The 230,686-nt window shown below is 60.0% G+C and carries 179 protein-coding genes, 7 tRNA genes, 11 pseudogenes and 1 riboswitch (2 of these 198 only partly in view); of the genes and pseudogenes, 102 read left to right on the top strand and 95 right to left on the bottom strand.

Annotated features, from left to right (window positions below):
* Positions 1-576: the start of a serine/threonine protein kinase gene (locus OKW98_RS22780; RefSeq protein ID WP_265386767.1), read on the bottom strand. 723 nt of this gene lie to the left of the window's left edge; the window shows 576 of its 1,299 coding nt (coding positions 1-576); it begins with the start codon at positions 574-576; its stop codon lies off the left edge, out of view.
* 221 nt (positions 577-797) lie between these two features.
* On the opposite strand from OKW98_RS22780, the gene OKW98_RS22775 reads away from it, so the two are divergent.
* Positions 798-1,163, top strand: coding sequence for a hypothetical protein (locus tag OKW98_RS22775; protein WP_265386766.1), 366 nt, complete (start codon positions 798-800; stop codon positions 1,161-1,163).
* A gap of 592 nt (positions 1,164-1,755) precedes the next feature.
* Here OKW98_RS22775 and OKW98_RS22770 read toward each other — a convergent pair.
* The gene (locus OKW98_RS22770) at positions 1,756-3,345 is read right to left on the bottom strand and encodes a glycosyl hydrolase family 17 protein (RefSeq protein ID WP_265386765.1); all 1,590 of its coding nucleotides are present in this window, start codon (positions 3,343-3,345) and stop codon (positions 1,756-1,758) included.
* Between the two features lie 512 nt (positions 3,346-3,857).
* On the opposite strand from OKW98_RS22770, the gene OKW98_RS22765 reads away from it, so the two are divergent.
* From OKW98_RS22765 to OKW98_RS22750, 4 genes are all read left to right on the top strand, one after another.
* Positions 3,858-4,715 carry a glycine betaine ABC transporter substrate-binding protein gene (locus OKW98_RS22765; protein ID WP_265386764.1) on the top strand — a complete coding sequence of 286 codons (858 nt, stop codon included), beginning with the start codon at positions 3,858-3,860 and terminating at the stop codon, positions 4,713-4,715.
* Between the two features lie 219 nt (positions 4,716-4,934).
* Positions 4,935-5,246 (top strand): DUF485 domain-containing protein, encoded by a 312-nt coding sequence (locus OKW98_RS22760; protein ID WP_108122019.1) that lies wholly within the window; start codon positions 4,935-4,937, stop codon positions 5,244-5,246.
* On the top strand, positions 5,243-6,901 hold the full coding sequence (locus tag OKW98_RS22755) for a cation acetate symporter (protein WP_265386763.1): 1,659 nt from the start codon (positions 5,243-5,245) through the stop codon (positions 6,899-6,901). Before OKW98_RS22760 ends, OKW98_RS22755 begins: the two co-directional genes overlap by 4 nt.
* Before the next feature lie 937 nt (positions 6,902-7,838).
* Complete coding sequence (locus OKW98_RS22750; RefSeq protein WP_265385559.1) at positions 7,839-8,039, top strand: DUF1737 domain-containing protein; 201 nt, start codon at positions 7,839-7,841, stop codon at positions 8,037-8,039.
* Between the two features lie 55 nt (positions 8,040-8,094).
* Here OKW98_RS22750 and tnpC read toward each other — a convergent pair whose 3' ends face one another.
* The 3 genes from tnpC to tnpA all read right to left on the bottom strand — a co-directional run bounded on the left by tnpC (position 8,095) and on the right by tnpA (position 10,431).
* Positions 8,095-9,705, bottom strand: a complete 1,611-nt coding sequence (tnpC, locus tag OKW98_RS22745; protein ID WP_265385558.1) for an IS66 family transposase — start codon at positions 9,703-9,705, stop codon at positions 8,095-8,097.
* Between the two features lie 61 nt (positions 9,706-9,766).
* Positions 9,767-10,102 carry an IS66 family insertion sequence element accessory protein TnpB gene (gene tnpB, locus OKW98_RS22740; RefSeq protein ID WP_265385557.1) on the bottom strand — a complete coding sequence of 112 codons (336 nt, stop codon included), beginning with the start codon at positions 10,100-10,102 and terminating at the stop codon, positions 9,767-9,769.
* Positions 10,099-10,431: an IS66-like element accessory protein TnpA gene (gene tnpA / locus OKW98_RS22735; protein WP_265385556.1), complete on the bottom strand. Its 333-nt coding sequence runs from the start codon at positions 10,429-10,431 to the stop codon at positions 10,099-10,101. Before tnpA ends, tnpB begins: the two co-directional genes overlap by 4 nt.
* Positions 10,432-10,618: 187 nt before the next feature.
* Between tnpA and OKW98_RS22730 the strand changes: the two genes are divergently transcribed.
* A complete protein-coding gene (locus tag OKW98_RS22730; RefSeq protein ID WP_265386762.1) occupies positions 10,619-10,888 on the top strand; it encodes a hypothetical protein in 270 nt (89 codons plus the stop codon).
* Positions 10,889-11,417: 529 nt separating this feature from the next.
* Here OKW98_RS22730 and OKW98_RS22725 read toward each other — a convergent pair.
* Positions 11,418-11,576 (bottom strand): DUF3309 family protein, encoded by a 159-nt coding sequence (locus OKW98_RS22725; protein WP_020290439.1) that lies wholly within the window; start codon positions 11,574-11,576, stop codon positions 11,418-11,420.
* Between the two features lie 447 nt (positions 11,577-12,023).
* Here OKW98_RS22725 and OKW98_RS22720 point away from each other — a divergent pair, with 447 nt between their 5' ends.
* The 3 genes from OKW98_RS22720 (at position 12,024) to csrA (OKW98_RS22710) (ending at position 13,640) form a co-directional block, all read left to right on the top strand.
* On the top strand, positions 12,024-12,836 hold the full coding sequence (locus tag OKW98_RS22720) for an SDR family oxidoreductase (RefSeq protein ID WP_265386761.1): 813 nt from the start codon (positions 12,024-12,026) through the stop codon (positions 12,834-12,836).
* 72 nt (positions 12,837-12,908) lie between these two features.
* Positions 12,909-13,241 (top strand): YnfA family protein, encoded by a 333-nt coding sequence (locus OKW98_RS22715; RefSeq protein WP_265386760.1) that lies wholly within the window; start codon positions 12,909-12,911, stop codon positions 13,239-13,241.
* A 201-nt stretch (positions 13,242-13,442) separates the two neighbouring features.
* On the top strand, positions 13,443-13,640 hold the full coding sequence (gene csrA, locus OKW98_RS22710; RefSeq protein ID WP_265386759.1) for a carbon storage regulator CsrA: 198 nt from the start codon (positions 13,443-13,445) through the stop codon (positions 13,638-13,640).
* A gap of 45 nt (positions 13,641-13,685) precedes the next feature.
* On the opposite strand, the gene OKW98_RS22705 is transcribed toward csrA (OKW98_RS22710), so the two are convergent.
* The 9 genes from OKW98_RS22705 to mnmC form a co-directional block, all read right to left on the bottom strand.
* Positions 13,686-13,916, bottom strand: coding sequence for a YheU family protein (locus OKW98_RS22705; protein WP_065986890.1), 231 nt, complete (start codon positions 13,914-13,916; stop codon positions 13,686-13,688).
* A 64-nt stretch (positions 13,917-13,980) separates the two neighbouring features.
* Positions 13,981-15,165 carry an osmoprotectant NAGGN system M42 family peptidase gene (locus tag OKW98_RS22700; RefSeq protein ID WP_265386758.1) on the bottom strand — a complete coding sequence of 395 codons (1,185 nt, stop codon included), beginning with the start codon at positions 15,163-15,165 and terminating at the stop codon, positions 13,981-13,983.
* Positions 15,166-15,292: 127 nt separating this feature from the next.
* Entirely contained in the window at positions 15,293-17,041 is a 1,749-nt protein-coding gene (gene ngg / locus OKW98_RS22695; protein ID WP_265386757.1) for an N-acetylglutaminylglutamine synthetase, read from the bottom strand.
* Positions 17,042-17,044: 3 nt separating this feature from the next.
* Positions 17,045-18,817: an N-acetylglutaminylglutamine amidotransferase gene (locus tag OKW98_RS22690; RefSeq protein WP_265386756.1), complete on the bottom strand. Its 1,773-nt coding sequence runs from the start codon at positions 18,815-18,817 to the stop codon at positions 17,045-17,047.
* 516 nt (positions 18,818-19,333) lie between these two features.
* Positions 19,334-19,561, bottom strand: a complete 228-nt coding sequence (locus OKW98_RS22685; protein WP_265386755.1) for a hypothetical protein — start codon at positions 19,559-19,561, stop codon at positions 19,334-19,336.
* A gap of 204 nt (positions 19,562-19,765) precedes the next feature.
* Positions 19,766-20,884, bottom strand: a complete 1,119-nt coding sequence (locus OKW98_RS22680) for a lipocalin-like domain-containing protein (RefSeq protein WP_265386754.1) — start codon at positions 20,882-20,884, stop codon at positions 19,766-19,768.
* Positions 20,874-23,354 (bottom strand): ABC transporter permease, encoded by a 2,481-nt coding sequence (locus OKW98_RS22675; protein ID WP_265386753.1) that lies wholly within the window; start codon positions 23,352-23,354, stop codon positions 20,874-20,876. Before OKW98_RS22675 ends, OKW98_RS22680 begins: the two co-directional genes overlap by 11 nt.
* Position 23,355: 1 nt before the next feature.
* Positions 23,356-24,024, bottom strand: coding sequence for an ABC transporter ATP-binding protein (locus OKW98_RS22670; RefSeq protein ID WP_265386752.1), 669 nt, complete (start codon positions 24,022-24,024; stop codon positions 23,356-23,358).
* 149 nt (positions 24,025-24,173) lie between these two features.
* On the bottom strand, positions 24,174-26,192 hold the full coding sequence (gene mnmC / locus OKW98_RS22665; RefSeq protein ID WP_265386751.1) for a bifunctional tRNA (5-methylaminomethyl-2-thiouridine)(34)-methyltransferase MnmD/FAD-dependent 5-carboxymethylaminomethyl-2-thiouridine(34) oxidoreductase MnmC: 2,019 nt from the start codon (positions 26,190-26,192) through the stop codon (positions 24,174-24,176).
* Between mnmC and OKW98_RS22660 the strand changes: the two genes are divergently transcribed.
* Together OKW98_RS22660 and pap are read left to right on the top strand one after the other, a co-directional pair.
* The gene (locus OKW98_RS22660; protein WP_265386750.1) at positions 26,191-30,633 is read left to right on the top strand and encodes a dermonecrotic toxin domain-containing protein; all 4,443 of its coding nucleotides are present in this window, start codon (positions 26,191-26,193) and stop codon (positions 30,631-30,633) included. The genes mnmC and OKW98_RS22660 overlap by 2 nt on opposite strands.
* A gap of 155 nt (positions 30,634-30,788) precedes the next feature.
* The gene (pap, locus tag OKW98_RS22655; RefSeq protein WP_265386749.1) at positions 30,789-32,291 is read left to right on the top strand and encodes a polyphosphate:AMP phosphotransferase; all 1,503 of its coding nucleotides are present in this window, start codon (positions 30,789-30,791) and stop codon (positions 32,289-32,291) included.
* Between the two features lie 83 nt (positions 32,292-32,374).
* Here the strand turns inward: pap and OKW98_RS22650 are convergent, their stop codons facing one another.
* Positions 32,375-32,962: a YecA family protein gene (locus tag OKW98_RS22650; RefSeq protein ID WP_037017255.1), complete on the bottom strand. Its 588-nt coding sequence runs from the start codon at positions 32,960-32,962 to the stop codon at positions 32,375-32,377.
* Positions 32,963-33,172: 210 nt separating this feature from the next.
* Here OKW98_RS22650 and recQ point away from each other — a divergent pair, with 210 nt between their 5' ends.
* The 5 genes from recQ (at position 33,173) to OKW98_RS22625 (ending at position 39,623) form a co-directional block, all read left to right on the top strand.
* Positions 33,173-35,299: a DNA helicase RecQ gene (recQ, locus tag OKW98_RS22645; RefSeq protein WP_265386748.1), complete on the top strand. Its 2,127-nt coding sequence runs from the start codon at positions 33,173-33,175 to the stop codon at positions 35,297-35,299.
* A gap of 188 nt (positions 35,300-35,487) precedes the next feature.
* Positions 35,488-35,922, top strand: coding sequence for a MarR family transcriptional regulator (locus OKW98_RS22640; protein WP_265386747.1), 435 nt, complete (start codon positions 35,488-35,490; stop codon positions 35,920-35,922).
* Positions 35,923-36,065: 143 nt separating this feature from the next.
* Positions 36,066-38,384, top strand: a complete 2,319-nt coding sequence (locus OKW98_RS22635; RefSeq protein WP_265386746.1) for a FimV/HubP family polar landmark protein — start codon at positions 36,066-36,068, stop codon at positions 38,382-38,384.
* Positions 38,385-38,387: 3 nt separating this feature from the next.
* Positions 38,388-38,684 (top strand): SelT/SelW/SelH family protein, encoded by a 297-nt coding sequence (locus OKW98_RS22630; protein ID WP_265386745.1) that lies wholly within the window; start codon positions 38,388-38,390, stop codon positions 38,682-38,684.
* 120 nt (positions 38,685-38,804) lie between these two features.
* On the top strand, positions 38,805-39,623 hold the full coding sequence (locus OKW98_RS22625) for a UDP-2,3-diacylglucosamine diphosphatase (protein WP_265386744.1): 819 nt from the start codon (positions 38,805-38,807) through the stop codon (positions 39,621-39,623).
* A gap of 67 nt (positions 39,624-39,690) precedes the next feature.
* Here the strand turns inward: OKW98_RS22625 and OKW98_RS22620 are convergent, their stop codons facing one another.
* Both OKW98_RS22620 and OKW98_RS22615 read right to left on the bottom strand, forming a co-directional pair.
* Positions 39,691-40,002, bottom strand: a complete 312-nt coding sequence (locus OKW98_RS22620; RefSeq protein ID WP_265386743.1) for a DUF962 domain-containing protein — start codon at positions 40,000-40,002, stop codon at positions 39,691-39,693.
* Positions 40,003-40,107: 105 nt separating this feature from the next.
* A complete protein-coding gene (locus OKW98_RS22615) occupies positions 40,108-41,562 on the bottom strand; it encodes a TrkH family potassium uptake protein (protein ID WP_265386742.1) in 1,455 nt (484 codons plus the stop codon).
* Between the two features lie 175 nt (positions 41,563-41,737).
* Between OKW98_RS22615 and OKW98_RS22610 the strand changes: the two genes are divergently transcribed.
* Positions 41,738-42,298, top strand: a complete 561-nt coding sequence (locus OKW98_RS22610) for an NAD(P)H nitroreductase (RefSeq protein WP_265386741.1) — start codon at positions 41,738-41,740, stop codon at positions 42,296-42,298.
* A 271-nt stretch (positions 42,299-42,569) separates the two neighbouring features.
* On the opposite strand, the gene OKW98_RS22605 is transcribed toward OKW98_RS22610, so the two are convergent.
* From OKW98_RS22605 to OKW98_RS22580, 6 genes and pseudogenes are all read right to left on the bottom strand, one after another.
* Complete coding sequence (locus tag OKW98_RS22605) at positions 42,570-43,907, bottom strand: sensor histidine kinase (RefSeq protein ID WP_265386740.1); 1,338 nt, start codon at positions 43,905-43,907, stop codon at positions 42,570-42,572.
* A gap of 93 nt (positions 43,908-44,000) precedes the next feature.
* Positions 44,001-44,444 (bottom strand): Spy/CpxP family protein refolding chaperone, encoded by a 444-nt coding sequence (locus OKW98_RS22600; protein ID WP_265386739.1) that lies wholly within the window; start codon positions 44,442-44,444, stop codon positions 44,001-44,003.
* Positions 44,445-44,765: 321 nt separating this feature from the next.
* Complete coding sequence (locus OKW98_RS22595; protein WP_265386738.1) at positions 44,766-45,443, bottom strand: response regulator transcription factor; 678 nt, start codon at positions 45,441-45,443, stop codon at positions 44,766-44,768.
* Positions 45,444-45,450: 7 nt separating this feature from the next.
* Positions 45,451-45,603, bottom strand: a pseudogene (locus tag OKW98_RS22590) (translation initiation factor 2); the annotation flags it as partial.
* Positions 45,604-45,717: 114 nt separating this feature from the next.
* Positions 45,718-46,017, bottom strand: coding sequence for a YciI family protein (locus OKW98_RS22585; RefSeq protein WP_265386737.1), 300 nt, complete (start codon positions 46,015-46,017; stop codon positions 45,718-45,720).
* Position 46,018: 1 nt separating this feature from the next.
* Entirely contained in the window at positions 46,019-46,627 is a 609-nt protein-coding gene (locus OKW98_RS22580; protein WP_265386736.1) for a septation protein A, read from the bottom strand.
* Between the two features lie 65 nt (positions 46,628-46,692).
* Here OKW98_RS22580 and OKW98_RS22575 point away from each other — a divergent pair, with 65 nt between their 5' ends.
* From OKW98_RS22575 to rluB, 6 genes are all read left to right on the top strand, one after another.
* On the top strand, positions 46,693-47,553 hold the full coding sequence (locus OKW98_RS22575) for a PHP domain-containing protein (protein WP_265386735.1): 861 nt from the start codon (positions 46,693-46,695) through the stop codon (positions 47,551-47,553).
* Positions 47,554-47,566: 13 nt separating this feature from the next.
* Positions 47,567-48,199, top strand: a complete 633-nt coding sequence (locus OKW98_RS22570) for an L-threonylcarbamoyladenylate synthase (RefSeq protein ID WP_265386734.1) — start codon at positions 47,567-47,569, stop codon at positions 48,197-48,199.
* Positions 48,200-48,327: 128 nt separating this feature from the next.
* Entirely contained in the window at positions 48,328-49,026 is a 699-nt protein-coding gene (locus tag OKW98_RS22565) for a segregation and condensation protein A (RefSeq protein WP_265389815.1), read from the top strand.
* A 17-nt stretch (positions 49,027-49,043) separates the two neighbouring features.
* Positions 49,044-49,835, top strand: a complete 792-nt coding sequence (gene scpB, locus OKW98_RS22560) for an SMC-Scp complex subunit ScpB (RefSeq protein WP_265386733.1) — start codon at positions 49,044-49,046, stop codon at positions 49,833-49,835.
* A 54-nt stretch (positions 49,836-49,889) separates the two neighbouring features.
* Entirely contained in the window at positions 49,890-50,078 is a 189-nt protein-coding gene (locus tag OKW98_RS22555; RefSeq protein ID WP_163022138.1) for a DUF1289 domain-containing protein, read from the top strand.
* A 213-nt stretch (positions 50,079-50,291) separates the two neighbouring features.
* Positions 50,292-51,539, top strand: coding sequence for a 23S rRNA pseudouridine(2605) synthase RluB (gene rluB / locus OKW98_RS22550; protein ID WP_265386732.1), 1,248 nt, complete (start codon positions 50,292-50,294; stop codon positions 51,537-51,539).
* Positions 51,540-51,622: 83 nt separating this feature from the next.
* On the opposite strand, the gene OKW98_RS22545 is transcribed toward rluB, so the two are convergent.
* Together OKW98_RS22545 and OKW98_RS22540 are read right to left on the bottom strand one after the other, a co-directional pair.
* Entirely contained in the window at positions 51,623-52,591 is a 969-nt protein-coding gene (locus tag OKW98_RS22545; protein WP_265386731.1) for a leucyl aminopeptidase, read from the bottom strand.
* A 70-nt stretch (positions 52,592-52,661) separates the two neighbouring features.
* Entirely contained in the window at positions 52,662-52,799 is a 138-nt protein-coding gene (locus OKW98_RS22540; RefSeq protein ID WP_037013761.1) for a hypothetical protein, read from the bottom strand.
* Positions 52,800-53,315: 516 nt separating this feature from the next.
* On the opposite strand from OKW98_RS22540, the gene OKW98_RS22535 reads away from it, so the two are divergent.
* Together OKW98_RS22535 and arfB are read left to right on the top strand one after the other, a co-directional pair.
* Positions 53,316-54,740: an amino acid permease gene (locus tag OKW98_RS22535; protein ID WP_265386730.1), complete on the top strand. Its 1,425-nt coding sequence runs from the start codon at positions 53,316-53,318 to the stop codon at positions 54,738-54,740.
* 53 nt (positions 54,741-54,793) lie between these two features.
* Positions 54,794-55,207 carry an alternative ribosome rescue aminoacyl-tRNA hydrolase ArfB gene (gene arfB / locus OKW98_RS22530; protein WP_265386729.1) on the top strand — a complete coding sequence of 138 codons (414 nt, stop codon included), beginning with the start codon at positions 54,794-54,796 and terminating at the stop codon, positions 55,205-55,207.
* Between the two features lie 307 nt (positions 55,208-55,514).
* Here the strand turns inward: arfB and OKW98_RS22525 are convergent, their stop codons facing one another.
* From OKW98_RS22525 to phhA, 5 genes are all read right to left on the bottom strand, one after another.
* The gene (locus tag OKW98_RS22525) at positions 55,515-56,729 is read right to left on the bottom strand and encodes an MFS transporter (RefSeq protein ID WP_265386728.1); all 1,215 of its coding nucleotides are present in this window, start codon (positions 56,727-56,729) and stop codon (positions 55,515-55,517) included.
* 235 nt (positions 56,730-56,964) lie between these two features.
* Entirely contained in the window at positions 56,965-57,102 is a 138-nt protein-coding gene (locus tag OKW98_RS22520; protein ID WP_265386727.1) for a hypothetical protein, read from the bottom strand.
* Positions 57,103-57,380: 278 nt separating this feature from the next.
* A complete protein-coding gene (locus OKW98_RS22515; protein WP_265386726.1) occupies positions 57,381-58,577 on the bottom strand; it encodes an amino acid aminotransferase in 1,197 nt (398 codons plus the stop codon).
* Entirely contained in the window at positions 58,578-58,934 is a 357-nt protein-coding gene (locus OKW98_RS22510) for a 4a-hydroxytetrahydrobiopterin dehydratase (protein ID WP_065986962.1), read from the bottom strand.
* Positions 58,935-58,984: 50 nt separating this feature from the next.
* Positions 58,985-59,773: a phenylalanine 4-monooxygenase gene (gene phhA / locus OKW98_RS22505; protein WP_265386725.1), complete on the bottom strand. Its 789-nt coding sequence runs from the start codon at positions 59,771-59,773 to the stop codon at positions 58,985-58,987.
* 274 nt (positions 59,774-60,047) lie between these two features.
* Here phhA and OKW98_RS22500 point away from each other — a divergent pair, with 274 nt between their 5' ends.
* Positions 60,048-61,601, top strand: coding sequence for a sigma-54-dependent transcriptional regulator (locus OKW98_RS22500; RefSeq protein ID WP_265386724.1), 1,554 nt, complete (start codon positions 60,048-60,050; stop codon positions 61,599-61,601).
* Positions 61,602-61,744: 143 nt separating this feature from the next.
* Here the strand turns inward: OKW98_RS22500 and OKW98_RS22495 are convergent, their stop codons facing one another.
* Positions 61,745-62,011 (bottom strand): DUF2790 domain-containing protein, encoded by a 267-nt coding sequence (locus OKW98_RS22495; RefSeq protein ID WP_265386723.1) that lies wholly within the window; start codon positions 62,009-62,011, stop codon positions 61,745-61,747.
* A gap of 449 nt (positions 62,012-62,460) precedes the next feature.
* Here OKW98_RS22495 and acs point away from each other — a divergent pair, with 449 nt between their 5' ends.
* From acs to astE, 14 genes are all read left to right on the top strand, one after another.
* Positions 62,461-64,416: an acetate--CoA ligase gene (acs, locus tag OKW98_RS22490; protein ID WP_133773335.1), complete on the top strand. Its 1,956-nt coding sequence runs from the start codon at positions 62,461-62,463 to the stop codon at positions 64,414-64,416.
* A 1,373-nt stretch (positions 64,417-65,789) separates the two neighbouring features.
* Complete coding sequence (locus OKW98_RS22485) at positions 65,790-66,566, top strand: ABC transporter substrate-binding protein (RefSeq protein WP_265386722.1); 777 nt, start codon at positions 65,790-65,792, stop codon at positions 66,564-66,566.
* 91 nt (positions 66,567-66,657) lie between these two features.
* A complete protein-coding gene (locus OKW98_RS22480; protein WP_065986205.1) occupies positions 66,658-67,347 on the top strand; it encodes an ABC transporter permease in 690 nt (229 codons plus the stop codon).
* Positions 67,344-68,042 (top strand): ABC transporter permease, encoded by a 699-nt coding sequence (locus tag OKW98_RS22475; protein ID WP_265386721.1) that lies wholly within the window; start codon positions 67,344-67,346, stop codon positions 68,040-68,042. Before OKW98_RS22480 ends, OKW98_RS22475 begins: the two co-directional genes overlap by 4 nt.
* A gap of 1 nt (position 68,043) precedes the next feature.
* The gene (locus OKW98_RS22470; RefSeq protein ID WP_265386720.1) at positions 68,044-69,156 is read left to right on the top strand and encodes a succinylglutamate desuccinylase/aspartoacylase family protein; all 1,113 of its coding nucleotides are present in this window, start codon (positions 68,044-68,046) and stop codon (positions 69,154-69,156) included.
* Positions 69,157-69,177: 21 nt separating this feature from the next.
* Entirely contained in the window at positions 69,178-69,942 is a 765-nt protein-coding gene (locus OKW98_RS22465) for an ABC transporter ATP-binding protein (RefSeq protein WP_108121445.1), read from the top strand.
* A gap of 147 nt (positions 69,943-70,089) precedes the next feature.
* The gene (gene argR, locus OKW98_RS22460) at positions 70,090-71,073 is read left to right on the top strand and encodes a transcriptional regulator ArgR (RefSeq protein ID WP_265386719.1); all 984 of its coding nucleotides are present in this window, start codon (positions 70,090-70,092) and stop codon (positions 71,071-71,073) included.
* Positions 71,074-71,367: 294 nt separating this feature from the next.
* Positions 71,368-72,588 (top strand): aspartate aminotransferase family protein, encoded by a 1,221-nt coding sequence (locus OKW98_RS22455; protein WP_265386718.1) that lies wholly within the window; start codon positions 71,368-71,370, stop codon positions 72,586-72,588.
* A gap of 176 nt (positions 72,589-72,764) precedes the next feature.
* Entirely contained in the window at positions 72,765-73,796 is a 1,032-nt protein-coding gene (aruF, locus tag OKW98_RS22450) for an arginine/ornithine succinyltransferase subunit alpha (RefSeq protein WP_265386717.1), read from the top strand.
* A gap of 121 nt (positions 73,797-73,917) precedes the next feature.
* Positions 73,918-74,943 (top strand): arginine N-succinyltransferase, encoded by a 1,026-nt coding sequence (gene astA, locus OKW98_RS22445; RefSeq protein WP_265386716.1) that lies wholly within the window; start codon positions 73,918-73,920, stop codon positions 74,941-74,943.
* Positions 74,940-76,409 carry a succinylglutamate-semialdehyde dehydrogenase gene (astD, locus tag OKW98_RS22440; protein WP_265386715.1) on the top strand — a complete coding sequence of 490 codons (1,470 nt, stop codon included), beginning with the start codon at positions 74,940-74,942 and terminating at the stop codon, positions 76,407-76,409. Before astA ends, astD begins: the two co-directional genes overlap by 4 nt.
* Before the next feature lie 220 nt (positions 76,410-76,629).
* Positions 76,630-77,976: an N-succinylarginine dihydrolase gene (astB, locus tag OKW98_RS22435; protein WP_265386714.1), complete on the top strand. Its 1,347-nt coding sequence runs from the start codon at positions 76,630-76,632 to the stop codon at positions 77,974-77,976.
* 76 nt (positions 77,977-78,052) lie between these two features.
* Positions 78,053-78,346, top strand: a complete 294-nt coding sequence (locus tag OKW98_RS22430; protein WP_065986195.1) for a topoisomerase II — start codon at positions 78,053-78,055, stop codon at positions 78,344-78,346.
* 20 nt (positions 78,347-78,366) lie between these two features.
* Positions 78,367-79,374, top strand: coding sequence for a succinylglutamate desuccinylase (astE, locus tag OKW98_RS22425; RefSeq protein WP_265386713.1), 1,008 nt, complete (start codon positions 78,367-78,369; stop codon positions 79,372-79,374).
* Positions 79,375-79,560: 186 nt separating this feature from the next.
* On the opposite strand, the gene OKW98_RS22420 is transcribed toward astE, so the two are convergent.
* A complete protein-coding gene (locus OKW98_RS22420) occupies positions 79,561-80,055 on the bottom strand; it encodes a 6,7-dimethyl-8-ribityllumazine synthase (RefSeq protein ID WP_265386712.1) in 495 nt (164 codons plus the stop codon).
* 126 nt (positions 80,056-80,181) lie between these two features.
* Positions 80,182-80,340: riboswitch (FMN riboswitch) on the bottom strand.
* Between the two features lie 183 nt (positions 80,341-80,523).
* Between OKW98_RS22420 and ltaE the strand changes: the two genes are divergently transcribed.
* From ltaE to OKW98_RS22385, 7 genes are all read left to right on the top strand, one after another.
* The gene (gene ltaE / locus OKW98_RS22415) at positions 80,524-81,528 is read left to right on the top strand and encodes a low-specificity L-threonine aldolase (RefSeq protein ID WP_265386711.1); all 1,005 of its coding nucleotides are present in this window, start codon (positions 80,524-80,526) and stop codon (positions 81,526-81,528) included.
* A gap of 142 nt (positions 81,529-81,670) precedes the next feature.
* Positions 81,671-84,292 carry an alanine--tRNA ligase gene (gene alaS, locus OKW98_RS22410; RefSeq protein WP_265386710.1) on the top strand — a complete coding sequence of 874 codons (2,622 nt, stop codon included), beginning with the start codon at positions 81,671-81,673 and terminating at the stop codon, positions 84,290-84,292.
* A 90-nt stretch (positions 84,293-84,382) separates the two neighbouring features.
* Positions 84,383-85,615 carry an aspartate kinase gene (locus OKW98_RS22405; RefSeq protein ID WP_265386709.1) on the top strand — a complete coding sequence of 411 codons (1,233 nt, stop codon included), beginning with the start codon at positions 84,383-84,385 and terminating at the stop codon, positions 85,613-85,615.
* A 181-nt stretch (positions 85,616-85,796) separates the two neighbouring features.
* Complete coding sequence (csrA, locus tag OKW98_RS22400; protein ID WP_122851651.1) at positions 85,797-85,985, top strand: carbon storage regulator CsrA; 189 nt, start codon at positions 85,797-85,799, stop codon at positions 85,983-85,985.
* A gap of 62 nt (positions 85,986-86,047) precedes the next feature.
* A tRNA-Ser gene (locus OKW98_RS22395) sits at positions 86,048-86,138 on the top strand.
* 107 nt (positions 86,139-86,245) lie between these two features.
* A tRNA-Arg gene (locus tag OKW98_RS22390) sits at positions 86,246-86,322 on the top strand.
* A 139-nt stretch (positions 86,323-86,461) separates the two neighbouring features.
* Positions 86,462-86,538, top strand: a tRNA-Arg gene (locus tag OKW98_RS22385).
* A gap of 41 nt (positions 86,539-86,579) precedes the next feature.
* Here the strand turns inward: OKW98_RS22385 and OKW98_RS22380 are convergent.
* Positions 86,580-87,065 (bottom strand): DUF4124 domain-containing protein, encoded by a 486-nt coding sequence (locus tag OKW98_RS22380; RefSeq protein ID WP_265386708.1) that lies wholly within the window; start codon positions 87,063-87,065, stop codon positions 86,580-86,582.
* A gap of 320 nt (positions 87,066-87,385) precedes the next feature.
* Here OKW98_RS22380 and mgtE point away from each other — a divergent pair, with 320 nt between their 5' ends.
* Positions 87,386-88,828 carry a magnesium transporter gene (gene mgtE / locus OKW98_RS22375; RefSeq protein ID WP_265386707.1) on the top strand — a complete coding sequence of 481 codons (1,443 nt, stop codon included), beginning with the start codon at positions 87,386-87,388 and terminating at the stop codon, positions 88,826-88,828.
* A gap of 145 nt (positions 88,829-88,973) precedes the next feature.
* Here the strand turns inward: mgtE and OKW98_RS22370 are convergent, their stop codons facing one another.
* The 3 genes from OKW98_RS22370 to OKW98_RS22360 all read right to left on the bottom strand — a co-directional run bounded on the left by OKW98_RS22370 (position 88,974) and on the right by OKW98_RS22360 (position 90,247).
* Positions 88,974-89,300 (bottom strand): Arc family DNA-binding protein, encoded by a 327-nt coding sequence (locus OKW98_RS22370; protein WP_065986187.1) that lies wholly within the window; start codon positions 89,298-89,300, stop codon positions 88,974-88,976.
* 426 nt (positions 89,301-89,726) lie between these two features.
* Positions 89,727-89,924 carry a PA3371 family protein gene (locus OKW98_RS22365; protein ID WP_265386706.1) on the bottom strand — a complete coding sequence of 66 codons (198 nt, stop codon included), beginning with the start codon at positions 89,922-89,924 and terminating at the stop codon, positions 89,727-89,729.
* Positions 89,925-89,998: 74 nt separating this feature from the next.
* Positions 89,999-90,247 (bottom strand): hypothetical protein, encoded by a 249-nt coding sequence (locus OKW98_RS22360; protein ID WP_265386705.1) that lies wholly within the window; start codon positions 90,245-90,247, stop codon positions 89,999-90,001.
* Between the two features lie 286 nt (positions 90,248-90,533).
* Here OKW98_RS22360 and OKW98_RS22355 point away from each other — a divergent pair.
* Positions 90,534-90,605, top strand: a tRNA-Arg gene (locus tag OKW98_RS22355).
* Positions 90,606-90,692: 87 nt separating this feature from the next.
* Here OKW98_RS22355 and OKW98_RS22350 read toward each other — a convergent pair.
* From OKW98_RS22350 to OKW98_RS22335, 4 genes are all read right to left on the bottom strand, one after another.
* On the bottom strand, positions 90,693-92,270 hold the full coding sequence (locus tag OKW98_RS22350) for a diguanylate cyclase (protein WP_416147560.1): 1,578 nt from the start codon (positions 92,268-92,270) through the stop codon (positions 90,693-90,695).
* 23 nt (positions 92,271-92,293) lie between these two features.
* Positions 92,294-92,890 carry a chemotaxis protein CheB gene (locus OKW98_RS22345; RefSeq protein WP_265386704.1) on the bottom strand — a complete coding sequence of 199 codons (597 nt, stop codon included), beginning with the start codon at positions 92,888-92,890 and terminating at the stop codon, positions 92,294-92,296.
* 205 nt (positions 92,891-93,095) lie between these two features.
* The gene (gene mqo / locus OKW98_RS22340; protein WP_265386703.1) at positions 93,096-94,745 is read right to left on the bottom strand and encodes a malate dehydrogenase (quinone); all 1,650 of its coding nucleotides are present in this window, start codon (positions 94,743-94,745) and stop codon (positions 93,096-93,098) included.
* Between the two features lie 378 nt (positions 94,746-95,123).
* Positions 95,124-96,764, bottom strand: coding sequence for a methyl-accepting chemotaxis protein (locus OKW98_RS22335; RefSeq protein WP_265386702.1), 1,641 nt, complete (start codon positions 96,762-96,764; stop codon positions 95,124-95,126).
* 308 nt (positions 96,765-97,072) lie between these two features.
* Between OKW98_RS22335 and OKW98_RS22330 the strand changes: the two genes are divergently transcribed.
* Positions 97,073-98,677, top strand: a complete 1,605-nt coding sequence (locus tag OKW98_RS22330; RefSeq protein WP_265386701.1) for a tetratricopeptide repeat-containing response regulator — start codon at positions 97,073-97,075, stop codon at positions 98,675-98,677.
* Positions 98,674-99,366, top strand: coding sequence for a sensor histidine kinase (locus tag OKW98_RS22325; protein ID WP_265386700.1), 693 nt, complete (start codon positions 98,674-98,676; stop codon positions 99,364-99,366). Before OKW98_RS22330 ends, OKW98_RS22325 begins: the two co-directional genes overlap by 4 nt.
* 89 nt (positions 99,367-99,455) lie before the next feature.
* On the opposite strand, the gene OKW98_RS22320 is transcribed toward OKW98_RS22325, so the two are convergent.
* Positions 99,456-100,178, bottom strand: coding sequence for a FadR/GntR family transcriptional regulator (locus tag OKW98_RS22320; RefSeq protein ID WP_265386699.1), 723 nt, complete (start codon positions 100,176-100,178; stop codon positions 99,456-99,458).
* Between the two features lie 292 nt (positions 100,179-100,470).
* The gene (locus tag OKW98_RS22315; protein ID WP_265386698.1) at positions 100,471-102,213 is read right to left on the bottom strand and encodes an IlvD/Edd family dehydratase; all 1,743 of its coding nucleotides are present in this window, start codon (positions 102,211-102,213) and stop codon (positions 100,471-100,473) included.
* A gap of 230 nt (positions 102,214-102,443) precedes the next feature.
* Between OKW98_RS22315 and OKW98_RS22310 the strand changes: the two genes are divergently transcribed.
* From OKW98_RS22310 to OKW98_RS22285, 6 genes are all read left to right on the top strand, one after another.
* Positions 102,444-103,760: an MFS transporter gene (locus tag OKW98_RS22310; RefSeq protein ID WP_265386697.1), complete on the top strand. Its 1,317-nt coding sequence runs from the start codon at positions 102,444-102,446 to the stop codon at positions 103,758-103,760.
* Between the two features lie 239 nt (positions 103,761-103,999).
* Entirely contained in the window at positions 104,000-104,992 is a 993-nt protein-coding gene (gene araD1, locus OKW98_RS22305) for an AraD1 family protein (RefSeq protein ID WP_265386696.1), read from the top strand.
* Positions 104,993-105,298: 306 nt separating this feature from the next.
* A complete protein-coding gene (locus OKW98_RS22300) occupies positions 105,299-106,624 on the top strand; it encodes an MFS transporter (protein ID WP_265386695.1) in 1,326 nt (441 codons plus the stop codon).
* An 83-nt stretch (positions 106,625-106,707) separates the two neighbouring features.
* Entirely contained in the window at positions 106,708-107,007 is a 300-nt protein-coding gene (locus tag OKW98_RS22295; protein ID WP_265386694.1) for a DUF5629 family protein, read from the top strand.
* Positions 107,008-107,351: 344 nt separating this feature from the next.
* A complete protein-coding gene (locus OKW98_RS22290) occupies positions 107,352-108,521 on the top strand; it encodes a lactonase family protein (RefSeq protein WP_265386693.1) in 1,170 nt (389 codons plus the stop codon).
* 196 nt (positions 108,522-108,717) lie between these two features.
* Entirely contained in the window at positions 108,718-108,900 is a 183-nt protein-coding gene (locus tag OKW98_RS22285; protein WP_065986171.1) for a hypothetical protein, read from the top strand.
* Positions 108,901-109,332: 432 nt separating this feature from the next.
* Here the strand turns inward: OKW98_RS22285 and OKW98_RS22280 are convergent, their stop codons facing one another.
* From OKW98_RS22280 to OKW98_RS22245, 8 genes and pseudogenes are all read right to left on the bottom strand, one after another.
* A complete protein-coding gene (locus OKW98_RS22280) occupies positions 109,333-109,851 on the bottom strand; it encodes an SMI1/KNR4 family protein (protein ID WP_265386692.1) in 519 nt (172 codons plus the stop codon).
* 594 nt (positions 109,852-110,445) lie between these two features.
* Positions 110,446-111,049, bottom strand: a pseudogene (locus tag OKW98_RS22275) (type IV secretion protein Rhs); the annotation flags it as partial.
* Between the two features lie 23 nt (positions 111,050-111,072).
* A complete protein-coding gene (locus tag OKW98_RS22270) occupies positions 111,073-111,456 on the bottom strand; it encodes a hypothetical protein (RefSeq protein ID WP_074890381.1) in 384 nt (127 codons plus the stop codon).
* 207 nt (positions 111,457-111,663) lie between these two features.
* Positions 111,664-112,221 (bottom strand): imm11 family protein, encoded by a 558-nt coding sequence (locus OKW98_RS22265; RefSeq protein ID WP_265386691.1) that lies wholly within the window; start codon positions 112,219-112,221, stop codon positions 111,664-111,666.
* Positions 112,222-112,485: 264 nt separating this feature from the next.
* Positions 112,486-113,280 (bottom strand): hypothetical protein, encoded by a 795-nt coding sequence (locus OKW98_RS22260; protein WP_265386690.1) that lies wholly within the window; start codon positions 113,278-113,280, stop codon positions 112,486-112,488.
* Between the two features lie 8 nt (positions 113,281-113,288).
* Positions 113,289-115,070: pseudogene (locus OKW98_RS22255) on the bottom strand (RHS repeat domain-containing protein); the annotation flags it as partial.
* A gap of 119 nt (positions 115,071-115,189) precedes the next feature.
* Positions 115,190-115,753, bottom strand: coding sequence for an imm11 family protein (locus OKW98_RS22250; RefSeq protein ID WP_265386689.1), 564 nt, complete (start codon positions 115,751-115,753; stop codon positions 115,190-115,192).
* Positions 115,754-117,250: pseudogene (locus tag OKW98_RS22245) on the bottom strand (RHS repeat-associated core domain-containing protein).
* 153 nt (positions 117,251-117,403) lie between these two features.
* Between OKW98_RS22245 and OKW98_RS22240 the strand changes: the two are divergent.
* Complete coding sequence (locus OKW98_RS22240) at positions 117,404-118,381, top strand: IS5 family transposase (protein ID WP_265385849.1); 978 nt, start codon at positions 117,404-117,406, stop codon at positions 118,379-118,381.
* Between the two features lie 276 nt (positions 118,382-118,657).
* Here OKW98_RS22240 and OKW98_RS22235 read toward each other — a convergent pair whose 3' ends face one another.
* The 8 genes and pseudogenes from OKW98_RS22235 to OKW98_RS22205 all read right to left on the bottom strand — a co-directional run bounded on the left by OKW98_RS22235 (position 118,658) and on the right by OKW98_RS22205 (position 127,042).
* Positions 118,658-119,020, bottom strand: a complete 363-nt coding sequence (locus tag OKW98_RS22235) for a hypothetical protein (RefSeq protein ID WP_265386688.1) — start codon at positions 119,018-119,020, stop codon at positions 118,658-118,660.
* Positions 119,020-119,337 (bottom strand): annotated as a pseudogene (locus tag OKW98_RS27685) (HNH endonuclease); the annotation flags it as partial. The gene OKW98_RS22235 and the pseudogene OKW98_RS27685, both read right to left, overlap by 1 nt.
* A gap of 90 nt (positions 119,338-119,427) precedes the next feature.
* Positions 119,428-121,508, bottom strand: a pseudogene (locus OKW98_RS22230) (RHS repeat-associated core domain-containing protein); the annotation flags it as partial.
* Positions 121,509-121,566: 58 nt separating this feature from the next.
* A complete protein-coding gene (locus OKW98_RS22225) occupies positions 121,567-121,977 on the bottom strand; it encodes an immunity 22 family protein (RefSeq protein WP_265386686.1) in 411 nt (136 codons plus the stop codon).
* A 260-nt stretch (positions 121,978-122,237) separates the two neighbouring features.
* Positions 122,238-122,648, bottom strand: a complete 411-nt coding sequence (locus OKW98_RS22220) for an SMI1/KNR4 family protein (protein WP_265386685.1) — start codon at positions 122,646-122,648, stop codon at positions 122,238-122,240.
* Positions 122,642-122,869 (bottom strand): annotated as a pseudogene (locus tag OKW98_RS27680) (HNH endonuclease); the annotation flags it as partial. The gene OKW98_RS22220 and the pseudogene OKW98_RS27680, both read right to left, overlap by 7 nt.
* Before the next feature lie 177 nt (positions 122,870-123,046).
* Positions 123,047-126,887 (bottom strand): annotated as a pseudogene (locus OKW98_RS22215) (RHS repeat-associated core domain-containing protein); the annotation flags it as partial.
* Between the two features lie 5 nt (positions 126,888-126,892).
* Entirely contained in the window at positions 126,893-127,042 is a 150-nt protein-coding gene (locus OKW98_RS22205; RefSeq protein ID WP_265386682.1) for a hypothetical protein, read from the bottom strand.
* Between the two features lie 561 nt (positions 127,043-127,603).
* Between OKW98_RS22205 and OKW98_RS22200 the strand changes: the two genes are divergently transcribed.
* Both OKW98_RS22200 and OKW98_RS22195 read left to right on the top strand, forming a co-directional pair.
* Positions 127,604-127,795: a hypothetical protein gene (locus OKW98_RS22200; RefSeq protein WP_265386681.1), complete on the top strand. Its 192-nt coding sequence runs from the start codon at positions 127,604-127,606 to the stop codon at positions 127,793-127,795.
* Positions 127,792-128,022 carry a hypothetical protein gene (locus tag OKW98_RS22195; protein WP_265386680.1) on the top strand — a complete coding sequence of 77 codons (231 nt, stop codon included), beginning with the start codon at positions 127,792-127,794 and terminating at the stop codon, positions 128,020-128,022. The genes OKW98_RS22200 and OKW98_RS22195 overlap by 4 nt, the downstream gene beginning before the upstream one ends.
* A gap of 35 nt (positions 128,023-128,057) precedes the next feature.
* On the opposite strand, the gene OKW98_RS22190 is transcribed toward OKW98_RS22195, so the two are convergent.
* The 11 genes and pseudogenes from OKW98_RS22190 to OKW98_RS22140 all read right to left on the bottom strand — a co-directional run bounded on the left by OKW98_RS22190 (position 128,058) and on the right by OKW98_RS22140 (position 141,673).
* Complete coding sequence (locus tag OKW98_RS22190) at positions 128,058-128,687, bottom strand: glutathione S-transferase (RefSeq protein ID WP_265386679.1); 630 nt, start codon at positions 128,685-128,687, stop codon at positions 128,058-128,060.
* A gap of 2 nt (positions 128,688-128,689) precedes the next feature.
* On the bottom strand, positions 128,690-129,199 hold the full coding sequence (locus OKW98_RS22185; RefSeq protein WP_265386678.1) for a peptidylprolyl isomerase: 510 nt from the start codon (positions 129,197-129,199) through the stop codon (positions 128,690-128,692).
* A gap of 101 nt (positions 129,200-129,300) precedes the next feature.
* Positions 129,301-132,948, bottom strand: a complete 3,648-nt coding sequence (locus OKW98_RS22180; protein ID WP_265386677.1) for an AAA family ATPase — start codon at positions 132,946-132,948, stop codon at positions 129,301-129,303.
* Positions 132,945-134,186: an exonuclease SbcCD subunit D C-terminal domain-containing protein gene (locus OKW98_RS22175; protein ID WP_265386676.1), complete on the bottom strand. Its 1,242-nt coding sequence runs from the start codon at positions 134,184-134,186 to the stop codon at positions 132,945-132,947. The genes OKW98_RS22180 and OKW98_RS22175 overlap by 4 nt, the downstream gene beginning before the upstream one ends.
* A gap of 67 nt (positions 134,187-134,253) precedes the next feature.
* Positions 134,254-135,939 (bottom strand): BatD family protein, encoded by a 1,686-nt coding sequence (locus OKW98_RS22170; RefSeq protein WP_265386675.1) that lies wholly within the window; start codon positions 135,937-135,939, stop codon positions 134,254-134,256.
* 364 nt (positions 135,940-136,303) lie between these two features.
* Positions 136,304-137,669 (bottom strand): annotated as a pseudogene (locus tag OKW98_RS22165) (tetratricopeptide repeat protein); the annotation flags it as partial.
* Positions 137,666-138,733 carry a vWA domain-containing protein gene (locus OKW98_RS22160; RefSeq protein WP_265386673.1) on the bottom strand — a complete coding sequence of 356 codons (1,068 nt, stop codon included), beginning with the start codon at positions 138,731-138,733 and terminating at the stop codon, positions 137,666-137,668. The gene OKW98_RS22160 and the pseudogene OKW98_RS22165, both read right to left, overlap by 4 nt.
* Positions 138,726-139,217, bottom strand: a complete 492-nt coding sequence (locus tag OKW98_RS22155; RefSeq protein ID WP_265386672.1) for a DUF4381 domain-containing protein — start codon at positions 139,215-139,217, stop codon at positions 138,726-138,728. The genes OKW98_RS22160 and OKW98_RS22155 overlap by 8 nt, the downstream gene beginning before the upstream one ends.
* On the bottom strand, positions 139,214-140,158 hold the full coding sequence (locus tag OKW98_RS22150) for a DUF58 domain-containing protein (RefSeq protein ID WP_265386671.1): 945 nt from the start codon (positions 140,156-140,158) through the stop codon (positions 139,214-139,216). Before OKW98_RS22150 ends, OKW98_RS22155 begins: the two co-directional genes overlap by 4 nt.
* 4 nt (positions 140,159-140,162) lie before the next feature.
* On the bottom strand, positions 140,163-141,122 hold the full coding sequence (locus OKW98_RS22145) for an AAA family ATPase (protein ID WP_122537587.1): 960 nt from the start codon (positions 141,120-141,122) through the stop codon (positions 140,163-140,165).
* Between the two features lie 188 nt (positions 141,123-141,310).
* On the bottom strand, positions 141,311-141,673 hold the full coding sequence (locus tag OKW98_RS22140) for a hypothetical protein (RefSeq protein WP_265386670.1): 363 nt from the start codon (positions 141,671-141,673) through the stop codon (positions 141,311-141,313).
* An 822-nt stretch (positions 141,674-142,495) separates the two neighbouring features.
* On the opposite strand from OKW98_RS22140, the gene OKW98_RS22135 reads away from it, so the two are divergent.
* Positions 142,496-147,352 carry an NAD-glutamate dehydrogenase gene (locus OKW98_RS22135; RefSeq protein ID WP_265386669.1) on the top strand — a complete coding sequence of 1,619 codons (4,857 nt, stop codon included), beginning with the start codon at positions 142,496-142,498 and terminating at the stop codon, positions 147,350-147,352.
* A gap of 839 nt (positions 147,353-148,191) precedes the next feature.
* Here OKW98_RS22135 and OKW98_RS22130 read toward each other — a convergent pair.
* Positions 148,192-148,716: a GNAT family N-acetyltransferase gene (locus OKW98_RS22130; protein WP_265386668.1), complete on the bottom strand. Its 525-nt coding sequence runs from the start codon at positions 148,714-148,716 to the stop codon at positions 148,192-148,194.
* Positions 148,717-149,459: 743 nt separating this feature from the next.
* Positions 149,460-152,069, bottom strand: a complete 2,610-nt coding sequence (acnB, locus tag OKW98_RS22125; RefSeq protein WP_265386667.1) for a bifunctional aconitate hydratase 2/2-methylisocitrate dehydratase — start codon at positions 152,067-152,069, stop codon at positions 149,460-149,462.
* A gap of 402 nt (positions 152,070-152,471) precedes the next feature.
* Between acnB and OKW98_RS22120 the strand changes: the two genes are divergently transcribed.
* From OKW98_RS22120 to OKW98_RS22095, 6 genes are all read left to right on the top strand, one after another.
* On the top strand, positions 152,472-152,945 hold the full coding sequence (locus OKW98_RS22120; protein ID WP_265386666.1) for a DUF1289 domain-containing protein: 474 nt from the start codon (positions 152,472-152,474) through the stop codon (positions 152,943-152,945).
* A gap of 118 nt (positions 152,946-153,063) precedes the next feature.
* Positions 153,064-153,672: a tRNA-(ms[2]io[6]A)-hydroxylase gene (locus tag OKW98_RS22115; RefSeq protein WP_265386665.1), complete on the top strand. Its 609-nt coding sequence runs from the start codon at positions 153,064-153,066 to the stop codon at positions 153,670-153,672.
* 413 nt (positions 153,673-154,085) lie between these two features.
* On the top strand, positions 154,086-154,559 hold the full coding sequence (locus tag OKW98_RS22110; protein WP_265386664.1) for a MarR family winged helix-turn-helix transcriptional regulator: 474 nt from the start codon (positions 154,086-154,088) through the stop codon (positions 154,557-154,559).
* Entirely contained in the window at positions 154,556-156,052 is a 1,497-nt protein-coding gene (locus tag OKW98_RS22105) for an efflux transporter outer membrane subunit (RefSeq protein ID WP_265386663.1), read from the top strand. Before OKW98_RS22110 ends, OKW98_RS22105 begins: the two co-directional genes overlap by 4 nt.
* Before the next feature lie 10 nt (positions 156,053-156,062).
* Entirely contained in the window at positions 156,063-157,340 is a 1,278-nt protein-coding gene (locus OKW98_RS22100; protein ID WP_265386662.1) for an efflux RND transporter periplasmic adaptor subunit, read from the top strand.
* Between the two features lie 69 nt (positions 157,341-157,409).
* Positions 157,410-158,942 carry a DHA2 family efflux MFS transporter permease subunit gene (locus OKW98_RS22095; RefSeq protein ID WP_265386661.1) on the top strand — a complete coding sequence of 511 codons (1,533 nt, stop codon included), beginning with the start codon at positions 157,410-157,412 and terminating at the stop codon, positions 158,940-158,942.
* A gap of 257 nt (positions 158,943-159,199) precedes the next feature.
* On the opposite strand, the gene OKW98_RS22090 is transcribed toward OKW98_RS22095, so the two are convergent.
* The gene (locus OKW98_RS22090) at positions 159,200-159,946 is read right to left on the bottom strand and encodes a UDP-2,3-diacylglucosamine diphosphatase (protein ID WP_265386660.1); all 747 of its coding nucleotides are present in this window, start codon (positions 159,944-159,946) and stop codon (positions 159,200-159,202) included.
* A complete protein-coding gene (locus tag OKW98_RS22085) occupies positions 159,943-160,446 on the bottom strand; it encodes a peptidylprolyl isomerase (protein WP_265386659.1) in 504 nt (167 codons plus the stop codon). The genes OKW98_RS22090 and OKW98_RS22085 overlap by 4 nt, the downstream gene beginning before the upstream one ends.
* A gap of 274 nt (positions 160,447-160,720) precedes the next feature.
* Here OKW98_RS22085 and OKW98_RS22080 point away from each other — a divergent pair, with 274 nt between their 5' ends.
* On the top strand, positions 160,721-162,418 hold the full coding sequence (locus OKW98_RS22080) for a glutamine--tRNA ligase/YqeY domain fusion protein (protein ID WP_265386658.1): 1,698 nt from the start codon (positions 160,721-160,723) through the stop codon (positions 162,416-162,418).
* Between the two features lie 10 nt (positions 162,419-162,428).
* Entirely contained in the window at positions 162,429-163,811 is a 1,383-nt protein-coding gene (gene cysS, locus OKW98_RS22075) for a cysteine--tRNA ligase (protein WP_265386657.1), read from the top strand.
* Positions 163,812-164,170: 359 nt separating this feature from the next.
* On the opposite strand, the gene OKW98_RS22070 is transcribed toward cysS, so the two are convergent.
* Positions 164,171-166,024 carry a sigma-54-dependent Fis family transcriptional regulator gene (locus OKW98_RS22070; RefSeq protein WP_265386656.1) on the bottom strand — a complete coding sequence of 618 codons (1,854 nt, stop codon included), beginning with the start codon at positions 166,022-166,024 and terminating at the stop codon, positions 164,171-164,173.
* Between the two features lie 355 nt (positions 166,025-166,379).
* Between OKW98_RS22070 and OKW98_RS22065 the strand changes: the two genes are divergently transcribed.
* The 6 genes from OKW98_RS22065 (at position 166,380) to OKW98_RS22040 (ending at position 172,536) form a co-directional block, all read left to right on the top strand.
* On the top strand, positions 166,380-167,474 hold the full coding sequence (locus OKW98_RS22065) for an ABC transporter ATP-binding protein (RefSeq protein WP_265386655.1): 1,095 nt from the start codon (positions 166,380-166,382) through the stop codon (positions 167,472-167,474).
* Entirely contained in the window at positions 167,474-168,604 is a 1,131-nt protein-coding gene (locus OKW98_RS22060; protein WP_265386654.1) for an ABC transporter ATP-binding protein, read from the top strand. The genes OKW98_RS22065 and OKW98_RS22060 overlap by 1 nt, the downstream gene beginning before the upstream one ends.
* On the top strand, positions 168,597-169,463 hold the full coding sequence (locus tag OKW98_RS22055; RefSeq protein ID WP_265386653.1) for a carbohydrate ABC transporter permease: 867 nt from the start codon (positions 168,597-168,599) through the stop codon (positions 169,461-169,463). The genes OKW98_RS22060 and OKW98_RS22055 overlap by 8 nt, the downstream gene beginning before the upstream one ends.
* Positions 169,464-169,490: 27 nt before the next feature.
* A complete protein-coding gene (locus OKW98_RS22050) occupies positions 169,491-170,291 on the top strand; it encodes a carbohydrate ABC transporter permease (RefSeq protein WP_265389813.1) in 801 nt (266 codons plus the stop codon).
* An 11-nt stretch (positions 170,292-170,302) separates the two neighbouring features.
* The gene (locus OKW98_RS22045) at positions 170,303-170,575 is read left to right on the top strand and encodes a DUF2160 domain-containing protein (protein ID WP_037013651.1); all 273 of its coding nucleotides are present in this window, start codon (positions 170,303-170,305) and stop codon (positions 170,573-170,575) included.
* A 155-nt stretch (positions 170,576-170,730) separates the two neighbouring features.
* Complete coding sequence (locus tag OKW98_RS22040) at positions 170,731-172,536, top strand: ABC transporter substrate-binding protein (RefSeq protein WP_265386652.1); 1,806 nt, start codon at positions 170,731-170,733, stop codon at positions 172,534-172,536.
* Positions 172,537-172,637: 101 nt separating this feature from the next.
* Here the strand turns inward: OKW98_RS22040 and folD are convergent, their stop codons facing one another.
* Complete coding sequence (folD, locus tag OKW98_RS22035; RefSeq protein WP_265386651.1) at positions 172,638-173,492, bottom strand: bifunctional methylenetetrahydrofolate dehydrogenase/methenyltetrahydrofolate cyclohydrolase FolD; 855 nt, start codon at positions 173,490-173,492, stop codon at positions 172,638-172,640.
* A 310-nt stretch (positions 173,493-173,802) separates the two neighbouring features.
* Between folD and OKW98_RS22030 the strand changes: the two genes are divergently transcribed.
* The 9 genes from OKW98_RS22030 to OKW98_RS21990 all read left to right on the top strand — a co-directional run bounded on the left by OKW98_RS22030 (position 173,803) and on the right by OKW98_RS21990 (position 183,093).
* Positions 173,803-173,879, top strand: a tRNA-Arg gene (locus tag OKW98_RS22030).
* 59 nt (positions 173,880-173,938) lie between these two features.
* Positions 173,939-174,014: transfer RNA gene (locus OKW98_RS22025), tRNA-His, on the top strand.
* Positions 174,015-174,071: 57 nt separating this feature from the next.
* Positions 174,072-174,156: transfer RNA gene (locus tag OKW98_RS22020), tRNA-Leu, on the top strand.
* Positions 174,157-174,529: 373 nt separating this feature from the next.
* Entirely contained in the window at positions 174,530-175,840 is a 1,311-nt protein-coding gene (tig, locus tag OKW98_RS22015; protein WP_265386650.1) for a trigger factor, read from the top strand.
* Positions 175,841-175,931: 91 nt separating this feature from the next.
* Positions 175,932-176,573 (top strand): ATP-dependent Clp endopeptidase proteolytic subunit ClpP, encoded by a 642-nt coding sequence (gene clpP, locus OKW98_RS22010; RefSeq protein WP_237254941.1) that lies wholly within the window; start codon positions 175,932-175,934, stop codon positions 176,571-176,573.
* A 115-nt stretch (positions 176,574-176,688) separates the two neighbouring features.
* A complete protein-coding gene (gene clpX / locus OKW98_RS22005; RefSeq protein ID WP_037013640.1) occupies positions 176,689-177,972 on the top strand; it encodes an ATP-dependent Clp protease ATP-binding subunit ClpX in 1,284 nt (427 codons plus the stop codon).
* Between the two features lie 201 nt (positions 177,973-178,173).
* A complete protein-coding gene (lon, locus tag OKW98_RS22000) occupies positions 178,174-180,570 on the top strand; it encodes an endopeptidase La (RefSeq protein WP_237254940.1) in 2,397 nt (798 codons plus the stop codon).
* A gap of 136 nt (positions 180,571-180,706) precedes the next feature.
* Positions 180,707-180,979 carry an HU family DNA-binding protein gene (locus OKW98_RS21995; protein ID WP_003183171.1) on the top strand — a complete coding sequence of 91 codons (273 nt, stop codon included), beginning with the start codon at positions 180,707-180,709 and terminating at the stop codon, positions 180,977-180,979.
* Between the two features lie 239 nt (positions 180,980-181,218).
* Positions 181,219-183,093 (top strand): SurA N-terminal domain-containing protein, encoded by a 1,875-nt coding sequence (locus OKW98_RS21990; protein WP_265386649.1) that lies wholly within the window; start codon positions 181,219-181,221, stop codon positions 183,091-183,093.
* A 600-nt stretch (positions 183,094-183,693) separates the two neighbouring features.
* Here OKW98_RS21990 and OKW98_RS21985 read toward each other — a convergent pair.
* The 10 genes and pseudogenes from OKW98_RS21985 to gloB all read right to left on the bottom strand — a co-directional run bounded on the left by OKW98_RS21985 (position 183,694) and on the right by gloB (position 194,986).
* Positions 183,694-183,975 (bottom strand): hypothetical protein, encoded by a 282-nt coding sequence (locus OKW98_RS21985; protein WP_265386648.1) that lies wholly within the window; start codon positions 183,973-183,975, stop codon positions 183,694-183,696.
* Positions 183,976-183,978: 3 nt separating this feature from the next.
* Complete coding sequence (fabI, locus tag OKW98_RS21980) at positions 183,979-184,773, bottom strand: enoyl-ACP reductase FabI (protein WP_265386647.1); 795 nt, start codon at positions 184,771-184,773, stop codon at positions 183,979-183,981.
* A gap of 19 nt (positions 184,774-184,792) precedes the next feature.
* Complete coding sequence (locus OKW98_RS21975) at positions 184,793-186,403, bottom strand: ABC transporter ATP-binding protein (RefSeq protein WP_265386646.1); 1,611 nt, start codon at positions 186,401-186,403, stop codon at positions 184,793-184,795.
* A gap of 1 nt (position 186,404) precedes the next feature.
* Positions 186,405-187,424 carry an ABC transporter permease gene (locus OKW98_RS21970; RefSeq protein ID WP_191945774.1) on the bottom strand — a complete coding sequence of 340 codons (1,020 nt, stop codon included), beginning with the start codon at positions 187,422-187,424 and terminating at the stop codon, positions 186,405-186,407.
* Between the two features lies 1 nt (position 187,425).
* Positions 187,426-188,499, bottom strand: coding sequence for a microcin C ABC transporter permease YejB (locus OKW98_RS21965; protein ID WP_265386645.1), 1,074 nt, complete (start codon positions 188,497-188,499; stop codon positions 187,426-187,428).
* A 1-nt stretch (position 188,500) separates the two neighbouring features.
* A complete protein-coding gene (locus tag OKW98_RS21960) occupies positions 188,501-190,411 on the bottom strand; it encodes an extracellular solute-binding protein (protein WP_265386644.1) in 1,911 nt (636 codons plus the stop codon).
* Positions 190,408-192,237: an extracellular solute-binding protein gene (locus OKW98_RS21955; RefSeq protein ID WP_265386643.1), complete on the bottom strand. Its 1,830-nt coding sequence runs from the start codon at positions 192,235-192,237 to the stop codon at positions 190,408-190,410. The genes OKW98_RS21960 and OKW98_RS21955 overlap by 4 nt, the downstream gene beginning before the upstream one ends.
* Positions 192,238-192,493: 256 nt before the next feature.
* A complete protein-coding gene (locus OKW98_RS21950) occupies positions 192,494-193,930 on the bottom strand; it encodes a LysM peptidoglycan-binding domain-containing protein (protein ID WP_416148532.1) in 1,437 nt (478 codons plus the stop codon).
* 65 nt (positions 193,931-193,995) lie between these two features.
* Positions 193,996-194,107: pseudogene (locus OKW98_RS27675) on the bottom strand (lytic transglycosylase domain-containing protein); the annotation flags it as partial.
* Between the two features lie 99 nt (positions 194,108-194,206).
* Positions 194,207-194,986 carry a hydroxyacylglutathione hydrolase gene (gene gloB / locus OKW98_RS21945; protein WP_265386641.1) on the bottom strand — a complete coding sequence of 260 codons (780 nt, stop codon included), beginning with the start codon at positions 194,984-194,986 and terminating at the stop codon, positions 194,207-194,209.
* Between the two features lie 99 nt (positions 194,987-195,085).
* Between gloB and OKW98_RS21940 the strand changes: the two genes are divergently transcribed.
* The 4 genes from OKW98_RS21940 (at position 195,086) to OKW98_RS21925 (ending at position 198,086) form a co-directional block, all read left to right on the top strand.
* Positions 195,086-195,844 (top strand): class I SAM-dependent methyltransferase, encoded by a 759-nt coding sequence (locus OKW98_RS21940; RefSeq protein WP_265386640.1) that lies wholly within the window; start codon positions 195,086-195,088, stop codon positions 195,842-195,844.
* 45 nt (positions 195,845-195,889) lie between these two features.
* On the top strand, positions 195,890-196,342 hold the full coding sequence (rnhA, locus tag OKW98_RS21935; RefSeq protein WP_265386639.1) for a ribonuclease HI: 453 nt from the start codon (positions 195,890-195,892) through the stop codon (positions 196,340-196,342).
* 241 nt (positions 196,343-196,583) lie between these two features.
* Entirely contained in the window at positions 196,584-197,336 is a 753-nt protein-coding gene (gene dnaQ, locus OKW98_RS21930) for a DNA polymerase III subunit epsilon (protein WP_265389812.1), read from the top strand.
* A 180-nt stretch (positions 197,337-197,516) separates the two neighbouring features.
* The gene (locus OKW98_RS21925; protein WP_416147538.1) at positions 197,517-198,086 is read left to right on the top strand and encodes a GNAT family N-acetyltransferase; all 570 of its coding nucleotides are present in this window, start codon (positions 197,517-197,519) and stop codon (positions 198,084-198,086) included.
* Positions 198,087-198,167: 81 nt separating this feature from the next.
* Here OKW98_RS21925 and OKW98_RS21920 read toward each other — a convergent pair whose 3' ends face one another.
* Positions 198,168-198,380 (bottom strand): hypothetical protein, encoded by a 213-nt coding sequence (locus tag OKW98_RS21920; protein WP_265386638.1) that lies wholly within the window; start codon positions 198,378-198,380, stop codon positions 198,168-198,170.
* Positions 198,381-198,709: 329 nt separating this feature from the next.
* On the opposite strand from OKW98_RS21920, the gene OKW98_RS21915 reads away from it, so the two are divergent.
* Together OKW98_RS21915 and OKW98_RS21910 are read left to right on the top strand one after the other, a co-directional pair.
* The gene (locus OKW98_RS21915; protein ID WP_265386637.1) at positions 198,710-199,273 is read left to right on the top strand and encodes an NADPH-dependent FMN reductase; all 564 of its coding nucleotides are present in this window, start codon (positions 198,710-198,712) and stop codon (positions 199,271-199,273) included.
* Positions 199,274-199,447: 174 nt separating this feature from the next.
* The gene (locus OKW98_RS21910) at positions 199,448-204,727 is read left to right on the top strand and encodes a dermonecrotic toxin domain-containing protein (RefSeq protein ID WP_265386636.1); all 5,280 of its coding nucleotides are present in this window, start codon (positions 199,448-199,450) and stop codon (positions 204,725-204,727) included.
* Positions 204,728-204,775: 48 nt separating this feature from the next.
* Here OKW98_RS21910 and OKW98_RS21905 read toward each other — a convergent pair whose 3' ends face one another.
* Both OKW98_RS21905 and OKW98_RS21900 read right to left on the bottom strand, forming a co-directional pair.
* On the bottom strand, positions 204,776-205,927 hold the full coding sequence (locus OKW98_RS21905; protein ID WP_265386635.1) for an acyl-CoA dehydrogenase family protein: 1,152 nt from the start codon (positions 205,925-205,927) through the stop codon (positions 204,776-204,778).
* A gap of 3 nt (positions 205,928-205,930) precedes the next feature.
* Entirely contained in the window at positions 205,931-207,028 is a 1,098-nt protein-coding gene (locus tag OKW98_RS21900) for an enoyl-CoA hydratase/isomerase family protein (RefSeq protein WP_265386634.1), read from the bottom strand.
* Positions 207,029-207,301: 273 nt separating this feature from the next.
* Between OKW98_RS21900 and OKW98_RS21895 the strand changes: the two genes are divergently transcribed.
* On the top strand, positions 207,302-208,405 hold the full coding sequence (locus tag OKW98_RS21895) for an IS110 family transposase (RefSeq protein ID WP_265385193.1): 1,104 nt from the start codon (positions 207,302-207,304) through the stop codon (positions 208,403-208,405).
* 455 nt (positions 208,406-208,860) lie between these two features.
* Here OKW98_RS21895 and egtB read toward each other — a convergent pair whose 3' ends face one another.
* The gene (egtB, locus tag OKW98_RS21890; RefSeq protein ID WP_265386633.1) at positions 208,861-211,008 is read right to left on the bottom strand and encodes an ergothioneine biosynthesis protein EgtB; all 2,148 of its coding nucleotides are present in this window, start codon (positions 211,006-211,008) and stop codon (positions 208,861-208,863) included.
* Positions 211,009-211,475: 467 nt separating this feature from the next.
* Here egtB and OKW98_RS21885 point away from each other — a divergent pair, with 467 nt between their 5' ends.
* The 3 genes from OKW98_RS21885 to OKW98_RS21875 all read left to right on the top strand — a co-directional run bounded on the left by OKW98_RS21885 (position 211,476) and on the right by OKW98_RS21875 (position 215,665).
* The gene (locus tag OKW98_RS21885; protein ID WP_265386632.1) at positions 211,476-212,648 is read left to right on the top strand and encodes an XdhC family protein; all 1,173 of its coding nucleotides are present in this window, start codon (positions 211,476-211,478) and stop codon (positions 212,646-212,648) included.
* 105 nt (positions 212,649-212,753) lie between these two features.
* The gene (locus OKW98_RS21880; RefSeq protein WP_265386631.1) at positions 212,754-214,454 is read left to right on the top strand and encodes an MFS transporter; all 1,701 of its coding nucleotides are present in this window, start codon (positions 212,754-212,756) and stop codon (positions 214,452-214,454) included.
* Between the two features lie 95 nt (positions 214,455-214,549).
* On the top strand, positions 214,550-215,665 hold the full coding sequence (locus tag OKW98_RS21875; RefSeq protein ID WP_416147533.1) for an HlyD family secretion protein: 1,116 nt from the start codon (positions 214,550-214,552) through the stop codon (positions 215,663-215,665).
* A 56-nt stretch (positions 215,666-215,721) separates the two neighbouring features.
* On the opposite strand, the gene OKW98_RS21870 is transcribed toward OKW98_RS21875, so the two are convergent.
* Positions 215,722-216,264 carry a cytochrome b gene (locus tag OKW98_RS21870; RefSeq protein WP_265386629.1) on the bottom strand — a complete coding sequence of 181 codons (543 nt, stop codon included), beginning with the start codon at positions 216,262-216,264 and terminating at the stop codon, positions 215,722-215,724.
* 674 nt (positions 216,265-216,938) lie between these two features.
* Here OKW98_RS21870 and OKW98_RS21865 point away from each other — a divergent pair.
* Genes OKW98_RS21865 through cysC form a run of 6 tightly spaced genes read left to right on the top strand, consistent with a single transcriptional unit; the run spans position 216,939 to position 222,138 of the window.
* Positions 216,939-218,042, top strand: a complete 1,104-nt coding sequence (locus tag OKW98_RS21865) for a transaldolase family protein (RefSeq protein ID WP_265386628.1) — start codon at positions 216,939-216,941, stop codon at positions 218,040-218,042.
* Positions 218,039-218,770: a sulfotransferase family protein gene (locus OKW98_RS21860; protein WP_265386627.1), complete on the top strand. Its 732-nt coding sequence runs from the start codon at positions 218,039-218,041 to the stop codon at positions 218,768-218,770. Before OKW98_RS21865 ends, OKW98_RS21860 begins: the two co-directional genes overlap by 4 nt.
* Before the next feature lie 2 nt (positions 218,771-218,772).
* A complete protein-coding gene (locus tag OKW98_RS21855; RefSeq protein WP_265386626.1) occupies positions 218,773-219,504 on the top strand; it encodes an SDR family NAD(P)-dependent oxidoreductase in 732 nt (243 codons plus the stop codon).
* Between the two features lie 45 nt (positions 219,505-219,549).
* Positions 219,550-220,755 (top strand): hypothetical protein, encoded by a 1,206-nt coding sequence (locus tag OKW98_RS21850; protein WP_265386625.1) that lies wholly within the window; start codon positions 219,550-219,552, stop codon positions 220,753-220,755.
* Positions 220,724-221,506 (top strand): class I SAM-dependent methyltransferase, encoded by a 783-nt coding sequence (locus OKW98_RS21845; RefSeq protein ID WP_265386624.1) that lies wholly within the window; start codon positions 220,724-220,726, stop codon positions 221,504-221,506. Before OKW98_RS21850 ends, OKW98_RS21845 begins: the two co-directional genes overlap by 32 nt.
* Before the next feature lie 26 nt (positions 221,507-221,532).
* Positions 221,533-222,138: an adenylyl-sulfate kinase gene (gene cysC / locus OKW98_RS21840; RefSeq protein ID WP_265386623.1), complete on the top strand. Its 606-nt coding sequence runs from the start codon at positions 221,533-221,535 to the stop codon at positions 222,136-222,138.
* A 161-nt stretch (positions 222,139-222,299) separates the two neighbouring features.
* Here cysC and glgX read toward each other — a convergent pair whose 3' ends face one another.
* Entirely contained in the window at positions 222,300-224,519 is a 2,220-nt protein-coding gene (glgX, locus tag OKW98_RS21835; RefSeq protein ID WP_265386622.1) for a glycogen debranching protein GlgX, read from the bottom strand.
* A gap of 310 nt (positions 224,520-224,829) precedes the next feature.
* On the opposite strand from glgX, the gene OKW98_RS21830 reads away from it, so the two are divergent.
* Positions 224,830-226,074 carry an outer membrane beta-barrel protein gene (locus OKW98_RS21830; protein ID WP_265386621.1) on the top strand — a complete coding sequence of 415 codons (1,245 nt, stop codon included), beginning with the start codon at positions 224,830-224,832 and terminating at the stop codon, positions 226,072-226,074.
* A gap of 328 nt (positions 226,075-226,402) precedes the next feature.
* Here the strand turns inward: OKW98_RS21830 and OKW98_RS21825 are convergent, their stop codons facing one another.
* Together OKW98_RS21825 and OKW98_RS21820 are read right to left on the bottom strand one after the other, a co-directional pair.
* On the bottom strand, positions 226,403-227,386 hold the full coding sequence (locus OKW98_RS21825; protein ID WP_265386620.1) for a magnesium and cobalt transport protein CorA: 984 nt from the start codon (positions 227,384-227,386) through the stop codon (positions 226,403-226,405).
* Between the two features lie 84 nt (positions 227,387-227,470).
* The gene (locus OKW98_RS21820; RefSeq protein ID WP_265389810.1) at positions 227,471-229,312 is read right to left on the bottom strand and encodes a potassium transporter Kup; all 1,842 of its coding nucleotides are present in this window, start codon (positions 229,310-229,312) and stop codon (positions 227,471-227,473) included.
* Positions 229,313-229,645: 333 nt separating this feature from the next.
* Between OKW98_RS21820 and OKW98_RS21815 the strand changes: the two are divergent.
* Positions 229,646-229,864: pseudogene (locus OKW98_RS21815) on the top strand (diguanylate cyclase); the annotation flags it as partial.
* 132 nt (positions 229,865-229,996) lie between these two features.
* Here the strand turns inward: OKW98_RS21815 and OKW98_RS21810 are convergent.
* Positions 229,997-230,686, bottom strand: partial view of a methyl-accepting chemotaxis protein gene (locus OKW98_RS21810; RefSeq protein WP_265386619.1) — the final stretch only. The gene runs 930 nt beyond the window's last position; only the last 690 of its 1,620 coding nucleotides appear in the window; its start codon lies off the right edge, out of view; it ends in the stop codon at positions 229,997-229,999.

Raw genomic sequence — 230,686 nt, 5'->3', positions numbered from 1 at the left:
CGCCGCATCCAGTGCGCCGAGGCTGTAGCCGGTCAGGTAATACTCGGTGACCTGCAGCTTGGACTGCTGGGCGCGAACGGCCTGCATGACACGGTACAAGTCTTCGGCGTCTTCCTTGGTGACGCCTGGGGTGGCGAAACGCGAGGCGGCGCTCATGAAGTCGTAGCTGGTGGGCGACGAAAGCTGTACGACGTTATAACCGGCGCCGTAATAAAGCTTCTTCAGGTATTCATTAAGGGTGCTGTTGTAAGGCGCGCCGGTGCCGGCAATCAGAAAGATCAGCGGTGCAGGGTGGTCTTGTTTGGCGAGGCGGTAGTGCAGTTTCTTCACAGCCCAGAAGTTGTCCGGCAGTGTGAACTCACGCTCCGGGCGCATGGTGAGGCTGTAATCGTCCTGATCGATGTCGGCGTCTTCAGGCACCTTGGCACGCAAATCCGCTGGGGTCGTGGCGATGGTCGCTTCGAACGGATTGGTCAAGGGGAAGCCATAGCTGGACGGATCAATATCGACCGCCATCACGGACGCACTCAAAAACAGGCCGCCTGATAAGGCGGCGAGGCGCAGAAAACGAAGCATGACTGAATCCCTTGGGAATGATGTGCTGTTGAAATACGCAGGCTATGACACGGGTGTAATGCCAAAGTGCCGTGACGGCAAGTGGCTCTTGCATGACCCTCCGCGACGATACAGGTTATGGCACTTCTGGCCTGTCTGCTCGTGCTTTTTATTGCCCGTATGGTTTTGCCCGGGCGGCTGCGGCTATGCTGCCCGCCGTTGGTTATTTTCTGGAGTGTGTCGTGTCCCGTCGTCTGCCGTTGTTGGTGCTGTTTTTTATTCTGGTGCTGTGGCTCGCCGTCAGTTACGGCTTGCGCTACGGCCTGATGGAAGACGTGCAATGGGTGGGAATTTGCGCTGACGATGCGTCGAAATGGCAGTGCCAGTTGCGCTCGAACCTGGGCCTGTTGATTCACTTCGGTGTGTTCGGATGGGGCGCGCTGATCGCATCGCTGGTCGCGTTCTTTGTGCCACGTCAGGTCGGCCGAGCGCTCGCGGTGGTTGGCTTGCTGCTGGGGATACTCGCGCTGGTGCTCTACACGGCGAGTCTTGCGGTGTTTGCAGTGGTGATTGCCGGGTTGCGCCTGGTGCGCGCTCGGCAGGCGTGACTTAAAAAACTAAAGGCTGAAAGCCAAACACCAGACAGCATAAAGGGGAGCCGAGGCTCCCCTTTTAATCGTTGCACGTGCGCTTTCTTATTATTGTAGGGCGGTCTGTTGTTGTTATTGGCAACCGGTCCCTTTACAGCGTCTTCGGTGATCCCCATTCGGGATACAAGAGCAAACGTATTTTTTTGAGCGCTGACCTGCTTTGATTCCTCTTCTGCGAGAGGTGATCCAACCCGTTCTGGCCGCTACCTGGGGGTAGTTTTAGAGTTCTCTGTCGGGCTGCGAGGCCGGGGCCTCGGTAAAGCGTTTCTACTCCAAAAAAATCTGTTGGCTGCGTCTCTGTGCCGTTGTTCTTGTTATGTCAGAGCCGATTCATCTTATTTTTATTGGGTTTTCACATTTTGTTCTTGTTATGCAGGAGATATAGCAGGGTGCGTGCCAACTTTTGAAATCACTTATAAATCAGTGGCTTGCGAAATCCGATCAATTGGCCTCCCTGCTATGTAACGGAATTCTGTTTCCGTGTTACCCGCCTTCGGGCTTTTCAGTCCCTCGGCGGTAACACAATGTATCCGTCCCACTGCACACTCGGTTACACAGCCTTGGCGGCGCTCTTCGGCGCCTTGACCGGAGCGCCGATGCGCACGCTGCGCCACAGTGCCAGCGCCATCAGCAGGCTCACGCCCGCCCACGCCCATGCCTGGGGATTGCTCACGCCTTCGCGAAACAGCTGCGGCACGATGCCCGCGCCGACGATGAACATCAGCAGGCCGATCTCTCGGCGCGGTGCCGCAGCCGGGCGAATCAGGTAGACCAAGGCGGGCAGCCACAGGGTGGCCGTCGCGAAGCTGCGGTAGCGCGGATCAAAGACCATCGCCAGCATCATCACTGCCGCCGCGAACCCGCTGGCGCACAACCACCATCCCGCCCGCGCGTCCAGCCAGGCGAAGACCCGTTCGCGCCAGCCTCTGCGGGCGGACAACGCCAATGCGGCGTGGGCGAGCACCAACAGATTCAGCGCCACCAGTGCCACTGCCCACAGGTATTCGCCAGCGAAGCGGCTGTTTACCCGGGCCAATTCACCCCAGGTGCCGATGCAGCAACCGGCGAACGCCGCCAGCACCGGAAGCATCAGCGCGCTGCGTGGATGGTTGACCCGCCCCGCCCACGCCAGCGCCAGCACGGCGATCGCGCCACTGACTGTCAGCCAGAATGGCCACAACGGCAGGTTCGATACCGGCCCGGCAAGCACGCCTTTGTCCTGACGATCTGCGTCGAACAGCCCCCAGTAACCGCCCACTGCGCCTTCGGACTGACGCTTCCACGGCTGGTCGAACGCTTCGATCAGGTTGTAGTGCCACCCGTGCTGCTCGGCCATTGCGACGAAACTGCGAATGAACCGTGCCTCGTTGACCCGGCTGGGCAGCGCCGTTTCACGCTGGCGGCCTTCGCTGGGCCAGCCGGTCTCGCCGATGAGAATGTCCTTGGGCGCGAATGTCTTGCCGAACTCTTCGCGGATCTGCGCGACGTGGGACAGGGCTTTGTCGATGCCGCTGGGGTCGTCTTCCCAGTACGGCAGCAGGTGGATCGTCAGGAAATCCACGGCAGGCGCGACTTCCGGGTATTGCAGCCAGTATTCCCAGACGTCTGCGTAGGTGACCGGCTGCTTGACCTGCGCTTTCACCTGACGAATCAGCGTGGCCAGTTGAGCGCCGGTGACTTCCTTGCGCAACAGGCTTTCGTTACCAACGATCACTGCCGTCACGACATCCGGGTGGGTGTTAGCGGCCATGACCAGGGCCTTGATTTCCTTGGCCGTGTCGATCGGATTGCCATTGACCCAGGCGCCGAGCATCAGCTTGAGGCCGTACTTGCGCGCGATGTCGGGAAGCGTCTCCATGCCGGTCATTGAGTAGGTGCGCACGCAGTCGAAGCGCGTCGCCAGCAGCGCCAGGTCAGCATCCATGCGCGCGGGGCGCAGGGTGAACGGCTGGTCGAACGGGGATTGATCCTTGTCGAAGGGTGTGTAGGACGCGCATTGCAGTTTGTGGGTCGGCGTGGCGGCGTCCGGCAGGATTACCGGCTTGCCCAGCCAGTACCAATAGCCGCACAGGCCAAGCAGGGCAATCACACACGAGAACAGATAAAGGAGGGCGACAGGCGAGCGGGACGGTGCGGACATAATGGGGCCGAAGTGGGGCGAAGGGCGGCATCTTAGCAAGATGACGCGGTTACATCTGTAGGAGCGTGGCTTGTCCCGCGATCGGCTGCGGAGCAGTCGTTAAACCTCGCGACGCCATGCTTGCTGATACACCGCATTCATTGCATTGCATTGCATTGCATTGCTGCCGCTGCGCGCCAGATCGCGGGACAAGCCACGCTCCTACACACCTCATCCGGCCAGCGCTTTTCAAACCATGCAATTTCCGGACGAGTCGCTAGCCTCTTTACGACCTGCCTGTCGTTGATGGCCCGGTGATGTCGTTTACCGGGTGGCTGGGTGTCGCTGGCAGGAAAGGCACAAGGTGTGTGGGGGTTGATGATCAATCGCCCACGCAGCGATTGCGGCTGCGCAGGCACATGGTGGAAGCGTGAAACGCGTGGCTTGCCCCGAACCAGGGCGCGAGTGCGACGTTATAAGAACGTTAACGACGCCCGACCGCTGTCGGGTTCTGGACTACCGGGGAAGTAAAAATGACGATGCGAAAAATCCTGGGTGTCAGTGCCGCGCTGGCATTGGCCATCAGTGCCACGCTGGCCCACGCCGACGCCAAACCCGAGCTGAGCATCGGTTACGTCGATGGCTGGTCCGACAGTGTTGCAACCACCAACGTCGCTGCCGAAGTGATCAAACAGAAACTGGGTTATCCGGTGAAGCTGCAGGCTGTTGCGGCCGGGATCATGTGGCAGGGCGTCGCGACCGGCAAACTGGACATGATGCTGTCGGCCTGGTTGCCCGTGACCCACGGCGAGTACTGGACCAAGAACAAAGACAAGGTCACCGACTACGGCCCCAACTTCAAGGACGCGAAAATCGGCCTGATCGTGCCGGAGTACGTGAAAGCCAACTCGGTGGCGGACCTCAAGACCGACGAGTCCTTCAAGAAGAAAATCGTCGGCATCGACGCTGGTTCAGGCGTGATGATCAAGACCGATCAGGCGATCAAGGATTACGGCCTGGACGGTTACAAGCTGCAGGCCAGTTCCGGCGCCGGCATGATCGCCGAGCTGACCCGCGCCGAGAACAAGAAAGAATCCATCGCCGTCACCGGCTGGGTGCCGCACTGGATGTTCGCGAAATGGAAGCTGAAGTTCCTCGAAGACCCGAAGGGCGTTTATGGTGCGGCTGAAACCGTCGACAACATCGGCAGCCTGGACCTTGCCAAGAAGGCCCCGGACGTCGCGGATTTCCTGAAGAAATTCCAGTGGACCAACAAAGATGAAATTGGCGAAGTCATGCTCGCCATCCAGGATGGCGCCAAGCCTGAAGCAGCGGCCAAGGACTGGGTTGCCAAACACCCGGATCGCGTCAAAGAGTGGACCGGTAAGTAATCGGTCATAAAGATTTAACGTTGTACCGAACCGCCTGGCGCGCCGTCGCCAGGCGGTTTTTTATTGCCCCGAGCCTTAGGCGCAATCAACCGCATGCAAAAGAGGCAATCCTTCGAACATCAACTAATGTCGTTCTAATACTAAGGTCGTCTGGAGTGCATCGCAGAGCGGACTAAAGTGCAAACCGTGACATCCATCTGTGCTGCGAGGACAAAAACAATGAACGACAGCATTTACCTCTCGATTCAGAACAGCCCGCGTTTCAAGGAGCTGGTCTCGAAAAGGGAACGATTCGCCTGGATTCTCTCGGCAATCATGCTTGGGCTCTATGCCGCATTCATCCTTTTGATTGCGTATGGGCCTCAGATTCTCGGCGCTAAACTCAGCGCCACATCAACCATCACGTGGGGTATGCCGATCGGCGTCGGGCTGATTGTGTCTGCGTTTGTGCTGACCGCCATCTACGTTCGCCGCGCAAACGGTGAATTTGATGACTTGAACAACGCCATCCTGAAGGAGGCACAGCAATGATTCGGCGCCTGCTTGCGGCCTTCGGCCTTGCTGCTTTCGCACCGACACTCTGGGCAGCCGAAGCGCTGACCGGTGCGGTGCAGAAACAACCGTTGAACGTGTCGGCGATTATCATGTTCGTGGTCTTTGTCGGTTTCACCCTTTACATCACCTACTGGGCGTCGAAGAAGAACAAGACAGCGTCGGACTATTACTCGGCAGGCGGCAAGATCACCGGTTTCCAGAACGGTCTGGCCATCGCCGGTGACTACATGTCGGCGGCGTCCTTCCTGGGGATTTCCGCGCTGGTCTACACCTCCGGCTACGACGGTCTGATCTACTCCATCGGCTTCCTCGTCGGCTGGCCGATCATCCTGTTCCTGATCGCCGAACGCCTGCGCAACCTGGGCAAGTACACCTTCGCTGACGTGGCGTCCTATCGCCTGAAGCAAAAGGAAATCCGTACCCTGTCCGCCTGCGGTTCGCTGGTGGTCGTGGCGTTCTACCTGATCGCGCAAATGGTTGGCGCCGGCAAGCTGATCCAGCTGTTGTTCGGGCTGGACTATGCCGTGGCGGTGGTGCTCGTCGGTATCCTGATGTGCCTGTACGTGCTGTTCGGCGGCATGCTGGCGACCACGTGGGTACAGATCATCAAGGCGGTGATGTTGCTCTCCGGCGCGTCGTTCATGGCGTTGATGGTGATGAAGCACGTCAACTTCGACTTCAACGTGCTGTTCTCCGAAGCCGTGAAGGTTCACCCCAAAGGTGAGGCGATCATGAGCCCGGGCGGTCTGGTGAAAGATCCGGTCTCGGCGTTCTCACTGGGTCTGGCGCTGATGTTCGGTACCGCGGGCCTGCCCCATATCCTGATGCGCTTCTTCACTGTGAGTGATGCGAAGGAAGCCCGTAAGTCGGTGCTCTACGCGACCGGTTTCATCGGTTACTTCTACATACTGACCTTCATCATCGGTTTCGGCGCGATCCTGCTGGTCAGCACCAACCCGACGTTCAAGGACGCGGCGGGCGCGCTGCTCGGCGGCAACAACATGGCGGCGATTCACCTGGCCGATGCGGTCGGGGGCAGTCTGTTCCTGGGCTTCATCTCGGCGGTGGCGTTCGCGACTATTCTCGCTGTGGTGGCAGGCTTGACGCTGGCCGGTGCTTCGGCGGTGTCCCACGACTTGTACGCCAGTGTGATCAAGGCGGGCAAGGCCAACGAGAAAGACGAGATCCGTGTGTCGAAATACACCACGGTTGCGTTGGCGGTGGTGGCGATAGGGTTGGGTATCGCGTTCGAAAGTCAGAACATCGCGTTCATGGTGGGCCTGGCGTTCTCCATTGCGGCGAGCTGTAACTTCCCGGTGCTGTTGCTTTCGATGTACTGGAAAAACCTGACCACTCGCGGCGCGATGATCGGCGGCTGGATGGGTTTGATCAGTGCCGTGGTGTTGATGATTCTCGGCCCAACGATTTGGGTGCAGATTCTGCATCACGAGAAGGCGATTTTCCCGTACGAGTACCCGGCGTTGTTTTCGATTGCGATTGCGTTTGCCGGGATCTGGTTTTTCTCGATTACGGACAAGTCGAAGGCGGCGGAAGGTGAGCGTGCGTTGTTCATGCCGCAATTCGTGCGTTCGCAGACGGGCCTTGGGGCCAGTGGTGCGGTGTCGCATTGATGTGAGCTGATGCTGTAGTGAAAACGCCCCGATCTTCGGGGCGTTTTTGTTTTAAAAGCGTTTAAGATCAAGAGCGTCGGCCTAACGGCTCGACTGTTTCGCCTTCGGCGAGTTACTTTTAAAAAGCACTAAAAGTAACCAAAAGTGCCTGCTCTCGGTTGGGCCCGACTTCGTCGGGTTCCTTCACTCCGGTCTCGCTCCGTGGGCCCGCGCCGAACGGACATCCCTGTCCTGACGGCGCTCTCGCCGCATCCATGCGGCTCGGCCCACTGCGCGAGACCTGCGTTCAGCCTGCACCAAAGTCGCCTTTTTGCGGTGTTTGGGCTTTTTGTGTACGAAGATCAAAAGCAACGGCAACGGCAACGGCAAAGGCTTCCTGGCTGAAGCCGGTCCTACAGGGTGCGCCGCCGGTCCCACGGGGTGTACGCGATGTGCCTTTTAGTGGGACCGGCTTTAGCCGGGAAGGGGTCATTTCAGGCGCCGGTTATTTCTCTGTCCGTCGTATCGTCTTTCGCTTTCCGGTAGGAGCCGGCTTGCCGGCGAACCGGCATTTAAGGCGCGGATGAATATGAGGCAGATGTCATTTTTGCGTTCAGCGCTTAAAAAAGATTGAACCGCTGTAAGCGTCCGGCGAAGTCACCTACCCGATCCCAGCGATAAGGGTGATGTTGTCCACTTAAAAATACGTGGACACTATCGCCCCTATCATCAGGATTGCCATGCGCCAAAGAACCTCTTATCCCAAACCCTTTAAAGGTAAGCGCCTGGGCAACCCGCCTTGTAAAGTGCGCGCTGAGGATGGGTACATTTCCTTCCAAATGGCAGTGTCACACGAGTGGTGTAATCTATTTCAGAACTCAGGATACGCAAGCCGATAACCTGTGCCCTACATGAGCAATCTTGAGCCAGAACCACCCTATGTTAGAGGAGTTCGCATGTGACCGTACCACCTGACGATCTGCCAATTTATCGTATTCTTACTGGCCATGACGATGCAGCTTTCTGTCACCGTGTGAGTGCTGCATTGCAGATGGGTTACCAGCTTTATGGTAGCCCTGCTGTCACCTTCAATGGGCAAAATGTGATAGTGGCGCAAGCGATCATTTGGGGCGGATCTACCCTTGTATCTGTTGGGTAATCAGCCTGTATCGATGATGGTTAGAAGTATGCCTCCGGCATCACGCCTTGCGTGCTTAAAACGGTTGCCACTTATGCGGCAGCAACTGGTCGATTTCACTCGCCCGCTGAGTCGGCAGCCGCGTGAGAACATCTTTCAGATAGGCATAAGGATCATGACCATTCAGTCTCGCCGACTGGATCAGACTCATGATCGCCGCTGCCCGTTTTCCGCTGCGTAGAGACCCTGCGAAGAGCCAGTTCTTGCGCCCAAGAGCCCATGGCCTGATTTGGTTTTCGGCCCAATTGTTATCTATGGGTACGGCCCCGTCATCAAGGTAGCGCGACAGCGCTGCCCAGCGTTTGAGGCTGTAATCGAGTGCTCTGCTGATGGCCGAGCCTCCGGGCACGAGGTCACGCTGGGCGATCATCCAGGCATGCAACATATTCATCACTGGGACGGCTTTTTCTTGCCGTATTCGGCGCCGTAAATCCGGCTCCAGATCGCGGACTTCGCTCTCGATTTCGTACAACAACTGGATATAGCGCAGGGCTTGCTCGGCGAGCGTGCTTTTATTCGTGGCGTGCAGCTCGAAGAATTTGCGCCTGGCATGGGCCATGCAGCCGATCTCGGTCACGCCCAGTTCGAAGCTGGCCTTGTAGCCGCCAAAATCGTCGCAGACCAGCTTGCCCCTCCAGTCTTGCAGGAAGTTGCGAGCATGCTCACCGGCACGACTGGGACTGAAGTCATAAACCACCGCTGCCAAGTCCGAGAACTGGCTGGTGGCGTAGGCCCACACATAGGAACGGTGAGTTTTCTTTGTTCCCGGCATGAGCATCTGCACCGGTGTTTCATCTGCGTGGATGACTTGTTGCCCAAGCACTACTTCGCGCAGCGCGTCGACCAGCGGCTGCAACTGCACGCCCGTCACGCCCACCCATTGAGCCAAGGTTGAGCGTGGAATCGCCAGGCCTGCTCGACCGAAGATCGATTCCTGACGGTAAAGCGGCAGATGGTCAGCAAACTTGGCAATCATGACGTGTGCAAGTAGGCCCGCAGTCGGGATGCCCTTATCAATAACCTGCGCCGGAACCGGTGCCTGGATAAGCGTTTCGCAGTCATCGCAGACCCACTTGCCACGTAAATGGCGTTCAACGGTAAATACGCCGGGCGTGTAGTCCAGCTTCTCGCTGACGTCCTCGCCGATGCGCTTGAGGGCGCAGCCGCATGGGCAGTGAGTGTTGTCCGGTTCGTGATGGATCAGCGTGCGTGGAAACTCAGCCGGTAATGCGGTGCGCTTGGGCTTCTGCTTTTTCTCGGCCGGAGTTATCACTGCCTGCAAGCTTTGAAGCTCTGCTTCAATTGCCGCGATATCGGTGTCGATCAGATCATCGAGCAGGCTGGCCTGCTCGGGATTCATCTGTTCGCTACGCTTGGCAAATTTCAAACGTTTGAGCTGGGCGATTTCGTGGGTCAGTTTCTCGATCAGCGTTTGGTCGCGGCTGATCTTCTTGCCCATGGTCTCAACGGTCTTACCCATCGTCTCAACTTGTTGGTCGAGCGTTTCTACCGTCTTGCCCAGCGTGTCGACCTGGTGGTCGAGCGTCTCGACACGCTGCATCAACTGCGCCGTCAAGGCGCGCAGTTGTTCAGGGGTCAGGTGAGCGAGATCGGGAAGCGAAGTCATGACGCCGATTTTGCCAGAGCAGGCAATTCGCGGCGATAGACCGATAGGCTAATGGTAGCGGTTAAAGCAGTGTGATCGAGCCTCCAGAACCTGCGCGTTGCCATGGCAGACCCAGCACCAGTGCCTGAAACTGCTCGGTATCGAGTTCCATTTCTGAGCCTTGGCGAATGCCAGGCCAGTGAAACTTGCCTTGGTTTAACCGGCGCGCTGCCAGCCATATCCCGAAGCCGTCATGCACCAGCACTTTCATGCGATTGGCGCGGCGGTTGGCGAACAGATAAGCACAGTGCGGCTGCGCCGCACCGAACACCGCTATCACCTTGGCTAACGCCGTGTCGGTGCCTGCGCGCATGTCCATCGGTTCGGTGGCGAGCCAGATGGCGTCGATGCGAATCATCGTAGAAGGTCTCGAAGAAAGGTCGCGCAGGCAGCAGCATTTTCAGTGGGCCAGTTCACTTTTACGGTGCCGCGCGGGTGTTGTATTTCAACGCAGATATTCGATGAGGCCGGATGGGAGTTGGCCCCGGCCAGCAGCATGGGTAACGGAATAAATGCAGGTGGGAGCGCAGGGCTTTTCTGCGCTTGCAGCCGAATCCATTTGTGGACGAGGTTTGCGTTGAGGCTATGGCCGAGCGCGACGCTGGCAATCGAAGCGCTGGGCTGTGCACACTCTTGAATGACTTGGGCCTTGAAGGACTTGGAATAGGAACGGCGTGTTGGCTGCATGAAATACCCGCTTAAAAGGCTAGAACTGGTGTCCACTTAAATTTAAGTGCACACCATGTCTTGGCTTTGCGGGGCTGGGTAGATGACTTGGCCGGACGCATACGAACCGCTTTTAAGCAGGTTCGCCTAATGATTAGCGTGTGGAGATTCCCACAGGCCTTGTGCTAATACCGGCACTCTTCGAGAGGTGGTTAACGTGGCTAAAGACGACAAGAAAAGCAAAGGCGAAGCTTCGAAAGCCAGCAAGGATTTGAAAGACAAAAAGTCATCACCGGAAAAGAAATCAGCGGCGGCTTCGGCGCTTTCTAAGTCTTCCGAAAAGAAAGATGCCAAGAAAGACACCAAGAAAGCGGCTGAGCCAAAGAAGGCTGCAAAAAAAGCTGATAGCAAGCCAGAAAAGGCCAAGAAATCAGACAAGGCAGAAAAAGCCGACAAGCCTGCGAAAAAGAAAAAGTGATAACTGCACGCCGCTAGGGCTTCATGCCCTAGCTTCCTCAGAACGTCCTGTTCTATTGCTGTAAACCCTCACTCTCGCTGAACTCCTCAATACCCAGCGGTATCTTCGTGTCAGATACCCCGCGTTCGCCAGCAAGCCGGCTCCTACAGTCGAGGGGCGCCCAGTCAGTGGGACCGGCTTCAGCCGGGAAGCCTTTGATCTTCGTAAGCGAAAAGTCCAAACACCGCCAATCGCGACTTGGGTGCAGGCCGAACGCAGACGACGCGCAGTAGGCCGAGCGGCATGGATGCCGCGAGAGCGCCGCTAGGACATGGATGTCCGTTCGGCGCGGGCCCACGGAGCGTCGTCGGAGTGAGGGAACCCCACGAAGTCGGGCCCAACCGAGAGCAGGCACTTTTGGTTACTTTTAGTGCTTTTTAAAAGTAACTCGCCGAAGGCGAAACAATCTGCCCCCAGGCAGATCCGCTCCAAAAAAAACACAAAAAAAACCGCGCCTAAGCGCGGTTCTTTTTTAATGCCAACCTGGCAGTTAAATCCTGCCCAGCAACACCAATATCAGCAGGATCACCAGAATCGTACCGATGATGCCCGACGGACCGTAGCCCCAGCTTCTCGAGTGCGGGAATACTGGAAGTCCGCCGACCAACAGCAGGATAAGGATGATGATCAGAATTGTGCCGATGCCCATGACGAGTTCCCTCTAGTGTTCTTGGAAGATGGCTATGCAGTTCACTGGATCGCCATGATGGCTAACTTTGTGCTGCTTGATGGATCCGACTGTCGCACTAATCAAAAGGTTCTGAGCTACAGAAATAAAAATTAACATCTCAAAGAAAAAACCGGAAAATCATAGCCTTGCGCGTTTAGTAAAAGCTTGATCGCTTCAAATTCTGATTAAAAAATGCGCGAAAAAGTACGCTGTTTAGGGCGGAACCAAGCTGTAACTAACGGGTCCCCAAGTTCGATCTAATGCTCCGACCTTCCATCACCCCACTGGCTGAATACATCCGAAAGAGTGATAAAACCTCCAAGGCATCGGTTTGCCTCTCATATTCAGCGACCTGATGAAGGGTTTGTCGGACAATCCTCCTGTTTACACTCTGGCTACTTCTTCGAAACCGACAAGGCGTCTGCTATGCACAACCGCATCATGATCACCGGCGCAGGGTCCGGGCTGGGACGCGAGATCGCGCTGCGCTGGGCGCGCGAAGGTTGGCAGCTGGCGCTGTCGGATGTCAGTGACAGCGGCCTTGGGGAAACCCTGCGCCTGGTGCGCGAAGCGGGTGGGGACGGTTTCGTTCAGCGCTGTGACGTTCGGGACTACAGCCAACTCACCGCCTTCGCCCAAGCCTGCGAACAGAAATTCGGCGGCATTGATGTGATCGTCAACAACGCCGGTGTGGCGTCAGGCGGTTTCTTTGGCGAATTGTCCCTTGAGGATTGGGACTGGCAAATCGCAATCAACCTGATGGGCGTCGTCAAAGGTTGCAAAGCGTTCTTGCCGCTGCTGGAGCAGAGCAAGGGCAAGATCATCAACATCGCCTCCATGGCGGCGTTGATGCAGGGCCCGGCGATGAGCAATTACAACGTCGCCAAGGCGGGTGTGGTCGCGCTGTCGGAGAGCCTGCTGATCGAGCTGCGCCAGCAGGAAATCGGCGTGCATGTGGTGTGTCCGTCGTTCTTCCAGACCAACTTGCTGGATTCCTTTCGTGGCCCCACGCCGGCGATGAAAGCCCAGGTCGGCAAGCTGCTGGAGAGTTCGCCCATCAGTGCGATGGACATCGCCGATTACATCTACCAGCAGGTCGCCAGCGGCGAGTTCATGATCCTGCCCCATGAGCAAGGGCGAATGGCCTGGCAGCTAAAACAGAAAAATCCCCAGTTGCTGTACGACGAGATGGCCAATATGGCGGAGAAGATGCGCGCCAAGGCGAAGTCCGGGAGTTGAACCAAACGTCAGTCAAAGGGCTTTTCTGATAGGGTGGCCGGCACTTTCCCGCTGCCCTGGACGAGGCTTACCGTGCTCAATTACCTCTGGTTCTTTCTTGCCGCTCTGTTCGAGATCGCCGGGTGTTACGCCTTCTGGATGTGGCTGCGCCAAGGCAAGAGCGCGCTGTGGGCGATTCTCGCGCTGCTCAGCCTGACGTTGTTCGCCGTGCTGTTGACCCGGGTCGAAGCCACGTATGCCGGGCGCGCCTACGCGGCGTACGGCGGCATCTACATCATCGCTTCCATTGTCTGGCTGGGCGTTATCGAGCGTGTCCGACCGTTGACCTCGGACTGGATCGGCGTTGGCTTCTGCGTGATCGGCGCGACCATCATTCTGTTCGGCCCGCGCTGGTCAGCCGCCTGATCGCACGTCGTTCTGGACAAAACTGACGTCCAACAGCCCTTTCTCGGATGTCCAGGCCGGAAATGCCCGGGCGCGTAGGAAGCGTCTGTCAGCCATGTTCTTTGAGGGTTGAAGGGCGTTACTGATTTTGCTCTCGCGCATTGAAGCGCCGGGGTCTGAGCGTCAACCTGCCTTCTCGGTTACAGCCAAGGAGTAGGGCGTATGCTGGTATTGACGCGGGAAATCGGAGAGACCTTCAACATTGGTGATGACATCACCGTGAAGGTGCTGGGGATCACTGGCAACCAGGTTCGCCTGGGAATCAATGCGCCGCGACGCGTCAGGATTCATCGGGCAGAAGTTCTACGACGAATCGCTTCACGGCTGCACAGCCTGGCCAACCGGTCGCCGGTCAGATGAGTCCACGTCAGTGGCCATCCCGGTTCAGTGGTGGGCACAGGTGGCCTACTCCTCGAAATATTCCTTTGGGACTTCATGCTTGAGCATCAGCTGACATTGCTGGCTGTCCATGTCGAAGAAAATCACCGCCTGACCTTTGCTCAGGGCATGGCGCACCCGCAACACGCGGGTTTCGAGCGGCGTGTCGTCGCCGTTGTCAGTGCCATCGCGGGTCACGAAGTCCTCGATCAGGCGCGTCAGGGTGTCGGCTTCGAGTTGGTCGTAAGGGATCAGCATAGGTTTCTCGGCAATCACAAAAGGTACACGGGGCGGCGATGCTATCGCGCCCCGTGCGGGCAGGCTATCGCTGCCCCACCAACGTATCCACCGGGGGCACCCGAGTGTCGCTTTCCATCTGCGCGTCGTGCTCCAACTGGTGGCTGAAATTCTCCAGCGATGCGTTGGACGGGTGCGCGTCGCTGGCGAACACTGGCGGGCTCATGATGTAAGCGGTAAGCAGGCGGCTCAGCGTGCTCAGGCTGTCGATGTGGGTGCGTTCATAGCCATGGGTCGCGTCGCAGCCAAAGGCCAAAAGGGCCGTGCGCGTGTCGTAGCCGGCGGTGATCGCCGAATGCGCGTCGCTGTAGTAATAGCGGAACAGGTCGCGGCGCACGGACAGATCGTTTTGCTCGCCCAGGCGCAGCAAGTGCCGCGACAGGTGATAATCATAGGGCCCGCCGGAATCCTGCATGGCCACGCTGACCGCGTGTTCGCTGGAGTGCTGACCGGGCGCAACAGGCGCGATGTCGATGCCGACGAATTCGCTCACGTCCCACGGCAGACTGCCCGCCGCACCGCTGCCGGTTTCTTCGGTAATGGTGAACAGCGGATGGCAATCGATCAGAGGTTCTACGCCGCTGTCGACGATGGCTTTGAGCGCCGCGAGCAGGGCGGCGACGCCGGCCTTGTCGTCCAGATGACGAGCGCTGATGTGCCCGCTGTCGGTGAACTCGGGCAGCGGGTCAAACGCCACGAAATCGCCAATGTTGATGCCCACCGATTCGCAATCTGCGCGGGTGGCGCTGTAGGCGTCCAGGCGCACTTCGACGTGGTCCCAACTGATGGGCATGGTGTCAACGGCGGTGTTGAACGCGTGCCCGGATGCCATCAACGGCAGTACGCTGCCGCGAATCACGCCGGTGTCAGTGAACACGCTGACGCGGCTGCCTTCGGCAAAACGGCTGGACCAGCAGCCGACCGGGGCCAGGCCCAGTCGGCCGTTGTCTTTGACTTCACGAACGCTGGCACCGATGGTGTCCAGGTGCGCGGAGACGGCGCGGTCGGGGCTGTTTTGTTTGCCTTTCAGCGTAGCGCGAATAGTACCGCGCCGAGTCAGTTCGAATGGAATGCCCAGTTCGTCCAGGCGCTCGGCCACGTAGCGCACGATGGTGTCGGTAAAACCGGTGGGGCTCGGGATTGCGAGCATCTCCAGCAGTACTTTCTGCAGGTAATTCAGATCGGGTTCAAGGATGTTTGCATTCGTCATAGGAACCTCAATGTGTGGCGCGGATTAACCTGATAGCGGACTCGCTTGCGGTCTCGGTCGGGTGACGACGCATTCGTCGTCCGGCCAGACCGACCGCAGGCAAGCTCACTGCTACAGGGGCTGCGCCTTAGCCATGGGCAGGCTGGCTGTGGGGGAATAACAGATCGACGAAACGCTCGGCTGTCGGTTGTGGCTCGTGATTGGCCAGGCCGCAGCGCTCGTTCGCTTCGATGAACACATACGCCGGCTGATCGGCGGCGGGGACCATCAGGTCCAGACCGACCACCGGGATGTCGAGGGCGCGTGCGGCTCGCACGGCAGCGTCTTTCAGCACCGGGTGAAGCATCGCGGTGACGTCTTCCAGGCAGCCGCCGGTGTGCAGGTTGGCGGTACGGCGCACGGCCAGACGCTGATCGGCCGGTAACACGCTGTCGAAGCTGAACCCCGCGTCTTCAACGGTGCGGTGGGTTTCGTCGTCCACCGGGATCTTGCTCTCGCCGCCCGTGGCCGCAGACCGACGACGGCTCTGCGCCTCGATCAACTGACCCACGGTGTGACGGCCATCGCCGATGATCTCTGCAGGCCGACGAATCGCGGCAGCCACAACGTCAAAACCGATCACGACGATGCGCAGGTCGAGCCCTTCATGGAAGCTCTCAAGCAGCACACGGCTGTCGAACTGGCGAGCACGTTCAACCGCCGCCTGCACATCTTCGATGGTGCTCAGGTCCACGGCCACGCCCTGACCCTGCTCGCCATCGACCGGCTTGACCACGACGCGCTGGTGTTCTTCGAGAAACGCCAGGTTGTCGTCGGCATTGCCGGCCAGTTGTTGTACGGGCACTTCCAGACCTGCCGCCTTCAGCGCCTTCTGGGTCATGCGCTTGTCCTGGCACAGCGTCATGCTGACGGCGGTCGTCAGGTCGCTCAACGACTCGCGGCAACGCACGCGGCGACTGCCATGAATCAGCGTGAACAGTCCGGCTTCAGCGTCATCCACCTGCACTTCGATGCCGCGACGATGGGCTTCTTCGACGATGATGCGGGCGTAGGGGTTGAAGTCCGCCTGCGGGCCGGGGCCGAGAAACAGCTTTTCGTTTATGCCGTTTTTACGCTTGATGGCGAAGGTTGGCAGGTTGCGAAACCCCAGCTTGGCGTACAGGCTTTTCGCTTGGTCGTTGTCATGCAGCACTGAGAGATCCAGATACGCCAGACCCCGGCTCTGAAAGTGCTCGACCAAATGCCGTACCAGCACTTCGCCGACGCCAGGCCGTGTGCATTGCGGATCAACCGCCAGGCACCACAGGCTGCTGCCGTTTTCGGGATCGTTGAACGCCTTCTGGTGATTCAGGCCCATCACGCTGCCGATCACGGCGTTGGTGGTCTCGTCTTCGGCGATCCAGTACACCGGACCGCCCTGATGACGCGGGGTCAACAGGGCAGGGTCGATGGGCAACATGCCACGGGCGATGTACAGATTGTTGATCGACGTCCAGTCGCCCTCGCTTTGCGCTCGACGAATCCTGAAGCCACGGAACACCCGCTGGGCCGGGCGGTAATCGCTGAACCACAGGCGCAAGGTGTCCGACGGATCGAGGAACAACTGTTGCGGAGATTGCGCCAGCACCTGTTGCGGCGCGGCGACATACAAAGCGATGTCGCGCTCGCCCTGCTTTTCGTTGAGCAACTCCTGCGCGAGGGACGCCGGGTCAGGGTAGGTATGGCCAATCAGCAGCCGTCCCCAGCCACAATGCAGAGCCAGCGGTTCTGTCTCAGGCGTGCTGCCGTCTTCGGCAAGGCGAGCCTGCAAGCGCTCGTATGACGGCGCCTGGCCGCGCAACAAGCGCTGGTTGTGAATCGAAGCGTTGGCTTTCATCGGTCAGAGTCCTTGTTCGCTGAGCCACAGGTTCAGCGCCGCGAGCTGCCACAGCTTGGAGCCGCGCAGTGGCGTCAATTGACCCTGCGGATCGGTCAGCAGTTTGTCGAGCATGACCGGGTTGAACAGGCCACGGTCCTGGCTTGGATCGAGCAGCAGATCGCGGACCCAGTTCAGCGTGTTGCCTTCCAGATGCTTGAGACCCGGCACCGGGAAATAGCCTTTTTTGCGATCAATGACTTCCGACGGGATCACCAGACGCGCCGCTTCCTTGAGCACTTGCTTGCCGCCGTCCGGCAGTTTGAAGCGTCCCGGAACCCGTGCCGACAGCTCGACCAGTCGGTAGTCGAGGAATGGGGTGCGCGCTTCGAGTCCCCAGGCCATGGTCATGTTGTCGACGCGTTTGACCGGGTCATCCACCAGCATGACCGTGCTGTCCAGTCGCAGGGCTTTGTCCACCGCCGCATCAGCACCCGGCATCGCAAAATGCTCGCGCACGAAGTCACCCGCTGCGTCATTCGCGGTTAGCCACTTCGGCGTAACGGTCTCGGCGTATTCGTCGTAACTGCGGTCGAAGAACGCATCGCGATAAGCCGCATAGGGGTCGCTGGCGCCGTCCACTTGCGGGTACCAGTGGTAACCGGCGAACAGCTCGTCCGCGCCCTGACCGCTCTGCACCACCTTGCAGTGCTTGGCGACTTCACGGGACAGCAGATAAAACGCGATGCAGTCATGGCTGACCATCGGCTCGCTCATCGCACGGAAGGCGGCGGGCAGTTGCTCGATGATTTCGCTTTCCTGGATACGCAGTTGGTGGTGCTGAGTGCCGTAATGTTTGGCGATCAGATCCGAGTACTGGAATTCATCGCCGCGTTCGCCGCCCGCATCCTGAAAGCCGATGGAGAAGGTCGACAGGTCCTTCACGCCTGCTTCACGGAGCAGACCGACGAGCATGCTCGAATCAACGCCACCGGACAGCAGCACGCCAACGTCCACCGCAGCGCGTTGACGGATGGCAACGGCTTCGCGGGTGCTGTCGAGCACACGGTCGCGCCAGTCTTCGAGGGTCAGATTCGCTTCGTCGGCGCGCGGGCCATAGGGCAGCGTCCACCAGACTTTCTGTTCGACCTTGCCTTCTGCACTCACGCGCATCCACGAAGCCGGCGGCAGTTTTTCAACACCGGCCAGCAGGGTGCGCGGTGCAGGCACCACGGCGTGGAAGTTCAGGTAATGGTTAAGTGCCACCGGATCGAGCATCGGGCTGATGTCGCCGCCTTTCAGCAAAGCGGGCAGGGCAGAAGCGAAACGCAGGCGCTTGTCGGTGCGCGACAGATACAGCGGCTTGACGCCAAGGCGGTCGCGGGCGATGAACAGGCTTCTGTTGTCGCGCTCCCAGATGGCGAACGCGAACATGCCGTTGAGCTTGGGCAGCATGTCGGCGCCCCAGGCGTGGTAGCCCTTGAGCAGCACTTCGGTGTCGCCGCCAGAATGGAACTGGTAGCCAAGGCTTTCGAGCTCGGCACGCAGTTCCGGGAAGTTGTAGATGGCGCCGTTGAAGGCCAGGGACAGGCCCAGATGGCTGTCGATCATCGGTTGCGCCGAGTTGTCCGACAGGTCCATGATTTTCAATCGACGGTGGCCGAGGGCAACCGGCCCCTGGCTGTGAAACCCCCACGCATCCGGGCCGCGAGCCGCGAGATGATGGGTGATACGTTCTACTGCGGCGAGATCCGCAGGTTGGTTGTCAAAGCGTAGTTCGCCAGCTAATCCGCACATCTGTCCTAAACCCTTTATGTTTTCGGCGTGTTTGGCGTTACTGGGATTGCGCGGCGATGAATGCCGAGTTCATTCCGGACATCAGGCACATGGTTACGTACATATGGCGCGTGTGGCACATCCTGCGCTGTCTGATCCCAAGCCTGCGCAATGCACTCAGCCAGTAACGTTTCGGCCCTGTTCCGGAGCGGGTGTTCAGCTCTGACGTGAGCCCGCGTCCATCCGGCGCGAACACGTATCAGAGCGCGCTGCCGTCAGCGGCCTAGCTTTATCGAGTGCATGCAGGCGTGGAACGTTCAATAAAAACCTTGCGAGATTTCTATCGGTACCATCATTCACACGCATTACAGACCCGTGGCAGGCGGCGTGAGAGGCTAACGTATCCGGGCAAGCCACCGGGCCATACCGAATATTTGCTGGAGCAGTGGGGGGATTACCGGAAGGGGGGGCTATTCGCTGGGGTTTTCAAAATTCGCGGGGGAGCATAACGCACCGCAACCGCGCATCTCGGCCGAGCTAGCGGGCGCGGTTGGCGATCCGTAAAGCAGCGGTTTTGATGTAGCTCACCGACACTGCCAGGCCGCCGGCGTGACTCTCGAGGAGGTTCAGGTCCTCTTGTCGACACACAACTTTTTGAGCCTTCAAATAAACGGCGTGACCCTCGAGAAATTGCGACAGAGAGTCAAAGTAAGCAGCAGAGTGTTCGAGATCCAGCTGCATATCTTTCAAGCTAAGAGTAGACATATAGGCTCCAGACGCTATTGAAGCAGGCGTCCTGGCCTGATGGGTTTAAGTGTTTGTTTCGCTCCGATTCTTCATTTATCGGCAGTCACAAGGAAACTTGAGAGGATTTTTATGGTCGGTCGCGGCGACTTTTCGGGAGACAGTGAGCCGTGCATGGGCGACGTGGTAGAGCGGTCACCGAGATAACCCTGGATGTCCCACCCCTCAGTAGCCCGTCATCTCCAGATACCCCACGCCCTCGTGGCTGCCACTCAGGGTGACCGGTCCCTCCCAATAGGGGATCTGCAAGTTCATCCACGCCTGTGGATTCAGCGCTTCGACAGCGATGTCCACGGTCTTCGAAGGGATTTTGACCGACCAGCGTGTGGGCATGTCGCGGCCGTCAACGTCAGTGGTGTCCTCCGGCACCAGTTCGATGTCCTTCGCCGCCAGTTGCTCGGTGCTGCCGTCTGCATTGATCCAGGTCCCGGTCAGGTACGGCTCGCCGTCCTTTTGCCGCATGCGATAGAGCATCACCTCGGCGCCATCCCCCAAGTGCAGCGAGAACCAGTCCCAGCCCGTCTGATTATCCGTGAGCGGCTGGCTGCTCCACTCCCGATCCAGCCACGCGGGCCCGGACACTTGATAGGTTTTGCCGTCGATTTCAACGCTGCCGTCCGCCTCGAAGAAGGGCTGGCTGTAGTAATACGACGCCTGACCCTGCTCGGACTTCTGGCTGAAGCCCTGTTTGCCTTGCAACACCAGCGGCTTCGTGGCTTTCAGGTGCAGGCGATAGTTGAACTGCGGCCCGCTGGCCTGCAGCTGCATGTCCGCCAGCGGATCGTCGTTGGCAGACTGGCTGGTGAAGGACCAGTCATCGATCCAGGCTGCGAACGGCGCCAGTGTCACGCCGGCCTGCTGCACGCCGCCACGGGCATAGCGTTCCGCTGCGAAGTGGTCGTCCCGGGACGTCACCGCCGCGTGGCCCATCCACAGATTGCGGTTGCTCCAGCCAGACCCATCGCCTTGCAGCCCCTTCGCGCGGGGCAGGGCGTTGCGAAACAGCGTCCATTGCACGCCGAATGACTGGCCCTCGGCATCCTTGAGGTTGGCGGTGACGTACCACCACTCGATACGGAAATCATCGTGGGGGCCGTGGTCATCGGGAAACACGAAGCGCTTGTCCGGCGTTACCTGGGCGTAACTCGAGGCGTCGTCGGCAAGGCCTGCGAAGCCTTTTTCTTCCTCGGGCTTGTCGTCGCAGCCACTCAGCATCAGGCCGAACAGCAGCAGGACGAGGATCTGCAGGCGAACAATGACCAGGGGCAGGGCTTTAACCTTCATTGGCGAAAGTCCTCAGCAAATCAGCGGGGCGGGTGCGGTACAGACGGTAGAGCGGCCATGCCGAGGCCAGCAGGGTGGCGAGCATGGCCAGCAACGTCAGGCGCACCAGCTGCATGGGGAAAACTTGCAACGGCAGGCGCCATCCGAACGCTTGCACGTTGATCACGGCGTCCAGACACCAGGCCAGCAACAGCCCCAGCGGAATTGCCAGCACCAGCGTGAGCACTGCCAGCAGCCAGGTCTGCGCCAGATTGAGCAGCATCAATTGTCGCCGGGTCACGCCCAGCGCCCACAACGGCGCCAGTTGCGCGAGGCGACTTTGGCTCTGGGTCAGCAGGCTGATGAACAGCGCGACGCCAGCCACCATCAACGTCAGGCTGTTCAACGCGGCGGTGGCGGCGAAGGTGCGTTCGAAGACCTGTTGCGACCAGGCCTTGAGCTGAATCTGATCGACGATTCGGTTGTCGTCGATGGTGAATTTGTTGTGCAGCACGCGCAGCAGTTGCGGGATGGCGTGGGGATCGATGCGCAGGTTAAAGCGGTTGGGTGTGAGCTGCGGCCAGTGCTTGAGCAGATGGTCGGCGTTCACCAGTATGTGGCCCTTGGGATTGCCGTAATCGGCATAAATGCCAACGACGCGCAGCGGCCACGGCCCGTCCGGGGCGGGCAGTTTCACTTCATCGCCAACGCTGACGTCCAGACGGCGGGCCAGTTGTTCGCTGAGCATCAGCGTGTCTTCCTGCGCCAGTTGCTGCCAGGCATCACCGCTCGCCGACTCCAGCAGCGGCCAGTGCTGGCGGTAGTGCGGGTGATCGATCACGCCATAAAGCTCCGCCGGCCAGCCATGCAGTTGCAGCGAAACCTGCCAGTTGGGCAGCACCGCCGACGTCAGCGGTTGCTGGCTTAACCACTGCTGCAACGGCGCAGCCTGGGCGGGGTTCTGCGGATTGATGTACAGCTCGGCGCTGAGGCGTTGCTCCAGCCAGTGGGTGAACGTCTGGCGGAAACCCGACGTCATGCTGCCCGCGCCGATGTTCGCCGCCATCGCCAGTAGCAAGGCCATCAGCGCCAGGCTCAGGGCCGGTAATTGCTGGCGGCAGTCAGCGAGAAACCACTGACCCAGCACCGAACGGCTCCTGCCCAACAGTGCGTCGAGCAGCAGATTAAGCAGCACTGGCAGGCCCAGCGCCGCGCTCAACAACAGACTCGCCATCAACACGAAGCCCAGCGCCAGGCTGTCGCCAAACAGCCCGGCCAATACCGCGATCAGCGCTGAAATCCCTGCGACCCAGCCCTGGCGTCGCAGCCATCTGGCGTGGGTTTCGTGCCACGCCTGCGCGTTGGCCAGCGCCAGCAAAGGCAAGCGCGCGGCGCGTAACAGGCTGCTGGCCCCCGCAAGAAACGCACCCAGCAGGCTGACGCCCAGACCGCTCAGCCACCACCAGACGCTCAGGTTCAGGTGCCCGGCGACTTCAGCGCCGTACAGCCCACGCAAGCTCGCCGCGACATCGGGCAACAGCGCGCTCGCCAGCCAGTAACCACTGATGACACCGGCGATACCGCCGAGCAAGGCCAGCACGCCGAGCTCGACAACCAGACTCACCATCAACCCGCGTGCGCTGACCCCGCAGGCGCGCAGATTGCGCAGCAGCCCGCGACGCTGTTCCAGCGCGAGGCCAATGGCCGCATGGACGATGAAAAGACCGACCACGAATGACAGGAAGCCCAGCGCGTCGAGGTTCAGGTGGAAACTCTCGGTCAGCCTGCCCAGGTCGTTGTCTTCGCCACTCTTGCGCAGCACCAGTTCGCCGTTCAGCTCGGCCGGCAGGGCGGGGGCGTTGTCGGCGAAATCCTTGGGCAGCACCAGCCGCGAGATCTGATTCGGCTGGTTGAGCAGTTGCTGGGCGAAACCGATGTCCATGAGCAGCACGCCCGGCGCCATATCGGTTTTCGCACGCAACGGCGGCAGTACTTTGTCGGAGTCGATGACCGGCTGCTGGCCTTCATGCAGGCCGAGGGCTGCGAGGGTCTGCGGGGAAATCCAGGTGGTGCCGGGAGGCGTGAAGAAGTCGACGATCTGCGCCGTGTCCAGCGATTGGCCGGCCAGCGCAGTGTTAACCGGCAGCGAGACCGGCTCGATACCAAGTACGGTGAGACGCTGCTCCGGCGCTTCCTTGAGGGTGACGCGCCCGCGCAGTGCGGGTGATACCGGCCATCCGGCCCGGCGCAGCGTCACGAACAGATCCTGGGAAAAGTTGGCGCCGTTGGGCGAGACCAGAATCTTCTGCGGCTCGCCGCCGATCATCTGACTGGCCTTGGCGTAGCTTTCGCGTGCCTGGCTGTTCAGCGCCTGCACGCCGGTCAGCAGGCTGGTTGCCAGCCACAAGCCGGTCAGGACGCTGAAAAACTGCACGGGATGGCGCCGCCAGTGGCTCAGCAGCGCTTTCAAAGTCCAGTAAAAGACGGGCATCTCAACGTTCGCCTTCGCTGACCAGACGACCCAGATGCAACACGGCCTGACGCTGCAATCGCGCAGCCACTCGCGGGCTGTGGGTCACCATCAACAGACTGGTAGTACTGTCGGCCAGAAGGTCCAGCAGCAGTTGCAGCACTTCATCGCTGGTGGCTTCGTCGAGGTTACCCGTAGGTTCGTCGGCCAGCAGCAGGGCTGGGCGCGAGGCGAGGGCCCGGCCAATTGCAACGCGCTGCTGCTGGCCGCCCGACAGTTGTTCGGGGTAGCGCTTGAGCAGGGCGTCCAGGCCCAGCCGTTCAGTCAGTTCGGCCTGCCATTCAGGTTGATAGCGCCCGGCCAGACGTGCCTGGAACGCCAGGTTGTCTTCGACCTTCAGGCTGCCGATGAGGTTGAACTGCTGAAACACCAGACCGACTTCCGTGCGCCGCCAATTAGCCAGTTGCGCCTCATTCATCTGATCGAGACGCTGCCCCGCGACCTCGATGCTGCCCTTGTCCACGTGGTCCAGCCCGGCCACCAGATGCAATAAGGTGCTCTTGCCGCTGCCTGACTCACCCATCAGCGCCAGACTGCCGCCCTGATCCAGTTGCAGGTCTGCGCCACGCAAAACGGCCAATGGGCCCTGGGCCGTGGCATAGCTCTTGAACACACCCTGGACTTGCAGCATCGACACGCACCTGAATGGAGGGATGGGCTGGAGGATAACGGTTTGGCCGGAGCCGATGTAGCTGGCGAGACAGTTGATCTTCCCAAGGGCGAAGAAGTTGCGTCGGATGGCGGCGACCCGCGGCTGGACATCCGGTGCCGCAGGCTTTTCTACTTTCCGCGAATCAACCCGCGCAGCGCGAACCGGTTGGGGTGACAGGCCTCGGCCACGCTTCGCGGAAGTGGCAAGGGTTCGTCATCCAGCCAGGCGGCGATCAGTTCACCGGACAGCGGCGCCGTGATCAGACCGCGAGAGCCATGACCGCTGTTGACGTACAAGCCGTCGAGCCATGGGCACTCGGTATCCGGCGTCTGGCGCGCGTCTTTGCGCAGCAAGGCGTACGCCTCAACAAACGCCGCTCGATCCGCGAGCGGCCCGACGATGGGCAGGTAATCCGGGCTGGTGCAGCGAAATGCGGCGCGACCTTGGAGGTCATCGGCGGGCAAGACGTTGGCGTTCAGCCGCTCGGTCAAGTCTTCGGAGATTTCCCGCAGCAGTTCGAGATTGCCCAGATGCTCAGCCGTGCTCGGCGTCAGGTCATCACTGTTGAAGGCGAAGCTTGCGCCCAGCGTGTGTTCGCCGTTGCGTGCGGGCGCCACGTAACCCTCGGCGCACACGACAGTGGCCAAGCCCTGGCTTTCGGGGGTTTCAGCCAGTCGGGTGATCTGCCCTCGAATACGCTTGAGCGGCAGGTCCGCGCTGGCGGGAAAGTGTTTGATCTCGGCTGCGCCCGCCAGCACCACGACTGGAGCAGAGGCCAACAGACGCTTGCCATCCCACGCCTGCCACAGCGCGCCGTTGCGCCGCAGCTCGACCACATCATTGTGGGGCAGCAGCTGAATGTGGCTTGCGCTTGCCTGATCGCGACACAGCGCTGGCGGATGCACCCAACCGCCCTGTGGGTAAAACAAGCCGCCGCTCTTCAACATGACACCGGCCTGCGACTCGGCGTCAGCCCGGTCCAGCACATGCAGCAGATCGTCGGGGAACGCCGAAGCCAGTTGCGCCTGGCGCGCCTGCTCTTTCTCATCGAAAGCCAGTTGCAGCACACCGCAGTCGTCCCAGTCGATGCCCCGCTGCAGGCGCTCCAGCAGACGTCGGGTGTGGCCGAATCCGCTCAGGACCAGCTGCGACAACGCAGTGCCATGGGCCGACAGCTTCAGGTAGAGCACCCCTTGTGGATTGCCCGATGCTTCTTGCGCCAGACCCCCATGGCGGTCCAGCAGACTGACGTGCCAGCCGCGCGCTGCCAGGCTCGCCGCCGTGGCGCACCCCGCCAGCCCGGCGCCAATCACCAATGCTGTGCGAGGGGTGTCAAGTGAACGGGGCAGTAAACGGGGCCGGGCAAACCAAGGCTTGGCGCGCGGTGGCGTTGGCACGTCTTCAGGCCAGCCGATGAAGCGGCCTTTAAGCACTTCCCACTTATGCCCGATCCCCGGCACGCGCTTCATTTTGAAACCGGCTGCGTTCAGTGCCCTGCGCACCCAGCCGGTGCTGGTAAACGTGCCGATGGTCGAGCCCGGTGCCGCCAGCCGGGCCAGCTCGGCGAACAGCTCGGGCGTCCACATTTCCGGGTTTTTCGCGGGCGCGAAACCGTCGAGAAACCACGCGTCGATCTGCCCGTCCAGTTGCGGCAGCATGTCCAGCGCGTCGCCGATCAGCAGGGTCAGCGTGACGCGGCCGCCATCGAACACCAACCGCTGGAAGCCCTGATGCACCGCCACATATTGGCCCAGCAAGTGATCCGCCTGCTCCTTGAGCTCGGGCCACAAATTCAGCGCGCGCTCCAGATCTGCACGGCTCAGCGGGTATTTTTCGACGCTGACGAAATGCAGGCGGGCGTCTGCCACTGCGCGGGAGTTGAACAGCTGCCAGGCACACAGGAAATTCAGCCCGGTACCAAAACCGGTTTCGCCGATCACCAGCCGCCCGCCCGCCGGTAAAGCAGCAAAGCGCTCAGGCAGCTCGTTCTGGATCAGGAACACATGGCGGGTTTCATCCAGGCCCGATTCGGTCGAGAAATAAACGTCGGAGAACACCCGCGAATGCGGATTGCCCTGTTCGTCCCAATCGATCTGGGCGTGGGCGTGGACAATCTCGGCGATCTCGGTGTGGTCAGTGGTGGTCATGTTCAGCTCGGAGCAGGCAAGGTGGCGATGTTACTCCAGCGTCCGGGGGGCCGTGCACTACATATGTATGCCACTTTGGGGGCTCGTTCCTGTTTATCTGTGCGCCTTTGATCACACGCAAAAACAAGGACGTAAGATGAACACCGCCAGTCAGGCTGTCACTGCTGCATTCATTCAGAACACGCTTCCCCATTGGTTTATCCAGGCCACGCCAGCCATGCGCGATGCCCTGCGCCAGGACATGACCCTCGCGCATGCCGCTCGGGAGGATCTCAATCAGGTTCTCCAGCCTGTTCAGGACCTGCCGGCATTTGCCCGCCCGTTGCTGACCCAGGCCCTTGACGCTGAATTCGGGCCGGGTCTCGATGTTGACCGCGACCATTTCTTCCACGCCAGATTCCAGCGCGACCGGCTGACGGGGCGCCCCGCACCGCAGGGTTCCAGCACCCGTTCGCTGCTGGCGGCCGCGCTGCAGAATTTTGAGGCGGCCGAGGTCGGGGAAACTGACCGCGAAAGCGCCTCTGCCATCGTTCGTGGCTCGCCTGATGCTTTGTCGGCGCACGCGAGCGTGCATCCTTTGAATGTACGTCCCGGTCGATTTATCGAGCTGTGCCGTCGGCTGGACCTGGGCGGCCTATATCAGCGGCACTTGCGTCATGTGCTGCATCCCGTGGCGCGGCCCGGTATGGCCGGCAGCCTGGACAGCGAAGACATCAAGGCGCGCATGATCGAACGCGCGCGTCTGGCCCTGCGCGTCGATTGTCATATCGCGCGCCTCAAGGGGACGATCGACGAGGCACAGTACCAGGCGCTATTGCAGCTCGACTTCACCGGTCCGGCAGCGCAGGTCTGCACCTTGCAACTGCTCGGTTGCAAGTTGCGGGGTGCGTTGCTGTTCAAGCTCGGTGAGCAGACACGCTGCACGGTGTACCTGCCCGGAGAGCCGGATAATGCGGTTCAGTCCTATCCGTCGCTGGAACATTTCACACAGGCGCTGAGGACCAAGCTGCGTTCTGAGGTGTATCAGCGCTACTTCGACCGGTTCATTCCCGAGCGCAGCAAATCAGCCTTTTTCAGGCGTCTGCACGAGCGCCTGGCGCCCCACGTCCTGCACAGCGTCGCCCGTGGCAAAGGTTTTCACCGACAGCTGATCAGCGTGTCCGAGGTGGATCAGAATGCTTTTCTCGATCTGGAAGCCATCGAGGTGGGCGGCGCGCTGGGTGATGTTGTCTATCTTCACCACATGCTGCAAGTGAAGGACGACGCTCGGGTACTGGCCGTCCCTACTGACGATGAGGACCGTAAAACCCGCGATCAACGTCTCGCTGAATGGCTGGACTACGGCATGGACGGGCTCAATATTGCGGCGCTGTTCGTTCCCGGCCTGGGCGAAACCATGATGTTGGTCGCAGGTGCGCAATTGCTGGACGAGACCTTCGAAGGCATTGAAGCGTGGCGCCATGGCGACATGGATGAAGCGTTGGACCATTTGGGAAATGTTGCGCAAAACCTGGCAATGATGGGGGTGTTGGGTGCCGCCGGTGCGGCGGCCGGCGCAATGGCAGCAGAGGCAGCAGCATCGCAGCCGCCGTCCTTCATCACGCGTAGCGTGCCCGCCCGTGACGCTGCCGGCCGTGTGCGCCTGACCGACGTCAGCGTGGCTTTGCGCCGCCTGCATCCGGCGTTCGCGGACATCGACGACAAGGCGGTCAGCCGCATCATGGCGGTCAGCGGCGTGGACGAGGAACGCCTGGCGGCCCTGCACATCGGGCGCCTCCCCGCACCAGCGGAACTGCTCGACACTGCCAAGCGGTTCCGGTTGAGTCTGCAAGCGGCAGAGTCGAGTGAGTCATTCGAGGCGGCATACCGCGCCAGTGAAAAGTCGAATGATCCGCTGATTCTCCTGCTCAGGCGCGATTTTCCTTCCCTCACCTTGTCTGCAGGACAGTCGCTGGTTGCAGAAATGAGCGCCGAGCAAAAGCTCGCCATGTCGGACACTCAACGCATCCCGCTAGAGGTGGCCGGCAAGGTTCGCATTCACTTGCGTCAGAACCGCATGAGCCGCGCGCTGGAAGGCTTCTTCCTGATGCCGAGCACGGTCAACCGCGATCTGCAACGCCTGACATTGCGCAGCCTCGCAACCTTTCCGGGATGGCCCGCCGACCTGCGTATCGAGATTCGCGACGGCAGTGCGACGGGGCCATTGCTTGACAGTGTTGGCGCAGAAAACGCCGAGCGACGACGCGTTCTGGTCAGAAGCGACAAAGGGTTTCAGGGAAGTGGCGCCGACTCATCGGCAAAACCACGCAGCCTGTTTTCCGCTCTCCTGCAGGCACTGCCCGAGGACAGCCTTCGGGTGATGGGGCTGAACGATGCCGACATTCAGGTACGCGCGTTGAAGCGCAGGGTCTTCGATTGGGTCCGCTCGCAACCGAAATGGACCGCTGAACAACTGGGGGAGTGGACCTTTCCAACACGTTTCAGCCCGCCGCAGCGCTTGCCCGACGGGCGCATTGGCTACCCTCTCAGCGGACGTGGTGCTGTGCCGCCTGCTGGGAGCAGAACGCCCGAACAGCAACTGCTCCAGGCGATGACCCATCTTTACCCGGAGAGCGTGGAATTGCCCGAGCAGGTACGCAGCATGGCGCGACGTGCTCGCCCACTGGAGCAATTGCTGGCTGCGACCCGTGCCCGTATTGCTGCTTACGATCAACTGCACGTCAGCCTGATCGCCTGGGCCGAGGCGGACGACATGAGCGTGCTGCTCAATGACGGAGAGCGCATGGCGCGGCGTCGTGTAGCCAACGCGTTGGGCCGGGCGTGGCGCTACAGCCACGATACGGCACCCCGGGGGCCTCGCTGGCTGACGTTGGAGCACGTTGCCATTCCGCAGCTGCCGCCATTGCCGGATTTCTACGCGACTATCACCCAGATCGAGCTGAATAACGTCGTGCTGGACAGTGCTGCTGCCGATGCTTTCCTGGCGAATTTCCCTAATATGACGCGCCTGAACGTGCAGGGCAGTTTACCCGAGCTGCCCGCCATTCTGCCGCAGCTTCAGTATCTGGAGCACCTGTCTCTGGAAAACATGCCATGGCCTATCGCCCAGCCAGCGATGGACAGGCTGATGGATATTCCGGCGCTCACCTCATTAAGCCTGGCAGGCACTTACCTGGGCGAACTGACCGACACCAGCCGGCTTCGTCTTTCAGCCTTGTGGATCAACAACACAGGCCTGACTCAATGGCCTGAATGGACCCAGTCTCTGGCCCTCAACGAACTGGACATCAGCGATAACCACATCACTGAAATCGCGGCCGACGTCATCGAGAACCCGACGGATCACGACCGGCATACGGTGATTTACGCTTACAACAACCCTTTCACTCACGAGGCACTGGAAGCTTACTGGCGCAACGACACCGGCTACGGCCATCGCTATCAGCTGGATTACGACTTCCCGGAGGACATCCGCGAGATTCACGTGGAAGGCGCACGGATGGAAACCGACTCCGATTCTTCGGACGACGACGGCGAGCCCCACGGTCATCGCGCCGGGTCCAGCCGGCGTGTTCCCGAGGCGACGGCGCAGGACTGGTTACAGCCAGGTGAAGACGTGTTGAACGCGCGGCTGCTGGCGGCATGGGAGCGGGTGGAGCAGGCGGCGGACGCGCCTCATTTGTTGGTGTTGCTGCAGCGTTTGCGGGAGACCCCTGACTTTCGCCAGTTCCATGCCGAGCTTGCCAGCGACGTGCTGACCGTGCTGGAAACCGCCGCGCAGGATGCCCCATTGCGCAGCCAGCTTGAGGTCATGGCCAATGACCGCCTGTTCGGTGCCAATCAAACCTGCCAGGACGGTGCGCGGCTGATTTTCAGTGACATCCAGGTCGCGGTTTACAGTCATGGATCGCTGCTCGGGGTGGCCGAGGGTCAGCGCACGGAGGCGTTGCTGGGCGTCATTCGCCAGCTCTTTCGGCTCAACGAGGTGCAGGCGATCGCCGACGCCGAGATAGCCAGACGTGAGAGCCTCGGCCGGCCCGTGGACCATGCCGAGGTACGGCTCGCCTACCGGATAGGGTTGACGGACGATCTCGGCCTGCCGGGACAGCCTTACCGCATGGCCTGGGAACGGCTGGCGGCGGTTGATCGTGGCGCGTTGCTGGATGCCCGGCGTCACGTACTGGAAGCCGAACGCGGGCCGGCGTTCCTGCATTTCGCCGTCAGTGACCGGCAATGGGCCGAACGCCTGCGAGCGGACCACCGGGAAGGTCTGGAACTGGTCACCGAGTCCGTACGTGCGCGCATGGTCGCGATGGAAGATCACCCGCCGACCGATCCCGACGATTACCACCGACAGGGCCTGGCGCTCATTGCAGAACGCGAAGCCGTGGAAACGTTGATGCTCAGTCAGTTGACCGACTTGTACCGCGCGGGCTGGTAATCCGCCGGGCGAGGGGGTTGCACACGGCAGCCGCCTCGTTTCACTGGCCGGCAAATGTTGCACGGCAGTGATCCATCACGGCGATTGGCGGTCATAACCTGCATCGGCGCCGCTTGCCGCCTGTTAGTCTTGAGCGATCCTGAAGGGAGCCCTGCATGTTCGAATCCGCTGAAATCGGCCACACCATTGACGACGAAACCTACGATGCTGAAGTCCCGGCCCTGCGCGAAGCGCTGCTGGAGGCTCAGTACGAACTGCATGAACAAGGCAAGCGCCAGATCATCGTATTGATCAATGGCATCGAGGGCGCCGGCAAGGGCGAAACCGTCAAACTGCTCAACGACTGGATGGACCCCCGCTACATCGAAGTGCGCACCTTCGATCAGCAGACCGATGAAGAGCTGGCCCGTCCGCCGGTGTGGCGTTACTGGCGCCAATTGCCGCCGAAGGGCCGCATCGGTGTGTTTTTCGGGAACTGGTACAGCCAGATGATTCAGGGGCGGGTGCACAAGCAGTTCAAGGACCCGGTGCTGGACCAGGCCATCAACGGTGCCGAGCGGCTGGAAAAGATGCTGGTTGACGAAGGCGCAGTGATTTTCAAGTTCTGGTTTCATCTGTCCAAGCGGCACATGAAGCTGCGCCTCAAAACCCTCAAAGACGACCCTCTGCACAGTTGGCGAATCAGCCCGCTGGACTGGCAGCAATCGAAGACCTACGACCGCTTCGTGCGTTTTGGCGAGCGCGTGCTGCGCCGCACCAGTCGCGACTACGCGCCGTGGCATGTCATCGAAGGCGTCGACCCGAATTATCGCAGCCTGACCGTCGGCCGCTTGCTGCTCGAAGGTTTGCAGAACGCCCTGAAAACTCCCGAAGGGCAGACGCACCTTGTCGGCCTCGGCCCTTTGCCCAACAACAGCAATGAGCTGAGTCTGCTCGACAACCTCGACATGACACTGGCGCTCGAAAAGGACGACTACGACGATCAGCTGATTACCGAACAGGCGCGGCTTTCCGGGCTCATGCGCGACAAACGCATGCGCCGTCACTCGCTGGTAGCGGTGTTCGAAGGCAACGATGCAGCGGGCAAGGGCGGCGCGATCAAACGGGTCGCCGGGGCGCTTGATCCTCGCCAGTACCACATTGTGCCGATTGCCGCGCCCAGTCAGGACGAACTGGCTCAGCCTTATCTGTGGCGGTTCTGGCGGCAGATTCCGGCGCGGGGAAAATTCACCGTATTTGATCGGTCATGGTATGGACGTGTGCTGGTCGAACGGGTCGAAGGCTTCTGCTCCGAGGCGGACTGGCTGAGGGCTTACAGCGAGATCAACGACTTCGAAGAGCAGCTCACGGACTTCGGCGTCGTGGTGGTGAAGTTCTGGCTGGCGATCGACGACAAGACCCAGCTGGAGCGTTTTCAGGCGCGGGAGAAGGTGCCGTTCAAGCGCCACAAAATAACCGAGGACGACTGGCGCAACCGCAGCAAGTGGCCGCTGTATCGCGAGGCGGTAGGCGACATGGTTGACCGCACCAGCACTGAAATCGCCCCGTGGACGCTGGTCGAGGCCAACGACAAACGCTGGGCGCGGGTCAAGGTACTGCGCACGATCAACGAAGCGATCGAGGCGGCATTCAAGAAGAGTGACAAGAAACACAAGTAGCGGGGAAGGGTCGTACGAGCCGGAGTCGGCTCGTACGGGTCTCACTGGGTAATAGCGGAACTTGAATGTCGGGAAAGTCGGGCTTAGTGATGGCGAGGCTTGAGGATCGCCGGCTTTTCATCCGGGGCTTGCAGCAGCAGATAGAGCGCGGTCAGCGCTTCCGGGATCTGCACGATCATGTCGTCCATCAGGTTGGCGTCGGCAGCGATGTCGGCGAACTCTGGCTGTTCATCGAACAGTCCTGAACCGACCATGATCGGCAGCAGCATCTCGCTGACTTCCTCTTCGTCGTTCTCGAACCAGGCAGATTCGCGGAGGAACACGCCTTCCATGAAGCCGATGCACCAGCCACGCAGCTCGGAGTCATCAGGGTCATCGCCCAGGTCCAGATCGCAAGGCAATTCGAACTCTTCGTCCGACGCCAGCTGGCGAGCGATGTGCGCCTTGAGCTGGATCAGGGTGGCTTCGATTTCCTGGTGCTGCGCCTCGTCGGCGTAGTGCGGAGGCTCGGCGAACAGTGCGTCAATCCACTCGCGATCCGGCACGGTTTCGGCGCAAATGGACAGCGCGGTCAAATAGCCGTGGGCGGCTACATAGTCCAGCGCTTCGTCATGCAGCTCATCGGCATCGAGGAAGGCTTGCAGGCGGTGTAATTGCTCAGCGAAGGACATTGACAGACTACCTTGGGAATAAACGATGCTGAATTCTAGGCCCTGAGGGCGCCCGGCGCCAGCGGCGAGGCCACTGGAATCGGTATTCCGGTTAATTTCGACCGCCGGTGTCACCGCTGTCCAATCTGTCGGAGCGCTCCGGTATACTGCCGCGCTTTGCGATTTCCACAGCGATTCTCGACCGCTGTTGCGGCACCATCCGGGGTATTTATGCTCGACCAGGCTCAACGCGTACTTAAAGACATCTTCGGCTACGACAGCTTCCGTGGTCGCCAGGGTGCCATTATCGAGCGCGTGGCCAGTGGCGGTGATGCATTGGTGCTGATGCCCACTGGCGGCGGCAAATCCCTGTGTTTCCAGGTGCCGGGCCTGTTGCGCGACGGTCTCGCGGTGGTGGTTTCACCGCTCATCGCGTTGATGGACGATCAGGTGGCGACCCTGGAAGAACTGGGCGTGTCGGCCGCTGCGCTGAACTCAACGCTCAGCGCCGAGCAGCAACGCGACCTCGCGAACCGCATTCGTCTGGGCGAAATCAAGATGCTGTATCTGGCGCCAGAGCGCTTGGTTCAGCCGCGCATGCTGTCGTTTTTGCAGAACCTCAAGATCGCCTTGTTCGCCATCGACGAAGCCCACTGCGTGTCGCAATGGGGTCATGATTTCCGTCCTGAGTACCTGCAGCTGGGGCAACTGGCCGAGCTGTTTCCGGACGTGCCGCGCATCGCCCTGACCGCGACGGCCGACAAGCGGACCCGCGAAGAGATTGTCGAGCGTCTGCATCTGCAGAACGCCGAGCGCTTCCTGTCGAGTTTCGACCGCCCGAATATTTTTTACCGCATCGTGCCCAAGGAACAGCCGCGCAAGCAGTTGCTGGCGTTTCTGTCCGAGCGGCGCAGCGACGCCGGCATCGTTTATTGCCTGTCGCGCAAGAAGGTCGAAGAGACCGCGGCGTTCCTCAGCGACAACGGCTATCCGGCGCTGCCGTACCACGCCGGTTTGCCTATCGAAACCCGCTCCAGCAATCAGCGCCGCTTCCTTAATGAGGAAGGCCTGATCATGGTCGCCACCATTGCGTTCGGCATGGGTATCGACAAACCCAACGTGCGCTTCGTGGCGCACATGGATCTGCCCAAATCCCTGGAAGCCTATTACCAGGAGACCGGCCGGGCGGGGCGCGACGGTCTGCCCGCCGATGCGTGGATGGCGTACGGTCTGCAAGACGTGTTGATGCTCAAGCAGATGCTGCAGAACTCTGAGGGCGACGAGCGCCACAAACGCGTCGAACAGCACAAGCTCGACGCGATGCTGGCGCTGTGTGAAGAAACCCGTTGCCGACGTCAGTCGCTGCTCGCCTACTTCGACGAAATCATGCCCAACCCCTGTGGGCATTGTGATAACTGCGTCGACGGCGTGCAGACCTGGGACGCCACCGAACCTGCCAGACAGGCGCTTTCCGCGATTTATCGGACCGGCCAGCGCTACGGCGTGGGCCATCTGGTGGACGTTTTGCTGGGCAAGGGAAACGACAAGGTGCAGAGCTTCGGTCATCAGAAGCTCGCGGTCTTCGGCGTCGGCAAGAGCCGCAGCGAAGGCGAATGGCGTTCATTGTTCCGACAGCTGGTGGCTCGTGGTCTGGCCGACATTGATCTGGAAGGCTACGGCGGCTTGCGCCTGAGCGACACCTGCCGACCGCTCTTACGTGGCGAAGTCACCTTGCAACTGCGCCGTGACCTGAAACCGCAGACCACCGCGAAAGCTTCCGGCAGCCCGGCGAGCCAGCTGGTGCGCGGCGAAGAGCGCGAGCAGTGGGAGGCGCTGCGCGCTTTGCGGCGCAAGCTGGCGGAAGAACATGGCGTGCCGCCTTACGTCATCTTCCCGGATTCGACGTTGCTGGAAATGCTCCGCAGTCAGCCGGGGACCATGGCCGAAATGGGCCGTGTCAGCGGTGTGGGCGCTCGCAAGCTGGAGCGTTACGGCGAGGCATTCCTCGAAGTGCTCGGCGGTGCCGCACCGGCCCCGCGTGTGGTCGCCGATGTGCGGCACGAGCTCATCAGCCTTGCCCGCGCCGGCATGACGCCGATGCAGATCGCCGGGCAACTGCAGTGCTCGGAGAAGAACGTCTACACGATGCTTGCCGAAGCCATTGGCAAACAGCAGCTGTCACTGGATCAGGCACTGGATCTGCCCGAGGACCTGATGACCGAGATTCAGGACGCGTTCCTTGATGGCGAAGGCGAGCTGCCCCCTGTCGCCGCCATCGCCGAACTGTTTACAGGGCGCGTTCCCGAAGGTGTGCTGTATTGCGTGCGCGCGGCGTTGCAGTCGGAGTTCGAGGTTTAGCCCGACGCAATCGCGGCCGGCTGCACACGCTCGCTCAAAAAATCCCAGGCAATCCCAAGGCATACCCGCCGCATCCCGGCACGCCCAGGTCTCTGCGACGAATCACCGCGCCCAGGCGCTTGCCTCATCCCGGGCTCCATGGTTAGCTGCCTATTAATTAGGATTTGCCTTTAACCATCGAGTTACCTATGCCGTTAACCGAAGAACACCGCTTTGGCATGCAGTTGGCCCATATGTCCCGGGGCTGGCGTGCGGAACTGGATCGCCGACTGGCAGATCTGGGATTGTCCCAGGCGCGCTGGCTGGTTTTGCTGCATCTGGCCCGTTTCAACACGCCACCGACCCAGCGCGAACTCGCCCAGAGTGTCGGCGTTGAGGGGCCGACCCTGGCCCGGCTGCTGGACAGTCTGGAAAATCAGGGGCTGGTGCTCCGGCAGGCAGTGCTCGAAGATCGTCGGGCAAAAAAAATCGTGCTCTGTGACACCGCGCGGCCGCTGATCGAAAAAATCGAAACCATCGCCACCGCCTTGCGCCATGAGCTTTTCGCCGGCATCGATGAGGAAGAACTGCGCCTTTGCATGCGCGTTCATTCAAAAATCCTCGCCAATCTCGAAAAATCCTGAAAACCGCGCGAACGCCCGCGACAAATACATTGATGCGGGCGAAACATCCTGTTCTATTTGCACCCATACTGATGCTGCCCGGATGACGTGTCCGGGCGTACCGAATGTGCAGGGAAGCCTGCCTCGTCTTCAAAAGGGTTCGCATGCGGAAGAGTTTTCAGGCCGGTAGTCGTCGCGTCGCGGGTGCGCCCCTTCGCGTTCAGTCAGGTCTTCGTTCGGGTTTGCTCGCCATCGGTCTTGCGTCGGCCGCGTTGCTGCACAGCTCCGTGGCGGCTGCGCTGGGTCTGGGCGAGATCAGCCTGCATTCTGCCCTCGGGCAACCCTTCAACGCCGATATCGAATTGATTGAAGCGGGTGGGCTGAGTCCCGAAGAAATCGTCGTCGGGCTGGCGCCGCCCGAGGCCTTTGCCAAGGCTGGCGTTGAGCGCGTGTTCTTTCTCAACGACTTGCGTTTCACCGCGGTAATCCGTGGCAACCGCAGTGTGATTCACATTGAATCGCACAAGGCAGTCACCGAGCCATATCTGAATTTCCTCGTCAGGCTGGTACGGCCGAACGGCGACCAGTTGCATGAATACACCGTGCTGCTTGATCCGCCGACATCGGCGACAGGACTTGCCGCGACGCGCAGCCGTGCTCAATCGCCAGCCGCCAGCGCGAAGAGCGATGAGTCGCGTCTGCCGGTCGCGCCGCCTCAGGCTCGACAGGGCAAGCATTACACGGTCCTGTCCGGCGACACGCTGGCGGGTATTGCCCGTCAGGTACAGGCGCCGGGGAGCAAGACCTCTTCTGCTGAGTTGATAAAAGGTGTAGTGGCGCTCAATCCGCAAGCGTTTCCCAATGGTGAGCGCAGCCAGCTGAAGGTCGGTCAGAGCCTGTTGCTGCCGGACAATGCCGTTGAACCGAAGACCGCCAGTGCGCCTGTGGTTGCAGGTGGCAGCACCTCGGCCGCAGCCTCCGCCCCGACGTCCGCGCCGGCGAACCAGAACGCCGTCGATCAGTTGTCGGCGACAGCGCTGGAAAACCAGCAATTGAACAAAACGCTGGATGACCTCAAGCAGCAAGTTCAGACGTCCACCGTCGAAGAGGCCGACAAGGACAAGCAGATCATCGAGCTGCAGACCCAGCTTGCCGAACTCAAGGCGGGGTCGGCCAAACCGGCGCCCGTTGCTCCGACGCCTGCGTCGGTGACGACATCGACTCCCGCTTCAACGCCACCTCCGACGATCACTCCCGTACAAGCGCCGACGCCGGTGCCGATTGCCGCCGTGGACGACGAACTCCCCTGGACGTCGATTCTGGCAGCGCTGTTGGTGATAGTGCTGCTCCTCGCGCTGGCCTGGTCGGTGCGCCGCAACCGGATCAAAAATCAGCAGGCCCTGGAGCCCGTTCCGGTGGAGCCGGTGGTCAGGTCTGCCGCCACGGTGACGCCAGTCTTCGAAGTGCCGTCCGTCACCACCGCGCGCCCGGCCTCGGCAGCGCCTGCCGGCCAACGCCTGGCCGGTGCCGCCACCGACGCGCTGGATGGTGCGAGTATTTACATCGCCTACGGACGTTTCGCCGAAGCGCTGGCCATTCTGCGCGATGCGTTGGACAAACAACCCGAGCGCACCGATGTTCGTCTGCGCATTCTTGAACTGCTCGGCGAGCAGGGCGACGTGCAAGCGTATGACGAGGAAGAAAGCGTTCTCCTGAGCCAGGGTGTCGACACGCAGAAGCTTCAGGACATTCGCAATCGTTACCCGAAACTGAAGCCCGAGCCCGTTGCGCCCGAAGCGCCTTCCGCGTCGCCTGCCATGACCTCGGCGGCAGCGCCTGCAGCAGCGCTTGGTGCCGCCGCGGTGCTGGCGGGTCAAACCCTCTCGGCCAGTCAAGCATCAGACGACCACCCAGAGCTCAACCTGACAGATCCCGGCCAGCTGGACGAAAATGCGGACGCGTCGCTGAACCCGGTTGACCCTTCCGATGATTTCCAGCTCAACCTCGACGACCTGTCCATGGACGCCGACTGGGATCTGGTCGATCCGTTCGACAGCACGCCCGCGCCCCGCAAGCCCGCGCCTGCTCCCGAAGCCGAACCTGAACTGGACACCTCGTTCTCGTCCGACCTCACGCAACTGCCCGAGGTTTTCGAGATGCCGGAAGAGCAGTTCCTCAGCGATTTCGCCGAAGAAGAAACGCCTCCAGAGATGGACGTGCAGTTCGAGCCAGGTCCGGCAGCCATTGTGCAGAGCAACAGCGATTTGCTGGATGACGCTTTTCTCGACAGCTTCATGATCGAGGAGGGCGGCTTCGATTTGCTGAGTCTGGACGAAGAGCCGCTGAGCAAGATCAATGAGGCGCAAGTGCTGATCGACGAAGGCAACGTCGATGAGGCCCGTCGGCTGTTGCAGGAAGTGATCGACGGCGCCGACGACGGCCCGCAGCAAACGGCCCGTGATCTGCTGGCAGGGTTGGGCTGACCGATGTCCGCCAAACCTGAAATCACCATCACCTACTGCACGCAATGCCAATGGCTGTTGCGCGCTGCCTGGCTGGCTCAGGAACTGCTGAGCACCTTCACCGATGATCTCGGCAAGGTGTCGTTGATTCCGGGCACCGGCGGCGTGTTCCGCATCACCTGCGATGACGTGCAGATCTGGGAGCGCAAGGCCGACGGCGGGTTTCCCGAGGCCAAAGCCCTCAAGCAGCGCGTGCGTGACCAGATCGACCCGGCCCGGGATCTGGGTCACAACGATCGTCACGCCGGCCTCGACAGCTGAATGCGCATCGGGCCTCGCAAAGTGTTAACCGATATGTCGTGTCATCAAAGCTAAACACAGCCGTCATGTTCATATCACCGACCACGTCCACGCTGGGGGAAACCAAAGTGGAGGTGGTCCATGAGCATTGCCGAGAACGTGAAACCCAGTCGTAAACAACGTGTTCGGACCTTGTGGATCTCCGATGTGCATCTGGGAACCCGCGACTGCCAGGCCGAACACCTCTCCGGATTCCTCAAGCAATACCATGCCGACAAGGTGTACCTGGTCGGCGACATCATCGACGGCTGGAAGATGCGCGGCGGCATGTACTGGCCCCAGGCGCACACCAACGTCATCCGCCGCCTGCTGACCATGAGCAAGCGCGGCACCGAAGTCATCTACGTCACCGGCAACCACGACGAATTCCTGCGCCGCTATTCAAAACTCATTCTGGGCAACATCCAGCTGGTCGATGAAGCCGTGCACCTGACCGCCGATGGCCGTCGTCTGCTGGTGATCCATGGTGACCAGTTCGACGTCATCACTCGCTATCACCGCTGGCTGGCCTTTCTTGGCGATTCGGCCTACGAATTCACCCTGACCCTCAATCGCTGGCTCAACCACTGGCGCGCCAAATACGGCTACGGCTATTGGTCGCTGTCGGCCTACCTGAAGCACAAGGTCAAGACTGCGGTGAGTTTCATCAGCGACTTCGAGGAAGCCATCGCCCACGAGTGCGTGAAGCGCGGGCTGGACGGCGTGGTGTGCGGGCACATCCACCACGCTGAAATCCGCCAGGTGGGCGGCGTGGAATACCTCAACTGCGGCGACTGGGTGGAGTCCTGCACCGCCTTGATCGAACACTGGGATGGCACGATCGAGCTGTTCCGGCTGGCCGATGCCCACGTAAAAGCCAAAAGCCCTGAAGCACCGCAGCCGGTGGGCGAGACGGTCTGAGCGCCGGCAGCGTCTTGCTTGAAGGGTGCTGCAGCAAGGCGCCATCGGTGACGCCGAAGAGTGCCGGTCAAAACGGCACTTTGCCCCTGAGCATGTCCTTGTACATGACGAAATCGCCGAGCAGGCTGTAGAACGGATGCTTGAACGTGGCCGGGCGGTTCTTCTCGAAAAAGAAGTGGCCGATCCAGGCGAAGGTGTAGCCCGCCAGCGGCAAGACCCACAGCAATGTCCAGTGAGCGCCGAGCACGGCGAACGCCAGAATCAGGATGACAAGACTCGTGCCGATGAAGTGCAGACGGCGGCACGTACTGTCCCGATGTTCATGCAGGTAATACGGGTAGAAGTCTGCGAATCGGCTGAAACGCTTCACTGTTTCCACGAGGCTGTGCTCTGAGGCAGGGTGTCGTCTGAGCTTAGCCGAGCCCCGCCGCCCGCCGCGAAATTTCTCTGGCTCCGGGAATAACGTCGCCCGGCCTGTAGTGTTCTAGTGACGCCAGAACGCCGGGATGCACAGCACCAGTACCGTGATAATTTCCAGTCGGCCGAGCAGCATGCCCAGTGACAGAATCCACTTGGCGGCATCCGGCAGCGTCGAGAAATTACCCGCCGGCCCGATGGTTTCACCCAGCCCGGGCCCCACGCCTGACACGGTGCTGGCGGCGCCGGTCAACGCGGTCATCCAGTCCAGCCCCAGCAGCGACAGCATCAGCGCGATCAGGCAGATGGTGAAGGTGAAGAAAAACGAGAAGGTCAGAATCGAACGCACGATCTCGTCGTCCAGCCGGTGACCGTTGTACTTCTGCTTGATCACCGCGCGCGGGTGAATCAGTTGGTGCAGGTTGGCGCGCAGCAGGATGTACGCGACCTGAAAGCGGAAGACCTTCACGCCGCCCGCCGTTGACCCTGAGCACCCGCCGATGAATCCCAGGTAGAAGAACAGCATCAGCGCGAAGTTGCCCCAGAGGCTGTAGTCCCCCAGCGCGAATCCGGTGGTCGTCACCACCGAGGTCACGTTCAGCGCGACATGACGCAGCGCGTCGTACCACGGCAGATCGGTCGTTGCCCAGTACCAGGCGGTCATCACCAGCCACATCACCAGCAGCAGGACGAGAAAGCCCTGCACCTGCTGATCCTTGAGCAGCGCCCCGCGATTGCCCCGCAGAGTCGCCACGTACAGGGTGAACGGCAGGGCGCCGAGGATCATCACCACGATCGCCACCCAATGCACGGCGGGTTGCGGCCATTTCGCCAGGGACTGATCCGAGGTAGAGAAACCGCCGGTCGAGATTGCCGACATTGCGTGATTGATGGCGTCGAACAGGCTCATGCCGGCCCACCAGAATGCCAGCGTTCCCAGCACGGTGATGCCGAGGTAAACCAAGACGATGAACTTGGCGACCATGTGCGAACGCGGCATGACTTTTTCGGAACGGTCCGACGACTCGGTCTGAAACAGGCGCATGCCGCCGATGCGCAACAGCGGGAGAATCGCCACCGCCATGCCGATGAAACCGATACCACCGAGCCAGTGCAGCAACGAACGCCAGATCAAGATGCCCGGGGACATGGTGTCCAGGCCGCTGAGCACGGTGGAGCCTGTTGCGGTGATGCCGGACATGCTTTCGAAGAAGGAGTCGGTGTAGCTGATGTGTTGGGTGAGCAGAAACGGCAGCGCCGCGAAGATGCAGACGATGACCCAGCTGCTGACCGTCAGCAGGTACATGTCCCGTGGGCGCAGGTGCACATGCGTGGGCCGGCCCTGACCCACCAGCGCCAGCCCGGACACGAAGGTGATCAGACTCGACCACAGAAACGACGGCATGTCGGCGGTGCGGTGGAAGATCATCAGGGTGATCATCGGCACGACCATGGCGATCGCCAGGGTAATCAGGAAGATGCCGATAATGAAACCGATGATGCGGAGAGTCGGCAACGCCATGCAGTCGCTCTGATCAGGAAGTGAGAGGGCGGCCATTCTACCCGCGGGCCCGTTTGTGTAAACCGAGGCATTTCCGAGAGTGTTGTAAGTAAATGCCCTGGTTAATCGTTATTGAAGTTCAAGACTGCATCGAGGGCACTACAATGGCCCGTCATTTTTCCTTGGAGACGACGTAATGGAAGCGCTCGACGTATTGCTTAATCGCGTGTCCGTACCCCGCTTGATCGAACCCGCACCGGACGCCGAGCAACGCGAGATCCTCTTCGGCGCTGCCCTGCGCGCGCCCGACCACGGCGTATTGCGGCCCTATCGCTTTCTGACTGTCGAAGGCGACGCACGCCATCGTATGGGTGACCTGCTGGCCCAGGCCCTGGTCGACAAAGGCGGCGAGGTCGATGCCAAAGCGCTGGACAAGGCCCGTAACGGACCCCTTCGCGCGCCGTTGGTGGTCGTGGTGATAGCCAAGTTGACTGACCACTACAAAGTGCCGAAAAAGGAACAAGTGATCACCGCAGGGTGCGCTGCCCACGGCATCCTGCTGGCCGCCTACGCAATGGGCATCGGCGCGGTCTGGCGCTCGGGGGATTTGTCCTACTCCCGCCACGTGGCTGAAGGGCTGGGCCTGACCGCCGAGGAAGAAGTCGTCGCCTTCCTCTACCTTGGCACTCCGCAAAACCCGCCGCGGGAGCCCGCTAAGCCTGAGGTTGCCGCGTTTGTGAGCGCGTGGGAGGGCTAGTGGGACCGGCTTTAGCCGGGAAGGCGTTCTGCGTCACACTGCAAAATGGACGGCGCCTACACCGGCCTCTTCCCGGCTGAAGCCGGTCCTACTGAGCACCGCGCCCATTCAGCGGGGCTGACTATACCGGCGATTGTGGGACCGGCTTTAGCCGGGAATGCGGTCTGCGTCACACTGCAAAATGGATGGCGCTCACACTGGCCTCTTCCCGGCTGAAGTCGGTCCTACTGAGCACCGCGCTCATTCAGCGGGAGTGGCGGCGACAGGGGAATCAGCCGTGCAAAGCAGTTAACTCGCGCGGCACGACGATGCTGGCCACGAATCCGCCCTGGGGGTGATTGCCCAGCACCAGCGTTCCGCCGTGCTTCTCGGCGGCGCGTTTGGCGATCGCCAGACCCAGCCCGTAACCCGGCGCGGTCTGGTTGGGCGCGCGATAGAACGGCTCGCCCAACTGCGCCAGATGCTCCGGGTTGGCACCGGGTCCGTGATCTCGCACGCTGAGCCGCCATTCATCTCCCTCAATGCTTGCGGTCAACTCGATCGGCTGACCCACCGGATTGAAGCGCAGCGCGTTGCGCAGCAGATTATCCAGCGCCCGTTCCAGCACACTTGGCCAGCCCAGCAACTGCACACCCGGCTGCACCGACACCGAAACCGTCTGCTCGCCGCCACCCATTTCCGTCTCGGCCTGCAAATGGTGCAAAAGCCCTGACAAATCCACCGGCGTGGCGCTGCCCATGTCGGCGTCCAGTCGTGCCAGCGCCAGAATCTCACTGATCAACTCTTCCAGCCGGTCGCACTCACGGGTCAGGCGCGGCCACAGCTTGTCGCGCTCCACCGGCTCGGCGCGTTCGGCCAAGGCGAGGGCAATCCGTAGCCGGGCCAGGGGAGAGCGCAGTTCATGGGACACGTCGCGCAGCAACTGCCGCTGGCTGCTGATCTGGCTTTGCAGGCGGGCGCCCATGCGGTTGAAGTCATTCGCCAGCACGCCGAATTCATCGCGGCGGTTGGCCAGTTGCGCCAGGCTGTTCTGCTGGTAGGTGGTCTGCCCAAGATCATGCACCGCGCCGCGCAAACGGCTTAACGGGCGGGTGATCGACAACGTCACCATCAGGCTGAACAACGTCAGCACCACCAGCGCGATACCCAGCGCACTCAGCGGCCAGACCAGGCTGTCGCGGTGCCAGGCGTCCAGCTCCGGATGGGGGATGCGGTAAATCAGCAGGTAGGTTTCGCCGGTCTTCGCGCTGGTGTATTCGGTGGTCAACCGACGCCAGGGCAGCGGGCGAGTGTCGTCATTCTGCCGCTCTTCAAAGGCTGCCGCCCGGGGCGGGAACGTGCCGGGAATCACCGCTTCGCCGCTGTCGTTCAGCACCTGAACGTCGATGTGGTATTTGCGCTTGAGGTCTTGCAGATAGTCCTGGGCAGATTTCTCGCCCTGGCCTTCGTACAGCTCGACCCACTTCTGCGGCAAATTGTGCAGGCCGGGATGACGGCTGAGGATCCAGGCGTCCTGATTGAGCACATGGCCCATCAGAATCGACAGGCCCGCCACCAACGCGATGGCCAACCAGAAGCTCGCCAGGATTCTCCAAAACAATGAACGCACGTGCTGCCCTCGACCCGGTTCGTCAAACAGAAAACCCGACACGCCGGGGAGCGTGTCGGGTTGGGGGAAGTGTAATGCCGCGCCAGCAGCCGGTTACTGGGTTTTTTGCGCTTTCTGCGCTTTCCAGGCTTCGAACTCGGCGCGATCCGCACGGCGCTGAGCCTCATCCTTCTGGATCTGGTCGAACGTCTTCTGTTGTTCCGGCGTCAGCAGGGCGCGGATGTCGGACCGGGTTTTGTCGTGGGCAGCGGCCATTTCATCTTTCATCGCCTTCTGGTCGGCGGCCGACAGCTTGGCCAGGTACTTCTGAGTGATCTCGTTGCGGCCGTGCCATTGAGCGCCCATCAGCTTGTCGACTTGCTGACGTTGATCCGGGGTCAGGTTCAGCTTGTCCATTGGGCCTTTGCGGTGATGCATGCCGGGGCCATCGAAGCCCGGGCCGCCAGGGCCACCCATCGGGCCGCCTTCTGGAGGCATGGCCATTGCAACGGTAGGCAGGGCTGCGGCGAACATCAAAGCCATCAAAGTCTTGCGCATGGTGAATCTCCTTGTCTCGATTTCGGCTCTGTGCCGGTTGAGGCCAGTTTAGGGAGATCAAGGTCAAGCGAGGTCAGGCGTCGGTAAAGCTTGGGTAAAGAGGATCAGTCGGGCGGCTGACACAAAGAGCGGGCCGTTAATTGCTGTAGGAGCGTGGCTTGTCCCGCGATCTGCCGGGAACCGGCAGCCGAACAATGCGCTACGGTATGTCAGGCCACCCGCCTATATAGAAGTCGCTGCCGCTGCGCGCCAGATCGCGGGACAAGCCACGCTCCTACAAAGGAAGCCTCCGCACCGCGTGGTCATCGCCCGCCGCCAAGATCACACCGCGTAATAATACCCGCGACTGCGCAAAGCAACGATGCGCGGGCGGCCGTCGGCATGGGGGCCGATCTTCTTGCGCAGGTTGCTGACGTGCATATCCAGACTGCGGTCGTACAGAGTCAACTTGCGGCCGAGGGCCAGTTGCGCCAGCTCCTGCTTCTCCAGCGGTTCCCCGGGCTGGCCGAGCAAAGCCTCGAGGAGACGGGCCTCGGAGACTGTAAGGGTGAATTCCTGCTCGTCAATCGTGACCACGCCCCGCGCCGGACTGAAACACAGGTCGCCCAGTTCGATCTGGGACGACACTGCCGTCGGATGGCTACGGCGCAGCACCGCGCGCAGACGCGCTGTCAGTTCACGGGGATCGCAGGGCTTGGCCAGATAATCGTCGGCGCCCAGCTCCAGACCCAGGATGCGGTCCAGCGGTTCGCCGCGTGCCGACAGCATCAGCACGGGAAGGTCTGGGTGATCGGTGCGCAACTGTTTGAGCAGTTCCAGACCGCTGCCATCGGGCAGCATCACGTCCAGCACCACCGCAGCGGGTGCGGATTCGGCGAGCGCCTTGCGCGCGCTCTGGCCATCGTGGCAGGCGCGCACGGCGAACCCTTCCTGACTCAACCAACTGCTCAGAAGCTCACACAGCTCCTGGTCATCATCAATAAGTAACAGCTCGCTCATGACTCACTCAATTTAGCCATTGCCGACGACGTCTACGCCAGCCGCTGGCAAAGATACCGCACTGGAGGGCCACCCTTGTTGCGCGGCCCCTTGCGACAAACCATTGTTGTTCGATCAACACCCGCAAAGGCATGACCGCCCGTGCCTCTTTGAGCCGCAGTCAAAGCCTTTGGTTCTAGCAACTTATCGGCAGGGCAGTGCGAAGGGTGAGCGTTGGAACGCGGGTTGAAGGCGGTCCGGCTCGGTGTACAGAGCCGGGCGCTCGACAGACGTATCAGGGCAGGACTTGCTTGAACGGCTTGACGATCACGCCGGCGTAGACACCCGCTGCCACATAGGGATCCGCCTCAGCCCAGGCTTGGGCGTCCTTGAGCGACTCGAATTCGGCGACGATCAGGCTGCCGGTAAACCCCGCAGCGCCCGGGTCTATGCTATCTACCGCAGGCATTGGCCCCGCGAGGACGATGCGGCCTTCGGCTTTCATTGCGTTCAGACGCTCAAGATGCGCAGGGCGCGCAGCGAGGCGTTTTTCCAGCGAGTTGGCGACGTCGGTTGCCACGATTGCATAGAGCATGTCAGTCCTCTCTTTTTTTGTTTGAAGGCTGGGTGGACGGGTCAGCGTCATGGATGTGGCGGGCCAGGTAGATGCCCTGGCCGACCAGGAACAGCAGGGTCATGCCCAGGCTGCCGAACACCTTGAAGTCGACCCAGAATTCTTGATAGGTAAACGCCACATAGAGGTTGGCCGCGCCGCAGAACAGAAAGAACACGATCCAGGCGATGTTCAGCTTGGTCCAGACCGTCTGAGGCAGGGTCAGCGCGTGGCCCATGATGCGTTGAATCAACAGACGGTCGCCAATGAAGTGGCTGCCGGCGAAGATCAGCGCGAAGACCCAGTTCACGACCGGGGCTTTCCACTTGAGGAAGGTTTCGCTGTGGAAGGCCAGGGTCAGGCTACCGAAGACCAGACAGGCAATCAGCGTTAGCCACTGACTTTTTTCCAGTTTGCCCTGACGGACATACAGGACGCCGTAAACCACGAGGGAACTGGCGATGAGCATCGCGGTGGCGCTGTAAATCCCGCCTACCATGAAGCTGTGGCCAAGGACATCGACGGCTTGCGGGCTGATTTTGTAAACGATGAAGAACAGGATGAGCGGGATGAAGTCGATGAATTGTTTCACAGTAAGAGCCAGAAGCTGGATGTGACGGCATAATAACAAACATCAATGACTGCGAAAGCGCCCCTATGAACGTCGATCTGCACTGCCACAGCACCGCTTCCGATGGCGCCCTTGCGCCCGCGGTACTTGTCGCACGTGCCCACGAGCACGGCGTGAAAGTCCTCGCGCTGACCGATCACGACACCCTCGAAGGCCTCGCCGAGGCCCGTGCTGCGGCGGTTGCACTGGGTATGCAGCTGATCGATGGCATCGAATTGTCCTGCACCTGGGGCGGTGCCACCATTCATGTGCTGGGCTATGCGTTCGATGTAAATGCCCCGCAATTGCGTGAGGCCATCGAGCAATTGCACACCGGCCGCTGGCTGCGGGCCGAAGAAATAAGCCGCAAGTTGGCGATGAAAGGTATGCCCGGCGCGCTCGAAGGTGCCCGCGCAGTTCAGCAGGCGCTGGGCGACAGCGGCAATGCGCCGGCCCGACCGCACTTTGCCGACTTTCTGGTCAACCAGGGTTTCGTCAAGGACCGCGCCGAAGCGTTCCGCAAATGGCTCGGCGCGGGCAAGCTGGGCGACGTCAAGCAACACTGGCCGACCCTTGAGCAAACGGTGGTGACCCTGCGCGCCGCCGGTGCGTGGATCAGCCTGGCGCACCCTTCGCATTACGATTTCACCCGCAGCAAGCGTCGCAAGCTGGTCGCCGACTTTATCCAGGCCGGCGGTCACGCGATAGAAGTGGTCAACGGCCTGCAGCCTGCCGATCAGGTCGGCAGTCTGGCGATTCTGGCCCGTGAGTTCGGTCTGCTGGTCAGTGCCGGCAGTGATTTTCATGCCCCAGGCGCTTGGTCTGAAATCGGCGTTTATCGCCCATTGCCCGAAGACCTGCCGCCCCTTTGGTGTCGGTTCAAACATGACCAGCCTACTGCCGTCTGAACAGGAAATTACCGTGAGTCAATTTTTCCAGGTCCACCCGGAGAATCCGCAAGCGCGCCTGATCAAACAGGCCGTGGAAATCATCCGGGCGGGCGGTCTGGTGGTGTATCCCACCGATTCGTCCTACGCATTGGGTTGCCAGATGGGCGACAAGACGGCCGTCGAGCGCATCCGTCGCCTGCGTCAACTCGATGACAAGCACAACTTCACGCTGATGTGCAGCGATCTGTCGCAGCTGGGGTTGTTCGCCAAGGTCGACACGGCGGCGTTCCGCGTCCTGAAAGCGCACACGCCGGGGCCTTACACCTTCATCCTCGGCGCCACCCGTGACGTGCCGCGTCTGGTGCTGCACCCCAAGCGGCGCACCATCGGTTTGCGCGTGCCGGGTCATCCCATCGCGCAGGCGCTGTTGCAGGAGCTGGGCGAGCCGCTGATGAGCGTGAGCCTGATCATGCCGGGCGAGACTATTCCGATGAGCGACCCCTTCGAGATGCGCGGGATCCTCGAGCATCAGGTGGACCTGATCATCGACGCCGGCGAGGGCGGCATTTCGGCGTCGACCGTGGTGAATCTGACCGATGGCGAGCCCCAGGTGGTGCGCGTGGGGTGCGGCGATCCGACGCCGTTCGGGGTCGAAGTCGAGTGACCGAAGCGCAAACCCTGGACGCTCAGACCGACAGTCAGGCCGGCGCGCAGCAAGAGCTGCCGTTTGCCATGGTCTACGGTCAGGCCGTCACGCAGATGCCGGTCGACCTGTACATCCCGCCGGACGCGCTGGAAGTGTTCCTCGAAGCCTTCGAAGGCCCGCTGGACTTGCTGCTGTACCTGATCCGCAAACAGAACATCAACATCCTCGACATCCCCGTGGCGGAAATCACCCGTCAGTACATGGGTTATGTCGAGCTGATGAAAACCGTGCGCCTGGAGCTCGCCGCCGAATACCTGGTCATGGCGGCCATGCTCGCCGAGATCAAGTCGCGCATGCTGCTGCCCCGCTCGGAAATGGCCGAAGAGGAAGAGGGTGATCCCCGCGCCGAACTGATCCGTCGCTTGCAGCAGTACGAGCGGTTCAAGGCGGCGGCAGAAAACATCGATCAACTGTCTCGCGTGGGCCGCGACATCGTCATACCCAGGCTGGAGGCGCCCGAAGCGCGGGTGCGCAAGTTGTTGCCGGACGTCGCCCTCGAAGAGCTGTTGATGTCGATGGCCGACGTCCTGCGCCGGGGCGATATGTTTGAAAGCCACCAGGTCAGCCGCGAAGCGCTGTCCACCCGCGAGCGTATGAGCGATGTGCTGGAGCGCTTGAAAGGCGCGGGTTTCGTGCCCTTCGCCGAGCTGTTCACGGCTGAAGAGGGACGGCTGGGCGTGGTGGTGACGTTCATGGCCGTGCTGGAATTGGTCAAGGAGCAACTGGTGGAGCTGGTGCAAAACGAAGCCTTCGCCGTTATTCATGTGCGGGCGCGAGCCGAATAAAGAGCAAGAGCTGATCAATGAACCTGAATGAACCCCGCGATCTGGCGCCGTTGCTCGAAGCGTTTCTGCTCGCCTCCGGAAAACCGCAGTCCCTGGAGCGCCTCTACGAGCTGTTTGAAGAAGGTGAGCGGCCCGAACCGCCGGTGTTCAAAAAGGCGCTGACGTTGCTGGGCAAATCCTGCGACAACCGCGCCTTTGAGCTGAAGGAAGTCGCCACCGGCTACCGCTTGCAGATCCGCGAGAAGTTTGCGCCCTGGGTCGGGCGCCTGTGGGAAGAGCGGCCGCAGCGTTATTCGCGGGCCCTGCTGGAAACCATGGCGCTGATCGCCTATCGCCAGCCGATTACCCGGGGCGAGATCGAGGACGTGCGCGGCGTCGCGGTCAACACCAACATCGTCAAGACCCTGATGGAGCGCGAATGGATCAGGATCGTTGGCTACCGCGACGTGCCCGGCAAGCCGGCGATGTTCGCCACCACCAAGGCTTTTCTCGACCACTTCAACCTGAAGAACCTCGACGAACTACCGCCGCTGGCCGACCTGCGCGAGATGGAAACCGAGCCGGTGCTGGAGTTCGACGACGCGCCTGTGCCCGCGCATTTGCAGGCGTTGGCCGACGCCAGTCTGTCGCTCGATGCTGACGCAGAGCCTGAAGCGCCCCGGGACGAGACCAGTTTCCGCAGCCTGCTGGCCGAGCTGGATACCATGGAGCAGGGCCTGAAAATCGACTTCGATGATTTATTGCTCGATGAGCCCGATAAAGAGTCTGAATTGGAAGAACCGCCGCAGGACGATGAAGATCCGCGGTGACGATTGCTGTGGCAGGACGATGCACAGCGCCCAATTCCTCACTCAGGCGGACCCATGAGCACCAAGAATCCCTGCATCAGCCTCTGCAAGTTCGACGAAGAGATCTGCCTGGGCTGCGGTCGCAGCAAGCGCGAGATCAAATCCTGGAAGAAGATGGAGAAGGACGAAAAACGCTCGGTGCTCGCCGAGTCGGCGCTGCGGTTGATCAAGCTCAAGGGCGCCAGTCGGCGGAAAAAGAAGTGAGCCTGATTTTTTCATCTAGTCTCTGATGCGCAACGCGCCTCAGGCGCGTATGATTCGCGACCTTTTGGCGATCCACACGCGCCAGGGATTTCAGTTTTCTGCCCGTTCCGCTTCAGAGTTGTTCTGATCCGGAGCCGCTCTCGTCCAGAGAGCCGGGCCACAGGCCATGCCCACTCGCGCATGCCCTGATTCGACACACCGGGAGGTGCCCAGATGAGTGAACAAGACAAGCAAGACAAAGAGATCGGCCCAGCAGGCGAAAAACTGCAGAAGGTTCTGGCGCGCATTGGCGTCGGTTCCCGTCGCGACGTTGAAGCCTGGATCGGCGAAGGCCGCATCAAGGTCAACGGCGTTCAGGCCACTCTCGGTCAGCGCGTCGATCTGCACGACGCCATCACGGTCGACGGTCGCGTGATCCGCCGCGAAGAAGCCGCCGAGACCGTTCGCCGCGTCGTCATGTACAACAAGCCGGACGGTGAAATCTGCACCCGTGACGACCCTGAAGGCCGTCCAACCGTGTTTGATCGCCTGCCGCGCCCTAAAGAAGGCCGCTGGATCAATATCGGCCGTCTGGACATCAACACCACCGGCTTGCTGATGTTCACCACCGACGGTGAACTGGCCAACCGCCTGATGCACCCCTCGTTCGAAATGGACCGCGAGTACGCCGTGCGCGTCCGTGGCGAAGTCGACGACGACATGCTGGCGCGCCTGAAGGCTGGCGTGGTGCTGGAAGACGGCCCGGCGCGTTTCACCGACATCCAGCAGGCGCCGGGTGGCGAAGGTTTCAACCACTGGTACCACTGCGTGGTCATGGAAGGCCGCAACCGTGAAGTTCGCCGGTTGTGGGAATCCCAGGGCTTGGTGGTCAGCCGCCTGAAGCGCGTGCGTTTCGGTCCGGTGTTCCTCAATTCCGATCTGCCGATGGGTCGCTGGCGCGAAATGAGTCAGCAGGAAGTCGACATCCTCAGCGCCGAGGTCGGCCTGACGCCGGTCGCGATGCCGCAGATGAATGCCAAGACCAAGGACAAGCTGGAGCGTTTGCAGCGCCAGTCGTCCCGTCCGTTGGGCAAGGGCGAGCGTGTGCGTCAGGTTCGTCCGGCCAAGGATGCAGTGTCCCCGGATCGTCCGGCCCGCGAGCCGCGTCTGGCGGATGGCGAGCGCCCGGCGCGCAAGCCTGCGGAAAGCGGTCGTCCGGCGCGCACGCCGCGTCCGGCCATCGGTGGTCGTGGCGACACTGCGCGCGGCGGCAATCCACGGGGTGACAGCGCGCGCAGTGAAAGCGGTCGTGGCACGCCGGTCGCGGAGCGTCCGAGCGACATGAACAAGCGTCCTGCCAAGCCGAAGCCTTCGCGTCCCGGCGTCGGTCTCGTGGACGACAAGACCCCGTCCGGCAAGCGCCGCGGCCCGCCAAGCGGCTCCGGTCAGCGTCCGGGCTTTGGTCGTCGCAAGCCCGAGTAACGGCGTTGTGAAGCAGTAATCGCGGTCTGAAGTACAAAAAACGCCAGTCGAGAGACTGGCGTTTTTTTATGCGCGCTGGGGAGTCAGACGACGTAGGCAGTCCCGTCGAACACCACGCGCTTGTCCACGGCCAGTGAGCCGCTGTTGAAAATCAGGTCCATGTGATGGCTGCCCTTGGCACCGCCGCCCAGGCCCAGATGCAGCCCGCAATGGCGTTCTTCGAAACCTGCGTTGCGCGCGTACAGCTGACTGACGCCTTCGTTGGTGCCGATCCCCAGTTCTTCGATGCGCCGGTTCGAGGGGTTGGCGTCCAGGTATTTATTGAAGTCGTGCTCCAGCCCCGGCACGTCCGTGGCAATGCGGGTCACCACGGAGTTCTCGATCCACAATTCCAGTGGCGACTCGATGATCCCGTATTTGCGCGCGAAAGGGATGGTGCTGAGAAACGTACCGAGAAACCGCACATGACCGTTGATGGATTCGCTGTGGGTGGCAATCTCGCCCGGCGCCAGGTCGTAATTGCCGACACCGTTGATGTTGGTCCACTTTTTCAGCTCGCGCAGCGGGGCCTCGAAGTACGAGCCGTGATCGTCGCTGAAACTGAGGGTCTCGCCTTCATTCATGGTGCTGATCAGCGCCGCATTTAATTGGGCGATGCGCTCGGGCTCAACGCTGAACGTGTCGTAGAAATAGTCGCCGTAATCCTTGAACAGCAAGGACTTCTTCCAGTGCGCCGACATCACCTCCTGCAACTGGCGAATGAACGGTGGCCCCTCCGCGCGAGGATTGGGCAGCGTCGAGGCGTCGTAGAACAGGACGAAAAGATCGGCATCGGTGATGGCCTTTGCCAGCTCGCCCACAGGGGAAGTGTCCAGCGGCAGGGTGCTGAACCGAAAGAAATCCCGAGCCGTCGAGCTCTCGATGATGCCGTCGACGATGCTGCGGTATTCCGGGGTGTGGGCCAGTAGTACTTGGGGAGTGGTCATGCCGGTGACGGCGGGGTGGCGTTGCAGGTAATACAGGAAGTGTTCGATGGCGCTGCTGTTGTCCATGGTTGCGCTCCGCTCCGAATGCTTAAAACAAGAGGGCGAAAGCGTTAGCCGCATTCGCCCTTCAGCTGCTTTAGAACGGCCACATCGCGGTGCCAAACGCCACCACGGCGTCGGCTTGCATCATCTCCACAGCGGCATCATGAGTCGGTGCTTCAAACCAATCGTCCAATTGCAGTTCTTCTTCCAGAGCCAGTTCAACTGTTTGCATAGGTGAATCTCCTGAGAATGACGTACTTGCCGAATGCAGCGAGGACGAAAGGGCTGAGCCTTGGGCCTCGTCATGGAAGCACACTGACCTTCGTGGCCAGCAAGCACTGAAAAAACTAGTGCAATAGTCAGACTGTTGCAAAGTAAAAAAACGGCGACAAATGCTGGCATTTCGCCGGAATTGTCGAAACTTGCAGCGAAAACAACGTTAGGGCGCTTTTGATTTCGGTGAATTATTTTTGCGACAGAATTGTGTCGGGTGTCTGTTAAGAACAGCTTCCCGGCTGAAGCCGGTCCTACAAACAAGCCGCTCACATCCTGTGAGAACAGCGCCAGCCAGGAATTCTTTCGCCGCCAAACTGCATGTCAGCGGTGTACAATGCGCGCCCGTTTTTTCTGTGATCCACCGGCGTATGAACGCCAACCCTCGGGGTTACCCACCCCGTTTCCCTCCGGCGCGTCATGAGCGCGTCGGGTTAGATTCCGTCACAGACAAGCGCGCCAAGGTGGTTTGCCAATGAGTGAAAACATGTCCCATTCGGGTGACTTGAAGCGTGGTCTGAAGAACCGTCACATCCAGCTGATCGCCCTCGGTGGAGCAATTGGCACGGGTTTGTTCCTGGGCTCGGCAGGGGTGCTGAAGTCCGCTGGCCCGTCGATGATCCTTGGCTACGCCGTCTGCGGCTTCATCGCCTTCATGATCATGCGCCAGCTGGGCGAAATGATCGTCGAAGAGCCGGTGGCCGGATCGTTCAGCCATTTTGCCCACAACTACTGGGGTGGCTTTGCCGGCTTTCTGTCGGGCTGGAACTGCTGGGTTCTGTACATTCTGGTGGGCATGTCCGAACTGACCGCCGTCGGCAAATACATCCAGTACTGGTGGCCGGAGGTCCCGGCGTGGGCATCGGCGGCGGTGTTCTTCGTGATGATCAACGTCATCAACCTGGCCAACGTGAAGGTCTTTGGCGAGGCTGAATTCTGGTTCGCGATCATCAAGGTGGTGGCGATTCTGGGGATGATCGCTCTGGGCAGCTATCTGCTGGTCAGTGGCGACGGTGGCCCGCAAGCGTCGGTGAGCAACCTGTGGGATCGGGGCGGCTTCTTCCCCCATGGCGTGAGCGGGCTGGTCATGGCGCTGGCGTTCATCATGTTCTCCTTCGGCGGCCTGGAAATGCTCGGCTTCACCGCAGCCGAAGCGGACCAACCGCGCACCATCATTCCCAAGGCCATCAACCAGGTCATCTACCGGATTCTGATTTTCTACATTGGCTCGCTGGTGGTGCTGCTGTCGCTGACGCCGTGGGACGCCTTGCTGATTGACCTCAATGCGTCTGGCGATGCCTACAGCGGCAGCCCGTTCGTGCATGTGTTCTCGATGCTGGGCAGTACCACGGCGGCGCACATTCTCAACTTCGTCGTGCTGACGGCGGCCTTGTCGGTCTACAACAGCGGCACCTATTGCAACGCGCGCATGTTGTTTGGCATGGCCGAGCAGGGTGATGCGCCGCAGTCACTGGCGCGGGTCGACAGCCGTGGCGTCCCGGTGCGGGCGATTCTGGTGTCGGCGGCGGTGACGCTGATTGCCGTGCTGCTCAACTACCTGATGCCGCAAAACGCCCTCGAGCTGTTGATGTCGCTGGTGGTCGCCACGTTGGTGATCAACTGGGCGATGATCAGCTATTCGCACCTCAAGTTCCGTGAACACCTGAACCGGATCGGCCAGCAGCCGCTGTTCAAGGCGCTGTGGTACCCGTACGGCAATTACTTCTGTCTGGCGTTTGTGGTGCTGATTCTTGCGATCATGCTGATGATTCCCGGCATCCGGATTTCGGTGTACGCGATCCCGGTCTGGCTGGCGGCGATGTGGGCGTTTTATGTGATCAAGAACAAGCGCCGGGCCAACAGCGAGTCGATGGCCCAGCGCACGTCGATCATCAAGTAAGGCGAGTGCCGCCGGTGACGTCACGGCGGCTTCGTACCAGGACATAGATGCCCATGCTGATCATCTCCAACAACATCCATCTGCCGGACAGCGACGTCGAGCTGACCGCCATCCGTGCGCAGGGTGCGGGTGGTCAGAACGTCAACAAGGTGTCCAGCGCCATGCACCTGCGCTTCGACATCAACGCCTCGTCGCTGCCGCCGTTCTACAAGGAACGCCTGCTGGCGCTGCGTGACAGCCGCATCACCAGCGACGGCGTGCTGGTCATCAAGGCGCAGCAATACCGGACGCAGGAGCAGAACCGTGCCGATGCGCTGGAACGCCTGAGCGAGCTGATCATCAGTGCGGGGAAGGTCGAGAAGAAGCGCCGGCCGACCAAGCCGACCCTGGGCTCGAAGACCCGCCGGCTGGAATTAAAGACCAAGCGCGGGTCGATCAAGGCAGGGCGGGGCAAGGTGGATTTTTGATCATCGTGTGGGGGCAGCTGGCATTAGCCGTTGCAGACCCACCGCGTTCGCCAGCAAGCCGGCTCCTACGGATTTGCATGCACTCGGGACTTGGGGTTAGACGCCGACTCACTGTTGACGCCGACTCACTGTAGGAGCGCGCTTGCCCGCGAATACGTCGGCTCAAACAACACTGCCGTTGCAGACCCACCGCGTTCGCCAGCAAGCTGGCTCAGATTTGCATGCACTCGGGACTTGGGGTTTGACGCCGACCCACCGTAGGAGCCGGCTTGCTGGCGAACGCGTCAAGCCAGACAACGCAGCAGCGTCACAGCGCCGCCGGCTTTTCCCGCGTCCTTTTCGCATGCTTGTACAGATAGACGCTCAGCCCCACTCCGCTCAGTGAAGCCAGCGCGGCAAACAGGAAGATCGACGCAAAGCCGAAACCTGCTGCCACGGCGCCTGCCACCGGCCCGGTAATCCCCAGCGACAGGTCGATGAACAGCGAATAAGCCCCCACCGCCGCACCGCGACTGGCCGGCGGCACCAGATTCACCGCTTCAACACCGAGCGCCGGGAACACCAGTGAGAAGCCAAAGCCGGTCAGTGCCGCACCGGCCAACGCCAGATTCGGGTTTGGCGCCAGCCACAGCAGCAGCAACCCCAAGGTCTCCACTGACAGGCAGGCAATCGCCACGCGGAAGCCGCCGATGCGGTTGATCAGGCTGCCGAACAGCAGGCGTGCGCCGATAAAGCAGGCGCCGAACAGGCTCAGGCACAACACCGCATTGGGCCAGGTGTGGCTGGCGTAATACAGCGTGATGAACGTCGCGATGGTGCCGAAGCCGATCGAACCCAGCGCCAGCCCGGTGCCATGGGGCAGCACGCGGCCAAGCACGTGCAGGAACGGCAAGCGCTCGCCATGCACCAGCGGTGCCGGGGTTTTCTTCCAGGCCAGGGAAATCCCCAGCGCCGCCAGCAGCATGATGCTGATGCCCATGCTCCACAGCCCCAGCGCGTTGACCAGCAACACCCCCACGGGCGCGCCGATGGCCAGTGCGCCGTAGCTGGCGATGCCGTTCCATGAAATCACTTTCGCCGTATTGGCAGCGCCGACGCGGCCGATGCCCCAGCCAATGGACCCCGAGCCAACCAGGCTTTCCGCGCTGCCGAGCACCAGTCGGCCCACGAACAGGCTGATCAGGCTGACCATTGGCCAGGCGTCGAGCCAGTCGGCGAGGAGCATGAACACGCCGCTCAACCCGCAGCCGAACAGGCCGATGATCACCGCTTTCTTCGGGCCTCGGGTGTCGATGAAGCGCCCGGCGTAGGGGCGGCTGAGCAGTGTCGCGAGGTATTGCACGCTGATCACCAGCCCGGCAGCTACGGCGCCGAAGCCAAGGTCGGTGTGCACATAGCCAGGCAATACGGCCAGCGGGATACCGATGTTCAGGTAGCCGATGAAGGTGAACAGCACGATGGAAACAACCTGCAGCGTGACAGCCATAGGACGTTGAGGGGCAGCGCTCGAAGCGTCTGGCATGGGCATAGATCCACGGTTACGACGGAGAAAGAATAGCGAGGGGGCGATCAGGTTGAAGCGTAGACGCTTGAATCCGCGCGAGGGCACATGATAACGAGGCTCGGCGGTTCATGGCAGTAGCGGATAGGTGGATCTGGGTACGGGGTCATGCAGAGATGAAGCCTGTCGCGAATGATTCAGCCCTTATGGAAATACACCTTGAAGACGCTCTTCCATAGGGGCTGAAAGTCAGCCTTCAGCGCGGGCGTTGGGCTTTGCTGCTGTCGTTGCTTTTACCGCTGGCTTTCATCTCGATCGGCTGACCGAGTTCCTGGCGGGCTGCTGCACTTTGCTGCGGTTGGCTTGGGAAGGGGAAGTTCGGGATTTCATGCATATCGTCGCTCCTCACAAGTGTGTTGCGGCTGAATTGAACAGCGCGTCCGAGAACGCTCAGGGAGGATACAGCAGTACAAATGACAATCAGACTTTTAAATGCGGGCCGCTGGTCATGTAGTGAGCATGGGTTCCTACAACACGAACACGCGCGAGCCTGTGGGAGCGAACTTGCTCGCGAAGACGCCCGCTCGAACCCTGGAGATCGAGTGAACGTACCGGCCTTTTCGCAAGCAAGTTGCAGCGCCACCTCGATCGCTTGCACGCAGCGACGATGGTTCAGTCCCTGCAAACTGCCGCAAACGCCGCTGCCAGTTCGTCCAGCCGCGTCGCGTCAATCCCCGCGACGTTGGCTCGACCCGCCGCCACCATGTACACGCTGTGCTCGTTGCGCAGACGCGCCACCTGGTGGTCGTTCATGCCGGTGTAGGAAAACATGCCGCGCTGCACGCTAATGTGGGCGAAGCGTTCACCCAGACCCAGCGGTGTCAGTGCCTCGACCAGCCCCACCCGAAGTTGCGCAATGCGGCTGCGCATTTCTTCCACTTCTTCAGCCCACAGGGCTTTCAGTTCAGGATCGCCCAGAATCTCGGCGACCACGGCGGCGCCATGATCCGGCGGGTTCGACCACAGATTACGGGCCGTCGCCGACAGCTGACTGCGCACATCCATCAGCTTCTCGGTGGTGTCGGCGCAGACCAGCAAGGCGCCGGTGCGCTCGCGGTACAGACCGAAGTTTTTCGAGCACGAACTGGTGATCAGCAGCTCAGGCAGCGCGCCGGCGAACAGGCGAACCGCCCACGCGTCCTCCTCGAGACCATCGCCAAAACCCTGATACGCGAAGTCGATCAGCGGCAGCAGGTTGCGTTGCTTGACGATTTCCAGCACCGCTTGCCAGTCATCCTGGGACAGATCAAACCCGGTCGGGTTGTGGCAGCACGCATGCAGCAGGACAACATCGCCCTCGGGAATGGTCTTCAACGTCTCCAGCATGGCCGGCACATTGAGCTTGTTGTCGCTGCCCACGTAGGGATAGTGACTGACCTTCAGGCCCGCCGCGGCGTAGATGGTTTCGTGAATCGGCCAGGTCGGATCGCTCAGCCAGATGCCCTTGCCCGGCAGGCAGTTGGCAATGAAGTCGGCGCTCAAACGCAGCGCGCCGGTGCCGCCAGGTGTCTGGGTGGCGCCGACGCGTTTGCTGGCGATCAGCGGCGAATCGGCGCCCATGACCAGCTCACAGATCAGCGTGCCGAAACGCGGTTCGCCATGGCCACCGATGTAACTCTTGGTGGGCTGCGAGTCGACCAGCCGCTGCTCGGCGATTTTCACCGCGCGGGGAATAGTGGTCAGACCCTGCGCGTCTTTATACACGCCCACGCCCAGGTCGAACTTGTTTGGATTCGGGTCTTTGGCGTAGGCCTGAATCAGGCCCAGGATGGGATCGTCCGGTACGCGCTGGATCTGTGAAAAATGCATTTACTTACGGCCCTCGGCGCTTTTGGCCACCTCGTCGGTGCGGGAGGCCATGATGAAATCGTTGCGGTGCAGCCCTTTGATGGAGTGGCTCCACCAGGTCACGGTCACTTTGCCCCATTCGGTCAGCAGACCCGGGTGGTGACCTTCGGCCTCGGCAATTTCGCCGACAGCGTTGGTAAACGCCAGCGCAAATTTGAAATTCTTGAACAGAAAGACTTTTTCCAGCTGCATGACGCTGTCACGCACTTCGATGTTCCAGTCCGGTATCTGCTTGAGCAAGTCCGGCAGCTCGGCATCGCTGACCTGTGGGGCGTCGGCGCGGCAGGCTTCGCACTGGGATTGGTTGAGAGCGGTCATCGGGAGGTTCCTTGGTCGGGTTCGGGCTGCTTGGTCAGGCAGCATTTGTTTCAGGCGGCTTTCGTTTTAGCGGGAAACTTGGCCGCGTGCAGGCCCCGTTCAGCCGCTGTGCGGGCCATGCCCATGATGTCTTCATGGGCAAGATCGAACAGACGCTTGAGGTCCGGCAGCACAAAATACACCGGCTGCAGAATGTCGATGCGATAGGGCGTGCGCATGGCTTCAATGGGGTCGAAGGGCTGATGTTCAGGGGTTGATGACACGCTGTAAACGGTTTCCTTGGGCGAGGAGAGGATGCCGCCGCCGTAGATCTTGCGCCCTTGGGGCGTGTCGACCAGGCCGAATTCGATGGTCATCCAGTAGAGGCGGGCAAGGTACACGCGCTGCTCTTTGCTGGCTGCCAGACCGAGCTTGCCGTAGGTGTGGGTAAATTCTGCAAACCAGGGGTTAGTCAGCAACGGGCAGTGTCCGAAAACCTCGTGAAAGATGTCGGGCTCTTGCAGGTAGTCCAGTTCTTCTTCGCTGCGAATGAACGTGGCGACCGGAAATCGTTTGCTCGCCAGCAACTCGAAGAAGGTTTGAAAGGGGATCAGCGCCGGCACGCGCTCGACTTGCCAACCCGTGGTTGCACCCAGCACGCGGTTGATCTCGCCGAGCTGCGGAATACGGTCGTGGGGCAGGGCGAGCTGCTCGATGCCGTCCAGATACGCCTGACACGCACGGCCTTCGACTACCTTGAGCTGGCGGGTGATGAGGGTGTTCCAGATGCTGTGCTCGGCGTCGGAGTAATCAATGAACCCGGTGGCGTCTGGCTCGCGGGCGATGTACTGCGTACTCATGGGGCTCTCCTGATGGTTTGTTCTTGTAGGGAGCGAAGCGATGTAGGCGCATGGCGCCATTGCGCTATTGATAGCCGATTCAACGTCTACGAAACGCAGGGTTACAGCCCAATCCGTGGAGCACGGGCCGGCAATCCGTAAAGAAATCGTGACGTTTGGCCGGGCGAGCCGTCATGCAACAGCTGAACGGGTTTATGAAGCCCTTGCGCTGTAACGTATTCTTGACGATAAACTCGGGCCAACCCGAAATCGATGCCACTTCCACGAGCCCTCAATGCGTATCAAAGTCCATTGTCAGAACCGCGTCGGCATCCTGCGCGACATCCTCGAGCTGCTGGTGGCCTACGGCGTCAACGTATCCGGCGGCGAAGTGGGCGGTGAGCATGGCGATGCCATTTACCTGCGTTGCCCGAACCTGATCAATCTGCAGTTCCAGGCGCTGGTGCCGAAATTCGAGACCATCGCCGGGGTGTTCGGCGTCAAGCGTGTGGGATTGATGCCTAGCGAGCGTCGGCACATGGAACTCAATGCCTTGCTCGGCGCGCTGGAGTTCCCCGTCCTCTCCATCGACATGGGCGGCTCCATCGTTGCGGCGAATCGCGCCGCCGCGCAGTTGCTGGGCGTGCGTGTCGACGAGGTGCCGGGCATCCCGCTGTCCCGTTATGCCGAGGACTTCGACCTGCCGCAACTGGTGCGCGCCAATCGCTCGCGCATCAACGGCCTGCGCGTGAAAGTGAAGGGCGACATCTTTCTCGCGGACATCGCTCCCCTGCAATCCGAGCACGAAGACAGCGAAGCCATGGCTGGCGCGGTATTGACGCTGCACCGCGCGGACCGGGTGGGTGAGCACATCTATAACGTGCGCAAGCAGGAGCTGCGCGGCTTCGACAGCATCTTCCAAAGCTCGAAAGTGATGGCCGCGGTGGTTCGGGAGGCCCGCCGCATGGCGCCGCTGGATGCGCCGTTGCTGATCGAGGGCGAAACCGGAACCGGTAAAGAACTGCTGGCGCGGGCCTGTCACCTGGCCAGCCCCCGCGGCCAGTCGCCGATGATGGCACTCAACTGCGCGGGGTTCTCCGAATCCATGGCCGAAACCGAGCTGTTCGGCTACGGACCTGGCGCCTTCGAAGGTGCGCGCGCCGAAGGCAAATTGGGGCTGCTGGAACTGACCTCGGGCGGCACATTGTTTCTCGACGGCGTCGCGGAAATGAGTGCGCGGTTGCAGGCGAAACTGCTGCGCTACTTGCAGGAAGGCTGCTTCCGACGGGTCGGCAGCGACGAAGAGGTGTATCTGGACGTGCGCATCATCTGTGCGACGCAGGTGGACTTGTCCGAACTGTGCGCCCGGGGTGAGTTTCGCCAGGACCTCTACCACCGGCTCAACGTGCTGTCGCTGCATATTCCGCCGCTGCGCGACTGCCTGGACGGCCTCGTGCCGCTGGTTGAGCACTTCCTCGATCAGGCCAGCCGGCAGATCGGCTGCACCTTACCCCGGCTGGCGCCCGCGGCAATGGAGCGACTCAGCCAATACCACTGGCCCGGCAATGTGCGGCAGCTGGAAAACGTATTGTTCCAGGCTGTTTCGCTGTGCGACGGTAAACTGGTCAAAGCCGAGCATATTCGCCTGCCGGATTACGGCGTGCGCCAACCACTGGGCGACTTCTCTCTGGAAGGCGGGCTGGAAGATATTGTCGGGCGATTCGAGAAAGCAGTACTTGAACAGTTATATGCGGCGCACCCGAGCAGCCGGTTATTAGGCAAGCGGTTGGGTGTTTCCCATACAACGGTCGCCAATAAGTTGAAGCACTATGGAATAGGTCAGAGCTGATATTTATTTATGACTGTAAGAGCGCGCTGGCCCGCGAATCGATAATTCTGCTAGCGGATATATAAACTGGTACACCGCATTTCGCGGGCAAGCGCGCTCCTACAAGTAGGCGGCGCGCTCAATTCATTGCGAAACAGGTCATCTCAACCATTGCTGCAACCGTTACCCATTACCTGATACTCAAGCACGTGGCGTTTGCCCTTCGAGTCGTCGTAGGTCATGTGCTGCGGGACGACCTGGCAGACGTTCGGCACTTCATCCACCGAAATGACTTTCGCGATATCCAGCTTGGTGGAGTAGGTGTATTCCTCGACACGTTGTTGCTGGGCGGCCACTTTCGCGCCGGATTCTTCTGCCATTGCCATGGCGCTGAAACCACAAAGAGCCATTACAACCAGTGCAGCTTTCATTACTGAGTTCCTCTAAGTTGCTTCATTAACACTGCGGCGCAGAAAGTGCGGTCGGCAGGGTGCACAGAACCCTTGCGGGGCTCTGGGTGAAGCGAATAATGACCGGGTGGGTTTAGTTGATTGACAGTCCAGTGTGGGGAGCTGTTGTTATCAATCATGTGCCGTGTTGGCGGAACGGATTCTATGCCGGTGTCCGGCATTCATATAGAAACCATTTTGATAAAGTCTGTTGAGCAAAACTGCAACAATCGCCCTGTGCGGGTGACTGGCACGCGTTCTATGGATCCTTTAGTCGTAGCCGGGACATGAAGATTTGCCTGAAACCGGGCACTTCACCTGCTTTCGGCGCTATGCTCGGGGTCGGTAAGACCATCGTCGAATGGCCTTTGCAGCCATCGGCGGATACAACAGGGTCATAAAACAACAACATTTCCACCGAGGTAAGAAAGATGAGTGCGGCTTCCCTGTACCCCGTCCGCCCTGAAGTGGCAGCCAATACGCTGACTGACGAGGCGACCTACAAGGCGATGTACCAGCAGTCGGTGGTCAATCCCGATGGCTTCTGGCGCGAACAAGCCCAGCGCCTTGACTGGATCAAGCCATTCACCACCGTCAAACAGACCTCCTTCGACGACCACCGCGTCGACATCAAGTGGTTCGCCGACGGCACCTTGAACGTTTCCTACAACTGCCTCGACCGCCATCTGGCCGAGCGTGGCGATTCCATCGCGATCATCTGGGAAGGGGATGATCCTTCCGAGAGCCGCAACATTACCTACCGCGAACTGCACGAAGAAGTCTGCAAGTTCGCCAACGCGCTGCGCGGGCAGGATGTCCACCGCGGCGACGTCGTGACTATCTATATGCCGATGATCCCCGAAGCCGTTGTGGCCATGCTGGCCTGCGCGCGCATCGGTGCGATTCACTCGGTGGTCTTCGGTGGCTTCTCGCCTGAAGCACTGGCTGGTCGCATCATCGACTGCAAATCGAAAGTGGTGATCACCGCTGACGAAGGACTGCGCGGCGGCAAGAAAACGCCGATGAAGGCCAACGTCGACCGTGCGCTGACCAACCCTGAAACCGCCAGCGTGCAAAAAGTGATCGTGGCCAGACGCACCGGCGGCGAGATCGAGTGGAACCGCCATCGCGACATCTGGTACCACTCGCTGCTGGACGTGGCCTCGAGCACCTGCGCGCCGAAAGAAATGGGCGCCGAAGAATCGCTGTTCATCCTTTACACCTCTGGCTCCACCGGCAAGCCCAAGGGCGTGTTGCACACCACAGCGGGTTATCTGCTGTACGCCGCGCTGACCCACGAGCGCGTGTTCGACTACCGTCCGGGTGAAGTGTACTGGTGCACCGCCGACGTCGGTTGGGTCACCGGCCACAGCTACATCGTCTACGGTCCGTTGGCCAATGGCGCCACCACGCTGTTGTTCGAAGGTGTGCCGAACTACCCGGACATCACTCGCGTGTCGAAAATCGTCGACAAGCACAAGGTCAACATCCTCTACACCGCACCGACTGCGATCCGCGCCATGATGGCCGAGGGCACCAAGGCCGTAGAAGGCGCTGACGGTTCGAGCCTGCGCCTGTTGGGTTCGGTCGGCGAGCCGATCAACCCGGAAGCCTGGAACTGGTACTACAACACCGTCGGCAACAAGAATTGCCCGATTGTGGATACCTGGTGGCAGACCGAGACCGGCGGCATCCTGATCAGCCCGCTGCCCGGCGCTATTGCGTTGAAGCCGGGTTCGGCAACGCGTCCGTTCTTTGGCGTGATCCCGGCGCTTGTGGATAACCTGGGCAACCTCATCGAAGGCGCAGCGGAAGGCAATCTGGTGATTCTCGACTCTTGGCCGGGTCAGTCGCGCAGCCTGTACGGCGACCACGACCGTTTCGTCGACACTTACTTCAAGACCTTTCGCGGCATGTATTTCACCGGTGACGGCGCCCGTCGCGACGAGGACGGTTACTACTGGATCACCGGCCGCGTCGACGACGTGCTCAACGTGTCCGGCCACCGCATGGGCACCGCCGAGATCGAGAGCGCGATGGTGGCTCACCCGAAAGTCGCCGAAGCGGCCGTCGTGGGTGTGCCTCACGATCTGAAAGGGCAGGGCATCTACGTCTACGTCACGCTCAATGGCGGTGAAGTGCCGGACGAAGCGTTGCGCATCGAATTGCGCAACTGGGTGCGCAAGGAGATCGGTCCGATCGCTTCGCCGGATGTGATTCAGTGGGCGCCGGGTCTGCCGAAGACCCGCTCCGGCAAGATCATGCGACGCATCCTGCGCAAGATCGCCACGGGGGAGTACGACGCGCTGGGCGATATCTCGACGCTGGCTGACCCAAGTGTGGTGGCGCATCTGGTGGAAACCCACAAGACCATGACTGCGGCCTGAGGGTCGTGCTCCGGGAGCGACAATCGCTAAGATCAAGAGCGTCTGCCTAAGGGCAGACGTTTTGCCTTCGGCGAGTTACTTTTAAAAAGCACTAAAAGTAACCAAAAGTGCCTGCTCTCGGTTTGGCCCTTCCTTCGTCAGGGTTCCTTCACTCCGGTCCTGCTCCGTGGGCCCGCGCCGAACGGACATCCATGTCCTGACGGCGCTCTCGCCGCATCCCTGCGGCTCGTCCCACTGCGCGAGACCTCCGTTCAGCCTGCACCCAAGTCGCGTTTGGTGGTGTCTGGACTCAATGCGTACGAAGATCAAAAGCAGATCTACGGCAAAAGCAAAAGCTTCCCGGCTAAAGCCGGTCCCACAGTCGAGGTCGCCGCCACTTCCACTGAGTGCACGCGCTGCTGTTAGTGGGACCGGCTTCAGCCGGGAAGCCTTTGATCTGCTCTTTCTGATCGTTCCCACGCTCCGCGTGGTAACGCAGCCCCGGACGCTCCGCGTCCCGCAGACGAAGCGAATTTAGGCCTGCGAGGTGACGCGGAGCGTCACGGGATGCATTCCCACGCGGAGCGGGGGAACGATCAACACTGGACGCACGCGATGCTTTTGTAGGACCGGCTTCAGCCGGGAAGCCTTTGATCTGCTTGTGATCTTACTGCGCAAGAGGCTCAAACACCGCCAATCGCGACTTGGGTGCAGGCCGAACGCAGACGATGCGCAGTGGGCCGAGCCGCATGGATGCGGCGAGAGCTGCCCCCCGCCATGGATGGCGGATGGCAGCGGGCCCACGGAGCATCGTCGGAGTGAGGGAACCCGACGAAGGAGGGCCAAGCCAGGAGCAAGCACCCTTGGTTACTTGGGGTGCTTTTCCAAGTAACTCGCCGAAGGCGAAACAGTCCGCCCCCAGGCGGGCGCTCTTGATCTTCACATTTCCCGGACTCAGGGTTCGGGAAATATCGATTTGTTACCGCACATCCGCCCCGGTAACCTCGCGCCCCGCTGTGGGGCGTTTTCACCCGAATCCAACGCATTTCATCGCCCCGAATCAACCTGCTTCCACGCTGCACTTGCCGGATCATAAGGCTTTGCCAATAATGGGCGCGTTATTTGCTTCGTTGATAGGTTTGCCAACTCTGGCACTTGCATAAAGCTTTTGGGATGTCAATTGGCCTGATCACGATTTCATGCGCTTCTGTAACTAGTTGTCGCATTGAAGAAATATCGACTTTCAGCCTGCCGCTAAAATGCCGACCACTCGCCGAAGGCTTGTCGGGTCCAGAGACCCGCCGGCACCTCGCGTCGCAATTTCTGATTCCTCCTGTTCATTGAGCGCTTCGCTCACTGCCATTTGTCGCGTTATACCGATGGAGTTCCAAGAAATGAAAAAGCTCATGCTGCTGGGTGCGCTGGCACTGTCCGTATTGGCACAGCCCGTGTTCGCCGATGAAAAGCCCATGAAGATCGGCATCGAAGCGGCATACCCTCCGTTTGCCTCCAAGGCGCCGGACGGCAGCATCGTCGGCTTCGACTACGACATCGGCAACGCCCTGTGCGAAGAGATGAAGGTCAAGTGCGTGTGGGTCGAGCAGGAATTCGACGGCCTGATCCCGGCGCTGAAAGTGCGCAAGATCGACGCCATCCTGTCCTCGATGTCCATCACCGAAGACCGCAAGAAGTCGGTCGACTTCACCAACAAGTACTACAACACCCCGGCCCGTCTGGTCATGAAGCAGGGCACCGTCGTCAGCGACGCGCTGACCGAGCTCAAGGGCAAGAACATCGGCGTGCAGCGTGGCTCGATCCACGAGCGTTTCGCCCGCGAAGTCCTGGCCCCGCTGGGTGCTGAAATCAAGCCGTACAGCTCGCAAAACGAAGTCTATCTGGACATCGGCGCCGGTCGTCTCGATGGCACCGTGGCCGACGCCACCCTGCTGCAGGACGGCTTCCTGAACACTGAATCGGGCAAAGGCTACGGGTTCGTCGGCCCGGCCTTCACCGACGCCACCTACTTCGGCGACGGCATCGGCATTGCCGTGCGCAAAGGCGACAAGGCTGATCTGGACAAGCTCAACGCAGCCATCGCGGCCATTCGTGCCAACGGCAAATACAAAGCCATTCAGGACAAGTACTTCGACTTCGACATCTACGGCAAGTAACGTGGTTTGAAGCCGTCAATGGCGCAAGCAGCAGGTCATCGCACCGACTGATTGCGCCATTTTTCTATCCCGCGCTTGAGGGCCAAACAACATGTTGAAAGGTTACGGAGCCGTCATTCTCGACGGTGCATGGCTGACCTTGCAGCTCGCTCTGTGCTCCATGGCGCTGGCGATCGTGCTCGGCCTGATCGGCGTGGCATTGCGGCTGTCGCCGGTGCGCTGGCTGGCATGGCTGGGCGATCTGTATTCCACCGTGATCCGCGGCATTCCCGATCTGGTGCTGATCCTGCTGATTTTCTACGGCGGTCAGGACCTGCTCAACCGCATCGCGCCGCTGCTCGGTCATGACGACTACATCGACCTGAACCCGCTGGTGGCCGGTATCGGCACCCTGGGTTTCATCTTTGGCGCGTACCTGTCGGAGACTTTCCGCGGCGCGTTCATGGCAATCCCCAAAGGGCAGGCCGAAGCGGGCATGGCCTACGGCATGAGCAGTGGCCGGGTGTTCTTCCGCATTCTGGTGCCGCAGATGATTCGTCTGGCGATCCCCGGGTTCACCAATAACTGGCTGGTACTGACCAAGGCCACCGCGCTGATTTCCGTGGTCGGTCTGCAGGATATGATGTTCAAGGCCAAGCAGGCGGCCGATGCCACCCGCGAACCCTTCACTTTCTTTCTCGCAGTCGCGGCCATGTACCTGGTGATCACCAGCGTCTCGCTGCTGGTACTGCGCTACATCGAAAAACGTTACTCGGCCGGCGTAAGGGTGGCAGACCTATGATTTTCGATTACAACGTCGTCTGGGAAAGCCTGCCGCTGTATTTCGGCGGCCTGTTGATCACCCTCAAACTGCTCGCGGTGTCGCTGTTTTTCGGCTTGCTCGCCGCACTGCCTCTGGGTCTGATGCGTGTGTCGAAAATCGCCTGGGTCAATCTGCTGGCGTGGAGCTACACCTACGTCATTCGCGGCACGCCGATGCTGGTGCAGCTGTTCCTCATCTACTACGGGCTGGCGCAATTCGAAGCGGTGCGTGAAAGCATTCTGTGGCCGTGGCTGTCGAGCGCGACCTTCTGCGCATGCCTGGCCTTCGCCATCAACACCAGCGCCTACACCGCTGAAATCATCGCCGGCAGCCTGAAATCCACGCCGCCGGGCGAGATCGAAGCGGCGCGGGCCATTGGCATGTCGAAAGCCAAGATGTACCGCCGGATTCTGCTGCCATCGGCCTTGCGCCGGGCGCTGCCGCAGTACAGCAACGAAGTGATCATGATGCTGCAGACCACCAGTCTGGCGTCGATTGTCACGCTGATCGACATCACGGGGGCGGCACGTTCCGTCAACGCCCAGTTCTACCTGCCGTTCGAGGCCTACATCACCGCAGGCGTTTTCTACCTGTGCCTGACGTTCATTCTGGTGAAACTGTTCAAGCTGGCAGAGCGCCGCTGGCTCAGTTACCTGGCACCGAGGAAGCACTGATATGCAGCGCATCGATCACCATCTGCCGTGGGGCAACCTCGGCACCCAGCGCACCTTGAGTGTGTTCCGTTTTGGTCAGGGCGAGCGCAAGGCCTACATCCAGGCCAGCCTGCACGCCGATGAGCTGCCGGGCATGCGCACCGCCTGGGAATTGAAGAAACGCCTCACCGAGCTGGAAGAACAGGGCCAGCTCAAGGGCGTCATCGAGCTGGTGCCGGTCGCTAACCCGATCGGTCTGGGCCAGTTGCTGCAGGGCAACCATCAGGGCCGTTTCGAGTACGGCAGCGGCAAGAATTTCAATCGTGACTTCACCGAGTTGAGCGAGCCAGTCGCCCAGGCGCTGGCGGGCAAGCTCGGTGACGACCCTCACGCCAACATCAAACTGATTCGTCAGGCCATGGCCAATGTGCTCGAGCAATTGCCGCCTGCCGGCAGCGAGCTGGCCGGGATGCAGCGCGTCTTGCTCAGTCACGCCTGCAACGCCGATGTCGTGCTGGACCTGCATTGCGACACCGACGCCTCGCTGCACATGTACGCCTTGCCGCAGCACTGGCCGCAATGGCGTTCGTTGTCGGCCCATCTGGGGGTGACGGTTGCGCTGCTGGCCGAAGATTCCGGCGGCAGCTCGTTCGACGAAGCCTGTTCGCTGCCGTGGCTGCGTTTGTCCAAGCAGTTCCCGGACGCGCAGATCCCGCTGGCCTGCCTGGCGACCACCCTGGAGCTGGGCGGTCAGACCAACACCGGCAAGGCCGAAGCCGAGGCCTACGCTGAAGGCATTCTGGCGTTTCTGGCCGAGCAGGGGCTGATCAGCGGCGAGTGGCCGCAACCCGGGCACGAAGCCTGCGAAGGCATGCCGTTCGAAGGCACCGAAATGATTTATGCGCCCCATCCCGGCGTGCTGACGTTTTTACGTCCGGCGGGAGCGTGGGTCGAGCCCGGCGAACCGCTGTTCGAAGTCATCGACCCGTTGACCGATCGCGCCACCACCGTCTGTGCCGGTACCGCCGGCGTGCTGTTTGCCATCGAAAAACTGCGTTACGCCCAGCCGGGTTTCTGGATGGCCAAAGTGGCCGGCCGCACACCGTTGCGCAGCGGCCGCCTGCTCAGTGACTGATTACTTGTGAGAACCGACATCATGAACAAACTGGAAGTCCAGGACCTGCACAAGTGCTATGGCAGTCACGAAGTGCTCAAAGGCGTTTCGCTGACCGCCAAGGCCGGCGATGTCATCAGCATCATCGGCTCCAGCGGCTCGGGCAAGAGTACGTTTCTGCGCTGCATCAATTTGCTGGAGCAGCCGAAATCCGGGCGCATCCTGCTCAACAACGAAGAGCTCAAGCTGGTCTCCAACAAGAACGGCGGCTTGAAGGCGGCTGACCCGAAACAGCTGCAGCGCATGCGTTCGCGCCTGTCGATGGTGTTTCAGCACTTCAACCTGTGGTCGCACATGACCGCGATGGAAAACATCATCGAGGCGCCGGTGCACGTCCTGGGCGTGCCGAAGAAAGAAGCGCTGGAAAAGGCGGAACATTATCTGAACAAGGTGGGCGTGTATCACCGCAAGGACGCCTATCCAGGGCATATGTCCGGCGGCGAACAGCAGCGCGTGGCGATTGCCCGGGCGCTGGCGGTGGAGCCGGAAGTCATGCTGTTTGACGAACCGACTTCGGCGCTGGACCCCGAGCTGGTCGGCGACGTGCTGAAAGTCATGCAGGCGCTGGCCCAGGAAGGCCGGACCATGGTGGTGGTCACCCACGAAATGGGCTTCGCCCGTGAAGTGTCGAATCAGCTGATCTTCCTGCACAAGGGGCTGGTCGAAGAAAGCGGCAATCCCCGTGAAGTGCTGGTCAATCCGAAATCCGAGCGTTTGCAGCAGTTCCTGTCCGGCAGTTTGAAGTAACCAACCCGCCACGTGAGAGCGGTGCGTTTTGCTTCAGAACGGTTCATGCTGCGCGTCATTCAGACCGCAGCCATTGACTGAAGGTTACAGATTCCCATCGCACCTGACGTGCGACCCCTTTTAGCGACACGTTTCGGATTGCACGCCATGACTGCCCATCGAATCGGATTTCTCATCTGGCCCGGCACCAAAGCCTTGACCCTGGCGCTGGCGGAGGAAGCCCTGCGTGTTGCTCAGCGCGTTCACCCCGACGTGGTTTACGAACTGTCGTTTCTGCAGGCCGAACCGCCCGTTGACGCTGCCGGTTGGCAGCTGCCGGGCGAGCCGTGGGTCGGTCGTCTGGAAGGGTTTCAGAAGCTGTTTCTGCTGGCCGACGAGCCGCCGGCGCCGATGTCTTCGGCCCTCGGTGGCGCGCTCAAGCAATTGGTCCGCGCCGGTTGCGTGATCGGTGGGTTGTCGGCGGGTGTGTATCCGCTGGCGCAGCTGGGTCTGCTAGACGGCTACCGTGCCGCGGTGCACTGGCGCTGGCAGGATGATTTTGCCGAGCGCTTCCCCAAAGTCATCGCCACCAGCCATTTGTTCGATTGGGATCGCGATCGCCTGACGGCGTGCGGCGGGATGTCGGTGCTGGATCTGTTGCTGGCGGTGCTGGCCCGTGATCATGGCGCCGAGCTGGCCGGCGCGGTGTCGGAAGAACTGGTGGTGGAGCGCATTCGTGAAGGCGGCGAACGCCAGCGGATTCCGCTGCAGAACCGTTTGGGTTCCAGTCACCCGAAGCTGACCCAAGCGGTGCTGTTGATGGAAGCCAACATCGAAGAGCCGCTGACCACCGACGAAATCGCCCAGCACGTGTGCGTGTCGCGACGTCAGCTGGAGCGCATCTTCAAGCAGTACCTCAATCGCGTGCCGAGCCAGTATTACCTCGAACTGCGCTTGAACAAGGCCCGGCAGATGCTGATGCAGACGAGCAAGTCGATTATTCAGATCGGCCTGTCCTGCGGGTTCTCTTCGGGACCGCACTTCTCCAGCGCCTACCGCAACTTCTTCGGCGCCACCCCTCGCGAAGACCGCAACCAGCGCCGCAGCAGCAGCCCGTTCGAATTGTCCTCGGTGCCCGCCGAGCGCGGGTGAATCCGCTTTGCGACCTTCATCTGTAGAGGCACGCTTGCCCGCGAAGGCGTTGGTTCACCCACTGCATCTTTATCGCCTGATCAATCTTTCGCGGGCAAGCGCGCTCCTACAGGCCTGCAGTGTTTAAACTGCGCCTTTGTGACGCAATTTGTCGCATTGCCGAAAACCCCGTAAAAAGCCGGTTTGGCGCTATAAGAAGTTGTCGCTTGGCGGCAAGGCCCGGCCCGAATCAGTCCTTACAATCCTTCCATCGCTCGCCAGTTCCAGGCAGGCGTTCCTCTTCAGGAGACTCCGATGTCCGTTGAGCAAGTACCGGTGCAACGTGCCGATTTCGACCAGGTGATGGTCCCCAACTATGCCCCGGCAGCGTTCATTCCCGTGCGCGGTCAGGGTTCCCGCGTCTGGGATCAGTCGGGTCGTGAGCTGGTTGATTTCTCCGGCGGCATCGCGGTCAACGTGCTGGGCCACGCGCACCCGGCGCTGGTTGGCGCGCTGACCGAACAGGCCAACAAGCTGTGGCACGTCTCCAACGTCTTCACCAACGAGCCGGCGCTGCGCTTGGCCAAGAAGCTGGTCGACGCCACCTTCGCTGACCGCGTGTTCTTCTGTAACTCCGGCGCTGAAGCGAACGAAGCTGCGTTCAAGCTGGCTCGCCGCGTGTCCCACGATCTGTACGGCCCGGACAAGTACGAAATCGTCGCTGCCCTGAACAGCTTCCACGGTCGCACCCTGTTCACCGTGAGCGTCGGCGGTCAGCCGAAATACTCCGACGGCTTCGGCCCGAAAATCACCGGTATCACCCACGTCCCCTTCAATGACCTCGACGCGCTGAAAGCCGCCGTCTCGGACAAGACCTGCGCGGTGGTGCTGGAGCCGATCCAGGGCGAGGGCGGCGTACTGCCTGCCGAACTCGAATACCTGCAAGGTGCGCGCAAATTGTGCGACGACCACAACGCGCTGCTGGTCTTCGACGAAGTGCAAAGCGGCATGGGCCGCAGCGGTCACCTGTTTGCGTACATGCATTACGGCGTGACGCCGGACATTCTCTCCAGCGCGAAAAGCATCGGCGGCGGCTTCCCGATGGCGGCCATGCTGACCACTGAAAAACTCGCCAAGCACCTGGCCGTTGGCGTTCACGGCACCACCTACGGCGGCAACCCGCTGGCGTGCGCGGTGGGCGAGGCGGTCATTGATGTGGTCAACACGCCAGAAGTGCTGGCCGGCGTGAAGGCCAAACATGAACGGTTCAAGGCCCGTCTGGAGAAGATCGGTCAGCAATACGGCGTGTTCAGCCAGGTGCGCGGCATGGGCCTGTTGATCGGCTGCGTATTGACCGACGCCTGGAAAGGCAAGGCCAAAGACTTCTTCAACGCCGCCGAACAGGAAGGCGTGATGGTGCTTCAGGCCGGTCCCGACGTGGTGCGTTTCGCGCCGAGTCTGGTGGTTGAAGACGCCGACATCGAAGAAGGCCTGAACCGCTTCGAACGGGCGGTTGCCAAGCTGACCGGGGCTTGAAACTGCGCTGAATTTGTAGGAGCCGGCTTGCTGGCGAACCCGTTGCATCAGCGACATTTATGTCGATTGACCCGGCGCATTCGCCAGCAAGCCGGCTCCTACGGATCGCTGTCCTGCCGGATATTTTTATTTTTCGCCGCTAAACCGGCCCGATTTTTTTCTCAAGGAGTGACACCATGCTGGTGATGCGCCCCGCGCAAATGGCGGATCTGAGCGAGGTTCAACGACTCGCGGCAGACAGCCCGATTGGTGTCACGTCCCTGCCGGATGACGCTGGACGTCTGGGTGACAAGATTGCCGCGTCCGAAGCCTCGTTCTCGGCGGAAGTCAGTTTCAACGGCGAAGAGACCTACTTCTTTGTCCTCGAAGACACAGAAGCAGGTCGTTTGGTGGGCTGTTCCGGGATCGTCGCCTCGGCGGGCTATTCCGAGCCGTTCTACAGCTTTCGCAACGAAACCTTCGTCCACGCCTCCCGCGAACTGAAGATCCACAACAAGATCCACGTGCTCTCGCAGTGCCACGACCTCACCGGCAACAGCCTGCTGACCAGCTTCTATGTGCTGCCTGAACTGGTTGGCACGCTGTGGTCGGAGCTCAACTCGCGCGGCCGTCTGTTGTTCGTCGCCAGCCACCCGGAACGCTTCGCCGATTCGGTGGTGACCGAGATCGTCGGCTACAGCGACGACCAGGGCGACTCACCCTTCTGGGACGCCATCGGCCGCAACTTCTTCGACATCAACTACGCCGAAGCCGAGCGCCTGTGCGGGCTGAAAAGCCGGACCTTCCTTGCCGAGCTGATGCCCCATTACCCGATCTACGTGCCGCTGCTGCCCGATGAAGCGCAGGAGGCCATGGGCCAGGTCCATCCGCGCGCGCAGATCACCTTCGACATCCTGATGCGCGAAGGCTTCGAGACCGATCATTACATCGACATCTTCGACGGTGGGCCGACCCTGCACGCGCGGGTGTCCGGCATTCGCTCGATCGCCCAGAGCCGCGTCGTGCCGGTCAAGGTCGACACGGTCAGCACCGGTGATGCGGTCAAAGGCGGGCGGCCTTATCTGGTTTCCAATGGCCAGTTGCAGGATTACCGCGCGGTGATGCTGGAACTGGACTGGGTGCCTGGCAAACCGGTGGCCCTGAGCTTGGCCGCGGCCGAAGCACTGGGCGTCGGCGAAGGCGCCAGCGTGCGCATCGTCGCGGTCTGACAGCCGGTCAAGTGTGGCGAGATGAGTTGACGGCGATGGGCGCTGCAGTAGCACGCCGACGCCGTAATGCAGGTTAGCGAGTTCGCCGGGGGTTGCAGAACCACCGGCTTGAGGAGAAAGCATGATCGTTCGTCCCGTACGCAGCAGTGACCTTCCGGCGCTGATCGAACTGGCGCGCAGCACCGGCGCAGGCCTGACCACATTGCCGGCCAATGAAGAGCGTCTGGCGCACCGGGTCGGCTGGGCCGAGAAAACCTTCCGTGGCGAGGCCGGGCGGGGCGACGCCGACTACCTGTTCGTGCTGGAAGATGACGACGAAAAAGTCGTCGGCATTTCTGCGGTGGCCGGCGCCGTGGGCCTGCGCGAGCCCTGGTACAACTACCGGGTGGGTCTGACAGTCAGCGCTTCCCAAGAGCTGAACATCTACCGCGAGATCCCGACGCTGTTCCTGGCCAACGACCTCACCGGCAACTCCGAGCTGTGCTCGTTGTTCCTGCACGCCGACTATCGCAATGGCCTCAACGGCCGTTTGTTGTCCAAGTCGCGGATGCTGTTCATTGCCGAATTCCCGGAGCTGTTCGGCACCAAGACCATCGCTGAAATGCGCGGCATCTCCGACGAGCAGGGTCATTCGCCGTTCTGGGAAAGCCTGGGCCGGCACTTCTTCAAAATGGAATTCAGTCAGGCCGACTACCTCACCGGTGTCGGCAACCGTGCTTTTATTGCCGAGCTGATGCCGAAGTTTCCGCTGTACAGCTGCTTCCTTTCAGAAGCCGCGCGCGAGGTCATCGGCCGCGTCCACGTCAGCACCGAACCGGCGCTGGCCATGCTCAAGGCCGAAGGCTTCAGCTACCAGGGTTACGTCGACATTTTCGACGCCGGCCCGGCCATCGAATGCGAAACCAGCAAGATCCGCGCAGTCCGCGACAGCCAGGCGCTGGTGCTGGCCGTCGGCACACCGGGCGACGATGCGACGCCATTCGTTATCCACAACCGCAAGCGCGAAGACTGCCGTGTGACCGCGGCGCCTGCGCGTCTTGCCGCCGGCACCCTCGTGGTCGATCCACAGACGGCCAAGCGCTTGCGCCTCAGCGCCGGTGATCAAGTCCGCGCCGTGCAACTGTCGCCCGCTCGGGAGAGTATTTGATGAACACTTTGTACATTGCCGGTGCCTGGCAGGACGGGCAGGGCGACGCATTTGATTCCCTGAACCCGGTGACCCAGCAGGTGACCTGGTCGGGCCAAAGCGCGACGGCTGAACAGGTCGACGCGGCGGTCAAATCGGCTCGTCAGGCGTTTCCGGCCTGGGCGACGCGCAGTCTGGACGAGCGCATTGCCGTGCTCGAAGCCTTCGCCGCTGCGCTAAAGAACCGCGCCGATGAAATCGCCCGTTGCATCGGTGAGGAAACCGGCAAGCCGCTGTGGGAATCGGCGACTGAAGTGACCAGCATGGCCAACAAGGTGGCGATCTCCATTCAGAGCTACCGCGAGCGGACCGGCGAGAAGAGCGGCCCGCTGGGCGACGCCACCGCCGTGCTGCGGCACAAGCCACACGGCGTGGTGGCGGTGTTCGGTCCTTACAATTTTCCGGGTCACTTGCCTAATGGGCACATCGTCCCGGCGCTCCTGGCGGGCAACACCGTGGTGTTCAAGCCGAGCGAACTGACCCCCAAAGTCGCCGAGCTGACCGTGCAATGCTGGATCGAAGCCGGTCTGCCTGCGGGCGTGCTCAATCTGCTGCAAGGCGCGCGGGACACCGGTATCGCACTGGCCGGTCATTCCGGCATCGACGGGTTGTTCTTCACCGGCTCAAGCCGCACCGGCAATTCCCTGCATCAACAGTTCGCCGGCCGCCCGGACAAGATTCTTGCCCTGGAAATGGGCGGCAACAACCCGCTGGTGGTCGATCAGGTCGCCGATGTCGATGCCGCGGTGTACACCGTGATTCAGTCAGCCTTTATTTCTGCCGGCCAACGCTGCACCTGTGCCCGCCGTCTGCTGGTGCCCCAAGGTGCCTGGGGCGATGCATTTCTGGCGCGTCTGGTGGAAGTGACTTCGACCATTCAGGTGGGCGCTTTCGATCAACAGCCGGCGCCGTTCATGGGCTCGGTGATTTCCCTTGCTGCTGCCCGTGCGCTGCTCGATGCCCAGGAACTGATGCTGGCCAACGGCGCGGTTGCCTTGCTCGAAATGACTCAGCCTGCCGCGCAATCGGCGCTGCTGACGCCGGGCATCATCGACGTCAGCGACGTGGCGGATCGTGCCGATGAGGAATTGTTCGGGCCGCTGTTGCAGGTGATTCGCTACGCCGATTTCGACGCAGCCATCGAAGAGGCCAACGCCACGCAATATGGCTTGGCGGCAGGGCTATTGTCGGATTCCCAGGCGCGCTACCAGCAGTTCTGGCTGCAGAGCCGCGCGGGTATCGTCAACTGGAACAAGCAGCTGACCGGCGCGGCAAGCACCGCACCATTCGGCGGTGTCGGCGCCTCGGGTAACCATCGTGCCAGCGCCTATTACGCGGCGGATTATTGCGCGTACCCGGTGGCATCGCTGGAGACGGAAACCCTGGCGCTGCCTGCCAGCCTGACGCCCGGCATCACCCTGAACTGAGTCTGCATGGCGCGCAGATGACTATCCGGTGCCGCGGCGAACACGGACTGTAGGAGCCGGCTTGCTGGCGAACGCGTTGGGTCAGTCGGCGATGGGATGTCAGGGCTGACCCCTTCGCCAGCAAGCCGGCTCCCACAGGTGAAGAGGCGTAGCGGTCATTGCAGCCTAGCCATACGATTTTTGATGTTTATAAAAAATACAGATCCACGGAGCCTCACCGATGAAATCCTGTGAAGTCAACTTTGACGGTCTAGTGGGCCCGACCCACAACTACGGTGGGCTGTCCTACGGCAACGTCGCGTCCCAGAACAACTGCCAGCAATCCTCCAATCCGCGCGAGGCCGCTTTGCAGGGGCTGGCCAAGATGAAAGCGCTGATGGAAATGGGTTTCACCCAAGGCGTATTGGCCCCGCAGGAGCGTCCCGACGTGGCCGGTCTGCGCAAGCTCGGCTTCAGCGGCAGCGACGCGCAGGTGATCGAGCGCGCCGCCAAAGAGTCGATGCCGCTGCTGGCCGCCAGCTGCTCGGCGTCGAGCATGTGGGTGGCCAACGCCGCCACGGTCAGCCCGAGCGCCGACACCGCCGACGGTCGCGTGCATTTCACCGCCGCCAACCTCAACTGCAAGTACCACCGCAGCATCGAGCACCCGACCACCAGCCGCGTGCTCGGCGCGATGTTCGCCGATCAGCAGCATTTCGCCCACCACGCGGCGTTGCCTGCCGTCGCCCAGTTCGGCGACGAAGGCGCGGCCAACCACACGCGTTTCTGCCGCAGCTACGGTGAGCCCGGCGTCGAGTTTTTCGTTTACGGACGCGCCGCGTTCGACAGCCGTTTTCCCGCGCCGCAGAAATACCCGGCGCGCCAGACCCTCGAAGCCTCCCAGGCCGTTGCGCGTCTGCACGGGCTGAGCGCCGAAGGCGTGGTCTTCGCCCAGCAGAACCCGGCCGTGATCGATCAAGGCGTGTTCCACAACGACGTGATCTCGGTCGGCAATGGTGAAGTCCTGTTCTATCACGAGGACGCGTTCCTCAACACCGAGCCCATGCTCGCCGAGCTGCACGATAAACTCGGTCAACGCGGCGGTCGCTTCCAGGCCGTTTGCGTGCCGCGCAGTGAAGTGGCCGTGGAGGACGCGGTGCGTTCGTACCTGTTCAACAGTCAGTTGCTGTCCCGCGCCGACGGTTCGATGCTGCTGATCGTGCCGGAGGAGTGCCGCAGCAACGAACGCGTCTGGAATTACCTGCAGCACCTGCTGGCGGACGACAGCCCGATCCGCGAGGTCAAGGTGTTCGACCTCAAGCAGAGCATGCAGAACGGCGGCGGGCCGGCGTGCCTGCGTCTGCGCGTGGCGCTGAATGAAACCGAACTGGCGGCGGTCAATCCAGGCGTTATCATGACCGCGCCGCTGTACGACACGCTGACGCAGTGGGTCGACAAGCACTATCGCGATCGCATGAGCGACAGCGATCTGGCCGATCCACAACTGCTGATTGAATGCCGTACGGCGCTGGACGAGCTGACGCAGCACCTGAAACTGGGCGCGGTCTATCCTTTCCAGATCAACTGATGCACCCCATCCGTTACGCCTGCGCCCAACTGGCGTCAGGCGACGATGTTTTTGCTTTTACAGAGAGAGTTTTGCCATGACCGACGCGCTGCGTTTGATCCTTGAAGACACCGACGGCACTCAGCTGGAAACGTCCTGCACCCGTCTTGCCGTTATCTGGCAGGGCAAAGAGGTCTGGATTCAACAGGATGGCCGTGGCCAGTTGCTGATCGGCGTTGACGTCGAAGAAGGCGATGCCGAATACGCCAACCTGCTGCTGCGTCCATTGGCGACTAACCTGGTCAGCCTGCAACTGGAAATGGAACCGGCTGACATGAGCGGCGACGATGAAGAAGGCCACGTGCACGGCCCAGACTGCACCCACGACTAAGCCTGCGCAGGAAGCTCCCCATGCTCGCCCTCGGCAAACTGCTTGAACTGACCCTCGCGGGTCGCGAACCCGCGGAAAAGACTCAGCTGACCGTCGACGGCGTTCGCATGCGCTGGCTGGCCGAGGGGGCGCTGGAAGTCCGGCCTCCCGAGGCGCGAGACAATGGCACCGACCTGCTGCTGTCCGCCGGCATCCACGGCAATGAAACCGCGCCCATCGAGCTGCTCGACGCGCTGATTCACGCCATCGCCCGGGGCGAACTCAAGCCTCGCGCGCGTATTCTGTTCCTGTTCGGCAACCCCGAAGCGATGCGTAGCGGCGGGCGTTACGTCGAGCAGGACGTCAATCGGTTGTTCAACGGCCGTCACGAGCACAGCGGCGGCAGCGAAGCCTTGCGCGCCTGCGAACTCGAGCGTCTGGCCGCCAGCTTTTTCAACATTCCGGGCCGCTACCGACTGCACTACGACCTGCACACGGCGATTCGCGGCTCGAAGATCGAGCAGTTCGCGCTGTACCCGTGGAAGGAAGGTCGCGCCCATTCCCGCCGCGAACTCGCCCGGCTGCGTACTGCCGGCATGGAAGCGGTGCTGCTGCAGAACAAGTCCTCGATCGTGTTCAGCGCCTACACCTACGACAAGCTCGACGCTGAAGCCTTCACCCTGGAATTGGGCAAGGCGCGCCCGTTCGGGCAGAACCAGCAGGTCAATCTCGACAAGCTTCAAGCCTGCCTCGAACATTTGATTGCCGGGATCGAAGCCGACGAGCCTGCGGACCTGAACGGGTTGCAATTGTTCAGCGTGGCCCGGGAGATCATCAAGCACAGCGACGCCTTCCAGCTGCACTTGCCGGCGGACATCGAGAACTTCACGGAACTGGAAAAAGGTTACGTGCTGGCCGAAGACCTGGCCGATTCACGCTGGGTGATAGAAGAAGAGGGCGCCCGGATCATCTTCCCCAACCCGAACGTCAAAAACGGGCTGCGGGCGGGGATTCTGATCGTGCCGGCGACGGACGAGACGCTGGCCTGATGGCGGTCATGCTGACCTCTTCCCGGCTGAAGCCGGTCCCACTAAGGGCAGCGCAAGCATTCAATGAAATGCGTGGCGATCAAACCGGCCTCTTCCCGGCTAAAGCCAGTCCTACAGTGGGAACGCGGTAGGTCTGTAGGACCGGCTTCAGCCGGGAAGCAGTTGATCTTGATCTTCGGGTGCAAATCAACCCGCCGCTTTCTGCACCTCACCGACCCTGCGCACTGCACGCAGTTTTGTCAGCGTGTCCGCGCAGGTCTTGGCCGCTTCCTGGCCCTTGTGCACGAAGTGATCGAAGAAGAATTTCTGATGCTCTTCACCGGCGTGGAAGTGGTGCGGGGTCAGCACGACCGAGAACACCGGGACTTCGGTGTCCAGCTGAACCTGCATGAGTGCGCTGATCACCGATTGCGCGACGAACTCGTGGCGATAGATACCGCCGTCGACCACAAGACCTGCAGCCACGACGCCGCCATAGCGACCTGACTTGGCCAGCAGCTTGGCGTGAAGCGGGATTTCGAATGCGCCGCCGACTTCAAAGAAATCGATGTCGGTCTCGGCATAACCGTGTTGCGCCATCTCGGCGACAAAGCCCTTGCGCGCCTGATCGACGATTTCCTTGTGCCAGCAGGCTTGAATGAAAGCGATGCGCTCGTGAGCGTGAATGGCGGTAGGTTGCATGTGTTCTGACTCCTGTTTAATGAAAAAAACAGGGCGTTTTGGATCGAATGGGATGCCAGGGTACGTGCGAAACCGTTCCCGACGCCATGCGCCTGGACCCGTTTCGAAACGATCCTGCTGTGCCAGTCCCGTTCTCTCTTCATCCGGACTATACCGTCGGCCCCGGGATCACACCGGGTCTGCTGACCTTGCATCGAGCCTTAACTCGCTGCAAGCGCTCGCGGGCTAGACGCATTGCGCGCCATTACCGCCGGTGGGGAATCGCACCCCGCCCTGAGAACGTTGCCAACGGCATTTACCGTCGGCGTGCAGTTTGTAACATAGATTTCCGGGATTCGCTTGGAGCCTTTTTGATGGTTTTCATCAGCTTTTCTTATAAGGCGTCTTGGCATTCCTGCCCCAAGCCTTGATTATCGAAGCCCCGGGCCTCAGAACTGAAGCTCGACCCTAATGAGTGGGAGCTTCATCGTGGCGGTTATCGATCTGCGCAGTGACACCGTGACCCAACCCTCGGCCGGCATGCGCGACGCCATGGCCAGCGCGCCCCTTGGCGATGACGTGTATGGCGAAGACCCGACGGTCAATCGGCTGGAATCGTGGCTGGCCGAGCGGCTCGGTTATGCCGCCGCGTTGTTCGTGCCGACCGGCACCATGAGCAACCTGCTTGGCCTGATGGCCCACTGCGAGCGTGGCGACGAATACATCGTCGGCCAGCAGGCACACACCTACAAATACGAAGGCGGCGGCGCGGCGGTGCTCGGCTCGATCCAGCCTCAGCCGCTCGACAATCAGGCGGACGGATCGCTGGACCTGAATCAGGTTGCCGCTGCCATCAAGGCCGACGACTTCCATTTCGCCCGCACCCGCTTGCTGGCCCTGGAAAACACCATGCAGGGCAAGGTCCTGCCAATGGATTACCTCACGGCGGCCCGGGCATTCACCCGGGAAAAAGGCCTGAACCTGCACCTCGACGGTGCCCGCCTGTACAACGCCTCCGTCAAACTGGGCGTGGACGCGCGGGAAATCACCCGGCACTTCGATTCGGTTTCGGTGTGCCTGTCCAAAGGGCTCGGCGCGCCGGTCGGCTCGGTGCTGTGCGGCTCAAGTGAGTTCGTCGCCAAGGCGAGGCGCCTGCGCAAGATGGTTGGCGGCGGCATGCGTCAGGCCGGCATCCTGGCAGCGGCGGGGTTGTACGCGCTGGAGCATCAGGTCGAGCGTCTGGCCGACGATCACGCCAATGCCAGCGCCCTTGGCAAAGCCCTCGCGGACCTCGGTTTTGACGTCGAGCCGGTGCAGACCAACATGGTTTACGTGCACATCGGCGATCGCGCCCAGGCGCTCAACGCCCTGTGTGCCGAGCACGGTATCGTGCTAAGCGCCGCGCCGCGGTTGCGCATGGTCACCCATCTAGATGTGACGGCTGCGCATCTGGACAAGGTGGTTGCGGCATTTGCCGAATTTGGCGCTCGCTGATCGGGTGATCAGCCCGATTGCCGGTTTCTATCGAATAACACGCTGTACCGAGCGTACAACGCCTATATAATGCGGCCCTTTGCCGTCGCTGCGTCGAATGACGCTATGCATGTGCCAGGCCGCAGTTTCCGTGGAAGAACCTATGAAAAGCGCAGAAATCCGTGAAGCCTTCCTTCGCTTCTTCGAAGAGCAAGGCCACACCCGAGTCGCCTCCAGCTCCTTGATCCCGGGCAACGACCCGACCCTGCTGTTCACCAACGCAGGCATGAACCAGTTCAAGGATTGCTTCCTCGGCCAGGAAAAGCGGGCCTACACCCGCGCCGTCAGCAGCCAGAAGTGCGTGCGTGCCGGTGGCAAGCACAACGACCTGGATAACGTCGGCTACACCGCGCGTCACCACACCTTCTTCGAGATGCTGGGCAACTTCAGCTTCGGCGACTATTTCAAGCGCGACGCGATCACCTACGCCTGGACCTTCCTCACCGGCGTGCTGAACCTGCCCAAAGAAAAACTCTGGGTCACGGTTTACGCGTCCGACGACGAAGCCTACGACATCTGGACCAAGGAAGTCGGCGTGCCGGCCGAGCGCATGGTGCGTATCGGTGACAACAAGGGCGCGCCATACGCCTCCGACAACTTCTGGACCATGGGCGACACCGGCCCGTGCGGCCCTTGCACCGAGATCTTCTACGACCACGGCGCCGACATCTGGGGTGGCCCGCCGGGTTCGCCGGAAGAAGACGGCGACCGTTACATCGAGATCTGGAACAACGTGTTCATGCAGTTCAACCGCACGGCCGACGGCGTTCTGCACCCGCTGCCAGCGCCATCGGTCGACACCGGCATGGGCCTTGAGCGCGTCAGCGCCGTGCTGCAACACGTCAATTCCAACTACGAAATCGACCTGTTCCAGAGTCTGCTGGCCGCTGCTGCAAAAGCTATTGGTTGCAGCAACGACAATCAGGCGTCCCTGAAGGTCGTCGCCGACCACATCCGTTCGTGTGGCTTCCTGATTGCCGACGGCGTACTGCCGTCCAGCGAAGGCCGTGGCTACGTGCTGCGCCGCATCATTCGTCGCGCCTGCCGTCACGGCAACAAGCTGGGTGCCAAGGGCAGCTTCTTCTATCAGATCGTCGCCGCACTGGTTGCTGAAATGGGCGAAGCCTTCCCCGAGCTGAAAAACCAGCAGGCGCACATCGAGCGAGTGCTGAAGGCCGAAGAAGAGCAGTTTGCCAAGACCCTGGAGCAGGGCTTGAAGATCCTCGAACAGGATTTCGCCGAACTCAAGGGCACCGTTGTCCCTGGCGACGTAGTGTTCAAGCTGTACGACACCTTCGGTTTCCCGATGGACCTCACCGGCGACATCGCCCGCGAGCGCAACCTGACCCTCGACGAGGCCGGTTTCGAGCGTGAGATGGATGCCCAGCGTGAGCGTGCGCGTTCCGCCAGTTCCTTCGGCATGGACTACAACAGCCTGGTCAAGGTTGACGTGGCCACGCAGTTCACCGGCTACAAAGCCACCGCAGGCGAGGCCAAGGTCGTCGCGCTCTACAAAGACGGCCTCGCGGTCGAGCAATTGAGCGAAGGCGAAGACGGTGTGGTCATCCTCGACCAGACCCCGTTCTACGCAGAGTCCGGCGGCCAGATCGGCGACAGCGGTTACCTGACCGCCAACGGCGAAGTGCGCTTCGACGTGAGCGACACCACCAAGACCGGCGGCGCGTTCCTGCACCACGGTGTTCAAGTGTCGGGCAGCCTGGAAGTCGGCACCACCGTCAGCACCGAAGTCGCCGCCGAAGTGCGCCAGGCTACTTCGTTGAACCATTCGGCCACGCACTTGCTGCACGCCGCGTTGCGTCAGGTGCTGGGCGATCACGTTCAGCAGAAAGGCTCGCTGGTCGACAGTCAGCGCCTGCGTTTCGACTTCAGCCACTTCGAAGCCATCAAGCCCGAGCAGATCAAAGCGCTTGAAGACATCGTCAACGCCGAAGTGCGCAAGAACACCGCGGTCGAGACCGAAGAAACCGACATCGAGACCGCCAAGGAGAAGGGCGCCATGGCGCTGTTCGGCGAGAAGTACGGCGACAACGTCCGCGTGCTGAGCATGGGCGGCGGTTTCTCGGTCGAGCTGTGCGGCGGCATTCACGCCAACCGTACCGGCGACATCGCGCTGTTCAAGATCATCAGCGAAAGCGGTGTGGCCGCCGGCGTGCGCCGTATTGAAGCGGTCACCGGCGCCGTGGCGCTGGAATACCTGAACGCCGCTGAAGAACAACTGAAGGAAGCCGCGAACCTGGTCAAAGGCAATCGCGACAACGTTCTGGACAAGCTGTCGGCGGTGCTGGAACGCAACCGTCTGCTGGAAAAACAACTGGAACAACTGCAGGCCAAGGCGGCCAGTGCTGCGGGCGACGACCTGTCGGGCTCGGCAGTGGACGTCAAAGGCGTCAAGGTCCTCGCTGCCCGTCTCGACGGTCAGGATGGCAAGGCGCTGCTGGCTCTGGTTGACCAATTGAAGAACAAGCTCGGCCGCGCAGTGATCCTGCTTGGCGGGGTGCATGAAGACAAGGTCGTGCTGGTGGCAGGCGTCACCAAAGACCTGACTGGCCAACTCAAAGCCGGTGATTTGATGAAGCAAGCGGCTGCCGCAGTAGGCGGTAAAGGCGGCGGTCGTCCTGACATGGCGCAAGGCGGCGGTGTTGATGCTGCCGGACTCGAAGCAGCGCTGGCACTGGCTGTTCCGTTCGCCGAACAAGGTATTTAAGTCGACCCACCCGGGGCCCGCCATGCGGGTTCCGGCGCTTCGCGGTTTGAATGATAACGGGCGCCCTTCATGGGCTGAGGCGGCTTTGAGATGGCTTTAATCGTACAAAAGTTTGGCGGCACCTCGGTGGGCTCGGTAGAGCGCATCGAACAGGTGGCCGACAAGGTCAAGAAATTCCGTGATGCGGGTGATGATCTGGTGATCGTCCTGTCGGCCATGAGCGGCGAAACCAATCGCCTGATCGAACTGGCCCGGCAGATCAGCGATCAGCCGGTGCCACGCGAGCTGGACGTCATTGTTTCTACCGGCGAGCAGGTCACCATCGCTCTGTTGGCCATGGCGCTGATCAAGCGTGGCGTGCCGGCTGTGTCGTACACCGGTAATCAGGTCCGCATCCTCACCGACAGCGCCCATAACAAGGCGCGTATTCTGCAGATCGACGATCAGAAAATTCGCGCCGACCTGAAGGCCGGTCGTGTGGTGGTGGTCGCCGGTTTCCAGGGCGTCGACGAAGAAGGCAACATCACGACCCTGGGTCGTGGCGGTTCCGACACCACCGGTGTGGCGCTCGCTGCGGCGTTGAAAGCCGATGAGTGCCAGATATACACCGACGTCGATGGCGTCTACACGACTGACCCGCGCGTTGTCTCGCAGGCCCAGCGTCTGGACAAGATCACCTTCGAAGAAATGCTGGAGATGGCGAGCCTCGGCTCCAAGGTCCTGCAGATTCGCGCCGTCGAGTTCGCTGGCAAGTACAACGTCCCGCTGCGCGTACTGCACAGCTTCAAAGAGGGTCCAGGCACCCTCATTACCATTGATGAAGAGGAATCCATGGAACAGCCGATCATTTCGGGCATCGCCTTCAACCGCGACGAAGCCAAGCTGACCATCCGTGGCGTGCCAGACACCCCGGGCGTTGCGTTCAAGATTCTCGGTCCCATTAGCGGCGCGAACATCGAAGTCGACATGATCGTGCAGAACGTTTCGCACGATAACACCACCGATTTCACCTTCACCGTACACCGCAATGATTATCAGGCGGCGCTGCAGGTCCTGCAGAACACCGCCAACGAAATCGGCGCCCGTGAAGTCATTGGCGACACCAAGATCGCCAAGGTTTCCATCGTCGGTGTCGGCATGCGTTCCCATGCCGGTGTTGCCAGCCGCATGTTCGAAGCGCTGGCCAAGGAGAGCATCAACATCCAGATGATCTCGACGTCGGAAATCAAGGTCTCGGTGGTGATCGAAGAGAAGTACCTGGAGCTGGCCGTGCGCGCGCTGCACACCGCCTTCGAACTCGACGCACCGCGTCAGGGCGAATAAGCCTTGGGCAGGAGGCGCGGTTTGGGCCGCGCCTTCTGGTAGTGGATGTGTGCGATAAGCTGTTCTTTTTCCGGCGCTGGTCGATACTGAGGCATAGACCTTCGGCCGCTTGCGGATCGGGCCCATGCCGTTTGTCTATGCAGACTGTAGTCCCTTGAATGTAAGCCGTAAGGAGATAGGTATGCTGATTCTGACTCGCCGGTGCGCGGAAAGTCTGATCATTGGTGATGGTGAAATCACCGTGACCGTGCTCGGCGTAAAAGGCAATCAAGTACGCATTGGGGTCAACGCGCCCAAGGAAGTGGCTGTTCACCGCGAAGAGATTTACCTGCGTATAAAGAAAGAGAAGGGCGAAGAACCAAGCCATTAATTTTTATTGAATTTTTGGTTTGCAAACGGGGAAAAGGGTGGTTATTATACGCCCCGTGTTGCGGAGAGCTGGCCGAGTGGCCGAAGGCGCTCCCCTGCTAAGGGAGTACACCTCAAAAGGGTGTCGGGGGTTCGAATCCCCCGTTCTCCGCCATTATTAGCGTAGTACGTTGTAATCTGGCTTGATCTGTAAGTTGTTGAATTTACTAGAAAAAGTGCTTGACCAAGAGATTTGACGGCCTATAATGCGCGGCAACAAATGCACTCGTAGCTCAGCTGGATAGAGTACTCGGCTACGAACCGAGCGGTCACAGGTTCGAATCCTGTCGAGTGCACCATTTAAGCGTTGTTTGTAGTGATACGAATAACAGTCTTAAGTTAGAAAGAGCCTGGCTTCAACAGGTCTTCGGAAGCACCACTCACTTCCAGAAGTAAAACGCAATGCCCAGAGGTGAACTGGTTTAAAAAGCGCCATCTGCACTCGTAGCTCAGCTGGATAGAGTACTCGGCTACGAACCGAGCGGTCACAGGTTCGAATCCTGTCGAGTGCACCATAAAACGAAAAGCCCGCATGCAAATGCGGGCTTTTTGCTTTCTAGCGTTTGCCTTTTACGCAGCCGTGTTTATCGAATGACACCTGTCTGCTGCGTCCCTTCTTCTCTTCATACACATACCGCACTTCAGCGTTACGGCTGATGATCTTGTCCGGTCGCCCCAGCAAGCTTTCCACGTCGCGTTTGGTCATCCCCGTTGGCGTCTGCTGATCGATGATCGCCTTGCGGCGCTGCTCCGCGCTCAGGATATTTCCGCAACCGTCATCGCGCTGGCCCACAATCACCACTTCGTTACGTTTAGGCTTTTGCAGATTGTCCGCTTTCTCAGTCTGAGTAGGGGGCGTAAAGCTCATGCCCGATGCTGGATTGATAGCCTGTGGCGTTATGGCTTGACCGCTGGGGCAGCTCAGTGTGGTGAAAGTCACGCTGCCACTTTGATCCTGGCAGCGATTAATGGTGGTGCCGCCTGCGCCGAGTGGCAGAAGCAGCAGCAGAGTGATGAAGAGATTTTCAGTGTTCAGCGGCATCGCAGTGTCCTCCCTGACCCGTGTCCGGAAAGGATAGCGATGAGGATTTATCACCGCGAGCCGGTTTTATTCACCGGATATGACGGGGTAGCGGGAGCGACTTGGCCGGCGGTTACGTTGTGTTGCAACCGCTTGTTTCACGTTGAATTTTTAGCCTCACGTCAAGGCAAGCGGTGTATGATTGCGCCCGTCAGCCCCGCCGGGGCTTGTGGACTACCTCCATGGACTTACCCAGTAGCAACTCAACACTAAGTTTCACCAATCAAGAATCGACTGATTGATCTTCTGGCGGGTTCCACTGCTGGGAGTGGAGTTCGCCTATGACCCAAATCGAAGTAAAAAAGACGCAGGAAAGCCTTCAGGATCGTCTCGCCCAAGTCATCGACTTGCTGCAACGTCAGCGCATCGTCGAAGACCTGACACACCGTCAGGAAGGCCAGAATCAGGATCGTGTCGAGAGCCTCGTTCACCGGCAAAACCTCGTCGAGCTGCAGCGTAAGCTCGACGACCTGCACTCTGCCGACGTTGCCTACATTCTCGAAGCACTTCCCCTCGAAGACCGTCTGACGGTCTGGCAGCTGGTGAAGGCCGAGCGCGACGGCGACATCCTTCTTGAAGTGTCCGACTCCGTTCGGGAAACCCTGATCGCCGACATGGACGATCATGAGCTGCTGGCCGCCGCCAAGGAAATGGACGCCGACGAGCTCGCCGACCTTGCGCCAGAGCTGCCCCGCGATGTCGTCCATGAGTTGATGGAGGCGCTGGACAGTCAGCAGCGTGAGCGCGTGCGCTCTGCCTTGTCCTATGACGAAGAGCAGGTCGGCGCCCTGATGGACTTCGAGATGGTGACCATCCGTGAGGATGTCAGCCTGGAAGTCGTTCTGCGCTATCTGCGCCGTCTCAAAGAACTGCCCGGTCATACCGACAAACTGTTCGTGGTCGACTCCGATGGCGTTCTCAAGGGTGTGCTGCCCATCAAGCGTCTGCTGGTCAACGACCCCGAGAAGCAGGTGTCTGAGGTCATGGCCAGTGACCCGGTGAGCTTCCATCCTGACGGCGATGCGTATGAAGCCGCCCAGGCGTTCGAACGTTATGACTTGATTTCTTCCCCGGTGGTCGACAAGAACGGCAAGCTGATCGGCCGTCTGACCATCGATGAGATGGTCGACCTCATCCGCGAGGAGAGCGAGACCGAAGTCCTCAACATGGCGGGTCTGCGCGAAGAAGAAGACATCTTTGCCTCCGTCTGGCGTTCACTGCGCAACCGCTGGTCCTGGCTGGCCGTCAACCTGATTACTGCATTTCTCGCCTCCCGGGTCATCGGCCTGTTCGAAGGCTCCATCGAGAAGCTGGTGGCGCTGGCAGCGTTGATGCCGATCGTGGCGGGAATTGGCGGCAACTCGGGCAACCAGACCATCACGATGATTGTCCGGGCCATGGCCCTCGATCAGGTCAACACCGGCAACACCTCACGCTTGATGCGCAAGGAGCTGGCTGTCGCGCTCATTAACGGTCTGGTGTGGGGTGGGGTGATCGGGATCGTCGCCTATCTGCTGTATCACAGCTGGTCCCTTGGGGTCGTGATGACTGTCGCCATGACATTGAATCTACTGTTGGCGGCGTTGATGGGCGTGCTGATCCCGATGACCCTGGTTCGCTTCGGGCGCGATCCGGCGATGGGCGCCAGTGTGATGATCACGGCCATGACCGACAGCGGCGGATTCTTTATCTTCCTCGGGTTGGCGACGGTGTTTTTGCTCTGACCGTACGCTTCACACAAAACCGCCTTCAGGGCGGTTTTTTAATGTCCGCGAAACCATCTACTCTGTGCGAAACAGTGGAATCGTTAAATTTAAGGCACAAAAAAGCCAGCAGGGCGCTGGCTTTTTAGTCTCTGGTTTGAACGACTTATTCGTCGTCGTTTGCCAGGCTAGTGTCATGTGCAATCAGGGAAACCAGTGCGTTCTGCTGGCGGTGGGCCAACTGACGGAAGCGCTGCAGCAGCTCGCGTTCATGAAGCGAAAGCTCGGGGCTGTCCAGACGCAGGCTTGGCTCATCACCCAGCGCGCCTTCTTGAATCAGACTCTGCTCAATCCGCGCAATGATTTCAGAGTTCATGCTGCGGTGGTGCTGTTTGGCGACGTCCGCAATACGCTCGCGCATGCCTTCAGGTAGGCGAACTACGAACTTGTCAGCTGTGCGACTGGAATAATTGGCCTGTTTCATAGGGCTCATATATTTAACCGAATTAGTTCAAAGAGAGAGGCGGTTCTTGCATTAGGCCGCAGATGTCATGCTCTGACTGTCTTTTGGACGAAATGTTCAACCAGCCCGCATAAAGGATCGCCATCCTGCACCAATGCGTCGAATCCTTGGCGTCAAATGTGTGACAAATATTGAACTAGATAAAGGCTTTTAGCCAGCACCAATTATCCGAAATGCGTTCTGGTTTGCAAACTGGGAAGCTTACAGCCCTGCCGTTGCTGGGCAAGCGCGTGATGGCTATCTGTCTCCAGCGTAGTGGGAGAGTGACGATAATACGAGGAGGGAGTCAAGAAAGAGACGAAGGGTCTATCACATCATGAAGGCTGAAGCGTAAGCCAAAGCCCACACGGGCGCGTTGTTCAGCCGTGCAATATGCCAGCAGGAGCTGGCCATGGCTCAGGGCTTGGCTTGGCGCAATACTGGATCGAACTTGAAACGGCGTCCCACGAACAACGCTGCGACGAACAGGCTGGCAAAAATCCCTGCGGCTGCTTTCGCCAGGGTACTCATGGTTTCCATTGAGGGGGCAAGCAGCTGGTCTGCGGCGAGGGCCATCAGGGCCAGGATAAGGAACGAAATTGCTGCTTTGGACATGGCTGCTCTCTAATAGGGGCGCTCTGATGGAGAGCGTGACGGATCTGATGTAGCGATTGATCGGCTGCCCCTGATCAGAATACCCAGTGCTCCGAGCGACTCACCGGCACGGTTTCTGAATCGTCATGCGCCAGAATGGCGCCTGTGCCCTGACTTGGCATGGCTGCGAATCGCGGCGCCTGTTGCATGAGGTGATGAGGCTGAGCCTGAACCGCGATGCTGTCTGATTTCACGGCCTCTGACGTGCTGCCATCGTTATGGAAGTGGAAGGCGACCAAGGCGACAAGCGCGGCAGCGTTGAGCAGGGACAGTGTCATGTTCATCTCGGGTACCTTCGCTGGGACGGCGTTCAGAGGGGTGATTCGTGAACAAGAGGAGTGCAGTCTGCATGCCAATCTTGAAAGTAAATAAATACTATAAAAATCAATGAGTTATTTAGATATTTTGGGATTGTAGGGTTGCGTTTTGCAATAAGGCCCATGGCCATCGTTGCATTCTGCACGATAGCCCTCTGATGTGACTGGCAGGCACCGGCCTACAGCTCCCGTTGATAATGACGACATGACAAGCCAGCGCCTTGTCGTTAAGATGCACGCCGTCTGTTTTGGTGTCCTCTTAGTTCAACGGATAGAACGAGCCCCTCCTAAGGGCTAGATGCAGGTTCGATTCCTGCAGGGGACATATCTGATTCACCTGTACTCCCGTCTGACACCACCCCCTCTCCTCTGACATGTCTTGGCCATTTGGCCAATCAACCCAATCTGTCGGTCATGCCGGCGCGTTCGCCTGAGTGTGCTGATCCGCGTACCAACGATTGCGGCCATTATTTTTCGCGTAATAAAGATAGGCATCCGCCGCTTTGATCATGCCGGCAGGCGTCGTGTCTTCCAGCGCAGGGAATCTGGCGGTGACGCCCGCACTGGCGGTGACGATCTGTTCAGGATGGTCGGCGTGCTCCAGCGCGAGCCCTCGTATGGCCTGCAAGATGTCCTCGGCGAGACGGCCCGCACCCTGGATGTCGGTGTCCGGGAGCAGCACTGTGAACTCTTCGCCACCGTAGCGAACCGCGAGGTCCGCAGGCCGTTTCAACACCCCGCTGATCGCCTGGGCGACTTGCTGGAGACAGTCGTCACCCGCCGCATGGCCGTAGCGGTCGTTGAAGCGCTTGAAGTAATCGATGTCGAGCATGATAAAGGCGAGCGGGTAGCGCTGCCGTTTTGCCCGACCGATCTCGCTGTCGAGCGCCATGTCGAGGCGGCGCCGGTTGCCCAGTCTGGTCAGGCTGTCGGTGAGGGCCATGTCTCTGACGGCCTGATGGGCGAGGCGGATCTCGCTCTCCATGGCCATGCGACCGCGCAACTGGGTCAGCACGATGAAGGCAAATCCGATAAACCCGGCGATCAGGACCAGCAGTACGAGCCCGGACTTGAGCAGATCGTGACGCCACGGCCCGACGAAGGATTCTCTTGACAGCCCTGCTTCGACCACCAGCGGGTAGCTCGACAGCGCACGAAAGGCGTACAGCCGGTACGTGCCGTCAACCACGGCTCTGACTTCTGCGATCCCTTCGTTGGCGGTCGGTAGGTAGCGTTTGAAGATCTCGCTGTCGGCCAGGCTTTGCCCCACCACGGAATCCATGAACGGGCGTCTGACCAGAATGGTTCCGTCACGCATCGTCAGCACCAGCGCGCCGCGATCATCAATCTTGAAGTCGCCGTAATAATCCATGAAGTAGCTGAGCTTGATGGTCCCCACCAGTACGCCCGCGAACGAGCCGTCAGGATTGTTCAGCCGTCGGGAGACCGGGATGACCAGCTCGCCGGTGGAGCGGCTTTTGACCACATTGCTGATGCGCACGCGTGGATCGTTATGGTCACGGTGATAAATGAAGTAGTCCCGGTCCGCATTGTTCGGGGTGTCCGGGGGCACATCCTTGTCCGTGACGATCCATCGCCCGTCGGCGCCATAGATGAACAGCCCGTGGAGCTGAGGCATGAGCCTGGATTGCTGCACCATGAGTGCATGGATGCGCGGGGCATTGATATTGGCCAGACCATCGCCTTCGACCCGCTCGCCCAGGGCGTAGGTGAGGATGTCGACCTGCCTGATGGCGTCCTCAGCGTGCTGCGCGGTTGCACGGGCCAGATTGGTGACCGAGTCCCGGGCGAAGTCGTAGGCGTGGTTGTAATCGCGCCAGGCGCGCCACCCCTCGACCGAGATGAAGGTCATCAGCACCAGGATCATGAATGCAAGGGTGAGGCGAAACACGGCCGTGTTCCGTCCCGGGCCCAGATCCAATAGATCGAAGGGGCCTGACGGCGGTGGTTGCTGTTCGCCTCCTGGCATGCTTGCTGGCCTCCTATGAACGGTCAGTTGTGAACGCTGCCGACCGCGTTGATGAGCGCGTCTGCCATTTCTTCCGCACTCAGCTGAGGGCTCAATCTGGTTTTTCGCATCGTCTCAATCGGCATGCTGGGCACCGGCGCTTCTTCTGGACGCTGTACGAAACTCAACCCGCCAGCGTTCCTGACCGCTACCGCCCCATCCGATCCATCGGAGTCGCCGCCTGACAGCACCAGGCTGATCACCCGCTCACGAAACACTTCGGCGGCGGTGACGAACAGGCGGTCGGCTGCGGGACGGGCGTAATGTACCTTGGGTCCGTCGTCGAGATGAATGAGCCCGGGGGAGACGATCTCAAGATGCCGGTCAGCAGGGGCCAGATACACGCGGCCTGGCAACACCCGCTCGCCTTCCTCACCGTAGCCGACAGGCAGCGCCGAGTAGCGACCGAGCACCGAAGCCAGGTAGTCCGGGCCTGACGGGGGCGTGTGAAGAACGATAAGCACGGCAGCGGGAAAATCCGCCGGCAGCTTGGCGAGCAGGTGCCGCAAGGCCTCGGTCGCGCCTTGTGAACCTGCGATGACGACGACATCCCTCAGCACTTGGGTGTTTGTAGCGTCCATACCGTTCTCCCTGAATGGTTCTATAGGGTGGACCTGACGCAAGCGCTCGCCGTTCATTTTCACGTCATCAGCGGCTGCCGAATCTCCTCAGGCCATTCGCGCGTCCCTTGTGTTAATCAATGGGCAATAAAAAAGCCACGAGACGCTGAGTCTCGTGGCTTTGTTGAACAGCAGCATCAGATTCGATGCGACCGGTCAGGCGTTATTACAACGCCATGTCGCTGGCCGGCTTGCTTTCAGCAGGCTTGCCTGGCGCGGCAGGGGTGGCAGGGGTGGTGCCGACGCTCTGATCGAGCACAGGCGGCTTGCCCAGTTGCAGCACTTCGGCCGTGTAGTTCCACTCTTGCTGAACAGCGGCTGGCGAGTCATTCAGCTTGGTGCCATAGCTCGGCACGATCTGATGGATCTTCGCTTGCCACTCTGGCGTCGCGACCTGGGTCTTGAACAGTTTTTCCAGGACGTTGAGCATGATCGGTGCAGCGGTCGACGCGCCTGGCGATGCGCCCAGCAAGGCAGCGATGGTGCCGTCCTGGGAGGAGACAACTTCAGTGCCCAGTTTCAGCACGCCGCCCTTGTCCGCGTCACGCTTGATGATCTGCACGCGCTGACCGGCCTGCCACAGGCGCCAGTCTTCTTTCTTGGCGTGCGGGAAGTATTCCTGCAGCGCCTTGAAGCGGTCGTCGTCAGACAGCATCAGCTGACCGGCGAGGTACTCGACCAGCGGATACTGCTCCACGCCCACCTTGGTCATCGGCCAGATGTTGTGGGTGGTCATGCTGCTGAACAGGTCGAAGTACGAACCTTCTTTCAGGAACTTGGTAGAGAAGGTAGCGAATGGGCCAAACAGGATCACGCGCTTGCCGTCCAGCACGCGGGTGTCCAGGTGCGGAACCGACATGGGCGGCGCGCCGGTGGAGGCGATGCCGTAAGCCTTGGCCATGTGCTGCATGGCAACGGTCGGGTTCTCGGTGACCAGGAACGAGCCGCCGACCGGGAAGCCTGCGTAGTCCTGAGCTTCAGGCACGCCGGATTTCTGCAGCAGCTTCAATGCACCGCCGCCTGCACCGATGAACAGGAACTTGGCGTCGGTACCGCTGGTGGTGCCGTCTTTCAGGTTCTTGTATTCAACGTGCCACGAGCCGTCGTCGTTGCGGGTGATGTCGTTGACTTCGCTGGACAACTTCAAGTCGAAGTTCGGGCGGGTCTGCAGGTAGGACACGTACTGACGGGTGACTTCACCCCAGTTGACGTCGGTGCCGATTGGCGTCCAGGTGGTCGCCAGCTTCTGCGAAGGATCGCGGCCTTCCATCATCAGCGGGACCCACTTGGCGATCTGCGCCGGGTCTTCGGAGTACTGCATCGGGCGGAACAGCGGGCTGGCTTGCAGCGCGTCATAACGCTTTTTCAGGAATTTGATGTTGTCATCGCCCCACACAAAGCTCATGTGCGGTGTGGTGTTGATGAACGAAGGCGGGTTCTTCAGGACGCTCTGGCGGACCTGCCACGACAGGAACTGACGGGTGACCTGGAAGGCTTCGTTGATCTCGATGGCTTTGGAGATGTTGACCTTGCCGTCTTTGTCTTCAGGCGTGTAGTTCAGCTCGGCGAGGCCGGAGTGACCGGTGCCGGCGTTGTTCCAGCCGTTGGAGCTTTCTTCGGCGACCGCATCAAGACGCTCGACCATTTCCATCGACCAGCCTGGCTCGAGTTCATTGAGCCAGACGCCCAGGGTCGAACTCATGATGCCACCGCCGATCAGCAGTACATCGACTTTCTTGCTTTCTGCGGCGTGGGCTTGCAGGAAGGTGGCCGAAATCGCGAGGCCCAGTAGAGCGGTGCTCGTTTTCTTGAACATCGAATCATCCAATAGATAGAAAGTTATCCGCCTGCAGCATTCGTCGCGCAACGTCCTGCAATGCCGGGCGCCAGTGTGCGGCGCGAACGTCAGACAGGCTTCGCTCTCGGAAAACGAGGAGGAAGGGTCAAGAGGCCAGTGAAAAGGTCGACCTCGTGTTCTATGTCCCTCGGTGCTGTGCTTTTTATTCGATCATTGGAATCAGCAGCTTGAGTAAACATCATCCACCGCAGGACCTGGTCATCAGGTCCATCCCCTGCGGCGGGCGGGGATTGTACCCGAAATGTCATTTTCGACAAATCGGGTGTCAAATTAGTCAATACGCCATTTTGTCTCAGGGTGGCGATTGGCTGGCCGGGCGCCGAAACGCCACGCCGGTTACAGCGTGAATTTGCCCACCATGGAGTGGAAGGATACGGCCAGTCGCGACAGGGCCTGGCTCGATGCGCTGGTCTGATTGGCGCCGGCTGCGGTCTGCGTCGACAGGTCCTGGATATTCACCAGATTGCGGTCTACCTCGCGAGCCACTTGCGCCTGTTCCTCGGCCGCGCTGGCGATCACCAGGTTGCGTTCGTTCATCTGGCTGACGCCTTCGCTGATGCGTTCCAGCGCGTGGCCGGCTTCGGTGGCCAATGATTGGGTGTGCACGGCGATCGCCTGACTCTTGCCCATGGCCTTCACCGCTTCGTCGGCGCCATTGCGCACCTTGCTGATCATCGATTCGATTTCGCCGGTGGAGGTTTGAGTGCGGTGGGCCAGGGCACGTACTTCGTCCGCCACCACCGCGAAGCCCCGACCCTGCTCGCCGGCGCGGGCCGCTTCGATGGCGGCGTTGAGGGCCAGCAGGTTGGTCTGCTCGGCGATGCCGCGGATCACGTCGAGCACTTTGGTGATGTCGCGGATCTGCCCGGCCAGCGCTCCGACGCGCTCGGTCGATTCGGTGATTTCCACGGTCATGGTGTTCATCGCGCTGACGGCCTGCTGCACTTGTTGCTGGCCCTTGATGGCATCTTCGGAAGTCTGCGCAGACACCAGCGACGCGCTGGCGGCGTTGCGCGCCACTTCTTCCACCGCGGCGGTCATCTCGTTGACGGCCGTTGCGGCTTGCTGGATCTCATCGTTCTGACGCATCAGCCCGCGGGTGCTGTCGTCGGTCACCATGGTCAATTCTTCAGCGGCGGACGCCAGTTGATCCGAAGCGGTGGCGATCTGCTGAACCGTGCCCTTGAGGCTGCCCTGCATGTTGGACAGCGCCTTGAGCAACTGCCCGGTTTCATCCTGGCCGCCGAGATGGATAGGCTGGCTTAAATCACCGCCCGCTACCCGGGTGGCGCTGGCCACCGATTGATAGATCGGCCGGGTGATCATTCGCGTGACGATCAGGCCCAAGGTAATGGCGCACACCACCGCTATCAATGAACCGATGATCAGAATCCACGTCACCTGTTTGTCCGTTTCGATGCCTTCCTGGGCCTGTTCATTGGCTTGCCGCGCGTTGGACTGGATCATGATCTTCAGCTCGCCCATGGTCTTGCGATAACTTGGGGTCACGCTGGTGGCGGCCAACTTGCTGGCTTGCTCGAGATCGCCGCTTTGCACCACCGACAAGGCGTTGAGGGCGGCGCTGATGTAAGCGGCCCAGTCGCGCTCGAAGTCATCACCAGCGGCCTTCTCATCCGGGGCCAGCGGAGTGGCCCTATAGGCCTTGAAGTCCGTCTCGGCCTGCGCCTGGTTTTCCTTCAATGACTGGATCGCCGCGTTGATGTCATCCGGGTTGGCCTTTAGCGCGCTCAGTCCGATGACCTTGAAGAAGTCACGGTTGGTAGCGATGACGTTGGCTTTGACCGAATCGACTGTGGCGATCGAGTAGAGGTTGTCGCTGACGGTGTTCTGGAAGAGATCGTACAGCCGGGAAATACCGCTCTGCCCCAGCACACCCACCACCACGGTGATCAGCGCACACAGACAGAAAGCCGAAAGGAGCTTGGTCTTCAATTTCAGGTCGGTCAGCCAGGACATGGGGTGCACTCGGAGGGAATGGGTTGCGGCTGTTGGCTACGCGTTGCATGACTGGATATCGGCGGAGCGCTCAAGGACTTTACCTGGTCTCCTGCGGATCCTTCGGTATCGATGCCCCGTCAACACGGCGCGAGGGCCTCACTTTTCCCGCTTGGCGTGCCTAAGCTTTGCCCTGCAGCCGCCGATAACTCGGACAAGCGGCGTCATGCCGCAACTCTATTGGCCGTTTCTTCCCGGACGTTGGGAACGAGACCGCCGCCCTTGCAAGTGCCTCAGGGCCGATTATTTATCCGGTGACAGGAATCTCGATGCTGGCGTGGAACCAAAAAACCTTTCTGATCGTCGACGATTTTTCCGACTTCCGCAGTTCGGTCCGCTCGATGCTGCGCGAGTTGGGCGTCAAGGCGGTGGACACTGCCGACACCGGCGAGGAGGCGCTGAAGATGTGCGCGCAGAAGCGCTACGACTTCATCCTCCACGACTTCAATCTGGGCGACGGCAAGAAGAACGGCCAGCAGGTGCTCGAAGACCTGATGACCGATCGGCTGATCAGCCATGAAAGCGTGTTTGTCATGGTCACCGCCGAGAACAGCCAGGCGATGGTGATGAGTGCGCTGGAGTGGGAGCCTGATGCCTACCTGACCAAGCCGTTCAACCGTGCAAGCCTGGCTCAGCGTCTGGAAAAGATCGTCCAGCGCAAGACGTTGCTCAAGCCGATCCTGCAAGCGCTCGACCGCAGCAACCCGACCGAAGTGCTGACCGCCTGCGTGGCACTGACCCAACAGGACCCACGCTTTGCGCCGCTGTGCCTGCGCTACAAAGCCGATGCACTGCGTGACCTTAACCAGCACGAGCCGCTGGAAGCCTTTCTCAAGTCGATCCTGGCCGACCGCCCGCAACCCTGGGCGTACGTGGCGTTGGGCAAGCTGCTGTTCAAGCGCGGGCGTAACGCCGAAGCGCAGGCCGTGTACGAGGAAGCGATTCGCGCCTTCAATGCCATGCCGGTGCTGTACGACGGGCTGGCCGACGTGCTGGTGGCCAGCGGCGATAACAAGCGCGCGCAGAAGATGCTGGAAGAGGCCGTGCGCTTGTCGCCTTACGCCGTGCGCCGTCAGCGTCTGCTGGGCAAGCTGGCGCTGGAAAACGAGGATTTCGACGGCGCTTCGAAGGCCTATCGCCAGGCCGTCTCCCAAGGCCAGTTTTCACGCTTCAAGGATCCCGAAACCAACCTGGGTTTCGCACAGGCATTGATTAGCCGTGGCGGCGAGCGCGGCCTGGATGCGCGCGCCCGCGTCGAAATCAACCAGACCCTGACCGAAGTCGCCAAGGAAAACGGCAACGATGCCGGCCTGCAAGTGCGCGCGCGTTTGATGAAGGCCACCAGCGTCGCGTCCTCCGATCCGGAAATGGCTGCCAAGCTGACCGAGCAGGCGATGGAACGGCTTGAGGGCATGGAGCAGTTTCTCAGTGCCGATGCGGCCCTAGCGGTGGCGTCGCAGCTCAAGGCCCTCGGCCAGGAAAACGCTGGCGCGGGCATTCTGAAAAGCTGTGCCGAAATTTACGGCGATGATCCGCTGGTCATGCAGAACATCGCCAAGCAGACCGACGATCCCGAGATCCTCGGCGCCGGCAAAGCGGCCATCGATTTCAACGTTCAGGGCATTCGCTGCTACCGCGCCGGCAAGCTCGGCGAGGCGCAGGACCTGTTCCGCCAGGGCCTGGCCCTGCAACCGAAAAACATCAGTATCGCCCTGAACATGGCGCAGTCGCTGCTGCACATGGGCGTTCAGAATCTCGACGCGGCGAGCCTGGCAGAATGCCAGAACAGTCTCAAGATGGTGGGCAAGATGCCGGAGACCGACCCGCGCTTCGAGCGTTTCCAGAAACTGCGACTCAGGGCTTTCGGCGAATGAAAGATCAGGATCTCGGGCTCGACTTTTCCATGGTAATTGCGTCCACCGTTCACGACATGAAGAACTCGTTGGGGTCGTTGATCCAGGCCCACGGCCAGTGGGTCAAGCAGCTTCCCGAGGCCTATCGCGGTACGCCGGAGCAGGGCGTCATCGATTACGAATTCGCTCACTTGAACGGCATGCTGGTGCAACTGCTGGGGCTGTACAAGCTTGGGGTGAACCAGCTGCCGTTACGCCCCGATTATCATGAGCTGGATGACTTCATCGAAGCGCAACTGGCCTTCCATCAGGAAGTGCTCGTCAGTCGGGGCATCACGGCGCGCTATTCGGTTGATGATTTCGGTCTGCCCGGCTTCTTCGATCGCGAGCTGGTGGGCTCGGTGGTGTCCAACGTGGTCATCAACGCCATCCGCTTTGCGCGCAGTGAAGTGCTGATTACGGCAGGGCAGGTCGGCGAGCAACTGGTAATCAGCATCAACGACAACGGGCCGGGGTTTCCCGCGCGCATGATCGAGGAGCAGACCGACTACGTGCTGGGCATCAACCAGAACAGCGGCAGCACCGGACTGGGTTTGTATTTCGCGGCGAACATCGCCCGACAGCATCAGCGCAAAGGCGTCCCCGGCCACATCGAAATCGCCAACGGCGGCGAGCTGGGCGGCGGTTTGTTCAGTATTTATCTGCCCTGAGATTGCGTGCGCTTTGCTGCGGTCGAGAGCAGATCAAAGGCCCCCCGGCTAAAGCCGGTCCTACGAAGTGCACGCGTCGTTTTGTGGAGTTACAGCTTCACGCCTTGCCCCAGCACCGCATTCAGCGCATTGCGCGCATCGTCCAGTTGCACCAGCGTGGCGTGATGGGCGCCCAGCGCATCGCGGTTTTCGATGGCGGTGAGGATGGCGCGATGGCGGGGCAATGCCAGTTCGTGCAGGTTGGGGCGTTTGTTGGAATGCTTCAACGCCTCGCGCAAGGCCAGCGACAGCATGTTGCACAAGTGCGCGAGCAAATCATTGTGAGTCGCGTCGGCGATGCGGCTGTGGAAATCCAGGTCGGGTTGCAGCACGTCTTCGACAGTCGGCGCCGCGGCCATGCGGTCGTAGGCTTCGCCGATGGCGGTGATGTCTTCAGGTGTCGCGTGTTGCGCGGCGAGGGCGGCGGCGGCCGGTTCGATGATGCTGCGCACGCTGGTGAGCAGGGCGAAAAACTCGTTCTGCGGCGAGCTTTGCATCAGCCAGTGCAGGACGTCCGGATCAAGGATGTGCCACTCGCGGCGCGGCTTGACCACCGTGCCCACCCGCGGCCGGGAATACACCAGCCCTTTGGCGACCAGTACCCGCGTGGCTTCGCGCAGCACCGGACGACTGACGGCATATTCTTCACACAACGAGGCTTCGGCGGGGAGTTTGTCATCAGGCTTGAAACGGCCCGAGACAATCTGCATGCCGATGTCCTGGACAATGCGCGAGTGCATGCTTTTACGGTCGGAGGGCTTACGGTAATCCATGGGGCGCGGGGCAATCCTGAGCGGTGAATGCGGCGCATCATAGCATTGGCGAACCGCACCTGGAGGGGCGCAACCTGCAGACGCGCGGTGCACTCATATTCAGATGAGACGCAGATCGTCGTAGGAGCCGGCTTGCTGGCGAACGCGGAGTGTCAGCGAATCAGTTGCCTACTGAACTACAGCGCTCGCCAGCAAGCCGGCTCCTACGGTTTGGCGGTGCGAGTGATATTCAGATCAGACGCAGCCTTTTGTCCAGCAGCTCAATCCATGGCTTTCAATCAATGGCTTTCAATTAATGAGAGTGCCGTGGCACTTCCGAGCCGCGCATGCCGACCAGGAAGTCGAAGTCGCAGCCCTGATCCGCCTGCATCACATGATCGATGTACAGCTGACGGTATCCGCCGATCAACAGCTGCGGCGGCGCTTGCCAATCGGCCAGGCGCGCGGCCAGTTCCGCTTCCGGGATGTCCAGGTGCAGGCGGCCGGTCGCGCAATCCAGTTCGATGAAGTCACCTTCCTGCACCACCGCCAGCGGACCCCCGGCAGCGGCCTCGGGCGCCACGTGCAACACCACCGTGCCATACGCCGTCCCGCTCATGCGCGCATCGGAAATCCGCACCATGTCCGTCACGCCCTGGGCCAGCAGTTTGGCCGGCAGACCCATGTTGCCGACTTCGGCCATGCCCGGATAACCCTTCGGCCCGCAGTTCTTCATCACCAGAATGCTGTTGGCATCGACGTCCAGCTCCGGATCGTTGATGCGCGCCTTGTACATGTCGAAGTTCTCGAACACCACGGCGCGACCCCGATGCTTCATCAGCGCAGGCGTGGCGGCAGACGGCTTGAGCACCGCGCCCAGCGGCGCCAGGTTGCCGCGCAGCACGCAGATACCGCCATCGGCCACCAGCGGATTGTCGATGGCGCGGATCACTTCATCGTCGCCATAGATCGGCGAGTTCTGCACGTTTTCCCAGAGCGTCTTGCCGTTGGCGGTCAAGGCGTCGGGATGGGGAATCAGGTTGTTCTCGCCCAGACGACGTAACACCGCAGGCAGGCCGCCCGCGTAGTAGAACTCTTCCATCAGGAAGCGCCCGGAAGGCTGCAGGTCCACCAGCGTTGGCGTGCCGCGACCGATGCGGGTCCAGTCGTCCAGCTCCAGCTCGACGCCGATACGACCGGCGATGGCCTTAAGGTGGATCACCGCGTTGGTCGAACCGCCGATGGCGGCGTTGACGCGAATGGCGTTTTCGAAGGCCTCGCGGGTCAGGATTTTCGACAGGCGCAGGTCTTCGTTGACCATCTGCACCGCGCGCATGCCGGACATGTGCGCCAGGACATAGCGGCGTGAATCGACCGCAGGAATCGCAGCGTTATGCGGAAGAGAAGTACCCAGCGCTTCGGCCATGCACGCCATCGTCGAGGCGGTGCCCATGGTGTTGCAGGTACCGGCGGAGCGCGACATACCCGATTCGGCGGAAAGAAACTCGTCGAGGCTGATCTGCCCGGCTTTGTAGGATTCGTGCATCTGCCAGACGATGGTGCCGGCGCCGATGTCCTTGCCCTTGTGCTTGCCGTTGAGCATCGGCCCGCCGGTGACGACGATGGCCGGGATGTCACAGCTGGCAGCGCCCATCAGCAGGGCAGGGGTGGTCTTGTCGCAACCGGTCAGCAGCACAACGCCGTCGATGGGATTGCCGCGAATCGCTTCTTCGACGTCCATGCTCGCCAGGTTGCGGGTCAGCATGGCGGTCGGGCGCAGGTTCGATTCGCCGTTGGAGAAGACCGGAAACTCAACCGGGAAACCACCGGCTTCGATGACGCCGCGTTTGACGTGTTCGGCGATGGTGCGGAAGTGGGCGTTGCAGGGGGTGAGTTCGGACCAGGTGTTGCAGATGCCGATGATCGGCTTGCCCTGGAACTGATGGTCGGCGATACCCTGGTTCTTCATCCAGCTGCGGTACATGAAGCCGTTCTTGTCGGCGGTACCGAACCACTGGGCGGAGCGCAGCACGGGTTTCTTAGCGGAATCAGACATAAATCAGCACTCTTATTGTTAGGCTTTATTTGTAAGACTAAAGGCTGCAGGTGACCCCTAAAATAGGCCGAAAATGTCGCGAGTGGAAGAGTTGTAGTCTTAAATAGTAATACTATATAGTCGATCTCAACCGAGGGACGACCCTGCCGGCTTCATCCGCAGCAATGCGCACACGAAGGCAGAGGCGATCCCCGCAGGCTTCCATAACAAAAACAATGAGGACCGCATCCATGAGCCAGGAACTCAGGCTTATTCGTCGCATCACCTTGAAACTGATTCCCTTCCTGATCCTGCTCTACCTGATTGCCTATGTGGATCGCTCCGCTGTCGGCTTCGCCAAGCTGCACATGGGCGCGGACGTCGGCATCGGTGACGCGGCCTATGGCATGGGCGCCGGCCTGTTTTTCATTGGCTACTTCCTGTTGGAAATCCCCAGCAACCTGATGCTCGAACGCTTCGGCGCGCGGCGCTGGTTTGCGCGGATCATGCTCACCTGGGGCGTCATCACCATGGGCATGGCCTTTATCCAGGGCCCCACCAGCTTCTATGTCATGCGCTTCTTGCTCGGCGCTGCCGAAGCAGGGTTCTTCCCGGGCGTTCTGTACTACATCACCCAGTGGTTTCCGGTCCGCCATCGCGGCAAGATCCTCGGCCTGTTCATTCTTTCCCAGCCCATCGCCATGATGATCACCGGCCCGATTTCCGGTGGTTTGCTGGGCATGGAAGGGGTGGCTGGTCTGCACGGCTGGCAGTGGCTGTTCCTGTGCATCGGCGCGCCGGCGATTCTGCTGACGCTGCCGGTGTTGCGCTGGCTGCCTGACGGCCCGAAAGACGTGAAGTGGATGGACCCGGTCGAGAAACAATGGCTCGCCGGCGAGCTTAAAAAGGACCTGGAAGAATACGGCCAGACCCGCCACGGCAATCCGCTGCACGCGCTGAAGGACAAACGCGTTCTGCTGCTGGCACTGTTTTACCTCCCTGTCACCTTGAGCATTTATGGCCTTGGTTTGTGGCTGCCGACGCTGATCAAACAGTTCGGCGGCACTGACCTGGCCACAGGTTTCATTTCTGCCGTGCCCTACATTTTCGGCATCGTCGGCCTGTTGATCGTCCCGCGCAGCTCCGACCGGCTCAATGACCGCTATGGTCATCTGGCGGTGCTGTACGTAATCGGCGCCACCGGCCTGTTCCTCAGCGCGTACCTGACGGTTCCGGTGCTGCAACTGGCGGCGCTGTCGCTGGTGGCGTTCTCGCTGTTTTCCTGCACCGCGGTGTTCTGGACCTTGCCCGGTCGATTCTTCGCCGGCGCCAGTGCAGCGGCGGGCATTGCGCTGATCAACTCGGTGGGCAATCTGGGCGGCTACATCGGCCCCTTTGTCATCGGCTGGCTGAAGGAACTGACCGGTAATCTGGCCAGCGGCTTGTACTTCCTCTCGGGCGTGATGATCTGCGGCCTGATCCTGACCGGTGTGGTCTACCGTGTTCTGGAGCGCAAGCACGCTTTGCCCGAATCGAAATTCGCCGCCAGCGCGCGGAGCAAGGCCTGACACAAAACCCCTGTAGGAGCGCGCTTGCCCGCGATGGCGGTGTGTCAGACATGAAGATGTTTCAGACAGATCGCTATCGCGGGCAAGCGCGCTCCTACAAGGGGCGTGGAAATCTGGACACTGATACAAAACCTGTAGGAGCGAATTCATTCGCGAAGCGCCGGTACTGACACCGCGCGGGTTCATCGCCAACACGTTGGCGCCTACGGAGTCTTCGAAAATTCAAACAGGAGAATCCCATGCATTTAGTACAGTTCGAGCTGGGCAATGGCCAGCGTCGTGTCGGTCTGGTGGACGGTCCGCTGGTTCGCGAAATCCAGGGCGCGACCAGCACCCGTGATCTGGCCTTGGCGGCCATCGAAAAGAAGATTTCCCTCGCCGAGCAGGTCGACAGCCTGGGCCTGGGCGAAAACCACGATTATTCACAGCTGCGCGCCGATCTGATGATTCTGCCGCCGCTGGACCATCCGGACCCGGCCCACTTGCTGGTCAGTGGCACCGGGCTGACCCATCTGGGCAGCGCCTCGGCGCGGGACAAAATGCACCAGCAGGGCAACGACGAGTCGGCCATGACTGACACCATGCGCATCTTCAAGTGGGGCGTTGAGGGTGGCAAACCGGCGGCGGGTCAGCCCGGCGTGCAACCGGAATGGTTCTACAAGGGCGACGGCAGCATCGTCATTCGTCCGGGCGAGTCGTTCCCGCAGCCTCCCTTCTCCGAAGACGCCGGCGAAGAGCCTGAGCTGAGCGGGCTGTACGTGATCGGTCACGACGGCAAGCCTTACCGTTTGGGTTTCGCCATCGGCAACGAGTTCTCCGATCACGTTATGGAGCGCAAGAACTACCTGTACCTCGCCCACTCCAAGCTGCGCGCCTGCTCGTTCGGGCCCGAGTTGCGGGTTGGCGATTTGCCTCAGAACCTGGCGGGCACCAGCCGCATCCACCGCGACGGCCAAGTGCTGTGGGAGAAGGAGTTCCTGAGTGGCGAGGCCAACATGTGCCACAGCCTGGAAAACCTCGAGTACCACCACTTCAAATACGCCCAGTTCCTGCGGCCGGGCGATGTCCATGTGCATTTCTTCGGCACCGCGACGCTGTCGTTTGCCGACGGCATCAAGACGCAGCCGGGGGACAAGTTCGAGATCAGCCAGCATGAGTTCGGCGCGCCGTTGATCAATGGCATCGCGCCGGCCGAGGCTGTTTTCCATCCGGGCGCTATCAAGCAACTTTGATGCTTCAAACCCTGCAGCAGCGCTGGCCGGTCCCACTGATTGCGTGGGTTTTGGGCTGCACATGGGGCAGGGCGTGAGCGAAATAATGTTCGCTGACGCGGATTTTGTAGGAGCGACCGGGGTGGCGCTCCACCTTGCCCGCGAAGGCGTAGGTAAAGACTGCCGATATGCGTCGGATGCACCGGCCTCTTCGCGGGCAAGCGCGCGCCTACAGTTGACCGCGTTAGTCCTCACTCCTGCTGGATTTTTCGGCTCCGCGTCCTACACACCCCGACACCCACATAAAAACAAAACGAGGTGCGACCCATGACCGCCACTGCCATCCCGCTGGAACACCTCGATGCCGACGCGCTCGAGGACAGCATCTACCGCAAGGTGAGCTGGCGGATCGTGCCGTTGTTCATCGCCTGTTTCCTGTTTGCCTATCTCGACCGCGTCAACATCAGCTTCGCCAAGCTGCAGATGGCCAGCGACCTGGGCTTCAGCGAAACCGTTTATGGCCTGGGCGCGAGCCTGTTCTTCGTCGGCTACTTCCTGTTTGAAGTGCCGAGCAACGTGCTGCTGCACAAGATCGGCGCGCGGATCTGGATCGCGCGGATCATGGTGTCGTGGGGCATCGCCTCCGCCTGCATGATGTTCGTGCAGACCGAATTCTGGTTCTACACGCTACGGTTTCTGATCGGCGTGATGGAAGCGGGCTTCGTCCCCGGCGTGCTGTATTTCTTCACCCAGTGGTATCCGGGCTCACGTCGGGCGCGGGTCAACTCCTACTTCAAAAGCTCCATTTGCCTGTGCGGGATTGTCGGCGGTCCGATTGCCGGGCTGATCCTCGGCCACTTCGATGGCGTCATGGGTCTGGCTGGCTGGCGCTGGCTGTTCCTGATCGAAGGCATCCCGTCCATCCTGCTGGGCGGTGTGGTGTTCTGGCTGGTCAAGGACCGTATCGAAGACGCCACCTGGCTCAGTGAGCAGGAGAAGCAAGTGGTGCTGGCGCGCATGGCGAAAGAGGCCAGGCCCGTCGTCAAGCAGACCGTCAAAGACATCTGGAAGCACCCGACCACCTACGTGATGTCAGGCATTTACCTGTGCCTGGTCATGGCGCTGACCGGGCTGCTGTTCTGGATGCCGCAGCTGATCAAAACTGCCGGTGTGATCGATACGCTGAACATCGGCTTGCTGACGGTGATTCCGTATGTGGGCGCGGTGATCGGCAACCTGCTGATTGGCGCCAGCTCCGACCGCCACGGCGAGCGCCGCTGGCACATGGCGGGTTGCGCGACCCTGACTGCCGCCGGCTATCTGGTGTGTGCATTGTTTCCCGGGCAACTGGTGCCATTGATGATCGGCATGACCATGATCATGACCGGCATCATCGCCTGGATGCCGATCTTCTGGACCATTCCGCCGCGCTTCCTGACTGGCATCGCCGCCGCTGCGGGCATTGCGCTGATCAACTCCCTCGGGCAACTGGGCGGGATCATCGCCCCATTCATGGTCGGCCGCATCAAGGACCTCACCGGTACGGCCACGCCTGCGCTGTTCGCGTTGTTCGCCGTCAGTGTGCTGGCCATCGCGCTGATCGTCTGGGGCATCCCGTCGCGCTACTACGCAAAGGAAGCCGTTCAGGACTGAACCTGCGGTCATCAGACGCCGAGGCCAGCGCTTCGGCGTCTTTTCACCTATCATTCGCGCTTTCACTGATGCGAACGACTGCCATGACCTCGACACCTCAATCCCTGCGCACTGAACTCCAGACCGCGCTGACCGCCCACAGCATGCTGGAAATCGACGGCCTGCACGCCTTCGAATTCACCCTCGACGAAATGCTCCAGATCGAAAGCATGGACGGCCGCGAGCGCAAGGTCTGGCGCTTCTCGCTGGCGCAGATCGACGCCGCCGAATTCGATGCCGCCTTGCAAAGCTGGGTCATCAACGACGGCAACGCCGACCACCGCATCGTCGTGCTTCAAGGGATTGCGGCGAGTGATGAGGATGAAGAGGGCGAGCAGGAGTAAGCGCGCTCATTCCTTAAGACGAAATTTTTGATCCAATGCGGATCTGTGGCCGGATCGAGATCAACTGTAGGAGCGCGCTTGCCCGCGATTGCGGTGTGGGCAGACAGATATTCAGTGACTGACACTCCCCATTCGCGGGCAAGCGCGCTCCTACAAGGGCTTTGTGCCGTTTGGAAATGCTGCGGCCAATCTGGGTCCTACAGATGTGGTACGTGCCGCGGATAAGCGACATCTCCCGCGATTTCAAGATACCCAGCCGGCAACTACTTTCCGCAATACGCTGTCATAGCCGTTGATCTTCCGCGTCTACGGCGCGCCGACAACTCCAACAAGAGAACAGCCCAATGACTCCAAGACTTCTGCCGTGGTTAGTGCTCGCCAGCAGCCTTTCCGCGCTCTCCGCTCAGGCCAAACCCATGACTGATTACGACGTACTGGTCGGTTCCTACACCGCCGGCGCCAGCGAAGGCATTTACCGCTTCGGCTTCAATACCCAGACTGGCCAGCTCGACGCCAAACCGCGTCAGGTGATCAAGAGCGAAAACCCGTCCTGGCTGACACTTTCCAAAGACCAGCGTCATCTGTTCGCAGTCAACGAGAACGGCCCGGGCCAGACCGACGTCGTCGGCAAAGTCAGCAGCTACGCCATCGACCCCAAGACCCACGCGGTCTCGTTCCTCAACGAGGTCGAAACCAAAAGTGAAGAGCCAACCCATTCCAGCCTGAGCCTGGACGGACGTTTCCTCTTCGTTGCCAATTACGCTGTGCATCCGCAGCCAGGTGGCGCGCTGTCGGTGGTGCCGGTCGGCAAGGACGGCAAACTGGCGCCGGTGGTGCAGACCGCGACCCACGAAGCGAGCAAGGTCAATCCGGAACGTCAGGCTTCGTCCCACGTCCATGCAGCAGTCCCCACGCCCGACGGCAAGTACCTGATCGCGATGGATCTGGGCGCTGACAAGATTTTCGTCTTCAACTACGACGCCAAGAAGCCGCAGCCGCTGCAACCGGCGAAAGTGCCCTCAGTTGATATGCCACCGGGCAGCGGTCCGCGCCACCTGACGTTCAGCAAGGACGGCAAGCACGCCTGGCTGACCATGGAAATGAGCGCGCAAGTGGCGGTGTTTGACTACCACGACGGCGTGTTCACCCGCACGCAACTGGTGGACCTCGCCAACAAGGAAGGCCAGCAAAACCGGGCCGCCGGTGGCCTGCACACTTCGCCAGACGGCAAATTCCTCTACGTTGCCAACCGTGGCGAAGTGAACGAACTGCTGGTGTTCAGCATCAACGCCGCCAACGGTCAGCTCAAGGAAATCCAGCGTCGCAGCGTGGAAGGTAAAGAACCGCGCGAGTTCGCTTTTGATCCGAGCGGCCACTTCGTGCTGATCGCCAACCAGAAAAGCAACCAGATCGTGACCGTCCGCGTTGACCCGAAAACCGGTCTGCTGGGCGACACCGTGCAGAAAGTCGACTTCGATTCGCCATCCGACTTTCATTTCCTCACGGCCAAGTAATCCCCAAGCAAGCACATAAGCGACACTTTGACGCAGGCTCAACCCTTGGTTTTCAGGGGCTGTGGGCCTGTATCAATTCAGGTGATATGGGCTAGTGCCAGAAAAGATTTTTTCCAGAACATCCTCGGGCGTAACTTTCATTCCACGGCCACGACGGTCAAGACTTGAAACGACACACCACAGCGAGGTACCCACCATGAACTTCAATCTCTTCTCCATCATCGCCGCGTCCGCCATTTCCGCCACTGTTGCTCTGCCTGCTAGCGCCAGTGTCGAAGCCACTGACAAAAAAGTCAGCTCGACCCAAAGTTACACCCCGAAGTACCTGCAACAAAGCGCCAACTTCTACGCCGCTCTGGATCACAAGATTCAACAATGAACAGCACTTCGAAGTGAATCCATTCCCCGTTAACGAACGTATCGTTGCCGGGGAATGGATTTGTAAGAACCTGATGTGAGTTGCGACTTTGTGATAACCGGAAAACGCTTTCGCGAGCAACTTCGTCTTCTACAGGTTGATGCGACCCACTGACCACTGCGTGTCAGGCCATGCATCAAGTGCCGGCGAGCTTGTTCGCGAAAGCGTTGGATTCCCTCCTTTGGTCCCTGTCTGCTGGATAAGCGATGGGGATTTTTTTGTGTGTTGGATTCAAGGGGCGATGATGAACTTGTGGGGGCGAGCTTGCTCCGTTCTGAGCGCTTTCCAATAAGATTGTCCCAAGCGTCGCAGGCGTATTCCAATACTTTGCGGGTCAAAGAACGAGATTTTGTAAAAGACAGGTAATTTTATTTCGGAGACTTGTCTGGAGATCTATGCATCTTCTATTGCGACTGGATTTCCCCCCGTCTGATTCGAAATTAACTTGTAGAACTCCTCCAGGCTCGGCGAAATAAAGTAGAGACTTCCACTATCGTTTCTCTCTGGAATATCTGTATCTCTTATCGAATTGTCTTCATGTGAGTGAGTTCGATCCCAGTAGTAGATACCAGTCCTTTTAGGTTCTGAGACAATCACATAAGGGTTACCCCCGCCATCTTCGCCAATAGCAATGGCATTATTGAGGAAAGCAAGCTCCTCAATAAATTCTTGATTGAAGGCCACCACATCGTTGCATTCTTCTTCAGGGAGCCACCCAAAGAGCCGATCAAAGCTAATGAGTCCCTCTTCGACCGAGCTCAGAGGGATTTCTACGTAGTCGGGAGCCGCTATAAAAAAGCCATTCATTTCTTGCAAAAAAATGCGGTACTCTACTGGAAGAGACTTGCCTAGCGCCAATTCAACTTGAGCTATGTCAGTCGCGGTCAGTCCTCTTTTATATACTATAGGCATTTCGTTACCCGCAATAACAAGTGGATTTAATGTTTTTACCCCGGCTGTTATCTAAGCTCGAAAAAAAGTGGTCAAGGCTATTATCCACCTGACCACTGAATTACTGCACAACCCAAAAAATCAAATCAGACCAAAATACATTTCTAGGAATTTATTAAAGCTTGACCACTGCGGCTTTAATTTTCCTTGCGTAAAGTCAGTCAGATCTTGCCCCAGTGACAACTCCACCACCTCGCCGCTGACTTTGTTATAGAAAAATCCCCCTTCACCTTCAAAGCTGTCCAAAGGAAGGTACTCCTTAGGAAGGTTGAGGGTTTCATGTGCTCGCTTTAAAGCAAGATCATAATTAGAATTCTTAGAAAACCAACACACTTGGTATATCTCTTTTCCCTTTTGGATAAAGGTCGGACCGTCCTCCGCGTGAAGGTAAAATTCTGCAAAGTCGGACGACACGTCCACTCCTAGTTTTTGGAGTTCTACTTCATATTCAGGGCTCGCATCATCGAACCACCAACCTTGGGTCTTACAAAAGTTAACAATCTTTTCGGAGAGCATTTTATTTATCCACAGTTTGCAGCGACTCTGGAACCACCAGACCAGCGTAGTCAGCTGGTGATAGCTGTAGCTGACGGTCCGACCAAGCGGATCAGTCTCTTCAACCAGACGCGCGTATTCGTCGTACTTGAACGTCAGACGGTTGCCATCTGGCAGCGTCAGTCCGGTCATGTTCCCGTTGTCATCGATCTCGATCTCGATCGCGTAACGTTCGCCACCGTAGTCACGGCCGGCGAAGACGCGATGATCTTCGTTGTAGTGCACCTCCAGCCCGCGGCTCAAGACGTCAACCGCCCAGGAAATCCGATTTTTGAAGTCGTAACGGAAATGAAAGTGCTCGCCGTCACTGGTCCAGTGCTCCATCACGCGCGGCTGACCGTCACGGGTTTCCCGGCGGTAGTTGCAGCTCAGGCCCGGGGCGTTGCTGTGACTGACATCACGCCGTCGGCGTAGCTGAAACGACGCATGGGTGAGCTGACTGTCGTTGTCGTACCGATACTGGACGAGGGTTTCAACGGCCAAGTGTCGACCACGCGTTTGACGTCGGTCAAGCGGCCCAGCGGATGTAGTAATCCAATTGGACGCGCACGCCGCCAGTAGCACTGATGTCAGTGAGCGTGCCGGCGACGATGCACGTGAAATACGGTTCAAATGACTCCGTATTCTTCACAACGATAACTCGACATGACTTCCGCAAAACATATCCTGCAGCGCGTGCTTCAATGCAGATTTTTGATCTTGCGAGTGATCCCTATCTTGAAAAAACTTAGCCACATGGGTTCTCGCCCCGAAGAATTCCGCAAACTCAGGTCTAACTACTAATTCCAACCTATCGGAGTGGTAGGAGATTTTTTCTATCGCATTAGATCTCTCATATTTAGATTCATCTGTTAGAAGCCCGATACCATCATCCACGGTAGCGTTATCTTCATCATCCAAGCGCGTAATGATGATGAAGTTCGAAGGGTTTTCGGGATGATCGCCCAAGCCAACGGTCATAACTCCATCTTCTTCATAACTTCTTATAGTAGACGCGACAAAGCTTTTCATTGATGATTCCTCAGTTAGCCGCAGGCATCCGATCGCCTTCGTCGTAGGCGTTGTCCTGCCGTGCATCCTGATTCACCTTAACTCCATATTTTTTGCAGCTGCTCCGCCCTATCGCCGTAGCCGATTCCATCAACCCATGTCACATGCCCGCCCAAGCTGTGGCTACCTTGGCCCGTCAGAGCGCTGTTGGTTGTGAAAGCATACTATTCAAAAACTGTTCTTTACCAAGCGATCTTTAAATTGAACACCAACTATTTGATTTGAGTCGAACAACCGCTTCACCCGCTCAACTGCCAGCATTACCGTAAAATCCTCTTCCGCCCGAAATATGTCAACAGCTGGAGAAATGTCTTTTTTAAGCACAATATCCGTGTATTTTTTTGGACCATCGGGGATATAACTCAACAACGGCTCGCACTTTGAATTTTTTGAATCGAAAGCTGCCAACGCATTGGTAGTATTTACGACTTTATAACCCTTATACTCCTTACCTTTGATATATATATCGGCATCGATGAACTGCAAGCCAGAAATGTTGGAGCTTACTAAAATATCGTAAAGCCTAGGACTGATAAAATTAGGACCATCGCTGAAGAAAAAGTCAAATCCCAAAACCCTTTCTAGACTTACGCGCTTGTCTAAGCGTAACTCTAATGGCCAGGTACCAGTCACCTCAGCGCCGGTTTTTAGTTCTATTGAATCTTGTCCCGTCAGGATCTTACTCTTGAACCAGTAACTTTCCGGATAAGTGTCCGATATTTGCATAATAAAAGCCTTAACCACAGATAGCCCCCTTACTGAACTCTTATTGAGAATTGTTCTCCAGGTCGCAGACCTTTTCATTCATCAGCAATGACGCTGTCGACCGCGTAGCGGTTTTTCCAGATGGTGCTGTTCGAGAACGGAGATCCAGCTATCGATATTAACCAGCATTAACACCTGAATCATGAATAGAATGGCTGGGATAAAGTTTTCAGCCACCTCTCTAAATGAGTCTTAAAGAGCACTTAAGAGCCAAATACAAAAAAATCAATTTTTCAAATAATCACCAAACCAAAAATTCACAGCATTCTCATTAATTCCATACTCACCCAGCCAGAAATCAACGGGATAGCTCCAGTCGGTGGACCTGGATTTCTTTGGAACCAAGCCAATATTTTTATATTCGTTTAGGAATCCTTTGTGTTCAGGCGTCTCAAGTACTCCTAGATGACCAAGCAAGTCAAGTAATCCTCTAGACTCATCTTGGGAAAACTTGAGCTCGTTAATCCCTCTAATTTTTTTTTCCAAAATAACTGGTGTATCACCAGCGCTGGCCGAGCTCAGTACAGACAGCACAGCTTTCATTTTTTTCCCAGAAGGAACAGAGAATTCACGCTCCCTATTGCTCTCAGCCAAGAAGAAATATAGCTGCTCCGGAGCTCCATTATTAGTTGAGCCCCCGAGATAACGCATCGCATTAACTAGCGTGAAGTCAACTTTTCTTTTTTTGAAACCGCTGCAAATATCACATTGAATACCAGCGTGCGACTCAAACTTATGATCTGGGAATTTTTGCATTATTGCATAAGCCGAAAGCGCAGCTCTTTTTTGAGGCTCATTGTTCTCCAAGCCCGAAAGAAATTCTTGCACCACTTTACTTTTCTCAGCCTTAGCCATTTCAATGTGAAGCTTCTCAATCAGATCGTCATGCTCCATTTCGACGACCGGGAAAATCATCTCATATTCTTTTAATACCTCAATAGAAGATGAGTCCTGCATGTTATCAACAGATCCACTTCGCAAAAAATCCTTCAATGCCTTATTTAGTTTCGTATTAATCATAAAACACCTTAACAAGTAGCGCCTTTCACATTAGAAGGCTTTCCAGCAATATTAGAAGATTTTCTGGTTTCGATCCCGGGCAACGCACTGACCTTACTAGCGCCTTTCGCCTCGAGGTAGGTGCTCGCTGCACTCATTCTTTCCGCGCCAACGCGTGTTGAGAGCTTGGCCTCGGATATACCCTGAATTTTGTTACCTCTAACATTAGCACTGCCACGCCCCAGCACCTGACGCTCCCGAATACCTGAGCTTTCGATACCTCGGACAGTGTCATATGATGTCCCTTTAGCAGTAACTTGCGTAATACTATCCCCACTCGCCAACCGTGGACCATCTGCTGCTACCGTGCCTTCGTGACGGCGCATCACATCACTGAGCGAAGCGTTGTCGGATGCCCGGCCGTGATAGAAAACATCGCCTTTGGCATCTGACAGAAAATAGTTCCAATCCAGCCCTAGGGGGTCAATCCAGGCAACAGGGTTATTACAGTACCCATAGAAATTAGTCCCCCCATCTAACCCAATCGGATCTTGCGTTATAAACCGCCCAATCTCCGGATCGTAATACCTGAACGTGTTGTAGTGCAGTCCCGTTTCCTCGTCAAAGTACTGACCTTGGAACCGCAGATTCTGTTCAATCTCACTTACCGCAAGCGACTCGATCTCCCCCCACGCCTTGTACGTCGCCTGCCAGACAATCTGGCCATCCACATCCGTCATCTCCAGCGGCGTGCCGATCTGGTCGGTGTGGAAGTAGTAGAGCTTTTGCTCTGGCTCACCCTCGTTTTGGTCGACCCGGGCAAGTGGCGCATAGCTGCCCGGCTCGTAAATGTAGAGGCTACTCTGCGCCGGCGTTTCCTCACGCAGCAGGCGCAAACCTTGCCAGAGGAATTGCTTGTGCTCGGTTTGGCCTGCAATCTCGGACGTCTTCCCAACTCGGCGACCCAAGCTGTCATACCGATACGTGCCAACGCTGTGTACCTGGCTGTTAACCATCGTTTCCGCACGCACAAGCCGGTTTTCGCAGTCGTACGTAAACGTCTGCAGCTTGGTTAACCCTGACCGTTTTTCAATCAGGTTGCCCCAAGCGTCGTAGGCATATTCCTTATCACGCCAATGTCTGATGCGGTTGTCTTTGACGTGGTCGAACTGGCTGGTATTGAAATTCAGGCGATTGGCTGCCGCGTCATACCGGAACTCTTCGCTATCAACCAGGCGGCCAGTATCACGACTGTGCAGCTGGCCGTTCGCTTCATACTCGTACTTGATCTCGCCGCGTAGTTTGTCGAGGGTGCGGGTCAGTTCGCCAGCCGGATCGTATTGGTAGCGGCGGTGGATAGGGTTGTAGGCGTGGTCGATCAGCAGGCTGTTATTGCCGGGGTTGTGGATCTGTGAGAGCTTTTCGCCAGGTATCTTCGATGCGAACTGCCAGCTCTTGCGCCCCATCGCATCGTAACCAAAGCAGCTCGTAAGTTTGCCTTGCGTACGATAAACCTCTCGATGCAGATCATCGCGCTCCATGTCGCTGATCAGCAGACCGTCGAGGTTAAGTTGATGCCGGTGGCCGCTGCCGTAGTAAAGATGATTAAGGTGCTGGCCAGTCGGCAACGTCAGCGTGGTCAGGTTACTGAGCGGATCGTATTCGTAGGCCAGCGCACCTTGCGGTGTGGTCTCTTCGATGAAACGCTCCAGCAGGTCATAAACACGATTAAGGTGCTCTGCCGTCACATCCAGTTGTTTGCCGGCATTAGTAGGCTGGAACTGGATGGTGAGCAACTGGTGTTGCTGGTCTTGATGCGAAGATGAATAGTATTAGTAATGGCTGCGCTGCCGTTACAATCTGCCCTGATACAAAGCTTTCAAATCAGGTGCATCGTAACTACAAATCGAAATCCCAGTTCAGCGCTTTACTACATACTACCTTTCTCCGAGCAGAACTCCACACCCTTGACAGAATTATTCTTAAAGTGTTCAGCAATATCATCAGAAACTACTAGGTGAGAGTTGCTTTCCGAAGCACGAAACATACCGCTCTCCGGCATTTTATCGAGCAGCACAATCCTACTAAATTTCTTCGGGCCATCTGGCATTGACTTGATAAGTGATTTATAACTCGAATTTGCCATATCAAATGCAGACTCCGACCTAAGGTAGTTAATAATAAAATAATCATCATAGCTTTTGCCATTAATCGTAACGTCAGCACAGATCAGTTGGACATCGCTTGCAAATGTCGAGGAGTTAATAATTTCAGCGAGCCTGGCGCCAACTAGATCCGGGCCATCGCTGAAAAAATAATCATATTGGCGGAAAGCACTCAATGAAATCTTTTTTGCAAGAGTTACTTTCGGCTTGGCACCAACGGCAGAAAGCTTTTTACACTTATAAAATTCTAAATGATCAAGACTATTTGTGTGATCATAACTGAGCCAATAACTTTCCGGATACCCCTCTGAAGGTGTAAGCAATTTCATTTAACACGCTCCCGCCCTAATAGAATTTTTGTTCAATTTTGTCTCCCCTTTGCGGAGCCCTTGCCGGTTCTCGACGATCACGTCGTCGAGAGCCGTCTTGTATTGCTGCTTGGTCCACCCTTGCTCACGCCCAACTCTCTCGATCTCATTCAGATTGCCCCGAACTTCGGCAGTGTATCCCGGATGTGGGCCCAAGTGGACAGTTCGTACAGGATGGTTTTCCGCGTGGGTTGGTAGATAAATTATGTTATTCGATGCATGGATATTCATACCTGACGCCTTTAGCACCGGGTGGCCAGAGAGCTGCCGGGGGATGATGTGATGTTTCTGAAACCCTGGTATCCCAGGCATTGTGTTGTAAGTCACTAGGCCAGTAGGATCCAACCACATGAGAGGGTTAGGCACATACTGATAGAGATTAAATCCACCTTCCAACCCAATCGGATCCTGCGTAATAAAACGCCCAACCTCCGGATCGTAGTACCTGAACGTGTTGTAGTGCAGTCCCGTTTCCTCGTCAAAGTACTGACCTTGGAACCGCAGATTCTGTTCAATCTCACTTACCGCAAGCGACTCGATCTCCCCCCACGCCTTGTACGTCGCCTGCCAGACAATCTGGCCATCCACATCCGTCATCTCCAGCGGCGTGCCGATCTGGTCGGTGTGGAAGTAGTAGAGCTTTTGCTCTGGCTCACCCTCGTTTTGGTCGACCCGGGCAAGTGGCGCATAGCTGCCCGGCTCGTAAATGTAGAGGCTACTCTGCGCCGGCGTTTCCTCACGCAGCAGGCGCAAACCTTGCCAGAGGAATTGCTTGTGCTCGGTTTGGCCTGCAATCTCGGACGTCTTCCCAACTCGGCGACCCAAGCTGTCATACCGATACGTGCCAACGCTGTGTACCTGGCTGTTAACCATAGTTTCCGCACGCACAAGCCGGTTTTCGCAGTCGTACGTAAACGTCTGCAGCTTGGTTAACCCTGACCGTTTTTCAATCAGGTTGCCCCAAGCGTCGTAGGCATATTCCTTATCACGCCAATGTCTGATGCGGTTGTCTTTGACGTGGTCGAACTGGCTGGTATTGAAATTCAGGCGATTGGCTGCCGCGTCATACCGGAACTCTTCGCTATCAACCAGGCGGCCAGTATCACGACTGTGCAGCTGGCCGTTCGCTTCATACTCGTACTTGATCTCGCCGCGTAGTTTGTCCAGGGTGCGGGTCAGTTCGCCAGCCGGATCGTATTGGTAGCGGCGGTGGATAGGGTTGTAGGCGTGGTCGATCAGCAGGCTGTTATTGCCGGGGTTGTGGATCTGCGACAGCTTTTCCGCCGGAATACTTGACGCAAACTGCCAGCTCTTGCGGCCCATCGCGTCATAACCAAAGCGGCTCGTAAGTTTGCCTTGGGACCGATAGACCTGCGAGGTGCAGGTCATCGCGCTCCATGTCGCTTATGACCAGACCGACGAGGTTCAGTTGGTGCAGGTGGCCGCTGCGTAATACAGATGGTTCAGATGCTCGCCCGTCGGCAATGTCAGCGTGGTGAGGTTGCCCAGCGGACTGTATTCGTTGGCTAGTGCACCTTTAGGGAAACTCTGAAAAAGACTTCCAAATCTGGTGAAATACGCCAGTCCCAAGCACTGAACGGTTGAGTCCCGATGAAGCAGATGTCCTTCGCTGACGCCGAATACGCTGGCAAACGCAAACAAACCCGCCGTGAACGCTTCCTGATCGAGATGGATCAGGTTGTGCCCTGGAATGGCTTGGTCAAACTGATCGAGCCGCACTATCCAACGGGAGAAGGTGGTCGTCCGGCATACCCGTTGATGGCGATGTTGCGGGTTCATCTGATGCAGAACTGGTTCGGTTATAGCGACCCAGCTATGGAAGAATCGCTGTACGAAACTACGATTCTGCGCCAGTTTGCCGGGCTGCATCTGGATCGGATTCCAGACGAAACCACGATCCTCAACTTCCGCAGATTGCTCGAAAAACATGAGCTGGCCGGTGGGATTTTGCAGGTCATCAATGGCTATTTGGGCGACCGTGGTTTGTTGTTGCGCCAAGGCACCGTGGTCGATGCGACGATCATTCATGCGCCGAGTTCGACCAAGAACAAGGACGGCAAACGCGACCCTGAAATGCATCAAACCAAGAAGGGAAATCAATACTATTTCGGGATGAAATCGCACATCGGTGTCGATGCCGAATCCGGTTTGGTGCATAGCGTAGTGGGCACTGCGGCGAATGTGGCGGACGTAACCCAGGTCGATCAGTTACTGCACGGAGAAGAAACTTACGTCTCTGGCGATGCCGGTTACACCGGCGTCGAAAAGCGCCCCGAGCATCAAGATCGCCAAATGATCTGGTCGATTGCTGCGCGGCCCAGCAGCTATAAAAAGCATGCAAAGAAGAGTCTGATCGGGCGCATGCGTCGCAAAATCGAATACGCGAAAGCTCAACTGCGCGCCAAGGTTGAGCATCCGTTTCGAGTAATCAAGCGCCAGTTTGGTTATACGAAAGTACGCTTCCGAGGCCTGCTGAAAAACACTGCGCAGCAGACCACGCTGTTTGCTCTGTCGAACCTGTGGATGATGCGAAAACGATTACTCAATGCAGGAGAGGTACGCCTTTAATGCGGAAAATGAGTGCTGAAAAGCGCTTGTACGCAGAAAAAAGCGGGGATTGAGAGAGCAAAAGGTCTAATTTTCGATTGAGTCGACATTTTTTGAGCCTCAAGCAACGGGGCTGTTAAAAACGCGTGCCTACTTCAGACCTTCCTTAGAGATCAAGAAGTGTGGGCACGGGAATCTGCCCACACTCAGGCTTCATAAGCCATCCCTCGCGCTTTACAATCGCTACAAAATTATAGATTATAAAGTTCTCCCTAAATGACTGCTCAGCGTACACGCTCAAGCAGAAGGCGTCAGTTTATGATCTAAAAAATCATCATTCTCCATATAGTAATTCAATGCCTCAATAATCTCACCGATGGATGCCTGAGGTTTTTGGGTGAGCGCGTTGATCATTACGTCCTTGAATTGCTCACCATAATAAAGTAGGTGAAGATTATTTGTAGTTACAAAGGTACTGTAGTGATCTTTATCGTTAACCACATCTGGGTAATCGTCGAGATAGCAAACAAGATCAGCCCTTATTCGATCAGCGGCGTCAGAAGAATAGAGACAAAGATCATCATCAAACTCATGCCCCAAACGTACCGTCTCGATTAAGGTGCTTATTAAGATAGGTTCTTTTACTTCGAAAGTATTCATTAGCAGCATCCTTTGAGTGATTTTCCGGTTTTCCCATTCAGCTTGCCTTTTCTCCCAGGCTCACCTCCTCCCCATATGTCCCGGCCGCCCTTGCCTGTAGGGTGATAAATGCCGTGTTTCGACGCATGATCTGCTCTGTCTACAAGTTTTAAAACGCCAACATCTTCATGGTGGTGCCAAGTCAAGCCTGCAGGGCTCTTAGACATTTTGGGACTTTCCATCCAGGATTCCAGTTGAGGATATCTGCCCAACATATCTCGCCGAAATGCGGGATCACCATTCATATTTTTAATGAAGCTTTGGTTGGCACGATTGAACTGAACAGAGTCACTTGAGTACTGCAGATCGGAGGGCACTTTAAAGCTGTCAAAAGAGTGGTAAACATTTTCCGCCCTGATCCCCATCCAACCCATTGGATCTAGCCACGATTGAGGGTTGGGCGCGTATTGATAAAGATTGTATCCACCGGCCAAGCCGATCGGGTCCTGGGTAATGAAACGCCCTGACTCAGGATCGTAATACCTGAACGTGTTGTAGTGCAGCCTCGTTTCATCGTCAATGTACTGACCCTGAAACCGCAGATTCTGTTCAATCTCACTTACCGCAAGCGACTCGATCTCACCCCACGCCTTGTAGGTCGCCTGCCAGACAATCTGGCCATCCACATCCGTCATCTCCAGCGGCGTGCCGATCTGGTCGGTGTGGAAGTAGTAGAGCTTTTGCTCTGGCTCACCCTTGTTTTGGTCGACCCGGGCAAGTGGCGCATAGCTGCCCGGCTCGTAAATATAGAGGCTACTCTGCGCCGGCGTTTCCTCACGCAGCAGGCGCAAACCTTGCCAGAGGAATTGCTTGTGCTCGGTTTGGCCCTCGATCTCGGACGTCTTCCCGACGCGCCGCCCCAAGCTGTCATACCGATACGTGCCGACGCTGTGCACTTGGCTGTTAACCATCGTTTCCGCGCGCACAAGTCGGTTTTCGCAGTCATACGTAAACGTCTGCAACTTGCTCAGCCCTGAGCGCTTTTCAATCAGGTTGCCCCACGCGTCGTAGGCGTATTCCTGATCGCGCCATTGGTTGATGCGGTTGTCTTTGACGTGGTCGAACTGGCTGGTGTTGAAGTTGAGCCGATTGGCCGCAGCGTCATACCGGAACTCTTCGCTATCAACCAAACGCCCGGTATCGCGGCTGTGCAGCTGACCGTTTGCTTCATATTCGTATTTGATCTCACCGCGCAGCTTGTCGAGGGTGCGGGTCAGTTCGCCCGCCGGATCGTATTGGTAGCGGCGGTGGATAGGGTTGTAGGCGTGGTCGATCAGCAGGCTGTTATTGCCGGGGTTGTGGATCTGCGACAGCTTTTCGCCAGGTATCGTCGATGCGAACTGCCAGCTCTTACGCCCCATCGCATCGTAACCAAAGCAACTGGTGAGTTTGCCTTGAGTTCGATACACCTCCCGGTGCAGATCATCGCGCTCCATGTCGCTGATCAACAATCCATCGAGGTTGAGTTGGTGCAGGTGGCCACTGCCGTAATACAGATGGTTCAGGTGTTGGCCCGTCGGCAATGTCAGCGTAGTCAGGTTACTGAGCGGATCGTATTCGTAGGCCAGCGCACCTTGCGGTGTGGTCTCTTTAATTAACCGGCCCAGCAGGTCGTAAGCGAATTCCAGCTTTTCTGCGCCGATGCCGAGTCTTTTACCAACATCTGTAGGTGAACGCTCAATCGACAGCATCCGATCGCCTTCGTCGTAGCTGTAGTCCTGCCGCGCATCCTGATTGACCTTGGCCAGCAGCCGCCCAATCAAATCACGCTCAAACTCCGTACTGCGTTGCGGTCTTTCCGCTCGTTCTCCGTAGCCGATCTCATCAACACGCGTCAGATGCCCACCCAGGTTGTAGCTAAACCGGCGCGTGAGGTTGTCGATGCGTTTCTCTTCGATCAGTCGATCCGACGCATCGTAAGCAAATTCGTAAGCCGCATTGTTTTCGTTGACCAACGCTGTCAGCCGAATCGCTTTGTCGTACTCGTAGCGAATGCGCTGACCCTTCGCATCCTGTCGGCTTGAAGGCAAACCGCGCGCCGTGCGCAACAGCCGCGTGGTCTGACCCTTGCCATCGGTGTGCGTCAGCGCCTGGCCGAGGAAGTTGTAGGTAAACGACTCAGTCGTACCATCCGGATGCTCGATGCGCAGCACTTCGCCGTCGGGTTTGCGCTCAAGCCGTGTAGTCTGGTTCAGCGCATCTGTCACAGCGATCAGGTGGGACCGGTCGTCGTAGGTGTAGAAGGTGTTTTTGCCCGAGCAATCCTGAAACCGCTCCACCTCCGCCAGCGCGTTCCACCAGAGGTGTTTCGATTTAGAATTCGCATCAATTATGGTGTGCGGTAAGCCGTCGTCGCTGTTGAGCTGCTCGGCCTTATGCCCGAGCGCGTCGTATAAAGCGATAAGGTAGCTTTCTCGTTGTACCGGGCATTCCAGCCGCTGCCATCCGGAAGGCAGTTTTGGTGATCACGAGGTACTTCTAGCAGAACAGCAGCTCTCGACCTGAATTCAATTGCCCTCGTACAAGCCAATATACTTGAGCCCATTGTAGTTCTGCTTATACGGAGTAGACACAGCTATTCCACCGTCCGAATACCAAAACATGGCATTGGCTTTATGCACTCCCAAGTTAAAGCATTCGGCCTTCACGTTTTCTAGCTGAGACGGGTCAATGGTAGACTCCTGGAGTAGAACATCCAACTCGACCTCTTTATCTTTCCTAGGAATGATACCAATAAAATCTTCGTCATACCGCCTTTGCCCGATATCCTTACAAAATCCGCAAACTTTGTACGACGGCTCATCCAGCTCGGAGTTATAGTCCAGCTCAAAGTATTTCTGATACACCGACTCCGGCTCAAAATTAGTACCGATCCAGAGATGCACTTTGTCGTACCGCTCAATATGATACTCATCCACCTAGGACGCTCCTCATAACCGAGATCTAATCGCATTCAAATAAAATGGATATTGTCGCGTTGTTAGTCACCACTCAAACCCTGTTTTCATTGCTTTAGGTTCATCTACAGTTAAACCGGCCCCGCATAAGCATTATGGTGGGTCGGTCCAACTAACAGGGCTAGATGCGTATCCATGGAAATTAAGACTGCCGGCTAATTCGATCTAAGCTTTAGTGTTCAAGATCGAAGAGCTTGTCAAGCGGCAGATCAACCGATACGTTATTTAAGCGCAGCAACAAAACTGTCAAACGACGAGATGACCGGCTCCATACGCTCTTCATCTTGAAGCCACAAGTACACCTTTCCATAATCCTCCCCCCGTAATGACAGCATGAAGCTATTGCCACCATCATCATATGCGAAGGGGACCAGGCCTTGCGTCAAGCCATCATCACGGTAGGAATCTTTAATCAACAATTCAATCGATGGATTCCCATACTTGATTGGGTTAAACCCTCCGATGGAAAAGCAGAAGTCGTCCCCGTCGAATTCTGTCTTTAAGGGATATCCTCCATTGTTATGAAGATAGAGTTTTTTAAATGTTTGAGGAAGGCTACCTTTAACAAGCTGTTCGACCCCAATGAAATCCTCGAAGCTGATCTGGCCATATGACTCTTCTAAATCTAGCATGATGTTCCTCCTACTTTACCGGATGAGCTTTTGGGGGAGCTTGAGCGCCTTGCTGGGAAAGTATATGTTTTTCCAGTGGCCGCCTTGTATTGAGCAACCCCACCCTTGTGAGGTACCCCTTGATGAGCTCCTTGCTCTACGAGCTGCATCGTACCTCTATTCGTCTTTGGATCGTAATCATCAAGGTGGTGCCATACATAGCCGCGCGGGGCACTTTTTTGATTTAGGCCGGCTTCTTTATTTGCCAACTCAAAATCTTTAATGTAATCACCACTGTATTCTATAGAAATGATGGGATTCACATTTGGATTCTTGGCAAACAACGCATTACTTTCCGCATAATTTAAACCGCCCGCGCTGTTTTGTACAACTCCGTTATAGCCTCGCTCGGCAAGCTTACTTAGCGCATCGAGACCCAGTGGGTCCATCCATCCTAATGGGTTATTAACATACTTATAGAGGTTGAGACCGCCACTTAAACCGATTGGGTCTTGCGAAATAAACCGTCCAATCTCCGGATCGTAATGTCTAAATGTGTTGTAGTGCAGACCCGTTTCGTCGTCAAAGTACTGACCCTGAAACCGCAGATTCTGCTCAACCTCACTCACGGCAAGCGTCTCGACCTCGCCCCACGCCTTGTAGGTCGCCTGCCAAACAATCTGGCCGTCAACATCCGTCATTTCAAGCGGCGTGCCGATTTGGTCGGTATGGAAGTAGTAAAGCCTCTGCTCCGCCTCACCTTCGTTTTGGTCGACCCGGGCTAGCGGCGCATAGCTTCCGGGCTCGTAGATATAGAGGCTGCTCTGCTCTGGGGTTTCCTCACGCAACATCCGCAGGCCTTGCCAGAGGAACTGCTTGTATTCTGTCTTGCCGTTTATTTCCGAAGTCTTCCCAACCCGCCGACCCAGGCTGTCATAACGATACGTCCCAACGCTGTGCACCTGGCTGTTGACCATCGTTTCCGAGCGCACAAGCCGGTTTTCGCAGTCGTAGGTAAACGTCTGCAGCTTGGTTAACCCTGACCGTTTTTCAATCAGGTTGCCCCACGCGTCGTAGGTGTATTCCTGATCGCGCCATTGCTTGATGCGGTTGTCTTTGACGTGGTCGAACTGGCTGGTGTTGAAGTTGAGCCGATTGGCCGCAGCGTCATACCGGAACTCTTCGCTATCAACCAAACGCCCGGTATCGCGGCTGTGCAGCTGACCGTTTGCTTCATATTCGTATTTGATCTCACCGCGCAGCTTGTCGAGGGTGCGGGTCAGTTCGCCCGCCGGATCGTATTGGTAGCGGCGGTGGATAGGGTTGTAGGCGTGGTCGATCAGCAGGCTGTTATTGCCGGGGTTGTGGATCTGCGAGAGCTTTTCGCCAGGTATCGTCGATGCGAACTGCCAGCTCTTACGCCCCATCGCATCGTAACCAAAGCAACTGGTGAGTTTGCCTTGAGTTCGATACACCTCCCGGTGCAGATCATCGCGCTCCATGTCGCTGATCAACAATCCATCCAGGTTGAGTTGGTGCAGGTGGCCGCTGCCGTAGTACAGATGATTGAGGTGCTGGCCAGTCGGCAACGTCAGCGTGGTCAGGTTACTGAGCGGATCGTACTCGTAGGCCAGCGTTCCTTGGGGGGTGGTCTCTTTGGTGAGGCGGCCAAGCAGGTCGTAGACAAATTCCAGCTTCTCTTCGCCGATGCCAAGCTTTTTACCAATCGCTGTAGGCAAGCGCTCAATCGACAGCAGCCGGTCGCCTTCGTCGTAGCTGTAGTCCTGCCGCGCATCCTGATTGACCTTGGCCAGCAGCCGCCCAATCAAATCACGCTCAAACTCCGTACTGCGTTGCGGTCTTTCCGCTCGTTCTCCATAGCCGATCTCATCAACACGCGTCAGATGCCCACCCAGGTTGTAGCTAAACCGGCGCGTGAGGTTGTCGATGCGTTTCTCTTCGATCAGTCGATCCGACACATCGTAAGCAAATTCGTAAGCCGCATTGTTCTCGTTGACCAGCGCGGTCAGGCGAGTCGCTTTGTCGTACTCATAGCGAATGCGCTGTCCCTTTGCATCCTGTCGGCTAGAAGGGAGCCCGCGTGCAGTACGGAGCAAGCGCGTGGTCTGACCCTTGCCATCGGTGTGCGTCAGGACTTGGCCGAGAGCGTTGTAGGTAAACGACTCAGCTGTGCCATCCGGGTGCTCGATGCGCACAACTTCGCCATCAGGTTTGCGCTCAAGTCGTGTCGTCTGATTCAGCGCATCGGTGACGGCGACAAGATGGGCGCGATCATCGTAGGCGTAAAACGTGCTTTTACCTGAACAGTCCTGAAACCGCTCGACCTGAGCGAACGTGTTCCACCAGAGATATTTCGATTTGTAGGTCGCATCGATGATGGTGTGCGGCAGGCCGTCTTCGCTGTTGAGGTACTCGGTCTTGTGGCCGAGTGCATCGACTTCGGCGATGAGATTACCTTTTTTATCGTAGCGGGCTTTCCAGACGCTGCCGTCTGGGTAAGAAACCGACGATACCAGCGTAGTCAGCTGGTGATAGCTGTAGCTGACGGTCCGACCAAGCGGATCAGTCTCTTCAACCAAACGCGCGTATTCGTCGTACTTGAACGTCAGACGGTTGCCATCGGGCAGCGTCAGCCCTGTCATGTTGCCGTTGTCGTCGATCTCGATCCCGTACCGCTCACCACCGTAGTCACGGCTGGCGACGACGCGATGATCCTCGTTGTAGTGCACTTCCAGCTCACGGCCCAAGACATCAACCGCCCAGGAAGTCCGATTCTTGAGGTCGTAGCGGAAATGGAAGTGTTCGCCGTCGCTGGTCCAGTGCTCCACCACGCGGGGCTGACCGTCAAGGGTTTCCCAGCGGTAGTTGCAGCTCAGGCCCAGCGCGTTGCTGTGACTGACCATCACGCCTTCGGCGTAGCTGAAACGACGCGTTGAGTCGCCGTTGCGGTTGATCACTTCGGTGAGCTGCCCGTTGTCGTCGTAGCGGTACTGGACGAGGGTTTCAACGGCAAGATTATCGACCACGCGTTTGACGTCGGTCAGGCGCCCCAATGGATGGTCGTAATCCAGGTGGACACGTACGCCGCCAGTGGCACTGATGTCAGTGAGCGAACCGTCGACGGTGTAGGTGAAATGCAGAAAATGCCCCAGTGCGTTTTCGATGCGCTGGATCGGCGTGGGCGTGTTGTCTTCCGGAACTTCGCCGAAGTAGAAGAAGATGTTGTCGAGGGTTTGCAGGAGGTAATGCCCGCCCTCGGTGCAGACCAGATAAACCTGTTCGTGGGGGTTATAGATCCGCTGGCCCGGTTCGACATTCACGAAAGGAACGGTTCGACCCTGATTATCGGTGAGGTAAACGAAGCTACCTGTGCGGCGCAGACTCTGTTCCCACGGCAGGATCCAGCCACGGCCCAAAATGCTATCTACGGCGAGATCGCTGGCATAGAAGCGGGACCACTCGATCGGCATCAGGCCGGGCAGGCTGAAATCAACTTCATCGGGTATGAATTTACGGCCTGTGGTCATATCAACGGGGTTGCCTGCATGACCGCCGACCGCACGCTCGATGGCGGGGCCCACCACATATCGGCTGGCGACTTCACCCGCCACAAAGCCTGCGGTGAACTTCATCACGCACGGCATGACCGCTTTCATGCCTGCCTGGGTGCCTTGCTTAATCAGTTGGGCAATCCCGCCGGCAGCACCGGCCACAGCCATCAACACATCAACGGTTGTGCGCAACCAGCCTGGAATTTCGTCGTCGACGGGTAAATAACGGTAGGTACCGCCGCCGATGAAGACGTTATCCGAGCCGCTGGAAAATGGTACTGCCACAGGTGAGCTTGTCTTTTTTGCGCGCCGCCGCTGTGCCGTTGATGAAGACGTTGGTGGACCCCTCGGCCACCTGCGCGGGCGCCCCCGGATGCTTGCTGCATGCGCCTAGACTTTGGGCGACATGCGCCGCTTGGCGACTGTTAACGAAGACGTTTGGCGAAGCGGTCACGATCGTGCCGGAAGGGGACGAAAATAAACTACCCAAGGCTTCTCCCGCAGCAGTGAGCAGGCTACCTCCAACGCCTGCTGCCATCCCTGCGAGAAGTGCGACGCCAAAACCACAGGTGAAGGTTGCGATAGCAACCGTGGCTACAAGCGCAATGCCCAAGGCAGCACCGAGGAGAAATCCCCCCAAGGCACCGGTGTGCGATATCTCATCACCGAACCGAGCGGCTTCAAACATGATGGCTACTCCTGTTCGCTGGCGTCGGGCACGTGCTGGGCGTTTTGCATTATCTTGAAACTGGCGAGCAAGTCGATCCGGTTCTGATTTTGCTCAGCACTCTTGAACAGGCTCAGGGTGTGGGGCGAGAGCAACGCGGCAAGGTCCATCATCATGAAAATCTCCTTGAAGGCACGGGGTAGAACGCTACCGCCATGCTCAGCAACAACAGGTTACGAGCCTTTCCGGGGCTGACGCTTTTTTTTGCATGATCGCTTACGTCACGCGCAAACGTCGTCACAGTCTCAAATTCGTTACAGATGTTTCAGCGTGCCAAAGGAAACACGCATGCACGTCTCCCTGTCAACCCGGCGCGTCGATTCAGCCACTAACACGGCTTTAAACATTGGAGGAATCGTCGCTAAAAAGGCGATGACGCACCATGGTGCGAGTTTGCAGTGACGGCAGGTATATTCCTACTACTACGTAGGACGCGAATTACAGACAGAGCCATTTTGGACAATTCAGCACGGCCTGTTCGCGAGCAAGGTGGAGCGCCACCCCGGTCACTCCTACAGGATTGGTGCAAACTTCGAGAACGCGGTTATCTATGAGCCCGATTAACTCCCTGAATAATCAACCCCATCGATGTTTTGAATCGCCAGCCATCGTTTTTTAACCCGCACAACTTCACGCATTCTGGGCGCCTGAAACAGACACGTCCCGGAGCTACAAACATGGCCGCTGCCATCCTCACCTCAATCAAACACGGCGCTTATACCGCCATCGCGTTGTATGTTGTTTTCATCGCAGTGGTTACCGTCATCAGCACGAACCCACAACTCAATGCACCGTCGCAGATGTCCGCGCAAACTGCTTCCGTTGAACTCAATCGCGCGGCTGTTAGGTCGCAGGGGCGTGCGTCGTGAAAGGCGCGAACTTCTGGGTGATTGTTTTTTTTGCACTCATCAACAACGGCTGCTCGTTGCTCGGCCATGGCGAAGGTTCGGTGGGCGGTGTGGCACGCAGCATGGCGTTCAAGACCGAGGTCGCTGAAGCGGTGGAGATGCAGCGCTCGCAAAAGCTCAACACCGGTCATCCGCCGCCACGGCACAGCGAGATGATTTCACCGATCTTTGAGATGGAAGTGGTGTAGCGAAGTGGTTTAGCTATTAACCATTGCGGTTGCAATCAGCGCTTGGCCATCGCAGTGATAAACAGGTCGGATGCCAGAAAACGCTGTAACCAGCGTTGCAGGTGGGGGTAGGGGCTTTGCCAGAACCAGTCCGCATCCACCGCGCAGAACTGCCGTATGAAGGGCGCTATGGCGATGTCTCCCAAGGTCAGTCGATCGGCGACCAGAAAGTCCCGTGACGCGAGTAATTCGTTCAGCCGGCGCAAAAACCTCTCTCCCCGCTGGCGGTATTCTTCCTGGGTGAATTCGGGATAACGCACGGCGTATTTGTAGTGATCCAGATCCTGCTTGAAGCTGCTGTCGTTTTCCGCGATCAGCTCGGCGATCTGCCTTTGCCCGTCGACGTCGTGGGCCAAGGACCAATCGTTCGGGTCATGCTGCGCCAGGGCCCAGCCCATGATGTCCAGACTTTGCTCCAGCACCCGGTCGTGCAGCACCAGCACAGGCACCGTGCCTTTTGGTGAGCGTTCGAGCATCTCGGCCGGTTTGGCTTTGAGGCTGACCTCCACCGTGGCCACCGGTACGCCGCAATACCCCAGCGCCATGCGAGCGCGCATGGCGTAGGGGCAGCGGCGGAACGAGTAGAGCGTCGGCGCCGTCAGTTCAGCATGAGGCGCCGACGTCATACTCAGGCCTCGGTCAGTTCGCCGCAGTCGGCGATGACGACTTTCTTGCTGGTGCGGCCGGATTGCGAACCCAGGGCTTCGATGGCCTTGACCACGTCCATGCCTTCAACGACTTTGCCGAAGACGACGTGTTTGCCGTTCAGCCATTCGGTGACGATGGTGGTGATGAAGAACTGGCTGCCGTTGGTGTTCGGGCCAGCGTTGGCCATCGACAGGTCACCTGGCGCGGTGTGCTTGAGGGTGAAGTTTTCGTCTTCGAACTTGTTGCCGTAGATCGACTTGCCGCCAGTGCCGTTGTGGTTGGTGAAATCACCGCCCTGCAGCATGAAGTTCTGGATCACGCGGTGGAACGACGAACCCTTGTAGCTGAGGCCGTCGCCTTTTTCGCCGGTGCACAGAGCGCGGAAGTTTTCAGCGGTTTTCGGAACGACGTCGTTGTGCAGTTCCATGACGATGCGACCCATTGGCTCGTCGTTGGCAGTGATGTCGAAGAATACTTTTGAGTTTGCCACGTGGTTTTACCTTCTTTGGAGTTTGGCGCGACTGTCGCGCAAGGGATACAGGGTTGCACAGAAACGCCATCGGGCGTGTCTGTGCGTCGTGAAAAAACGGTTTAGCCGCTGCTGACCTCGACGGTGCTCAGGCCATTGCCCTGACGCCGCACCTGAATCTGCACCGGGATTCGCTCGTGCATTTCCTGCACGTGGGAGATCACCCCGACCTTGCGGCCCTGGGCCTGCAGCCCGTCGAGGGCGTCCATGGCCAGTTGCAGGGATTCGGGGTCGAGGCTGCCGAAGCCTTCGTCGATGAACAGCGATTCAATCTTCAGCGTGCTTGAAGCCATGGACGCCAGGCCCAGGGCGAGGGCGAGGGACACCAGGAATGTTTCCCCGCCCGAGAGCGAGTGAACCGAGCGCAGTTCGTCGCCCATTTCCGTGTCCATGACCAGCAGACCGAGCATGCTGCCGCCGCGCTTCAGGCGATAGCGACGCACCAGTTGCTTGAGCTGCGCGTTGGCGTGGTGGACCAGCAGATCAAGGTTGTAGGCCTGGGCGATCTTGCGGAACGTGTCGCCGGTGGCGGAGCCGATCAGCGCGTTGAGCCGGGCCCAGCGCAGATATTCAGCGTGCGCGTGGGTGATGCGTTCTTGTAGCGCGCTGCTGGCCTCGCGACGGCGGTTGTCTTCGCTGACCTGGGCACGCAGGTCGGCGCACAGCTGATCCTGAACCACCGATTGCGCCTGCGCCTCGGTCAACGCCGCGAGTAACTGCTCGGCGTCGCCACTGTCACTGTGCTGGGCCTGATGCTGCTGCAATTGCGCCGCGCGCTCATCCAGCAGAACCCTGGCTTGCTCCAGCGCTTTTTCGCTGGACTGCAATTGCTGACGCAACCCGCCAACGCTGTCGTCGCTCAGCCCCAGCAAGGCCTCAAGCGCGGCATCGTCGAGCTCGCTGTGGCTGCTGCGCCACGCGGCGATCTGTCGTTCGAGTTCTGCCAGTTCCTGTTCAAGGGCCTGCAAGCGGTGTTGCTCGCCGTCCAGTTCTGCGGTCAGCTTGATCAGTTCGCTGCGCGCCGCTTGCAGTTCGTGGGCGATGGCGGCCTGGGCCTCACGCGCCTGCTCGACCGCGTGCTCAAGGGCGTGCTGCCAGCGCTCGGGCGACGGGTGCTCGCCGAGGGTCTGCGCCAGATGCTGTTGCACCGTCTGTTGCTGCTGCTGACGAGCCTCGAGTTGCGCCTGCACCTTCTGATGTTCTGCCGCGCGACTCTGCTGGGCAACCTGCTCGCGCTCCAGTTTTTGCGCCCGTTCGCTGTGCTCCTGCTGCTCGGTCTTCTGCTGATCGAGCTGTTCGACGCGGGCGGCGATGTCGTTGTCCAGCTGCATGAAGCTCTGGGTCGCCGACTCGCGCCACTGGCTCAGGCTTTCGGCGGGTAGCAGCGGCTCGAACTCCTGCAGCGCCGCTTCGAAATCCTGGTTGTCCACAGCGATGTGGCGTTGCTGATCGTCCAGCAGCTTCATCGCCTGCTGACTGGCCTCGCGTGCCTCAAGAACTTGCTGCTGCAGCGACTCGGCGTCTCGTTGCACTTTCAGCAGGCGGGTCTGGCGCTGCTCTGCGCTGAGAATATCCTGGGCCAGTTGATGCAGGCGTTCGCTCAGCCAATCGCCGCGCAGGTGCTCGGGCTGTTCCAGCAAACGCGGATGCAGCGGGTGTGCTTCCAGTTCAGGCGCCAGAGTTTGCAGCTGTTCAGTCAGTTGATCCTGTTGCGGTTTGGACTGCTTGAGCTGGTTGTTCAGTTCGGCGACTTCCGCGCGCAGCTCGGCGAGCTTCTCGCTGAGCTGCCCGACAGTTTGCCGTGCCCGCGCTTCTTCGCCATCGTCGTGACCCGACAGCGCTTCAAGCAGTGCCTCGGACTGGTGATACGGATGTTCTTCGCTGCCGCACACCGGGCACGGTTGCTGATCGACCAATTGCTCGCGCAGTTGCTCGACACTGGCGCTGCGGGCCAGGCGCTGGCGTTGCAGCAGTTCAACGGTGACCTTCAGCGCCTGCTCGGCGGCTTCGTGTTCGGCCTTGAGTTTCAGGCCTTGGGCGATGCCTTGGGCACGACGCTCGGTGGCCTGCTGCTGGCGGGTTTGCACATCCAGCAAACGGACAGCGACGTCCTGATGGCGCTGCCACAAACGGTCGAGCGAGTCGCTGGCGCTGTGCTGCTGGCGGTTGTCCTGCAGCAATTGCCCCAGCCGTTCGATGTCGTGGCTGACTGCATCGGCCTTGACCTCGGCGTCGTCGTAAAGGGCCTGCAACGCGCTGCGGCGTTCGCCCAGGCTCTGTTCGGCGAGGGTGGCGTTTTTCTCCAGCTGCGGCAGCTCGGCACGGCCCTGAATCAGCCGCGCGCTGAGCTGCACGGTTTGCTGCAGACGCGGCCGGTAGGCGCTCCACGACTGACTCAAGGTGGTCAGCGACGCGCTCTGCTCCAGTTGCTCGGCGATCGACTGCAAACGCGCTTCGACCTGGCGTTGCTGCTCGGCCAGTTGATCGAGCGTCGACTGCCCCTCGGTACTGGCCTGCTGCGCGGCGCGCGCCTGCTCGCCGAGTTGTTGCAGTTCCTGATTCAAATGATTGAGCGTGGCCTGCTGCTCGAAGGCTTCACTCAGGGCCGGTCGCGCGTTGGCCAGTTGTTCCTGCGCCTGCTGCAACGCGCTGTCGGCGCTGAGGCGTTTGCTGTCCAGCTCGGCGATGCGCGCATCCAGTCCGGTTTGCTTGAGCTGATGGGCCTCAATCGCCGCGGTCAGCGGCGCGAGCTGAGCTTGAAGCCGGGCGCGCTGAGCGAACAGATGCCGCTGCGGCGCCAGACGCTCCAACAGCGCAAGCTGCTGACGATCGGCGCTGTGTGCGTCCCAGGTCTGCTGGGCGCTGGCGAGCTGTTCGTTGGCGGCCTGATGGCTGTCGCGCAGGCGACTCAGCTCCTTGAACCATTGCTGTTTGAGCTCCAGCTGGCGCAGTTGCGCCTGCTCCAGTTTCAGCTGCTGCTGGGCATCGTTGAAGCGCTGCTCAAGCTCGGCGCGCTGCGCAGGCTCCATCGGCGTCAGCGTGCCGGCCTGGGCTTGAAGGGTTTTCAGCGCCTCTTCGGCTTCCTTGCTTTTGCTGTAGGCGCGGCGGCCCAACTGGCTGTAGATCGCCGTGTCGGTGAGCTTCTCCAGCAGTTCGCTGCGGTCTTTGTCGTCGGCCTTGAGGAATGCGCTGAATTCGCTTTGCGCCAGCATCACCGCGCGGGTGAACTGCTCGAAGTTCAGCCCCAGGCGCGCTTCGAGCAGGGTCTTGTATTCGGTCTTGTTCTGCGTGCTGAGAATCTGCTCGCTGTCCAGATCAATCAACGTCTGCCGGCTGGCCTGAAGTTTTTTCGTGGCGTTGTCGCGGGCGCGGTTGGCTTCCCAGCGCGCGCGATACCGGCGCTTGTCGATGCCGACGAAATCCACCTCGGCGTAACCGCTGCCGGTGCCGCGACGCAGCAGGTTGCGCGGGTCGTTGGTGCTAATGTCGCCGTCGATCTCCGGCACGCGGGACTGGCCGATGTTGTTCAGCCGGGGAATCGCGCCGAACAGCGCCAGGCACAGGGCGTCCAGCAGCGTGCTTTTGCCCGCTCCGGTGGGGCCGGTGATGGCGAACAGGCCCGCGCTGGCGAGGGGCTCGGCGGTGAAATCCAGCTCGAACGGGCCGGCCAGCGAGGCGAGGTTTTTCAAGCGGATGGCGAGAATTTTCATGGCTGTTCGCTCTCCAGCTGCACGTCCTGAAGCAGGGTCGCGAAGTCCTGCAGCGTCTGCTCATCCACTTCGCTGCCGTAGCTGTCCTGCCAGGCGCGGCTGAACAGCTCCTGCGGGCTCAGCTGGTCCAGCTCGATCAGGTCCTGATTGGCGTCTTCATCGCGACCGCCCTTGCCGGCGTATTCGGCGGCGATGCGCACCAGGCGCACGGCCTTGCCTTCCAGCGCGGCTTCGATCTGGTTGCGCAGGTCCGGCTGAGGTTCGTCCAGGCGCACGCGGACTTCGAGCCACGGCTGACGGTCGACGTCGGCCAGCAAATCGATGTCCGGAAGGTCACGCAGTTGCAGCAACAGCTCGGCCAGTGGCGCCGGGCCGACCCGTTGCAGGTTCACGGCACGGGGAATCAGCAGCGGTTTGACGCTGACCAGCTTGTCGCCATCGCACTCGATTTCGAGGATCTGGTGCTGGTAGCCGATTTCCGAAAACGACAGGGGAATCGGCGAGCCGCTGTAGCGAATGCGGTCCTCGCCGTTGATCCGCTGGGGTTTGTGCAGATGGCCCAGAGCGACGTAGGTGATGCTGTCGCCGAACAGGCTGGCGGGCAGGGCTTCGGCGTTGCCGATGATCAGGCTGCGTTCGGAGTCTTCCGACACCGAGCCGCCGGCCATGTGCGCGTGGCTTATGGCGATCAGCGCCTGGCCTTTCTTACGCCGTTGGTTCGCGGCGGCGATGAGCATTTCATGGACTTGACCGATGCCGCGCAAATAGTTGTCGCCCAACGCCGCACCGGTGACTTCGGCAGGCCGCAGGAAAGGCAGCGCCAGGCACCAGCCAACGACTTTGCCCTTGGCGTTGCTCAGCGGCAGCAGCAGGCGATCGACGTCGAGCACGCCGTCGTCGAGCCAAAGCACCCGGCCCAGCGCATGGGTGCGCAGGCGTCGCATCAGCGGCGCGGGCAGCTCGATGCGCGAGCCGGAGTCGTGATTGCCGGCGATCATGACGATGGTCAGTTGCGGATTCTGCTCATGGGCGCTGACGATGAAGTCGTACAGGCGCTCCTGGGATTTTACCGGCGGATTGACCGTGTCAAAGATGTCGCCGGCGATCAGCAGGACATCCGGTTTGCGCTCGGCCAGACGGGCCAGCAGCCAGGTCAGAAAGCTGGCGTGTTCGAAATCTCGCTCCTGACCATGAAGGTTCTGGCCGAGGTGCCAGTCGGAGGTGTGGAACAGACGCATGGGGGTACCTTGGTTTAACAATCAGCGCATTTTGTCTGTGACCGGAGAATGCGCTGATCGATGGAAATCATTTTGGATAAAGCGGCGGCAGGCTGTCGCCCCCGCTCGGGTCCTGGGGGTTTTCGATGGCGGGCAGCGCTTTAACGGCGCGCCAGAGGTCTTCCCCCAGCCACAGTTTTTCGGTCTCGCTGTACAGCGCGCCATTCAGGCCATCCAGCGCATGGGACAGCGGCACGAAACGCGCGGCCATGTCGGCCAGGGTTTCCGGCTGCTGACGGGCCCAGGCGTCCAGCGCCTGGCGGGTGGCGTGGGGGTCGTTGGCCAGGCACGCGCGTTTCAGGTCGTCGAGCACTGTACGCGGACTCGGCCCCGTTTGCGCGACCCGGGCCAGCGCCGGCTGCCAGCGACCGCGCCACCACAGGCCGAAGCCCAGCAGCGTGGTGAAACTCAGGAGCACCGTGCTCAACTGCCACGGCCACACCGGCGGGCCGATGACCGTAACGTTGCCGTTGTCGCTCACGGGCGTGTCCACGGCAAACGCCGGGTTGAGGCTGACCTGCAAGGTGCGGGCGGGCAGGGCGCTGTGTTCCAGGTGGTCTTCCTGAGTGTTCCACCAGACCAGATCCACAGCCGGAATCTCGATGGCGCCAGGACGATTGGGCACCAGCGCCTCGCGCTCCTCGCGTACGCCGGTCAAACCGCGCTCGCCGGGCTGATTGCTCAGTTGCGGCTGATCGGGGTAGCGGCGCAACGCGCTGACGTCGGTGGCGGGCAGCGGCGGCAATTGCGCGCTGGACAGGCCTTCAGCCTTCAGTTGCAAGGTGCGCGTGAGGGAATCACCGACCTGACTGTGGGCAGGTTCCGGGCTCCAGTTTTCACTGAGGCTGACGCTGCGCGCCGGCAGCCAAGGGGTATCGGCGGGGTAGTGCACCGGTTGCGGCTTGACGTCGAGGGTCAGGGGCAGCGAAGTCACGTGCATCAATCGGCCCGGCTTCGGCCCGCTGGCAATCGCGCCTGGCGCCATGGCGGCGGCCGCAGCGGCGTCATTGGTGTCCTGAACCAGCGTGGCGCTGAACGACTGGGCCGGAATGGTCAGCTTACCGCTGTGCTGCGGATACAGCGCGTAACGCATTTCGATCACGCCGTGGCGAATGCCGTTGATCTGCTTCTCGTACGTGCGCGTGTCGCCGAGCTTTTCAATGCGCGCGTCCGGCACTTGCAGCGGGGTCAGGCTGCTGTCGTCGAACAGCGACACCGAATGGTAGATGCGCACGGTGAGCAAGACCTGCGCTTGAACATACACGCTGTCCTGATCCAGGCTCGCCTCCATGAACACTGGCGCGAGCTTCTGCTCCTGCCCCTGGGCGACGGGGCCGACATCGACCACTTGCAGCACAATCGGCTTACTGGTCATTTCGCCCAGTTTCAGCGACGGGATTTCGATCGAGCCGCTGTGGCGCGGCATCAGCGTAACCAGCCAGCGAGTCGTCGCATGGACGTTGCCTTCCAGCGTGTTCAGACTGTTGAGCTGGCGGGTGTCACGCACCTCGAAGTCGGCGTCCAGCGCGCTCATGTCCGGCCTGCCGAAGACGGTGGCGTCGTCGGTTTCAAGGGTCAGTTCAACGGTTTCGCCGGTGTTGACGCGCGTGCGGTCGACGCTGGATTGCAGCGTGGAGCCCGCACTGTCGGCCTGTGCCACCAGGGCGAACAGGCTCAACATTCCTGCGATCAGCAACCTGTGCAGACGACTCATCGGGTCTTTTCCTGATGCTGCTGTTGTTCGTACCAGAATTTGCGCCGTAACAGTTCGCCGGGTTCGTCGGGGATCTGCCGCAGCCATTGTTCGAGCGCCTGTTTTTGCTCGCCATTGATTTGCCCGTCGCCCGGCTTGCCGGAGGCACGCGCAGGCTCATCGCTGTCGGCTCCTGCGCCGGACGCCTGCTCATCTTCGGAGCCTTCCTGATCGCTGGCAGAACGGTCGGCATCGGCATCCTGCTGCGCTGACGGCGCACGCGATGACGACTGTCCCGAATTGCCCTCCCGGGCATTGTCGGCGTTCTCGTCGGTCTTGGCCTTGTCGTCCGCTTTCGCCTGATTTGCCGCCTTGTTCTGCTCCAGCACTTGCTCCACCAACGCCTTGTTGGCTGACGCCGCGGGGAAGTCCGGTTGACGCTCCAGCGCCTGTTCATAGGCGTCGATGGCGGCTTCCAGCTCACCGCTTCGGGCCAGCGCATTGCCGCGATTGTAATGGTCGGCGGCGCTGCTGCCCTGGGCAAAGCGCTGGACGGCGCCGGCGTAGTCACCGGCCTGATACAGCGCGATGCCTTGCCACTGCGGGTCTTCGAAATGCCGCGCAGCTTCCGCCGGGTGATGCCGCTTGAGCAAGTGCTCGCCCTGTTGATCGGGCCGGCGCCACAGGTCCTCGAAACCGAAGGCATAGCTGGGTTGCGGCACGGCCATCAACAGCAACGGCAAACACAACAGCCAGCCGCGACGCCCGGCGCAACCGGCCAGCAGCAAAAGCGGGAGCAGCAACCAGTAGCCCTGATCGGCCCAGCGGTCGAGCCGCACTTTCTGGCCTTGGTTGATCAGACTCTTCGGGCCGTCGAGCAGGCCAAGGTCATTGAGGTCCTGATTGTCCAGGCGCAGCGAAGTGTAGCGACCGCCCATGCTGTCGGCGAAATCCTTGAGCACCGGCCCGTCCAGACGCGGCACGAGGATGCCGCCCTGGGCGTCCTTCAGAAAACCGCCTTTCTCTTGGGTGACCGGCGCGCCTTCAGTCGTGCCGACGCCAAGCATCAATAAAGGCGGGGCGTCGCGGCCGGTCATCGCGGCGCGTATCCCCTGACGCTCGGTCTCACTGAGGGACGAGCCGATCCACAGCAGCCGCCCTTGGCCGAGGTCGCCCTGTTCCAGCAAATCCAGCGCCTTGCGCACGGCGAGGTCTGCGCGCTGGCCGACTTCGGGCATGATCGACGGCTTGATCGCATCCAGCAGGTTTTTGCTGGTGGCCAGATCGTCCGACAGCGGCACCAAGGTGTGGGCGCTGCCGGCGTACACGATGATCGCGGTCTGTGAGTCGCTGCGCGCCTGCAACAGATCGAGTACTTTGCGCCGCGCCTGTTCCAGCCGGGTGGGCGGGCTGTCAGCGGCGAGCATTTCCGGAGTCAGTTCCAGCATCACCACCAACGGATCGACCGGCCGCTGGCTGTTCTGCTCAACCCGCTGCCAGCTCGGCCCGAGCAATGCCACTAGCGCCAGCAACCAGCCAAGACCCAGCACTATCCACGGCAATTTGCTTTCCCGGCCGCCGCCACCGCTGAGCAGGGCGGAATGAAAGGCGCTGGGAATGATCATCTGCCAGCGCCCGACGCGTTTCTGCCGATTCCATAACCGCCACAACAGCCAGCCGAGCGCCGGCAGCATCAGCAGCCAGCCTGGGCGTGACCAATGGGGCCAAAGAGCGGAGAGGAATTCGATCATGGGCGCCTCGTCAGGCGCTTCAAGCGTTGACGCCACTGCGTGCCTTGCACAAACGTCGGCCGGCGCGCAAAAAAACGATAAACCGGGCTGTTCCGCCAGCGCTCCTGAACCACGAGCAGAAGGCTCAACACCAGGGCCATCGTCAGCGGTACGTGATAAAGCGCCCGGGCAGGACGTGCCTGGGTCGGTTGTTGAGCGACAGGCTCCAGCCGGTCCAGCGCCTTGCCGATGCCGGCCAGTTCGGCGCCGTTGCGCGCGCGGAAATATTGCCCGCCGCTCACCGCAGCGATTTCCCGCAGAGAAGGCTCGTCAAGATCGAGGCTTGGGTTGAGGCCGAGAATGCTGGTGGCGCCTTTGTCGGGATCGGCGCCGATGCCGATCGGGTAGATTTTCACGCCTTCGCTGGCGGCCAGGCGCGCAGCGGTCCTAGGGTCGATCTGGCCCGCGTTGTTGGCACCGTCGGTGACCAGAATCAGCACGCGGCTCTCGGCCGGGCGTTGGCGCAGACGCTTCAACGCCAGGCCGATGGCGTCGCCTATGGCGGTGTTCTTGCCGGCAATGCCGATCCGCGCTTCGTCCAGCCAGACGCGCACGGTCTTGCGGTCGAAGGTCAGCGGCGCCTGCAGATACGCCTGACTGCCGAACAGAATCAGGCCGATGCGATCGCCCTGACGGTGCTCAAGAAAGTCCCCCAGCAGCATCTTCACCAGGGCCAGCCGGCTGACTTCGTCGTTTTTCCAGACCATGTCCGGGTAATCCATCGACCCCGACACGTCCACGGCGACGAGCAGATCGCGGCCGCTGGCGGCAACCGGCAACGGCTCGCCCAGCCATTGCGGGCGGGCGGCCGCGACCAGCAGCAGGAGCCAGACGGTAATGAACGGCAACTGACGCCGCCAGCCCGGCAAATGGGTTCGCGCACGGCGCCCGGCGAGGCCTTCCAGCTCAGGGAGAAAGCTGACCTTCAGCGCTGCTTCGCCGTTGTCTGCGGCGGGCAGCACGAAACGCATCAGCCACGGCAGCGGGAGGATGGCGAAGAGCCACGGCCAGGCGAATTCAAACATGCTTGCGAATCCAGGTCTCGACCGACTGGGTCAGGCCGTTGATGGCCTTGTCGTCGAGCTTGCATTCCGGCTTGTAGGCGCCCTCGACGAGGATCATCCAGCGCGTCAGGCCGGCGGCCGGGCAGCGGTTGTCGAGAAACGCCAGCCATTTGCGGCCGTTGAGGGTGTGGCTCTGGCTGTAGGGGTAGTGATTGCGGCACAGACGCTTAAGCAGGCCGTTGATCTGCTGCAGCCAGGCGCCGGCCGGTGCGCCGTCATAGGGTTTGGGCATCTGCGCGAGCTCGACCAGTGCGGCCTGGCGCAATGGGTCCAATGGCTCGACGGTGTCACCGCTGGTCTTTTTTGGCAGCAGCTTGCGGGCGCGCCACAGGCCGTAGCCCAGCACCGGCAGCAGGATAAGCAGCAGCCACCAGCCCGGCGCGGGCGGCCAGAATCCGACCGGCTCCGGCAGAATCAGCGGTTGCAGCGGGTCCAGCGCACTCATGGCTGTTTTACCGGGCGCTGGCCGTTGAGGTATTCGCGCAGTTGCTCGACCATTTCCCGCTGGGTGCTCAGCGGCATCATCAGCACGCGCAGCTTCTTTGCCAGCAGTTCCCAGCGCGCCTGACGCGCCTCGCCCTGGGCACGGTAGCTCTGGCGCAGGTCGGCGTTCAGGGTGTCGAGCTCCAAGTGCGCGCCGCGATCGGCAAAGCGCAACAGGCCAGCGGCAGGTAAAGCGTGATCCAGCGGATCGGACAGCGGCAGCAGCAGCAGATCGCAATGCCGTGACAGCAAGGCCAGCTGCTGTTCGGCCGAATCGGACAACGCGCGCTCGTCGCACAGAATGATCGCCAGACTCCCCGGACGCATCACCTCCCGCGCGCGGCGCAGCGCTACGCCGAAGGTGTCGCGGTCGGCAGCGGCTTCGGTGTGCAGCGACTGATTGACCCGCACCAGCCGGTTCAACAGTTGCAGCAGGCTTTGCTTGCTGCGTCGCGGTTTGATCTCGTAATGCTCGTTGTCACCGAACACCAGCCCGCCAACCCGGTCGTTGTGGCCCAGCGCGGCCCATCCGACCAGCGCGGCGGCTTGGGCGGCGAGGACCGACTTGAACATCAGCCCGGACCCGAAGAACAGCCGGCGGCTTTGCTCGACCATGATGAAAATCGGCCGCTCGCGTTCTTCGTGGAACAGTTTGGTGTGGGGCTCTTGGGTGCGGGCGGTGACGCGCCAGTCGATGGTTCTCACGTCATCACCCGCCTGATACACCCTGACCTGATCGAAATCGACCCCGCGCCCGCGCAGCTTGGAGTGGTGCAGACCTATCAGCGGGCTGCGCTGGCTGGGCGTGGAAAACAGCTGCACTTCGCGCACGCGATGACGCATCTCAATCAGGTCGGCGAGGCTGATGCGGATGCCCGGTTGGGAGATCAGATAGGGTTGCATGGGTTCAGGCGACGGCCACGACGTCGAGAATGCGCTGGATCACGCGGTCTTGATCGATGCCCGCTGCTTCGGCTTCGAACGACAGAATGATGCGGTGACGCAGCACATCGAAGACCATCGCCTGGATGTCTTCCGGGCTGACGAAATCGCGTCCGGCCAGCCAGGCGTGGGCCCGGGCGCAGCGATCCAGGGAAATCGAACCGCGCGGGCTGGCGCCATAACCGATCCACTCGGCCAACTCGGCATCGAACTTGGCAGGCGTGCGGGTCGCCATCACCAGTTGCACTAGGTATTCCTCAACGGCATCGGCCATGTACAGGCCGAGGATTTCCTTGCGCGCGGCAAAAATCGCCTGCTGGCTGACCCGGCGCTCGGGCTTGGTCTCGCCATTGAGCGCTTCGCCACGGGCCTGCTGGAGAATCTTGCGTTCGACGGTGGCGTCCGGGAAGCCGATCTTGACGTGCATCAGGAAACGATCGAGCTGTGCCTCGGGCAGCGGGTAGGTGCCTTCCTGCTCGATGGGGTTCTGCGTCGCCATCACTAGAAACAGCGGCGACAGGTCGTAGGTGCTGCGCCCGACACTGACCTGACGCTCGGCCATGGCCTCCAGCAGCGCCGATTGCACCTTGGCCGGCGCGCGGTTGATTTCGTCGGCGAGCACCAGGTTGTGGAAGATGGGGCCTTGCTGGAACACGAAACTGCCAGTTTCCGGGCGATAGATCTCGGTGCCGGTGATGTCGGCCGGAAGCAGATCGGGTGTGAACTGGATGCGATGGAATTGCGCTTCGATGCCTTCAGCCAGCTCTTTGATTGCCTTGGTCTTCGCCAGACCCGGCGCGCCTTCGACAAGCATGTGGCCGTCGGCCAACAGCGCGATCAGCAAGCGCTCAACCAGTTTCTCCTGCCCGAGAATCTGGGTAGAGAGAAAGGTCTTCAGCGCGATCAACGCTTCACGATGTTCCATCGATGACAGTTCCTGGCAGGAGAGGCAGCAGCGCCAAGTGGCGCCGAAGCTGGGGGCGTTACTTTAATCCATCGCAGGGGCGCCGACTAATCGGCCGGCGGGTTTTTTCGGCTTTTCAGCAAAGGACTGGGCAAAAACAAGAACTGTCTTACATTTGCGTCAATTGGCGCCCGGTGCTGTGGTGGGCCTCAGTTGATCTGGCTGACGTACGTCCCGACATCCTTGAGGATGATCCGCAACGTGGCGTCCAGCTCGGCCAATTCGCTGGCGGGGGTACTGTGGGTGATCTCATACGTGGTATCGCCACCCAGGGGTTTGGCGTCGGCGGCGTCGATTTCGACCAACAGCCGGGTGTTGCTGAGGGTGACCGTGATGTTTTCCTCGACGTGAATGGTGTCGTCACGGAACGTGATATCGACCTCATCCTCATCAGGGAACCGCGCGAGTAAAAACAGATCACCGGTGCTACTGCCATGGCAGCAGGCCAGCGCCATATCATCTTCCTCCTCGTCGCATGGGTTATAGATGAAACTGTCGGTGGTCATGTGCATGGTGGCGATTCCTCTGGCGTGGTTCAGGGCAGGGATGGATTTTGCCAGTCCTGCGTCAGATTTGCTGAAGATTGCGGTGTGCGATCAGGGTAGCGGTTGTGTGAACCTGACCCACCGCGTTCGCCAGCAAGCCGGCTCCTACAGGGGTGATGGCGCACAACCTGGCCTCTTCCCGGCTAAAGCCGGTCCTACGAAGGCATCGCGTGCATCGAGTGGGAACGATCAACCGCGAAATTGATGCGACCAAACTGGCCTCTTCCCGGCTAAAGCCAGTCCCACTAAAAAAGCACCGCGTACTTCCAGTGGGGTTGGCGCTGACCGTAGGACCGGCTTCAGCCGGGAAGCTTTTGATCTGCTTAAACGCGCTTTTGATCTTCGTAGGATGGCGGATGGCAGCGGGCCCACGGAGCGAGACCGGAGTGAAGGAACCCGACGAAGTCGGGCCCAACCGAGAGCAGGCACCCTTGGTTACTTGGGGTGCTTTTCCAAGTAACTCGCCGAAGGCGAAACACGAGGCCGTTAGGCCGACGCCTTTGACCTTCGTAAGCCACGCCGCAGGCCCAAGCCTGCAACCCGATGTCCGAATATGTCGCAGCATCGCAAGCAGATTCAGGGCGCCACTCGTTAAGCTGCACTCCAGCCGAACAAATGTGACGGCACACACACCAAAAGCGTTAGTAATTCACGCAGTGCGAATCGCATTGCCCCCTGTCACGTTATGCTGACTATCATCGACCAGACGCAAACGTGACAAACGAACACGCTCCACCCGACACACGCATCTCTCCTATATAAAAGCTCAAGCCAATCGGAGTACCACAGATGGCGTTCTTCACCGCAGCCAGCAAGTCCGACTTCCAGCACCAACTGCGAGCGGCACTGGCTCAGCACATCAGCGAACAGGCACTGCCACAAGTGGCGCTGTTCGCCGACCAATTCTTCGGCATCATCTCCCTCGACGAACTCACCCAGCGCAGACTCTCTGACCTGGCCGGTTGCACCCTCTCGGCCTGGCGCCTGCTCGAACACTTCGAGCACGGCACGCCTGAAGTGCGGGTCTACAACCCCGATTACGAACGTCACGGCTGGCAGTCCACCCACACCGCCGTCGAAGTGCTGCACCACGACCTGCCGTTCCTGGTCGACTCGGTGCGTACCGAACTGAACCGCCGCGGCTACAGCATCCACACGCTGCAGACCACCGTGCTCAGCGTGCGCCGTGATGCGAAAGGCCAGCTGCTCGAACTGCTGCCTAAAGGCACCAGCGGCGACGACGTCCTGCAAGAATCGTTGATGTACCTGGAGATTGACCGTTGCGCCAATGCGGCGGAGCTGAACGTGCTGGCCCGCGAACTGGAGCAGGTGCTGGGCGAAGTCCGCGTTGCCGTTGAAGACTTCGAGCCGATGAAAGCCAAGCTCCATGAGCTGCTGGCCGGCATCGACGCCACCGAATACAACATCGACCCGGAGGAGAAATCCGAGGTCAAGGTGTTCCTCGAATGGCTGGTGAACAACCACTTCACCTTCCTCGGCTATGAAGAGTTCACCGTCAGCAACGAAGGCGAGGGCGGTCAGCTTCAGTACGACCCGTCGTCCTTCCTCGGCCTGACCAAATTGCTGCGCGCCGGCCTGACAGCCGATGACCTGCACATCGAAGGCTATGCAGTGAAGTACCTGCAGGAGCCGACCCTGCTGTCGTTCGCCAAGGCCGCGCACCCGAGCCGCGTGCATCGCCCGGCCTACCCGGACTACGTGTCGATCCGCCAGATCGACGCCGACGGCAATGTCATCAAGGAATCGCGCTTCATGGGCCTGTACACCTCGTCGGTGTATGGCGAAAGCGTGCGCGCCATTCCGTACATCCGCCGCAAGGTCGCTGAAGTCGAGCGCCGTTCCGGGTTTGACGCCAAGGCGCACCTGGGCAAGGAACTGGCGCAGGTGGTTGAAGTGCTGCCCCGCGACGACCTGTTCCAGACCCCGGTGGACGAACTGTTCACCACTGTCATGTCGATCGTGCAGATCCAGGAGCGCAACAAGATCCGCGTGTTCCTGCGCAAAGACCCGTACGGCCGTTTCTGCTACTGCCTGGCCTATGTGCCGCGCGACGTCTATTCCACCGAAGTCCGTCAGAAAATCCAGCAAGTGCTGATGGATCGCCTGAAAGCCACTGACTGCGAGTTCTGGACCTTCTTCTCCGAGTCGGTACTGGCGCGCGTGCAGCTGATCCTGCGTGTGGACCCGAAAGTTGCCCTCGACATCGACCCGCAGCAGCTGGAAAACGAAGTCATCCAGGCCTGCCGTTCGTGGAAAGACGACTACGCCAGTCTGGTTATCGAAAGCTTCGGCGAAGCCCAGGGCACCAATGTCCTGGCCGACTTCCCGAAAGGTTTCCCGGCAGGCTATCGCGAGCGTTTCGCCGCGCACTCCGCCGTGGTCGATATGCAACACGTGCTGAGCCTGTCCGAAGCCAATCCGCTGGTCATGAGCTTCTATCAGCCGCTGTCCGGCGATAAGGCGCAGCTGCACTGCAAGCTGTACCACGCCGACACGCCGCTGGCGCTGTCCGACGTTTTGCCGATCCTGGAAAACCTCGGCCTGCGCGTACTCGGTGAATTCCCGTACCGCCTGCGCCACACCAACGGCCGCGAGTTCTGGATTCACGATTTTGCGTTCACGTACGGCGAAGGCCTGAACCTGGACCTGCAACAGCTCAACGACACGCTGCAGGACGCCTTCGTCCACATCGTGCGTGGCGAAGCCGAGAACGACGCCTTCAACCGTCTGGTGCTGACGGCCGGTCTGCCGTGGCGCGACGTGGCGCTGTTGCGCGCCTATGCGCGTTACCTGAAACAGATCCGTCTGGGCTTCGATTTGGGTTACATCGCCAGCACGCTGAACAACCACGCCGACATCGCCCGCGAGCTGACGCGTCTGTTCAAGACCCGCTTCTATCTGGCGCGCAAGCTCAGCGGCGGCGACCTCGACGACATGCAGCAGCGTCTGGAACAGGCGATTCTGACCGCGCTGGACGGCGTGCAAGTGCTCAACGAAGACCGCATCCTGCGTCGCTACCTTGACCTGATCAAGGCGACCATGCGCACCAACTTCTACCAGACCGATGCCAACGGCCAGAGCAAGAGCTACTTCAGCTTCAAGTTCAACCCGCGCCTGATCCCCGAGCTGCCGAAGCCGGTGCCGAAGTTCGAAATCTTCGTCTACTCGCCGCGCGTCGAAGGCGTGCACCTGCGCTTCGGCAACGTGGCCCGTGGCGGCTTGCGCTGGTCCGACCGTGAAGAAGACTTCCGCACCGAAGTGCTGGGTCTGGTCAAAGCCCAGCAAGTGAAGAACTCGGTCATCGTGCCGGTCGGCGCCAAGGGTGGTTTCCTGCCCCGTCGTCTGCCGACCACCGGGACCCGCGACGAGATCCAGGCCGAAGCGATTGCTTGCTACCGCCTCTTCATCTCCGGTTTGCTGGACATCACCGACAACCTGAAAGAAGGCGTCCTGGTGCCGCCGGCCAACGTCGTGCGCCACGACGACGATGACCCGTACCTGGTCGTCGCCGCCGACAAAGGCACCGCGACTTTCTCCGACATTGCCAACGGCATCGCCATCGACTACGGCTTCTGGCTCGGCGACGCCTTCGCTTCCGGCGGCTCGGCGGGTTACGACCACAAGAAAATGGGCATCACCGCCAAGGGCGCGTGGGTCGGTGTGCAGCGCCACTTCCGCGAGCGCGGCATCAACGTCCAGCAGGACAACATCAGCGTGATCGGCGTCGGCGACATGGCCGGTGACGTGTTCGGTAACGGCTTGTTGATGTCCGAAACGCTGCAACTGGTCGCGGCCTTCAACCACCTGCATATCTTCATCGACCCGAATCCGGACCCGGCGAGCAGCTTTGTCGAGCGTCAGCGTCTGTTCGACCTGCCGCGTTCGGCGTGGACCGATTACGACACCAGCCTGATGTCTGCAGGCGGCGGTATCTTCCCGCGCAGCGCGAAAAGCATCGCGATCACCCCGCAGATGAAAGCGCGCTTCGACATCACCGCTGACAAGCTGACCCCGACCGAGCTGATGCACGCATTGCTCAAGGCGCCCGTGGATCTGTTGTGGAACGGCGGCATCGGCACCTACGTCAAAGCCAGCAGCGAAACCCATGCGGACGTGGGCGACAAGGCCAACGACGCGCTGCGCGTCAACGGCAACCAGCTGCGCTGCAAAGTGGTGGGCGAGGGCGGCAACCTCGGCATGACCCAACTGGGCCGTGTCGAATTCGGCCTGATGGGCGGCGCGACCAACACCGACTTCATCGACAACGCAGGTGGCGTGGACTGCTCCGACCACGAAGTGAACATCAAGATCCTGCTGAACGAAGTGGTTCAGGCCGGCGACATGACCGAGAAGCAGCGCAACCTGCTGCTCGAAAGCATGACCGACGAAGTGGGCAACCTCGTTCTCGGCAACAACTACAAGCAGACCCAGGCCCTGTCCCTGGCAGAGCGCCGTGCCTACGAGCGCATCGCCGAGTACAAGCGCCTGATGAGCGACCTGGAAGCGCGCGGCAAGCTGGACCGCGCCATCGAGTTCCTGCCGGCGGAAGATCAACTGGCCGAGCGCATCGCCGAGAAGAAGGGCCTGACCCGGGCCGAGCTGTCGGTGCTGATTTCCTACAGCAAGATCGACCTCAAGGAAGCGCTGCTGGAATCCCGCGTTCCGGACGACGACTACCTGGCGCGCGACATGGAAACGGCGTTCCCGCCGTCACTGGGCGCGAAGTTCTCCGAGTCGATGCGTCGTCACCGTCTGAAGCGCGAAATCGTCAGCACGCAGATCGCCAACGATCTGGTCAACCACATGGGCATCACGTTCGTGCAGCGACTCAAAGAGTCGACCGGCATGACCGCGGCCAACGTGGCCGGTGCTTACGTGATCGTGCGTGACATTTTCCATCTCCCGCACTGGTTCCGTCAGATCGAGGCGCTGGACTACAAGGTCCCGGCCGAGATTCAGTTGGCGTTGATGGATGAGCTGATGCGTCTGGGCCGTCGCGCGACGCGCTGGTTCTTGCGCAGCCGTCGCAACGAGTTGGACGCGGGGCGTGATGTGGCGCACTTCGGTCCGCACATTGCGGCGCTGGGCCTGAAGCTGGACGAGTTGCTGGAAGGCCCGACCCGTGAGGTCTGGCAGACGCGTTATCAGGAGTATGTGGCGGCCGGCGTACCGGAGTTGCTGGCGCGGATGGTGGCGGGTACGAGTCATTTGTACACGCTGTTGCCGATCATCGAGGCGTCGGATGTGACCGGTCAGAATGCAGCGGACGTGGCGAAGGTGTATTTCGCGGTGGGCAGTTCGCTGGATGTGACGTGGTATCTGCAGCAGATCAGTGCGTTGCCGGTGGAGAACAATTGGCAGGCGCTGGCCCGTGAGGCGTTCCGTGATGATATCGATTGGCAGCAGCGGGCGATTACGGTGTCTGTGTTGCAGATGGCGAATGGTCCTGCGGATGTTGAGGAGCGTTTGAGTCTTTGGCTGGAGCAGCATGTGTCGATGGTTGAGCGCTGGCGCGCGATGTTGGTGGAGTTGCGTGCGGCGAGTGGTAATGATTATGCGATGTATGCGGTCGCTAACCGTGAGTTGCTGGATCTGGCGATGAGTGGGCAGACGGCTGTGATTTGATGGTTTAGTCGGCTGTAAACCGAAGCCCCGCGTTGAGAGACGCGGGGCTTTTTTTATGGTCTCTTGGAGACTGTCGGCGTTCTGAAGGTCAAGAGCGTCTGCCTAACGGCAGACATTTCGCCTTCGGCGAGTTACTTGGAAAAGCACCCCAAGTAACCAAGGGTGCTTGCTCTCGGTTGGGCCCGACTTCGTCGGGTTCCTTCACTCCGGTCCCGCTCCGTGGGCCCGCGCCGAACGGACATCCATGTCCTGACGGCGCTCTCGCCGCATCCATGCGGCTCGGCCCACTGCGCGAGACCTGCGTTCAGCCTGCACCCAAGTCGCGATTGGCGGTGACTGGACTTTTTGTGTAGGGAGATCAAGATCAAAAGCGCGTTTAGGCAGATCAACAGCTTCCCGGCTGAAGCCGGTCCTACAGTCGAGGTCGCCGCTAGTTTCACTGGGCTCATGCGGTGCTTTTGTGGGCCCGGTTTTGGTTGGGAAAGAAGCCAGCCCCACTGACTGCACGCGTCGCTTTTAGTGGGACCGGCTTTAGCCGGGAAGCGGCCGGTTTGGGCATCATCAATCTTGCGGTTCAACGCTTGATCGTTCCCACGCTCCGCGTGGGCATGCATCCCGTGACGCTCCGCGTCACTTCGTGCACGACCTGCAAAGTGTTTTCGCAGCGTGACGCGGAGCATCCGGGGTGGCATTAACGCTCCGCCCACCGTTTCACTGGCTGTATGCATTCCCCTGTAGGAGCCGGCTTGCTGGCGAACGCGGTGGGTCTGTTGTGAAGATGTCGACCGACTTACTGTTTTCGCCAGCAAGCCGGCGCCTACAAGGTCGGCGTTGAGCCGTTATTTTGCTGGGAGGGTTGGTTTTTTCAATCGGGCCATGCTGATGGCGTCGACGAGGACGCCGTCGCGTATGGCGTAGTCCCGCAGGCGGCCTTCGGTTTCGAAGCCGAATTTGCGGTAGAGCGCCAAAGCGGTTTCGTTGTCGGCAAACACGGTGAGTTCAACCCGGTGCAGGTTCATCCAGTTGTCCGCGACTTCCAGCACGGCGGCCATCAGCCGCGACCCCACCCCTTTGCCCTGCCACGCTGCGGCCACGCCCATGCCGATAGCGCCGACATGGCGCTGGCGAATGCGCGCGTACTGCTCCAGACCAATGTTGCCGATCACCTGACCCTGATGCAAAGCGACGAGCTTCACCGACCGGTCATCCGCCCCCGCCAGCCGCTTGCGCCAGACATCGGCGGACTGATACGGCATCTGAAGCACCTGACGGCACACCTCGGGGTCGTTATACAACGCCGTGACACCCTCGATATGGGCCTCGGTAAAACGATGGATCACCACCTGATCAACAGCAACATTCACTGGATTCATCCTTTGAAAACAGAAAGAGGGGACAGTCTAAGCGGCTGATTGCGGATGTGGCTACGGCGACCAACGCCCAAAAGCATGGATAGCGTGCGTGGTGACGCAGAGCGTCACCGGATGCATGCCCACGCGGAGCGTGGGAACGATCAGGTCACGATCAGCCGCAAACCGAATGATCGAGTGCAGGGCTGGCCCGCGAACCCGGGGTGTCAGAGGATTGAAATGCGGTCGACCCACCGCGTTCGCGGGCAAGCGCGCTCCTACAAAGGAATTCATTCAGCCAGCGACACCGCGTCCCGTCAGTAGGACCGGCTTCAGCCGGGAAGCCTTTGACCTGCCCTTGATCTGCTTCTGATCTGCTTTTGATCTTCATACGCAAAAAGCCCAGTCACCGCCAAACGCGACTTGGGTGCAGGCCGAACGCAGACGATGCGCAGTGGGTCGAGCCGCATGGATGCGGCGAGAGCGCCGTCAGGACATGGATGTCCGTTCGGCGCGTGCCCACGGAGCATCGTCGGAGAGAGGGTATCCCGACGGAGGAGGGACCTAACCAGGAGCAGGCACCCTTGGTTACTTGGGGTGCTTTTCCAAGTAACTCGCCGAAGGCGAAACCGTTGGCCGTTAGGCCAACTCCAGCGCCACCACAAAAATTCGTATAAAACCCAAATACCCGCGCCAGCAAAACAAGCCCATAAAAAAACCCCGCCGAAGCGGGGTTCTCTCAACACGGTCTCAGCTATTTAAGCCTGAACAACCGGAATATTAGCGTTCGCTGCAGCCTCACGGAATTCCGCGATCTGATCGAAGCTCAAGTACCGATAAACATCGGCAGCCATACTGTCGATCTTGCCCGCGTACTCCATATACTCCTCGACCGTCGGCAGACGACCCAGAATCGACGCCACCGACGCCAACTCAGCCGACGCCAGATACACGTTCGCCCCATCACCCAGACGGTTCGGGAAGTTACGGGTCGACGTCGACACCACCGTCGAATTCGGCTCCACGCGCGCCTGGTTACCCATGCACAGCGAGCAGCCCGGCATTTCCATGCGCGCGCCAGCCTTGCCGTAGATGCCGTAGTAGCCTTCTTCGGTCAGTTGATGAGCATCCATCTTGGTCGGCGGCGACAGCCACAGACGCGTAGGAAGCTGACCCTTGACCTGATCCAGCAACTTGCCCGCAGCGCGGAAGTGACCGATGTTGGTCATGCACGAACCGATGAACACTTCGTCGATCTTCTCGCCGGCAACGCTGGACAGCAGACGGGCGTCGTCCGGGTCGTTCGGCGCGCAGAGCACAGGCTCTTTGATGTCGGCCAGATCGATCTCGATGATTTCTTCGTATTCAGCGTCAGCGTCCGCAACCATGAGCTCCGGATTGGCGACCCAGGCTTCCATCGCTTGAGCACGACGTTCCAGGGTGCGCGGATCGCCGTAACCCTGTTCGATCATCCAGCGCAGCAGGGTGATGTTCGAGTTCAGGTATTCGGTGATCGACTCTTTCGACAGCTTGATCGTGCAACCTGCAGCCGAACGCTCGGCCGAGGCGTCGGACAGTTCGAATGCCTGCTCGATGCTCAGGTTGTCCAGGCCTTCGATTTCCAGGATGCGACCCGAGAAGGCGTTTTTCTTGCCTTTCTTCTCGACGGTCAGCAAACCCTTCTGGATCGCGAAGTAAGGAATCGCATGAACCAGGTCGCGCAGGGTGATGCCCGGTTGCATCTCGCCCTTGAAGCGGACCAGGATCGATTCCGGCATGTCCAGTGGCATCACGCCCGTGGCAGCGGCAAACGCTACCAGACCGGAACCGGCCGGGAAGGAAATCCCCATCGGGAAACGGGTGTGGGAGTCACCACCGGTACCGACGGTGTCCGGCAGCAGCATGCGGTTCAGCCAGCTGTGGATGATGCCATCGCCCGGACGCAGAGAGACGCCGCCGCGGGTCATGATGAAGTCAGGCAGCGTGTGGTGCGTGGTCACGTCGATCGGCTTTGGATACGCCGCGGTGTGGCAGAACGACTGCATCACCAGATCGGTGGAGAAGCCCAGGCATGCGAGGTCTTTCAGTTCGTCACGGGTCATTGGACCGGTGGTGTCCTGGGAGCCGACGGTGGTCATTTTCGGTTCGCAGTAGGTGCCAGGACGCACACCTTTGCCTTCCGGCAGACCGCAGGCCTTGCCCACCATCTTCTGCGCCAGGGTGAAACCTTTGCCGGTGTCGACAGGGGCTTCAGGCAGCTTGAACAGGTCGGTTGGGCCAAGACCCAGCTCGGCGCGCGCCTTGTCGGTCAGGCCACGGCCGATGATCAGAGGAATACGACCGCCAGCACGGACTTCGTCGAGCAGCACCGGGGTCTTCAGTTCGAAGGTGGTGATGACCTCTTCGCTGTCGTGCTTGCAGACTTTGCCCGCGTACGGGTAGACGTCGATCACGTCGCCCATGTTGATGTTCGAGACATCGAATTCGATTGGCAGAGCGCCGGCATCTTCCATGGTGTTGTAGAAGATCGGGGCAATCTTGGTGCCGAAGCAGAAACCGCCAGCGCGCTTGTTCGGTACGTTCGGGACGTCGTCGCCGAAGAACCACAGCACCGAGTTGGTCGCCGATTTGCGCGAAGAACCGGTGCCGACCACGTCGCCAACGTAGGCGATAGGGAAACCCTGGCCGCGCATTTCTTCGATCTGCTTCATCGGACCGATGGAGCCCTGAACGTCAGGCACGATGCCTTCACGGGCCATCTTCAACATGGCGAGGGCGTGCAGCGGGATGTCTGGACGCGACCAGGCATCAGGTGCAGGCGACAAGTCGTCGGTGTTGGTTTCGCCGGTGACCTTGAAGACGCGCAGGCTGATCTTCTCGGCCAGGGTCGGACGCTTGCGGAACCACTCGCCGTCAGCCCAGGACTGCAGAACGCCTTGGGCGATTGCATTACCGTTTTTGGCTTTTTCAGCGACGTCGTGGAACGCGTCAAACATCAGCAGGGTGTGCTTGAGCTGGTCGGCAGCGACCTGGCCCAATGCAGCGTCGTCCAGCAGGTCGACCATGGTCACGATGTTGTAGCCGCCCTGCATGGTGCCGAGCAGCTGTACAGCGTGTTTACGGTCCAGCAGAGGGGAGGTGACTTCGCCCTTGGCCAGAGCGGACAGGAAACCGGCTTTGACGTAGGCAGCTTCGTCAACGCCCGGTGGAACGCGATTGGAGATCAGGTCAAGCAGGAAAGCTTCTTCGCCAGCCGGTGGGTTTTTCAGCAGCTCGACCAGGCCTGCGGTTTGTTCGGCGTTAAGCGGCTGGGGCACGATACCCAGGGCGGCACGCTCTTCGATGTGTTTACGGTAGGCTTCAAGCACAGTATTACCCTCATCAGTGGTCCCAAATGGGTGTCCGGGACGCTCATCCAGAGAAGGTCCGCATCGGCGCGCTCGAACTTTTTAAAGTTTCTTGGCAGGAAGCTGACGATCTCCAACAGAAGCTGTTTTCAAAGTTTTACGCCTGCATGATCGGTCGGGGGAGGGGACGTAAGCGAACTTACGTCGGACCGGACTGCGGGGCGGGCCTTCGTAAAAGGCCCTGACTGTGCTCGTGACGCTTTGAAAACAGCTTCCAACGGACATTGGCGCCTTAAAAGGCCCGGTGATTCTACGGTAAAAAACCGCTGAAGGTAAGTTAGCCCCTACAGGTTGAAGGGTGTACCTCGTTAGACAAAGGGCTAACATGCCGGCTTGTTTCGTTCGCCGTCGTGTTGTCTTGCCATGCCCAATCAAATCATCAAAACGCCCTGCGTGGGCCTGTGCTCCACCGTCTACGGCGACCTCGTGTGCCGGGGATGCAAGCGCTTCCACCATGAAGTGATCCACTGGAACGGCTACGACGAGGACGCAAAGCGCGCCGTCTGGCTGCGCCTGGAACAGCTGCTGGTGCAGGTGATGGCGGGGAAGGTCGAAGTATTCGATCCGGTAAAGCTGCGGTCGCAACTGGAGCAACGCAAAATCCGCTTCGTCCCGCACCAGTCCGAATATTGCTGGGCGTACCAGTTGATTGCCCGGGGCGCCCGGGTGATCAACCAGCTGGACGCCTACGGCATGGTGCTATTGCCAGAGTTTCGCGACTGGTCATTGCCTGAGCTGCGCGATGCCATTGATCGGGAATTCTTCCTGCTGTCCGAAGCGCACTACGAGCGCTATATCGCGCCCGGCTTCCTCAAGGATGCGATGGGCGCGGTCTGACCGTGGCGTGACCCGCACGCGCGAGCGGTAAATCCTGCGCTTTTCATCTGCGCAGGCTGGCTCTGCCCGTCAGGCTCCGTATAATGCTGCGCCTTGTCAGCCAGCCATTCGTGAACCCATGCAGATTTATCCAGAAATCGACGCCTTCCTGCTGTGCCCCACGCCCGAAAGTTGGGTTCAGGCCGCGTTGCAGAATCTGGATATCCTGCTGATCGATCACGCCAACAATGAAAAGAAGGCCGCCGGTGCGGCGTTCCAGTTCATGTTCCAGTACAACGACAAGTTCGATCTGCTGGCCAAGATGTCGCGGCTGGCCCGCGAAGAGCTGCGTCACTTCGAGCAGGTGATCGGCATCATCAAGAAACGCAACATCCCGATGGCCAACATCAGTTCGGCGCGCTATGCCGGGTCGCTGCGCAAACTCGTTCGCACCCACAACCCCTATCGCCTGACCGATGCGCTGGTCGTCGGCGCCATTGTTGAAGCGCGCTCTTGCGAACGCTTCGCGGCGCTGGTGCCGCACCTAGACGAAGACCTCTCGAAGTTCTACGCCAGCCTGCTCAAGTCCGAAGCCCGGCATTTCCAGGACTACCTGAAGCTCGCCTACACCTACGGCACTGAAGCGGATGTCGACGCCAAGATTGAAGAAATTCGCCTGGCCGAGCGCGAGCTGATCCTGAGCCCGGACGAAGACTTCCGCTTTCACAGCGGTGTGCCGGCGGTTTAAACCCCCTCTCTGACGAGCCCAGACTGTGTAGGAGCGCGCTTGCCCGCGAATCGGTTCGCACATTCGACGTAATCATCGACCGTCACGACGCTTTCGCCAGCAAGCCAGCTCCTGATCGGTGGCGGAGGCGCGAAATCAATGGAAAACGCTGTTTTGTAGGAGCGCGCTTGCCCGCGAATTGGTTCGCACATTCGACGTAATCGTCGACCGTCACGACGCTTTCGCCAGCAAGCCGGCTCCTACGGATCGGTGGCGAAGTCACTTATTTGCTTTACCTTCGGATCACCTCATCAACCGGGCGAATCACGTTCGTCCGAATCCGTGCGCCTTAAATATTGTTTCATTGTGTGTTTGCTGCCTAGGCAGTAAGATCCGCTCCATTCACTGCCTAAGCAGATAATGGGTGGCTATCAATGGCACATTTCACTCCTGAAAACTTTCACGACAGTCTGCTGGGCATGTTGCTGGGCCGGACTGAACAGCTGAAAAACCGCATCCTCGACCGGCATCTCGAGCCCCACGGCGTCACCGCGCAGCAGTTCAAAGTGCTGGTGATGATCGCGCGCTTTTGCGCCGAGACGCCGGCCGACATCTGCCGCATGTTGAACCTCGACAGTGGTTCGATGACCCGCATGCTCGATCGCCTTGAACAGAAAAACCTGTTGTCCCGCTCGCGCTCGGAATCCGATCGACGTCAGGTGCAACTGGTGCTGACCGAAGAAGGCAAAGCGCTCTCCGACCTGTTGCCGGAAATCGGCGCACACGCGATGAACGAGATGGTGGGCGTGCTGGAAGACAGCGAGCTGCTGGCGCTGGAAAAGATTCTGACGAAAATTCTGGTTGCCTCGGGCGACCCCATCACGATTGCCCGGATCGCCGAACGATGAGCACTCACATTCAGCGGGGCTCGGCCCTGCGCACGTCCCTGAGCCTGATATTCGTGGCTCTCGTGCTGGCCGGTTGCGCCAGTTCCAAGGGCCTTAAAACCGAAGCCGTCGGCATCGATGCCAACAGTCTGCAGACCGCCCGGAGCCTCAACGGCATCACCCTGTCGCCGGCGGCCTGGCCGAAGCGCGACTGGTGGACCAGCCTTGGCGATCCGCAGCTCAATAGCCTGATCACCGAAGCGCTGCGCGACAGCCCGGACATGCAGATTGCTGCGGCCCGCACCCATCAGGCCACTGCGCAGGCGTATGCGGCCGATGCCGAACGCATGCCGACCGTGGAGGCCGACGCCAGCGTCAGCCGCTCTCGCCTGGCACGTGACCAGGACCCGACCGGGGCAGGCGGGCGCTACAGCACCTTGCGCAGCCTGAGCGCCGGCTTCAATTACAACTTCGATCTGTGGGGCGGCCAGCGGGCTGCCTGGGAAGCGGCATTGGGTCAGGCCCGTGCCAGTGAAGTCGATCAGCAAGCGGCGCAACTGACCCTGGCCGCCGATGTCGCCCGCGCTTACAGCGACCTCGGTCAGGCTTATATCGTCCGCGATCTGGCGGCCGACGACCTCAAGCGCACACGGCAATTGCTTGACCTCGGCGCGCGGCGCTTCAAGTCGGGCATCGACAGCGAGTACCAGTACGAGCAGACCCAGAGCCTGGAAGCCAACTCCCGCGAATCGCTGGCGGACGCGGATAAGAGCCTGCGCAGCGCCAAGATCCAGTTGGCCGTGCTGATGGGCAAAGGCCCTGACCGCGGCGAACAGCTGAGCCGGCCTGCCGTGCTGCAACCCGCTGTTGTGGCCTTGCCGTCGGTGGTGCCTGCGGAATTGCTGGGCCGTCGCCCGGACCTGGTGGCCGCGCGCTGGCGGGTTGAAGCGGCGAGCAAGAACATCGACGTCAGCAAGACCAATTTCTACCCGAACCTCAACCTGAGCGCGTCGGCGGGGGTTGAGTCGCTGCTGGGTGATGCGATGTTCGGCTCGGCCAGTCGCTTCTTCAACGTTGCGCCAACGGTGTCGCTGCCGATCTTCGACGGTGGCCGTCGCCGTGCCGACCTCGATGCGCGGGACGCCGACTATGACCTCGCCGTGGCGCAGTACAACAAGACGCTGGTCCGGGCGCTGGGGGATGTCAGCGATGGCATCGGTCAGTTGCGCGACATCCGTCGCCAGATCGAGGCACGCCAGCAGGCGACCGACGTGATTCAGAAATCCTACGACACCGTCGTTCAGCGCTACTCCTCCGGGATCGGCAACTACCTGGACGTGCTGAGCGTCGAGCAACAACTGCTGCAATCGCAACGCCAACAGGCTGATCTCAACGCGGAACGAATCGATCTCTCGATCCAGTTGATGCAGGCCCTCGGGGGAGGCTTCGAAGACAGCAAGCCCGGCGAAAACGCCGCCCCGGTCGTCCCGTCAACTGCTTCGCTGACTCATTAAGGTAATCGTCATGGCCACTGCCACTACCGATAACAATGCTGCAAACGAACAAAAGGACGTCAACGCTTCGACGCCTGACAAGGGCGCGGACAAAGCGGCCGACAAAGGCGCCGAGCAGACCACACCGAAGAAGAACCCGCGCAAGCGCAAGCTTTTGTTGCTCGGCCTGCTGCTGGTCGTGGTGCTTGGCGTGATCGGCGTCTGGGCCTGGTACGAAATGTACGGTCGCTGGAGTGAAAGCACCGACGACGCCTATGTGAACGGCAACGTCGTGGAGATCACCCCGCAAGTCACCGGCACTGTGGTGAGCATCGGCGCTGACGACGGCGACCTGGTGCGTGAAGGTCAGGTGCTGGTGCAGTTCGACCCGAATGACGCCGAAGTGGCGCTGCAAAGCGCCGAAGCCAATCTGGCCAAAGTGGTGCGCCAGGTGCGCGGGTTGTACAGCAACGTCGACGGCATGAAAGCGCAACTGGCGGCCCAGCGCGCCGAAGTGCAGAGAGCCCAGGACAACTTCAACCGTCGTCGCAGTCTGGCGGCGGGCGGGGCAATTTCCCAGGAAGAGCTGTCCCACGCCAAGGATGACCTGACCACCGCGCAGAACGCGTTGACCAACATCCAGCAGCAACTGGCCACCAGCAACGCGCTGGTGGACGACACCCAGGTGTCCTCGCATCCGGACGTCAAAGCCGCTGCCGCGCAACTGCGTCAGGCGTACCTGAGCAATTCGCGCAGTACGCTGATCGCGCCGGTGACCGGTTACGTCGCCAAGCGCACCGTACAACTGGGCCAGCGGGTTCAGCCGGGCACTGCGCTGATGGCCGTGATTCCCCTCGACCAGCTGTGGATCGACGCCAACTTCAAGGAAACCCAGCTCGGCCAGATGCGCATCGGCCAGCCGGTGGACATCGAAGCGGACCTGTACGGCGGCGACGTCAAATACAGCGGCACCGTGGACAGCGTCGGCGCCGGTACCGGCAGTGCGTTTGCCCTACTGCCTGCGCAGAACGCCACCGGTAACTGGATCAAGATCGTTCAGCGTGTGCCGGTGCGGATTCACATCAACGCCGACGAGCTGGCCAAGCATCCGCTGCGCATCGGCCTGTCGACCACCGTTGACGTGAACCTGCACGACCAGAGCGGTCCGGTGCTGGCTCAGCAACCGCCGAAGCAGCCGCTGTTCACCACCGATGTCTACGCCAGGCAACTGGCCGACGCCGACACGATGATTGCCCGCGTGATTCACGAGAACAGCGCGTCAACCAGCGGCAAGACAGCCCAGCGCTGATTCGCCAATCCATCTGCCACGGCCTGCCTGTTCAGGCCGTGGGGATCTTCGAGTGTCAAAGGATTCGCGATGAGTACCAACGCTCCCGCTTCTTTTACGCCGCCAAGCCTGTTGCTGACCACCATCGGCCTGTCGCTGGCGACTTTCATGCAAGTGCTCGACACGACCATCGCCAACGTGGCCTTGCCGACCATCTCCGGCAACCTCGGCGTGAGTTCGGAGCAGGGCACGTGGGTCATCACCTCATTCGCGGTCAGTAATGCCATCGCGCTGCCGCTGACCGGCTGGCTAAGCCGGCGCTTCGGTGAGGTGAAGCTGTTTCTGTGGGCGACATTGCTGTTCGTGATCGCCTCGTTTCTCTGCGGCATTTCCACGTCGATGCCTGAGCTGGTGGGCTTTCGGGTCTTGCAGGGCATGGTTGCCGGGCCGTTGTACCCGATGACGCAAACGCTGCTGATCGCCGTGTATCCCCCTGCGAAACGGGGGATGGCATTGGCATTGCTGGCAATGGTGACCGTTGTGGCGCCGATTGCCGGGCCGATTCTCGGCGGCTGGATCACCGACAGTTACAGCTGGCCGTGGATCTTCTTCATCAACGTGCCGATCGGGCTGTTCGCGGCGTTCGTGGTGCGTCAGCAGATGGCTACCCGGCCGGTCAGCACCAGTCGCCAGCCCATGGATTACGTGGGGCTGATCACGCTGATCATCGGCGTAGGCGCGCTGCAGATCGTGCTCGACAAAGGCAATGACCTGGACTGGTTCGAGTCGAACTTCATCATTATCGGCGCGGTGATTTCAGCCATTGGCCTGGCGGCGTTCGTGATCTGGGAAATGACCGATGATCACCCGGTGGTCAACCTGCGGCTGTTTGCGTTTCGCAACTTTCGCTACGGGACGATCTGTCTGATCGGGGGGTATGCGGGGTTCTTCGGGATCAACCTGATCCTGCCGCAGTGGCTGCAAACCCAGATGGGCTACACCGCGACCTATGCCGGGTTGGCGGTCGCGCCGCTCGGCGTGCTGCCGGTGTTGATGTCGCCCTTCGTGGGTCGCTATGCGCACAAATTCGACCTGCGCCTGTTGGCCGGCATCGCGTTTCTGGCGATTGGCCTGAGCTGCTTCATGCGTGCGGATTTCACCAGTCAGGTGGATTTCGAACACATCGCGCTGGTGCAGTTGTTCATGGGGGCGGGCGTTGCGCTGTTCTTCATGCCGACCTTGAGCATTCTGCTCTCTGACCTGCCGCCGTCGCAGATTGCCGACGGCTCGGGCCTGGCGACGTTCCTGCGTAACCTGGGCGGCAGCTTTGCAGCGTCATTGACGACGTGGATCTGGATACGCCGCGCCGATCAGCACCACGCGTACCTGAGCGAAAGCGTGAACGCCTACGACCCGACCACGCGGCATGCGCTGGAGACCCTGGGCGGGGCGAGCAATCAGGCTTACGCGCAGCTTGATTCGATGGTCACCAGCCAGGCGTACATGATGTCGACGGTGGACTACTTCTACATGATGGGCTGGGTATTCCTGGCGCTGATCCTGATTATCTGGCTGGCCAAGCCACCGTTTACCGCGAAGGCGGCGCCTGGGGGAGGGCATTGATCGCAGCTGTCGGGCGCAGACGGTAGGAGCGTGGCTTGTCCCGCGATCGGCCGGGAACCGGTCGTAGAACTCCGAATGCGGTGTATCAGGTGCCCCACAATGTGTGGGCATGGCAGAGATCATTGTAGGAGCGACCGGGGTGGCGCTCCACCTTGCCCGCGAATGCGTTATTCCAGACGTTAATGTTTTGAATGACCCACCGCTATTCGCGGGCAAGCGCGCTCCTACAGGTTCCGCGTCAGACGATCATAAGGTATTCAGTTCTGACGCACCGCAGGCTCGGGCTCAAACGCAAACGACTCCAGATGAAAGCCCTGTTCATCAATCTGCAGCAACCACCCCTCGCGATCCCAGTCCCCCAGCACGATGCGCTGCGCCTTGGTCTCACCCAGTTCAACGTCGTGAACCGCAGGCCGATGGGTGTGACCGTGGATCAGCGTTTTCACGCCAGACTCGTTCATCACCCGCGGCACTTCTTCTGGCGTGACATCGACAATGTCGTTGGCCTTCATCCGCGTCTGCGCACGGCTTTCGCTGCGTAGCTTGCGCGCCAACTTGTGCCGCGTGCTCAACGGCAGATGCCGCAGCACCCACAGCGTCAGCGGATGACGCAAGTAACGGCGCATACGCATATAGGCTTCGTCCCGCGTACACAGGCTGTCGCCGTGCATCAGCAATACCGGTTCGCCGTTGAAATTCACGACGCTCGGGTCCTTGAGCAGCGTGCAGCCCGCCGCTTTGCAAAACGCCTGACCGATCATGAAGTCGCGATTGCCATGCATCAGGAACACCCGCGTGCCGCTGTCGCTCAACGCGCGCAGCGCCTGGCAGATCGAACGCTGAAAGGGCGACATGGCGTCATCGCCAATCCACGCCTCGAAAAAATCCCCAAGGATGTACAGCGACTCAGCCCCGCGTGCGCGGCCATCCAGCAGACCGAGAAACGCCCGGGTAATGTCCGGGCGTCCCTCTTCCAGGTGCAGATCCGAGATCAGCAATATCACTCAATGATCTCGGCTTTCTCGATGATCACGTCGTCAGCCGGCACGTCTTGGTGGCCGGCCTTGGACGTCGTGGCGACACCCTTGATCTTGTCGACCACGTCGGTGCCTTCCGCCACTTCAGCGAACACGGCGTAGCCCCAGCCCTGTACGGTCTTGGCGCTGTGGTTGAGGAAGTCGTTGTCGGCGACGTTGATGAAGAACTGCGCCGAGGCTGAATGCGGCTCCATGGTGCGGGCCATGGACACCGAGTACTTCTTGTTCGGCAGGCCGTTGTCGGCTTCGTTCTGGATGCTCGGGCGCTTGTCTTTCTTCTCTTTCATGCCCGGCTCAAAGCCGCCGCCCTGGATCATGAAGTTGCCGATCACGCGGTGAAATACCGTGTTTTCGTAGTGGCCGGCTTTGACGTATTCGATGAAGTTGGCGACGGTGAGCGGCGCCTTTTCTGCGTTAAGTTGCAGAACGATTTCACCGTGGTTGGTGGTCAGCTTTACTTTCGACATCTGTCAGCTCGCTCTTCAAATTCGTGGTGGGAGGCAGTGATCGCGGCAGACGGCCATCGGGTTGCGAGGCCAGTACCGCGGATTCACCTCAGGCGCGCAGTTTACAGAGGGTAGCCGTTGCTCGGGTAGTTGCGATTGAGCGGACGGTTGCCGCCGAGCGCGCTTCCATCTCGGCAGTTTTGTCACAGCGCGCTGTCAGGGGCTTGACAGCTTCGGCTATGATAGGCGCTTTGATTTAACCGGCCTTCCTGGCCGCGACCCGTTCAAGGATCCTATGAGCAAGCCCACTCAAGATGCCGCTGCGAATTCCAAGGCAGGCCCTGCCATTCCAACCAACTTCCTGCGCCCCATCGTGCAGGCAGACCTGGATTCGGGCAAGCACTCCCAGATCGTGACCCGCTTCCCGCCGGAGCCCAACGGCTACCTGCACATCGGTCATGCCAAGTCGATCTGCGTCAACTTTGGTCTGGCTCAGGAATTCGGCGGCGTCACGCATCTGCGCTTCGACGACACCAACCCGGCGAAGGAAGATCAGGAATACATCGACGCCATTGAAGCCGACGTCAAATGGCTGGGCTTCGAGTGGTCCGGTGAAGTGCGTTATGCCTCGCAGTACTTCGACCAGCTGTACGCCTGGGCGGTCCATCTGATCGAGACCGGTAAGGCCTACGTCGATGACCTGACCCCCGAGCAGGCTCGCGAGTACCGCGGCACCCTGACCGAGCCGGGCAAGAACAGCCCGTTCCGCGATCGCAGCGTCGAAGAAAACCTCGACCTGTTCAGCCGCATGAAAGCCGGTGAGTTCGAAGACGGCGCCCGCGTCCTGCGCGCCAAGATCGACATGGCTTCGCCGAACATGAACCTGCGCGATCCGATCCTCTACCGCATTCGTCACGCCCACCACCACCAGACCGGTGACAAGTGGTGCATCTACCCGATCTACGATTTCACCCACGGTCAGTCGGACGCCATCGAAGGCATTACCCACTCGATCTGCACCCTGGAATTCGAGAGCCATCGCCCGCTCTACGAGTGGTTCCTCGACAACCTGCCGGTGCCGTGCAAGCCGCGCCAGTACGAGTTCTCGCGCCTGAACCTTAACTACACCATCACCAGCAAGCGCAAGCTCAAGCAACTGGTCGATGAAAAGCACGTGCATGGCTGGGACGATCCGCGCATGTCGACGCTGTCGGGCTTCCGCCGTCGCGGCTACACCCCGGCGTCGATCCGCAATTTCTGCGAAATGATCGGCACCAACCGTTCCGACGGCGTGGTCGATTTCGGCATGCTGGAATTCAGCATCCGTCAGGACCTGGACCACAACGCCCCGCGCGCCATGTGCGTGCTGCGTCCGTTGAAAGTCGTCATCACCAATTACCCGGAAGGCCAGGTCGACCACCTCGAACTGCCGCGCCATCCGCAGAAAGAAGAGCTCGGCGTGCGCAAGCTGCCGTTCTCCCGCGAGATCTACATCGACCGCGACGACTTCATGGAAGAGCCGCCGAAGGGCTACAAGCGTCTTGAGCCGAACGGCGAAGTGCGTTTGCGTGGCAGCTACGTTATTCGCGCCGATGAAGCGATCAAGGACGCCGACGGCAACATCGTCGAGCTGCGCTGCTCCTACGACCCGGAAACCCTGGGCAAGAACCCTGAAGGCCGCAAGGTCAAAGGCGTTGTGCACTGGGTGCCGGCAGCGGAGAGCATCGAATGCGAAGTGCGTCTGTACGACCGTCTGTTCCTGTCGGCAAACCCTGAGAAAGCAGAAGAGGGCAAGACCTTCCTGGACAACATCAACCCGGGCTCCTTGCAGGTTTTGACCGGTTGTCGCGCTGAACCGTCGTTGGCTGACGCGCAGCCGGAAGACCGTTTCCAGTTCGAACGCGAAGGCTATTTCAGCGCGGATCTGAAGGACTCGAAACCCGGTCATCCGGTCTTCAACCGGACTGTGACGCTCCGCGACTCGTGGAGCTAAGGTAGGCAACGTGCTTTCTATCTACAACACGCTCAGCAAGAGCAAAGAAGTCTTCAAGCCGCTGGATGGCAACAAGGTGCGCATGTACGTCTGCGGGATGACCGTGTACGACTACTGCCACCTGGGCCACGGCCGCAGCATGGTGGCGTTCGACGTCGTCACCCGCTGGTTGCGTTTCAGCGGCTACGACCTGACCTATGTGCGCAACATCACCGACATCGACGACAAGATCATCAACCGCGCCCGTGAAAACGGCGAGGCGTTCGACGCCCTGACCGCGCGCATGATCGACGCTATGCACGAGGACGAAGCGCGCCTGAACATCCTCAAGCCGGACATGGAGCCGCGTGCCACCGATTACATCGGCGGCATGCACGACATGATCCAGCGCCTGATCGACAAGGGCTATGCCTATGCCCCGGGCAATGGCGACGTGTACTACCGCGTCGGCAAATTCCTCGGTTACGGCAAGCTGTCGCGCAAGAAGATCGAAGACCTGCGCATCGGCGCGCGGATCGAAGTCGACGAAGCCAAGGACGATCCGCTGGATTTCGTCCTGTGGAAAGGCGTCAAGCCGGGCGAACCGAGCTGGGAATCGCCGTGGGGTGCGGGGCGCCCGGGCTGGCACATCGAGTGCTCGGTGATGTCCACCTGCTGCCTGGGTGAGACCTTCGACATTCATGGCGGCGGCAGCGACCTGGAATTCCCGCACCACGAAAACGAGATTGCCCAAAGCGAAGCCGCGACCGGCAAGACCTACGCCAACGCCTGGTTGCACTGCGGCATGATCCGCATCAATGGCGAGAAGATGTCCAAGTCCTTGAACAACTTCTTCACCATTCGCGACGTGCTGGATAAATACCACCCGGAAGTGGTGCGTTATCTATTGGTTTCGAGCCACTACCGCAGCGCGATCAACTATTCCGAAGACAGCCTGAAGGAATCGAAAGGCGCGCTGGAGCGGTTCTATCACGCACTCAAAGGCCTGCCGGTTGCCGAGCCTGCGGGTGGTGAGGCGTACGTTGAGCGTTTCTCCGCTGCGATGAACGACGACTTCGGTACGCCGGAAGCGTGCGCCGTGCTGTTTGAGATGGTGCGCGAGATCAACCGTCTGCGCGACAGCGATGTCAACGCAGCGGCAGGCCTGGCGGCACGCTTGAAGGAGTTGGCCAGTGTGCTGGGCGTGTTGCAGCTGGAATCCGACGACTTTCTGCGCGCTGGCGCTGAAGGGCGTGTGGATGCCGCAGAAGTCGAAGCCTTGATCGCCGCACGCCTGCAGGCGCGCGCTGACAAGAACTGGGTTGAAGGCGACCGTATCCGCGATCAACTCACCGCCATGGGCGTGGTGCTGGAAGACAGCAAAGGCAGCACGACCTGGCGCTTGGCGGACTGATCGGCAGCGCGTTAGATCCCTTTCGCGGGCAAGCGCGCTCCTACAGTGTTTGTCGGCAGATGCATCTGCGGTGATCGTTCCCACGCTCCGCGTGGGAATGCATCCGCTGACGCTCCGCGTCACGGTTGATGTCCAGCGCACGGACGATTGGATACTGGAACTGTAGGAGCCGGCTTGCTGGCGAATGCGGTTAACCAGCCATGAAGTGATCTACTGCCCCACCGTTTTCGCCAGCAAGCCGGCTCCTACAGGGCTCTGTGTTTCGCCAGCAAGCCGGCATTCACAGGGCGTTGCGTTTCGGCAACAAGTCGGCATTCACAGGGGCTGAGTTCCGCCGCAATATGTCGGCCGGGCTCAGGCTAGAACCCCTGTTCCCGCAGCCGCTTGTACAGCGTGTTCCGACTCACCCCCAGCTGCTTCGCCAGCTGCGAGATGTTCCCGCCGGCCGCCTGCAACAATTCGCTTAGCTCTTCCGGCGTGTCCAGCGCAGCCTTGCGGTTGAACACTGTCTCGGGCTCGACGCGCTCGCAGCCCATCGCCAGGTCCGCGAAAAAGTCTTCCGGCAGATGCTCGGTGGAAATCGGCTGATCGTCGGCCAGCGCCAACGCCACCTGAATCACGTTGCTCAACTGCCGCAGGTTTCCCGGCCATGGGTGCCGTTCGAACAGCTCCATCACCTGCGGCTCAAAGCCCGCGGTCTGTTGCGGTTCGCGGTGCTGTTCCCAGATGGCACGCACCAGCGCGGGCTTGTCGCTGCGATCACGCAACGGCGGCAGTTCCAGGTTCAGGCCACTGATCCGGTAGTACAAATCCTGACGAAACCGCCCGTTCTGCACGTGTTCGCGCAGTGAGCAATGGGTGGCGGAAATCACCCGGATGTCCACCGGGTATAACTCGCTGCTGCCCACCGGCTGCACGCACCGCTCCTGCAGCACGCGCAGCAAGCGCGCCTGAACCGGCAGCGGCATGTCGCCGATCTCGTCGAGAAACAGCGTTCCCTTGTCCGCCTTGCGAATCAGCCCGATGCTGCCTTTATGGTGCGCCCCGGTGAACGCACCTTTTTCGTAGCCAAACAACTCAGCCTCGACCAGCTCCGACGGGATCGCCGCGCAGTTCACCGCGATCATTGGCTGATCGGCGCGGGAGCTGGCGCGGTGCAGGGCCTTGACGAACACTTCCTTGCCCACACCCGTCTCGCCGAGGATCAACAGCGGGACGTTCTTCTCCAGCAGTCGCTGCCCCTGACGCGCGGCTTTCACGACCCGCTCATCTCCCATGCCGGGCTCAATGGCACCGACCGTCATTGACCGGGACGGAATCGGCACCTGCACCGGCACGGTTCTGAGCTTGAGTACCGGTGCTTTCGGCCGCTTCAGCACGCAATGAAAACGGTTGTGGCCGGATGCCTGAAGCGGGAAGGGCTGGCTTTCCATTTGCTCAAGCAGGTCGGCGATGGGCGACTTGAACAGGTTTTCGATGTTGGCGTTGAGCAGGCTGACGCCCAGCAGGTTGTCGGCGCGACGGTTGGCGCAGAGCACCCGGCCGCTTTCATCGAACACCAGCAGGCCGGCCCACTGGCTGTCGAGGTTGTTCAGGCCGGTATTGAAAATCAGCTGAAAATGGCTGTGCTGGAACTGGTCGAGGATCAGCCGGTTTTCGATGGTCTGGCTCATCATCTTCACCATCCCCAGGGTGTGGGAAGGCGGCAGGAAGCTGTCGCTGGACACATCGAGCACCGCGATCATCCGCCGCGACGCATCGAAAATCGGCGCCGCCGAGCCAGTCATGAACCGGTTGGCCTTGAGAAAGTGTTCATCGTGTTCAATGTGAACAGCCTGTTCACAGGCCAGCGCCGTGCCGATGGCATTGGTGCCGGCGCCTTGCTCCAGCCAGCTGGCGCCGGCGACGAAACCGGGCTGTTGATCTGGCTCGACGAAGCGCTTGTTGCCCCAGGAATTGAGCACCTGCCCTTGCTGATCGGCGAGCAGGATCAGGCAATTGGAATTGCTCAGGATGTCCTCGTAGAAGGGCAGCACCTGCTGATGGGTGGTTTGCACCAGAGAATGATGGCGCTCGAGCAGTTGCGACACCTGCTGATCGGGCAGGCGGCCGAAGGAGGGGCGTGACTGGTGGTCAAGGCCGAACTCGCGGCAACGGGCCCACGAGTCCTGAATGATGGTGTCGTGGCTGGGGGATGCGCCTGGTGTGGCCATAAATGGCTCCGTCCGAGTACTTTTATTTATTGTTGTCGAGATGCCGCTAGGCAGAGCATCCCTGCTCGAAAACGTCCACCCATTGTTGTTCAGGATTGTTCAAAGTCAATGTTCATTTTGTTCAGGTGTTCAGCCTTTGCTGTTCATTTATGTTCACCAACGAATGCCGATCCGTGCGGCAAATTGTCGCAACCGCTCTAGTCCAAGCATTTCAGCCTGAAAGCTCCTTAGGTAGGCCGGTTGGCACGATTGTCGCTATCCAACAATCGGTCAGCACAATCGGTCAACGGGTGTCACGACCTGCCATACGGCAAACACGCAACACCCCGAACAAAACAAATAAAAAGGGCACGCCATGTCTCTCACGCTTGAGCACGTCAGCCGCGCCGTCGACGGTCAGATCTGGATCGACGATGCTTCGCTGAGCTTTGAACCCGGCTCATTCAACGTATTGCTGGGGCGCACCTTATCAGGCAAAACCAGCCTGATGCGCTTGATGGCCGGTCTGGACAAGCCAGACAGCGGCCGGGTACTGATGAATGGCAAAGATGTCACCCACGTCGCGGTGCGTCATCGCAACGTCTCCATGGTTTATCAGCAGTTCATCAACTATCCGAGCATGACCGTCTACGACAACATCGCCTCGCCACTGCGCCAGGCCAAGATGTCTAAAGACGAAATCGACCGTCGCGTTCGCGAAACCGCGAAGATGCTGCGCATTGAAAAATTCCTCAGCCGCCACCCCCTCGAATTGTCCGGCGGCCAGCAGCAGCGCACGGCCATGGCGCGGGCGCTTGTCAAAGACGCCGAACTGATTCTGTTCGACGAGCCGCTGGTCAACCTCGACTACAAGCTGCGCGAAGAGCTGCGTCAGGAAATGCGCCAGCTGTTCGAAACGCGCAATACCATCGCCATCTACGCCACCACCGAGCCGAACGAAGCGCTGGCGCTGGGCGGGACCACGACGGTTCTGCACGAAGGCCGCGTGATCCAGAGCGGCCGGACGCCCGAGGTGTATCACCAGCCGAAAACCGTGCTGGCCGCCGAGCTGTTCTCCGAGCCGCCGATCAACCTGATGCCCGGCCGCATCGAAGGCAACGAAGTCAGCTTCGCCAACTTTGAGCACTTCCCGCGGAACGTCGACCTGCGCACCATCGGCGACGGCGAATACCGCTTTGGCGTGCGCCCAAGCCACCTGAGTCTGGTGCCGTCCAACGACGACGACCTGGAGCTGGCGGTGACGGTCGAGCTCGCCGAGATCAGCGGTTCGGAAACCTTCCTGCATGTGCGCAACGAGCATTTCTCGCTGGTGCTGCATTTGCCGGGCGTGCATGAGTACGACGTCGACACGCCGATTCGCGTGTACATCCCGACTCACAAACTGTTCGTATTCGATCAGCAGGGCGGCCTGATTCAGGCGCCGGGCCTGCGCATGGCGAGGGTTGCCTGATGGCCGAGATCCGCTTGCAACAACTCGCGCACAGCTACAGCGCCAATCCGACCGGCCCTGAAGACTATGCCATCCGCGAAATGACCCACATCTGGGAGCAGGGCGGCGCCTATGCCTTGCTCGGCCCGTCCGGCTGCGGCAAATCGACCCTGCTCAATATCATCTCCGGCCTGCTCAGCCCGTCTGAAGGCAAGGTCATGTTCGACACCACCGTGGTCAACGACATGTCGCCGGAGGAGCGCAACATCGCTCAGGTTTTCCAGTTTCCGGTGGTCTACGACACCATGACGGTGTACGACAACCTCGCGTTCCCGCTGCGTAATCAGGGCATGCCGGAAGCGAAAGTGAAGATCAAGGTGCAGGAAATCGCCGACGTGCTGGATCTGCAGCCGTTGTTGAAGAAGAAAGCCAAAGGCCTGACCGCTGACGAAAAACAGAAAGTCTCCATGGGCCGCGGGCTGGTTCGCGATGACGTCTCGGCGATCCTGTTCGACGAACCCTTGACCGTGATCGACCCGCACCTGAAGTGGAAACTGCGCCGCAAGCTCAAGCAGATTCACGAGCAGTTCAACATCACCATGGTCTACGTCACCCACGATCAGCTGGAGGCCTCGACCTTCGCCGACAAGATCGCGGTGATGTACGGCGGCCAGATCGTCCAGTTCGGCACGCCCCGCGAACTGTTCGAAAAGCCGCACCACACTTTCGTCGGCTATTTCATTGGCAGCCCCGGCATGAACCTCATCGAGGTCAAGCCTGAAGCGGGCGGCGTGGGCTTTGGCGGCATTCATCTGCCGTTGTCCGAAGCCTTGCAGCAGCGTCTGGCGGCCACTCAGTGGAGCACGTTGAAAGTCGGGATTCGTCCCGAGTTCGTGCACATCTGGGACGGTCCGGTCGATGACGCCATGCAGGCCGAAGTGACCTACGTCGAGGACCTGGGGACCTACAAGATCCTCACCCTCAACCTGGCCGGCCAGCTGTTGAAAGTGCGCTTGCAGGAAGACAAGCCAGTGCCCCAAGGCCAGGCCTGGGTCAGTTTCCCGGCGCAATGGCTGATGCTCTACGCCGACGAATTTCTGCTGGAGGCCGCGACGAACACATTGCCGGCCAGCGAGGTGTCCCATGACTAAAGTGCAAAACAACAAGGCCTGGTGGCTGGTGCTGCCGGTGTTCCTGCTGGTGGCGTTCAGCGCCATCATTCCGATGATGACCGTGGTCAACTATTCGGTGCAGGACATCTTCGACCAGTCCAGCCGCTACTTCGTCGGCGCCGACTGGTTCCGGCAAGTGCTGCAGGACCCGCGTCTGCATGACTCGCTGCTGCGCCAGTTCATCTACTCCTTCTGCGTGCTGCTGATCGAAATCCCGCTGGGCATTGGCATCGCGCTGACCATGCCGACCAAGGGGCGCTGGTCATCGGTGTGCCTGATCGTGATGACCATTCCGCTGCTGATCCCCTTCAACGTGGTCGGCACCATCTGGCAGATCTTCGGCCGTGGCGATATCGGTCTGCTGGGCTGGATGCTCAACGATGTGATGGGCATCAGCTACAACTACGCGGCCAATGCGTCGGACGCCTGGGTGACCGTGCTGGTCATCGACGTCTGGCACTGGACCTCGCTGGTGGCGTTGCTGTGCTATTCGGGGCTGCGCGCCATTCCGGACGTGTACTACCAGGCTGCGCGAATTGATCGGGCCTCCAACTGGGCCGTGTTCCGACACATCCAGCTGCCGAAGATGAAGAGCGTGCTGCTGATCGCTGTGATGCTGCGCTTCATGGACAGCTTCATGATCTACACCGAGCCGTTTGTGCTCACCGGTGGCGGTCCGGGCAACTCGACGACCTTCCTCAGCCAGACCCTGACGACCATGGCGCTCGGCCAGTTCGACCTGGGCCCTGCGGCGGCGTTCTCGCTGGTGTATTTCCTGATCATTCTGTTGGTGTCGTGGGTGTTCTACACCGCCATGACCCACAGCGAAAAGAACTGAGGAGCGCCCATGAACAAGCGCGAGAAAGTGTCGTTCAAAAAGCTCATACCGCTTTGGATCTACCTGCTGTTTCTGCTGGTGCCGATCTACTGGCTGGTCAACATGTCGTTCAAGACCAACACCGAAATCCTCGGCGGTCTGACCCTGTTCCCACAGGACTTCACGGTGGCGAACTACAAGGTGATCTTCACCGACGAAAGCTGGTACAGCGGCTACATCAACTCGCTGTACTACGTCTGCCTGAATATGGTGATATCGCTGAGTGTCGCATTGCCAGCGGCGTATGCGTTTTCCCGCTATCGTTTCCTCGGCGACAAACACCTGTTCTTCTGGCTCCTGACCAACCGGATGGCGCCGCCTGCGGTTTTCCTGCTGCCGTTCTTCCAGCTGTACTCGTCCATCGGCCTGTTCGACACGCACATTGCGGTAGCGTTGGCGCACTGCCTGTTCAACGTGCCGCTGGCGGTGTGGATCCTGGAAGGCTTCATGTCCGGGGTGCCCAAGGAGATTGACGAAACCGCCTACATCGATGGCTACAGCTTTCCCAAGTTCTTCGGCAAGATTTTCATCCCGCTGATTGGCTCGGGCATCGGTGTGACGGCGTTCTTCTGCTTCATGTTCTCCTGGGTCGAATTGCTGCTGGCGCGCACGCTGACCTCGGTCAACGCCAAGCCGATTGCGGCGGTCATGACCCGCACCGTTTCGGCGTCGGGGATCGATTGGGGGGTGCTGGCAGCGGCGGGGGTGTTGACCATTCTGCCGGGCATGCTGGTGATCTGGTTCGTTCGTAATCACGTGGTCAAGGGCTTTGCTCTTGGTCGTGTCTGAGGAGTCGAAAAATGGAGTGGATGTCCTGGACCCTGCCAACTGCTATTTTCTTTGCGTCCATCGCTGCCATTCTGGTTGCGATGACGGCCTGGGAACTGCGCTCGGCGAGCATTGAGCGTCGTGGTTTTCTGCCGATTGCCACGACACGCGGCGATCGTCTGTTCATCGGCCTGCTCGGAAGCGCCTACCTGCACCTGCTGGTGATTGGCGCGACGAGCTGGAATATCTGGGTGGCCTCCGGGTTGTCTCTGGTCTGGCTGTTGGTGGTGATGCGTTGGGGTTGAAGAAAAGCGAAATGTAGCTGTAGGTGCGCTCGCTCGAAGGCGGTGTGTCAGGGGATTCGTCCTGTACAGGCAGACCGCATTCGCGGGCAAGCGCGCTCCTACAGAGGAAGATGCGAGCAAGTTGGATCACATAAGAATCAACACAAGAGGTGTCTATGTTCAATAAGAAAAACAAGCTGCGACATAGTGTGACGGTAGCGACGATGGTAATGCTCAGTGGCTTGAGCGTTTCGGCATGGGCCGATCAGTACGAGGATGCCGCCAAGAAGTGGGCCTCCAGCGAGTTCAAGCCGACCACGCTGTCCGATGCCGATCAGCTCAAGGAGCTGGAGTGGTTCATCAAGGCGGCGGAGCCGTTCCGCGGCATGGACATCAAGGTGGTTTCCGAAACCTTGACCACCCATGAATACGAATCCAAAACCCTGGCCAAGGCGTTCACCGAAATCACCGGCATCAAGGTCACCCACGACCTGCTGCAGGAAGGCGACGTGATCGAGAAGCTGCAGACCGCGATGCAGTCTAACCAGAGTATCTACGACGGCTGGGTCAACGACTCCGACCTGATCGGTACGCACTTCCGCTACGGCAAGGCGATGTCTCTGACCGACCTGATGGCCAGCCCGGAAGGATCGAAAGTCACTTCTCCGACGCTCGACATCAAAGACTTCATCGGCACCTCGTTCACCACGTCGCCTGAAGTCAAAGACGCGTCCGGCAAAGTCGTCACGCCGGCCAAGCTCTACCAACTGCCTGACCAGCAGTTCGCCAACCTGTACTGGTTCCGCGCCGACTGGTTCGAGCGTCCTGATCTGAAAGAGAAATTCAAAGCCAAATACGGCTACGAGCTGGGCGTTCCGGTGAACTGGTCCGCCTATGAAGACATCGCCAAGTTCTTCAGCGAAGACGTCAAGGAACTTGACGGCAAGAAAGTCTACGGCCACATGGACTACGGCAAGAAAGACCCGTCCCTGGGCTGGCGCTTCACCGATGCCTGGTTCTCCATGGCCGGCAGCGGCGACAAAGGCTTGCCGAACGGCTTGCCGGTCGACGAGTGGGGCATTCGCGTAGAAGACTGCCATCCGGTCGGTTCAAGCATCACCCGCGGCGGCGACACCAACGGCCCTGCCGCTGTCTACGCCACCCAGAAGTACATCGACTGGCTCAAGGCTTACGCGCCGCCTGAAGCTGCAGGCATGACATTCTCCGAGTCCGGCCCGGTGCCGTCCCAGGGTAACGTCGCTCAGCAGATCTTCTGGTACACCGCTTTCACCGCTGACATGACCAAGCCAGGTCTGCCGGTCATGAACGCCGACGGCACGCCGAAATGGCGGATGGCCCCATCGCCTAAAGGTCCGTACTGGAAAGAGGGCATGAAGCTGGGTTATCAGGACGTCGGCTCCTGGACCTTCCTCAAGTCCACCGAAGAGAAGAAGCGCCTGGCCGCCTGGCTCTACGCGCAGTTCGTGACGTCGAAATCCGTCTCGCTGAAGAAGACCATCGTGGGCCTGACGCCGATTCGCGAATCGGACATCAACTCCAAAGAGATGACCGCCTTGGCGCCGAAACTCGGTGGTCTGGTCGAGTTCTACCGCAGCCCGGCCCGCGTGCAATGGTCGCCAACCGGCACCAACGTTCCGGATTATCCGAAGCTGGCTCAGTTGTGGTGGAGTCACGTGGCTGAAGCCGTCACCGGCGAGAAAACCGCGCAGGCGGCCCTCGACGGTCTGGCCAAGGATCAGGATGCAATCATGACCCGCATCGAGCGCTCCAAGGTGCAGGAAGCAAGTGGTTGCGCGCCGAAGATGAACCCGGAAACCTCGGCCGAAGAGTGGTACACCAAAGCCGAGAAGAGCAACGGTGCCTTCCTCGCGCCGCAACGCAAACTGGCCAACGAGAAGCCCAAGGGCGAAACCATCGCTTACGCGGACCTCTTGAAGAGCTGGGAAGCGGGCAAGAAGTAACCTGCGCAGGGCTAGATCCGGCGAAAAATCCGGCGCATAAAAAAACGGCACCCTCGGGTGCCGTTTTTCATGTGCGTGCTTTGGTGCGCAGGCTTGAATGATCAGCCGTGCAGTGTCTCAGCCGCGTACAACGTGTTTTCCAGCAGGCAGGCGCGGGTCATCGGGCCGACGCCGCCTGGCACCGGCGTGATCCAGCCGGCGCGGGGCAGGGCGGTTTCGTACACCACATCGCCCACCAGCTTGCCGTCATCCTGACGGTTGATGCCGACGTCGATGACGATCGCGCCTTCCTTGATCCACTCACCCTTGACCAGACCCGGCTTGCCCGCTGCCACGACCACCAGATCAGCGCGACCGACGTGTCCGGCCAGGTCCTGGGTGAAGCGATGGGTCACGGTCACGGTGCAGCCCGCCAGCAGCAGTTCCATCGCCATCGGACGACCGACGATGTTGGAAGCGCCCACGACGACGGCGTCCTTGCCGTACAGATCGACCCCGGTGCTTTCCAGCAGGGTCATGATGCCCTTGGGCGTGCAAGGGCGCAGCAGCGGAATGCGCTGAGCCAGCCGACCGACGTTATAGGGGTGGAAACCGTCGACGTCTTTGTCCGGGCGAATGCGCTCCAGCAGGCTGGACGATTCCAGATGCTCCGGCAGCGGCAATTGCAGCAGGATGCCGTCGATGGCCGGGTCGTCGTTGAGGCGATCGATCAGATCGGTCAGTTCGGTCTGGGTGGTTTCACTGGGCAGGTCATAGGCCTGGGAGATGAAGCCGACCTCTTCGCAGTCTTTGCGTTTGTGCGAGACGTAAACCTGAGAGGCGGGGTCGCTGCCGACCAGAATCACCGCAAGGCCTGGCGTGCGCAGGCCTTGCTCGTGACGCTGGGCGACTCGTTGAGCGATCTGCTGGCGCAGGTTGGCTGCGATCGCTTTGCCGTCTATTAGTTTTGCAGTCATTACGCGTGATTAACCATCGGAAGGGGAGGGAAAAAGAGCGCGCATTCTCGCATGACCTGACGCAAGGGCAAAGACGGTTGGTCCGCTTAATAAGCTAAGCCCTTTAATTAACTGAATTTTTTAGAAAAAAGTGTTGACGACCTTTTGGACCGTCTATAAGATTCGTCGCACTTGTCGGGCACAACCCCACACAGGATAAGCCGGTAACGGCAAATCAGGTCGAAAGGTTGAATAAGTCAGGTAGAGTTAAGATCGGCTCAGCGTGATTGAAAGCTCTTAATTTGCAGTCTCACGAAGGCAAATGAAATAAGTGCCCGTAGCTCAGCTGGATAGAGCATCCGCCTTCTAAGCGGATGGTCGCAGGTTCGAGTCCTGCCGGGTGCGCCATTAGGCAGCTTTGGCACAAGTAGCATTCAAATTGAATGCGTCGGTTACAACGCAATATGGTGGGCGTAGCTCAGTTGGTAGAGCACGGGATTGTGACTCCCGTTGTCGAGGGTTCGATCCCCTTCGTCCACCCCATATTCGAAAAGGCGCCAGATTCATAATCTGGCGCCTTTGCTTTAAGCGCTTCAAAACGCGGATGTGGTGGAATTGGTAGACACACTGGATTTAGGTTCCAGCGCCGCAAGGTGTGAGAGTTCGAGTCTCTCCGTCCGCACCAGTTACAAATCTCGCGACACCTTGGGTGTTGAGGGATGAAAGAAGGCCGCCTTGTGCGGCTTTTTTTGTTTCAGCGTGCTGCTTTTTAACGCGGTGCAAGCTTGACGGGTCCATGACACAGGGCTCGTCCGGTGTGCTTCCAGGGACTGGATCATGTTTCGGTCGTCCTTTTGCTTCCTTTATATAGGGGCGTATCAGGTGCGTTCCAGACACCTCCCGCAGGTTGAAACATTCGTCTGCGATTCCCGGGCTGCATGCCACTTCATTTACCCTTGTTCAGTAGGGTGACTTCTTGAGTTTGACCCACTAGAATGCTTGCCCTTGATTCTGGGGTCGGAAACGGCCGGCTAACGTCTGTGCAACGAGGAATATCAATGCAAGTTTCTGTTGAAAACACTTCCGCTCTCGAGCGCCGCATGACCATTGGCGTGCCCGCTGAGCGCATCGAGACTGAAGTCAACAAGCGTCTGCAGCAGACCGCACGTAAAGCCAAGATCCCGGGCTTTCGCCCAGGCAAAGTGCCTATGAGCGTGATCCGCCAGCGTTACGAAGACGGTGCTCGTCAAGAAGCACTGGGCGACCTGATCCAGGCGACCTTCTACGAAGCAGTCGTCGAGCAAAAGCTGAACCCGGCTGGCGCACCTTCCGTCGAGCCAAAAACCTTCGAAAAGGGCAAGGACCTCGAGTACATCGCTACTTTCGAAGTGTTCCCTGAATTCACCGTTGCCGGTTTCGAGTCCATTTCCGTCGAGCGTCTGTCGGCTGACGTTGCTGATTCCGATCTGGACAACATGCTGGAAATCCTGCGCAAGCAGAACGTCAGCTTCGAAGTCGCTGACCGCGCTGCGCAAAACGAAGACCAGCTGAACATCGACTTCGTCGGCAAGATCGACGGTGAAGCGTTCGCTGGCGGTTCGGCCACCGGTACTCAGCTGGTGCTGGGTTCGGGTCGCATGATCCCGGGCTTCGAAGACGGCCTTGTTGGCGCCAAAGCGGGCGAAGAGCGCGTTCTGAACCTGACTTTCCCAGAGGATTATCAAAATCTGGAACTGGCTGGCAAAACCGCCGAGTTCACCGTCACGGTCAACACTGTGTCGGCACCGACCCTGCCTGAGCTGAACGAAACGTTCTTCAAGCAGTTCGGCATCAAGGAAACCAACATCGAAGGCTTCCGCACCGAAGTTCGCAAGAACATGGAGCGCGAGCTGCGTCAGGCCATCAAGTCCAAGGTCAAGAATCAGGTAATGGATGGTCTGCTGGCCGCCAACCCGATCGACGTGCCTAAAGCGCTGCTGGAAAACGAAGTGAACCGTCTGCGCGTTCAGGCTGTTCAGCAGTTTGGTGGCAACATCAAGCCTGACCAACTGCCGGCAGAGCTGTTCGAAGAGCAGGCCAAGCGCCGCGTCGAGCTGGGTCTGATCGTGGCTGAAGTCGTCAAGCAATTCGACCTCAAGCCTGACGACACCCGCGTTCGCGAGCTGATCCAGGAAATGGCTTCCGCTTATCAGGAGCCAGAGCAGGTCGTGTCGTGGTACTACAAGAACGAACAGCAAATGAACGAAGTTCGTTCGGTTGTGCTGGAAGAACAAGTTGTGGATACTGTTTTGCAGAAAGCGAGCGTGACCGACAAAGCGGTCTCGTACGAAGAGGCAGTCAAGCCGGTTGAAGCTCCACAAGCCGACTGATTTCCTTCTCTCGTTCGAAAACACCATAAGCCAGCCTTCGCGCTGGCTTATGCGTATTCAAGACATGACTATTTGGGAGTGAATGCGAGACATGTCCCGCAATTCTTATATTCAGCAGAACTCTGACATCCAGGCCGCTGGCGGCCTGGTCCCGATGGTTATCGAGCAGTCCGCCCGTGGCGAGCGTGCCTATGACATCTACTCCCGCCTGCTCAAGGAACGCGTCATCTTCCTGGTCGGTCCGGTTGAAGACTACATGGCCAACCTCATCTCGGCGCAGCTGTTGTTCCTTGAAGCGGAAAACCCGGACAAGGATATCCATCTCTACATCAACTCCCCAGGCGGTTCGGTGACTGCGGGCATGGCGATCTACGACACCATGCAGTTCATCAAGCCGGACGTTTCCACGACCGTCATGGGCCAGGCGTGCAGCATGGGCGCTTTCCTGTTGGCCGGTGGCGCCAAGGGCAAGCGGTTCGCACTGCCGAACTCCCGCGTCATGATTCACCAGCCGTTGGGCGGTTTTCAGGGTCAGGCGTCGGATATCGACATCCACGCCCGGGAAATCCTGTTCATCCGTCAGCGTCTGAACGAACTGCTGGCGCACCACACTGGCCAGACGCTCGAAGCGATCGAACGCGACACCAACCGCGACAATTTCATGAGCGCAGAACGCGCTGCTGAATATGGTCTGGTGGACTCGGTCATCGATCGGCGTCAAATGACCAAATGACTGCGTGACGGGCAATGATCCCGGGCGGCTGATACATCCGTGCCGCCTGTGGACTTGAAAAATCGAGCAATTGCCCTCATCTTGTGTTGCAAGCCTACCGGATTGGATCGATCGAATGACTGACACCCGCAACGGCGAGGACAACGGCAAACTGCTTTATTGCTCCTTCTGCGGCAAAAGCCAGCATGAAGTGCGCAAGTTGATTGCCGGCCCCTCGGTATTTGTTTGTGACGAGTGCGTCGACCTGTGCAACGACATCATCCGCGAGGAGGTGCAGGAAGCACAGGCCGAGAGCAGCGCGCATAAACTGCCATCGCCTAAAGAAATCAGCGGCATCCTTGACCAGTACGTCATTGGTCAGGAACGTGCCAAAAAGGTTCTCGCAGTAGCGGTGTACAACCACTACAAGCGACTGAACCAGCGCGACAAGAAAAACGACGACGTTGAACTGGGCAAGAGCAACATCCTGCTGATCGGCCCGACGGGCTCCGGCAAGACCCTGCTGGCGGAGACGCTCGCTCGTTTGCTCAACGTTCCGTTCACCATTGCCGACGCCACCACCCTGACCGAAGCCGGTTATGTGGGTGAGGACGTCGAGAACATCATTCAGAAGCTGTTGCAGAAGTGCGATTACGATGTCGAGAAGGCCCAGATGGGCATTGTCTACATCGACGAAATCGACAAGATTTCGCGCAAGTCCGACAACCCTTCCATCACTCGTGATGTGTCGGGCGAAGGCGTGCAGCAAGCCTTGCTGAAGCTGATTGAAGGCACCGTGGCTTCCGTTCCGCCCCAAGGTGGTCGCAAGCACCCACAGCAGGAATTCCTGCAGGTGGACACGCGCAATATCCTCTTCATCTGTGGCGGTGCGTTCTCTGGCCTCGAAAAGGTCATCCAGAATCGCTCTACCAAAGGCGGCATCGGCTTCAACGCTGAAGTCCGCAGCAAGGAAGAGGGCAAGAAGGTCGGCGAGTCCCTGCGTGAAGTCGAGCCTGACGATCTGGTCAAGTTCGGTCTGATCCCGGAATTCGTGGGTCGTCTGCCTGTACTGGCGACGCTGGACGAGCTGGACGAAGCTGCGCTGATGCAGATTCTGACCGAGCCGAAGAACGCGCTGACCAAGCAATACGGCAAGCTGTTCGAGATGGAAGGCGTGGACCTCGAGTTCCGCCCGGACGCGTTGAAATCGGTTGCCCGTCGTGCGCTTGAGCGCAAGACCGGTGCTCGCGGTCTGCGCTCCATCCTCGAGGGCGTTCTGCTCGACACCATGTACGAGATCCCGTCGCAATCCGACGTGAGCAAGGTGGTGATCGACGAGAGCGTGATCGAGGGCACCTCCAAGCCGCTGTTGATTTACGAAAACAGCGAGCCACCTGCCAAGGCGGCACCCGACGCGTAGCCTGCTGGCAACGCACCGGGCGACTGGAAACGAAAAGGGCCCTCGGGCCCTTTTCGCGTTTCTTTCAAAGCCGGTCCGCGTTTCAGCGTGCTTTCGGTTTAACTCAAAGCGACGCTTGTTTTTTTAAGGTTCAACCCCCATCTTGATTTTCAGCTTATTTATATCTGTCCTTGGCCTGAAGGCCGCCGTAGAGGCGAAATCATGAAGACGACTATTGAACTGCCTCTCTTGCCACTGCGCGATGTTGTGGTTTATCCGCATATGGTTATCCCGCTGTTCGTGGGGCGCGAGAAGTCGATCGAGGCCCTTGAAGCGGCGATGACCGGCGACAAGCAGATTTTGCTGCTGGCGCAACGAAACCCGGCCGACGACGATCCTGGTGAAGACGCGCTGTACAACGTTGGTACCGTCGCCACCGTGCTGCAGCTGCTGAAGCTGCCGGACGGCACTGTGAAAGTTCTGGTCGAAGGCGAGCAGCGTGGCTCGGTCGAGCGCTTCATTGAGGTCGACGGCCATTGCCGCGCCGAAGTGGCGCTGATCGATGAAGTCGACGCGCCCGATCGTGAATCCGAAGTTTTCGTGCGCAGCCTGCTGGCTCAGTTCGAACAATACGTACAGCTGGGCAAAAAAGTCCCGGCTGAAGTGCTTTCCTCCCTCAACAGCATCGATGAGCCGGGTCGTCTGGTCGACACCATGGCCGCCCACATGGCGCTGAAGATCGAGCAGAAGCAGGAAATCCTCGAGATCATTGACCTGTCTGCCCGTGTCGAACACGTGCTGGCGTTGCTGGATGCCGAAATTGACCTGCTGCAGGTCGAGAAGCGCATCCGCGGTCGCGTGAAAAAGCAGATGGAGCGCAGTCAGCGCGAGTACTACCTGAATGAGCAGATGAAGGCCATTCAGAAGGAGCTCGGCGACAGCGAAGAAGGTCACAACGAAATCGAAGAGCTGAAAAAGCGCATCGATGCCGCCGGCCTGCCCAAAGACGCAATGACCAAAGCGACCGCCGAGCTGAACAAGCTCAAGCAGATGTCGCCGATGTCTGCCGAGGCCACTGTTGTTCGCTCCTACATCGACTGGCTGGTTCAGGTGCCGTGGAAGGCCCAGAGCAAAGTGCGTCTGGATCTGGCCCGCGCCGAGGACATCCTCGACGCCGACCACTACGGTCTGGACGAAGTCAAAGAGCGGATCCTCGAATATCTCGCCGTGCAAAAACGCGTGAAGAAAATTCGCGGTCCGGTGCTGTGCCTGGTCGGTCCTCCTGGCGTGGGTAAAACCTCGCTGGCCGAGTCGATTGCTCACGCCACCAATCGCAAGTTCGTCCGTATGGCCCTGGGCGGCGTGCGCGATGAAGCTGAAATTCGCGGCCACCGTCGCACCTACATCGGTTCGATGCCAGGTCGTTTGATCCAGAAGATGACCAAGGTCGGTGTTCGCAACCCGCTGTTCCTGCTCGATGAAATCGACAAGATGGGCAGCGACATGCGCGGTGACCCGGCGTCGGCGTTGCTGGAAGTGCTCGACCCCGAGCAGAACCACAACTTCAACGACCATTACCTGGAAGTCGACTACGACCTCTCCGACGTGATGTTCCTGTGCACTGCCAACTCGATGAACATTCCGCCGGCGCTGCTCGACCGTATGGAAGTCATCCGTCTGCCCGGCTACACCGAAGACGAGAAGATCAACATCGCGACCAAGTACCTCTCGCCCAAGCAGATCGCTGCCAATGGCTTGAAGAAAGGCGAGATCGAGTTCGAGGTCGAGGCGATTCGCGACATCATCCGTTACTACACCCGTGAAGCGGGCGTGCGTAGCCTTGAGCGTCAGATTGCCAAGGTCTGCCGCAAGGCGGTCAAGGAACACGCCCACGAGAAGCGTTTTTCCGTGGTTGTGACGGCGGATATGCTCGAGAACTTCCTCGGCGTGCGCAAATTCCGTTATGGCCTGGCCGAGCAGCAGGATCAGGTCGGTCAGGTGACCGGTCTGGCCTGGACGCAGGTCGGCGGCGAGCTGCTGACCATCGAGGCAGCAGTTGTTCCGGGCAAAGGTCAATTGATCAAGACCGGTTCGCTGGGCGATGTCATGGTCGAGTCGATCACTGCCGCGCTGACCGTGGTGCGCAGCCGCGCCAAGAGCCTGGGCATTCCCCTGGACTTCCACGAGAAGCGCGACACGCACATCCATATGCCGGAAGGCGCGACGCCGAAAGACGGCCCGAGCGCAGGCGTGGGCATGTGCACGGCGCTCGTGTCTGCCCTGACGGGGATTCCGGTCCGCGCCGACGTCGCCATGACGGGTGAAATCACCCTGCGTGGACAGGTGCTGGCCATCGGTGGTCTTAAGGAAAAATTGCTGGCCGCTCACCGTGGTGGCATCAAGACAGTGATCATCCCGGAAGAGAATGTTCGCGATCTGAAGGAGATCCCGGACAACATCAAGGCTGACCTGCAGATCAAACCGGTTAAATGGATTGACGAGGTCCTCCAAATTGCGCTGCAATACGCGCCGCAACCCTTGCCGGATGTGGCTCCCGAGATGGTTGCCAAGGATGAAAAGCGCGAGTCTGACGCCAAGGGCAGGATCAGCACGCATTAGTCTGGGAGGCCTTCCTTGACAGGTTTTTGGAGCCCTTGCTATAAAGCGGCTCTTCAAGCCTGTTCAGGCCGCACAGTGTTCGTTTGGTTACACCCAAAAAAACTTAGAAATACTCAAATATATAAGGGGACTTAGAGTGAACAAGTCGGAACTGATTGATGCCATCGCCGCATCCGCTGACATCCCGAAAGCTGCTGCCGGCCGTGCGCTGGACGCTGTAATCGAATCCGTCACTGGCGCTCTCAAGGCTGGCGACTCTGTTGTACTGGTAGGCTTCGGCACTTTCTCCGTCACTGATCGTCCTGCCCGTACCGGCCGTAACCCTCAGACCGGTAAAACCCTGGAAATTCCAGCGGCCAAGAAACCAGGCTTCAAAGCCGGTAAAGCTCTGAAAGAAGCCGTCAACTAAGTTTCTTTTTACTTTGCCCGCCCAGGACAGGGTCATCTCTGTTCGGGGCGTGAAGCGGCACGTGCGGTTGGTCAAGCGCTGGACTGTCACTCGGGGAACGCACATCGAACCCCGTCCGCTTTGCTAGTTACGAGAAGGCGCATCCTCGGATGCGCCTTTCTTCTATCCGGATTCAACCCACGCTCCGCGTTACCGTGTGCAGCAGCCTGGTGAGTCGAGTACAACCCTCTGGGGGATACATGCTGCAGAATATCAGGGACAATTCACAGGGCTGGATTGCCAAAACCATCATCGGGGTCATCATCGCTCTGATGGCCCTGACCGGGTTCGATGCCATTTTCCGCGCTACCAGCCACTCGCAGGATGCTGCGAAGGTCAATGGCGAGGAAGTCACCCAGGCTGAACTGGGTCAGGCAGTTGAAATGCAACGCCGCCAGCTGATGCAACAGCTGGGCAAGGATTTCGATCCTGCGATGCTCAACGAAAAGATGCTGCGTGATTCGGCCCTCAAGGGCTTGATCGACCGCAAGCTGCTTTTGCAAGGCGCCGCCGATTCGAAATTCGGTTTCTCGGAAGCCGCGCTGGATCAGCAGATGTTGATGACGCCGGAATTTCAGGTCGACGGTAAATTCAACGCCGATCGCTTCGATCAGGTCATTCGCCAGCTCGGCTACTCCCGTCTGCAATTCCGCCAGATCCTGGGCCAGGAAATGTTGATCGGCCAGATTCGTGCCGGTATCGGCGGCAGTGCGTTCGTCACTGACGCCCAGGTCGACGCGTTTGCCCGCCTGGAAAAACAGACCCGCGATTTCGCGACGCTGACCCTGCCGGCTGATCCGTCGAGCGTGAAAGTCACCGACGACGAGATCAAGGCGCACTACGATCAGCACGCGAAAGAGTTTCTGAGTCCGGAGCAAGTGGTACTCGACTTCATCGAGCTGAAGAAGTCTTCGTTCTTCGACAAGGTGTCGGTGAAGGATGAAGACCTGCAGGCGGCTTATCAGCAAGAGATCGCCAACCTGGCCGAGCAGCGCCGTGCGGCGCACATCCTGATCGAAGTCAACGACAAGACCACGGATGCTCAGGCGAAAGCCAAGATTGAAGAAATCCAGCAGCGTGTGGCCAAGGGCGAAGATTTCGCTGCGCTGGCCAAGGAGTTCTCTCAGGATCCCGGCTCGTCGACCAAGGGCGGTGACCTGGGCTACGCCGGCAAGGGCGTCTATGACCCGGCCTTTGAAGACGCGCTGTACGCGCTGAACAAGGATCAGGTGTCCGCGCCTGTTCGCAGTCAGTTCGGCTGGCACTTGATCAAGCTGCTGGGCGTCGAAGCACCGTCGGTACCGACCCTCGCCAGTCTGAAAGAGAAGCTGACCCACGAGCTGAAGTCTCAGCAGGTCGAGCAGAAGTTCGTCGATGCGAGCAAGAAGCTGGAAGACGCGGCGTTTGAAGCGTCGGATCTGTCGCAGCCGGCTCAGGACCTGGGTCTGAAAGTGCAGACGACCGCGCCGTTCGGTCGTGAGGGTGGCGAAGGCATTGCAGCCAACCGGGCGGTGATTCAGGCGGCTTTCAGCCCGGAAGTGATGGAAGAGGGTTCCAACAGTTCTGCGCTGGAGCTGGATCCGGAGACTGTGGTTGTGGTGCATGTCAAAGAGCACCGTCAGCCTGAGCAGTTGCCACTGGAATCTGTGTCGGCGCCGATTCGTGCGCAATTGGCGAAAGAACATGCCAGCGATGCGGTGAAGGCCAAGGGCGAGGCGCTGCTGGCAGGCCTGCGTGACGGCAAGGTGCCGTACGCGGCGACCAAGCAGGAAGGCCAGAGCTGGAAGGTCGTGGAAGCGGCCTCACGCAGCCAGGAGGGTATTGATCCTCAGGTGCTGCAGGCAGTGTTCCGTATGCCGAAGCCGGAAGGCAAGGACAAGCCGGTTTATGGCAGCCAGACGGCAGCGGATGGCAGCTTTGTGATTGTGCGTCTGAACGGCGTGAATCAGGCGGCTCCGGCGTCGGATGAGGAGAAGAGCCAGTACCGTCGTTTCTTGTCATCCCGTGAGGGGCAGCAGGATTTCGCGGCCTACCGTAAGCAGTTGGAAGCAGCGGCGAAGATCGAGAAATATTGATCGACGCAGAACGCTGTTAACAGAAAGCCCCGGCTCGTGAGAGTCGGGGCTTTTTTGTGTCTTGTGTGAAAGGGCAGGATCAAAGGCGTCGGCCTAACGGCCTCGGGTTTCGCCTTCGGCGAGTTACTTGAAAAAGCCCCAAGTAACCAAGGGCTTGTGCTCCTGGTTGGGCCCTTCCTTCGTCAGAGTTCCCTCACTCCGGTCTCGCTCCGTGGGCCCGCTGCCATCCGCCATCCATGGCGGGGGGCAGCTCTCGCCGCATCCATGCGGCTCGGCCCACTGCGCGAGACCTGCGTTCAGCCTGCACCCAAGTCGCGATTGGCGGTGACTGGACTTCCTGCGTAGGAAGATCAAAAGCAATCAAGATCAACAGCTTCCCGGCTAAAGCCGGTCCCACTAGGTGCCCGCGGTGCTTCCGTGGGACCGGCTTTGATCGTTCCCACGCTCCGCGTGGTAACGCCGCCCCCGACGCTCTGCGTCCCTCGGACGACGCATATTCAGGCCGGGGAGGTGACGCGGAGCGTCACGGGATGCATTCCCACGCAGAGCGAGGGAACGATCAAAGATCACCTAAACAACGCGCACCCCGTGGGACCGGCTTTAGCCGGGAAGCTGTTGCTGTTGATCTTGATCTTGATCTTGATCTTGATCTTGATCTTGATCTTCTACGCGGTAGCCCGGACGCCGCCGAAGGCGAAACAGTTCTGCCGTTAGGCAGAACCCAATGAACGCCGCCCGAGTATCGGCTGAACCCAAGGCGAAAAAAAACGGCAGATCATCCAGCCACAGGGCCGTCTGATCCACCGCTTTCGCCAGCGAGCCGGCGCTTACAGGTCTTGCGTCAGTCTTCGGAACGTCGCCACTCCGAAACCAGGCAAGCAACCATCAACCTTCCAGATCACCCATCGCCGTGGTATTGAAACCACCGTCGACGTACATGATCTCGCCACTGACACCGGACGCCAGGTCAGAACACAAGAAAGCGCCCGCGTTACCCACTTCTTCAATGGTCACGTTGCGACGCAATGGAGTCTGGGCTTCGTTCGCTGCCAGCATCTTGCGGAAGTTCGAAATACCCGAAGCCGCGAGGGTACGGATCGGGCCAGCCGATACCGCGTTGACGCGGGTGCCTTCCGGGCCGAGGCTGCGGGCCAGGTAACGAACACCGGCTTCAAGGCTGGCCTTGGCCATGCCCATCACGTTGTAGTTCGGCATGGTGCGCTCGGCGCCCAGGTACGACAGGGTCAGCAGGCTGCCGTTGCGGCCCTTCATCAGGTCGCGGCCGGCCTTGGCCAGAGCCACGAAGCTGTAGGCGCTGATGTCGTGAGCGATACGGAAACCTTCGCGGGTGGTGGCTTGCGTGAAGTCACCGTCCAGTTGGTCGCCCGGCGCGAAGCCGACGGAGTGCACGATGCAGTCCAGGCCGTCCCACTGCTTGCTCAATTCTTCGAAGACCTTGGCAATTTCTTCGTCGCTGGCGACGTCGCAAGGGAAGCACAGGTCAGCGTTGGAACCCCAACTCGCGGCGAATTCCTCGACGCGCTTTTTGAGTTTTTCGTTCTGATACGTGAAGGCAAGTTCAGCGCCCTCGCGGTGCATGGCGGCAGCGATACCGGATGCGATGGACAATTTGCTGGCGACACCGACGATCAGGACGCGCTTACCGGCGAGAAAACCCATTGTTTTGTTCCTCTTCAGGTTAATCGACAGCTGCCGGCGCCAAGAAGGCGGCCTCCAGCAGCTGCTGTGTATAAGGATGTTGCGGTGCGGCGAAGATGTCTTCTGCCACACCCTGTTCGACCACTTGGCCTTGCTTCACCACCATCAGTTGGTGGCTTAACGCCTTGACCACCGCCAGATCATGGCTGATGAACAAATACGTCAGGTTGTACTTGGTTTGCAGGGAGCGTAACAGCTCCACCACTTGACGCTGAACGGTGCGGTCGAGGGCCGAAGTCGGCTCGTCCAGCAAAATCAGCGCCGGTTTTAACACTAATGCCCGGGCAATGGCGATCCTTTGCCGCTGTCCCCCGGAAAACTCGTGGGGGTAGCGGTGCCGGGTCGCCGGGTCCAGACCCACTTCCTTGAGCGCTTCGATCACCGCCGCTTCCTGCTCCACCGGCGTACCCATCTTATGGATCCGCAGGCCTTCACCGACGATGTCGCACACCGACATGCGCGGGCTGAGGCTGCCGAACGGGTCCTGAAACACCACCTGCATCTGCCGCCGCAGCGGCCTGACCTGATGCTGATTCATCCCGTCCAGCGCTTGCCCGTGAAAGCGTATCGCGCCTTCGCTGCGAATCAACCGCAGGATCGCCAGACCCAGCGTCGATTTGCCCGAGCCACTCTCGCCGACAATCCCCAGCGTCTGGCCCTTGGGCAGACTGAAATGGATGCCGTCGACGGCCTTGACGTAATCGACCGTGCGCTTGAACACGCCTTTCTTGATCGGAAACCAGACTCGCAGGTCTTCGACTTCCAGCATCGGCGCGCCCGGCGGGTTGTTCGCCGGCCCGCCTTTGGGCTCGGCACTGAGCAGTTCCCGGGTGTACGGATGTTGCGGCGCGCGGAACAGCTCTTCGCACGATGCCTGTTCGACGATGCAACCGCGCTGCATGACACATACTCGGTTGGCAATTTGCCTGACGACGTTCAAATCGTGGCTGATCAGCAGCAAGCCCATGCCCAGCCGGGCCTGCAACTCCTTGAGCAGTTCGAGGATTTTCAGCTGCACCGTGACGTCCAGCGCGGTGGTCGGCTCATCGGCGATCAGCAGTTCGGGCTCGTTGGCCAGGGCCATTGCAATCATCACGCGCTGGCGCTGGCCGCCGGACAGTTCATGGGGCAGGGCTTTCAAGCGCTTGACCGGTTCGGGAATGCCCACCAGCTCCAGCAGCTCCAGCGTGCGCCGCGTCGCGGCTTTGCCGATCAGGCCCTTGTGAAGGCCGAGGACTTCGTTGATCTGCTTTTCGATGGACTGCAGCGGGTTCAGCGAGGTCATAGGCTCCTGAAAGATCATCGCGATGCGATTGCCGCGAATGCCGCGCAGACGCTTTTCGCTGACGGTCAGCAGGTCGTCGCCAGCGTAGCGAATCGTCCCGGTCGGATGGCGCGCCAGCGGGTAGGGCAGCAGCCGCAGGATCGAGTGGGCGGTGACTGACTTGCCCGATCCGCTTTCGCCGACCAGCGCCAGGGTTTCGCCCTTGCGGATGTCGAAGCTGATGCCTTCGACCACCCGCTGCACGCTGTTGCCGCTCACGAATTCGACGGAGAGGTCGCGGATCTCGACCAGATTGTCCTGATTCATCTCATTTCCTCGGGTCGAATGCGTCGCGGGCGGATTCGCCGATGAACACCAGCAGGCTCAGCATGATCGCCAGCACGGCGAAGGCGCTGATGCCCAGCCACGGCGCCTGCAGGTTGGATTTGCCCTGGGCCACCAGTTCGCCCAGTGAAGGCGATCCAGCGGGCAGGCCAAAGCCGAGGAAGTCCAGCGCGGTCAGCGTGCCGATTGCGCCCGTGAGGATGAACGGCATGAAGGTCATGGTCGACACCATCGCGTTGGGCAGGATGTGGCGGAACATGATCGCGCCGTTTTCCATCCCCAGCGCCCGGGCGGCGCGCACGTATTCCAGGTTGCGGCCGCGCAGGAACTCGGCGCGCACCACGTCCACCAGGCTCATCCACGAGAACAGCAGCATGATGCCCAGCAGCCACCAGAAGTTGGGCTGCACGAAGCTGGCGAGGATGATCAGCAGGTACAGCACCGGCAGCCCGGACCAGATTTCCAGAAAGCGCTGGCCGATCAGGTCCACCCAGCCGCCGTAGAAACCCTGCAGGGCGCCGGCAATCACGCCGATGATCGAGCTCAGGATCGTCAGCGTCAGGGCGAACAGCACCGACACGCGGAAGCCATAGATCACCCGCGCCAGCACGTCGCGCCCCTGATCGTCGGTGCCCAGCAGGTTGTCCCGCGAGGGCGGGGCAGGGGCCGGGACTTTCAGGTCGTAGTTGATGCTCTGGTAGCTGAACGGAATCGGCGCCCACAGCGTCCAGCCGTCTTTGGCCGCCAACAGCTCCTTGATGTACGGGCTCTTGTAGTTGGCTTCCAGCGGGAATTCGCCGCCGAACGTGGTTTCCGGATAGCGCTTGAACACCGGGAAGTACCACTCGCCGTCGTAGCGCACGGCCAGCGGTTTGTCGTTGGCGATAAGTTCGGCGCCCAGGCTTGCGCCGAACAGGATCAGAAACAGCCACAGCGACCACCAGCCACGCTTGTTGGCCTTGAAGCGTTCGAAACGGCGTCGATTGAGAGGGGACAACGTCATATCAATGATCCCTGCGGTCGAAGTCGATGCGTGGGTCGACCAGCGTGTAGGTCAGGTCGCCGATCAGTTTCACCACAAGACCCAGCAGGGTGAAGATGAACAGCGTGCCGAACACCACCGGGTAATCACGGTTGATCGCGGCTTCAAAACTCATCAGGCCAAGGCCATCAAGGGAAAAGATCACTTCCACCAGCAGCGAGCCGGTGAAGAAGATGCCAATGAACGCCGACGGGAAACCCGCGATCACCAGCAGCATCGCGTTACGGAACACGTGGCCGTAGAGCACGCGGCGCTGGGTCAGGCCCTTGGCCTTGGCGGTGATCACGTACTGCTTGCCGATTTCGTCGAGAAAGCTGTTTTTCGTCAGTAGGGTCATGGTGGCGAAGTTGCCGATGACCAACGCGGTGATCGGCAACACCAGGTGCCAGAAGTAGTCGCCCACCTTGCCCAGCCAGCTCATTTCGTCGAAGTTGGTGGACGTTAATCCGCGCAACGGGAACCAATCGAAGTAGCTGCCGCCGGCAAACACCACGATCAACAGGATGGCGAACAGAAACGCTGGAATGGCGTAGCCGACGATGATTGCCGAGCTGGTCCAGACGTCGAAATGGCTGCCGTGGCGCGTGGCTTTGGCGATCCCCAGTGGGATCGACACCAGGTACATGATCAGCGTGCTCCACAGCCCGAGGGAGATCGACACCGGCATCTTCTCGACGATCAGGTCAATGACCTTGGCGTCGCGGAAGAAGCTGTCGCCGAAATCCAGATGGGCGTAGTTCTTGACCATGATCCACAAGCGTTCCGGCGCCGATTTGTCGAAACCGTACATGTGCTCGATTTCTTTGATCAGGCTGGGATCCAGGCCCTGAGCGCCGCGATAGGTCGAGCCGGCCACCGAGACTTCTGCGCCGCCGCCGGCGATGCGGCTGGTGGCGCCTTCAAACCCTTCGAGCTTGGCGATCATCTGCTCCACCGGGCCGCCCGGCGCGGCCTGGATGATGACGAAGTTGATCAGCAGGATGCCGAACAGGGTCGGGATGATCAGCAGCAAGCGCCGCAGAATGTAGGCCAGCATGTTATTGCTCCGTGCCTTTAGGCTGCTCGGTTTCAGGCTGGGCGGGTTCAGGCTCTGCGGCGTCCGGCGCGACTTGCACTGGAATGGCGGGCGTCGCGTCGGGTTTGACCCACCAGGTCACGGTGCCGATGTCGTAGAGCGGTGTTTTGTTCGGGTGGCCCAGGTGATCCCAGTACGCCACGCGCCAGGTCTTGATGTGCCAGTTCGGGATCACGTAGTAGCCCCACAGCAGCGCGCGGTCGAGGGCACGGGTGTGATCAATCAGGCTCTGGCGCGAGTCGGCGTTGATCAAGCCGTTCACCAGCGTGTCGACCGCCGGGTCCTTGAGGCCGATCACGTTGTAACTGCCTGGCTTGTCGGCGGCGGAAGAGTCCCAGTATTCGCGCTGCTCGTTACCCGGCGAGCTCGATTGCGGGAAACTGCCGACGATCATGTCGTAGTCCCGTGAACGGCGTCGGGTGATGTATTGCGAGACGTCGACACGGCGAATCTCCAGATCAATACCGATGTCGGCCAGGTTGCGTTTGTACGGCAGCAACACGCGCTCGAATTCGGTCTGGGCCAGCAAAAATTCGATGGTGACGGGCTTGCCTTCGGTGTCGACCATCTTGTCGCCGACGATCTTCCAGCCGGCGTCCTTGAGCAGCTGGAACGCCTTGCGCTGTTGCTCGCGGATGATGCCGCTGCCATCGGTGACCGGCAGCTTGAATGCCTCGCTGAACACCGATTCCGGCAGCTTGCCGCGCAGGGGCTCGAGGATCTTCAGCTCGGCAGGCGTCGGCAGGCCTTTGGCGCCCATGTCGGAATTGTCGAAATAGCTTTTGGTGCGGGTGTAGGTGCCGAAGAACAGCTGCTTGTTGGTCCACTCGAAGTCGAGCAACAGGCTGAGCGCCTGACGCACGCGCACGTCCTGGAACATCGGCTTGCGCAGGTTGAAGATGAAGCCCTGCATACCCTGGGGATTGCCGTTGGGAATTTCTTCCTTGATCAGACGGCCTTCTCTGACCGCCGGAACGTCATAGGCGGTTGCCCAGTTCTTCGCCGCCATTTCCTGCCAGAAGTCGAAGGCGCCGGCTTTCAGTGCTTCGAGGGCCACCGTGTTGTCGCGGTAGTAGTCGGTGGACAGCCGGTCGAAGTTGTAGAAACCCTTGTTGATCGGCAGGTCCTTGCCCCAGTAATCCTTGACCCGCTCGTAGCGCACCGAGCGCCCGGCCTTGACCTCGACCACCTTGTACGGCCCGCTGCCCAGCGGAATTTCCAGGTTGCCCTTGCTGAAGTCGCGGCTGGCCCACCAGTGCTTGGGCAGCACTGGCAACTGGCCGAGAATCAGCGGCAATTCGCGGTTGTCGTTGTGCTTGAACTTGAACAGCACCGTGGTCGGGTTTTCGGCGACCGCCTGATCAACGTCCGCGTAGTAGCTGCGGTACAGCGGCGAGCCGTCCTTGATCAGGGTCTCGAAGCTGAACACCACGTCTTCGGCACGGACCGGATGGCCGTCATTGAACTTGGCTTCCGGGCGCAAATAGAAACGCACCCAGCTGTTGTCCGGGGCTTTCTCGATCTTGCCGGCAATCAGCCCGTATTCGGTGAACGGCTCGTCCAGGCCCTGGCGGGCGAGGGTGTCGTAGATCAGGCTGATGTCGTCGGCGGGCACACCCTTGCTGATGAACGGGTTGAGGCTGTCGAAGCCACCAAAACCGGCACTGCGCAGGATGCCGCCTTTGGGGGCATCCGGGTTGACGTAGTCGAAATGCTTGAAGTCCGCCGGGTATTTCGGCGCTTCGTTGTACAGGGTGATGGCGTGTTGCGGAGCCGCCTGGGCTGCACCGGTCACGCCCAGCAGCAGCGGGGCCAGCACGAACGGGCTCAGAAACAGGCCGCCGGCGCGGGTCAGGGAGCGCAGGGCAGTCATTGGGTTTTCTCCGAAGGCTTGAGCCACCACGCACGCAGGCCCAGGGTGTAGGGCGGGGTGGTGACCATGGCGAACCGGTTGCGGTACGCCAGACGATGATTATTGAGGTACCAGTTGGGGATCATGTAGTGCTGCCACAGCAACACGCGATCCAGGGCGCGGGTCGCCGCCACCTGGTCATCCCGGGTTTTTGCCGCCAGCAACTGGTTGAGCAGGTTGTCGACCACCGGGTTGGCGACGCCGGCGTAGTTTTTGCTGCCTTTGATGTTGGCCTGGCTGGAATGGAAATACTGCCATTGCTCCAGCCCCGGACTGAGGGTCTGGTTCAGGGTCATCAGGATCATGTCGAAATCGAACTGGTCGAGTCGCTGTTTGTACTGAGCGCGGTCGACGGTGCGCAGGTGCGCGTCGACGCCGATCCGCGTGAGGTCTTCGATGTAGGGCTGCAGGATTCGTTCTAGATTGGGATTGACCAGAAGTATTTCGAAACGCAACGGCTGCCCGGCGCTGTTGGTCAAGCCGCGTTCGGTGAACGTCCAGCCCGCGTCGGCCAGCAGCCCCAGCGCCTTGCGAATGGAATCCCGGGGCACGCCGCCACCGTCGGTCTTCGACACCGCGAAGGGCTGGGTAAACAGCTTGGCCGGTAACTGCTCGCGGTAGGGCGCGAGCATGAGGAACTCGCGGCCGGCGGGCAGTCCGCTGGAGGTGAATTCGCTGTTGGGGTAGTAGCTGGTCGAGCGCATGTAGGCGTCGTTGAACAGCGTGCGGTTGGTCCACTCGAAGTTGAACATCAGCCCCAGGGCTTCGCGCACGCGGATGTCGGCAAACGCGCCGCGACGGGTGTTCATGAACAGCCCTTGGGTCTGCGTGGGGATCTGGTGCGGGATCTGCGCCTTGATCACCTTGCCCTCGGTCACCGCCGGGAAGTCATAACCGGTGAGCCAGTTCTTCGCCTGATGCTCGATGTAGATGTCGAATTCGCCCGCCTTGAAGGCTTCGAACGCCACGTCGGCATCGCGGTAGAACTCCACCTCGACCCGATTGAAGTTGTACTTGCCGCGATTGACCGGCAGGTCCTTGCCCCAATAATCCTTCACCCGCTCGAACACCAGACTGCGCCCCGGCCGCACCTGGGTGATGCGATAGGGGCCGCTGCCCAACGGGGCGTCGAACGTGGTGGCCTTGAAGTCGCGGTTCTTCCAGTAATGTTGCGGCAGGACCGGCAGCTCGCCGAGGCGCAGAATCAGTAATGGGTTGCCGGATCGCTTGAACACGAAACGAATGCGATGGCGGTTGAGGATGTCCACCCGCTGCACTTCCTGCAACGCGGTGCGGTACTGCGGGTGACCGTCCTTGAGCAGAGTTCTGTAGGAAAACGCCACGTCGTAGGCGGTAATCGGCTTGCCGTCGTGAAAGCGCGCCTCGGGGCGCAGGTTGAACACCACCCAACTGCGGTCGTCGCTGTACTCGACGGTTTTGGCGATCAGGCCATAACTGGAGGTGGGTTCATCGCCGGAGGGGTCGTACTGGCCGGTGCCGACCATCAGCGGTTCGTTCAGCTCGCTGACGCCGTACTGGCCGAAGTTGGCCGTCGAAATCGGGCTGCTGCCCTTGAAGGTGTAAGGGTTGAGGGTGTCGAACGTGCCGTTGGCCATGATTCGCAGGGTGCCAGTCTTCGGCGCCTCAGGATTGACCCAGTCGAAATGCGTGAAGCTGGCAGGGTACTTGAGGACACCGAATTGTGCGTAACCATGGCTTTCGCTGATGGTCGCGGCGGCTGTCGTGCTCAAGACCAGGCTGAAAGTCAGCAGCAGGTGACGTATCAAGTCGGCGGTCGATCCAGGCAGCGGTCGGTCACAGTAACAGCTTGTATCGGCTGGAAAAAGGGTGGGGCCGGGGTGTCAGGCTGACGCAACATCTGTAGGAGCGTGGCTTGTCCCGCGATCTGCCGGAGACCGGCAGCACATCCTGAGAGTTTGGTATGCCTGGCAGATCGTGAACACAGGTTTTTCGACGACTTTGTCACCGATCGCGGGACAAGCCACGCTCCTACACAGAGCGTCGGCGTTGCCGGCGACTTATCTAGTGGGGCAGGTACACCGTGAGTGTCTGCCCTGGCTTGAGGGCCTGGCCGCTGCGCGGGTTCCAGCGCTTGAGGTGCTGCATTTCGACGTTGAAGCGCTTGGCGACGAGGTACATCGAATCGCCTTTCTGGATCTTGTACTGCATCGACTTCTTGCCGGCGTCCTCGCCTTTGGCGCGGCTGTCAGCCTTGGCCACGGCACGGGAGCTGGCTTTCGCCGGTTTGCTGTTGTCCTGCATGACCAGCGTCTGGCCGACCTTGAGGTTCTGGCCGGACAGTTTGTTCCAGTGCTGCAAATCCTTGACGTCGACTTTGTTGATGCGCGCGATCTGCCCCAGGCTTTCGCCTTTCCTCACCTTGTAGGTGCGGGTGCGCGCAGGCTTCTCGTCCACTTCGGCGACTTCTTCGAACACCGGCATCGCGTACTGCATGCCCGGCTGCACCGGAATCGTCAGCGCCTGGCCGCGCTTCACCTGGTTGCCGGACAGCTTGTTGATGTCCTTGAGGGTGCTGGTCGAGACCTTGTAGCGGCTGGCGATGCTGGCCAGGCTGTCGCCCGGACGCACGCGGTATTGCTGCCAGTCGACCAGCTCTTCAGGCTTCATGTTCGACAGGTTGGTGGTCAGCAACTGGGATTTCGACGTGGGCACCAGCAGGTGCTGAGGGCCGTCGATGGTCAGGCGCTTCTTGAACGCCGGGTTGAGCTGGACCAGTTCGTCTTCGTCGATGTTCGCCATGGCGGCGACTTTCGACAGGTCCATGCGCTGATTCAGCTCGACCACCTGAAAGTACGGCTTGTTGTCGATCGGGCTGAGGTTGACGCCGTAAGCATCCGGCGACATGACCACCTGGGACAGCGCCAGCAGCTTAGGCACGTAATCACGGGTTTCCTGCGGCAGCGGCAGGTTCCAGTAATCGGTGGGCAGGTTGAGCTTTTCGTTGCGTTCGATGGCGCGGCTGACCGTGCCTTCGCCGGCGTTATAGGCCGCCAGTGCCAGCAGCCAGTCGCCGTTGAACATGTCGTGCAGCTTGGTCAGGTAGTCCAGCGCTGCCGTGGTGGACGCCGTAATGTCGCGGCGGCCGTCGTAGAAGTTGGTCTGACGCAGGTTGAAGTAGCGGCCGGTGGACGGAATGAACTGCCAGATCCCGGCCGCATCGCTGCGCGACAACGCCATCGGGTTGTACGCGCTCTCGATCACCGGCAGCAGCGCCAGTTCGAGGGGCATGTTGCGCTCTTCCAGTCGCTCGACGATGTAGTGCATGTACAGGCTGCCGCGGTTACCGGCGGTTTCGAGGAACGAAGGGTTGTTGGCGTACCAGAGGCGTTGTTGATCAATACGTGGGTTCTGGTCGTTGCCGTCCTGCAACTGAAAACCCTGGCGCATGCGTTCCCAGACATCGTGGGGCGGGGCCAGCGGCACAGGTTTGCGCGCGATGTAAACAGGTTTTGGTTTGGTGCTGGCGACGGGATGAGCAGCGCTTGCGCCGTTCCCGGAGTCCAGGCCGCCGGTGCTCTGGCAGCCTGCCAATGCCGCGCTCGCGACCACCGCGATTGCCTGGGCCAACCGAGTCAATGTGTCGGAATTGAAGGTTTTGCGTATAGATGACGACATTGGCTGGGGGATAGTTCCAGGCGAAAATGTCGGGGGATTCTAGAAAGTGGCTGCTGAACGGTCAACCTTTCAGAATTTCCGTGCTGATTCGCCGCCTGTTTAGAACTTATCTTTCCATGCCCGCAGCACGGCAAAGACCTCTGTGGGCGTTGAATTGTGGGTTCCGCTCCGTTCGTCTGCTTTTTGTTTCACGGAGATGACGGCTGCCCGCAGGAACGGATTGGTCTTGCGCTCCAGCGCCAGCGTCGACGGCACGCTGATGCGGTTTTGCTCACGCCATTGCGTCACTTGTTCAAAGCGTTGCAGCACGTCGGCGTTGCCCGGCTCGACCGCGACGGCAAAGCGCAGATTGCTCAAGGTGTATTCGTGGGCGCAGTAGACGAGGGTGCTGTCGGGCAGCTCGGCCAGCCGGCTCAGCGAGTGATGCATCTGCTGCGGGGTGCCTTCGAACAACCGGCCGCAACCGGCGGCGAACAGCGTATCGCCACAGAACAGCAGCGGCTGTTGCGCGTCAGCATGGTAAAAGGCGATGTGGCCCAGGGTGTGGCCGGGGACTGCATGGACGGCAAATGTCAGGCCGAGTACGGTGAGCTGATCGTTGTCGGACAGGGCCACGTCCCGCGCCGGAATGTTCTCGCTGGCCGGGCCGTAGACCTTGGCGCCGGTGAGCGTTTTAAGTTGGGCGACGCCGCCAGTGTGGTCGGCGTGGTGATGGGTGATGAGAATGTCGGTCAGGCGCCAGTCCGGGTTGCGCTCCAGCCAGGCGATGACGGGGGCGGCATCACCCGGGTCAACCACGGCGCAGCGCTTGGTGGCATTGTCTTGTAACAACCAGATGTAGTTATCGCTGAAAGCGGGCAGGGCATCGACCTGTATCATGGCGCGGTTCGCTTGGCTGGAAACATAGAGAAGCATCTTAGGGTCTGAACAGACTCGAGGCGAGTCTCTATCGCAATGACCCTCTCATGGAGACCGGAAATGACCGATGAAGCGTTCGCCCAGGCCGATCCCGAATGGCTTGAGCTGATCAGCGCCGCCCGCGACTGGCTGTCCGGGCCCCTGGGGCAGTTGTTGCTGGAAGAAGAAAGCCGCGTGCTGGAGCAGGAGCTCGAGCGTTTTTTTGGCGGTTATCTGGTGCATTACGGTCCGTCCGCGGAAACCCCGCCGGCGGCAAAGCAAGTGCAGCGCAACGTGCGACTGGGCGCGCCGTTGCCGGGTGTCGAGATTGTCTGCGAGGAGCAGGCTTGGCCGCTGAGCGAGCACGCTGCCGACGTGGTGGTCATGCAGCACGGCCTGGATTTCTGTCTGTCGCCCCACGGCCTGTTGCGCGAAGCCGCCAGCAGCGTGCGTCCCGGCGGGCATCTGGTGATCGTCGGCATCAATCCCTGGAGCACCTGGGGCATTCGTCATTTTTTCGCCAATGACGCCCTGCGCAGGGCGCGCTGCATCTCGCCTTCACGGGTCGGCGACTGGCTCAACCTGCTGGGCTTCGCGCTGGAGAAACGCCGCTTCGGGTGCTATCGTCCGCCGCTTGCTTCGCCCAAGTGGCAGGCCCGTCTGGCCGGGCTCGAACGTCTCGGCGATGGCTGGCAAAGTCCTGGCGGCGGCTTCTATCTGTTGATCGCGCGCAAGATGAGTGTCGGACTGCGGCCCGTGCGCATGCCGCGTCGCGAGCCGATGGGCAAACTGCTGCCGCTGCCGATGGCCAAGGTCAATCGGCGCACGCCCGAGCCTTGATTCAGCGGCTGGCGCCACGCTTTCTCAATTTCTGGAAACATCGTAATGAGCGATACCGTAGAACTCTTCACCGATGGCGCCTGCAAGGGCAACCCGGGTCCCGGCGGCTGGGGCGCGTTGCTGGTGTGCAAAGGCGTCGAAAAAGAACTCTGGGGCGGTGAGGCCAACACCACCAATAACCGCATGGAGCTGCTCGGCGCCATTCGCGGGCTCGAAGAACTGAAGCGGCCTTGCGAAGTGGTTCTGGTGACCGACTCGCAATATGTGATGAAGGGCATCACCGAGTGGATGGTCAACTGGAAGAAGCGCGGCTGGAAGACAGCGGCGAAGGAACCGGTGAAGAACGCTGATCTGTGGAAGCAACTGGACGAGCAGGTCAGCCGCCACAAGGTGAGCTGGCAGTGGGTGCGCGGGCACATTGGCCATCCCGGCAACGAACGCGCTGACCAGTTGGCCAACCGTGGCGTGGATGAAGTGCGCGGTATCAAGCACGCTTGATCAATACACAGGCCTGCTGACGCTGGATGTTGACGACTGTAGGAGCCGGCTTGCTGGCGAATGCATGCGTTCAGCCGACATCTTCGTCCCTGACACAACGCGTTCGCCAGCAAGCCGGCTCCTACAGAAACAGTGTGCGCGCGTCGCCAGAAGGCGATAGCCGCGCACGCACATCGCAAAATCCCCATGCTAATATCCGCGCCTGAAGCTGAGGCGGTAGGCAATGACTGTACAAAACATCATCACTGAACGAAGGGTAGTCCTCGATACCGAGACCACCGGTATGCCCGTCACCGACGGCCACCGGGTCATCGAAATCGGCTGCGTCGAGCTGATCGGCCGGCGCCTGACCGGGCGGCATTTCCACGTTTACCTGCAACCGGACCGGGAGAGTGACGAGGGCGCCATTGGCGTTCACGGCATCACCGACCAGTTCCTCATCGGCAAACCGCGTTTCGCTGAAGTCGCCGACGAATTCTTCGAGTTCGTCAAAGGCGCTCAGCTGATCATCCACAACGCGGCGTTTGACGTCGGCTTTCTGAACAACGAATTCGCCCTGATCGGCCAGCACGATCGCGCGAACATCAGCACTTACTGCACGATCCTCGACACCCTGGCGATGGCCCGCGAGCGGCACCCGGGCCAGCGCAACAGCCTCGATGCGCTGTGCAAACGCTACGACGTCGACAACTCCGGCCGCGAGCTGCACGGCGCCTTGCTCGACTCCGAGATTCTCGCGGAAGTCTATCTGGCGATGACCGGTGGCCAGACGACCCTGTCGCTGGCGGGCAACAACGATGGTGAGGGCGGCGCTGACCGTCCTTCCGAGATCCGCCGGATCGCCAACCGCACGCCGGGGCGCATCATTGTCGCCAGCGAGTCCGAGCGGGCGGAGCACGAGGCGCGTCTGGCGGTGATCGCCAAATCCGCCGGCGCCCCGGCCCTGTGGACCCAGTTGCTCGAAGCGCAGGCCCAGGCTCAGACCGAAGCCTGACGGTGGCAGCCTCGTTCTCGCGCGGCAAACACGGTAAGTGTGGGAATGACCGGGGTGGCGCTCCACCTTGCTCACGAAGACGGCACTTCAGGCGCCATAGATGAACCGGATGCAAGGGCCTCTTCGCGAGCAAGCTCGCTCCCACACTATGCATCGGCGGTTGTTTGATGAGAGAGGCCCATGGTGAACACGTCCAGCCCGACTTTCAGCATTCGTGTTGCTGACGAATGCTTCGAAGATTACATCCTCAACAGCGAATTCACCTTCACGGTCACAGGCTATGCGCAGGTGCAGATCGGCGAGCCTGTGGCGCACTGGCACGTCGATGCGGTCGAGCCCTACCTGAAAAACTACGGCATTGATTCCGAAGAGTTCTGCAATTATCGAGATGCCGCCGACAGCACCGTGCTGGTGGCCTGGCTCGATGAGCAGCCGGTCGGGCATGTGGTGGTCAGCGAGCACTGGAACGGTTTCGCCCACATCGACGAACTGGCGGTGGACACCGGAGCGCGGCGTAACGGCGTGGCGCAAAAGCTGCTGGACGTGGCGCAGTTCTGGAGTCGCAAGCGCGGTCTGCCGGGCATCACCCTGGAGACCCAGAACAATAATCTGGAGGCGTGCCGGTTATATGAGCGCTACGGATTTGTGGTCGGCGGGGTGGATCATCTGCGCTATCGCGCAATAGAACCGTTGACGCAGGAGGCGGCGATTTTCTGGTATCTGCTGTTCGACGCGCCGGTCGTCGATTGAAGCTGCAAGCCCGTAGGGCCTGAGTCGCGGCCGCACAATGTGAGCGGCCTGTTTGGAAAGAGCCGGGCTTGCAGCAGCGCTTTAGCGCTCTCTTGTCAGTACGACCTTGCTTTGAATCAACTCGAATTCCTCTCCGCTCAAGTGCTTGACGCGGTCGCCAATGGCCAGGCGATAAGTCGAAACGGGCTCCTTGCCACCAGCCTCATCGGGCTGTGATTCACGGAATTCATGCACCGAGTACACGCGTCCCTCCGCATCCCTCGCATGAAATTGCCCAACTAGAACTGAAGCCATTTGCTTTGTAACCTCTGGAAATAACTGCTCGTTTTCGCTCGCATCCTAACACTGCGAGTGAATAAACCGTGTCCGCTTGTAAGGTAATCCCCCAATTTAGATGAGGACCTTATTCGCCTAAGGCAGTCAGACCGCCGTTTTCCGGGGTAGTTTTCGCGAGCTGGAAAAATAGTCGCGACCGACGGTAGCACTGCCCGCGTGGCGCAGGCGGCGTTAAGCCCCCGCTACAGCATCGAACGCTTCGATGATTAGCAACGGAAAAACAACACAGAATCTCGTGCATGTTTCATCTATAACTGTTGTTCCCTCCACAGCAGAAGGTCCGTTTCATGAGCCAGGTTCATTCGATTGCAGTCATCGTCGGCAGCTTGAGGAAAGATTCAATCAACCGCAAAGTCGCCCATGCACTGGCCGAACTGGCGCCGTCCAGCCTGAAGCTGAGCATTGTCGAAATCGGCGACCTGCCGTTGTACAACGAAGACATCGACCATGATTCGCCGCCTGCCGCTTACACCGCATTCCGTGAAGCCTTGCAGGGCGCAGACGGCTTTCTCTTCGTCACCCCGGAATACAATCGCTCGGTGCCGGGCGCACTGAAAAACGCCATCGACGTCGGCTCGCGCCCCTACGGTAAAAGCGCCTGGGGCAGTGCGAAGCCGGCGGCAGTGGTCAGTGCGTCGCCAGGGGCGATCGGTGGTTTTGGCGCCAATCAGCATCTGCGCCAGTGCTTCGTGTTCCTCGACGTGCTGTGCATGCAGCAACCGGAAGCGTACCTGGGCAACGCGGGCACCTTCTTTGACGAACACGGCAAGTTGAACGAGAAAACCCGTCCATTCCTTCAGAACATCATTGATGCCTTCGCCGGCCATGTTGAGCGCACGCTGAAGGTTTAAGGGGGAGTGTGGGCGACGCCGATTCGCCGCGTCTTCGCCAGTCAATCCTGAATTTCAGTGCCCGTGTACAGCATTATGTAACGCAGATGCCCCACGGTTATTCCCTACGCTTCTTGCTTTCCTGCCCATGCCCGGCTGACCGCCGGGCGTGGGCGTTTTGCTCAAGGAGCGGCAATGTCCACGGTTACTCCCCTCTATTTCCAAAGCGCGTCCCTCAGGCAGCGCTTCATCCATGAACTTGATCGCGCGACCGACGCGGGGCGTCTTCAGCCTGAAGAGCTGGCGTGGCTCAGCAAGCTGACGCTGTCGCCTCCCGGGCAGGGCGCAGTCGCCGATCCTGACCCGGTGCGGGTAGATCGTCTGGTTCTCAACGACGATTTGCCCACATCGCTTGAGGTCTCGGCGGCGTTGTTGTTAAGCCATTCCCGGACCGCTGACGCGAGGATTTACCTGTTCACGCTCGCTGACGGTCTCGCCGTGTTCGGTGATCGTCAATCGTTGCTGACGGCGCTGTTCGCGCGATTTGCGGGCGGCGATGCAACGACGGGTATTGAATACGAAAAGATCGACGGTGATGCGTTCTCGGCCCAGATGCGGGCAATCGTTGAGTTTCAGGCCGCCTCTGTTCGGCAGCTCACGGCGCGTTTCAGACTTACGCCGACGCTGTTCGCCGTGTTGTGTGACACGCTGGCGCTGCAGTTGAGCCGGTTGTCGCCGCCGCTGCACGTTGATCCGGCCACCCACCTGATGCGCATCGTGCAGCCCGCTTCCGGCGCCGACGAGGAACGCGTGTTGATCACGCAAACCCTTGCGCAAACCGTGTTCGAAGACTTTTGCGGCTTCCGCCAGCTCCCGGACGTAAGCCGGCAGTTCCTGGATGCACAAGGCGGGCGGGTCAACGAGCAGGATGCTGTCCAGGTGGCCAAAGCGCTGAGGGACGCTATCACGCAGCTCCCCGTGCACTATGCGCAATGGCTGGAGCGATTCTGGAACGACCCGTCGCACGGTCGCCCATTCTGCGAGATCGCCATCGAAAGCTACAGGACCAGCCTGTCAAACGAGCTGTACAGCAGGGTTCAGGACGGCACACTTTCTGCGCTGCAATACCAGGCGCTGAGGTCTTTGCGTCGAGGGGCTTGCAGTGCACTCGACACCGATCTGCCCGGCAGGCGGATCGTCCTGCAATGGGCGGATGGCACACGAAAAACCCTGGCCGGCACCTTCGTTCTGGACGTCGGACCGACCCTGCCGGGGCCGCTCTTCTGGTTCTCGCCGGATCACGAGCTCAAACCGTTCGAGAACCTCCCGGCGCTAACGGCGTTCTGCTCAACCCCTGAAGGCAGCGATATCTTGAGCGCCGGACTGGATCTGGCGGATCAGTCACTTCTCCTGCGGGCTGACGGGTTCGAGCTGTTGCTTGAGGACATCGCCGAGCCGTTGGTCGCCGAGCGGGTGGAGTCAATCTTCACGATGCAGCTTCGTAATCTGCAGCACGTCTGCCGCTTGAAAACACAGGCCGAGCAGATGTCGGCCATGTTCGACGATTCGCTGGACGTGCGTCGGTTGATCGACCCGCGGCAGCAGCATTTCAGCGCAGGGCGATGGACGTCGAACGTGCCGCTGAATTTCGGCCGAACGTGGGAGCAGAGTGAAACGGATGACCTGGTTCTGGTCGACTCCGTCAGCGGCCCCGACGAGACCGTCCTCTTCCCTTATGACAGGGGCCGTACCAGCGCGCCCCTTGCCCAACAGCTCCCGCCGTCATGGCTGGAGCAAACCCAGGTCTCCGACGCAGGTGCCGAGCATTTGCGCGAGTTGGATAACGCACTGGTGAGCTACGCCGAAACGGCCCTTCAGGCGTATATCTGCGTGGCTTCACCCACGCAGCTGTTGGCGCGAGATGTGCGATTGCGTTGGTTGGCGTCATCGGCGCCCGATGCATCGGATGTGGAAATGAACTCGGTAGCGGTCAGTGAATCCCTGCGAGTCTTCTCCAGCGACCTGGTGTCATTGCTGCTCGAACGCGTGAGCGGTCACCGCCGCAGCCCTCTTGCACACACTGCCCAGATCATAGTGCCGCCAGAAAGTCCTGCGGCGAACGTTGACATGGAACTGGTGAATTTTCTGATTGAGCGAGCGGCCACGGAGTTTGCTGCCCGCTACGTCGAGCATTTCCGGCAATCACAAATCGGCAAAGCGCGCCTCGGAAACCGCCAGCTTCAGCCGGTCGCGACGGCCTTGAGCTTACGCGAGGATGTTTTGCGCCTGGACTTGGCATTGATGCAACGAAAGGCGGCGCTGAGCGCTGCGTCCGTAGCCATGGTCAGTCAGGTGCTCGACTCGCCCGTCCGCTCCCAGAGATCAGGTGGCAGCGCCACTGTCACCGAAGTGTTTACCCTGGCGATCGTGTGTGACGACGCGCCCGGCGCAGCGATCAGCGACGCGCTCGTGCTGGTGCAGCCAGCCAACCCGTCGGCGGGCGCGATGGTGTGGGTCGGCCCGCGTGGCTGGCAACATTTCGCGTCGGTCCAGGTGCTGAGTGAACGCCTGCTGAGCGCGCTCAGGGGACCACGGGCTGAACGCTTGCTCAGTCTGCTCAGCGAGCGTGATCAGTTACTGCTGCGCAATCACTTGGCGCGCAGCCCCGCCAAACCGATGCGCGTGCACATGCAACGAGTGGACGGGCACGCAATCAGAGCCCTGCAGCAATCGGTCCTGGATCGACAACTGCAGAACCTTCAGCAGCTGTGTGCACGCGCTGCGCGCTGTCGCTTCGAGGCCCAGCTGTTTATCGAATTGGCCCGATCGACCGAAGTCGACGAGCAATTGATCCGCACGCTCGACAACATGTCCGTGCGCATCGACATCACGCTGTTCGAGGAGTTGTTGCCGCCATGGCTGAAATCGGCGTCAGTGGCCGACATGAAAACCTACAACGAGATCTGGCGTCGGTATTACGTGGTCAGCAGTGGCCATGAGAGTTTCCTGTTCGACATTCCGAGCCTTAAGGACTACTCGCGGGACCGGTTGATCGAGCAGTTCGCCAAGGACTTCCCCGACAAGCAATGGGACCCGGACCATATCACGGTAACCCTGCGTCGCTACGTCCCGGGATTTCCCGGGGTGGGCCAGATACCGTCGGGCATCCCCGCTGCGACCTTGTCAAACAGCGAATCGCTGACGGATTACGCGGTCAACCGCTTTGTCGACATTCAGGACGGCGTCCTGACCGTGTCCTCCGTCGAACATCCGGATGCGGTCGGTCTGCTGACCGCCAGTTACCTGCGCAGCATGACCCGGGATCTGGACATCGGCGGTAGTTTCATGGTGATCCTGCGTCAGGCCCTCAATCCTGCGAATCCCGACTGGCCAAGGCGTTCCCGACTCTACGCCGAACAACTGCCGCCGATGATGCAGGCGGTGGCGATGCAGCAAAAGCTCGAAGGGCGCCTGAGCGCCGAGGCGTACGCGTTTATCTCACGGGTGATGGAGATGCCGGACGGCATTGCACGGGAGCCCGTGGGCGAGACCCCTGTGATCATCAGCCCTCTGCGATTGGTCGCCGACGAAGGCATGCCCCCCGATGCCGTCAAAGGCGCGTATCTGATCTGTCCACGCGGGGCCGACCGAGGGCCGGTGATCCTGCACGCGATCATTCACCCGGCTTTCGTCTTCCGTGAATACCCTGACCTGGCGGCACTGCTGGCTGATGTCCGCACGGACGAGGCCTTGCAGCGGATGCTGCTGGAGCGGCTGGACCCAGAGGTGCGCAAGCGCTACGAGCACGGTGGTTTCATTGAGCCACACTTGCCGTTCGCTGCCGAGAGCTTCGGTGACGTGCCCACTCACACGCCGGGGCCGGTGACCGTGTCGCTGGCTGAGGATAAGGGCAACGCGCTGCAGTTTCTGCTGACCGACACAGTGAATCTGCTGGTCGACCTTGGCGTGGCGAACACCGTAACCACCGCGCAGGCCGATCAGGCATCACTGAAGTTTCTCGGCATGCTGGGCCTTGAACAGGTGTTAAGCGTGATGCCCGGCAAGCTGGCCACGATGGCGGCCCTTTGGCAGAGCCATAGCCTGTTGCAAGCGTCGGCAGCGTCAGCCTCGGGCCGCCGCTGGGGCGAGGCGATTTCCGAGTTTTCCGCCGCGCTGGGTGTGATGGTCACGGCCAGGGAACAGGCTGACAAGGATGACCTGATAGAAGGCGAGCTGGCGGCAGGCGAGGCGTTGCCGCCCGTAACATTCCAGTGGGCGGGCGTGAAACTGACTGCCGACCAATTGAAGCGACTGCGAGCCCTGGAAGCCAGGAACGTTTCATTGAATGACCTCAAGCGAGATGACTTGCTCAGCCTCTACCGCGACAGCAAGACCCACACACTTTACGCGGCGGTCGGGGGCACTGTTTACCAGATCCAGCGCCGAGGCGAAGACGGGCAGTGGATGATTGTGGGCGAGGACGGAACGCCCGGCCCGCTCGTGCGGCTTGATGGTCGTCAGCGCTGGCAACTGGATATTGGCTTGAAAGGCGGAGGCGGGGTGTTGACCCGAATGCGCGCTCAGGGTGCGCAGCGAAGTGCCGAAGACGCCTTGATCATCGAGGCCACGGGGATGCCGGAAATCCGCACGTTGTATCGGGAAAGAGCGCTGGCCATTGGTCAGGCGCATCTTCAGGCCAAGCGTTACCTGGAAAATTGCCTGGACAACCTCAACGTGCATTCGCCGGGAACGCCGCCGGACCCTCGCGTGCTCGAGATCGTGGGGGACTTTTTCGGGGTGAACCCACCCGGTGAGGATCTGTTGATCGAGACCGAGCGCGCGGTCAAGTTGCTGTTCGATGAAGTGATGGACGCCTCGCTGTCGCCCTACTCATCGCCGCGTTACGTCGTCGGATCCACCCGTCCCGGTCATGAGAGTACGCTGGCCTTCATCATCAAGTCGGACCCCAGGAAACGCCTGTTTCTGACCGAGCGGTTTTTTCAGTTGCCGCCGTACAGGTTATCGGCTGAGCCACAAGGCTTTGACATGCCTGCGCACTACCGTGCGGCAGTGCTCATACACGAGCTGTCCCATCTGGTACTGCGCACCCACGACATCGCCTACCTGGAAACCAGCGCGCCGTTTCCGGACCTGCTGCTGGCCAACAGCGCCAACGCGATCAAGTTCAGGTCCGATCTTGAGCGTCTGCAACGTGAGGGCCTGTCACATTTCAGCGAAAGGGACGACCTGTTCCTGCACATGAAAGACGGTGAATGGTCGGATCTGGACTCACAAGACGGCGAAGCATGTTCCGCTGTCCTTAGCCTCACCAAATCCATGACGCTGGACGAGGCGCGGGATGAGTTTCTCCACGATGCGAAGAAACGAAGTCGGGTGCTGATGAAGAACGCTGACTCGGTGACCTTGCTGATTCTGCGCCTGGGCCGGCAGAACTTTGTCGTGCCGGGCGATTAAGTGAAGCAGCGCTGAGCCTTGGCAAGGCTAGCGCTGCCTCGTTTACGCTTACAGCGCGTAATGCCGCAGTTCGCGGGCGATCAGCAGGCGCTGGATTTCACTGGAGCCTTCGTAGATCTGTGTGATCCGCGCGTCCCGGTAATACCGTTCCACCGGGTAATCTTCCAGGTAGCCGTAGCCGCCGTGGATCTGTACCGCTTTGGAGCAGACCCATTCGGCCATTTCCGAAGCGAACAGCTTGGCCTGGGACGCTTCCGACAGGCAAGGCTTGCCGGCCGTTCTCAGGCGCGCGGCGTGCAAGACCAGTAGGCGTGTGGCGTTGATGCGGGTGTGCATGTCGGCCAGCAGATTGGCGATGCTCTGGTGCTCGATGATCGGCTTGTCGAACTGCACGCGCTCACGGGCGTAACCCAGCGCTGCCTCGAATGCTGCCCGCGCGATGCCCAGGGCCTGAGCGGCGATGCCGATACGGCCGCCCTCCAGGTTGGACAGGGCAATCGAAAGCCCCTTTCCGCGCTCACCCAACAGGTTCTCGGCTGGAATCCGGCAATCGCTCAGGGTCACCGCGCAGGTGTCGGAGGCGCGGATGCCCATCTTGTGTTCCAGGCGATCAACCCTGTAGCCGGGGTTGTCGGTGGGCACCAGAAACGCTGACAGGCCGCGCTTGCCCAGCTCCGGGTCGGTCACCGCAAACACGATCGCCAATTGCGCGCGCTTGCCGTTGCTGACGAACTGCTTGGCGCCGTTGAGCACCCATTCGCCGTCTTGCAATTGCGCACGGGTGCGCAGGTTGTGGGCTTCGGAGCCTGCCTGGGGTTCGGTCAGGCAGAAGCAGCCGATGGCCTGGCCGGTGGCGAGTTTTTCCAGCCACTGGTGTTTCTGCGCGTCGCTGCCATAGTTGAGGACCGGCCCGCAGCCCACTGAACTGTGCACGCTCATCAGCGTGCCGGCGGCGCCGTCGGCGGCGGAGATTTCTTCGACTGCCAGCGCGTAGGCGATGTAATCGATGTAACTGCCGCCCCATTCCTCGGGGACGATCATGCCGAGCAGGCCCAACTCGCCCATCTTGGTCACCAGCGCGTCGTCGATCCAGCCGGCTTTTTCCCAGGCCTGGGCGTGGGGGGCGATTTCATTGCGTGCGAACTCCCGCGCCATGTCGCGGATCATCACCTGTTCTTCGGTCAGTTCAAGATCTTGCATAGGTCACACCTCATGACCGCTGAAGAAGCTTGCCACGTGCTCGGCATCCAGGGCCTGCACGCGGGAAGGGCTCCATTGCGGTTTCTTGTCTTTGTCGACGACCAAGGCGCGAACGCCTTCGATCAGGTCACCGCGTTCAAACCACTGGCGGTCCAGATGCAGCTCCAGCGCAAAACAATGCTCCAGCGGCATATGCCGGCCGCGGCGCAGCAGCTCCAGGGTGACCGCCATCGCCAGCGGTGAACGGGTCTGCATCAGGTGCGCGGTCTCGAGGGCCCAGGCATGGGTGTCGTAGACGCTCACTTCCAGCAATTGTTCGATGATGCTCCGCACGTCCGGCAGGGCGAAAAAATGATCAATGGCCGGACGTAGTTTCTCCAGCGGCGGAGCGGGCAGTTGCTGCACACCAAGTTTTGCCAGCGCGCCCTGCACATCCTTGAGCGGGGTCAGGCTCCACTTCAGGTTATCCAGCTGCAGGTCGAGCTCATCGAGGCGTTGGCTGTCGAGATACCAGTTCGCCAGCCCGCAATACAGGGCGTCGGCGGCCTGGATCTGCACGCCGGTGACGCCCAGGTAAATCCCCAGCTCGCCGGGCACGCGAGGCAGAAAGTAGCTGCCGCCCACATCAGGGAAATAACCGATTGCCACTTCCGGCATCGCCAGACGGCTGCGTTCAGTGACCACGCGCAGGTCCGCGCCCTGGGCCAGGCCCATGCCGCCGCCCAGCACGAAGCCGTCCATCAGGACGATGACGGGTTTGCGGTAATGATGAAGGGTGAGGTCCAGCGCGTATTCTTCGACGAAGAAATCCAGGTGCTCGGTTCGACCGGTCTTGAAGCTGTCGTAGAGCGAGCGGATGTCGCCGCCGGCGCAGAAGGCCTTCTCGCCGGAGCCACGCAGGACCACGGCGTAAACGTTGTCATCCTTCGCCCAGGCGTCCAGCTGAAACTGCAGCTGGCGGACCATGTGCAGGTCGATGGCGTTAAGGCCCTGGGGACGGTTGAGGGTGAGATGACCAATGTGATTGCGTACGTCGGACAGAATGCTGTCGCAGGCCGATTGCTGGCCCGCGTATTCGGCAGGTAGTACCTGAGCCGTCATTGCTGACTCCCTGTTGCTTATTGTTGTACTCAATCCCCGGCTGAGTCGCCGGGATCCGTGAGGGTGCTAACGGATGCTACCAGCGCCATTTTGCAAATGACACCGGAGAATCCTGAGGGGGTGCGCACCGCGCCTGACGCAGACTGATGTAGGTGCGCGCCACTTGCATCTCTGCGAATGGCCCTGATCCGTAATTGGATGGACTCGCCCAGGCCGAGGCGTCAATGCGCCACGGTGGCAGTCTAAACAGCCAACGACAGCGAGGGCGAGTCCATGAAAAAGCATACGACGGTTAATCAGTCTCTGTCTTCATCCGATCTCCCGGCATGCACCACCGTGGCGATTGATCTTGCCAAGCGGGTCTTTCAGATCGCTGGTGAAGATGCCTTGGGCCAGGTGCTCTATGAGGAGCGGATCAAGTCACGAGAAGCCTTCTACGCATTTTTGTGCAAGCTCGAACCGCACGTTATCGTTCTCATGGAAACCGGTCCGGGCGCTCAAGCCTGGGCGCGGCAGCTGCAAGATCAGGGCAATCTGGCACGCATACTTCCAGCCGGGCGCGTCGCTGATCATCGCAGCGGCGCCAAGAATGATCGCAACGATGCGCTCGCAATATTGCGCGCGGGCCGCGACAGCAGAATTTCGGCAGTGCCCATCAAAAGTGCCGCGGAGTTGGCCATGCAGGCATTGCACCGTATTCGCCAAGGTTACGTGCGTCGGCGCACAGCAGTGGGTAACCAGATGCGCGGTTTGCTGCTCGAGCACGGCGTCGCCATGGCGCAAGGCGAGGTGGCGATCAGCCAGAAAGTACCTCGGGTACTGGAAGACGCTACCCAGCCGTTGCCGGAGATGTTGCGCGAACTGATCGACGAGTTGCTGGGCGAATGGCGCCATTTGGGCGAGCGAGTCAGTGTATTGACCGGGCGTCTGGAGGTTGCTGCGAAACGGGACAAGACCGCCGTGCGGCTGATGACCATACGCGGTGTCGGGCCGATCATTGCCACCGCGATAGTAGCCAAGCAAACCCGGCCTGAGCGATTCGCTGACGCGCGCATGTTTGCGGCCTACTTCGGCCTGGTGCCCGATCAAAACAGCTCAGGAGAGCGGGTTCGCCTGGGTCGAATGACCAAGCGTGGTGATGGGTACATCCGCAGCCTGGCGATACAGGGTGCTCATGCAGTGTTGAGGCAGCTGCGGCACGACTCCGAGCAGCCGGATGACCGTCGGCTGTTGCAGTGGCTGAGCCGTCTGGGAAGCAAAAAAGCCGCCGTACGGCTGGCGAACCGCAACCTGCGCATCATCTGGTCGCTTTTACAGAATGATCAGACTTATCGTCGTGAGCCGTCCAATAGGCAGGCGGCGGCGATGAGTCACTGATCCAAAGCGTTCTGCCACCGGGGCGCAAAAGCGCTCCTGCCCCTGCTAGAAAACATTGACCCCAGGTAAGACCGTCGCGGATAGATGCCTTGGCTCCTACTGGCCCTTGAGGCCTGACTGTAATAGGCATACCGCGAGCTCAACCAATGTTGGCCAGAAGCCCAGAGCGGCTTCCTCGAACAGGCCTTATACATAGATGCAACCGGGTGGCGGTGTTGAAAAGCGGGTAGACAGTGGAGGCGAGTCCATACATAGGAGCCGGCTTGCTGGCGAACCGCTTCATCCACCCGCCGCCAATGTGGCTGACCGGGCGAGTTCGCCAGCAAGCCGGCTCCTACAGTCGCGTGTCGTGCACGAGCTTTACGGAAAATACATCAACCGTAGGAGCGCGCCTGACGTAAATTCAGGCGCGAACTGATGTCCACCCTAAGACAGCCGGCCCCAGGCGATCTTGATTACGCCTGCAAGCTGAACAACGCCACCTCTGGCGCGTCGCTGATCCAGGATTCGCTGACGGTCCACCCCGCACGCGCTGCCAGTTCGGTGAACGACTCAACCGTGAACTTGTGGGAGTTCTCGGTGTGCAGCCGTTCCCCGGCGGCGAAGCGGAAGGTGTGCCCGGCGACCGTGACGCTCTGCTGTTTGCGGCTCACCAGGTGCATTTCCATGCAGGCCTGTTCGGCGTTCCACACCGCCAGATGATCGAAAGCGGAAACATCGAAGTCGGCGTTCAGCTCGCGATTGATGCGCGTGAGCAGGTTCTTGTTGAACTGCGCGGTCACGCCTTCGGCGTCATCGTAAGCCGCCACCAGCGTCTGCTCGTCCTTGACCATATCGACACCGACGATGAAATGCGCGTTTTCGCCCAACACATCGTGGGCACTGTGGAGAAAATCAACGGCCTGCTCGTGGCTGAAATTGCCGATGGTGGAGCCCGGGAAGAAACCCACGCGGGTGTGGCCATCGGCTTCTTCAGGCAGCGTAAGTACGCGGGTGAAATCGTCGACTTGCGGGGCGACGATCAGCGACGGGTAACGTTGGCGCAACGACCTTGCGGCTTTATTCAGTGCCGTCGCACTGATGTCGATCGGCACGTACACCGCGATGTGTGGCGCGGCATCCAGCACCAGACGCGTTTTCTCGCTGGCGCCGCTGCCGAATTCCACCAGGGCCGCGCCGGGTGGAATGGTCGCGGCGATCTGCCCGGCGATGCGTTTCAGCAACCCGGTTTCCGCGCGGGTCGGGTAGTACTCGGCGGTTTCGCAGATGGCTTCGAACAGGTCGGAACCCGCTGCGTCATAGAAATACTTGGGCGACAGGGTTTTCTCCGGGGCGCCGAGACCGGCCACCACGTCGCGGGCGAACTCGCTGTCGTTCGGATCAACCGCGCCGGGCTGACGGCTGTCACGGGCCAGGCGCAGGCCCGAGACCATCCAGCGCTTGTCGGCGTGGAAGAAGTTGCGATAGGTCAGGCGGCAATGATCGGGCGACGTGACGCTGGCACCGCCGCGCAGGACCATCTGATTGACCATGAATTTGCCGTTGTACTCGCCCACTGCACCCACCGATGGCTTGAAGCCGGGGTAGGCGCTGTAGGCGCTTTGCGTCCACTGCCAGGCCACATCGTCCACTTGCTCCAGCAAGCCGGCGCGGGCGGCGGCTTCCCATTCGGCTTCGGTGGGCAGGCGCGCGTCTGCCCAGAGGGCAAACGCCGCGGCTTCGTAATAACTGATGTGGGTGACCGGCGCCGACGGGTCAATCGACTCAAGGCCGCGCAGGCTCATGCGGCTCCAGCCGTTCTCGTCGTGCTGCCAGTACAGCGGGGAATTCCAGCCGTTTTCCTGCACCAGCGTCCAGCCTTCAGACAGCCACAAGGCGGCGGTGTGATAGCCGCCGTCGGCAATAAAACTCAGCCACTCGCCATTGGTCACCAGCCGGTCGCTGATCTCGAAGGACTGCAAGTACGTGGTATGGCGCGGCCCTTCGTTATCGAACGAAAAACCGTCGCCGTCGTGGCCGATTTCGGTCAGGCCGGCGCTCAGCGGTTTGAAATGACCGCGACGGCCCGACAGGTCTTTCGGCCAGCGCGGGCTGTAGGCCGGTTTCAGGGACGACAGACTGAACAGATGCAGGATGTCCATCAGCAGCAGTTCCTGATGCTGCTCTTCATGGGCCAGGCCGAGTTCGATGAGGCTGGTCATTTCGTCGCTCAGCGGCGTCATCAGCAGCGTCGTCATGTTCTCGTCGACGTGCCTGCGGTAAGCCAGCACCTGATCAACGCTCGGCCGGGTCATCAGGCCGCGTTGTGGGCGGGGTTGACGCGGACCGACGGCTTCGTAATAGGAGTTGAACAGGTAGCCGAACGTCGGATCGAACGCTTCATACGCCGGCAGGTTCGGCATCAGCAGGAAGGTCTCGAAGAACCACGTGGTGTGCGCCATGTGCCATTTAGCCGGGCTGGCATCGGGCATCGACTGCACTACCATGTCCTCGGCGCTCAGCGGCTCGACCAGAAATTCGGTGCGGTCGCGCACGCTCTGAAAGCGCTGGCACAGGGTGTGCGTGGAGGATGTTTCGCGAAGCTGGCGTAATTGGCGCGTCATCAGATGCTCTCCGGCGTAGCCGATGCCCGGTGGACCCGGTGGATTGATTCCACGCAGCCAGGCGGTATGGCGATTCAGGGTTTGAGGCTCGCAGTGTGCGGAATGTTCAACCGAAATATCCAAATGGAGGATCGACGCACCCATGAGTACGCTGATGCCTGTGATCATCAGCGCTCGCATGGGTTTAACGGCAAGCAGCGAGTGTAGCCTCGGTATCGCCCCGGGGCGGTCTCGTCCGCTGAGTCGGTGACCGATGGCCAACGGGCGCCTCGTCTGCGGTACCCTGCACGTCAATCATCCCGATGCGCCGTGAATGACGCAGATGCCTTGGGCAAAACCTGAACCTGCGCGGCAACTGACAGTCAGCACAACAGCACTTCTGTCCGAGACGGCAGCGGCGCTTCAGGGTAGGTGTCAGGTTAAACGTGAATCACGTCAGATGAATGAAACGGTTTTTGGGGACGCGCATGAATGATCTATCCAGTCTGCTGGGGGCGCTCGATGAAGCGCAGACCGGGCAGCAGGAGGCAGTGATCGCCACGGTGGTCAAGGTCGAGGGCTCGGCTTATCGCCGCCCCGGTGCGCGGATGATTATCGCGTCGATGGGCGAAGCGACCGGCACCGTCAGCGGCGGCTGCCTGGAAAGCGACGTCAGCAAGAAGGCCTGGTGGCTGACCGCCAATGGCAAACCGTCCCTGCGCACGTACAGCACCGGCGAGGACGACGACGAGCTCGAAGACGCCGAACTCAGCTTCGGTCTGGGCTGCAACGGCACGGTGCACATCCTCTTCGAACGGATCGATCCGCAGGCGGCGAGTCTGGTGGTCGAAGTGTTGCGTGAGGTCAAGGCCAGCGGCACCGGCGCGGCGCTGGCGACGGTGATCGGAACCCAGAGCGAACGTCACACCGCGTTGGGCGAGCGGGTGGCCATCCGTTCATCGGGGCAGGTGCAGGTTGAAATGCGCGAGCGCTGGCTGGCGACGGCCGTGGCCGAGGACCTGAAAACGGTGCTTGATGCCCGCCGCTCGGCGACGCGTACCTACGAGAGCGCAGACGGCGCCGTTGAAGTGCTGCTTGAGTACATCGCAGCGCCGCGTCGACTGGTGGTCTTCGGTGCCGGGCATGACGCGATGCCGCTGGTGAGCATGGCGCGGCTACAGGGCTGGCACATCACGGTGATCGATGCGCGCTCGCACTTCGCCCGGCCCCAGCGTTTTCCGGATGCCGATCAGGTGCTGTCCGCGCCGTTGCAGCCAATGCCCGAACTCCACGGGATGGTCGCCGATGCCGCCGTGGTGGTGATGACCCACAGCCTGAGTCAGGATCGTCACTGGCTGGGGCAGGTTCTGCAATCGACGCCACGCTACATTGGCCAGCTCGGGCCGCGCAGCCGCACCGAGCGTTTGCTCGACGAGCTGCCGGATCAAGCCCGTGAAGCCGCTGCGCAGGCCAGCCTGCATTATCCGGTCGGACTGGACCTGGGCGGCGACGCGCCGCACAGCGTGGCGTTGTCGATCCTTGCGGAGATCAACGCCGTGTTCAACAGCCGCAGCGGCGGGATGCTCAAACATCGGCAAGCGAGCATTCATGCGGTGGATGTCACGCTTGAGCAGGCGCGGGAGCTGAGAATGATCAGCTAGTGGTCAGCCAGGAATGATCAGCTAGCTTTTACGGGGGCAGCTCCCATACGGGCCGCCCCCATCGCTTTTCAGTTGTATCGGCACGGCATTCATCAGGTCCGCTCAATGAACGACAAGTACAGACCCCACGACTGGGCCCCCCACGAGCGACCGACGTTGCCGGGGTCGCCGTCGACGCCCTTGCACGCGACGCCCAAGCGCTGGGCGTATGCCATCGTCGGTGTGATCGTGGCGTTGACCGGCGGGCTCGGCAATGCGCTGGTGGTCGCCAACCTTCAATACCTGCAAGGCTCGCTGGGCGCCACCCAGGCAGAGATCGCCTGGCTGCCCGCCGCGTACGTCATGACCAACGTTTCGATGAACCTGCTGCTGGTAAAGTTTCGCCAGCAGTTCGGTTTGCGCGCCTTCACCGAAGTGTTCCTGGTGCTGTACGCGCTGGTCACCTTTGCGCACCTGTTCGTCAACGACATCGAATCGGCGGTTGCCGTTCGGGCAGCCCACGGCATGGTCGGCGCGGCGCTGAGTTCGCTGGGCCTGTACTACATGATCCAGGCCTTCCCGCAGAAGTGGAGAATGAAAGCGCTGGTGCTGGGGCTCGGTACCGCGCAGCTGGCGACACCGCTGGCGCGACTGGTCTCCGAAGACCTGCTGCAAATCGCCGAGTGGCGCGGGCTTTACCTGTTCGAACTGGGCATGTGCCTGCTGTCCCTGGGCTGCGTACTGATTCTCAAACTGCCGCCCGGCGACCGCTTCAAAGCCTTTGAAAAACTCGACTTCCTGACCTTCGCCTTGCTCGCTTCAGGCTTCGCGGCGTTGTGCGCTGCGTTGTCGCTGGGGCGGATCGAATGGTGGCTTGAAGAGCCGTGGATCGGCGTCGCCCTGGCCTCGTCCATCGTGCTGATCGTGGCCGGGCTGTGCATCGAGCACAACCGCACCCGCCCGCTATTGATCACCCGCTGGCTGGGCAGTGGCCGGATGATCCGTTTCGCCTTCGGTGTGCTGCTGACGCGGATCGTGCTGTCGGAGCAATCCACGGGCGCGGTCGGTTTTCTTCAGGGCCTGAATCAGGGCACCGAGCAGTTGCACACGTTGTACCTGTTTATGCTGCTGGGCAGCGTCGCGGGCCTTGCGGTCAGCGCGCTGACGATCGATCCGCAGCACCTGTTCAAGCCGCTGATCATCTCGCTGGCATTGATGGCGATCGGTTCAAGCATGGACAGCTTTTCCACCAGCCTGACCCGTGAACCGCAGATGTATTTCAGTCAGTTCCTGCTGGCGTTCGGCGGCACGTTCTTCCTCGGACCTACCCTGGTCCTGGGCATCAGCGGGGTGATCAGCAACCCGCGCAACATGGTCAGTTTTTCGGTGATGTTCGGGATCACCCAGAACGTCGGCAGCCTGATCGGCTCGGCGTTGCTGGGCACCTTTCAGGTCTGGCGCGAGAAATTCCATTCGGCGCACATTGTCGAGCACGTCACGCTGATTGATGCGCAGGTGCAGTCGCGCCTGCAAAGCGCGAGCGGCGCGTATATTTCCGCCATCGCCGACCCGGCGGCGCGCACCAGCCTGGGCATTCGCTCGCTGGCGACCGCCGCCACGCGCGAAGCCAATACCCTGGCCTACAACGACGTATTCATGCTGATCGCAGTCATCGCGGTGCTGACCATGATATGGATCACCGGCCGCGCCACCTGGCTGTGGATCACCACCGAGCCGGTCGCACCCTTTACTCCGGCGACCCCTGCGGGCGCGCGTGGTAACGGTGAAGCCTCTTCCTTAACACCTTCTGGCGCTCAACCTTCATGACAGAACCCGGTAAACCTTCTGGCAACGCTTCCAACAGTTCTGCGGGCGGCTCGGCTCCGTCTCAAACAACCTCCGCAGCGCCCGCGCCGGCCGTGATGCCGGCCACCACGCAACCGCGTTCGGCGCGCATACGCCTGGTGTCCTCGATTCTGTTCGGTGGCATTGCCCTGGCGGGTGTCCTCATCGTGTTGTACGCATGGCAGTTGCCGCCGTTCAGCAGCCCGATCGAAAGCACTGAAAACGCCCTGATTCGCGGGCAGACCACGGTCATCGGCCCGCAATTGAGTGGCTACGTCTATGAAGTGCCGGTGCAGGATTTTCAGTGGGTCAAGCAGGGCGACTTGCTGGTGCGCATCGACGACCGGATCTACCAGCAGCACCTCGATCAGGGCATTGCGCAGTTGGGCGTTCAGAAGGCTGCGCTGGCCAATAATCTGCAACAACGGCGCAGCGCCGAGGCCACCATTGCCCAGCGTCAGGCAGCCGTTGCGAATGCCCAGGCACAGAGTGAAAAAGCCGCGGCCGACCTTCGCCGGGGGCAGGCGTTGGTGACCGATGGTTCGGTGTCCAAGAGTGAGTTCGACGTCACCCGCGCCGCCGATGCGCAAGCAAAGGCAGCACTGGCCGAAGCCAAGGCAGCGCTGGAGATTTCCCGTCAGGACCTGCAAACGGTGATCGTCAATCGCGGCTCGCTGGAAGCCTCGGTGCAGAATGCCGAAGCCGCCATCGAGCTGGCGCGGATCGACCTGACCAACACGCGCATCACCGCGCCTCGGGACGGCCAACTGGGCCAGGTCGGGGTACGACTGGGGGCGTACGTCAATTCCGGCGCACAGTTGATGGCACTGGTGCCGCGCCCGCGCTGGATCATTGCCAACATGAAAGAGACCCAGATGGCCAACGTGCGCCTGGGTCAGCCGGTGAGCTTCACCGTTGATGCCCTGGAAAACCTGAAGATGCGCGGCCGGGTACAGCGCATCTCGCCCGCAGCGGGGTCTGAGTTCAGCCTGCTGCCTGCCGACAACGCCACCGGCAACTTCGTCAAGATCGCCCAGCGTATTCCGGTGCGCATCACCATTGACGACGACCAGCACGACGTGGACCGCCTGCGCCCGGGGATGTCGGTGGTGGTCAGCATCGACACCAGCCAGGACGGCGCCGTACCGCCCGACCCGGTGGATGGCAAGGTGGACTCAGCCGATCGGCGCTGAGCCCGTCCACTGCCTGCCCCTGTTGCCGATGACGGGGGCGCCGTGCAGGAAATCGCTTACACCATGCGCTTGACGGTGTTGTCCTTGCGCACGAAGTGATGCCAGAGGGCTGCGATCACGTGCAGGCCGATGACGTAGTAAAAAATGGTGCCCAGCAAGACGTGGTAGTGCTCCAGCGTTTCGGCGGTGTCCTTGGACATGTCGAACGGCGATGGAATGCTCAACGCAGTCAGGGGGATCGGCACGGCGCCGCGCTCCAGCAGCACCGTGAACAGACCCATAAGCGGTTGCGCGAACAGGAAAGCGTACAGCGCGTAATGGGACAGCGTGGCGGCCAGACGCAATACGCCTTCCAGGGGCGGGGTAATGCCTGGCGGGGTGTGGCGGTGGCGCTCGGCGATGCGGAAAAACGCCATGACCAACACGACGATGCCAACCCAGAAATGCGTTTGCACGACGAAGGTCCGTGCGTCACTGCCACGGGCCAGCTGGGTACGGCTCAGGATCAGCGCGTAGGCGAGCACAATCAGGATCGCCATCACCCAGTGAAACCAGCGGGCTTTATAGCTGTAGCGTTCGGTAGCGGGAGGTTTGCTCACGGTCAGGTCTCTTGGTCTGTTGTTTTGACTGGCGCAGTGCAGTGACCGCCCCTGCGCCTTCATAACCCAATGGTCGACGGTCGTCGAGGAGAAAGGTCCAAGGCGCGCGGCACAAAGGCCGTCGCGTGCTTTCCGCTAAACGCGGTGACGACCTGTTCGCTTAACTTTTAGCAAGGAATTAATAATAAGTAGTATGACTAATTAATTCAGCCCTCGATGGGTGTGACGTTCATTATGAACAACGACTCATCAATACAAATTTGCACTGAATGTTGTATTGAATATTGAATTCATTCGTTTGAGTTGCTTCAAAAAAGGGAAGCACTTCCAATAATGATTCATCCAAATATCCGACATAAAAACGGGTATTTCTTATTCTTATTTGGCATAAAAATCCCGGCGAATTGCATTTGACAGGTTATCTGAATGGATCCATCTTATTGCCTCGAAGGCTCAGATCCTGACTATCAGCTTGAAAAAGCTGGCATTTTGCCCGTGCGCCGCCGGGGCCTCGATTTTCGTGACTCTATCGAAAAGGGAAGGGCATTTACATGGATGCTTCGGGCTTTATTCAACTTCTAAAACATTATAACTCCGATGCGCAAGTCTGGTTCGATTCCTCACCCACTGTATATAAAGAATGCCAGAGCAAGTTGCTGCGTGCGTATCCGGCGATGCGTGATCTTATTACCGAACTGTTGCCCGATGAACTGAGTCGCTCGGTTGCGGGCGTCAGCGGGGCCACCACCAATCCATCGTTGATCAGTCAGGCGGTTATGAGCAATGCAGCCCACTACCGTGATTTTCTCCACACCTTGCCGACGTCCCTGCCGGCAGAAACCCGACTGCGACTGCTCTACGACCAGATGATCATCGACAGTGCCCAGCCGTTGCTGCCGCTGTTCAAACATTCAAAACAGCGTTATGGCTGGCTGTCCGCGCAGATTGAGGGCGGGCACTGGATGAACCAGGACGCGCTGGTCGCCCGGGGGCTGGAGCTGGCGGCGCTGGCGCCGAACGTCATGATCAAGATCCCGGGCAGCGCCCAGGGCTATCGCGCCATCGAGCAACTGGTGGCGCGGGGCTGCTCGATCAATAACACCTTCTGTTTTACCGTTTCCCAGCTGGATGCCTGCCTCAAGGCCATCCACGCCGGGCGTCAGCGGGCGCTCGCCAACGGCGTGAACACGGAGCGGGCGCGTTACGTGGTCAGCTTCATGATCGGCCGGCTGGGTGCAGAACCGGAGTTTGAGCGGCAGGCGCGGGCCAGTCGCATCCACCTCGGTGCCACGGATAAACGCTGGGCCGAACTGGCGGTGTATCAGGCGATGCAGGCCCTGATGCGCAAGCGCGAGACACCGGCGCAGCTGTTGCTGTGCAGCATCAAGGTCGACACCGATGCCCGTGGGCGCGAGCATTGCTGGCACCTGCAGCGCACCGGCGCCGACACCACGCTGTACACGCTGACGCCCCAACTCATCGAATTTCTCGTACGCCGTCAGCAGGCCGGGCGCAGCATCGCACCGGCGACGGAATGGGTGCAGATTCCCGGCAAAGTGCTCGACCGCCTTCTGGCCATTCCGTATTTCAACCAGGCGTACTTTGAAGGCGGCCTGACCCCGGACGAATACGCTCGTCATCCGGCGTTCCTGACCGCAAGCAATGACGTACGCCTGGGCGTGCAGCGCCTGCACGGCTTCATCGCCGACACCCTCGATGCGCCAGGTTTCACGCCTCGCGTCGCGCGTCACCCAGCGACCCTGGAGGGGCGGGCATGAACCGCATGATTGGCCTCTGGGCCCATCCGCGCTCGCGATCGACGATCCTCGAAAGGGTGTTCATCGAGCGTGGTGACTTCGAGGTGTTCCATGAGCCGTTTGCCCACATGGCCTTCGACGAACACTCGGCCATTCCCCACGGGGACCTCAACGGCGGCATGCCCCGTGACTACTCCGGCATCAAGGCCATGTTGCGCGATGCTCGCCAGCGTGCCCATGTGTTCCACAAGGACATGGCGTACCACTGCCTCGCCCCGTTGAAGGCCGACGCCGAGTTTCTGCTGGAGCAACAGAACATCTTCATCATTCGCGACCCCGCCCGGGCGATCCTTTCCCATCACGCGGTCTTTGCGCAGATGCCGGCGCACGCCATTGGCCATCAGGCGCTTTACGAGATCTTTCGCAAGGTCAGGCGACTGACCGGGAAAGTCCCTTACGTGATAAACGCCGAGGACCTGGCAAGCCGTCCGGAGCTCACCCTGCGCAGGCTTTGCGACCACCTGCAACTGGACTTCATGCCCGAGGCGCTGAGCTGGGCCGCGACATGCCCCGAACAGTGGAAGGCCTGGCGCAGCTGGCACAGGGACGCCGAGAACAGCACCACGATTACGCCGGGCACTGCCCATTTCGACGAGCGCCCTCTGCACGCCGATCCCCGCCTGGTGGCGTATTTCCAACTCCATCGCCCTTTCTATGCGCGCATGAATCAGTTCACTCAGCAGGGATAGCCATGAAGAAAATCGTCATCACCGGCGCCGCCAATGGCATCGGCAAGGCCACCACGTATGCCTGCGTCAAGGCCGGGTATTACGTTATCGCAGCGGACAGCGACAGACTGGGGCTGCAGTCGCTTCAGGCAAGCCTGCCCCTGCACCGACTGGAAACCCACCTGGCGGACTTCTCCCAGGCGCACGTCTATCAGTCGTTTATCAGCAACCTGTACGACCTTCACAAACACCGGGCGCTGTATGCCCTGGTCAACAACGCGGGGATCTATCACGGCAAAAGTGTGTACGACTACACCGACGCGGAAGTGGACGAGATCTGGGCCGTCAACCTCAAATCGCTGGGCTACCTGTCCAGGGACTTCGCACGGCGGGAGTCGGCGGCCGGCTACTCGCGCAGCATCGTCAACATCACCTCGGTGGCAGGGGAGGTCGGCAGCATGGATGCGTGGTACGGCGCGACCAAGGCAGGTGTGATCGGGCTGACCAAGTCCAACGCCTGGAATTTCAGCCCCGGGGTCAGGGTGAACGCCGTGTCACCGGGGCTGATTCGCGACACCTCGATCCATGACCGTATTCCCGAGCACCGGCGCCGGGAGTACGAGCGACAGGAACTCATCAAGGAGCCCATTCAGCCCGAGGGAGTAGCCGACGTCATTCTGTTCCTGCTGTCGGAGCAAAGCCGTCACCTGACCGGAAAAGTCATCGCAGTGGATAACGGCGCCTACCCGCGCTAGTGATCGAAATCAGAGGGTTCCTCACCCATTTCAGGGAGTAGCACCATGCACCGCAAAAAACTGCTCATCGTTGGCGGCGGCAACTTGTGCCTGCAAGTTCTGCAGATTCTGGCCCCGCGCAATCAGTTTGAATTCCATGTGGCCAGTCGCGACAGCGAGAAAACAACCCGCCTGTGCAACCTGATCCGTCTGGCCGCGCTGCAACAGAATGTGACGGTCGAGATCCACAGCCACCCCATGGAGCTGCGTGAAGCGTGCATCAGTCGCAACGCCGAAACGCTGTTGAAGATCAAGCCGGATATCATCCTCAACTGTGCTTCGCTGCAATCCTGGCGGGTGATCACGCAATTGCCGGCCGAGCGCTTTGCTGCCCTTGATCAGGCGCAGCTCGGGCCCTGGCTGCCGATGCACCTGGCGCCGGCCTACGCCCTGATGCGAGCGGTCAAACAGGCCTGCCCGAAAAGTCTGGTCGTCAACGCGGCGTTCCCGGACGCGGTCAACCCGATTCTCTACAAGGTCGGCATGGCGCCGGACGTTGGCATCGGCAACATCGCCAATCTGATCCCTGCGACGCGCAGCGCCATCGCGCGCCTGGCCGACTGCCTGCCAAAGCAGGTGTGCGCCAAACTAGTGGGTCATCACTATTTCAGCCACAGCGTGCCCCGCCATGGCCTGCCGCCGCAGCGGCTGGACGCCAGTTTCAACCTGACGTACTGGATTGACGGCGAGGAGCGCACCGGCGAACTCCCGGCGGAGGCTATTTTCGGCTGCGTCGCCCGTGAATTCAGTCGGCTCGGCGGCGTCGACGGGCAGTACCTCACCGCCATGTCGGCGGTGACGGTGCTGGAAAACCTGTACGCCGACCACGAGGTGCGGGTGCACGCTCCCGGGCCCCACGGTTTGCCCGGCGGCTATCCGGTCAAGGTCGGCATGGGCAAGGTGCTGCTCGACCTGCCTTACGGCGTGACCCGCGAAGAAGCGATCAAGGTCAACGAAGCGGGGCAGCGGCTGGACGGTATCAAGCTGATTCGTGCCGATGGATCGGTGGTTTTCGGCGATGAGCAGATGCACGTCATGCAACGCGAATTGGGTTTCGCCATGAACGAGATGCGCGTGTCCGACGCCGCTGCCTGGGCAGAGGAGCTTGGCAGTAAATACCTGGCCTACGCAGACGCTACCCATCACCACACCAGCAACCATCACACAGGAGTCAGCGCCCATGACGCCGGTTATCGCGCTTTCGCCTGCTGACCGATCAGACATTGCCGATGAGGACTACGCCCGCCAGTACGCGGCGGACTTCGTCGAGCGCTGGGACGAACTCATCGACTGGGAAAAGCGCGCCGCTGGCGAGGGCTTCTTCTTCTACGATCTGCTGCGTCAGGCCCGCGCCTGGCGTGTGCTGGATGCCGCCACCGGCAGCGGCTTTCATGCGGCGCAGCTGCACAAGGCCGGCTTCAACGTCACCGCGTGTGACGGCAGCCCGACCATGGTGGATCGCGCCCGACGCAACTTCGATCGGCTGGGCGTCGACGTGCCGGTCCACCGTTACGACTGGCAAGCGCTGGACGCCCGCGTGCTGGGCACGTTCGACGCGGTGCTGTGCCTGGGCAGTTCGCTGTGTCACCTGTTCGACCGCGAGGCGCGCATCGCCGTGCTGAAACGGTTTCGGCAGATGCTCAAACCCGGCGGACTGCTGCTGATCGATCAGCGCAACTTCGAAGCCATCCTCGCCGGCCGCTTCACGTCTTCAGGTCGCTATTACTACTGCGGCAATACCGCCAGCGTCACCCTCGGCGAACTCGACGAGTCGGTGTGCGAGTTCGTCTATCGCTTCGCCGACGGTGCGCAGTATCGGCTACGGGTGTGCCCGGTTCGCCCGCGCCAGTTGCAGGACGAACTGCGCGCGGCGGGTTTCAGTGCCGTCCATGCGTACGGCGATTTCAAACCGGTCTACGACGTCATGAGCGTGGACTTCATCATCCATCACGCTCGCGCCTGAAGCTGACTCAAGGAGGAGCCCTTTTCATGAATACGCACAATCCTGGCCTGACGCAGCACAACCCTCTGGTGCCGTACCCGTTCAGCGAGATTACGCCGGCCCCGTCCGCCGCCCGCCCGAGCGTCATCTGGTTGACCGGCCTGTCGGCGGCGGGAAAATCCACCATCGTCGACAGCCTCAATCCGGTGCTCCGGGCACGTGGCTTGATGACCTGCATTCTGGACGGCGATTCGGTGCGAACCGGCTTGTGCCGTGACTTGAGTTTTTCTGCCGAGGATCGTGAAGAGAACGTGCGGCGAGTGGCAGAAGTGGCGGCGTTGATGGTTGAAGCGGGGTTGACGGTGATGGTCGCGTTAATCTCCCCAACCCGCTCGGCCAGGAAGCTGGCCCGTTCGATTGTGGGCAGTGCGCGGTTTGTGGAGGTGTTTGTGGATGTGCCGTTGGCGGTGGCTGAAGCCCGGGATCCGAAGGGGTTGTACCGCAGGGCTCGGGCTGGGCGGATTTCAGGGTTTACCGGGCTAGATTCGGCGTACGAACCGCCGGAGTTTCCGGAGCTGCATATTCGCAGTGATGAGGTGGAGGTGGGGCGGGCGGTGAGGATGATCGATGACTGGTTGTTGGCGCGGGGGTAGGGGGCTGGGACTCGAGGTATATCAGGAATGAAAGGGCCAGCCCATCGGTTATGGGCGGGTTTCGAGTCCAGCGGATGAACACGTTCCATAGACATCGGTCCACCGGTATGGCCCAGCCGCCTGGGTCATCCCCATCAACCGATGTCCGGGGAAGTACGCCGCTATTTCTTGTATCTGTTGTCGCCCGGACGCACCTGCCTTTTCTTGTTTATAGACAGCTCAAATAGCAACGTCGAACGCCCGGTGACCTGATAGCTGTCGCCAAACCTGAATGTTTGTTCCCCTCCCTCCAGTTCCGGCTGATGGGTGTCCAGTTGCAGCGTCCAGTGCTGGCCCAGCGGTACCTCGGGCAGAACGAAGTCGACGACATCAAAATGGGCGTTGACGATGATCAGCAGGGAGTTCTCACCGCCCGCTTTACGGATGCCCGTCGGTTGTGCGCGGCCATCGAGCAGAATACCCATGCAACGATTGTTGCCATCACTCCATTGTTCGTGGGCCATCTCCTGACCATTGGGTTGCATCCAGCTGACGTCTTTGATGCCCAGTTGCTCGTTGTAGACACCGGTGAAGAAACGGTTGCGGCGCAGCAGCGGATAGCGCTGGCGAAGCTGGATCAGGTACCGCGTGAAGTCTTGAAGTTCGGCGCTTTTCTGACTGATGTCCCAGTTGAGCCAACTGATCTCGCTGTCCTGGCAGTAAGCATTGTTGCTGCCCCGTTGAGATCGGGCGAATTCATCCCCGGCCAGCAGCATGGGCGTGCCCTGAGCCAGGAACAGCGTGGCGAGCAAATTGCGCATCTGTCCGTAGCGCAATTCGATGATCTCGGGATCATCGGTGTCGCCTTCGACGCCGCAGTTCCATGAGCGATTGTCAGAGTGGCCGTCACGATTATCTTCACCGTTGGCCTGGTTGTGCTTGTCGTTATAGGACACCAGGTCGTGGAGCGTGAACCCGTCGTGGGCGGTAATGAAGTTGACCGAGGAAGCAGGCTCTCGACCCCGTCGGTTGAACTCATCGCCGGAGGCCAGGAGGATTTTGGCAAAATCACCGAGTCGATCGGCATCGCCCTTCCAGAACGCGCGGGAAATATCACGAAACTTGTCGTTCCATTCCATCCACCCTGGCGGGAAATTACCGACCTGATACCCGCCCGGCCCGCAATCCCAGGGTTCTGCGATCAGCTTGACGTGATTAAGGGTCGGGTCCTGGCGACAGGCATCAAGGAAGCCCCCACCCTCATCAAAGCCGTAGGGTTCACGGCCCAGTATCGTCGCGAGGTCAAAACGAAAGCCGTCCACCCCCATCTCATTGCTCCAGTAACGCAGCGAGTCGGTGACCATCTGTAATACGCACGGGTGACTCATATTCAGCGTATTACCCGTACCTGTGTCGTTGATGTAATAGCGCGGATCGTCAGGCATCAGACGGTAATAGTTGGCGTTATCGATGCCCTTGAGCGACAACGTCGGCCCCCTCTCATTGCCTTCGGCCGTGTGGTTGTAAACCACGTCGAGAATGACCTCGAGCCCGGCTTTGTGCATCCGCGAGACCATTACTTTGAATTCGCCGATCGACGCGCCGGCCATGTAGCGGGCATGGGGCGCGAAGAAGGCCAACGTGTTGTAGCCCCAATAATTTCGCAGGCCTTTCTCAAGCAGGTGATGGTCATCCAGGAAGTAATGGACAGGCATCAACTCAACCGAGGTAACGCCGAGCCACTTTATGTAGTCAACCACGTCACTTTCGTGGAAGGCGGCGAACGTACCGCGCACCGCCTCTGGCACGCCGGGATGCTGTTGGGTAAAGCCGCGCACATGGGTTTCGTAAAAAACGGTACGTGCCCAGGGCACATTGGGCTTGGGGGTGTTGCCCCAGGTGAAGGCCGGATCAATGACCCGACAGCGAGGCATGAAAGGCGCACTGTCGCGTGCGTCGAAAGACAGATCCGCATCGGGGTGGCCGATGGTGTAGCCAAACAGCGCATCGTCCCACTGCAACTCACCAACGATCTGCTTGGCATAAGGGTCGATGAGCAGTTTGTGATGGTTGAAACGATGACCGTTGCGCGGCTCATACGGGCCGTGCACTCGATACCCGTAAAGGGTGCCCGGCCGTGCATCGGGCAGGTAGCCATGCCAGGTTTCGTTGGTGAATTCCGGCAGTTCGATCCGCTCGATTTCTTCCTTGCCCTCGGCGTCGAACAAGCACAGTTCGACCTTGGTGGCATGGGCCGAGAAGATCGCGAAATTAACCCCGGAACCGTCCCAGGTGGCTCCCAGCGGGTAGGGCTGACCTTCCAGCACGCGTGAGTGCGTCTGGTTCTGGAAAGGGTTATAGGCGCTGGTTTCGGCCCCGTTATCAGGCGTCTTGGCGATCATATTCATGGCTCATGTTTAGCGTTTTCCGAGCCCGACGGGCCAAAAACGCTGTATGAAAAGAAGAAGCGCGGGGGCGGGCATCGTTTGAAGTAGATGTAATTTAAATAGCCCTCAACGCCCTCGATGACATGCAATAAAGATGAGGGGGTTGAGGGGAAGGAGCCAGTCTGTTCAAGTTGAACCTTGCGCGCCATGGCAACAGTCTGATTTTTATTGAATATTTACGCCGCCTTTAAAAAAGACAGCGATAACTTGATGCCCGAATAACTAGACTTGCTCGCAGTTTATTCAAGTTATCGAGAGCATCACTATGAAGCAGTGCGTTATGCGGCATTCGGGTTCTGTTAACGGTTTCGCCGAAAGCCAGAAGAGTTCTGTAAATACCCGACTCTTACATCGTATCTACGGCGGGGTTGCCTTAGTGCTTGTTGCGACCGCCGCTACAGCGGATCCGCTGGCTGCGCCCAGTCTTTCCAGCACCTTGCAGCCCAATGACAACCCCTTTGCTATTGATGCCGGACCCCTTGGGAAAGTCTATGTCAGCGGGCAACTGTCGGGGATCGCGCTTTGGCAGAACCATGTGGTGGATGCACCCGACACGGGCAACTCCACGTCGCTTTCAGATGTCAGCAATGCCCAGATAGAAGTACAGAGCATCGAGGGGCCGCTGCAGTTCTACCTCCAGGCAGGGTCTTATGCGCTACCGTCGCTCGGTACCCCATACCTCAAGTCTGACAAGACAGTGGACAGACTTTACGGCGACGTGCCGGTCGGTTATCTGAAGACGGTGATCAGCCCGGAATTCTCCGTCATGGCCGGGTCGCTACCCACCCTGATTGGCGCCGAGTCGACCTTTAGCTTCCAGAACATCAACATCCAGCGCGGATTATTGTGGAATCAGGAGCCTGCCATCAGTCGTGGTGTGCAGGCCAACTATTCTAGCGGCAACATAAACGCCGCCGTGTCAGTGAACGACGGTTTCTACTCTGGAAAGTACAACTGGGTGACGGGCTCGTTCTCCTACGCGTTTGATGCGGCCAACACGTTAAGCGTCATTGGCGGTGGACATTTTTCCAGTAACTCGAAGTCCTCGGTCGCAACGCCCACTGCTCAGAACAACAGCCAGATTTACAACCTGATCTTCACCCACACAGACGGCGCGCTCGTTCTCACGCCTTACCTGCAATACACCCGGGTTGATGAAGACTCACACGCCGGCATCGATCGCGGGGCTGAAACCTACGGCGCGGCATTCCTGGCCAAGTACAGTTTCTCGACTCACTGGTCGCTTGGCGCCCGTGCCGAATACCTGGACAGCAAGGGCGGCGACTGCTCAACCGACGAGGAGTGCTCGCCGACAAACCTCCTGTATGGGGCAGACTCCAACGCCTGGTCGCTGACGGCGACACCGACCTATCAAGACGGTCGTTTCTTCGTCCGGGGTGAACTCGCTTACGTGCGCGCCGAAGATGCCGCCTCGGGTTCTACCTTCGGTGACAACGGTACCCAGCGCGATCAGGTTCGGGTGCTTGCGGAGACCGGCGTGCTGTTCTAACCGGCGTAAAGGGGCTGAATCCATTGGTGCAATAACAAGCGTCGGGCGGGTAACTGAAGGTCCAGTGCCGCCCGATGCCGTGCGCCATCGTTCGCTTACATAACGTCAGTCAAGACACCGTAAAGAAACCTCACGGCCACTTTGTTTTATCTGTCAAATAACTCAGCATGCACACTCCAACGAAGGCAGGTGGACAAAATGAATCATTCCGACTTGGGCATGATGATTATTTTATTGATCGGTGTATTTGGTCTGGCAACCTTCATCTTTGAAAAGTTAGGCGCACACTATTCGAAAAGATCCAAAGATCGTCGGTGACAACGGAGCACTATATCCAGCCGACCTTTCGCAGTTTGCGGTAGAGAAACGAACATCCCAGGATGACGCCTGTGAGTGCCGCCGGATAACCGTATTTCCAGCCCAGCTCAGGCATCACCTGAAAGTTCATCCCGTACAGGCTGAATACCATGGTGGGCACCGCGAGTATTGCCCCCCATCCCGCGAGTTTTTTCACCACTTCGTTCTGACGGATCGTGATCTGCGCCAATGCCACCTGCATCGCAGCATTGATCATTTCTCGCATCCGATCACAATCTGCCGTGATACCCCCGACGTGATCCAGAATGTCGCGGTAATAAATCCGTGACTCTTTGGGAATGATGTCCCCATGAAACCTCAGTAGCCCCGTGCAGATTTCAGCCAGAGGAACCGCGGCGGCTTCCAGCACCATTATTTCGTTTTTCAGCTGATAGAAGCTCTGGAGATTATCCTTGGGCGGCAGCACGCTGAATAACTCCTCCTCCAGACGCCGAAACTCTTTCTGCAGGTGCTTCAGGCAAGGCTGGTATTGATCGACAACGAAATCGATCAGCGCGTACAACACATACCCCGGGCCTTGCGCCAATTTGTCGGATGCGTCTTCGCACCGTTCGCGGACAGATCGATAACTCAATGCGTTGCCATGCCTGACCGACAGGATGAACGTGGCGCCAATGAAAATATGCGTCTCGCCGGTCACGATTTTTCCGTTTACCAGTTTGGCCGAATACACGACAACAAACAGCGTGTCTCCGTACTCTTCAAGCTTTGGGCTCTGATGAGCGTGACGGGCGTCTTCCACAGCCAGGTCATGAAGGCCGAACTCTTCCTGCATCTTTGTCAGCAATGCATCATCGGGCTCAAGCAGCCCCACCCACACAAATGTGTCGGGCTGGCTCATGACCTCGCTGATGTCATCAATAGGGAAACTCTGCGCCTTGTGTCCCTGTTTGTAGGCGGCGCAATTGATAATACTGGCTTGCTGATCAGACATTGAGCACCGTCAGGACGAATTCATTAATGTGCCAGCTGATCATCCTGACGTGTGGCACCTCTGCACGTTGATCGATTACGCAGGTCACATCTCGACCTGCGTGCCAAGCTCAATCACACGGTTGAGCGGCAGCTTGAAGTACTTCAGGTTGCCATTGGCATTCTTTAACAAAATCGAAAACAGGCCCTCTCTCCAGCGGGACATGCCTGTGCGACGGGTGGAAATAACGGTTTCGCGACTGACGAAAAAGGTCGTTTTCATCGGGTCGAAACTCAGGTCTGGCAGCTGGCACAGCTTCAACGCTGCCGGGACATCAGGCTCCTCGATAAAACCAAAATGCAGACTGACCCGGTAGAAGCCTTCTCCCTGCGCATGGACTTCAAATCGTCCAGCCGGCGATACCCGGGGCGTGTCTTCCGACACCACTGTCAGCAACACCACGCGCTCATGAAGCACCTGGTTGTGCAGCAGGTTGTGCAGCAGCGCGTGGGGGACGCCATCGGCCTTTGCGGTGAGGAAAACCGCTGTGCCGCGCACGCGGTGGGGGGACTGTGCGCGGATGCTGTCGATGAAAGCGGGCAACTGCAGCGATGTCTCATCGAGCCTCTCGAGGACAATCCTGCGGCCCTTCTTCCATGTCGTCATCAAGATGAACAGAACGATGCCCGCGACCACCGGAAAAGCGCCTCCCTGGAAAATCTTGGCCGCGTTGGCACTGAAGAAAAGAACGTCGACCAGCAAAAATCCTAACAACATGGGGATCGCAAACCAGCGAGGCGTTTTCCAGAGCAGCAACACGACCGAGGACGCCAGAATCGTGGTGATCAGCATCGTGCCTGTCACCGCTACGCCGTAAGCGGCCGCCAGAGCACTGGACGATTCAAAGCCGATGACCAGCAGCACAACGCCCGCCATCAGCGTCCAGTTAACGGCGCCAATGTAGATCTGCCCCTGTTCCTGACTTGAGGTGTGCTGGATGAACATCCGCGGCACATACCCCAACTGAATGGCTTGACGGGTGAGCGAGAAGGCGCCGGAGATCACAGCTTGAGACGCGATGATCGTTGCCAGCGTTGACAGCGCGACCATTGGCAACAGCGCCCACTCGGGTGCCAGCAGATAAAACGGATTTCGCACAGCCTCCGGGTTGCCCAATATAAGCGCGCCCTGGCCAAAGTAATTCAGCGCCAGTCCCGGCAGCACCAATAAGAACCAGGCGCGCGAAATCGGCTTGCGCCCGAAGTGCCCCATGTCGGCATACAGAGCCTCAGCCCCCGTCAACGCCAGTACAACCGCGCCCAGTATGGTGATGCCGATGCCCGGGTTGGCCGCGAAGAAATGCACCGCCCAGAATGGATTCAACGCCTGAAGTACTTCAGGGCGCTGCAAGATGCCGTAGATGCCCAGCCCGCCCAGCACTGTAAACCACAGCACCATTATCGGTCCGAACAACACGCCGAGACGCGCCGTACCGTGCTTCTGTATCAAGAACAAGCCGACCAGGACCACTACCGACAGCGGCACCACCCAGGTTTCTATTCCGTCAAAAGCGAGCTCCAGCCCTTCAACGGCCGACAGCACGGAGATGGCCGGCGTAATCATGCTGTCGCCATAAAACAGCGCGGCGCCAAACACACCGAGCAACACCAGGGTTTTGCCGAGAAGGGGATAGGGCGCGGCCGAGCGCCGGGCCAATGCCGTCAACGCCATGATCCCGCCTTCGCCCTGATTGTCTGCGCGCAGAATGAACAGTACGTATTTGGCGGACACTACCCAGATAAGGGACCAGAAAATCAGCGACAGGATGCCCAGCACACTCGCTTCGTTAGGCTGGACACCGTAATGGCCTGAAAAGACCTCTTTGAGCGTGTAAAGGGGGCTTGTTCCGATATCGCCGTATACCACGCCGACCGCAGCCACCAGCATCGCCGCCGCGGAAGTTTTTGGCGCATGGGTTTCAGTAGAACGTGTTGGGTAATCACTCAATTTTTGCGTCTCGCAAGTGGTGGCCGAAGCGCAATTTCATGGGATTCAGAGCCGAACTGGATGGACCCCCGCACCGGTGGCGATGCTTTGCTGGCGATGCAGATTGCAGGTGACGGCGGCTCTCGCCGCCATTCAGCCTGCGCATTCAGCAGTCGCCCTGTTTCGCTGTGACAGGGGGGTAAAAATGTTTGCCCATTATCGGTATGGACACACCGTGCGCCGTAAAAAAACCGTAAAAATCTTAACGGGACTGTCCTTCTGTTGTTTTGATGACACTCAGCCAGCCCGCTGGGAAAATTCACGATCAGCTAGGGTGTGGTAGTGATCAACGCACCAGAGAAAGAGAGGTATACAGCCGCTCTGCAAGCAGCAGATCCACTCCTTTACTTCGCTAAAACCAAAGGTCGCAACCGTGTCGAGGGACGATTGATTCAGGGTGGGTGTGCAGATAATCACCTTGCCGAGGTTTTACCCGTAACGCTGGGTGTTTGAGGGCGGTGCATTGCTGCACTCAGCCCGCACAGAACACTGAGGAACATCGGAAGGTTAAGGCGAATGGCAGTACGGAAGCCGTGCATGGCGCGCATTTTTGAGTACACGGCGTTTCAGTGATCTGCCTCTGGTTCACACCACGAATTTGTTGACTAACTGATTTAGATTGACCGCCAGCTTCGACATCTCGCCACACGCGGTTGCCGTCTGGGCGGCACCTGCAGAACTCTGAATGGCCAGCTCGCGAATGCTGACCAGATTCCGATCAACTTCCCGTGCGACGTGGGACTGTTCTTCCGAGGCTGTCGCGATCATCAGGTTACGTTCATTAATTTGAATAATGGCCGTTGATATCTGATCCAGCGAGGTACTGGCTTCCTGGGCAACACCCAGTGATTCTGTCGCCAGATCCCTGCTGGTGTTCATCGCCTTCACGGCCAGGTCAGAATCGTTCTGGATGGCCGCAATCATCTGCTCGATTTCCTGAGTTGACGCCTGGGTACGATGGGCCAAGGCCCTCACTTCGTCAGCCACCACCGCAAACCCACGGCCTTGCTCGCCTGCGCGGGCTGCTTCGATAGCCGCGTTCAACGCCAACAGATTGGTCTGTTCTGCAATGGCCCTGATCACCTCGACCACTTTAGTGATGCTTTGGGCACGCTCTGACAACCCTTGAATCTGTTCGCTGGTGTTTTCAACGTTACCGTTCAGCTTCTGGATGGACTTCAGTGTCTGAGCCACGCGTGCCAAACCTACTTCTGTATAGCCCTGGGTACGCTTTGACTCTTCGGAAGCGGACTCCGCGTTGCGCGCGACCTCATC

Source organism: Pseudomonas sp. KU26590 (assembly GCF_026153515.1).
In the GTDB taxonomy this organism is placed as follows: Bacteria; Pseudomonadota; Gammaproteobacteria; order Pseudomonadales; family Pseudomonadaceae; genus Aquipseudomonas.
The sequence above is the reverse complement of the archived record's forward strand: the minus strand, read 5'-3'. Positions and strand labels throughout refer to the sequence as shown.

Excerpts from the sequence above, each read along its gene's own strand:
- OKW98_RS22770 (WP_265386765.1), bottom strand. The coding sequence starts at position 3,345 with ATGTCCGCACCGTCCCGCTCGCCTGTCGCCCTCCTTTATCTGTTCTCG.
- OKW98_RS22765 (WP_265386764.1), top strand. The coding sequence starts at position 3,858 with ATGACGATGCGAAAAATCCTGGGTGTCAGTGCCGCGCTGGCATTGGCC.
- OKW98_RS22760 (WP_108122019.1), top strand. The coding sequence starts at position 4,935 with ATGAACGACAGCATTTACCTCTCGATTCAGAACAGCCCGCGTTTCAAG.
- OKW98_RS22755 (WP_265386763.1), top strand. The coding sequence starts at position 5,243 with ATGATTCGGCGCCTGCTTGCGGCCTTCGGCCTTGCTGCTTTCGCACCG.
- tnpC (WP_265385558.1), bottom strand. The coding sequence starts at position 9,705 with ATGACTTCGCTTCCCGATCTCGCTCACCTGACCCCTGAACAACTGCGC.
- tnpB (WP_265385557.1), bottom strand. The coding sequence starts at position 10,102 with ATGATTCGCATCGACGCCATCTGGCTCGCCACCGAACCGATGGACATG.
- tnpA (WP_265385556.1), bottom strand. The coding sequence starts at position 10,431 with ATGCAGCCAACACGCCGTTCCTATTCCAAGTCCTTCAAGGCCCAAGTC.
- OKW98_RS22725 (WP_020290439.1), bottom strand. The coding sequence starts at position 11,576 with ATGGGCATCGGCACAATTCTGATCATCATCCTTATCCTGCTGTTGGTC.
- OKW98_RS22720 (WP_265386761.1), top strand. The coding sequence starts at position 12,024 with ATGCACAACCGCATCATGATCACCGGCGCAGGGTCCGGGCTGGGACGC.
- csrA (WP_265386759.1), top strand. The coding sequence starts at position 13,443 with ATGCTGGTATTGACGCGGGAAATCGGAGAGACCTTCAACATTGGTGAT.
- OKW98_RS22705 (WP_065986890.1), bottom strand. The coding sequence starts at position 13,916 with ATGCTGATCCCTTACGACCAACTCGAAGCCGACACCCTGACGCGCCTG.
- OKW98_RS22700 (WP_265386758.1), bottom strand. The coding sequence starts at position 15,165 with ATGACGAATGCAAACATCCTTGAACCCGATCTGAATTACCTGCAGAAA.
- ngg (WP_265386757.1), bottom strand. The coding sequence starts at position 17,041 with ATGAAAGCCAACGCTTCGATTCACAACCAGCGCTTGTTGCGCGGCCAG.
- OKW98_RS22690 (WP_265386756.1), bottom strand. The coding sequence starts at position 18,817 with ATGTGCGGATTAGCTGGCGAACTACGCTTTGACAACCAACCTGCGGAT.
- OKW98_RS22685 (WP_265386755.1), bottom strand. The coding sequence starts at position 19,561 with ATGTCTACTCTTAGCTTGAAAGATATGCAGCTGGATCTCGAACACTCT.
- OKW98_RS22680 (WP_265386754.1), bottom strand. The coding sequence starts at position 20,884 with ATGAAGGTTAAAGCCCTGCCCCTGGTCATTGTTCGCCTGCAGATCCTC.
- OKW98_RS22675 (WP_265386753.1), bottom strand. The coding sequence starts at position 23,354 with ATGCCCGTCTTTTACTGGACTTTGAAAGCGCTGCTGAGCCACTGGCGG.
- OKW98_RS22670 (WP_265386752.1), bottom strand. The coding sequence starts at position 24,024 with ATGCTGCAAGTCCAGGGTGTGTTCAAGAGCTATGCCACGGCCCAGGGC.
- OKW98_RS22660 (WP_265386750.1), top strand. The coding sequence starts at position 26,191 with ATGTTCAGCTCGGAGCAGGCAAGGTGGCGATGTTACTCCAGCGTCCGG.
- mnmC (WP_265386751.1), bottom strand. The coding sequence starts at position 26,192 with ATGACCACCACTGACCACACCGAGATCGCCGAGATTGTCCACGCCCAC.
- pap (WP_265386749.1), top strand. The coding sequence starts at position 30,789 with ATGTTCGAATCCGCTGAAATCGGCCACACCATTGACGACGAAACCTAC.
- OKW98_RS22650 (WP_037017255.1), bottom strand. The coding sequence starts at position 32,962 with ATGTCCTTCGCTGAGCAATTACACCGCCTGCAAGCCTTCCTCGATGCC.
- recQ (WP_265386748.1), top strand. The coding sequence starts at position 33,173 with ATGCTCGACCAGGCTCAACGCGTACTTAAAGACATCTTCGGCTACGAC.
- OKW98_RS22640 (WP_265386747.1), top strand. The coding sequence starts at position 35,488 with ATGCCGTTAACCGAAGAACACCGCTTTGGCATGCAGTTGGCCCATATG.
- OKW98_RS22635 (WP_265386746.1), top strand. The coding sequence starts at position 36,066 with ATGCGGAAGAGTTTTCAGGCCGGTAGTCGTCGCGTCGCGGGTGCGCCC.
- OKW98_RS22630 (WP_265386745.1), top strand. The coding sequence starts at position 38,388 with ATGTCCGCCAAACCTGAAATCACCATCACCTACTGCACGCAATGCCAA.
- OKW98_RS22625 (WP_265386744.1), top strand. The coding sequence starts at position 38,805 with ATGAGCATTGCCGAGAACGTGAAACCCAGTCGTAAACAACGTGTTCGG.
- OKW98_RS22615 (WP_265386742.1), bottom strand. The coding sequence starts at position 41,562 with ATGGCGTTGCCGACTCTCCGCATCATCGGTTTCATTATCGGCATCTTC.
- OKW98_RS22610 (WP_265386741.1), top strand. The coding sequence starts at position 41,738 with ATGGAAGCGCTCGACGTATTGCTTAATCGCGTGTCCGTACCCCGCTTG.
- OKW98_RS22600 (WP_265386739.1), bottom strand. The coding sequence starts at position 44,444 with ATGCGCAAGACTTTGATGGCTTTGATGTTCGCCGCAGCCCTGCCTACC.
- OKW98_RS22595 (WP_265386738.1), bottom strand. The coding sequence starts at position 45,443 with ATGAGCGAGCTGTTACTTATTGATGATGACCAGGAGCTGTGTGAGCTT.
- OKW98_RS22585 (WP_265386737.1), bottom strand. The coding sequence starts at position 46,017 with ATGCTCTATGCAATCGTGGCAACCGACGTCGCCAACTCGCTGGAAAAA.
- OKW98_RS22575 (WP_265386735.1), top strand. The coding sequence starts at position 46,693 with ATGAACGTCGATCTGCACTGCCACAGCACCGCTTCCGATGGCGCCCTT.
- scpB (WP_265386733.1), top strand. The coding sequence starts at position 49,044 with ATGAACCTGAATGAACCCCGCGATCTGGCGCCGTTGCTCGAAGCGTTT.
- OKW98_RS22555 (WP_163022138.1), top strand. The coding sequence starts at position 49,890 with ATGAGCACCAAGAATCCCTGCATCAGCCTCTGCAAGTTCGACGAAGAG.
- rluB (WP_265386732.1), top strand. The coding sequence starts at position 50,292 with ATGAGTGAACAAGACAAGCAAGACAAAGAGATCGGCCCAGCAGGCGAA.
- OKW98_RS22545 (WP_265386731.1), bottom strand. The coding sequence starts at position 52,591 with ATGGACAACAGCAGCGCCATCGAACACTTCCTGTATTACCTGCAACGC.
- OKW98_RS22540 (WP_037013761.1), bottom strand. The coding sequence starts at position 52,799 with ATGCAAACAGTTGAACTGGCTCTGGAAGAAGAACTGCAATTGGACGAT.
- OKW98_RS22535 (WP_265386730.1), top strand. The coding sequence starts at position 53,316 with ATGAGTGAAAACATGTCCCATTCGGGTGACTTGAAGCGTGGTCTGAAG.
- arfB (WP_265386729.1), top strand. The coding sequence starts at position 54,794 with ATGCTGATCATCTCCAACAACATCCATCTGCCGGACAGCGACGTCGAG.
- OKW98_RS22525 (WP_265386728.1), bottom strand. The coding sequence starts at position 56,729 with ATGCCAGACGCTTCGAGCGCTGCCCCTCAACGTCCTATGGCTGTCACG.
- OKW98_RS22520 (WP_265386727.1), bottom strand. The coding sequence starts at position 57,102 with ATGCATGAAATCCCGAACTTCCCCTTCCCAAGCCAACCGCAGCAAAGT.
- OKW98_RS22515 (WP_265386726.1), bottom strand. The coding sequence starts at position 58,577 with ATGCATTTTTCACAGATCCAGCGCGTACCGGACGATCCCATCCTGGGC.
- OKW98_RS22510 (WP_065986962.1), bottom strand. The coding sequence starts at position 58,934 with ATGACCGCTCTCAACCAATCCCAGTGCGAAGCCTGCCGCGCCGACGCC.
- phhA (WP_265386725.1), bottom strand. The coding sequence starts at position 59,773 with ATGAGTACGCAGTACATCGCCCGCGAGCCAGACGCCACCGGGTTCATT.
- OKW98_RS22500 (WP_265386724.1), top strand. The coding sequence starts at position 60,048 with ATGCGTATCAAAGTCCATTGTCAGAACCGCGTCGGCATCCTGCGCGAC.
- OKW98_RS22495 (WP_265386723.1), bottom strand. The coding sequence starts at position 62,011 with ATGAAAGCTGCACTGGTTGTAATGGCTCTTTGTGGTTTCAGCGCCATG.
- acs (WP_133773335.1), top strand. The coding sequence starts at position 62,461 with ATGAGTGCGGCTTCCCTGTACCCCGTCCGCCCTGAAGTGGCAGCCAAT.
- OKW98_RS22485 (WP_265386722.1), top strand. The coding sequence starts at position 65,790 with ATGAAAAAGCTCATGCTGCTGGGTGCGCTGGCACTGTCCGTATTGGCA.
- OKW98_RS22480 (WP_065986205.1), top strand. The coding sequence starts at position 66,658 with ATGTTGAAAGGTTACGGAGCCGTCATTCTCGACGGTGCATGGCTGACC.
- OKW98_RS22475 (WP_265386721.1), top strand. The coding sequence starts at position 67,344 with ATGATTTTCGATTACAACGTCGTCTGGGAAAGCCTGCCGCTGTATTTC.
- OKW98_RS22470 (WP_265386720.1), top strand. The coding sequence starts at position 68,044 with ATGCAGCGCATCGATCACCATCTGCCGTGGGGCAACCTCGGCACCCAG.
- OKW98_RS22465 (WP_108121445.1), top strand. The coding sequence starts at position 69,178 with ATGAACAAACTGGAAGTCCAGGACCTGCACAAGTGCTATGGCAGTCAC.
- argR (WP_265386719.1), top strand. The coding sequence starts at position 70,090 with ATGACTGCCCATCGAATCGGATTTCTCATCTGGCCCGGCACCAAAGCC.
- OKW98_RS22455 (WP_265386718.1), top strand. The coding sequence starts at position 71,368 with ATGTCCGTTGAGCAAGTACCGGTGCAACGTGCCGATTTCGACCAGGTG.
- aruF (WP_265386717.1), top strand. The coding sequence starts at position 72,765 with ATGCTGGTGATGCGCCCCGCGCAAATGGCGGATCTGAGCGAGGTTCAA.
- astA (WP_265386716.1), top strand. The coding sequence starts at position 73,918 with ATGATCGTTCGTCCCGTACGCAGCAGTGACCTTCCGGCGCTGATCGAA.
- astB (WP_265386714.1), top strand. The coding sequence starts at position 76,630 with ATGAAATCCTGTGAAGTCAACTTTGACGGTCTAGTGGGCCCGACCCAC.
- OKW98_RS22430 (WP_065986195.1), top strand. The coding sequence starts at position 78,053 with ATGACCGACGCGCTGCGTTTGATCCTTGAAGACACCGACGGCACTCAG.
- astE (WP_265386713.1), top strand. The coding sequence starts at position 78,367 with ATGCTCGCCCTCGGCAAACTGCTTGAACTGACCCTCGCGGGTCGCGAA.
- OKW98_RS22420 (WP_265386712.1), bottom strand. The coding sequence starts at position 80,055 with ATGCAACCTACCGCCATTCACGCTCACGAGCGCATCGCTTTCATTCAA.
- alaS (WP_265386710.1), top strand. The coding sequence starts at position 81,671 with ATGAAAAGCGCAGAAATCCGTGAAGCCTTCCTTCGCTTCTTCGAAGAG.
- OKW98_RS22405 (WP_265386709.1), top strand. The coding sequence starts at position 84,383 with ATGGCTTTAATCGTACAAAAGTTTGGCGGCACCTCGGTGGGCTCGGTA.
- csrA (WP_122851651.1), top strand. The coding sequence starts at position 85,797 with ATGCTGATTCTGACTCGCCGGTGCGCGGAAAGTCTGATCATTGGTGAT.
- OKW98_RS22380 (WP_265386708.1), bottom strand. The coding sequence starts at position 87,065 with ATGCCGCTGAACACTGAAAATCTCTTCATCACTCTGCTGCTGCTTCTG.
- mgtE (WP_265386707.1), top strand. The coding sequence starts at position 87,386 with ATGACCCAAATCGAAGTAAAAAAGACGCAGGAAAGCCTTCAGGATCGT.
- OKW98_RS22370 (WP_065986187.1), bottom strand. The coding sequence starts at position 89,300 with ATGAGCCCTATGAAACAGGCCAATTATTCCAGTCGCACAGCTGACAAG.
- OKW98_RS22365 (WP_265386706.1), bottom strand. The coding sequence starts at position 89,924 with ATGTCCAAAGCAGCAATTTCGTTCCTTATCCTGGCCCTGATGGCCCTC.
- OKW98_RS22360 (WP_265386705.1), bottom strand. The coding sequence starts at position 90,247 with ATGAACATGACACTGTCCCTGCTCAACGCTGCCGCGCTTGTCGCCTTG.
- OKW98_RS22350 (WP_416147560.1), bottom strand. The coding sequence starts at position 92,270 with ATGCCAGGAGGCGAACAGCAACCACCGCCGTCAGGCCCCTTCGATCTA.
- OKW98_RS22345 (WP_265386704.1), bottom strand. The coding sequence starts at position 92,890 with ATGGACGCTACAAACACCCAAGTGCTGAGGGATGTCGTCGTCATCGCA.
- mqo (WP_265386703.1), bottom strand. The coding sequence starts at position 94,745 with ATGTTCAAGAAAACGAGCACCGCTCTACTGGGCCTCGCGATTTCGGCC.
- OKW98_RS22335 (WP_265386702.1), bottom strand. The coding sequence starts at position 96,764 with ATGTCCTGGCTGACCGACCTGAAATTGAAGACCAAGCTCCTTTCGGCT.
- OKW98_RS22330 (WP_265386701.1), top strand. The coding sequence starts at position 97,073 with ATGCTGGCGTGGAACCAAAAAACCTTTCTGATCGTCGACGATTTTTCC.
- OKW98_RS22325 (WP_265386700.1), top strand. The coding sequence starts at position 98,674 with ATGAAAGATCAGGATCTCGGGCTCGACTTTTCCATGGTAATTGCGTCC.
- OKW98_RS22320 (WP_265386699.1), bottom strand. The coding sequence starts at position 100,178 with ATGGATTACCGTAAGCCCTCCGACCGTAAAAGCATGCACTCGCGCATT.
- OKW98_RS22315 (WP_265386698.1), bottom strand. The coding sequence starts at position 102,213 with ATGTCTGATTCCGCTAAGAAACCCGTGCTGCGCTCCGCCCAGTGGTTC.
- OKW98_RS22310 (WP_265386697.1), top strand. The coding sequence starts at position 102,444 with ATGAGCCAGGAACTCAGGCTTATTCGTCGCATCACCTTGAAACTGATT.
- araD1 (WP_265386696.1), top strand. The coding sequence starts at position 104,000 with ATGCATTTAGTACAGTTCGAGCTGGGCAATGGCCAGCGTCGTGTCGGT.
- OKW98_RS22300 (WP_265386695.1), top strand. The coding sequence starts at position 105,299 with ATGACCGCCACTGCCATCCCGCTGGAACACCTCGATGCCGACGCGCTC.
- OKW98_RS22295 (WP_265386694.1), top strand. The coding sequence starts at position 106,708 with ATGACCTCGACACCTCAATCCCTGCGCACTGAACTCCAGACCGCGCTG.
- OKW98_RS22290 (WP_265386693.1), top strand. The coding sequence starts at position 107,352 with ATGACTCCAAGACTTCTGCCGTGGTTAGTGCTCGCCAGCAGCCTTTCC.
- OKW98_RS22285 (WP_065986171.1), top strand. The coding sequence starts at position 108,718 with ATGAACTTCAATCTCTTCTCCATCATCGCCGCGTCCGCCATTTCCGCC.
- OKW98_RS22280 (WP_265386692.1), bottom strand. The coding sequence starts at position 109,851 with ATGCCTATAGTATATAAAAGAGGACTGACCGCGACTGACATAGCTCAA.
- OKW98_RS22270 (WP_074890381.1), bottom strand. The coding sequence starts at position 111,456 with ATGAAAAGCTTTGTCGCGTCTACTATAAGAAGTTATGAAGAAGATGGA.
- OKW98_RS22265 (WP_265386691.1), bottom strand. The coding sequence starts at position 112,221 with ATGCAAATATCGGACACTTATCCGGAAAGTTACTGGTTCAAGAGTAAG.
- OKW98_RS22260 (WP_265386690.1), bottom strand. The coding sequence starts at position 113,280 with ATGATTAATACGAAACTAAATAAGGCATTGAAGGATTTTTTGCGAAGT.
- OKW98_RS22250 (WP_265386689.1), bottom strand. The coding sequence starts at position 115,753 with ATGAAATTGCTTACACCTTCAGAGGGGTATCCGGAAAGTTATTGGCTC.
- OKW98_RS22240 (WP_265385849.1), top strand. The coding sequence starts at position 117,404 with ATGAAGCAGATGTCCTTCGCTGACGCCGAATACGCTGGCAAACGCAAA.
- OKW98_RS22235 (WP_265386688.1), bottom strand. The coding sequence starts at position 119,020 with ATGAATACTTTCGAAGTAAAAGAACCTATCTTAATAAGCACCTTAATC.
- OKW98_RS22220 (WP_265386685.1), bottom strand. The coding sequence starts at position 122,648 with ATGCTAGATTTAGAAGAGTCATATGGCCAGATCAGCTTCGAGGATTTC.
- OKW98_RS22205 (WP_265386682.1), bottom strand. The coding sequence starts at position 127,042 with ATGATGATGGACCTTGCCGCGTTGCTCTCGCCCCACACCCTGAGCCTG.
- OKW98_RS22200 (WP_265386681.1), top strand. The coding sequence starts at position 127,604 with ATGGCCGCTGCCATCCTCACCTCAATCAAACACGGCGCTTATACCGCC.
- OKW98_RS22190 (WP_265386679.1), bottom strand. The coding sequence starts at position 128,687 with ATGACGTCGGCGCCTCATGCTGAACTGACGGCGCCGACGCTCTACTCG.
- OKW98_RS22180 (WP_265386677.1), bottom strand. The coding sequence starts at position 132,948 with ATGAAAATTCTCGCCATCCGCTTGAAAAACCTCGCCTCGCTGGCCGGC.
- OKW98_RS22175 (WP_265386676.1), bottom strand. The coding sequence starts at position 134,186 with ATGCGTCTGTTCCACACCTCCGACTGGCACCTCGGCCAGAACCTTCAT.
- OKW98_RS22170 (WP_265386675.1), bottom strand. The coding sequence starts at position 135,939 with ATGAGTCGTCTGCACAGGTTGCTGATCGCAGGAATGTTGAGCCTGTTC.
- OKW98_RS22160 (WP_265386673.1), bottom strand. The coding sequence starts at position 138,733 with ATGTTTGAATTCGCCTGGCCGTGGCTCTTCGCCATCCTCCCGCTGCCG.
- OKW98_RS22155 (WP_265386672.1), bottom strand. The coding sequence starts at position 139,217 with ATGAGTGCGCTGGACCCGCTGCAACCGCTGATTCTGCCGGAGCCGGTC.
- OKW98_RS22150 (WP_265386671.1), bottom strand. The coding sequence starts at position 140,158 with ATGCAACCCTATCTGATCTCCCAACCGGGCATCCGCATCAGCCTCGCC.
- OKW98_RS22145 (WP_122537587.1), bottom strand. The coding sequence starts at position 141,122 with ATGGAACATCGTGAAGCGTTGATCGCGCTGAAGACCTTTCTCTCTACC.
- OKW98_RS22140 (WP_265386670.1), bottom strand. The coding sequence starts at position 141,673 with ATGCACATGACCACCGACAGTTTCATCTATAACCCATGCGACGAGGAG.
- OKW98_RS22135 (WP_265386669.1), top strand. The coding sequence starts at position 142,496 with ATGGCGTTCTTCACCGCAGCCAGCAAGTCCGACTTCCAGCACCAACTG.
- OKW98_RS22120 (WP_265386666.1), top strand. The coding sequence starts at position 152,472 with ATGCCCAATCAAATCATCAAAACGCCCTGCGTGGGCCTGTGCTCCACC.
- OKW98_RS22115 (WP_265386665.1), top strand. The coding sequence starts at position 153,064 with ATGCAGATTTATCCAGAAATCGACGCCTTCCTGCTGTGCCCCACGCCC.
- OKW98_RS22110 (WP_265386664.1), top strand. The coding sequence starts at position 154,086 with ATGGCACATTTCACTCCTGAAAACTTTCACGACAGTCTGCTGGGCATG.
- OKW98_RS22105 (WP_265386663.1), top strand. The coding sequence starts at position 154,556 with ATGAGCACTCACATTCAGCGGGGCTCGGCCCTGCGCACGTCCCTGAGC.
- OKW98_RS22100 (WP_265386662.1), top strand. The coding sequence starts at position 156,063 with ATGGCCACTGCCACTACCGATAACAATGCTGCAAACGAACAAAAGGAC.
- OKW98_RS22095 (WP_265386661.1), top strand. The coding sequence starts at position 157,410 with ATGAGTACCAACGCTCCCGCTTCTTTTACGCCGCCAAGCCTGTTGCTG.
- OKW98_RS22085 (WP_265386659.1), bottom strand. The coding sequence starts at position 160,446 with ATGTCGAAAGTAAAGCTGACCACCAACCACGGTGAAATCGTTCTGCAA.
- OKW98_RS22080 (WP_265386658.1), top strand. The coding sequence starts at position 160,721 with ATGAGCAAGCCCACTCAAGATGCCGCTGCGAATTCCAAGGCAGGCCCT.
- OKW98_RS22070 (WP_265386656.1), bottom strand. The coding sequence starts at position 166,024 with ATGGCCACACCAGGCGCATCCCCCAGCCACGACACCATCATTCAGGAC.
- OKW98_RS22065 (WP_265386655.1), top strand. The coding sequence starts at position 166,380 with ATGTCTCTCACGCTTGAGCACGTCAGCCGCGCCGTCGACGGTCAGATC.
- OKW98_RS22060 (WP_265386654.1), top strand. The coding sequence starts at position 167,474 with ATGGCCGAGATCCGCTTGCAACAACTCGCGCACAGCTACAGCGCCAAT.
- OKW98_RS22055 (WP_265386653.1), top strand. The coding sequence starts at position 168,597 with ATGACTAAAGTGCAAAACAACAAGGCCTGGTGGCTGGTGCTGCCGGTG.
- OKW98_RS22045 (WP_037013651.1), top strand. The coding sequence starts at position 170,303 with ATGGAGTGGATGTCCTGGACCCTGCCAACTGCTATTTTCTTTGCGTCC.
- OKW98_RS22040 (WP_265386652.1), top strand. The coding sequence starts at position 170,731 with ATGTTCAATAAGAAAAACAAGCTGCGACATAGTGTGACGGTAGCGACG.
- folD (WP_265386651.1), bottom strand. The coding sequence starts at position 173,492 with ATGACTGCAAAACTAATAGACGGCAAAGCGATCGCAGCCAACCTGCGC.
- tig (WP_265386650.1), top strand. The coding sequence starts at position 174,530 with ATGCAAGTTTCTGTTGAAAACACTTCCGCTCTCGAGCGCCGCATGACC.
- clpP (WP_237254941.1), top strand. The coding sequence starts at position 175,932 with ATGTCCCGCAATTCTTATATTCAGCAGAACTCTGACATCCAGGCCGCT.
- clpX (WP_037013640.1), top strand. The coding sequence starts at position 176,689 with ATGACTGACACCCGCAACGGCGAGGACAACGGCAAACTGCTTTATTGC.
- lon (WP_237254940.1), top strand. The coding sequence starts at position 178,174 with ATGAAGACGACTATTGAACTGCCTCTCTTGCCACTGCGCGATGTTGTG.
- OKW98_RS21990 (WP_265386649.1), top strand. The coding sequence starts at position 181,219 with ATGCTGCAGAATATCAGGGACAATTCACAGGGCTGGATTGCCAAAACC.
- fabI (WP_265386647.1), bottom strand. The coding sequence starts at position 184,773 with ATGGGTTTTCTCGCCGGTAAGCGCGTCCTGATCGTCGGTGTCGCCAGC.
- OKW98_RS21975 (WP_265386646.1), bottom strand. The coding sequence starts at position 186,403 with ATGAATCAGGACAATCTGGTCGAGATCCGCGACCTCTCCGTCGAATTC.
- OKW98_RS21970 (WP_191945774.1), bottom strand. The coding sequence starts at position 187,424 with ATGACGTTGTCCCCTCTCAATCGACGCCGTTTCGAACGCTTCAAGGCC.
- OKW98_RS21965 (WP_265386645.1), bottom strand. The coding sequence starts at position 188,499 with ATGCTGGCCTACATTCTGCGGCGCTTGCTGCTGATCATCCCGACCCTG.
- OKW98_RS21960 (WP_265386644.1), bottom strand. The coding sequence starts at position 190,411 with ATGACTGCCCTGCGCTCCCTGACCCGCGCCGGCGGCCTGTTTCTGAGC.
- gloB (WP_265386641.1), bottom strand. The coding sequence starts at position 194,986 with ATGATACAGGTCGATGCCCTGCCCGCTTTCAGCGATAACTACATCTGG.
- OKW98_RS21940 (WP_265386640.1), top strand. The coding sequence starts at position 195,086 with ATGACCGATGAAGCGTTCGCCCAGGCCGATCCCGAATGGCTTGAGCTG.
- rnhA (WP_265386639.1), top strand. The coding sequence starts at position 195,890 with ATGAGCGATACCGTAGAACTCTTCACCGATGGCGCCTGCAAGGGCAAC.
- OKW98_RS21925 (WP_416147538.1), top strand. The coding sequence starts at position 197,517 with ATGGTGAACACGTCCAGCCCGACTTTCAGCATTCGTGTTGCTGACGAA.
- OKW98_RS21920 (WP_265386638.1), bottom strand. The coding sequence starts at position 198,380 with ATGGCTTCAGTTCTAGTTGGGCAATTTCATGCGAGGGATGCGGAGGGA.
- OKW98_RS21915 (WP_265386637.1), top strand. The coding sequence starts at position 198,710 with ATGAGCCAGGTTCATTCGATTGCAGTCATCGTCGGCAGCTTGAGGAAA.
- OKW98_RS21910 (WP_265386636.1), top strand. The coding sequence starts at position 199,448 with ATGTCCACGGTTACTCCCCTCTATTTCCAAAGCGCGTCCCTCAGGCAG.
- OKW98_RS21905 (WP_265386635.1), bottom strand. The coding sequence starts at position 205,927 with ATGCAAGATCTTGAACTGACCGAAGAACAGGTGATGATCCGCGACATG.
- OKW98_RS21900 (WP_265386634.1), bottom strand. The coding sequence starts at position 207,028 with ATGACGGCTCAGGTACTACCTGCCGAATACGCGGGCCAGCAATCGGCC.
- OKW98_RS21895 (WP_265385193.1), top strand. The coding sequence starts at position 207,302 with ATGAAAAAGCATACGACGGTTAATCAGTCTCTGTCTTCATCCGATCTC.
- egtB (WP_265386633.1), bottom strand. The coding sequence starts at position 211,008 with ATGACGCGCCAATTACGCCAGCTTCGCGAAACATCCTCCACGCACACC.
- OKW98_RS21885 (WP_265386632.1), top strand. The coding sequence starts at position 211,476 with ATGAATGATCTATCCAGTCTGCTGGGGGCGCTCGATGAAGCGCAGACC.
- OKW98_RS21880 (WP_265386631.1), top strand. The coding sequence starts at position 212,754 with ATGAACGACAAGTACAGACCCCACGACTGGGCCCCCCACGAGCGACCG.
- OKW98_RS21875 (WP_416147533.1), top strand. The coding sequence starts at position 214,550 with ATGCCGGCCACCACGCAACCGCGTTCGGCGCGCATACGCCTGGTGTCC.
- OKW98_RS21865 (WP_265386628.1), top strand. The coding sequence starts at position 216,939 with ATGCGTGATCTTATTACCGAACTGTTGCCCGATGAACTGAGTCGCTCG.
- OKW98_RS21860 (WP_265386627.1), top strand. The coding sequence starts at position 218,039 with ATGAACCGCATGATTGGCCTCTGGGCCCATCCGCGCTCGCGATCGACG.
- OKW98_RS21855 (WP_265386626.1), top strand. The coding sequence starts at position 218,773 with ATGAAGAAAATCGTCATCACCGGCGCCGCCAATGGCATCGGCAAGGCC.
- OKW98_RS21850 (WP_265386625.1), top strand. The coding sequence starts at position 219,550 with ATGCACCGCAAAAAACTGCTCATCGTTGGCGGCGGCAACTTGTGCCTG.
- OKW98_RS21845 (WP_265386624.1), top strand. The coding sequence starts at position 220,724 with ATGACGCCGGTTATCGCGCTTTCGCCTGCTGACCGATCAGACATTGCC.
- cysC (WP_265386623.1), top strand. The coding sequence starts at position 221,533 with ATGAATACGCACAATCCTGGCCTGACGCAGCACAACCCTCTGGTGCCG.
- glgX (WP_265386622.1), bottom strand. The coding sequence starts at position 224,519 with ATGATCGCCAAGACGCCTGATAACGGGGCCGAAACCAGCGCCTATAAC.
- OKW98_RS21830 (WP_265386621.1), top strand. The coding sequence starts at position 224,830 with ATGAAGCAGTGCGTTATGCGGCATTCGGGTTCTGTTAACGGTTTCGCC.
- OKW98_RS21825 (WP_265386620.1), bottom strand. The coding sequence starts at position 227,386 with ATGTCTGATCAGCAAGCCAGTATTATCAATTGCGCCGCCTACAAACAG.
- OKW98_RS21820 (WP_265389810.1), bottom strand. The coding sequence starts at position 229,312 with ATGCTGGTGGCTGCGGTCGGCGTGGTATACGGCGATATCGGAACAAGC.